A 230,686-nucleotide genomic window follows, 5' to 3' on the forward strand; every position below is an offset into this window, starting at 1 on the left:
CTGCCAGCAGAGTGGCAGCAGATTGACGTGCTGGTGAATAATGCCGGACTGGCGCTGGGACTGGAACCTGAGTATGAGGGCAACCCCGACGACTGGGAGACGATGATCGACACCAATATCAAGGGGCTGCTCACGATGACGCGTCTGGTGGTGCCTGGTATGGTGGCACGCAATAGCGGACACATCATCAATATCGGTTCGGTGGCTGGCGATGCTGCCTATGCTGGTGGCAACGTGTATTGCGCTACGAAGGCTGCCGTGAAAGCGCTCTCCGACGGACTGCGCATCGATGTGGCCAATACTGCCGTGCGCGTGACCAACCTGAAGCCCGGACTGGTAGAGACCAACTTCAGTAATATCCGTTTCCACGGCGACAGCGACCGTGCTGCCAATGTCTATAAAGGCATCAAACCCCTTACGGGCGATGATATTGCCGACGTGGCTGTCTATGCTGCCAATGCGCCTGAGCACGTGCAGATTGCCGAGGTGCTGATTCTGGCCACCCATCAGGCCAGCGGTAGCGTGATTGTGAGGAAGTAAGCGAGACCTCAGGAAAGAATACGATGGAGAAATACAGAATACTCTTTGTTTGTCACGGCAACATCTGTCGCAGTCCGATGGCTGAGTTCGTGATGAAGGACCTCGTATGTAAGGCTGGCGTTCAGGATCATTTCCTGATTGAGTCGGCTGCCACCTCGACCGAGGAGATAGGCAACAGCGTCTATCCGCCTGCCCGCAGAAAACTGGCTGAGCACGGTATCAGTTGTCAGGGCAAGACGGCCCGACAGATGACGCGTCTGGACTACGGCCGCTACGACCTGCTGATAGGTATGGACAGTTGGAATATCCGTAATATGCGTGCCATCAGCGGGGGCGACCCTGAGGGAAAAATCCGTATGCTGATGGATTATACAAATCGGCCAGGTGACGTAGCCGACCCGTGGTATACGGGCGACTTCGAAGCCACCTGGCGCGATGTACTTGAAGGTTGTGAGGCGTTGCTCTCACAATTAATGTCTTAATGTCATAATCTTCGAGGGACAGGCTAGTGTACACTTGCTGCACTTGATACAGTCGGGATGCAGATAGCCGGCTTCCTGTCCGCGGGAATCGTAGGGGGTGAGTTGCATCGGACAGACGCGCGCACAACTCTTGCATTTCATCTGACAGGCACTCGACACGTGGATATTGGTGAATGCCTTGGGCATCGGCGCCTTCTTGGGTGCTACCCAGTTGGAGATGGTTCCCATGGGACAGAACGAGCACCAGGTGCGTGGGGCGTAGATGAACGACAGGATAATGCCTACGATGGTGGTCATCACGATAATCGTCCAGAATACGCGTCCTATGCCGCTCCACATGGCCAGTCCGCCCTCACTCCAGGGCACGGTGAATGTCAGTTGGATGCCGAACATGCCGAAGATGAAGAACACCATAAACAAGCGGAATCCGAAGGTGCGCACGAATCTGGGTATCTCGCGATGGGGTGAGTACTTTGACAGCAGCCGGTCGTACATATTACCGCGGGGACATACGTGTCCGCACCACCAGCGTCCCTTGTAGATGCTCGTCACCACGGGACCAATCATACAGATGAGTGCCAACAGACCTATCACGGGAAAGAACCACCCAATGATGATGTAGGCGATGATGATCCAGTAGAGCGGCAGTCCTGGTGTCTTGAAATATCTATGGAATCGTTTTTGTGCCAAAATTTATTTCTCTTTATTCTTTAGTGTTTCAATAATAGTGTCGAGTTCGCTGGCAAACTTGACATAGTCGTCCAGTTGGAAGGGGCAGGCGCGCAACTCTTTACCCATGCCAGCAGGGATGATGGCATATGCCTGTTCTTCCATCGCCTTGCCTTTTTCCGTCAGCGATACTATCTGCTGGCGCTTGTCCTCCTTGCCGCGCTTACGAACCACAATGCCCAGTTTCTCCATGCGCTGGAGTAGGGGAGTGACGGTGTTCGTCTCGAGCAACAGCCGGTGGGCGATGTCGTTCACGGGTTGCGAATCCTGTTCCCAGAGCACCATCAGCACCAGGTACTGCGGATAGGTGATACCCAACTCGTTCAGCAACGGCGTGTAGGCCTGGGTAATCAGACGTGCCGCCGTATAGAGACGGAAGCATATCTGTTTGTCAAGCTGTAATTCTGCGTGCATAATTTTCAATTCTCAATTGTCAATTGTCAATTAAGCCAACATGGCTTCCACGTCCTTCTCAAAGTCCTTGGGCTCTGTGGTAGGCGCATAGCGCTTGATGGTCTCGCCGTCCTTAGAGATGAGGAACTTGGTGAAGTTCCACTTGATGTCGCTGTCCTTCTCCACGCTCTTGCTGATAGCCTTGAAGAGGGTCTTGGCGGCTTTGGCCTTCAGACCTTTGTACTCCTCGGTGGGAGCCTGCGCTTTCAGATACTCAAAGATGGGCTGGGCATCAGGACCGTTGACGTCGCCCTTTTTCATGATTTGGAAAGTTACACCGTAGTTAATCTGGCAGAACTCCTCAATCTTTTCGTCGCCCTCAGGATCCTGCTCCTTGAACTGGTTGCAGGGAAAACCGATAATCACCAGTCCCTTGTCCTTGTACTTCTGGTTCATCTCCTCCAGTCCTGCAAACTGGGGTGTGAATCCGCACTTGCTGGCTGTGTTGACTATCAGCAGCACCTTACCCTCGAACTGAGCGAAATCCAGTTCCTTGCCTTTGCTCGTCTGAGCCTTGAAATCATAAATCTTTGCCATATATAATAATGTTTTGTGTTGGAAAATCAACTGTTATTTATGTGATTTATATCGTTCACGATGCAAAGGTATGAATAAAAAGTTATATCGCAAGCGATTTACCTTAAACTTTAAGGTAGTTTAACAATATGTCGCCTGCGATATTTCTATAAGATAATACGATAGAGAGTCTCTTCTATTCGCTGTAATTATGATCTATGACAATGATGATTTTTCCTGTATTTTATGGACGAAGTATTGATTTCTAATTCCGTAATAATGCAATTTAAATATTTTTAAGAAAAGATTGCGCATGATTCTTATCTTTTTTGTTACTTTTGCACCCACTACATTATCTTATTGTTCTAACTATATTCTATAAAACTAATCACGATGAAACACATTAGATTGTTATTATTATGTATGATGCTATTGTGTATGATAACAGCAGTAGCACAAGAGATTGTTTCCTCCCGGGTATGTCGGCGGGGCACTCCGCGTGAGCAGAGTAGTCTTTTTCGGAGAACAGATGACAAGCAAAGGATTCCAGGTGGAGATTACTATCACGGCGAGCGCCATCAGTTGACTATCTTAGTGAATTTCAACGACCGTCAGTTTCAGGATGGTCAGTCGGCAGCGCTAGAGAAATGGAACAAGATTTTCAATGCGGAGAACTACCATGAAGGCTCTTTCGTAGGTTCTGTACACGATTATTTCATGGATCAGAGCTACGGCAAGTTCAACCTGACTTTCGACTTGGAGTATATTCAGGTTAGCGGCAATGCCGAGCGCTATGCCAGTAATGCGTACGACGACGAGAACTCGCAGTTTTTGGTCGACGATATCGTGGACGAGTTGAAGAAGCGCGACATTGACTGGGCAAAGTACGACTGGAATGACGATGGCTATATCAACCAACTGCTCATCATCTATCCTGGTTACGGCATGAACGAGTCGAAAGATTCAAACTTGATATGGCCTCACCAGTGGTGGATGAGCGAACATCTGAAGGATGGCAAGAGAGGCAGCTATCGCAATGCTCTGACTGTCTCGGCTGGTGACAAGAACTACCAGATTGACTGCTACTGTGCACTCAACGAACTTAGTGCCAGAGAGGGGTACAGTCCTTTTGGTACTATCTGTCATGAATATACCCATTGCTTTGGTATGCCCGATTTCTATAGTGGTTCTGTAAAGGGACTGGTAGGTAATTGGGACCTGATGGGCAGTGGCAACTATAATGGCAAGGGTTATGTGCCTGCAGGCTTTTCTGCTCACGAGCGCTGGCTGATGGGATGGGTCACGCCTATAGAACTGACGGAGCCCGCGGCCATTAACGACATTCCGGCATTGGCAGAAGAGGGCAGAGCCTATCTTGTTCGCAACGAAGGTTGTGAGAATGAGTACTACATCATAGAGAATCGTCAGCCCATTGGCTGGGATGCTGAAATTCCGGGTAGTGGTATCCTCGTGTTCCACATAGACTATGACCCCTCCTTGTGGACCAGTACGACAGCAAGTCCCAATAGTTATTTCGTCAGACGCTACGAACTGTTCTACGCTAACAATAGTGCCAGTCTGTTCAGTGACTGGGCCTATCCTTATGGCGATACAAACCAGTTGACCAACACCTCGACGCCTGCCGCCAAACTGAATAATTTGAATATTGATGGCAGCAGACTGATGTCTAAGCCGATTACGGATATGACTGTCACAGGTGGACTGGCATCTTTTTCCTTCAGCATGTCTTCAACCACAGGGGTGGGTGAGTTGATTGCTGAAACGGCTCCCGAGGTGCTCTGCCGCTTGGGTATGGTGGACGTTGTACGCGATGCCCAGGGACATGTACGAAAGAAAATCAGCGCTAGGCGATAGTCCCTTTCAGTTCGTGAAAACACCTATTTTTAGGTATTGTACACATCTGTTTTTCGTCGTACCTTTGTAGGCCGTTAGTAAAAACAGATGTGATGCAGATTAAGAAAGACTATACACGCGAGCAGATTGTAGTGGTGGCCCGAGGGATATTCTTGAAAAAGGGCTATGCCAAGACCTCGATGCGCGATATTGCAGCGGGGGTGGGCATTGGTGTGAGCAATATCTACAACTATTTCAAGAGCAAGGACGAACTGTTTCGCTATATAGTGACGCCGCTCATTGCCGAACTGGAACGTATGATGCACGATCATCATAACATGGACAGTCAGGAGGACTTCCTTAACTATGCCACAGGTCAGAGCAATATGATGCTGGGCGACAACGTGAAGGAGTATATGTTGCTTATCAACAACCATCGCGACGAGTTGAAACTGCTGCTCTACCAGTCGCAAGGCTCCTCGCTCGAAAACTATATCGACACCTATACGGACGAGTGCACACGCATTGTCCTGTCGTTTATGGACGAGCTGAAATGCAAATACCCCACGTGTAGTGCCATCCATACCCCCTTCACCTATCATGTGCATACGGTGTGGATGTTCAGTTTTATCTCTGAAGTTATCAAGCACAACCTGTCTGCCGATGAGATACACAAGGCTCTCAAGGACTATATCCAGTTTGAGTATGGCGGATGGCGCACGCTGATGAATATGAAATAGTCAGTTTTAGGTATTGCATGTGCCAGAAATTTTCCATACCTTTGCAGCCGGAAAAACGTATCGACGGATGAAAAGAAAAATTACACATAGCGATGCTTTGGCATCCCGACAGAGGGAGGACTCACAGAAATGTGGGTCCTCTCTTTTTTGTGTGAACAATTTAGAGTTTTGTTCGCTTTTGTGCGTAGTCTCAACTTTAGGCGAGTGGAAAGCGGTTTTCCCCCCATACGAAACGAGCATATATATATAAATATAGGTGAATGATGAAAAAGATTGTTTTATTTTTGGTGAGCGGCCTGTTTGCAGCCCTGACAACTGGAGCGCAGGAACTGGCTTACAATGAGAAACGAGTGGACGAGAGCGCCCCCGACAGCACATTAAGAAATGAAGACCCTATCAAGTTGCACGAGGTGCAGGTGACAGGTCGCACCAAACTTAGGATGCTCAAGGAGTCGGCCATGCCTGTTTCCGTGATTGGCGAACGGCAGTTGCAGGGCTCTGCCAACAACCTGAACGATGTGCTGGCTCGTACCGTGGGCGTCACCATCAGAAACACGGGTGGACTGGGCAGCGCCTCGCGTATCTCTGTCCGTGGCCTGGAGGGTAAGCGTATCGGTATGTATATCGACGAGGCTCCTATGTCGCAGCTTAGCAATTTCGTGGCCCTCAACGACGTGCCCACCGACATGATTGAGCGCATCGAGGTGTACAAGGGCCTGGTGCCCTATCGCTTTGGCGGTTCGGCATTGGGTGGTGCCGTCAACGTGGTGACCAAGGAGTATCCGCCCCTCTACCTCGACTTCTCGTACGAGATAGGTTCATTCAACACCCACCAGCTCAATGGCGTCATCAAGCGCACCGACAAGAAGAGCGGTCTGCAGTTTGGCCTGGGAGGCACCTATTCGTTCTCGAAGAACAACTACAAAATGCGGCTCGACAATATCGACGGGCGCTGGGTGGAGCGCGACCACGACCAGTACAACAAGATTATCTATGGCGGTTCGGTGAAAGCCACCAAATGGTGGTTTGACGAGGTGAAGCTCGAGCTCATCGGCATGCATACCAAACAGGAGATTCAGGGCATCGACATCGACATCCGCGAGGCCTATAACTTCTCGTCTAGCTATGTGGCTGCGCTGAACCTGAAGAAGGACAACTTCTTCCTCGACGGACTGGATCTTGACATGGATGCCGGTTATGTGCTGGGCTATTCGGGCATGAAGGATACCGCCATGCACCGCTACGACTGGGACGGCAACGAGATGCCACCTACATCGGTCTTTGGCGGTGAGCAGAACAAATATCCCAGCGACGGACGCACACGCACCAACGAGGCAACGTTGAAACTGAACCTGGGCTACACCATAGACCTTCACCACGCCGTAAACCTTAACCTCTATGGCGACCATACGTCAATGCACCCAGGCGATTCGCTGATGGATAAGGCGCTGGGCTTCTGTGCCAATTTCCCCAGCAAGATGACCACCCTGACCACGGGCTTGTCGTATGACCTGAGTCTCTTTGGCGGACGCTTTCAGAATGCCTTCACCCTGAAGCATTTCTATTTCTCTTCGTCCTCGCGCAGCATCAACACCTTCAGCGTCAGCGAACCTGAGGCCGTGGATATCTCGAAGAACTACTTCGGTTTCAGCGATGCCCTGCGCTACCGGCTCTCCGACGACTGGATGGTGAAGGCCTCGTTCAACTCTGAGGTGCGCATCCCCACTAGCGAGGAACTCATAGGTAACGGTTTTTCCATCCTGGCATCGCCAGCCCTGCAGCCTGAGCGCACCAAGGGCGTAAACCTGGGCGTGATGTACCGCCATGTGAAGGATGACGGCGGACTATTGGAAATGGAACTCTCGGGCTATCTGAACGAGTTGGACGACATGATTCGCTTTACGCCCGACATTATCCCCACGATGGCGCGCTATCGCAACTTCGGCACGGTACGCACCAAAGGCGTGGAACTGGAGCTGAAGGGCGATGTATGTCCCTTGCTCTATCTCTATGCCAACGGCACCTGGCAGGACCTGCGTGACGTGCGCGAGACGGTGCCTGGCACCAACGTGGCCAATCCCACCAAGGACCTGCGCATCCCTAACGTGCCCTATCTGATGGGTAATTTCGGTGCCGAGTTCCACAGGGAGAACCTCTTTGGCGGCAAGGGTCAGAACACGCGTCTGCTCTACGATGCCTCGTATATCCACGAGTATTTCTACGACTTTGAGGTGAGCAAGTATCAGGAGCGTAAGATTCCCACCTCTTTCACGATGGATGCTGCCCTGGAGCATAGTTTTATGGACAACCGTCTGACGCTGACCCTGAGGGTCAAGAACCTGACCGACCGCCACGTGGTGTCTGAGTTCAACCGCCCCCTGCCAGGTCGCTATGTAGGCTTTAAAGTGAGATATGTTTTCAAATAATTATTTAATCAAACACACATTAATCAAATGAAAAAAAACATTTTTGCATTGGCTGCCATGATGGCGCTCGCCTGCGCGTGCAGCAACGATGACTCAACCACAACTCAGGACAACAACAACGAGGGCGACTTCACCGGCGTGATCTTTGCCACCAGCATCACCAATCCTGACGGCAGTAGCGGCAGCGCCTATCTGCAGAGCCTTGGGGATATGACGCCTGGTACCTACGACAACAGCAACGCCATCCCCTTCGGCTTTGGCGGCACACCTATCGTGGCACCTTCGGGCAATATCTATACCTTCCCCGACTATATGGGCAACTCGAAGGCTGAGATTCTGCGCTATAACCTCGACGCTAAAGGCAACTGGGTGAAGAAGGGCGCGCTGGCAATCCCTGCCGGTTCGGCTGCTGCCAATATCGTGGAGCTCAACAGCGAGAAGGCTTATGTCAGTATGCAGGGTATTGGTATTGTGATGGCGTTCAACCCCACCACGATGACCAAGATTGCTGATATCGACCTCAACGCGCTGAGTCAGCCCAATACCAACGTGTCGCCTGGTGCCATGGTGATTCGCGACGGCAAGCTCTTTGTAGGCCTGAACCAGATGAATGCCCAATGGATGCCTGAGAAGAACACCATCGAACTGGCCATGATTGACACCCAGACTGATAAGTTGGAGAAGCATATCGTCAACGAGTCCATAGGCTTCTGCTTCGCCACCCGTCCTATTGAGCCCAACTCTATCTTCGTGGACGAGAACGAGGATATCTACGTCAACTGTATCGGTTCGTTTGGCTATATCCCTGGCTTCCGCGGCGGTATCGTACGCATCAAGAAGGGACAGACGGATATCGATCCTGACTATGCGATTGCCTTCGACCAGACGGTGGTGGAGGGTCTCTCTACGCAGTATGCCGACTTCCTGGCTGCTGTGTGCTATGGCGGCGACGGCAAGCTCTATGCCTATGCCAACTCGAACGCGCTCGACCCCAACGCCATGTCAAACCCTTACCTGAGCATGACCAACATGCCCGTTATCGTGGATCTGAAGACCAAGACTATCAAGGTCATCGAGGGCATGGAGATCAGTAACCCTCACACCATGGCCATCGGTCTGCACAAGGGACTCGTGGTCTTTGGCAGCGCCAACACCAAGGCCAACGGCTTCTATACTTACGACCCCAAGACGCAGAAGGTCGAAGGACCTGTGCTCAGCGTCCAGGGCAATCCTTGCTTCTTCCATAGTTTTGCTAAGTAAATATGGGTAAGAATCAAATGATAGGTTTCATGAAGGGGACTCGCAGAGATGCGGGTCCTCTCTTTTTGGTGAACATTTTGAAACATTGTTCGTTATTAAATAATTGAAAGGTATGAAGATTGAACAGATTAATGAGTTGTTCGCGCGGTTTGCCGCGCAACTGCTGAAGATGCGCTGGCTGACATTGGGCATCTTCGCATTAGTGATGATCGTGTCGGTTATCGGCATGAAACGGATGGTGAAGGAGACGTCGTTCGACGACTATTTCATCGAGGACGACCCCATGCTGGTGATGACCGACGAGTTTAAGTCGCACTTCGGCAACGATTACTACGTGGGGGTGCTGACGCAATGCGACGACCATTTTACGAAGGAGAACCTGACCACGCTGAGGACCCTCTCCAACGAACTGCTGGACAGTCTGTCGTATGCCGACAAGGTGACGTCGCTGACGGATATCGAGTTTATGGTGGGCAGCGACGAGGGCATGACCATCGAGCAGATTGTGCCCGATGAGATTCCTGAGGATGGTTCGGCGGCGATGGACAGCGTCCGTAAGCGTGCTTTCAGCAAGCCACACGTGGCGCGCAAACTCATCTCGCAGGACGGCCGCTTGTCGTGGATCATGGTGAAACTGCGCACCTTCCCCAAGGATAGCGTGTGGAAGCAGCAGGGCACGGTGGCTCCCGATATCATCACGGGTCAGGAGGTGGAGCGCATCATCAAGAAACCTGCCTACGCCTCGCTGCATCCCAAAGGTACGGGCATGCCCTACGTCACCAACTGTAAGACCGTGTATATCGGTCAGGAGATGAGTCGCCTGATGATGATTGCCACCATCGTCTGCATGCTGGTGATGCTCTGTATGACGCGCTCGCTTCGTGGTGTGCTGGCACCGATTATTTCTGTGGTTGGCGGACTTTTCATCACCTACGGTATTGCGGGATGGACACAGATGTATGTCGATTCTACTGTACTGATGATTCCCACCATCCTTGCCTTTGCCGTGGCCATTGCCTACAACATCCACATCTTTTCGTATTTCCGAGGCAGGATGTGCATCCACGGCCAACGCAAGAAGGCCATCATAGAAACGCTGAGGGAGATAGGCTGGTCGGTGTTCTTCTGCGGATTTACGACACTGGTGTCGCTCTTGTCGTTCTTGGTCATCCCCATTCGCCCCATGCATTGCGTGGGTGTCATCAGTTCGATGAGCGTGCTGTTCGTGCTCCTCACCTCGCTGATTATCTCGCCTGTATTGCTGTCCTTTGGTAAAAATAAGCGCGTCAAGGCTGACGTCACCCAAACATCAGACATCAGCCATCAGACATCAGCCCTCCCGCCTGATACCCGCTGGACTGCAGCCATGGTGCGCTTGAGCGACATCGTATTGCGCAATCCCAAGAAGATTGGCTGGTCGTTCCTCGTGGTGTGTCTGGTGCTGTGCGTGGGTCTGTGGAAGATTGAGGCGGCGTTCGACATTGAGCGTACCATGGGCGAGGATGTGCCTTACGTGAAAGAGGTAATGGACGTGGGCCGTTCAGAACTCGGTTCGCTCTATTCCTACGACCTCATCGTGGAACTGCCCCACGACGACGAGGCTAAGGAACCTGAGAACCTGCGCCGACTGGACCAGTTGCAGCAGCAGGTGAATACCTACGACCTGACCAAGCGCACCACGTCTATTCTCGACATCCTGAAGGACCTGAACCAGACGCTCAACGATGGCGACACGGCCCGCTTCTGCATCCCTGATACAGAGGAGGAAGTGGCGCAGGAGATTCTGCTCTACGAGAATGCGGGCGGTACAGAGTCTGAGTATTGGGTGGACTATGACTACCGTCGCCTCAGACTGATGGTTGAGATATCCGACTTCAACTCGGCACAGGTGGAGCGCGAACTGGCGCGCATTCAGCAGGACGCTCAGGAGCTGTTCCCCGGGGCGAAGATTACGACGGTAGGAAACATCCCGCAGTACGTCACCATGATGCAGTATCTGGTGCGCGGCCAGATGCTCTCGTTCGTCATCTCCATCCTCATCATCGGCATCATCCTGATGATTGCGTTCCAAAGCATCCGCGTGGGACTTATCGGACTGGTGCCCAACATGATGCCTGCCGTCTTCGTGGGTGGCTATATGGGATGGATGGGTGTGCCGCTCGACATGATGACCGCCACGCTGTTGCCCATGATGCTGGGTATGGCCGTGGACGATACCATCCATTTTATCAATCACTCGAAGCTCGAGTTCGACCGCTCGCACCACTATCGTGAGGCTATCCGTCGCACGTTCCGCGTGGTGGGCGTCGCCATTGTCATCACCTCTATCATCACCTCTGCCGTCTTCGCCGGCTTCTGCACCTCGGCCTGCACCATGTGTATCAACTTCGGTCTGATGGCTATCATCGGCATCCTCTCGGCATTGGCTGCTGACCTGCTCGTCACGCCGATACTGGTGAGTAAGTGCAAGGTGTTTGGGAAGATTAAAGATTAAACATTAAACATTAAAGATTAAAGATTAAACATTAAACATTCTTGGCGGAGCCAAGCGGCAAAGCCGAGCGAAAGATTAAATTTCAGAAATTATGAAAAAGATATTTATTATTGCAGTATTGATTTCAATTATCAATCTTCAATTCTCAATTTGCGCTGCGCAGCAGCTTTCGGGCCGCGATGTGATTCAGAAAGTGAAGGACCGTGCCGACGGCGACACACGCTACGGCGAGATGGAACTGACGCTCAAAAAGAAGAACGGCAGCACGCGCCAGAGGAAGGTGACGTCGTGGGCGATGGACGAGGGTAAGGACACGAAGAAGATGATGTTCTTTACCTATCCGGGCGACGTGAAGGGCACGGGATTCCTCACCTGGGACTACGACGAGATTGGTAAGGAGGATGCGAAATGGCTCTACTTGCCAGCGATGAAGAAAACGCGCCGCATCAGTGGCTCATCGTCGAAGACGGACTATTTTATGGGTACGGACTTTACGTACGACGACATGGGGCAGCGCCACGTGGATGAGGACACACATAAGTTGCTGCGCGAGGAGACAAGAAACGGTCATAAGTGCTGGGTGGTGGAGTCGGTACCTGTCGACAAGCACGAGATCTACAGTCGTAAGGTGTCGTGGATTCGTCAGGATTGTCTGATAGCCGACCATGTGGAGTACTACGACAAGCTCAACAAACTGCACCGTGTGCTCACCATCCAGGAGGTGAAGAAGATTCAGGGCTTCTGGACCGTACTGAAGATGGAGATGAAGAACGTGCAGACGGAGCACAGTACCACCATCGTGGTGAAGAACACACAGTATGACGTGAAGGTGGACAAGGCGCTGTTTACGGTGGCTAAATTGGAGAAAGGCTTATGAGACGGCTGTTTTTGAATGCTTTGTTGTGGGTGGTACCCGTTGCCGTCGGCGCGCAGGATGAGGATTCTCTCCGCGTGGGCGTGAAGGGCTTCGTGGATACGTATCATGCGGTACGCACGGAGGCGCCCAACGACTGGATGTCGTCACGTAGCCGTGTGCGTGGCGAGGTGACGCTGGAAAAGGGAAATGCGGGTGCGTTCGTGTCGGCCAACCTGATTCACAACGCCATCCTGAAGGACCGCTCGGGCTTCCAGTTGCGCGAGGCCTATGCCTACTATTCGGATGACCATTGGGACGTGCGGGCAGGACGGCAGATCATCACCTGGGGCGTGGCGGATGCTTTAAGACTGACGGACATCATCTCGCCGATGGACTATACGGAGTTTTTGGCGCAGGACTACGACGACATCCGCATCCCTGTGGGTGGTTTGCGACTGCGCTACTCGCGTGAGAAATGGAGCACTGAGGCGGTGGTGATACCCGTGAGCTCGTTCTTTGACCTGCCTACGGATGTGGAGAACCCGTGGTCGGTGGGACCCGTTCCTATCGGCGAAGAGCCCAAGCGTCGTTTGTGTAATATGGAGTATGGCGGCCGACTGTCGTTCTTCCTCAGCGGCATCGACTTCTCGTTCTCGGCCCTGCATACGTGGAACAAGCAGCCTGTCGTCTGCAACGGCGTGGGCGAATATCGTCGCATGACGATGTTGGGCGGCGATGTGTCCGTGCCTGTGGGGAAATTCGTGATAAGAGGCGAGGTGGCTGAGTATCTCGACGAACTGCAGAGTGGGGGAGCGCGTGCAGCCTCGACGAACGCCTTGCTTGGCCTCGACTGGTATGCCGGCAACGACTGGACGCTCTCGGCGCAGTATTCGCATAAGTACGTGGCGCTGGGCGAGCACAGAAACACGGGTCTCTCGACCCTCCGCATCTCGAAGGATCTGCTGCACAACACGCTCTCGCTGCAGACCTTCGCCTATATCGACGTGACCAATGGTGGCGTGTTCAATCGCCTGAGTGCCGACTACGCCCTCAACGACCAGTTGCACGCCATCGTGGGCTACGACTATTTCCATGCCGACAGCGGCATGTTTACCGTCTACAAAAAGAACTCAGAATTATTCGTCAAACTAAAATACAGTTTTTAAAATGGAAAAATCAAACAACAACTTTCTTGGCATCCTCGGATGTGCCGTCCTCTATGCCGTAACATCTTTCGCCTGCGCCTTCCTAGGCTTCCTGAGTCCTTGGTGCTGGATCGTCGTATTCCCCGTTCTGGCCGCCATGCTGGGTGCACCCTCGTATTTCTGGGCAACTCGCCGCTGGCAGCGTTTAGGTGTGGCCACCCTCTTTGCGCTGGTCCTCGCCGTCGTCTTGCTCGTGATGGGCGAGATTGACTTCACGCAGACCCTCCTGATGGTGGTTGTGGGTATCTTTTCAGATATAGTACGCCAATCAATCGGCACTACCTACAAGCGCAGTATCCTGTTGGCCTATCCCATCCTGCCCTTGGGTATCCTCGTGTGGCTCATGAAGCTCTGGACTGCCTCCGAGTGGTACTATCAGGGCGCTGCCGAAGAGATTGGCGCCGACTATGCCGAGGGCCTCAAAACGCTCTCATCGCCCTGGGCCCTCTTCCTTGTCATCATCCTCGTCCTCGCCGCCGGCTCCCTAGCCATCAGTCTTGCGTCGAGGATGGGGAAGAAATGAACACGAAATGTTCATCAATACCTACTTTTGATTAATACTATTAAATAATTATAGGTACGTGCTAGTGCGCGATGCTTAAAACCCTTAGTTTTAGGTATTGCGCACCTTTCTGTTTTGCCGTACCTTTGCACCCTGTAAACAAAGCAGATGTTTTTGGAATAACAAACCAATTAAATAATAACAAAAAATGAAAAAGATTCTGATTTCTATGGTAGCAGCTTTGGCGCTGCTCCCCGTGTTCACCTCGTGTTCTAACGATGACGACAACAAACCTGAGAAGACCGCCGCTCAGAGTGTAGAAGCAAACTATGTAGGTGGCACCTATGCCAACTGCAAGTACTTCCAGAACTATCAGCCCACAGAGAACGATACTGTATTTGTGAAGGCTACTCAGACAGCTGATGTTGCTACGCTGAGCTACACCTCAGCAACCTGGGGCGAGTTTACCTTTGAGGCTGTCAAGGTGACCAAGCAGAACGATGGTTCGTTCACGCTCGCTGGTGAGGGTAAGACCCTGATGCCCAGCATGAAGGGTGAGCCTAAGGAGTATGCCGCTACCTTCGAGGGTACCGTCAATGACGGCAAACTGGTGGCTACGTTCGACGTACCTGCCGTGATGGGTGGCACTACCGTACTGTTCAACCCTGCCGATTTCAAGGAAGTATTTGAAGCTGCTCAGAACAAAGATAAATAATGAGTATCAAAACATCATTACGCTTGCTGGGAATAGCCTCTATCGTGGGACTATTCTCAGCTTGCGATTTGTTGGAGAACGTGTATGACGACCCCGCGGTGGAGAAGCAGGAGGGACAGTACTATGTGGACGCCACCGACTATGCCCAGTGGGTGTACATCAACCTCCACACGCCTGTGCCCACCATCACCACCTCGACCATCAGTCTGGACGACCTCACGGAGACGGGTGCGCCTGAGGAGTGGGACATCGCCCACCACCGCTACGACGTGAAGACCAACGGTGCCAGCGTGATGATGACGCCCTATCACTCGATTGAAGCCCTGGAGCAGGCCGGACTGCCCAGCGAGGGTGAGTGGACTGCCGATGAGGAGAGTGAGCAATGCATCACCGTGGATATGTCGCACATGATGGAGGGCTACCTGGTGTATGCCCCTGGTCATAAGAACACGGTGATAGGACAATGGGTGGAGGTGGACACGAGTAACATGCCGCCCAACTACACCATGCACGACAACGTGATGTTGCTGCGCTTTGCCGACGGCACCTATGCCGCCATACAGTTGGCCAACTTTATGAGTACCGACAGCTATCAGGTGAAAGGCTGGATGACGGTGAACTATAAATACCCCGTAATTGAGGGTAAAGGGAATAGTGAAAAGTGAAAAATTTGCTTCCGCTTTAAAAAGGTAAAAGTGAAAAATACTACCGCACTCAAAAATAATGAAAAGTGAAATCATGATGATGGCCTTGTGCCTATGTAGCACGATGCAGGCCGCAACCGATCCTGCTGACAGCGTGCTGTGGAACGATGACCCGTTGAAGTTGCAGACCGTTGTGGTCACCGCCACCCGTACACCCAAGTCGCTGAAGGACATCCCTGTGGTGACGCGCGTCATCACGGGCGAGGACATCCGTAAGGCCGATGCCACCAATATCAAGGACATGCTGCAACAGGAGTTGCCAGGCTTGGAGTTTACCTATTCTATGGGTCAGCAGGTGCTGAACATGGGTGGCTACGACGGCAATAACATCCTGTTCCTGGTGGATGGCGAACGCATGGCGGGCGAGTCGATGGATAACATCGATTTCTCGCGTCTCAACCTCAACAGTATCGAGCGCATTGAGATTGTCAAGGGTGCCGCCTCTACGCTCTACGGCTCGTCGGCGATGGGTGGCGTCATCAATATCATCACCAAGGGTCCGTCGGACACGTGGAGCGCCAACCTCAACACCCGTTACGAGGGTGCTACCAAGGAGTGGCGCCACGGCGGAAGTGCCGATTTCAACATGGGTAAACTGAACTCGCTCACTACCTTCCAGATGACCCGTTCAAAGGCGCTGGATCTGGGCGAGGAGTCGTCGCTGCCCACCTATGGCGGACGCTCGTACAACGTGAAGGAACGCCTTGTCTGGCAACTGCGCCACGACCTGTCGCTGACGGGCCGACTGGGTTATTTCTTCCGCGAGAGGGAGTCGGGCGAGGTGAGTCATGAGCGCTATCGCGACCTCAGCGACGGGTTGAAGATGAACTGGAGCATCACGCCCCAGCAGCACCTCGAGGTGGGCTACAGCTTCGACCAGTATGACAAGTCGGACCTGAACCTTCTGACGCATAAGGACCTGCGCGACTACTCCAATCGTCAAAACGTGGCACGCGCCGTCTATAATTGTCAATTGTCAATTATGAATTCTCAATTAACTCTGGGTGCCGACTTCATGAACGACTACCTGATGACCTATCAGTTTGCCGCCGATAATAACCATCGGTCGCAAAACAGCTACGACGCCTTCCTGCAATGGGACTATGCCCCCACGGAGCAATGGGAGGTTATCGGCGGACTGCGTTACGACTACTTCTCGGCTGCCGCGAAGGGTATGCCCACGTGGAAACTGGCGGGCATGTGGAAGAGCGGACACAACAGTCTGCGGGCCTCCTACGCCTCAGGCTTCCGTGCCCCCTCGCTCAAGGAACTCTATATGGACTTCTTCATGGGAGGCATCTTCATGATCTATGGTAATCCTGACCTGAAATGCGAGACCAACCATAACCTGTCGCTCTCGTGGACCAACTACGGTTCGATTACCAGCAACCTGAAATACTGCCTGACGGCCACCGGCTATTACAACTTCTTCAGCAACTATATCACCACGGCAACGGTGGTGCGCGACGGGAAGAGTGGACAGATGTATACCAACATTGCCAACCAGCAGATAGCTGGGGCCGACGTCAACGCACAGCTTCATCATCACAACGGCTTTGGCGCCAGGGTGTCGTATGCCTTCACCAGGAATATCGTGAAGAAGGGACAGCCCGACCTTACTGCTGCCCGTCCACACTCGCTCACTTGGCGTGCCGACTACGACCATCAGTTTACTAAGAACTACGGACTCTACGTGTCGCTCTCAGGCCGGTTCCTCTCGGCTGTCAACGTGACGGAGTATACTTCCAGTACGCTCGACGAGATGACCAAGACCCACTACGACGGCTATGCCATCTGGAAGTTATCGCTCTCACAGCGCTTCATGAAAGGCATCACGCTCAACTGTGCCGTCGACAACCTGTTTAACTATCAGCCCAAGACCTATGCCGCCAACTCGCCTGTCACGTTGGGCACAACGCTGACGCTTGGCCTTTCTATTGATATCAATAAAATGCTATGAACAGAATCAAAATCAAGAAGAAATACATCTTTTTAGGCCTCCTCGCCGCTGTCCTCGTCTTCATCCTGACGGCCTGCTGGCGCACCATGTGCAGTAGGACGGATGTGGCCTTTGTCAACTACCAGGTCATCACGCTGGGCGAGATTTCGAAGGCCAACGACAATAGTTTTATCCGCCTGCATGTGGCACCCCTCGATGATATCGACTCGTGGAGTGACTACGATGCCGTTGTGATCAACGGTATGGGACTGCGCATCACGGAGGAACAGCGCCAGCAGATCCAGACGCTGGCCGATAAGGGATTACCCATCCTGACCACCGCCGTGACGAACCCTGCGAATAATATCGTGAGCATGGACGAGTGGGATGCTGACTCGCTGAAGCAGTACCTCTCGGCGGGTGGAGCGAAGAACTACCGCAGTTTTCTGAACTACCTGCGCAACGAGGTGGACGGCAAACTCTTCTTCCTCGACGAGGTGGAGCCTGTGGAGGAACAGGAGGCTGAACTCTTCTATCACCTGGGTGCGCCCCACCAGGGCAATGCCCCACGTATCCTTATTACAGGGTTGATGGGCGATGCTACCGACCTGATTGCGGCCCTCGAGGCATCAGGCGATGTGGTGTATGCCACCCGCGACCTGAACACGCTCATCAAAACCCACGCCATCGACAGCATCCAGCCATCGGCCATCATCAACATGGCGCACGGACGATTGGGTGATGCGGCGGTCGACTATCTGAAAGCGCAGAATATCCCCCTGTTCTCTACCGTCAACGTGAACCGCATGACGGAGGAGTGGGAGAATGACAAGCAAGGCATGCAGGGCGGCTTCCTGTCGCAGAGCATCATCACCCCTGAGATAGACGGCATGATTCGTCCCTTCGTACTTTTCGCCATCCGCGAGGGCAAGGACGGACTGCCTGAGGCCTATACCATCCCTGAACGACTCACGACGTTTGTGAAAGCTGTCAACAAGCACCTGGCGCTGAAGACCATCAGTAACAAGGACAAGAAGGTGGCCATCGTCTATTTCAAGGGTCCTGGTTCTAACGCTCTCACGGCTTCAGGACTCGAGGTGGTTCCCTCGCTCTATAACCTCTTGGTCAGGATGCGAGAGGAGGGCTATACTGTAAAAGACCTGCCCTCATCGGCCGAGGCACTCGACGCCCTTATCCAGCACTCTGGCAGCGTGTTTGGCACCTATGCCGAGGGTGCTCAGGCCAAGTTCCTCAACGAGGGACAGCCGCAGCTCATCACCAAGCACGACTTCAACACGTGGACCAAGGCGCTCTTCACCAAGGAGATGCACGACGAGATGCTGCGTGTCAACGGACAGTATCCTGGTCATTACCTGGCGAAGGATGCCGAGACGCTGGGCCTGCCCGTTATTCGTCTGGGAAATATCGTACTGATGCCGCAGATGCCTGCCGGAACGGGTAGCGACTCGTTCAAGATGGTGCACGGCACGGAGACGGTTCCGCCATATCCCTATATCGCCCAGTACCTGTGGCTGCAGGAGGGTTTCAAGGCCGATGCCCTCATCCATTTCGGTACCCACGGCTCATTGGAATATACCCCTGGCAAACAGGTGGCGCTGTCGCAGAACTGCTGGAGCGACCGCCTCGTGGGCACCTTGCCGCATTTCTATCTCTATACTATCAGTAATGTGGGCGAGGCCATGATAGCCAAGCGTCGCACCTATGCCTCGCTGGTGTCGTATCTCACGCCGCCCTTCATGGAGAGCAACCTGCGCGGACTGTACAGTCAGTTGAGTGCTGCCATCGAGGCCTACGACAAGGCTCCCAGCGACAAGGCATCGCTGGCCGTGAAAGCCCTCACCATCCAGATGGGTATCCATCGCGAATTGCACCTCGACTCCGTGAAGACCAAGCCCTATACCGAGGCTGAGGTGGCCCGCATCGAGGCCTTTGCTGAGGAGTTGATGAACGAGAAGATCACGAGTAAGTTCTATACCCTGGGCGTGCCCTACGAGCAGGACCGCATCCAGTCGTCCGTCTTCGCCATGGCCACAGAGCCCATCGCCTATAGTCTCCTGGCACTCGACAAGATGCAGCATCGTGCCGCGGCCGATACCGAGAAGCATCCCTCGCTCTTCACCGCCCGCTATCTGAATCCCGCCAAGGCGCTGGTAGCCAGACTGCTCAGTCGTCAGGGTGAGGTGACGGAGACCGAGGTCTGTCAGATAGCCCATATCACCACATCCGACCTGCATCGCGCCCACCATATCGACTCTATTCTTGCGGCTCCCCAGCAGATGATGTCGATGATGATGACGATGGGAACAAAGACCCACCCTTCACCCTCCCTGAAGGGAGGGAAAAATAGTCCTGCTATGAAGAAAAACAAGATGCCAGGTAACCACTCCCTCCCTGCAGGGAGGGCAGGGGGAGGGTCTTCTATGAGTCCCAAGAAAGCCCTGGCCATGGCCAAGATGATGGGTGCCACCCCTGAACAGTTGAAGAAGATGAAGGAGGCCATGATGGGCAAGAAAGGCACAACGGACAAGCATACCGACAGCAAGATGCAGCATATGTCGCCCGCCATGCAGGCCATCGTCGACAAGGTGGCTGAGGCTGGTATGCTCTCCAAGCAGGATAAGGACTTTTCCCGTGCCGTACTCGAGGTGGAGCGCACCATTCGCAATGTGGGCAACTACCGCACAGCTCTGCTTACGTCGCCTGCTATCGAGATAACGAGTATGCTCAACGCCCTGCGTGGCGGCTATACGGCGCCCTCACCTGGTGGCGACGTGATCAGTAACCCCAATGCCGTGCCTACGGGGCGCAACCTCTACGGCATCAATGCCGAGACCTGTCCTACGGAACAGGCCTGGGAGAAGGGTAAGGAACTGGCCGAGAACACCATCCGCCTGTATCGTGAGCGCCATCACGACAGCATCCCCCGCAAGGTGAGCTACACGCTGTGGTCCAGCGAGTTCATCGAGACGGGTGGCGCCACCATCGCCCAGTGTCTCTATCTGCTTGGCGTAGAACCCATCCGCGACGCCTTTGGTCGTGTCACGGACATCCGCCTGATTCCCTCGAAGGAACTGGGTCGCCCACGTATCGATGTGGTGGTGCAGACCTCAGGACAGTTGCGCGACCTGGCTGCCTCGCGCCTGTTCCTCATCACCCGTGCCGTCGAGATGGCTGCACAGGCTGAGGACAAAGACTATCAAAATATGGTGGCACAGGGCGTGAAGGAAGCCGAGCGTGTGCTGGTGGAAAAAGGTTTGTCGCCCAAGGAAGCCCGTGAGGTGAGTACCCATCGTGTGTTTGGTGGTGTCAACGGCAACTACGGCACTGGCATCCAGGGCATGACGATGGCCAGCGACCGTTGGGAAAACGAGTCGGAACTGGCCGAGGTCTATCTCAACAATATGGGTGCCTACTATGGTAAGGAAGACCAGTGGGAGGACATGCGCCAGTATGCCTTCGAGGCTGCCCTGGCCAATACCGATGCCGTCATCCAGCCGCGCCAGTCTAACACCTGGGGCGCCCTGTCGCTCGACCACGTCTATGAGTTTATGGGCGGCATGAACATGGCCGTACGCAACGTTACGGGTAAGGAGCCTGATGCCTACCTCTCCGACTATCGCAACCGCAATCATGCCAGGATGCAGGAGGTGAAGGAGGCCATCGGCGTCGAGAGTCGCACCACACTCTTCAACCCCACCTATATCAAAGAGAAGATGCAGGGTGGCGCCAGCGATGCCAACACCTTTGTCGAGTTGGTTCAGAATACCTACGGATGGAACGTGATGAAGCCCGAGGCTATCGACAACGAGATGTGGGACGGCATCTATGATACTTACGTCAAGGACCAGTACAACCTGGACACGCGCGCCTTCTTCGAACAGAAGAACCCTGCCGCCCTGCAGGAGATGACGGCCGTGATGATGGAGTCGGCCCGCAAGGGCTACTGGAAGGCCAGCGACGCCCAACTCAAGGATATAGCCCAACTGCATACCGAGTTGGTGAAGAAATATGGCGCCAGCGGTTCGCAGATGGTGAGCGACAATCAGAAGTTGCAGGACTTCATCGCCCATAAGGTGGATGCCACAACAGCAAAAGCCTATCAGCAACAGATCAGCGAGGTGCGCCACGAGCAGGTGAGCAATCAGAACAGTCAGGTGCTGAAGAAGGAGGAAATGTCCTCTGCCAGCACCACTACTACGATTGTCAACAGCGTGGCTGTGGTTGCCATCGCCGTAGTCTTTATCATCCTGATAGCGCTGCTGGTGCGTCGCCGTCGTCAAAACATGAGTGAATAGGCATGGAGGCAGTACTTCTCATCATGATATTCCTGGTCTGCTTCAACTTCGTGCTGAAGCAGACCTACCGCAAACCGTGGTATGTGCTGGCCAGCGCCGTGGTGTGCGCCCTGTTCGTGGTCGTGGCGTGGCCGTGGGCCATCGAGCAGAGCAAGAGTCAGTTGCACGACTGGCTCAACAATCCCAAGCTGATGCTCGATACGGCCGTCGTCCTCAGCATTGAGGTGATTATCCAGATGGCATACTGCATCCTGGCTGTCCACCTGGCCTATACGGGTAGGGTGCGCCGCCGCACCGTCTGGCTCTATCGCCTGCTGCGCTGGTTTCCTGGCTTGCTCATCTTTCCCGTGCTGTTCTACATCGAGACACAAGGCATGTTCCTCTTCACGGGTGCCGATTTCCAGGTGGTAGCCTACGGGCTGGCCGCCTGCGTCTTCATCCTTGTTCCTGTGCTCACCTGGGGCGTCCGATGGCTCGTCCCCGAGAAAGAGTTGCGCCTCGAGGTCTTTTTCCTCTCTAATGCGCTCATCGCCATCCTTGGCATCATTGCCACCGTCAACGGAAGATAAACAAATACAAACAAAACGATATGAATTACATTACCGACATTCTTTATTGGATTTCCACAGGCCTGCTGGTGCCTGTCATCGTGTTGCTCATCCTGCTGTTCTGTCGTGCCCTGCTGCTCATCGGCACCTTCTTTGGCCAGTATGTGGCCGTGCGTAAGACCGAGGCCCTGCTCAAGAGCGAGTTCGACGCGCTCAGTCAGGACAACCTTGCCACCCTGGCCGACCGTCTGCCCAAGAGTGACAAGTCGCTGGTGGTGCGCTATATCCGCCTGATGATGGACCATCGTGACAGCGAGGCGCATCTGCAGAAGTTGCTCTCTGATTTCGACCTCGCCGCCGCTGCCGACCTGGCCACCAGTAAGACCCTGGCCAAGATGGGCCCTATGCTTGGCCTCATGGGCACGCTCATTCCTATGGGTCCTGCCCTCGTGGGACTCTCTACAGGCGACATTGCCTCGATGGCCTACAACATGCAGGTGGCCTTCGCTACCACCGTCGTGGGCCTCTTCTCTGCCGCCATCGGCTTCATCACGGGTCAGGTCAAGACGCGCTGGTATCGTCATGATAGCGTGAATCTGCAGTTCCTGGCGGATCTTTTGGTACATTAAACATTAAAGATTAAACATTAAAGATTAAACATTAAACATTATGCTGAAAAGAAGAAATAAATCGATGCTTGCGGAGGCCGAGGACGACGACCCCATGTCGGTGGTCAGCAACCTGTTTGATGTGGCGATGGTCTTTGCCCTCGCCCTGATGGTGGCCCTCGTCAGCCGTTACAACATGACCGAGATGTTCTCGCAGGAGGACTTTACCATGGTGAAGAACCCAGGCAAGGACAACATGGAGATTATCACCAAGGAGGGACAGAAAATCAACCGCTACACGCCCAGCGACGACCAGTCGAATGCCGACGGCACCAAGGGCAAGCGCGTGGGCGTGGCCTACGAACTGGACAACGGTGAGATTATTTATGTGCCGGAGTAGGGAGGTGAAAGTTGAAAGTTGAAAATGAAACCAAAAAGAGGGCTGACGTAAAATGTCAGTCCTCTTTGCTTTTACTTTTTTACCTTTTCTTCTTAATGTTTCATGTTTAATGTTTAATGTTTAATGTATCACATGCAGCTGGTCACGCCCAGTGCCGTTGCGATGGCCGACAGCACACTAATGGCTGTCTGGATTGCGAATTTCCAAAATGTCTTGTTCTTCATGGTATTAATGTTTTGATTTACTCTGATAGATTATTAATTTCACGCTGATTATTTATTGTCGCACAGATAACACAGATGACACGGATATTTTTTCTAAAGAAAAACTTTAGGCTATGATTACAAGAATGACACTGGTATAAACAATTCGCTTCAGCGAATTAAAATCTGTGCAATCTGCGAAATCTGTGCGACCTAAACTCTGCGCGAGGCTTAAGGATTGACGGGGCCGCCGCCGTTGCCTGATTCGGAGCTAGAACTGCCGCCGCCGTTCTCCGTGTTTCCGTTGTTCCCTGACTCCGTGTTTCCGCTATCCGGGTCTTCCACTTCGCCCGATGTTGAGGTGACGCGCTTCACCTCGTTACCGTCTCGGTCGAAACAGGTGATCTGGATGGCGGTCTTTGCCAGCTCCTCCTTCAGGTCTGTGTCGGGCGTGAAGATGATGCGGCGACTGGTGATCAGCTCTGCCTTTACCTCGTTCACGGTCTCTACGCTCTTGGCACGCAGACCGAAGCGCATGGTACCCAGTCCAGGCAGTGCCACCGAGTGACCTTCCGTTGCCCATGCCTTGATGACATCGCCGGCTGCATCCCAGCAAGCCTGCATCACGCCTCGGCTCACACCACTGCGAAGGGCAGCCTCCTTAATTACCTTGTCCTGTGTGAGGGCGGTGTACAACTCAGGCATCATCACGTAGCGATACTTACCAGCGTAGGTGCCTACCTTCTGCAACTGTTCTTTTGCTTTTACTTTCATTGACATAATCTAAATGTGTTTTAAATGGATTGTAAATTGTTAAATATTTTCTTTTGCGTCAATTTCCGGTTCAAATACGCCTTCGTGCTTCCAAACTTCCTCGTGCACTAGGAAAATTTTTCTCGCTAACTAGAGCGTTATTTTTCCCCTTCGTATTGACAATGCAAAGGTACGAAAAATATCTGAGACTGTCAAAAAAATATCCAAAAAACAGCCATTTTTGAGGGGTATTTTTCGGGCTAAAAATGCAAAAAATAAAAAAGGTAGGAGAGCGTGTAATGATGGTTCGATTATGCCGTTATGCTTTATGACTTATGACTTTTTGGTGTTTCTAAAAATGAAAGTACTAAAAACATATTATTATATATATTATAATATATATAATAATATGAATAATATATTATATAAATATTGATTTTATCTAGACTTCCTCTTTACCAGTTATTTTTTAGCAAAAAGTCATAAGTCATAAGTCATAACGTCATGTTTTTGACTTTTTGCTAAAGAATTATTTGGTTATGTTAGATTTTATGGTTATCTTTGCATCACATAAACACTAAAGACCAAGAATGAGGAGCAAAGGTAGCATATATATTGTATTGAAGCACAAAGCCTTTACCCTCTGTGGCGCGGCTTTTTGCGCTGGCATGCTACTATGCACGACTGCCAGTTGCGAGAAAGATGTTGTAGTCCGCTACGAGGAGATGAAAGGATATTATAAAGAGTCACAGAAGCTTTGCTGGCAAGAAGATAAAGATAGCGTAAATCGCTTCACAAGAAAGTTTCATAGTTTTGTGTGGACTCATCCCCAGGCTAATGAAGACCCCCTCTATCCCAAAATATTGGAAAATATTATTTCAGCTACCTACGGAACCCTTATTGTGGATCTCGATGCTGAGGACTGGGGTGATACTATCAGAATTGGTTTTGAATTTTAAGTGAGATGAAAGATATATAGACCTGATGTCCTGGCAAAGACTTGAAGGGCTGAAAGGCCTTAGAGATATAGTTACTAGAACTCAAAATAATTGTAAGGTCCCCCTGCTGGGATGTGAAGTTCGACAGGGATTTTGAAGAAAACAAAAATGCCCTCCGAAGAGGGCATATAGGATAAAATCCTTCGGCATATAGCCTTATTGTGATAAGATGTAGAAAATCTTACGTGGCAAAGGTAGGTAATAATTGCGAAATAACAAAATTTTTTGGCGATAATAATTGTTTTCATCACTTTTTTGTATTTTTGTGCTTGAAAACAAAAAAACTATAGATATGAAAAGGATTCTTGGTATTGATACTGGTACAAATAGCCTTGGTTGGGCTGTTGTGGATAAGAATAATGATAGATTATATTCTTTAGTCCGCAAAGGTAGCTTAATCTTTCAAGAAGGAGTTAAGATAGAAAAGGGAATAGAATCATCAAAAGCTGCCGATAGGACATCCCATCGTGCGCTCAGAAAGCAATATTTCCGTAGAAGACTTAGGAAAATAGAGGTTCTCAAGGTTCTTGTTGATTTCGGATGGTGTCCATATCTGTCTCCTGAGGCTCTGCACCAGTGGCATGTAAAGAAGGTATATCCAATGGATGATGCCTTCATCTCTTGGCAACGAACCAATGATAATCTAGAGGAGAATCCATATTATTACAGACATATCTGTCTCCATGAACAGTTAGACCTGAACAAAGAGTCAGACAGATATATCCTTGGAAGAGTTATGTATCACCTGGCCCAGCGAAGGGGATTTCTCAGTAATCGTTTGGATCAGGGAAACGAAGACGAGACGGGAAAGGTGAAGGAAGCCATATCCTCATTGTCAAAGAGTATGGCGGATGCCGGATGTGAGTTCCTGGGCGATTACTTCTATAAGATATATAAGGAAAAGGGCAATACGGAAAGAATACGCACGCACTACACCGACCGTGAGGAGCATTATAAGAAAGAATTCTATGCAATCTGCCAACAGCAGAACCTTTCCGATAAGCAGATTGAAACCTTAGAGAAAGCATTGTACTTCCAACGACCATTGAAGAGTCAGCGACAAGGTGTGGGCAAATGTACCTTCGAGCCAAAGAAACCTCGTGTAGCTGATTCACATCCCGCTTTTGAGATGTTCAGGATGCTGTCGTTTGTGAACAACATCAAGATAAAAGGCCCTCATGATGTAGAATTGCGTCCTCTTTCAATTGAAGAATTCGAGAAAGCAAAACCAATGTTCTTCAGAAAGAGTAAGCCTCAGTTTGACTTCGAAGACATAGCTAAGGCCATTGCAGGCAGGGGAAACTATCAGTATATCAAAGAGGAGGGCGACAGGGCGTATAAGTTCAACTATCGAATGACGCAGAGCGTGACAGGTTGCCCTACCATCGCTAACCTTATGTCTGTCTTTGGCGATGATTATGTCTCGGCCATTGCAGAGCGATATACATTATCAGATGGTAAAACACCAAGCCAGATGGTTAATGATGTCTGGAATGTCCTCTATAGTTTCAGCGATAAGGATAAGGTTATGCAATGGGGTAAGGATAAACTCCAATTAGATGACGAAGAGGCTGAGAAATTCTCAAAGATTAGACTTACACATAGCTTTGCTTCACTTAGTTTGTCAGCTGTCAATAAGATTCTCCCTTGGCTAGAACAAGGTCTTATCTATTCACATGCCGTGTTGATGGCTAAGGTTCCCGATATTGTAGGTGAGGGAGTGTGGAAGAGTAGAGGAGAATCAATAACGAAAGAACTGCTTTCTCTGATATCTAATTTTAATCCCCATGATATTTCAATGCAGGGAACATTAGATCTCTGCATTAAGGATATCCTGAAGGATATGTGCGAATTGGAGCCGGGTGCAGCCGAAAAGCTATATCATCCCTCTATGATAGAAACGTACCCTGATGCCAAGAAGAATGCGCAAGGTATATACCAATTAGGCTCACCAAGAACAAATGCTGTGCGCAATCCTATGGCCATGCGTTCACTCCATCAATTAAGAAAGGTGGTAAACGCATTGCTTCGCGATGGCACTATCGATAGTCAGACGGAAGTGCATATTGAATACGCTCGCGAGTTGAACGATGCCAACAAACGTAAGGCGATAGCCCAATGGAATAAAGACAGGGAAAATCTGCGAAAGAAGTATGCTGAGGATATCCGTACGCTGTACAAGCAAGAATGCAAAAAGGATATCACCCCAACGGACGACGATATCATAAAGTTCCAACTCTGGGAAGAGCAAAACCATATTTGTCTCTATACTGGTGAATCAATAGGAATCTGTGATTTTATAGGACCTAACCCCAGTTTCGACATAGAACATACCATCCCACGTAGTGTTGGCGGCGACAGCACACTTGAGAACATGACATTGTGTTCCAGCAAGTTCAATCGCGAGGTGAAAAAAGCTAAGCTACCCACTCAATTGTCAAACTATGATGATATCATGGCGAGACTTGCTGAATGGCGCACTAAGATTGATAACCTTCGTAAGAATGTAGACCGCGTGAAGACTCATTCTGGCATGGACAAGGCTGTTAAAGACCGCCTGATTCAAAAACGCCATCTGCTAAAACTGGAGCTCGACTATTGGGTTGGCAAATACAAGCGTTTCCAAATGGAGGAAGTACCTGAGGGCTTCGCTCGCAGACAAGGTGCTGGCATTGGTCTTGTTGGTAAATATGCTGGATTGTATCTGAAATCCTTGTTCCATAAGGCCGACGATAGAAGTAAGAGTAATGTGCGTGTGGTTAAAGGAACCACCACGGCAGAATATAGAAAGATGTGGGGTATACAGGATGAATACGAGAAGAAGTCTCGCGACAATCATGTACACCATTGCATCGATGCCATCACTATTGCCTGCATAGAGCCAGGAGAATATAATGCCACAGCAAGGTATTATCAGCAACTGGAGGAGTACGAAAGAACGAATGCAAACAAACCTTCGTTCCCCAAACCGTGGCCAACCTTCACAGAGGATATTAAGGCCATCGCTCAAGAAATGTTGGTTGTTCATAGTACGCCTGATAATATGCCCAAGCGTGCCCGTAAATATGTTCAGACTTCCAATGGCAAGAAACTCGCCCTAGGCGACTCAGCCCGTGGCTCGTTGCATAACGACACCTATTATGGAGCCATAGAGCGCGATGGGGAAATCAGATATGTGGTTCGCAGACCTATCAGTTCATTTGAGAAGGTATCTGATATTGAGGGTATCGTAGATGATGCTGTGAAAGAGATTGTCAAGAAGGCTGTTGAGAAAAAAGGACTCAAACAAGCAGTGTCTGAGCCGATATATATGAATGAAGGAAAAGGAATTCGTATAAACAAGGTTCGATGCTATGTGTCTGGTTCTATTGCTGGAAAGATAATTGATGTCAGAGACCAGCGCGACAAATCGAACCAAAAATACAAAAGGCGATATTATGTGGAAAACGGAGATAATTACGCCATGGCTATATATGAAGGCCTAAAAGGAAAGAAGTTATGCCGCGAATACGATCTCGCAAATTTGCTCGATGCTTCTACATACTATAATGACAAAACAGAAGATTCACTATTGCCAGTTAAATATGTGAAAGATAATCTTGTATTACCTATAAAGTATAGGTTATTTAAAGGTTTGCATGTTATATTGTATGAGAATTCGCCAGAGGAGATTAATTTTCGAAATGCAAAAGATATAGTGCCACGACTGTATATTATAACGGGCTTGTCGACATCCAGTACTACGACTGGAGGCAAAACTTATAAATATGGTATGGTATCATTGAAACATACTCAGGAAGCAAAACCCAGTTCTGAGTGTAAGGAAAAGAAAGGTACATTTAAGAACGGAGAGGAATACAGAGAAAAAATTGTTATGAATCACAATCAGTTTAATGCACTGATTGAGGGCGTTGACTTCAAAATCAATGTCCTTGGTGAAATAGAGTTGCTATAATACAGAGCGATGCTGAAGCGTACACTTGTTTTTTCTAGCCCAATGATTCTTTCTCTGAAGAATCAGCAACTTGTGCTTGCATATAAGGATTCTCCTGATGAAAAGCAGACTGTCCCCATCGAAGATGTTGGCGTTGTCTTGTTAGAACATCAGCAGACGTCCGTCACCTTGCCCTTGCTAAATGCTTTAGCAGAAAACGAGGTGCAGGTTGTGATATGTAATAGCAAGAGAATGCCAAGTGCACATTAAGAGAGTCAAGAGTTTTACCCCGGAAAAGGGACATGTGAGCGTTCTTTCAATTACTGATAAACAATACTCTAACATCATTCATATATGGGGATCCGTGGAGAAAAAATCCAGGCCAACCCCATTACAGATAGAATTTTTTTAGTAATTTTGCAAAGAAAAGGCATCAAAATTGGCCACTTCGTGAATGACATACGTATAGCAAATGCTTATAAATAAGCAAGTTATAAAGTACACGTTGTGGTTTGATGTAGAAAAGAGATAAAAGACAATGTGCTGACCGTGCCTCATATCACGGCCGAGTTGTGGTTTGATGTAGAAAAGAGATAAAAGACAATATGTGCGCACAGGTTATATCTTGTATAATAGTTGTGGTTTGATGTAGAAAAGAGATAAAAGACAATACAATAAGACCCACCGAAACGAAAAAGCAGTTGTGGTTTGATGTAGAAAAGAGATAAAAGACAATAAACCAGGTTTACACCAGTACCAATTAAGGGTTGTGGTTTGATGTAGAAAAGAGATAAAAGACAATGATTGATTGGAATTAACATCTTTGCATTAGTTGTGGTTTGATGTAGAAAAGAGATAAAAGACAATAGCACTGTATTGTATCACAGCCATTAATAGGTTGTGGTTTGATGTAGAAAAGAGATAAAAGACAATACGACATATCGTGTCTGTCGGCCTTCTCCGTTGTGGTTTGATGTAGAAAAGAGATAAAAGACAATATGGAGATAAGAGAGCTGGGCGATCACCTGTTGTGGTTTGATGTAGAAAAGAGATAAAAGACAATCAAGGGCAACTGTTTCAAGTGCTTCAAGTGGTTGTGGTTTGATGTAGAAAAGAGATAAAAGACAATAGGATTCACGATGCTGCCGTCGGCCTTCAGTTGTGGTTTGATGTAGAAAAGAGATAAAAGACAATCACGGCTGACGAATTGCGCAAGCGTTACAAGTTGTGGTTTGATGTAGAAAAGAGATAAAAGACAATCCGACGTGGTGATGCGCATGATCAACCAAGGTTGTGGTTTGATGTAGAAAAGAGATAAAAAACAATAAAGGTTCTTGTCAGTAGCGCGTCCATCATGTTGTGGTTTGATGTAGAAAAGAGATGAAGAATAGGATGGCAGGTGATAGAGTCACTTATGCCATCCTTGTCTCCATCAATTTCATCCTCTCTATTCATCCATTTACGAACAATATTAGTCAATATTTAGAAAAGTGCGATGTGAATCGCTAATTCATTTGAAATAAATTTTGGTGCGTAAGGAAAATTTGCACCCAGAAGATAGTCCTTTGCAACTGAACGGTTACGTGGTACGTAGCTCACTCGCGTAGGTTGTACGGGACTGTTTTTTTATATTTTTTTGACAGAATATTCTTTTATGTGAAGAGTTCTTTGTACCTTTGCATTTCGTATGAAAACAAGCAGTAAAGGCGATATAACCGCAGAACTAATGTTATTAAAAACACTGGAAGGTGCAGCCTTCGGTGCTAAGTTGAAAGAGATTGCTGGCAGGAAAGAATTTCACGCTTTGCTTGATAATCCATTCATCTATACGGTTGGAGGCGAGCAGGATGATGATTATCCTTCGCTCCTCATGGCGGCACGCAAAGCTGTAGAACATGGTTATCGTGTTTATATTTTGCCTAATCCTCATGGCGTAAAGACTCCTCAGAAGATTTGCCCTATCATCACGATTCTATGCTGATTTCAAGAAATTGTATGAAAAATAAAAAGTCACCCAAAGGTGACTTTTTAAATGGAGCAGGGTCGATGAAGGCTTACTCCTCTCGGCATTCTCAGCCCCTAGGGCCTCACATGTTTACCGGATAGCCAGAACATAAATTCTGACGCTGCAAAGATAAGTATTATTTCTGAAAGTTCCAAAAGAAACGCCAAGTTTTTTGTAGTTTTCCCTAAAAACGCTCCTTTTTAGTGCTTTTTAATCATTACCTTCGCATTCCCTAATCATAGCGTGTTGTATCATTGATGCAGCACGCTCTTTTTTTTAATCATAACCAAAAACAATTATGAACACAAATTTTAAAGACGTCAATGAAGCGTCATTTACGCTCGATGCCATCAGGGAGATGGCAGAGACCATGAACGAGATTTATGAACAAATGAAAAGGATCCCGAAGCACCTGTATGGGCAGTACTATCTGCAAGAGAGGGCTAAGTACGATGCGAGCCGTGTCACTATGAAGTATGAAAGATGGAAGACGCAGGAGTGGGATGAGACCTTTGAAAGCCTGAAAGACCTGCAGACAATGGTTGTTGCTGAGTTCCTGACGAAGCGTCCTCTGCGATTCTCGCGCAGACCAACGTTACGGGAAATCGCAGAAGTGCAACTGGACCTGGTGCAGAATCGCCTGTCTAATGTTTTTGCGTATTGCGAGGACTTCAAGGAGATGTGTGCCTGCTTTCGTAGATTTAACTGGTGGGAGGGTGACATCCTGAAGCTGGACTACAACCGCTATGGCAAATATCTGCTGTTTAACTATCACAAAATGACGGAAGAGGAGCGCCGGGCATTCTTCGAACTGGATATCATGTTGGAGCTGATTAATAAGGATATGGCGAAGGTGATGCCTGCGATTGAGGATGATGAGGCGCAGATGGATACAGAGGGGGAAATGGAAATGAAGATAGTCCAGGCGGCGCGAACAATGAGGGCAGAGGGTACGCTGAAACATCTATATGATTATACGTGGGTGATGATGCTGATGAATGAGACAAAATGGTTGCCCAGTTTTGACACGCCGACATCATTTGTCGACTATATGGGACAATGTGGAGTGGAGATTATGTCTTCCCGTTCAAATATCACAAAATACTATGATAAGGCACGAGGGGAATTTCCTAATTGGACGTTTGATGATGCTGATGGCGATGAGGCTAAAAGACGCAATAATGTAGGAAAACGCTTCCTGAATCTGGTGAGAAGTGGGAATAATTCCCACTAGTATTCCCACATTTATTCCATTATTCCCACACTTATTCACAGTGCGACTTTCGTGGTTGCGCTGTGATTTTTTTGTTTCTACCTTTGCATCGTCAACAGGATAAAATACCTGATTTGACGGTGCTCTTTGACATGATGATACAGAGTAACTGGGTTTAAAGACACAGTCGCTCGAGCTTTGCTCGCTTGCTACTGAAAGGACGCAAGAACACATATAACATATAAATAATAACATATTAAACAATTAATGGTCGTATAAAGGATGCGACGTAAAAAATAAAAAAAATGGATATAATAGAATTGAAAAAGCTCTATGACAGCTCTGTATGCAATCTTGCAATGTATTTGGATTGCTGCATAAGAATGGAGTTGGAAAAGGTAAGGGGCAATGATGATGTGATGCAGGATCACTGGGCAGAAGCACTCTTTTCGGTCATGAGAAATCGAAATAATGTCACGGATTGCCTGGAATTCCTCAGTAAAGCGCGCCTGGCAATCAATGATGCTGTTGCACAAGAAGAGGCATTCGAGAAGCATTTTAAGACCTTTGAGGTTGAGCCTCGGCTGATAGCGAAGATGCTGGTGGGACATATCGGCTTTAAGGTGGATAAGAAGTTGGCAGAGTGCTCGCGTATGGTGAAGATAACGGCTGGCGAGATTCTTTCGAAGAAAAAGAAGAAAATGTCAAAAGTTGAACGTGAGAATCTGGTGCGGGAATTCATGGGTATCGTCATCCCGATGGCAGAGAAATATGGAATTCACCTGACGTACGAAGGGGCGCTGGATTTGAACGGGATGTACCTGGAGGCGTGGTTCATGAATAAGTGCATGGCAGAGTAACTTTTAGAGACACAATATCTTTTTAGAGACACATTAACATAATAACATATTTTTTATAACAGATTTTTTAATAACAAAACAAATGGAAGCAAAGATTTTGAAAGTGGTACGCCAGGGCGAGGCCTTCAGCGTACAGAGTGCAAAACAGGAGTCGGGCAGCATTCAGAAGTGCAACATTGTGCTGAAGGAGCTGGGCGGCAAGTTTGAAAATGAATATGTGTGCGCCATGCTGGGTAATCTGGCGACGTGCAGGTTCTGCGAAGGTGATGTGGTAGTAGCAACCCTTCGATTCTCTACGCATGAATATCAGGGACAGACATTCCAAGAGATTCTGGCAACGGACCTGATAAAGGTAAAAAGGTAAAAAAGTAAAAAGGTAAAAAAGTAAAACTTGAGTTGAGGCGAAAGAAGTCTTCACGTGAAGATGGCCATCGGATTTCTGAAACTTCTGCTCGCAAAAACTCAAAAGAAATGGAAGTAATAATCAAGATTAAAGTTGATAAGAAAGTAATCGCCCGGATGCGAAAGGGCGAGTGTGTGAAGGGTTCGCTGCGCTTAGTGAAAAAGACTGGTGTAAAATCATTCACAGCCTATGTGCAGAAATCCAAAGAGACAAGCAGTGTGTCCACAAGCAGGACCATTGCTGAGCTTGACAACGGAAAGCTTTATGAGACAAAGACGCTGGTGGTACGGCGCGAGGCTTTCCAGAAACGGCTGGGTGTGCCACGTATCATGATGCAGATGGACGCAGGCAACAAACAGGCGAAAGATGCGCTGATAGACAGGGAGTTGGACTTAATTGAATTCTGCTAATATGTTTTGCTATCAGAAGAATTTTAGTAATCCGACGCTACCTGTGGACGAGGCCCAGTTTTGGGCGCTTGTCAGGGCAAGCAAATGGAACGAGAATATCGACAAGTATCGTGAGACGCACGATGCGGCACTCAAACGAAAATTGCCTGCGTTCATCTTCCAGGCCACGTTTGATGAGACCACGTCGAAGGCTGGGAAACTGGGGCAGTGGCGAAAGCAGTCTGCAACTCGTCTGACGGGACTCGTGGTAATGGACGTTGACCATATCGAAAACCCACTGACGCTCTATCAAGGTTGGGTCGAGAAGGGTCTGGACTGGAAGGCGCTGGGTATCGAACTAATCTATATTACGCCATCCGGTCAGGGCTTGAAAATCGTGTTTAAGGCTCGCCTGGACTGGGGTAATCTCATAGACAACCAGCATGCTATGGCGAAAGTACTTGGCGTGGAGGTTGACGAGAGTTGCAAGGATGCCAGCCGCATGAGCTTCATCTGCAAGGAGAGCGATATTTTATTTATTGACAAGGAGTTGTTTACGTACGAGAATAAAGAGTATGGTGAGCGATATGATGTTGAGTATCGCGACGGACACTCCCAAGAAACTAAAACGACCACGGATCTAGCGGATGGTACGGATAATCCGTCAAATCAGAGTAATCCGTGTTCAGAAGAAAATAATGAAGAAAATTTGCGTTATCATGGAATTGAATACAAAGAAATTTGCGAAGCGTGGCAGACCGCACAAGGCGGCGCACCTGCCACTGGAGACCGCCACCGCACAATGCTGCAGCTGGCTCTCGACCTTAGATATATCTGCGACAACCAACCCGAGATGGTCGATAGGGTGCTTAGAATGTGTGGATTTGTGCAGGACGTCATCCGGGAACGAGGCGACAAGGAAGTCACGGACATTGCTCATACGGCTTGTGAGCGAAAGCTTTACAAGGACATCCCCAAGAGGATGCAAGGGGTGCTTGAAAGTGTGGGTATTCACGCCAGCAAGCCCGACGGAGCTGCAAAGTCTGTGGGAGCAGTTGAAGTGCCTTATGAGCAGTTCGCTGAAAGGCTGGAGCCTCTCCTTTGCGCCCCTTATGCAGAAGCCTGCAAGGGAGTGAGCCGGCACAACTGGCTGGGCGCTGTGATGGCCTCAGGAGCCATGTACTGCACGCTGATGACACGCTGCTGGTACAAGCATTTCAACGGTGCCCGCCAGCGTATGAACCCGCAGGTGCTGATTATCGGTGACCCTGCCAGCGGTAAGAGTTTTGCCAAGGACCTGGACGACCAGATCATGTGTGCCATGAGGGCGCAGGACGAGGAGGTGCGTGCGCAGGAAACCCGCTACAAGCAGGAGCAGAAGAAGCGAGGGACCAGTTCGAAGGCACAGAAACAGGACGCACTGGTAGAGCCCGAGGGCATGATTCGCTATCTGCCCACGAAGACCTCAAACAACATCTTCTTCCGACGCCTGAAACGTGCTAAGGAAATGGTAGATGGTGAGGTGCTGCCCTTGCACCTGTATATGTTTGACTCAGAGCTCGATTCATCGATTTCTGCGCAGAGTGGGGGAGCATGGATAGGTAAGCACGACCTGGAGTTGAAAGCCTTCCATAACGAGCTGTCGGGTGTGGACTATGCCAATGGTGACTCCATCAACGACATCCTGCCCGTGTATTGGAACAGCGTCACCACGGGTACGCAGATTTCGCTCTATAAGAAGTTCACCATGCGCAATATCAACGACGGTCTCTGCAGTCGTGTAGCCATCTTCCAGATGGAGGTAGCCCGCTATCAGATGGTGAAGAAGAAGATGGTGGACTGGCAGGCCAATGAAGCCCTGAAGCAGTGGGGCTTCCGCTTTGAACAACTGCACGGTGAACTGCCCCTGGAACGCCTCACAGACCATGTGTATGAGCTCTGTGAACTGTCGGCTCAGGAGGCCGAGGCCGCTGATGACCATGTGCTGGACTACCTGCGAAAGCGTGCCGTGTTCTATGCCACCTGGCTCACCGTGCCCCGCATCATCGGGCGCCAGTATGAGCAGTTTAAGAAAACGGGTCAGCTGGAAATCAATGATGACGACTTGAAGTTCTCCACGCTGATCTATGATGCCGTGATCTATTTCCAGGACCACTTCTTCGGTCAGATGCTGCAGGACTCTTGGGACAATGCCGCCCGCGAGTATGTGCCCCGCCGAAAGAACTCGAAGAATGCCGATGCCTACAGGGATTTGCCGGAGACATTCACGACTCGAGAGGTGATGGATGTACTTGATATTGAAGAGAATCCTGCTGCGAAGCAATGCCAAAGATGGATGATTCACGGTTTTGTAGAGAGGATAAAAAAAGGTAAGTACCGGAAACTATTAAAAGAAATAATGGTGTAGACTCATTAAAGATTAAACATTAAAATTTTGAGAAATGATTGCAAGAGGAATTCGTAATAATAATCCGCTGAATATAAGACGTTCAAAGGATAAGTGGCAGGGCATGAAGGCCTTGCAGACAGACCCTCAGTTCTGTCAGTTTGAAACAATGCCGTATGGCTGGCGTGCAGCGTTTAAGATGTTGACGCGTACATACTATCATGATTACAGGCTCTATACCATCAGGGCGATAATCAATCGTTGGGCGCCGCCAAATGAGAACAACACGAAGCGGTACATTGAGAATGTCTGCAGGTTCACGGGCATCGGACCTGACGAGCCCTTGGGCATCCCCTCGGATAAGCCATCCCGCTGGATGAAGTTGGGTGCCGCAATGTGCGTCCAGGAATGCGGCGCAGAAGGACTGGATTGGATAGCCTTGCTCGATGGCTGGGCCTTGGCGAGAGAGTAGGGAACTTAAAAGGACATCAGGATCAGACAAGCGTCTTGTTCCTGATGTCCTTTGCCATTTTTAAGCGCATACAGATGCTACTAGCATACCAATGCAAATGATTGTGGCTGCGCAAGTAATGGTAATCAGAGGACATCAGGGACAGACGAGTGTCTGAGGACATCAGGGATAGACGAGTGTCTTGCTTCTGAATCATTTCCTTATGGGTATGGAAGAGTCGAGATGGCAGGTGCCTGTCCCCTAGGCATCTGGCATCTTGTCCCCTAGGCATCTTGATAACAAAGCATCCCTGCTCGAAATAGAAACGGGCAGGGATGCTCCTGATAGATAATAAAAACTATTTCATCACGACCTTTTGGCCGTTTATGATATTAATACCTTTCTTGGGCTCTGACAAGCGAACACCATTCAGGTCGTAAACAGTGGCATTCTTTTTTTGAGTGTTCTCAATAACTTTAATTCCTGTAGGTGTACCTTCAACTATGTAAGCAAAATCCTTCCACCCATTTGTAGCTTTGTATTTATCAATAGTTCCTACTGGCACATACAGCGTTGCATTATTGAATGTGTTTACGTTAAAGGCACTATAGGACGATGATTTGCCTTCTATCACAAAAGGATTCTCAATAAGCGAAACAACTGTTGTCAAATCCACTCCGTCGAACGCATAATTTCCAATACTCGTCACACTATTGGGAATGGTGATAGAGGTAAGGCCAAAGCAACGATAGAACGCATCATTTCCAATGCTCGTCACACTGTTGGGGATGGTGACGGAGGTGAGGCCATAGCAATACTGGAACGCTTTATCTCCAATGCTCGTCACGCTGTTGGGGATGATGACGGAGGTAAGTTTATAGCAATCCTCGAACGCACTCTCTCCAATGCTCGTCACACCACTGCCTATGGTGACGGAGGTAAGGCCAAAGCAACAAGAGAACGCTTCAGTTCCAATGCTCGTCACACTATTGGGGATGGTGACGGAGGTAAGGCCAGAGCAACCCTCGAACGCACTACTTTCAATGCTCGTCACCTTGCGTGTCCTGTTCATGTAGGTTACTTCCTCAGGGATAACAACATTGCCTTGATATCCGTAATAGCCACTACAGAAAGTAACCTCCAGTTCCGTGCCATCATTAATGTAGTTGTAATAAATGGTAACACCATCGGCATTCTGAACTTCAATGTCGTGGGCACTAGCTACCAATGGTAGCAAAATCATTGCGAGTAAAAGTAATTGTTTTTTCATATTCCGTGCGTCATAAGCGTGGGGTTTATGGTAATGTGTGGCAAAGATATATAAATTTCTCTACATCTACAAGAAATCACCCTTTTTTTAGCGTTTTTATATGACTGGAACTGGAGTCCTTGGGTACCATAACCTAAATTGTCTAACACAATAGGGTCTAACCTTGGAGGACAACAGGGACAGACGAGTGTCTTGCTTCTGAATCATTTCCTTATGGGTATGGAAGAGTCGAGATGACAGGTGCCCTCTGATTGGTCAATTCTTTGTGCCTTTATTTTTGTTTTTGCAACAATTAACAACCATAGGTGCAATCTTTTACCCAATTTGAGCGTATATACAAATAAAGGTACTACAACTTAGATAAACCAAATATGAAGAAAATAATCACAACCCTACTATTATTTGTCTTCTTAACAGTAACCATTCAGGGACAAATCAATTATCGGTTGGAAGGAAACATTGGCAGACCGGAAATAACCGACACGCTCATTTTGAAAGAAGAGCGAGGAGAAATCGTGGATGGCTTCATCGCTACAGGAGTCCTCGATACTCTATACATCGTGAAAGGCGAAATCCTGCCGATAGAAGGCCGTCTGTCTGAGCCTATGATGGCAAGAGCAAAAGGTAAACAGATATTGCTACTGCACATTATCTTGGATAATGGTACAACGAAAATTGATGGTACCATCGATGGCTCTATAGTCCGCCAGTCGGGCACTCCGCTCGTTGATGCTATGAACCAGATGGAGGAAGAGCATCAGTTGCTAATGAATGAATTCCGACGTGCTTTCAGTAGCGGTGAGCCTATAGACACGATGGGGTTGATTGCCCTTGAGGACAGCTTTGTTGTAAGTGTAATATCGGCGCACCCCAGCGACCCCATTGGTAGCCTTGTTGCCAATGATTACGCATCCGATGTCAGTGCTCTTTCTCCCCGTCGAGGTTTGGAACTCATCAACATGCTTGTCCCCTCTTGGGTGGAAAAGGAGCCGAGGCTGCAAATGTTGCGAAGAGATTTGCAAGCAAAGGTAAGTACTGGCGAGGGTATGAAGTTTATCGATATCGTTACTGAGTACAACGGCAAGCAGCAACGCCTTTCCGATTATGTAGGTCGTGGTAAATATGTACTTGCAGATTTCTGGGCTTCCTGGTGTTTACCCTGTCGCCGTGAGATTCCCAACCTCATCGCCATCTATAACAAGTACAAAGACAAGGGACTGGTTGTTCTTGGTATTGCTACATGGGATGACCCCATAAAAACAATGAAGGCCATCAAGGAGGAAAATATTCCATACCCTTCGATTATAAACTTCAAAAAGACCGATACCGATGTTTATGGTATTAGTGGTATTCCTCAAATTATGCTTTTCTCACCAGACGGAACTATCCTTGCCCGTGATTTAAGAGGCGAAGATATTGAGCAGAAACTCGCAGAGATTTTTGCAGAATAAGACAAATTCTTGATAATGGATGGCAGGTGCCTGTCCCCTGGCATCTATTGCACTGGTAAAATGATTGCTGGTGGCAAAAGAATAATCCTTGCCGAAAGTGATATCTTTGCGTTAATAAAGAAAACCAAAGGCCCAGAGAGGAATCTTCCTCATGTAGGCAGATTCTATATCATCGGCTGCGACATAGGCATTCTCTTGATCGGCTACTTGGCTGAAGCCTTTATCTTGTCCGCCAACCTCAATGACGATGTCACCATCAATACGGAAGTCGCCCTTCTTATAGCCTGCATATTCCACTTTGTGACCAGCAGATGCCAACTGGTTGGCAAAGAATGTCTCGCGCACAGTTCCTATCTCTGGCTTCTCCAGACTGAGTGTGTAAAGCAGATTAGGATTGTCAAGGTATATCTTGTCTGGCTTCTGTAAGTCTGTGACAGTCATCAAGTTGGTAAAGACTCTACGAATAAGATTGGCCTCCTCCATATTTGTGAGGTATTTGAGAGTAGATTGTCTGCTGATACCTGACGCCTTTGAAAGTTTTGAGATGTCCACCTCGTATGGTGTCATTTGAGATATCACATGAAGCAGTGCCTTGACTTGACGGGTGTACCCTACATCCAGACTGCGATATTTTGTCAGTTCCACATCAACGATGTAGTTGACCGTGTTTTCCAATTTGTCGTAATAATCCTGCTTCTCTTCGAAATAGAAAGGATAATACCCAAACTGGCGGTAGCGCGCAAAATGTTCCAGAGGATGGCACTTGGATATGATATCCATACAGACCTTTGAAGGGTTGTCTAACAATTGATCCAGTGAAACGGGCTTAATGTCGAGTCCCGTGTCAAGATGTATGAATTCGCGTAGCGACAATCCAGGCATGTCATATGGCATGAGACGGCGTGAGAGATCGGCCTGTCCGTCGTTTATCTGGATGAGGGACGAGCCACTCAATACGATGTGTAACTCATGATAGAGATCATAGATTTCTTTAATCTCCCGACTCCATCCTGGGTATTTGTGTACCTCGTCAATGAAAAGCCATTGTCCACCCATCATGACGAAGTTTTCTGCCAGATCGAGCAAGGTATGGGTAGAAAAATAGTTTGTATCAGCAGAACAATAGAGTACATGACGGTCGCCTGCAGGAAAATGCTGCTTGATGTATTGTTGCATCAGTGTTGACTTCCCCACGCCTTTGGGCCCACGGATTACCAAAAGCCGCGAATTCCAGTTGATGTGTTGCATGAAATCACGGACGTACTCCATCGGTACTTTTGATAGATAAGCATCATGACGTTTAAACAGACTCTCCATTTTTATTTCAATTTTACAGTTTCCTTGTTGATTTTAATAAACACTTTTTACGTAGATATGTTAACCATAACAAACATATACTGCCGTAATGTGTTAATCATAATAAACACTTTCTGGGCGCAAATATACAAATTACCGTACAGATAAAGAAATAATTTTCCCTTTTCTGTAGGAAATTTAATAGTTTTTAGCAATAGACATGCAAAGCTAAAGGTGACTTCCTGGCAGCTAAGAATACACCTTTATACGGTAAAGGCGTTTACGCAATTCTTTAAATAAACAGGCTTTGTATGAGCTTGTTAAGGTATTGTCAACTCTCTTACAGAATGTTAAATTGAACGAGATTTCCGCGGCGGCATAGGTGCGTTTGCGGAAATCTTTGTACTTTTGCAGTCGTGAAAGTGATGAAGAGACAGATAGCAGCCTTTGTGATGTTGGCGGTATTCCTGCCAATACTGCTGTTGTCGTCGATTCACGTGCACGAGTCGGCCGAGAGTGCCGAGGTGACCTGCGTGGACTGTCTGCACAACCATTGCGGCGGTCACCTGACACAGACCACGGTACACATGGACGACTGTGTGCTGTGCCAGTTCCTCACGCTGACGATGCTGACAGCTGCGGCGGTGGCTGTCACGCTGTTGATTCATGTATATAAGAAATGTTACGCCCAGCTTTTGTGCGGCCATGATGCTGCCTGCTGTGGCGCCATCGTGACACGTGGGCCGCCTGCTTTCTGATGCAGTAAGGAGGACCGTTTTACACATTTTTTTATATACATTATTATCATAAAGACAGAATGAAATCGAAATACATCATTCTGCCATTGCTGTGTGTAAGTATGGCAATGGCAGCACAGAATCATAACAATAAACATCAACATGCAGAGGACTCGACGGACGTGTTCTATCGCCATTTGCAACTAAACGAGCTGACGGTGACGGGCGTGACGGGCGATACGAAACTGAAACACGTGACGGCACCCGTGAGCATCGTTTCGCCACAGGTTCTCAGGGCCACGGCCTCGACCAACGTGATCGATGCTATCAGTCGTCAGCCAGGCGTGAGTCAGTTGACCACGGGCGGCAGCATCTCAAAACCCATCATCCGCGGATTGGGATACAACCGCGTGGTGGTGATGAGTGATGGCGTGCGCCAGGAGGGTCAGCAATGGGGCGACGAGCATGGCGTAGAGGTGGACGGCAACAGCGTGAACAGTGTGGAGATACTGAAGGGTCCGGCCTCGCTGATGTACGGCTCGGACGCGATGGCGGGTGTGGTGATTCTGCACCAGCAGCCTACGCTGGCCGAGGGCGAGATGAAGGCTAACGTAACTTCAGAATATCAGACCAATAACGGACTGTTTGCCTATCATTTGCAGATGGCAGGCAATCAGAAAGGCTTTGTATGGGACGCCAGCTTCAGCGACAAAATGGCTCATGCCTATAAGAATAAATATGATGGCTACGTGCCTGGTTCGCAGTTTTGTGAAAGGGCAGGACGTCTGATGCTGGGGGTGAACAAAGGATGGGGACACTCACGACTGACGTGGGCAATCTATCACCTGACGCCTGGTATCGTGGAGGGTGAGCGCGACGCCCAAACTGGTGAACTGGAACATGAAAATGGATGGACGGGGCATCAGTACTCGAAGTCGCTGCCCTTTCAGCAGGTGAAGCATTATAAACTGGTGTGGGACAACTCGCTGAACCTCTCGTCGGGTTATCTCAAGGCGCTCATCGGCTATCAGCAGAACCGCCGTCAGGAGTTCGAGGAGTCGATGGATGACTATGAGTTATACTTCAAGTTGCACACGTTGACCTACGACCTGCGCTACGTGACCAACGAGTTTGACGGCTGGAAACTCTCTACGGGTATTGGTGGTATGTATCAGAAATCGGGCAACGAGGGTGAGGAATACCTGATTCCAGACTACCGCCTGTTTGACTTCGGCCTCTATGCCACAGCCACGAAGCAGTTGGGTGACCGCTGGACGCTGAACGGTGGCGTGCGTTATGACCATCGCCACCTGCATGGCTATGAACTGATGGAGGATGATGAACTGCGCTTCACGGATTTCTCGCGCCACTTCAATGGACTGACGGGCAGCATTGGGGCTGTGCTTAATGTGAGCGACAACCTGAACCTGAAGATGAATATTGCCCGTGGATTCCGTACGCCCAACATGAGTGAATTGGCTTCGAATGGTGTGCACGAGGGTTCTGTGCGCTACGAACTGGGTAACCAGCAGCTGAAGTCGGAATACAGCCTGCAGGCCGACCTGGGTCTCGACTTCACCTCGCGCTATGTATCGGCACAGTTGGCCCTCTTTGCCAATCGCATCAACAATTATATCTTCACGCATCGTGTGGCAGAAGAGAAGGAAGAGGGCTATCTCACCTATGCCTACACCCAGGGCGATGCCCGACTGCTGGGCTTCGAGGCTGGTGTGGACTTTCACCCCATCCACTCCGTGCATTTCTCAAACGCATTCTCGTATGTTGATGCACAACAGATGCATGCGGCGCCAGGTGCCAAGTATCTGCCTTTTACGCCTGCTCCAAAATGGTCGTCGGAGTTGAAGTGGGAACTGTCGCACCATTCACACCCAACGATTGCCCATCATCATACAACGGATGCGGCTCATCGTTCGCTCCTCAACAATCTTTATGTAGCAGCCGGACTAGACTGTTTCCTGAAGCAGTCGCACATCTATGGTGCCGATGATACTGAGACGGAGACGCCAGGCTATGCCTTGCTCTCGCTCTCGGCAGGTACAGACCTTCAGTTGCATGGAAAGAAGGTGGCTGAATTCTATTTTACAGCCGATAACCTGTTGGACAAAGCCTATCAGAACCACCTGAGTCGCTTGAAGTATGCCGATGAGAACGCGGTTACAGGTCGTCGTGGCGTATATAACATGGGGCGCAATATCACATTCAAGGTGGTGATACCTATCACGCTGTAATACCTACTTTTGATTAATCTGCTTTTGCAGGTCTTTATAAGTGCGCAATGCTTAAAACACTCGTTTTTAGGTATTGCGTACTTTCATATTTCGCCGTAACTTTGCACCCAGAAAATAACAAGCAATATGACGATGAGAACGGCAACTATTCCTACGGAAATTAAAGTACTGATGAACCACATCTACGAACTGCAGAAGGGCGTGCGCCAGATGGTGCTGTTCACCTGCGATAAAAGATATGGTGATCAGACCATAGAGCGACTGGAGAGTCAGGGTATCCCTTACGTGCTTCAGCCTGCCGGTCAGAAAAACCTCAACGTGTACTTCGGACGTCGCGAGTGTCTGGAGGCTATCCGTCTCATCGTCACCCGTCCGCTTAACCAACTGACACCTGAGGAGGATTTCATCCTTGGCACGATGTTGGGCTACGACCTTTGCGCCCAATGCGAGCGCTACTGCAAACGCAAGAACGGATGCAAGGGAGATTGCGACGGCAAGTGTATCAAGAATAATTAGCCATATAAATTGAATGAAAAAAATGAATGCAACTATTGTAATCTATGGTTCCTCCACAGGAACATGCGAGGCTATCGCCGAGAAGATTGCCTCGAAACTGGGCTGCGAGGCTCTGAATGTACAGGACCTGACGGCCGATATCGTCAATGCCAACCAGAACCTGATTCTTGGTACTTCTACGTGGGGTGCCGGCGAACTGCAGGACGACTGGTACGACGGTCTGAACACGCTTAAGGCATGTGACCTGAGCGGCAAGACTATCGCCCTTTTCGGCTGTGGCGACTGCTCATGCTATAGCGATACCTTCGTGGGTGGTATCGGTGAACTCTACAACGGTATCAAGGGCAGCGGCGCCAAGTTTATTGGTAGCGTAGAGACCGACGGCTATACCTTCGACGACTCAGAGGCCGTGATTGACGGTAAGTTTATTGGTCTGCCTCTCGATAATGTCAACGAGGACGATAAGACCGATGTGCGTATCGACGCCTGGATAGCAGCCATCAGTCCAGAACTTTAAATAACTGGTATTTTTTATTCATAAATAGTATTTGTTTAGTATGAAAAAATGGTGACTGATCGTGATGACCGGTCACCATTTCTATGCTGATTTTAGAAAACTCAAAAACAAAAAACGAGGCGAGCATCACTGCTGGCCTCGAATACTAAGTTAATCAACCATAAACCTTAACCATTAAAAATCAATTGCAAAGATACATAATCTTGTTGATATCTCCAAGGATTTTATCATTTTTTTTCAAAAACTTTCTTTGCTTATTGATTTGTCTCATTCTTTTTTCTATTTGTAAATTTCCTCTATTGCCTTGCGAATCTTCTCTTTACGCTCGTCGGCGGCATAGCCGATGGGGATTAAGACGGCAGGCTCCTCGTTGTCGGCAAAGGTGAAAAACTCCTTGCATTTCTCTGCGTTGAAGTTGCACACCCAGCAGGTGGCAAGGCCCTGTTCCGTAGCAGCCAGACACAGATGCTCCACGGCAATGGCTATGTCGATGTCGCCATGATGCTTGCCGTCCTTGCGCACCCATTCCTGATCGTGCAGGATGCTGCAGATGATATACATCGGTGCCGAATTGAACCAGTCGCGGTTATAGCACTCGCGCAGTTTTGCCTTCTCGGCCTCGTCCTTCACTACGCGGAACATCCACGGCTGCTTGTTGACGGCCGATGGTGCCAGGCGGACGCACTCCATCACGTAGTCCAGCTTTTCCTGTTCCACACTCTTCTCCTGATAGCTTCTGCAGCTATACCTCTGTTTTACTAAATCTAAAAAAGTCATAGCAGTTCAATATTTAACCTTTTGGTTGCAAATATACAAATAAAAGCTGAATTATGGACTATAAAATGGAAAAATAGTGCTATCTTTGCAGCCCAGAAGTTGCATTTCAAGCAGATACGACAACAATGATGAAAAAGGTAAGAATCACAGCCCTGCGCCAAACCGTCTATGAGGACCTGATGGCGAAATACGAGAACCCGATAGAGCATACCTGCGATGTCAGGGAGGGACAGCAATGGATTTCCGTCGATGGGCAGCAGCCTGAGGGCATGTGTCCGTCGGCATGGTACTCTATGCGTGAGTTCGTGGAGTCGCTGGCTCGTGGTGAGGGCAACTTTTACGACGGATGGATGAAGAACCCGATGAGCGCGATGATCAGTTGCAACGACGGGTTCCGTCCTTTTTCCTTCTATATCGAGGTGGTAGAGTAGGGGTTCTTACTCTTTTATTCCTGTTCCTTTTATTTCAGATAATCCGTTTTATCAGGACCAATGTAGTAGCCGGGTTCTGAGGGCTGGTTGTAGCCCACGTTCTGATAGGCTACGGAGAGACGGTAGGGGATGTCCTGCATCAGACAGTTGATGCGGTAGGACGTGGGAATCGTGGAGACGTAGAGGCGCAGCTCTGTGCTCTCACGATTGCGAATCAGTACCTCTTCGCGCCAGTCGCCCAGGATGTCGGCGGCCAGACAGGGGTTGGACTTCGTGCCGTTATTGAACTGGCCGTCAAAGCGTTGCAGGTCCACAATCCTGCGGTTCTGCCAGTCGTATTTCGACACCGTCTCGCGGTCGAGCAACTCGCGCAGCAGGTCGCCGTCCCACCAGATGCCGAAGTTCATGGAGAGCCAGCGGCCTCCCATCACCAGATAATTATTATGTTGAGGGTCGTCGGAATCTTTGGCGGCGTTGACCACCTCGCCCTTCATATTCCTGATACCATGACTATCTGCACTCCACATCTCCACCCCGGGATTCGTTGGGTCGATGTCGGCAGCCATACAACGGCCTACGTCAGCAGTACTCTTAATCTGGAAAAGGACCTTGCCCGTGGCGGCATCGCGCAGGTCGGAACCATCGCGCTTGTTCTCGTGGCAGTCCCAGATGTAGAGACGGTCGTCCTTCGGGTCGGCAATGAGATGGATGGCGTCGCCGTGGCCCATGCGGGTATTGTAGAGTCCCTTGCCATCATGATCTACGGCCATAGAGCCATAGGTTATCTCGTCGTAGCCGTCGCCGTCGACATCGGCAATGCGCAGGTTGTGATTACCCTGTCCGGCATACGAGCGCCACTCAGGATTATTGGTGTCAAACACCCAGCGCTCCTTCAGGGACTTGCCGTCCCAGTCCCATGCCACGATGACGGAACGGGTGTAGTAGCCGCGACAAAAAACAGCGGAGGGAAGGGAAGAGTGAATAGTGAAAAGTGAAGAATTTCTTGCCGTGCAAGCGTCCAAAGGCCGAGCGGCTACCGCTCCAAGGTAGGCGAGACCTGCTAAATAGCGCTCGGAGCGGTTGCCTTTTTCATCGCCCCAGGCTTTCAGTTCGCCGCGCTCAGGGATATAGGGCTTGGTGTCGAGGAGGCGACCCGTGAGACCGTCGAAGACGCTGATATACTCAGGACCAGAGAGGATGCGGCCTGCCTTGTTTCTATGATCGACGACGGAATCGCCGATCACGCGGCCCTCGCTATCGCGGGTGCCGTCGGCAGTCTTTACCATCAGTTCGGCACGCCCGTCGCCATCAAAGTCGTAGACGATGAAGGGCGTATAGTGGGCACCAGAGCGGATATTACGGCCTAAGTCAATACGCCAGAGCTGTTCACCGTTCAGCCGGTAGCAGTCGAGGAGGGTAGGCCCCGTGTAACCGTCGTGACTGTTGTCGTGTGCATTCGTAGGGTCCCATTTCAGGATAATCTCATACTGTCCGTCGCCATCAACATCGGCCACGGTGGCATCGTTGGCGGTATAGGCATACTCGCCCGTGTCGCGCCATCGCCAGCCATTATTGCCTGGGCGCTGCTGAGGTTGGATGGTAGGCACCTTGCCACCCTCGGGCTTGTTGAGCTTGATGGGGATATAGCCCACGGGAGCATCCTGGCAAAGCGTGAACTGTCCCTTGGCTGTGCCTCCCTTAATCTCGTAGGTGGCATCCTCGTCCAGGGGATTCTCGTCAATGAAGAAAGAGCCGCCATTGGTGAGAGGCGCTTGGTTGAGCTTCACGCCATTTCGATAAATATCGAAAGACTCACCTTTCCGGTCGTCACGCAGGATGCGCCACGACACGAAGGCACTTCCGTCCGCCTGACGCACGGCCACCACGCCGCGGTCCAGACGCTCCGTACTGAGCTTGGAATAATCATATTTGGGTTGTGCCGTAAGGCCTAAACATAGCGCTGCAGATGCGATAGATAGTAGGATTCGTTTCATATCGTAGTTGTTTTTGTGGTTGCAAAGGTAAGAAAAATATTTCAATCCTTGCATATTTCATACAGATTTATTACTTTTGTCGGCGATTATCGATAATAATTTTACTGAATGAAAGAATTTGTCATCTCCGAAGCAAAGGCCGAGACGGCCATATTAGTAGGACTGATTACAGGACAACAGGACGAAGCTAAGACAAACGAATATCTGGACGAACTGGAATTCCTGGCAACGACAGCAGGGGCTCGCACCGTGAAGCGTTTTACGCAAAAGGTGGGCGGTCCCAGCAGTGTGACCTATGTAGGTAGTGGAAAACTGGAAGAAATACGACAGTATATCAAGATGTGTGAGGATGCCTATGACGAGGCCATGGAGCATCGCGAGGATTATGAGAGCGATGCAGACATGCCACAGCCTGTGGGTATGGTGATTTTTGATGATGAACTGAGTGCTAAACAAATCAGAAACATTGAGAAGGAACTGCAAGTGAAGATTCTGGATCGCACATCGCTGATTCTGGATATCTTCGCCATGCGTGCGCAGACAGCCGAAGCCAAGGCGCAGGTGGAACTGGCGCAGCATCGCTATATGCTGCCCCGACTGCAGCGACTCTGGACGCACCTGGAGCGTCAGGGCGGTGGCTCTGGCGGCGGTGGCGGCAAGGGAAGCGTGGGACTGCGTGGACCTGGTGAGACGCAGTTGGAGATGGACCGTCGTATCATCCTGCACCGTATCACCCTGCTGAAACAGCGCCTGGCAGAGATTGACAAGCAGAAGACGACCCAGCGCAAGAACCGCGGACGCCTGATTCGCGTGGCGCTGGTGGGTTATACCAACGTGGGTAAGTCGACGTTGATGAACCTCTTGTCGAAGAGCGACGTGTTTGCTGAGAACAAGCTCTTTGCCACGCTCGACACAACCGTGCGTAAGGTGACCATCGAGAACCTGCCGTTCCTGCTGGCCGATACCGTAGGATTCATCCGTAAGTTGCCCTCAGACCTGGTAGAGAGCTTCAAGAGTACGCTCGACGAGGTGCGCGAGGCTGATTTGCTGGTACACGTGGTGGATATCTCGCATCCCGATTTCGAGGACCAGATCCGGGTGGTAGAACAGACACTCAGCGAACTGGGTTGTTCGGAGACGCCTTCGATGGTGGTATTCAACAAGATTGATGCCTACACATGGACGCCGCAGGAGGAAGACGACCTGACGGAGCCTACGAAGGAAAACGTGTCATTGGAGGAGTTGAAGAAGACATGGATGGCCAAGATAAGTGAAAAGGGCAAAGTGAAGAGTGAAGAATATGCTGCCGCTCCCTTGTTCATTAGCGCTAAAAACAAGGAGAATATCGAGGAACTGCGCACCACGCTATATAATAAGGTTCGCGAACTGCACGTGCAGAAGTATCCATATAACGACTTCCTCTATACTATAGAAGAGAATTGAACCTAACACATTAAATAAATTATGAGAGAGTACAGACAACTGACACAGGAAGAGATTCAGGTGCTTGAGAACAACGTATGTTGGGCTGAGGACTGGAACAGGGTAATGGTTGACGAGGATTTTCGTCCCTACAACTTCCACCGTGTGATATTCTATGGCGATATCCGCCTGGGTAAGTTCGAGAAAAAGATTGAGGTGGCTCAGGGCTTCTATAAGCACTCGGGTATCAACGATGCCACGTTGAGAAATGTCACCGTGGGCGATGACTGTCTGATAGAGAAGGTGGGCAACTTCATCAATAACTATACCATTGGTGACGACTGCTATATCTCGAATATCTCAACACTTGAGACTCGCGAGGGAGCCAGCTATGGCGCGGGCTCTACCATCAGCGTACTCAACGAGATGGGTGATGGCAATATCGTGCTGTTCCGTGAACTGAACTCTCAGTTGGCTGCTTTCATGGTGAAGCATAATCGCGACAAGGCCCTGGTAAACCGTCTGCGCCAGTTGATTGACGATGAGGTACGTATCTCAACGCCGGAACGTGGTACCATTGGCAACAGCGTGAAGATTATCAATACCAAGGATGTCATCAACACCGTGATTAAGGGCGACTGCGAGATTAGTGGTGCAGCCCGTCTGAACGAGTGTACAATCCTGAGTAGTGAGGATGCGCCTGTATTTATCGGTACGGGTGTCATCTGCGAGAACTCGATTATCTGTGACGGTTGCTCGATTAATAACTCCGTGAAGATGCAGGACTGCTTCGTGGGTGAGGCTTGTCAGATTACCAATGGCTTCACGGCCGAGGCCAGTCTGTTCTTTGCCAACTCATTCATGGCTAATGGTGAGGCCTGTGCCGCCTTCTGCGGTCCGTTCTCGGCTTCGCATCATAAGTCAAGCCTGCTGATTGGCGGACAGTTCTCGTTCTACAACGCTGGTTCAAACACCAACTTCTCGAACCACGCCTACAAGATGGGACCCTTGCACTATGGTACGCTGGAGCGCGGTACGAAGACGGCCTCTGGCTCGTATGTGCTGATGCCTGCCACGATTGGTGCTTTCTCTGTATGCTTCGGCAAACTGATGCACCATCCTGACACGCGCAACCTGCCGTTCTCTTATCTTATCGCTTATGGGGATACGATGTATCTGGTGCCTGGCAGAAATATCACTACTGTAGGTTTGTATCGTGATATCAAGAAATGGCCAAAACGCGACAAGCGTTCTAAGCAGTCGAAGAAGAGTATCATCAATTTTGACTGGCTATCTCCTTTCACGGTAGGTGAGATTATCCAGGGTATCGAGATTCTGAAGGCGTTGCGTAATGCTTCTGGCGACAATGTCACGACGTATAATTTCCACGAGTATGTCATCAACGCTTCTTCACTTATGAAGGGCTTGAAGTACTATGATATTGCTCTGCGTATCTACATGGGTGCCGTACTGAAGCGTGCTCAGAAAGAGGGCTTCTTTGGCTATCCGAAGTCAGAGGTAGGCAAAGGGGCCTGGTCTGACCTCAGCGGACTGCTGTTGCCTGAGAGTGAGGAACAGCGACTGATAGACGATATCAAGGAGGGTACCATTGATAATATCCAGCAGGTGCTGACGCGCTTTGAGGACATCAATAACAGCTACAGCGACTACCGTTGGGCTTGGAGCTATCAGCTGATTCTGGATTACTATCACCTGACGGAGATTGACGAGGCTGCCTGCGAGCGTATCCGTGAGGACTACGTGAAGGCGCGCCGTGCATGGATTGCTGAAATCCGTAAGGATGCGGAGAAGGAGTTCCTGATGGGTGATGTGGAACAGGAGGTACTGGATGACTTCCTCTCTAAACTCGACCACGAGATTGACTATGAAAACTAAATTATATAGACATGAAACTGAAAGCTTTATTTGGAATGGCCTTGTTGGGCCTTGCATTGAGCAGCTGCTCAAAGTATGACTATGAAGAGGTGAAGGGCGATATGGCCCAGACCCGTATCTACACGTTGAAGAACGGACTGAAGATTTATCTCAGCGTCAACAAGGAAGAACCGCGTATCCAGACGTATATCGCCGTGCGTACGGGTTCCAAGAACGACCCTGCAGAGACCACAGGTCTGGCTCACTACCTGGAGCATCTGATGTTCAAGGGTACGAATCACTTCGGTGTGACCGACCCTGAGGCTGAGGCTCCTTATCTGGAGGAGATTGAGAAACGCTACGAGGCTTATCGCCAGTTGACCGACCCTGAGGCTCGCAAGAAGGCTTATCATGAGATTGACTCTGTGAGTCAGTTGGCTGCCAAGTACAATATCCCCAACGAGTACGACAAGCTGATGGCTACCATCGGTAGTGAGGGCTCAAATGCCTACACATCAAACGATGTGACCTGCTACGTGGAGGATATCCCCTCTAACGAGATTGATAACTGGGCAAAGATTCAGGCCGACCGCTTCATGAATATGACCATTCGTGGTTTCCATACGGAGCTGGAGGCTGTCTATGAGGAGTATAACATCAGTCTGACGGATGATGGCGACAAGCTCTATACTGCCATGATGGCGAAGTTGTTCCCCACGCACCCCTACGGCACACAGACCACCATCGGTACGCAGGAACACCTGAAGAATCCTTCCATCACCAATATCAAGAACTATTTCAAGAAATGGTATGTGCCCAATAACGTGGCCATCTGTATGAGTGGTGACTTTGATCCTGATGAGGTGGTGGCTACCATCGAGAAGTATTTCGGTGAGTGGCAGCCAGGTGAGGATGTAGAACAGCCTGTTTACGACAAGCAGCCTGAACTGACGGCCCCCGTAGATACAACGGTTATTGGCCTGGAGGCTGAGAATCTGTGGCTGGGATGGAAATTCGACAGGGCCAGTTCTTTGCAGGCTGATACTTTGCAGGTTATCCAGCAGATGCTGAGCAACGGTACCGCCGGACTTCTGGACCTGGATATCAACCAGCAGATGAGAATGTTGGGCGCATGGGGTGCTGCTATTCCCATGCAGGATTACTCAATGCTGATTCTGGGAGGTACACCGAAGGAAGGACAGAGCCTGGAGGAGGTACGCTCGCTGTTGCTCGAGGAAATTGAGAAACTGAAAGCCGGAGATTTCTCTGACGACCTGTTGCCCTCTGTTGTCAACAACCTGAAGTTGGAGTATTACAACGCCTTGGAGAGTAACCAGGCACGTGCCAGAATGTTTGTCAACGCCTTTATCAACGGTACGCCCTGGGAACAGGAGGTGAAGGCTCTCGACCGTGTGGCTGGTATCACGAAGGAACAGATTGTGGCGTTTGCCAATCGCTATTTCGTGAACAACTATGTCACGGTATTCAAGAAGCAGGGCGTAGACCCGACTATCAAGAAGATTGACAAGCCGGCCATCACGCCTATCCCCACCAACCGCGACTATGTGAGTCAGTTTGTGAAGGATATCCAGAACTTGGAGGTGAAGCCTATCCAGCCTCGTTTCGTGGATTTCCAGAAGGACCTGACATTCGGACATATCAACGACCAGTTGCCTACAATCTATGTACAGAACAAGGAGAACGGCCGTTTTCAGTTGGCTTTCCGCTATGAGTTTGGCAACGAGGCTGATTTGCGTTATGGATATGCTGCCCAGTATCTGGACTATCTGGGTACCGACTCATTGACATCAGAGCAGATCAAACAGCAGTTCTATAAGCTGGCTTGTAATTACAATATCCAGGTGGGCGACCGTAGCCTGTCTGTCAGCCTGAACGGACTCAGCGAGAATATGCCGCAGGCTGTAGCTCTTCTGGAACACCTGATGCAGCATGCCAAGGTGGATAAGGAGGCTTATGCGATGTTTGTGGGCATGGAGGCTAAGTCGCGTATGGATGCAAAGACCGACCAGCGCACGAACTTTGATATGCTGGCCAGCTACGGCATATACGGTCCTTACAATCCCCGTCGTCATGATATCTCTATCGATACGCTGGCAAATACCAATCCTGAGGAATTGCTTGGCTTGCTGAAAGACCTTGCCCAGTACAAGCACACCGTGTTGTACTATGGTCCGATGAGCGAGGATGAACTGGCAGACGCCTTGGCCTCTTACGCTTCTCAGGCGAACGTGGCAACGAAGGATGTACCTGAGAATAAGCACTATGTGATGCAGCCTACCGACAGCAACGAGGTGCTGCTGGCTCCTTATGATGCCCAGAATATCTACATGCGTATGTACCACAATGAGGGTAATGCATGGAATCCGGAGGAGGCTCCCGTCCAGGCGCTCTTCAACGAGTTCTTCGGAGGTGGTATGAACAGCATTGTCTTCCAGGAACTGCGTGAGGCTCGCGGACTGGCTTACAATGCTTATGCTTACTATATGCAGCCCAGTCATCAGGATTACAAGGATATGTTCTTTACGCATATCATCACACAGAACGACAAAATGGCCGACTGTATTGCGGAGTTCCATCATATCCTTGACTCAGTACCTCAGAGTGAGGGTGCCCTGAAGATTGCCAAAGAGTCTATCATCAAGCGTCTTGCCAGTATGCGTACAACGAAGTTTGGTCTGATTAATGCCTGGCTGACAGCTCAGGAGAATGGTCTTGACTACGATATCAACCAGCGTATCTACGAGGCAATGCCCAACCTGACACTGGCTGACATCATGAAATTTGCTGATGAGCGTATTGCGCGTAAGCCTTATCGCTACGTCATCTTAGGTAATGAGCAGGCCCTCGATATGGCAACATTAGAGAAGTATGGTCCTGTGAAACGACTGACTACTGAGGAAATCTTCGGATATTAAATCTGGCTATATCATAAAAAAACGGGACTCATGTTTGTGAGTCTCGTTTTTTTATTGTACTTTTGTACCCATAATACTAAATAAAAAACAAGACTATGGCAACACCAGTTGAATTCAAGTATGCCCCTATGTTTCAGGTGGGCGAAGACAAAACCGAGTATAGACTGCTTTCTAAGGAAGGCATTACTACTGCTGAATTTGAAGGCAAGCAGATTGTGAAGGTATCAAAGGAAGCTCTGACGCTTTTGGCTCAGCAGGCTTTCCACGACGTAGAGTTCATGTTGCGTCGTGAGCACAACCTTCAGGTGGCAAAGATTCTTTCTGACCCTGAGGCCTCTGAGAATGACAAGTATGTAGCCCTGCAGTTCCTGCGCAATGCCGACGTGGCTTGCAAGGGTATCCTGCCTTTCTGCCAGGACACGGGTACAGCCATCATTCATGGTGAGAAGGGACAGCAGATCTGGACTGGTTTTGAGGATGAGGAAGCGCTGAGCCGTGGTGTGTATAACACCTTTACACAGGACAACCTGCGCTATTCACAGAACGCTCCTCTGAACATGTACGATGAGGTGAATACCCGTTGCAACCTGCCTGCACAGATTGATATCGAGGCTACCGAGGGTGCCGAGTATAAGTTCGTGATGGTGGCTAAGGGTGGCGGTTCTGCCAACAAGACCTATTTCTACCCCATGACGAAGGCTACTATCCAGAACGAGGGTACGCTGATTCCTTTCCTCGTAGAGAAGATGAAGACTCTGGGTACAGCTGCTTGTCCTCCTTATCACATTGCTTTCGTGATTGGTGGTACCTCAGCTGAGAAGAACTTGCTCACCGTGAAGCTCGCTTCAATCAAGTTCTATGACAACCTGCCTACTACGGGTGATGAGACGGGTCGTGCCTTCCGTGACATAGACTTGGAGGAGAAACTGCTGAAGGAGGCTCACAAGATTGGTCTTGGTGCCCAGTTCGGTGGTAAGTACCTGGCTCACGACATCCGCGTGATCCGTCTGCCCCGTCATGGTGCCAGCTGTCCTATCGGTATGGGCGTGTCTTGCTCTGCTGACCGCAATATCAAGGCAAAGATTAATGCCGACGGTATCTGGTTGGAGAAGATGGACGAGAATCCAACAGAGTTGATTCCTGAGGAGCTGCGCAAGCCCGGTGAAGGCGGCAAGGGTATTGAGATTGACCTGAACGAGGGTATCGATGCCGTTCGTAAGGAGCTGAGCAAGTATCCTGTTTCTACCCGTGTCAACCTGAAGGGTACCATCATCGTAGCCCGTGATATCGCTCACGCTAAGCTGAAGGCACGTCTGGATGCTGGTGAGGGTATGCCTGAGTACTTCAAGAAATATCCTGTGCTGTATGCCGGACCTGCCAAGACTCCAGAGGGCTATCCTTGTGGTTCTATGGGTCCGACAACAGCTAACCGTATGGACCCCTACGTGGATGAGTTCCAGGCTAATGGTGCATCGCTTGTGATGATTGCTAAGGGTAACCGTTCTGATGTGGTTACTGAGGCTTGTAAGAAGCATGGTGGATTCTATCTGGGTACTATCGGTGGCGTGGCTGCCGTTCTCTCTAAGAGTTCTATCAAGAGCATTGAGTGCGTTGAATATCCTGAACTGGGTATGGAGGCTGTGTGGAAGATCGACGTGGAGGACTTCCCCGCATTTATTCTCGTAGATGATAAGGGCAACGATTTCTTCAAGACCTTGAAGCCCTGGACTCCATGCGCAAAATAAACATCATTTGCCTGTTGGCTCTTCTCATGATGCCAATCTATGGCCATGCACAGCGCGAATTCGCGCCTGTGCATGGCGATTGTTTGCCTGATAATACTGATGACGCAATGGTGAGTCATCGGGCCGGGGTGAAGAAACTTCCTGCAGCGAAGACGAATTGGGATCCTGAGAAGACGTACAGGCAATTGGTGATTCTTGTTGAATTTTCTGATACGACATTCAGCTATTCCAGCACTCCGAACACCTTTTATCATAAGATGTTCAATGAGTCTGGCTTCAATGATGGCAATGGACCTGGCTGTGTGGCTGATTATTTCCGAGACCAGTCGAATGGTATCCTGAACCTGCAGTTTGATGTCTATGGGCCTGTGAAGGTCAGTACAAAGTCCCAGCCGTATGATAATCCTACGTCCAAGACAATAAACTATGGCAAGGATGTCTTAGTGGAGGCTACGAATAAGGTGATAGCGGATAATCCTGGGATGGATTTCTCTGTATTCGACTGGGATGGCGACCGCTACGTCGATCAGGTGATCTATGTCTATGCAGGATATCCTGGCAATTTGTCGGCTGATGTAGCATATGGACATATATGGCCCAATACGTCTTCGTTTGGCACGATAACAACACCGGATGGCTATAAAATTGAGAGCTATACCTGTAGTGGTGAGGTGTGGCCTACGAGTAACCCCAGATCCTGCGGCATTGGAACTGTATGCCACGAGTTCACGCATTCTTTGGGATTGCCGGATATCTATCCCGTAAATGGTAATGCTTACTCCGTTTGCGATGAGTGGGACTTGATGGATGGTGGCAATTTTACTAATTATGGATGGTGTCCGCCCAACTTCACGCCTGTAGAGAAATGGATACTGGGATGGCTTTCCTTTACCGACCTGGATAGTCCGGCTACCATTACTGGCTTGAAACCTGCTTCCGATGGGGGAAAGGTCTATCGCATCAAGCATTCTGACTCGGAATGGCTCCTGCTTGAGAACCGTCAGCATCAGGGTTGGGATGCAGGGGCACCAGGCAAGGGACTGGTTATCTATCATGTCAACTATGACGGATCTGTATGGAGAGGTAACACGGTGAACAATAACGCTAATGCGCGTCGTTTTGAGTTGGTGCATGCTGATAATATGGACTACGATGCCTGGACCGATTATATGGATAAGAATAGACTGGGTACCTATGCGGTAAGTCCACGAATGCAAAACCGCCATCTTAGTACATCACCTTATCCCTGGACTACTGATTCTACTTCTTTTATCAATAACGAACTGACTGAAACGTCTGTGCCTGCGCCTAAGATGAACTATCCCAACGGGGATGGTGATTACCAGCTGAACAAGTCTATCACGAATATCCAGATGACGGAAGACGGGTTGATCTCGTTTGATTTCATGGGAGGTGATAAGACCGGTATTGAGCAATTTAAACCTCAAGCCTCCAATATCAAACCTCAAACCTACGACCTGTTGGGACGCCGGCTCTCGGATACGCATGGCAAGGGACTAATTATTCAGCGGCGTGCTGATGGCACAGTAAGAAAGTACTATAAGAAAATGCAGTAATAAACTTTATATTTATTAACTTAAAAACAAACTAAATTTATGAGATTAATTATTGAACCGAACTATGATTTAATGTCGCAGTGGGCTGCCAATTATGTAGTGGCTAAAATCAATGCTGCTAAACCTACAGCTGAAAAGCCTTTTGTACTTGGACTCCCCACAGGCTCATCTCCTATCGGTATGTATCGTGGCTTGGTGAAGGCTTACCAGGAGGGTAAGGTTTCATTCAAGAATGTCGTAACCTTTAATATGGACGAGTATGTAGGTCTGCCCGTAGAGCATCCTGAGAGCTATCACTCTTTCATGTTTACAAACCTGTTCAACCATATCGACTGTCCTAAGGAAAATATTCATATCCTCAATGGCAATGCGCATGATCTGGCTGCAGAGTGTGCCAACTACGAGAAGGAAATAGAGAAATTCGGTGGTATCGACCTCTTCCTTGGTGGTATCGGTCCCGATGGCCATATCGCTTTCAATGAGCCAGGTTCTAGCCTGACCAGCCGTACACGTCAGAAGACCCTGACTACGGATACGATTATCGCCAACTGCCGTTTCTTCGACAATGACGTGAACCAGGTGCCAAAGACGGCTCTCACCGTAGGTGTGGGTACTGTCATGGCTGCTAAGGAGGTGATGATCCTGGTGAATGGTCATGCCAAGTGTCGTGCTTTGCAGGCTGCTGTAGAGGGTAGCGTCAACCACATGTGGACTATCTCTGCCCTGCAGATGCACCAGCATGGTATTATCGTGGCCGATGATGCCGCTTGTGATGAACTGAAAGTTGGTACCTATCGTTACTTCAAAGATATTGAGCGTAACAACCTGCTGTAAGAGTTAAGATTTAAGAGTTAAGAATTAAGAGTTAAGAATTGAAACTATATCCACTTCTCTTTCAGCCTAACCTGCACGAGGTAGTGTGGGGAGGCGACCGTCTCTGTCATTATAAGAAACTGCCTGGCTCTGATACGCCTATTGGTGAGAGTTGGGAGGTTAGTGCCGTACCATCTAGTCCCAGCATTATAGCCAATGGCGAGTATGCTGGACGTGACCTGATATCTGTTATCAATGAAGCCCCGGAGGATATCCTCGGACAGGCTGTCAACGAGCACTATCACGGTCAGCTGCCCCTGTTGGTGAAGTTCATCGACGCACGTCGTGACCTGAGTATTCAGGTGCACCCCAATGATGAGATGGCCCAGCGTGAGCATGGCAAGATGGGAAAGAGTGAGATGTGGTATATTATCGATGCTAAGCCTGGGAGTTATCTCTATGCCGGATTCAAGCAGGAGATAACCCCCGAGGCTTATAAACAGCATGTTGCCGATGGCACGATAACGGATGTGCTTGCCCGTCATGAGGTAAAGACGGGTGACGTGTTCTATTTGCCGGCTGGCAGAGTGCATGCTATCGGTGCCGGTATCCTGTTGGCTGAGGTCCAGCAGTCGTCGGATGTGACCTATCGTATCTTTGACTATAACCGGCCTGGTATGGATGGTAAGCCGCGTGAGCTGCATACCGAACTGGCTGCGCAGGCACTTGACTATCATGTGGAGAGCGAATACCGCACTATCTACGACGAGAATATCAACCGTGCTAATCTGATAGTCGACTCACCTTATTTCAGCGTGCGCGTCACGGAGACACCTGAGAGCTTCCATCGTAATCTGCTGAAATATGACAGTTTTGTCATCACGATGTGTATTGAGGGCGACTGTCATATCCGTCTGCGTGCTACGGGCGAGGAACTCCTGTTGCGTGAGGGCAATAGCGTGCTGATACCTGCTGTCCTGGCTGACTATGATGTGATACCCCTGAAACTGAGCACCCGTTTCCTCGATGCCTTTATCGACAATATGGATAAGAGTCTCGTGGGAAAGGTCACCCGTTTCCTCCACATCTGATATCCGTCACTTTTCGTGTCCAAAATAGTATTGTCCGCGTTTGCGGGTAATACTGCCGTAGTTGATGGCGTGTTTCGGACAATGGTGATAGCAGGCCAGACAGTTGGTGCATGAGTCGTCGTGCAGCCATGTAGGTGTGCCGTCTTTCATCAGAAGGTCGCCTGTAGGACAAACATTTGCGCATTTTCCGCAATGGATGCACAGGTCTGTATCTACCGTGAATTTCTTGTCCGTTATCATGTAGCTGTTGAAATAGGCACCAATCACATGCGAGAAAGTCCAGGGCGTCAGTCCTCGTTGGGTATGCACCTCATCCGTTTTCCTTTCCTTAATCATCCCGGTGTACCGGTCCAGGTCTTCGCTGGCCTTACTGATTTTCTCGTGCTCGCGCTCAGGCGTGTCGGTATACATAAACGGCAGGCATACGTACGACTCAGGCATGATGAGTGAGAAGGCACTGTCCAGACGCAATCCCTTCTTCCTGAGGTCTTTATCCAGCATCTCCATCGTTCGTCCGATGCTGTCGCCGCAAGTCACGAGGGCATAAATAAAATTAGAATTCAGAATTTTGAATTCAGAATTATCAATGAACTTCCTGACGATACGGGGCGGTTGCCAGCCATGAACGGGGAAACAGAAGCCCAGTCGTTCACCTTCCTGAAACTCATACTCACACTTGCCTTTCTTCATCTCATCGGGGATGAAGAGCAGTCTCTCGCCCGTCTCCTGCGCCAGTCTTTCTGCCGCCCATCGGGTATTGCCTGTACCTGAGAAATAGAAAATCATGCTGCAAACTTATAAAAAAAAACTGAGATGAACAAATAAAACAGGTATAAAGCCGTTATATCATCAGTATGAACATTCATCCAGTTGCATATTTTCACTCCCCATTGACGTCGAAATTCGGCATACCGCGCCAGAGCGGACTGGCCGAAGAACTTGTCGGCACGATTGTCCTGGAACCGGAATACAGACGCGAAGAGGCTGTTCGTGGTCTGGAAGCCTTTGATTACTTGTGGCTTATCTGGGAATTCTCGGCTAACCCGCATGAACAGCAGGGACTGACCGTGCGCCCTCCTCGTCTGGGTGGCAACGAGCGGGTTGGCGTCTTTGCCTCCCGTTCACCGTTCCGTCCTAATCGTCTGGGTCTCTCGTGCGTACGTATAGATAAGGTGGATATAGGGGAGAACGGCCCCGTGATTCATGTGAGGGGGGCTGATTTGATGGATGGTACGCCAATCTACGACATCAAACCCTATGTGGCCTATGCCGACAGTCACCCTGAGGCAAGAAGTGGATTCGTAGATAAGAAAGTATGGAAACCTTTGCTAGTGGAGATTCCGCAAACACTATCAAAGCATTTCACAGAAAATGAGTTGGCTGGTTTGAAGCAAGTGCTCAGCCAGGATCCGCGTCCACGCTATCACGATGATGCAGAGCGTATATACGGCATGCCGTTTGCAGGCTGGGATGTACGCTTCCGTGTGGCCGATGGTGTGGTTACTGTTGTTGAGGTTCATCGAAACTGATACTGACTTTCTCATATCCCATAGCCATCAGCAGGCGACGTACCTGTGACTCTGCCAGCTGGCGGGTGCCTTCGCAGGTAGCAGGTGTGATACAGCGCGTTTTCATCTTGTGGCGGGCACGCTCATAGAGGGCTTGGCGGTCATGATTTGACCATGAGCCTGATTCGTGGAACGACTGCGTACGTGCCTCGTCAATGAAATGGTTGTCGAGTAGTGTAATCTGTGGCAGTTGTACAGCTAACGAATCTTCGTGCATAGAAATTCGAGAGGCGTCAAAGTCGCTGAGGTCTAGTCCTAAGCGGATGGTTCCATAATAGATACGTACCAGGTGGTCATCAGAGAAGAACCCCTTGCGCACGGTATCTACCAACTCCTCATCATTGATAGCCATAAACTCCCATTGGCCGATACGTCGGATGCTTTCTATCTCTGAGGGTGTCATAATCATTTCCGACGTGTCTTCAGAGTGTAATCCTGGCAGACGGTCGGACAACTTATCGAAGAAGAACAGTCCGATAAGTCCAAGCGTCAGGACGAATACCAGTACGATGGCAGCTATGCCTCCGCAGGTGAATAGTAATTTTTTGTTATGTTGCTCCATAGTGCTACTCCAATCTGCGTATTAAGTCATGAGGGTTATAGTCTGAACGGAACTGGATCGTAATATCCTGCTCGCGGAATCCCATCTGGGTGATGATAGGCACCAGTATACGCACGGCATCCTCGCGCGCAGTCCGCTCAATACCGAGTTCTGGTATCTCTGCGATAATAGCCTTGCGTCCCTGCGCTTCAAAGCGCACCATTTCCTGGTCCGTGAAGTCATCGCGGAAGCCCGTCACATACTCTTTGATGTTATCGTGGTCTATCTCTGTACTGGTCAGCATGACGGCAGGGTCGGGTAGGGTGACGATTATTTTTTCACCCTGTCGCTTAATATGATGCTCCCTGACCTGGTTCATGTCGATATACCCCTTCATCGTGGCATTGATGGGGATGATAATCTTCCGGTCGCCAAAGACATTGAGACCGAAAGAGATGCCGAATCCGCTGATCTCACGGTTGGATTCACACGCCACCAGTTTGTGAATGCGATATTCTGTGGTATATAGACGCGAGCAGCGCTGAATCTGCGCGACCAGCATAGGGATGCTATCAAAAGCGTATGCCTCTTCTGTATCAGACTTCTCACTCCTTCCGCAACTCATAGAAAGAAGTGGTAATAGGCATATAAAGATTAATCCTATGAGTTTTCTCATATCTTATATTACTTTTTCTGAATTGCAAAAATACAAAAAAAAGAGAATAAAAATGATAAATTATAAGTTTTTTTGTATCTTTATTAAACTTTTCTTTTTTTGATGCGTCATAAAGATAGTTACTTGCTAGCGAGGCATCCGGAGGCTGAGCTGCAACTCAAGAAAAAAACTAGAAGTCAAATTATAAACTATTGATGAAATGAAGAAACTTGTTTTAACAATGATTGCAATGGTGACCATGAGCCTCAGCGCAATGGCACAGGATACAGCCCAGGTACGCCGACAGTTCAATCCTGAACAGATGGCAAAAATGCGTACGGATGCAGTGGTAAAGAAATATGGACTGAACGACGATCAGGCAAAGAAACTGTTAGACCTGAACACCCGTTTCGCAGGTAAGATTCGCCCTATGGGCCCGATGGGAGGCCAGCGTCGCGGTGGACAGCGTATGCAGGGTGACAGACCTCAGAGAATGAACCCCGATAGCCTGAGAGCACAGGGACAGCGTCGCGGACAGGGACAGCGTGGCGGTGGTTTCAATCGCGAGGAAATGCAAAAGAATATGGAGGCCTATAACAATGAGCTGAAAAGCATACTGACTCCCGAGCAGTATGAAGCTTACCAGAAAGATGAGCAGCAGAACCGCCGTCAGTTCAACGGTCCCCGCAGAGAAAGACCAACACAAAGGCAATAAGATAATAAATGATTTTTTCATAGTGATTAGGTAAATTAGTTTTTCAGTGATGACAATGCGCCCGCTACAAAAATAGTGGGCGTTTTTTTGTGCCGTCTCGTTTTTTTTCTGTAATTTTGCCGAAAATTATGAATATGAAACGCTATATACCTTTTATAATGGTTGCGGGTATCCTCGCTTTTGGTGCCTGCAAGGAGAAGAAAGAGTCCAAGGATATCATCACGACGAAATATGTGCCTAAGAAGCCTCAGGCTCCTATCGCCATGCCCGTAGATACCAAGACCACGCATATCACGTGGCAGGACAAACCCTACACAATACAGATTGACCGTGTGTCGGATGATAGTCTGAAGCAGGTGAAAGACGAGAATGGTCAGCCTTATTTCGACAACCGTGTCAGCGTGACCATCAAGCGTCAGGATGGTAGCGTGTTTTTCAAGAAAGTATTTACCAAGGCCTCATTCAGTTCCTATATCGACGATACGTTCCGTAACAATGGTATCTTGGCGGGAATCCAGTATGATGAGATAGGCGACAGGGGGCTGGAGTTCTCTGTTGTCGTAGGCATGCCTGATGCTCTTGACGATGTGTTTGTTCCTTTAGAGCTGGTCATTGACCGTCAGGGAGCTATCAGTATCAGTCGTGATGATGATATGGATATGCTCGATTATGATGATCGTGAAGGTGATTTCGACGAGGAGGGCGTATAGCGTGCTATACACTTGACGATATCAGACTATGCCAGGCCTCTGCAAGGTCTGGCATTTTTGCGAAAATCAAGTTGGCGCCAGCATCAGCTAATACTTTATCTGGCAGAGGACCAGTGTTGACTGCTAGGGTGAAAATCTGTGCTGCCACACCTGCCTTTACGCCAAGTGGCGCATTTTCTACAACAAATGCCTCCCAGGGTTTCAGGTTGCCACATTTCTGTAACCCCATCAGATAAGGATCGGGGGCTGGCTTACCATGCTTCACATCGTATGCCGTCACGATATGGTCTTCACTCAGATACGTACCAAAATCCTTCAGCAGTCGGTTGATAAGCGGACGCTGTCCGCTACCTGTCACCACGCCGATAGTAAGTCCGTCAGCATGAATCTGTGCCATCAGGTCCAGTACGCCTTGCATCACGTTTGTCTCGGGCAGCGCATGAAACTGGCGCGTCTTCTCATCGTACATACGTTGGGCCTCCATCTCATCAATGTCGCGTCCCTGCTGTTTTTTTACCATCATGCGGATGGTGTCCACACCGCGGGCTCCCTCTGTGGCATAGGCATCGTCTACTGTCATCCTGATACCAAACGTAGCCATGGATTTCTGCCAGGCTACGGCATGGTGCGACATCGAGTCATAGAGCACGCCGTCCATATCGAAAAGCACGGCTTTGGGGCGAAGTGCCCCAAAACCGTGTTTCTCTAAGTATTGCTGAATAGCTTGTTTCATTATTTCTCTTTAGCCAGTCTTTCCTTGATAGCCTTCGACTCAGCCTCGTATCCAGGCTTGTCGAGCAGGGCAAACATGTTCTTCTTGTAAGCCTCCACACCAGGCTGGTTGAAGGGGTTCACGCCGAGCACGTTACCGCTGATGCCGCAAGCAATCTCGAAGAAGTAAATCAACTGGCCAATGTAGTATTCGTTGAGCTTGGGCACGCTGATGCGCATGTTGGGCACACCACCATCCACGTGAGCCAGACGAGTACCCAGCTCAGCCATCTTGTTCACCTCGTCCACACGCTTGCCAGCCAGGAAGTTCAGACCGTCCAGGTTCTCTTCGTCGCTGGGGAACAGCAACTTCTTCTCGGGCTCTTCAATGCTGATAACAGTCTCGAAGATGGTGCGCTCGCCCTCCTGAATCCACTGACCCATAGAGTGCAGGTCGGTGGTGAAGTCAACAGATGCAGGGAAGATACCTTTGCCATCCTTACCCTCGCTCTCGCCATAGAGCTGCTTCCACCACTCTGAGAAGAAGTGGAGCTTGGGCTGATAGTTCACCATGATCTCAATCTTCTTGCCACTCTGATACAGACCGTTGCGTACGGCAGCATACTGCGCTGCGAGGTTCTCGCTGAAAGGTACGTCCTTACCGCAAGCTTTCTCCATATCCTGAGCACCTTCTACCAAAGCCTTCACGTCGAAACCGGCGCAGGCGATAGGCAGCAGGCCTACAGGAGTGAGCACAGAGAAACGGCCACCCACGTTATCGGGGATGATGAAACTCTTGTAACCCTCTTTGTCGGCACAGGTGCGGGCAGCACCTCGCTTGGCGTCGGTCACTGCCACGATTACCTTCTTGGCCTCTTCTTTACCGCGCTGAGCCTCGCACTGCTTCTTCAGCAAACGGAAAGTCAGGGCTGTCTCGGTAGTCGTACCACTCTTGGAGATATTGATAACACCAAACTTCTTATCCTTCAAGTATTCTGTCATCTCAAACAGATAATCCTCGCCGATGTTGTTACCGGCAAAGAGAATGGTAGGGTTCTTCTTATCCTGAATGAGCCACGCAAAACTATTGCCCAGAGCTTCAATGACGGCGCGAGCACCCAAGTATGAACCACCGATGCCAGCAACAACTACAACCTCACAGTTCTGGCGCAGCGTGTCGGCGCAAGCCTGAATCTCTGCCAGGAATGCAGGGGTGATAGATGATGGGAGGTGAAGCCATCCCAGAAAATCGTTACCAGGGCAGGTGCCGTTCTCAAGGGCTTCCTGTGCTGCCTTTACCTTTGGCTCAAAAGCAGCTACTGCACCTTCTGCCAAAAAACAGGAGGCCTTCGTAATGTCAAGCGTAATATTCTTCATATATTTATATAGTTAGATATTTCAAAATCTTGTGCAAAGGTACTAAAAGTCGGGCTAAATACAAAAGGAAAACAGATATATTTTTATCCCGGGATATAGTACACATCAAGATAGAATGATGAAAAAGGTACTTGAAGAATATAACGTGTGATTTGTGGAGTATGGCTGTTGCTAAATCTCCATCACAAAACGGGCACCATTTGTATAACTGGTGTCAAGATGAATGTCCCCCCCAAGGCGGCGTGCCAGTGAGCGTGCTATCGTGAGCCCTATGCCTGTTCCGTCATAGTATTCATCGAGTTGTATGAATTCTTCGAAAATTCGCTCTGCGGCTTCTGGCGGCACCCCTATGCCTGTGTCTTCAATGGTAAACACCGTTTTGTCGTGATCAGACGTAACCTTCATGACCACTTTTTTCTTCTCCCCTAAGTTCCCATTTGTATTATGCTGGAGTCGTGCTTCGGCATCGTGAGTAAACTTCTTCGCGTTGTCGAGCAGCAGTGTCAGCGCGCGGGTGGCAGCTCGCAGGTTTGTCTGCAGATACATATTCTCGGTTTCAGGTGACAGTTGAAGGTCGAATGTCAGATGCTCTGCGTTGCAGATGCCCGACTCGTCAATGGCTTGGGTGGCAATTTGAACGATGGGTACGTTGTCTGTGCGATCAATGATGCTTTTACTGCTTACCTCAGACAGTTCAAGCATCTTGTTGACCAACGAGGTGATACGATCGGTGTTTTCGGTTATCTTGCTGTTGATATCCAGTCGAGTGGCATCATCCAATTCCATGCCGGGGGTGGTGATTACCTGCGTAAAGCCCGATAGAATATTCAGTGGCGTGCGTATCTCGTGCGACATCTGTTGTATGAAACAGGTCTTCATCCTGGCTGATTCCTCAGCATGTGCATTGGCAATGGCCAGTTGCTCGTTCTTCTGTTCCAACTGGGCATTGGCGGCTGCCAGACGGCGTTCGGCTCTGTGACGGAAGTAAGTATAGACAGAGAAGAAAACGGTGATGACGATAATCGCAGCTATGAGCGACATAATACGTGCCTTTGACAAATGTTCCTGTTGTTGCAGTATCTGTTCCTCCTTCTGTCGTATTGTCTCCTGCTCGTCAGAGTCAATCCATTGCGACTTGATAATAGCGGAGTCCAGTCGCTGACAAATCTGATTGGCTACAACACTGGCAGAATCGAGCTGTCCAGTCATCAGGTTAACGCGATACTTCTTCAGCAAATATTTCTGGATATCATCCAGTGAGTAACCCGATTGGGCATGAATAAAGATGTTGTCGAGATTGCGCAGTATTCTGGCAGCAGCATGCCATTTGCCCGACATCGCCAAATAGTCGCTGGCATCCAGCTGGCCTTCGTCGGTGTTTGCAAAGTTAGATTGCTGAAAAGCCGAAAAGGCATTTTCTGCTTCGTGAATTTTACCGATGCCTTCAAGTCCGATGGCCTCAAAGATATAGCAGCGGGCTTGCTGCTTATCGATATATGTCGAATCATCCGGAAATAACTGTTTGTACTCGCTAATCAGTTTACTAAAGCGTTGGTTCCAGAACAGTCCTTTTTCGTATTTCTTCTCGCTGAGCCAACCATAGGTAATATTGATAACTCCCACTACGGCATCGTGATACGTTTCGCGGTTCTGTTCTTTGGCAATGTGTTCCAGATGTCGCTGGAATGCTTGTTCGAATAGTTGGGGCACCTCCTCGTCCTCTATGTTGAAATGTCCCCTGCAGCATCCTGCGAAGATAAGCAAATTGGTATAGTCGCTCGTCGCGATATAATGGTGGTAGTTCAAATGCTCCAGAGCATTTCTCACCACCTGACTGGCACTTTGGAAGTTGTAATAGCGAATATGTAGTCCTGCCAGATAACTGGCCGAGCGGGCATAAGTGTCTAGGTCGGCAGGGTCATCAGAGCTTTCAATAGCTGCCATAGCTTCTTTCCAGTAAAATTCGGCTGTATGTACCTGCGACATGCGATAGTAGGCAAAGCCCTGCCAGAAATAACTTTCAGCCTCGCTCAGCATATTTTCCTTTCCCAGACTGTCGGCCAGTACCTGCATGTGACTGAAGTCTTTCTGCTTGGAAGCATCCATAATCATCTTGATGGCGTCGTTAAACGCTGTCTGTTTGTCGCTGTTTTCACAGCTGATGAGTGGCATTGCAATGGCGACAACAGTAATCCATATAAGTATAGGTATTAATCGTGGTCTTAGCATTTTATAGTTTAAAGTAAATTCCGTGTTTATTTAAATTTGTGGCAAAGATACGAAATATTACCGGAAAAGAGTAATAATTGTCTAAATTTAACGAATGTTGATGACATGACAATTTGGTGCCATCTGAAAATGATTTCAATAGTTATGCATTATTGTAATTTCTTTCCTTATTGATAGGGGAAAAACGGTGTAGAGATGTTGGAAAATCAAATTAATTCCGTATCTTTGCACCTAAATTTTGAAAAGACCATAAAATGAAGAAAGTCAACATAGCCATTTTCGCATCTGGAGGTGGTACAAATTGTGAGAATATCATCCGATATTTTAAGGATTCTGATGAGGTTTGCACAGCCTTAGTTATCAGCAATAAGGCTGAGGCTCCTGTGCTTGGAAAAGCTCTGAAGTTGGGCGTGCCTGTTCAGATCGTCACAAAAGCAGAGTTGAATGATGAGGCGGTGATGATGCCCTTACTGCAGCAATATGCTATCGACTTCATTGTATTGGCAGGTTTTCTTCCTTTAGTACCTGATTTCTTAATCGAGGCCTTTCCGCGTCGCATCGTGAATATTCACCCCTCGCTGTTGCCCAAATTTGGTGGCAAGGGTATGTGGGGACATCATGTACACGAGGCCGTGAAGGCTGCAGGAGAGACAGAGACGGGTATGACTGTTCATTGGGTCACACCCGTTTGTGATGGAGGCGATATCATTGCCCAGTATCGTGTGGCGCTCTCGCCAGAGGATTCTGCGGATGTTATCTCTGAGAAAGAGCACGCGTTGGAGATGAAATACTATCCGTTGGTCATCTTGCGCGCATTGAACGAGACTTTCTAACAGCTTGTTTTATCGTCTACTTCTTAACTCCTTATTTCTTAAAATAGTCATTCTTCATCTTGATAACAAAGATAATCACCGCACAGGTTGCTGTGATGACGTTGGTTGTGAAGATGAAGATACCAGAACGGCCCAGCATTAATCCCTGGCTCATGAAACAGATGCTGCCGATAGACATCATGATGAAGCCTGGCAGGGAAATACCGTCAGTATTTCGTGTCCTGATGGTTTGTATGGCCTGAGGCAGATAACCGAAAATCAGTCCGAGGCTACCCAGCCAACCAAAGATTTGAAATAAAAGCTCATGTTCCATAGTAGTTGAAAATAATGTTATTCAGTGTGCAAATATAAATAAAAAAACCGACATTGATACGAATATGCGTGGAATTTCGTCCTCTCATGACATTTTTTTAGCGTAATGTGCCGACATTTGAAATAAAAATGTTAATTTTGCATCCTAAAACTACAATTTATGCAAAAATCTGCTACTACATCGGTGAAATAATGTTGGTATTTAAAGTTAAACAATAAAACATTTTTGCAAAGAAAAAATAATGATTAACAAGAGCGTTTTAATTAGACTGGTATCCCTCTATGTCATACCATACTTGTTATTGCTGACGGCTATACTCGTAATGATGTATATATATCCGAAACCGGAACTACACCTGATGCTCAACTCCTTTCATTCAGGCGTCCTGGATTTTTTCTTTAAATTCTATACCCTGATGGCGGAGTGGCCCTTGTATGTCCTGGCTTTCCTGCCCTCGTTGTGGAAGCGCAACAAGATGACGCTTTTCTTTGCGATGTGTGAGCTGACGGGAGGTACCATCCTGCAAATCCTGAAGCACACGATCAGCAACCCCCGTCCTGTGAGCGTATTCGAGGATTATCCCGACCTGGTATTGCCTTTGGTTCAGGGCGTGGATATGCACCACAGTAATTCCTTTCCCTCAGGCCACGCCTCTACGTTCTTCATGTTCTGTACCTGCAGCGTCATTGTGCTGGCGTATTTCTTTAGCCGGAAGGATGCATTGAAAACACTCAGGAACCAGATTCTGTTTGACGTGGCGCTGGTGGCGTTGCTGGTTCTTGCAGCCATGGGTGCCTATTCGCGCGTCTATCTTTCCCAGCATTTCCTGTCGGATGTGTGTGTAGGCAGCATCATCGGCTTTACCACCCCCTTCCTGATGTTCTGGCTATGCAGGAACAAAGTATTGAAACTTAAAAAAGAAGAGACAAAATGATAGCTTTATTTGAACAGGTGAAAAAGGTGTTCCGACGCCCCCTTTCGCTTTTTGCATTCTCGAGTATCGTCAGTATAGGCACACTGCTGCTCTACAACATACCATTCTTCCGGTTTGTCATCGACAACAGCAACGAAAGTCCGTTGGGTGTTACCTGGCTGACGGTGTCACTGGTGATTATCATGCTGGTGCTCAACTTCATGATGGCCTGTCTGGCTATGTTCTGCCTGAGGATTGTAGGCCGCATCCTGATGGCCATCATGGCTGTTATCAATGCCACGGCCGTCTATTTCATCCTGACCTACAGCGTCTATATCGATGCCACCACCATCGAGAATGTGTTCAACACCCGATATTCTGAGGCTTCCGGCTTCTTCAGCTGGTCGCTGTGGCTGTTCATCTTTGTCTTCGGCATCCTGCCGGCCTTGTTCTGCCTGTTCCAGCCCGTCGTCATTGGCAAGGTGAAGAAACTGGCCGTCTATTGCGGCAGTTCCCTGGCCATTATCCTTGTCGTGGCATTGCTCAACATCAACCAGACGCTTTTTATCAGTCAGCACGACACCGAACTGGGTGGCTTGCTGCAGCCCTGGTCGTATATCGCCAATACCTGCCGCGTCATCAGCTTTATGCAGGACGAGCAGGCCGAGGAAATCAAACTGCCCGATGGCAAGATTACGGACAACGAGAAGGCTGTGGTGGTGCTCGTCATCGGCGAGTCGGCCAGAAAAGCCAATTTCCAGCTCTATGGCTACAAGCGTGACACCAATCCGCTGCTGTCGAAACAGCAGAAACTGAAGGTGTTCCAGACCCAGTCGTGTGCTACCTATACCACGGCTGGCACCAAGGCTATCCTGGAGCCGAAGGATTGTGGCGACCTCTACGAGCTGCTGCCCAACTATGCTTTCCGTACGGGTGTGGATGTATCGTGGCGTACCTCTAACTGGGGAGAACCGCCTATCCATATCGATGAATACCTGACAGACTCCGAACTGGCTGATATGTATCCCGATGTGGATGGCAACTATGACGGAATCCTCTTTGCAGGCCTCCGTCAGCGTATTGAGTCAAGTCCCAAGAACAAGGTGCTGATTATCCTGCACACCAGCACCAGCCACGGTCCTCAGTATGCCAAGAAATATCCTAAGGAGTTCGAGGCCTACAAGCCCGTAGCCCAGAATGTGGAGGAGGGCGAGAAGCATGTGGACCGTCTTGTCAATGCCTACGATAATAGCATCCGCTATACAGACTATCTCCTCAATGGTCTTATCGACACCCTGCAGACGATGAAAGACTGGAAGCGTGCCATGATTTTCATCTCTGACCATGGTGAGTCACTGGGTGAGAACAAGATGTTTATGCATGGCCTGCCCATGAAACTTGCGCCGAAGGAGCAGTACGAGATTCCGTTCTTTGTCTGGACTTCAGAGAATTTCAGGACCTATAAGCAGGACCTGCCAGCGGTGCTGGAACAGCACTATATCTTCCACTCCGTGCTCAATCTGCTCTCTATCCAGTCGCCGGCCTATCAGGAGGAGTTTGATATCTTCGTGAATCCCAAGCGTTGACGGATTCACTTCTCAAAGCATAAAAAATGAGCACCCTGCAAAGGATGCTCATTTTTTTTTGATATCGTGATTGCTTATTCAGCAGTCTCTTCGTCGTTTGCCTTAAAGCTAGCCAGATCCTCTACCTGGAATGCCTTGATGTAAGCACTCTTACCGAGAACATCCTCCTCGGCCATGCGAACGTATACGTTGGCACTCTTCTCGAAGAGCTCAGGAGCCTTGGTGGCGTCGCGCAGGATCAGGAGTGACATCACCAGCTCGGCAGTCATGTCGTACAGACGGCGAGCCAGGAAGTCGTGAGCGTCCTGATTGTCGAGGGCCTTCACGTTGTTCAGAGCCTCCTCGTAAACGGGAACGAGCTTCTCAACGCGTGCCTTCAGGTTCTTCAGGCTGTCGCTCACCTCGAGACCAGCGAGCATCTCCTTGATATTGTTGAGCATAGTGCCGTTGGTGATGTAGCGGATAGCAGCTACAACCTGCAACTGAGTGGTACCCTCGTAGATAGAGAAGATACGGGCGTCGCGGAACAGGCGCTGGCTCTTGTACTCCATGATGAAGCCTGAACCACCGTGGATGCTGATAGCATCGTAAGCGTTCTGGTTAGCATACTCAGAGTTCATACCCTTAGCCAGTGGGGTGAAGGCATCAGCCAGACGCTGGTACTTCTTCAGCTCCTGCTTCTCCTCGGGTGTGAGCTTACGATCGCGCTCGATATCCTCCAAGCACTTGTAGATATCAACATAAGCGGCTGTCTCGTACAGCAGTGAACGACCAGCATCGAGCTTGGCCTTCATGCGAGAGAGCATATCGTAAACAGCGGGGAAGTTGATGATCTTATCACCAAACTGCTGACGCTCCTTGGCGTAAGCCAGACCCTCGTTGTAAGCCTCCTGCTCAACACCTACACTCTGTGCAGCGATACCCAGACGGGCGCCGTTCATCAGAGCCATCACGTACTTGATAAGTCCCAGACGGGTGCTACCGCAGAGCTCTGCCTTAGCGTTCTTATAAGTGAGCTCACAGGTAGGTGAGCCGTGGATACCCAACTTGTGTTCGATGTGACGTACATCAACACCGCCCTGGCGCTTGTCGTAGATGAACATTGACAGACCACGTCCGTCCTTGGTGCCCTCCTCAGAACGAGCCAGCACGAGGTGGATGTCGCTGTCACCATTGGTGATGAAACGCTTCACACCGTTCAGGCGCCAGCAGTTCTCCTTCTCGTCGAAGGTGGCCTTCAGCATCACGCGCTGCAGGTCAGAACCAGCATCAGGCTCGGTCAGGTCCATAGACATACCCTCACCAGCGCAAACGCGTGGGATGTACTTCTGGCGCTGCTCCTCTGAACCGAACTCGTACAGAGTATCGATACAGCTCTGCAGGCTCCAGATGTTCTGGAAACCGGCATCAGCAGCCGAAATCATCTCAGAGAGCATAGAGAACACGGTGTTAGGCAGGTTCAGACCACCGTAACGGCGAGGCATAGAAACACCCCACAGACCAGCCTTGCGGGTGGCGTCGATGTTCTCATAGGTCTTAGAGGCGTAGATCATACGACCGTTCTCGAGGTGTGGACCTTCCAGGTCAACGCTCTCAGAGTTTGGCTCGATAATATTGGCAGCCACGTCGCCGGTGATGTCGAGAATCTGCTTGTAGTTCTCGATGGCATCGCCCAGGTCAACGGGAGCATAGTCATATTCTTTCGCATCAGCGAAACCCTTTTCTTTCAGCTCAACGATACGAGCCATCAGGGGGTGGTTCAAGTAGAACCCGATCTCAGGATGATCGCTATAATAGTTTGCCATAATTACTTCGAATTTTGCTTATAGTATTTAATGAGTTTGGGAACTACCTCTTCCACGGTACCAACAATCACGTAGTCGGCAATCTTGTTGATGGGAGCATCGGGATCTGAGTTGATGCTGATGATGATACCAGAATCCTGCATACCAGCGATGTGCTGAATCTGACCAGAGATACCGCAGGCGATATATACCTTTGGATGTACGGTAACACCTGTCTGACCAATCTGACGGTCGTGATCCAGCCAGCCAGCATCAACAGCAGCACGGCTACCACCAACCTCACCATGCAGCACCTTGGCCAACTCGAACAGCTGGTCGAAGTTCTCCTTGCAGCCCATACCGTAACCACCGGCTACAACGATAGGCGCACCCTTCAGGTTGTGCTTGGCAGCCTCTACGTGGTGATCCAGAACCTTTACGACGAAAGCCTCGGGGCTCACGTACTTGCTTACCTCAGGATATACAACCTCCTTCTTGCACTCGCCATCGTACAGGGCCTTCTGCATCACGCCTGAGCGTACAGTAGCCATCTGTGGACGGTGGTCGGGGTTCACGATGGTAGCAACGATGTTACCACCGAAGGCAGGACGAATCTGATAAAGCAGGTTCTCGTATGTCTTGTTGTTCTTCTTATCCTCGAAGGGACCAATCTCCAGCTCTGTGCAGTCGGCAGTCAGACCAGAGGTCAGGGATGATGATACACGTGGACCGAGGTCACGACCGATCACGGTAGCACCCATCAGGCAGATCTGTGGCTGCTCCTCCTTGAAGAGGTTGACGAGGATGTCCGTGTGAGGAGCTGAAGTGTAAGGGAACAGGTCCTTAGCATCGAAGACAAACAGCTTATCGACACCATAAGGCAGAATCTGCTCCTCAACCTTACCCTTAATGCCGGTACCGGCAACAATGGCGTGGAGCTCAACCTTCAGTTCATTGGCGAGCTTACGACCCTTGGTCAGCAGCTCCTGAGATACTTCCTGTACCTGAGTACCTTCAATTTCGCAATATACAAATACGTTGTTCATATCTCAATTAACCAATAATCTTCTCATCCAACAATTCTTTGATCATTCCCTCGATATCAGCATCAGAAGCCGTCAAAGTCTTCGACTCCTTAGCCTGGAACACGATGTTCTTGATGGCCTTCACCTTGGTGGGTGAGCCATTCAAACCGCACTGGTTTACATCGCCGTCCACGTCGGCTACGCTCCACTGGTTCAGTGTGAGCTCAGGGCGCTCGTCGTACAGATAGTCGTATGGTGTACCCTCGGCAGGACGCTCCATAGGACAGGTGGCACGCTTGTACTTCATCACCAGCTTAGCGTTCTGGGGACGACAAGGAGCGGCACTTCCGTTAACAGTGATAACAACTGGCAGAGGAGCCTCTACAGTCTCCACACCACCGTCGATCACACGCTTGATAGTTGCCTTACCATCCTTCACTGAAAGAACCTCCTCTGCATAAGTCACCTGGTTGAGGCCCAACTTCTGAGCCACCTGAGGACCAACCTGAGCGGTATCACCATCGATAGCCTGACGACCACCAATCACGATGTCCACGTCGCCAATCTTCTTGATGGCTGTAGCCAATGCATAAGATGTAGCGAGGGTATCAGCACCAGCGAAGAGACGGTCGGTCAGTAACCAACCAGTATCAGCGCCACGATAAAGTCCCTGACGGATAATCTCACCTGCACGTGGAGGACCCATCGTGAGGATTCCTACTGTTGAGCCTGGGTTCTGCTCCTTCAGGCGAAGGGCCTGCTCCAGGGCATTCAAATCTTCTGGATTGAAGATGGCGGGCAGGGCTGCACGGTTTACGGTGCCTTCAGCAGTCATTGCGTCCTTACCCACGTTACGGGTGTCTGGCACTTGCTTGGCCAGTACAACAATTTTCAAAGCCATAATATAAATAAATAATGTATTTTCGTTTTAAAACGGGTGATTTTTTTCAAAATCGACCGCAAAGGTACTATTTTTTACGCACACAGCCAAATATTATGCACAAAAACCGTCGGTATGTGCACAATTTGGCCGTTTTGTGCAAGGATTGTATCCTTTTCTGAAATACTTACACCTGAATTTTCTGCCAGAGATTGGCATTGGTCTTCACCACGAGACCTTCTTTTACCCAGCGACAGATGATGGTCTTCACCACAGGCGACTCGTTATTGGCTAGGCGGAGGTTCATCAGGTCTTCCTTCGTAAACTCTTTGGGCAGCACATCCAGATAGCGGATATTTCCTTTTGAAGCCTGGGGGCTCACCGCATTATCGTGGAGGGCATCAATCTTGTTGCCATAGAGTTGCAACTGGTAGTGCAGACATCGTTCGGCATACCATACGGCGAACCTGATGGCGCGCTCCGTTTCCTGGCGACCTTCCAGCAGGTAGGCGATGATGCCGGCACGGAAACCATTGAGGGCAGCACGACGACGCAAGACGTCGAGTGAATAGCGCAATGTCTGCAGGTACTCCTGTCGCTTCTCTTCATCCCACGCCTCGATGGCTTTGTTGATGAGAGGCAGTTCTATCTCGCCTTCCTCGTCCCTCAAGCAGAGGCACTGGCGCTTCACCTTCTCCTCATCCTCCTGACTCCACGGCTTGAAATGAGGCATACGTGCGCCTACCATATCGGGCAGCAGCACAGGTGTCACTCGGCTCACTAGTCCACTTTCGGCGTCAGCAAAGAAAGCTCGGCATTTGTTGGGCGTACCGCACATCACCATATTGTAATAGAGGGTGACCTTGCCAGAGAATGAGTCCTTCGATATGCGATGCTGACCCCAGGGCTTGTTGTCGTAGGCCAGACGGAACAGGTCGTTCTTCTCTGTCCACGCGCCGCCCTTGTTGTTCTTCAGCACCGTCTCAATCTCAGGGGCATAGGTAAACAGATGTTTGCCCTTGGCATAGAGAGCTCGTTCCAGAAAGGCCGACACACCGATGTTGGGCTCGATGATGCGAATCTGGGCACAGGGGTTCTCTACCTCCTCGCCGTTTTTCTTGGCCAACGAGTACTCAATCTCCTTCTGCCATTCCACCTCGTCCTGCTTGATGATAGGGTCCATCAGCAACTCAAACTCTGCGTCAACAAACGACTTACCTGTGGCCTGAGGGGCTTCGATATCCACAATGAAGCTGGGAGAGTTCAGTTTCCCGTCGCGATACTTGGCGCGGATGCCTGTGGCCAGTGTGCCCAACATAGGCATTGCAGCCATCAGCGTGGCCTCACGGAACTCCTCTGGGGCATGGTCGCTGAGGTCCTGAAGGATGCCTGGTAATTCTGCATCGACAGGAGCTACAGTTGATTCATCACTCTCTGCCGAACCTGCTTCGCTGGCTGCTCCAAGCGACGAGAGCACCTCGTTCATCATTGATGGGATGCCCGCAGGACGGGTGCTGCCTACGGCACTTTTGATGGTCGACTGCACCTCATGGTCCGACAAGCCCCAATGGGGGAGGATGGCGAACAACTTCTGTTCGTCGAAGTCACAGATGAAGCGCATGTATCGACTCATGGTGTAGAGCGCCATGTTGCGCTCGCCCTCAGCAGGCGCATCGCCATAACCCAGTTTCCAGAGTAGGGCCTGCACAATGTTCTCGTAAGGGATGCCCTTGTAGTTCGAGCCCCCTAAGTTAGGGGGTTGGGGGTCTGAACAAGTTTCAGAGCCGTTTTCGTTCTTTTCTGTAAGAGGTGATTCCTCGTTCAGACCCCTGTTGTCCCCTAACTTAGGGGACGAAGGCTGTTCCTCAAACACTATTGGATCCAGCAACTTTACATACTTCTCGCTGACCATGAAGCAACAGCGGGCCAGGTCGGTGACGTGCGAGTCGTAGCTGACACCCAGTCGGGAGGCCAGCTTCTGGATATCCTCCTCGATGGTGGCGCCTGGGGTACGCCAAGCCCAGATGTGGGTGCCGCCGCCTGCACTCTCGGCGAAATAGACGATACGATATTCCTCAATGAGGTTCTCGTCCTGCACCTTCTGCCAGAGTTGCTCCGTCAGTCCCTTCTCGTCGATGTCGAGGTAGAAGAGTCCTGAGGGCACTGCATCTTCAGCCTTGCGCGTACCATTGTTAAAACTCTGTGCAAGGGGAAGCCATACGGGCAGTTCCTTCTTGCGATCCAAACGGTTGTTCTGCTTCACGTCCTGAAGGATTTCCTCCACGTGATTCTTCGCCAGCAGTTGACGATAAGCAGCCATGCTCGCCTTGCGAGGCTTGCCGCTAAATGATGATGCCATTTGTATCATAGCGGCGGCAAAGGTCACAAGGGGTTTTGCACCTTAAAAGTGGGATGTTTCCGCTAAGAGTGCAATTGTTTCATGGGATGTGCTAACCGGTTGTATTTCTGGTAGATAGCGTTGAAAATATTTTGTATATCCTGTGCTTCTCCGCCCATACCTTCCTGAATATTCTTTCTGAACGTGCCCACAGAGGGCTTCTCAGTCAGTTTTTCGGCCAAATCACCATCGGAATGGGTGCCGAAGACTGCACTTTTTTTCATTTCTCCCACCAGGTGACAGAAGAAACGTGCAGTAAACAGGTTGTTGTGGGGACTTTTGCGTGTCACTTTCAGGTGGGCAAAGATGTTTTCGTCTTGAATCAGTTCCTGCCACATCGCTTCATAATGGGGATACCAGGCTTTATCTACCAGATTATCCAGTTGACGGGCTGCCTCCATCACGGCGTCGCCTACGCGCTGCAGGTCGTCCATCACCAGTTGCTCGTCGCCAAACTTACTGGTGGGATCCAACTCTCTGGCAATCTCCGACAGGGTGGCCAGATGGAAAATGAAGTGGCGCAGGGTGTCGTCGTCGAGGTGGGTATCCAGAAAGGCTTCATCAAAGGCCTCGCGGTCTGTGGTCCATTTGGCAAACAGTCCGCCGGGTATCTGTCCCAATGCTGCACGCTCCTTGGTGCGCTGGGCTGTCATGATATCGCACCATGAACTGCTGTCGCTGACCACGCGGAGTGTCTCGCGATGCTCTTTCCAATAGTTCCACCATGTGTTGCTTTCGCGTACCCGCATGAGTACCTTATTAAATAGATGGGCCATAGCCTTGCTGTCGGTACGGCGTTGCTGAATCATGCTGACCGTCATACTTGGCAGTATCTGCAGTATAAACAGTTCCAGCAACATCATCTGCAGACTTTCGCTCATCCTGCTGTCGAGTGTTTCCATGACCTGACGCATGTCCTGAACAAGATTGGTGGTTTTATCCATTTTCTGTATCTCGCTGTCTATGTCGGTGGTCTGGACAACTTGTAGCATCGTCAGCAGTTCATCTGGCTTCATGTGCTGGGCAAGTGCGCTGACGATATGCTGTGTGGGTGAAAACTGCTGTCGGGCGGCCTTCTGCTGTTCTGTGGGCAATGTCATGGGTTGTGTCAGCATCATGGTCACTACGTCGAAGAACGGTGACTCTTGTTCTTTAGCCGGTTCTGCGCCCGACAGTTGTTGCTCCAGCGTTATCACCGACTGACGTAAGCTGGCGTTCGATACGGTTTTCTCAATGCGCTCCAGATACTCAGAAACGAGTAGCGCTGAGGGTGTCGCGTTCAGTTCCAGCAGTGCTGTCGTCGCACGTTGCATGCGCACCAGGGCTGCATAGATCTCTGCCTCTATGCAGGTGTCCATCCCGTCTGTTATTTCCTGGGCCAGTGTGCTGAGTCTTTGTGTGGCCACTTCCCAATGGCGGCATATGAGGGTGGTCAGTTGTTCTGCTTGTTCGTCGTCAACGATTTTCTTGATTTCTTCTGTAGTCATATCTTGTCTTCATCGGTTACGGTTACAACTGTAACCATGTAACCATTTTGTTGTTCTGGTTGTTGATGATTGTTTGTAAGATGTTGTATAATAGTATGTTACAATGTTTTTTAGATTGCTTTTGTCCTCTGCGGTTACATGGTTACAGCTGTAACCGTAACCGCTTTCGCTGATTTGTATTAGTTGTAACAAGGGGCAGGATTAGTTCTTGCAGGGGATAATCCGTAGGGTAGGAGGGAGAGAAACGTCTGCTTTCTATCATTTGCCTATACCCAAACGACTGTGCGCCTGTAGTCAAATGACTGTGCGCCTATACCCGATTTGAATCGCAGAATTTTTGTGTGATGCTCCTAAAGCCCTCTGCCATCATATCTCAGTATAGATGTGCTCCTTGCCACGAGGTGTCATCAGCAGTTTAGGATTGTCGCCCTTGGTCCACTCGTTCAGTTGCTTGCGGGCAGAATAGAGCGTCAGTCCTGAAGCACGTGAGAAGATGCCGGCGGTAATGTAGCCGTGATGTCGCTGTATGCAGTCTCGCATCACCTGCTCCAACTTCTCTTTGTCGGCCAGAATCTCCTGTGTATCTGCATTTTGCCATCGACGGAATCCGTCCATCCACTTCTGTATTTCCCTGTCCCACAGCTTGCCGGGGTTATACTCCACGCCTTCCAGTCTGACGTCGCGGTCTTTCACCTCACTGGCGTCTGTCACCTGTTTGGTCAGCGACAATTTTGGGGCAAACGAGCCTATGGGTGTCTCAATGCGGTAGCCCTCAGCCAGAAAGCGACCTGCCACTCGGATGAAAGCATCGAAGGCACGGCTCAGCTCGCCGTATCGCAAGGCATTGTAGTCCTCGCACTTCTCTTCCAGCTCCTTCATCGTCAGTTTCTGTCCGCTCTTCGGACGCACATATACCAGGTTCTTCCCGTCCTCGCCCTTCACTGGCGTTGGGTGAACCTCATACCACATTCCACTATTTTTCCTTGGCATAAACAATCTTTTTTTTGTGACTACAAAGGTACTCATTTTTATGGTGAAAAACAAGTTTTCTTCAAAATAATTTCTCGAAAAAGCATATGATAGAGAAAAAGTGGATGTGGTAAACTTGACGAATGGTACGCATTGAGATTTTTGGCATATATAAAGCGCGTCTCTTTGAGGATTTCGGCACTTTTTAGAAGAAAACCTTTGAGATTTTCGGCATTTTTTATGACGCAGGGACAGGTGTATGACACAAGCAAAGTAGAAATGACAGATACCAGTCCCCAGGCGTCATTTATTGAGATTGAAATTAAAGAGATTTCTTAGTTTCTCCGCTTCTTCCTGCAACTTCTGCGGATTCTGCTTGCCGAGTTTCTTCAGATTAAGAAGTTTCCATTGTACAGATGGATAATCCTTGAAATACTCAAATTCGTATCCATCCCACTCTGGCTGGCCAGATTCGAAACTGATAAGGAACTCCTTATCCACTTCAGTCATCAACGACTTTACATCATTTATGAGTTTTGCACGGGTATCTTCAAACTCTTCGTATGTAAATGGAATATCTGTCATTCCTGCAAACTGGTTTTCCATTGCTTCTCGCTGGTCAATCAGGCGTGGAGCAAATGACTCATGGATCGGTCTGTCGCTACCAAGTAAGCAGAAGATGAGTCCCTCGCGGCAATCGCCCAGTGGAATATCCATATACTTAACATCAAACAAATCGCGAGGATGTTGGCGTGAGAGTGCTGCTGCAATCTTGCCTCCATATAATTGTGTCGTCGGAACAACATTTGCCTCACAAAAGAGAGAAAACTCTTCCTGTGCCTTCTCGCTCAATGGTATAGTTTGTACCTCGCCTCCTACAATACCTCTCTTGGTCTGGTTAACCTCTATCTTCACCTGCTTACCTCGATATTCGCACAACAGTTTGCAGGTACTGAAGTTTGGAACGATGTGCATTCCTTTGAATGCTTTCTTTGCCTTATCTGCAATGGTTTTTAGATGCAAATTGATGTCATCCAAACTTGTCTGACGGTCAGACAATGGAATATAGGTTAGATCAATATCTACAGAATAACGTGGCAAATCTTTCAAGAAAAGATTGATGGCTGTACCACCATGTATTGCAAACACATTCTCTTCCATCACAATCGGAATGAGACGGAGCAGCAGCTCAACCTTCTGAGCGTAAACACTTGATCTTATATCATTCATATTCTGCAAGTTCTTTTGAGATTGTCATATTATACTTATTGATGTACTTTCCTATTGGCGTGATCATAAACCTGGATGTACCAAGATTGACATTTTCCAGTTTCAAAGCCTTATACCAGGAGTGGCCAGCTTTTTCTGCCATATAGAGGAACAGTCGTTTCACTTTCTGGGAAGTGCATACCTCCAACAATGCCTGAACTATCTTTGGTCGAAGAGTTGTCAAACCCTCCATAATATAATAGATATCAAGCAAAGATGATGATGCATCCGGCAAGTTCAGACACTCCAATATGGCACGCTCTGGAGATGACACTAGCAAATCATGCTGATTGATAGTCATAGTTTCAACACCCAACAGTTCATCACCCAAGAAAGAGGTAGTCATGTATTTTATAGTCATATCCCACTCCTCTTTTAGTAACCACAAAGGTAACTTATTGCTTTTGTCTGTAAACAAATAAGCCTTAGGCTTCCCCATTGACAGGTAATGAGAGTATCCTCGAAGTTCCAATGCCGTATATGCACCTACATTGCAACTCTTGCTAAGTTGCGTGTTGTATGACGATATAGCAGCAAATAGACTTGGTTCTGTTCCATGTATCTTATAAACTCCCTTCGATATACGGTCAAGCCATCCGCTTTTCATATAAGCATACTGACCACGAGCATCCAAGCCTTGACTTGAAAGCCACGAACCAAACAGGACCGACTCATTGGGTGCTGCTTCTAATATTTGCTGTATTTTTGTTGCCATCTTCGTTAATTTTGTGAATACCAGCATAAATTTATTGCAAATATAGCTTTTTTATTTTGTTCAACCAAACATTTTCCTCAAATAACGGCGATTTTTATAGAAATTTATTCTCAAATTCGCGTTTTTAGTGAATTTGGAAGTAAAAAACGTGCAAAAACTATAAGCAGAGATACAATTGCCATCAAAATAAAAAAGGGCGATAGTACGAATCAATTTCTGGGCTTGGTTTAGTTTATCGCCATATTAAATATCCATAACCTAAACTAAACCATTTATCTTCCAACTACTATTGATGTCATGCCGAATGGTCAAGATCAAAGATTAGAAGAAAAGGAATAACACATTATAGGCTAAGACAAATGAGAACCAACACTTTTTAACAACACGATTTTGAGCTTAAAAAAACTTCGATTTTTAGTCAAATTACAAAGATATACAAAGAACTGCAAAGATAAATGTACCTAAAGGGACAGAATTTGATTCCTCTCACTTGACAAGAAGTCAAACACCTGTCCCCATGATCTTTTCGAAAAAGCATATAATCTCCATTGGCAAAAATCTCAAAAAGGTGTATAATGTGAGGGTTCAAAAATCTCAAAAAAGTGCATGGCGCTTCTGAAAGAAAGTGACCAGATTGCAAATCTAAGGGATGCTGAAGTGTTTTTTGTTTCTGACAGACTAGTCCGAAAATCTTCTAGTTTCCCGATGCAAATATAATGCTTTTTGAAAATTATGCATTATTTTCTGCAAAATTCTTATATAAACTGCCCTTGTTTGACGATTATTTACTATCTTTGCAACGGTATCATGTTATGATACATGATACTAGGCGATACATAGGTATCTGCCGAAATGATTTTTGAGGGAAATTAGCAACATTTGCTATTTATTCGAAAGAACGTCCTTGAAGTTTGGCCGCAGATAGACGTAAAAGATAGAATAGAGAGCAGATGTCCACTTGATACGTGGACGTCTGACTTGTCTATCTTTTACGGGTTAGGCCAAACACCCAAGGACGTGGACGAGGAAGATTGTCCACGTTCTTTGTGTCTTTATCGACATGGGGTGATTGGCCTGATTGCACGTTTCTTCTTGATATTCCCCATTTGTTTGAACTTAAAGGAACGTGCTACTAATGATAAAGCGAACAGAAAGATTACAAGGTAGTAAGAATAGACGTGATGACGAGTATTACACCCTCTACGATGACATTGCCGCTGAGGTGCGTCATTATTTGCCGCAATTACGTGGCAAGCGGATTCTTTGCCCATGCGACTGGGATGAAAGCTACAATGAAGAAATAGTCTTTAAGGAAGAGGGCTATGTTTTGGGACGTGATTTGTTCTCTCAGGAAGGTACAATCAAGAACATTGATGTCGCTCAGACAAATGCCAAGATTGAGAAACGCCTCGACATGGTGAAATGCCAATTTGTGGAGTATCTGCTTAATCAGGCTGAAGAATGGGGCTTCCGTTCTATCAGCGTGAGTGGTTACAATCCAAAGACTGGTGAAGGAGTGCGCTTTCAGGATATAGACTATAGTCACTACGACGTTATCATCACCAATCCGCCCTTCAGCCAGTTTGATGAGTTTATCGACATACTGGTGAAGAACAAGAAACAATTCTTGGTAATTGGCCCTCAGACAGCCCCAACGGAGAAAACTATCATTCGCCATTTCCAGGCAGGCAATATACGTGTAGGCTATCATTATCATCTGAGCGGTTTCCGTCGTCCAGATGGTAGTGTGCTTCCTAAGCAGCATAACACGCCTCGCAGTTCTATGTGGTACACCAACCTGCAAGTAGACGAGAACGAGAAACAGATAGTCATGAGCTGTTCCTACGAAGAGAATCCGGAACGTTATCCTCGTTATGTGAACTATGATGCTATTGAGGTGCCTACAGTTGCAGAGATTCCCTACGATTACGATGGAGAGATGGGCGTTCCCATTACTTTCATGCAGAAATATAACCCTAAGCAGTTTGAAATCATGGGTTCGAGCCGTCAATTAGGAAAGCCCATGAAAGATTGTGTAGAACCTGATGCAGTTTACTCAAAAGGCGGTATGCGTTTTTATTTGGCAGAAGGCAATAAACATTATAAATGTCTTTGGGACAGAATAGTCATCAAACACAGAAAGGAGGCAGAATAGAATGACAGTAAAAGAACTATACGAGAAAGTGGCCAGTGGCAAGATTATCAGCGACATTGAGTTGCAGCGAGCCATTGTGTATGATACAGCCAAGCAGGCTTTAGTTATTGATAGCATCTATCACGGAATTCCTTTGCCCGCCTTCTATCTATGGGAACGCGAAGATGGAATCCTTGAAGTGCTCGATGGTAAGCAACGCATAGAAGCAATCACGAAGTTCAAACAAGGCGACTACAAATACAACGACAAGACTTGGAAGGAGTATGCCTATGATAGCGACTTGCAGCAGATTGTGGACGATACCAAGCTCACCATTATTATATGCAAAGGCACAGAAGAAAAGAAACGTGAGATTTTCAAGCGCATCAACACCCTAGGTGTTCCCTTGTCTCGCTATGAGGTGCTCAATGGCTTGTATCATGGCGAATATTTGGAGGGGCTAGATTACTACATTCGCAACGACGCCAATGCCAAAAAGATTCTTCCAACTGCCAGCATAGATCGTGGAGATAACAAGTGCCATCTCTTGGAGTACATTTTCTATGTGCGCCATGATAGCCGTTTCCCCAAGAAGGACGAGTTGGATGAATACGTGAAGAACCATAAGGACGAGAGTTTTAATGACGAGGTAAAGAAGATAAAGCCCTTCATCAGCTTTGTCCGCGATGTCTTCCACGAGAAGTCAAAGATTCCTCCCGTCCTGAAGTTCAAGCTCTCCGTCAAGTACCTGAAAGACCGCGCCATTTGGCTTCAGCACAAGGATGCCATCTGGAAAGAGGTCAATGACTTTATGAAGACTGAAGGCTATAGCCTATCCAAAACTAGAGACGCAGACATTGAAGCAATGATTCTCGGTATCGTCGGCAACTGCCGTGTGGACCCCAAGCGTCTCTTTACACAAGATGACAAACTTTGTTTGCTCTCCGAAAAGACTCCAGACGAGAACGGCCTCTATGTGTGTGAAGACTGTCACCAGCACTTCCGTGCTGAGGAACTGACGGTAGACCATAAACGTCCTTGGAGCCTCGGCGGCAGGACGGAACTCTCTAATGCCCAGCTGCTGTGCAGGGCTTGTAATAGTAGGAAGAACAATAAGAATTAGAAACTTGAATTAATACAATTATGAAAAAGACATTATTATTGCTAGTGCTAGCATTCGGAATATGCAGTATCAACGGGAGTGCTCAGACAAAGAAACGGACGCCAGTCAAGAAAACAAATATAGCTAAACCTGCTACGACCAGCACAGCGAAGGAACGAAAAGTTGGAAACGACGGCTATATCTGGTATCTCCTAAAGAAAGGCAATCTGTATGGAGCGCAGGATATTGAAGGAAGAGTGATAGTTCCTACTCAATACGATTTTATTGAATATGTAGCTTATGGAAGAGGCGATCATTACTACAAAGTAAAAAAAGGTGATTATTATGGAGTTTATACCAGATTGGGTAATCTTCTTATTCCTATCGATCGGCATTACACAAATATTGAGATGTTAGTAGGGGAAGGAAAAATCGCTTGGGAGATAGAAATTAATGGAGGAAGAAAAGGGGGACTTGATGCAAAAGGGAATGAGGTCCTTCCTCCATTTTATGAGGAAATTGGTTTTGAATCTGTTTGTAGAGGAAATGATAAAGAACGAGGTGCATTCTTTTTTATAGTTAAACAAAGTGGCAAATATGGAATATACGATTTAAATGGGAATAAAGTGGTTAACCCTAGGTATGAAAATAGTACTGATTGCTTTTTGTATGATTTTGATGACGAAGGTCCTTCTAATCTAAAAGAGTTTGGTAGCGATGGAAATTATATAAGAATCCAAATAAGCGGAAACACTCGATATAACTATATGCCCTTCGACGATTTGTACTATCCTTTCCATTATGCTTCAACTTCCTCATCATCAAATTCCACATCTTCTTCCTCTTCGAGTTCCTCCTCATTATCCAGCAGCAGTTCAAGCAGCAATTCGAATAGTGGAACAACTACGGTGGTCGTAGAGCATAAACGTGATCCTGTTCCTGTACAAGATTGGGTTCCTTGCTCTGTTTGTGGTCATAATCCTGGTGTTTGTCAGACATGTGTTGGTAATAAAACAAATTATAGGGGAGATCCCTGCATAAGTTGTCGGGGAACAGGAAAGTGTCATTTTTGTAATGGGCAAGGTGGTCGTTATCAAATAGTATATAGATAGAGAATAGAGATTGCAACTAAAAGATGAGGCTATAAGCTTCGTCTTTTTTTTGCTCTATTTGATTCTTATATTACTGAACTTTCGCAAGTGAATATTCATTCATCAAGCGACTAATTTATACATTTGATATAGCTTATGGAACTTAGGATTGGCATCAATAACCGCAGAAAGCAGTTCACTGGCATCGGCAGAGATCATCTCTGCGATTTCCAGGATGGTGTCCAATATAAGTTCCCATATCCTGTCCGAAGCGGACAGCTCGAGAGTGTTGCCAGTGGTATCACGGAAGAGCGCCCCGACGGTTTCGTAGGCTTCAAACCGCTTCACCGTGCAAAGTATGTTGTACTGCATCATGATCAGCGTAAAGCTGGCAATCTGTGCAGAGAAGTGTACGCTCTGACATCTGCCGAAGTCGAGCAGTTGCTTCTGGTCGTGATAAGCCACCTCGGTAGTCCAGCGGATAGCGTACGTCCTGTATGCTTTGAGAAAACTAAGCGAGAGGTCCGTAGTGAGCAATCCATTCCAAAGCCCATTCCTGCCTCGTTTCGAGAAGAACAAACGCACGGTGGTACCTGCAAACTTCACATCGATGGTGCAGTAGGTACATCTGAGTGTCCTGTTATGTTTGGTGAGGCCCTGCTTCTGGAGCTTCTTGATAATCTGCTTAGCAGTCAAATCACCCCACTGGGTGTGGTATTTGGTTTTTCCAATCTTTATCATACCAATCAAATGACACTTGATGTGGCGGCTGGTAATCAGGCGAACGAAGTCTGCACTGGTAAACCAACTGTCAACCAGCAGATAGTCGAAACGTATTCCACGCTTGATAGCGTACTTCACCATCTCGATTGCCTTGTCAGTCTTCTTCATGGTGTATTCTTTTATGCGCTCCTCAACACATTGTCCCGTATAGTCGGCAGAGAAACGCTCACTGCGTTGCTTGTCCGTCAACCCTTGCTTCTTGTCAGGATTACTGCCTTCTTCACCATGAAGCGAGAAATCGAGAAACAATTGGCTCATGCCATCGCACAGAAGCAGCGTCAGACATTTGTAGCCGAGGATGCTCTTATGTTGGATATGAGAGAAAACCTTGCCGATAAGTTCACTCTTGCGACCACTCTTTGGAGCGTCTGTGTCATCGATAATCAGGCAGACGGGCTTGTCATGCTCAGCCTCGGTGCTACGGCTGATCTTACGCAGCAGCTGGAGGTTCATCGCATACAGCAGTTTGCGCCACTTGATATCACCATCATTCATAAAACGATAGAACATGTCCTTCTCACAACAGAACAAGCGGCTTAATGAAGAGCCAGAGTACCGGTATGCATTCCTGACGACGAAGAAAGGGAACAGCATCAAAAGATTAAGGACCTGCACGTTCGTGAACTTGCAGTTCTCTTTCTTCTCTGTCCCTATCTGCTCCGGACGTATGTTTATGCACTCCATCACTCTCATAATCGCATTAATTGCACGGTTATTCTCATTTTCTGAGAAAAAGCTTCTCAAATCTGAAATAATTGTTGTACCTTTGCTCACGGCTTCTAAGTTTGAACTTTATTTTTTGGCGATTATAAAGGTACTCATTTCCTGTGAGTTACACAAACTTCGAAGCCTTTTTTATTCCTATTTTATGTTAAATTATGCAGGTGCGCCATCACTTGCGAAACTTTAGTTATATTACTTTTTTTTGGTAAATTTGAGGATTTTGTGAGTAACTTTTGAGAATTTTGTTTGGTAGAATAGGACATCAGAGGCAAGTGTCTTATTCCTGATGTCTTTGCAACATCTGAATTAATATGACGCAGGGACAGGTGTGACACAAGCAAAGTAGAAATGACAGATACTGTCATCTCAAATCTTCCTTACCCATAAGGTAATGATTCAGGAGCAAGACACTCGTCTCTTACCTTTGCATCCGATTATAGAGATTGTTCCATTTTCATGAAATAATTCTTGCAGATGGATGCAATACGGTTTAAGTTTTGTAGCTTTGCTAGAGATTTATGCCGTTGAGGGTGAGAAGACACTCGCCTAGATAAGTAGAGACTATATCGTGGGACAGAATAAGCTTCCACCCTCATTTTTCAGATCTTTGGAGCCAGGACGAAGTATCAGAGGACATCGCTCAGGTATGGCAGGGGATGATTCAGAGTATATACAAGAGGAAAGGCGGTGAGGATTTGAGGCTATAATCATCAACATTATTAACTTAAAATTCAAACCGTATGAAACCGAATTTCGAACCTGGCAAGTGGTTTATGCAGTGCGTGGGAATCGACATTGCAAAGGGTACGTTCACGGCCTGCCTGTGTATGTATGAGTTCGATCAGGGATGCTCTACCGACCCTGTAGTGTTTAACAACGACAAGACTGGTTTCAACCAGTTCGTCAAATGGAGTCGTAAGGAGGCTCTGAAGGGCTATCCTTTGCGCTATGTGATGGAACCCACTGGTGTCTATTATGAGCAGCTGGCAGCTCATCTGAGTAAACTCGGCCTGGACGTCTGTGTTGTGTTGCCTAATAAGGCCCGTGAGTTTGCTAAGTACGAAGGCATCCTTACAAAGACCGATGACATGGATGCCTATACTCTTGGGATGCTTGGGTGCTTGGACAAGCGCCTCAAACCTTGGGCACCGCCATCTCCTATCTATAGGGAACTGCGACAGATGACGCGTTTCGTGGCCGACATCAACAAGGTCAAGACACAGTTGAGGAACCATCTGGAGGCACTCGCACACAGCGAGATAGCGGAGAAGAGCATCGTCAAGCACTATAACAAACTTATCAACGAGATAGACAAACAGCTGGACAGTAATCAGAAGGCCATCCGCGAGAAGATCAAGCAGGAGCCCGGACTGTCAGAGCGTATTGACCGTATCACAACCATCAACGGCATAGGGTTTATGACTGTAGTTGCCGTGGTTGCAGAGACTAATGGCTTTGCGTTGATAACAAATCGTAAGCAGTTAGCCAGATATGCAGGGCTTGACGTTCCTGCACATCAGTCAGGACCTGTTGACCCTAAGCGCCACATCTCAAAGCAGGGCAACGTACACATCAGAACGGCACTCTATTTTCCTGCCATTGTCAGCACTCAGTGTAATCCTCAGATGAAAGATTTCTATGGGCGCCTATGTGACAGGAATACACAGTCGAAAATGATTGGAGTAACAGCCACTATGCGCAAGCTACTACTGCTCATATACAGCCTTTGGAAAAGTGGAGAGAAGTATGACCCGACACGTGACAAGCCTGCATGTAATAGGCAAAAGAAAGAGGCTGAAACCACTGAAGGCCAGCCTCACGGGATAGATGTTGGAACATTGGCTGAAGAATAGCCGCAGAACGCAGTCTTCCCTTGATGGCTGCAAAGTTAATCAAATCCTTTTAAATAACAAAGAAATAATCATAAAACATAGCACACTGCTGAGGAGAGCCAGTGCGGCTGCACCCGTAAACATCAGAAAAACATCGCCGCAGACGATAAACGCCATACACTGATTGTTGTTATGGAACTCGCTAAGCATTGAATCTTACATCACAGCAGAGCCCTGTCGCAATTTACATTGAAAACAGGGCATGAATGCTGCGTGTAAATGCAATCAATAGACAAGGATTGTTAAATTGTCTCACTTTTAATCCAAAAAGTTTGGTTTTTAAAACAGTATCTGTCCCTGATGTCCTCTGTGGCTAAAGACGGAATAGATTATATCTGCATTACTGACATAGCCCGTCAGAAGAATGTAGCAGAACCAAAGGATGTTGTTAAGAACTGGATGCGTCAGAAGAACACCTTGGAATACCTGGGTTGTGGGAGAAACTTCATAACCCCAATTTTAAAGGGGTCGAATTCGACCCCCTTTTGGCTGAGGCAGGCAGTAACTCGTTTACGATGAGTCCTACAAGATGGGTAGAACTAACATCTGCAATAGGAATCCTTACTAAGAATGGCGCAGGAGGAGGAACCTATGCTCAGCGTGATATCGCTTTCAAATTCGCTAATTGGGTGTCAGTAGAGTTTGAACTCAACAGGACATCAGGGACAGGCAAGTGTCTTGTTCCTGATGTCTTTGCAATATTCAAATTAATACTGCTCCTCATGGTCGGAATGCGAGGGTATGTGGCGTATCAGCTTGTGGGCTGCGGCCTGGGCCATAGCCTCGTAGGCACGCTCGCTGGGGTGCAGGTGGTCGCCACTGTCGAAGCCATCGGCAAAAGCCTTGGGATTGGTGGTGCTGCACACGGCAGCATCAAAATCGATACAGCCATCGAAGATGGGCGATGTGCGCAACCACTCGTTAAACTCCTGTCGCATAGCGTCGCGTTTGTCGTTATAGGTACGCCAGCCGTAGATGGGCAGCAGCGTACCGCTCCACACCTTAAGCCCCATGGCCTTGGCGGGACGTACGTAGATATCCTCTACGCCGCGCTGCATCTCTTCAACGGTGGGCAGGTCGCTCCAGGGACGGAAGGGGTTAACATCCTGGCCAACGGGGTGGATGATATCATTGATGCCGTGCTGGATGATGACATCGGTAGCACCGGCCACACGCATCTCAATGGGGAATCGGGTGGCACCCTTCAAACCGTAAGCCTGATAGGTAATGCAATCGTACTGGCGCAGTATGCGCGTGCCACTGACGGCGCGACGGATAATGGCCACGTTGGTGCCAAAGGCCAGCTGGGCCAGGTAATCGGGCCACGACTGGGCGGTAATTGAATCGCCATAGCACACTATGGCGTGGTTATCGGGCGATGTGAGCACATCGATGGTATTGAGGAAGTAGAACCAGTTGGTGTGGCGGGTAAGGTCGAGGGGCAGCTCGTCGGCCTCGGCAAAATCGCCATAGGCATAGAAGCCCTTTGACAGCGGACCGGTAATGAGCGTGCCGCTGTTCATCTGGGTGTAATCGGCCAGATACATGCTTACATCGATGGTATCGCCACGGTTTACGGCATAGCTGATGGCATCGCTCTCGGTCTCCTTTCCAGGCTGCAGCGTAACGCTGGTAGCGCCACCAAAGGTTATGGGTGTATGACCCACAAACACCTTCGTGAGGGTTACAGGTTCGGTGCCTGTAAGATTGGAGAAGCGGAAACGCAAGGCGCTACCGGTAAACGGCATGCGTACGGGATAACGCAACGTAAGATTCTTGGCATACACGGCCTCGCGACGGTCGGTAATCGAGGTGGCGTTGCCCCAGCAGGCCACCCATTTTAATAAACCCATATCAGTCATTCTTCTTAAAGAATTGTAATCTTCGGTGCAAAAGTACGAAAAAATATGGAGAAATCAGTCTTTTTTCGTAACTTTGCACCCTGAAAAACGAAGAAATTGTCAAAATAGCAATATGATGAATCGACTACTTACTATTGTGATGATGTCTGGCTTGTCGCTTGGAGCGTGGGCACAGGCCTTTGATAACCTGCCAGATCCCATTGAGGATGTGAACAAGGTTGTGGATAACACGCCCGACTCAATTGCCAAGGCATTGATGTCGAGACCAAAGCCGGGCTCTACACGTAAGGGCTCGCAGCCCGTTTTGTTTCTTGTTGGAAACTCCACGATGCGCAATGGCACTCTGGGAAATGGCAACAACGGCCAGTGGGGCTGGGGCTATTTCTTTCCAAAATATTTCAATGCAGACAAGATTGCGGTGGAAAATCAGGCCCTGGGTGGCATGAGTACCCGCACATTCTATACAGACCTGTGGCCTGCTATACGTCAGGCCTTGAAGCCGGGCGACTGGGTCATCGTGTCGATAGGTCATAACGACAATGGTGAGTTTTTTGACCAGAAGCGTGCCCGTGCCGTGATTCCCGGCGTAGATCCTGATACCTGTTATATAGGTTTCAACCAGCGCACGCAGAAGCAGGATACCGTCTATTCGTACGGCACCTACCTGCGCAAGTATATCCGTGAGATTCGTGCGAAGGGGGCTAACCCCATCCTGATGTCGCTGACGCCCCGCAATGCCTACGACGAGAAGACGGGCAAGATTGTGCGCAAGCCCCAGACGGAGTGGGCGGCCTATATCGCTGCCGTGGAGGGCGTGCCCTTCATCGACCTCAACGAGATTAGTGGCAGGAAGCTCGACTCGTTCAGCCGCTGGAAGGTGGACTATCACTTCCTGGGCGACAAGATCCATACGTCAAAGTTCGGTGCTGAGCTCAACGCCTATAGCGCCTATATGGGTATTGTGAATAGTCGCGATCCGAAGTTGAAGGCACTCATGAAATTCATGCAGATTCCCCAGAAGACCATCTGGAATGTGGATCGCCTCAGCGGAAAGCCTGTGGTCTTCTTTACGGGCGACTCGACTGTGAAGAATGCCGACAAGGACGACGACGGCATGTGGGGCTGGGCCTCGCAGGCTTCTACCGTCTTTGACGAGAACAAGATACAGTTGGTGAATGCGGCCCGTGCCGGCCGTTCCACGCGCTCATTCATCCGCGAAGGCCTGTGGGACGCCGTCTATAACGCCCTGCAGCCCGGCGACTTCGTGACCATTCAGTTTGGCCATAACGATATCTGTCCCATCACCGACGCAAAGGCACGTGGCGTGATTGCCGAGTCGAAGGACACGCTGCACGTCTATCGTCTGGACAACGGTACCTACGAGGTGGTCTATAGCTTTGGCTGGTATCTGAAGAAGATGATTGACGACGTGCGTGAGAAGGGTGCAACGCCCATCCTCGTGAGTCTGACACCGCGCAACGAGTGGCCTGGCGGCAAAATAGAACGTCGTGACAGTTCGTATGGCAAGTGGTACCGTGAGGTGGTGAAGGAGACAGATGTGGAGTTTGTGGACCTCCACAATATCAGTGCCGACTTCCTTGATAAGAAGTTTGCCAAGAAACGCCTCTCAGACGACAAGGAGAAGGCGAAGGCCGAGGTGGCCCAGATTAAAGAGAAGGCAGGCGCTGTCTATTTCAAGAAGGACCACACCCACACGTCAAAACTGGGCGCACAGATGAATGCGCAGTCTTTTGCAAAAGGTTTAAAGGCCAACAAGTCTGAGTTGGCTAAGTATCTCAAGAAATAATGTTGGAACAATGAATTTATCCATAAGCCGGAATAAATATAGGAAAACGGCTCTCGTGCTTGTGACGATGCTGTGGGGCGCCAGCCTTTCGGCAGCAGTCACTCCGCAACATACAATGGACTCCCTGCGTCAGGTGATGTCTCATCAGAAAGGTGAGAAGAAGTTGAATACCATGGAGGAAATCTATAACCAGAGCCTCTTGGTTGGCGACTTCAAGCTCCAGTTGCGATGCCTTGACGAATGGCAGGCAGAAGCCCGTCGTCAGGGTAATGCTGCCAGCGAAGCCGAGGCGCGTGTGGATCGCATCCTCGATTATTTCAATGTGGCAATCTATGACTCCATCTTCCACCTCTCGCGCGATATGATGACATTCTGCGAGAAGCACGGTATGGTGCGCAAGAAGATGCAAGCGTGGCACATGCTGGTGGGGGCTTATCATTTCACCGGCCAATACAATCAGGCACTCCGTGAGGTGAAGATGATGTATGAGGAGGCCCACCGCGTGGGTTCTGAATATGGTGAGTCGATGGCCTATTTCAATATGGGAAATGTCTATTACAGCATGAGCCATATTGAGGAGTCGGCCGATGCTTTCGAGAAGAGTATCCCCCTGATGCAGAAGATAGACCCTGAGGTGCTGCTGGAGATGTATCCCTACTATTGTGATGCTCTGGAGTCGCTGAAGCGTTATGAGAAACTGGACAGCGTGACCCACCAGTGGTGGCAGGTGATAGAAAACAGGTTCGCAAAGGGGGATGAACGTGATAGGGAAATCCTTCTTGCCAACTATTTCATTGCTTGTGCTCAGGCTAAACTGGGAAAGGGTAAGTTGGAAGAGGGAGAGAAATATCTGGACGAGGTAGAGAAGAACCTGCCCGGCAAGAAAAGCTACGAATACTTGTTCCTGCTGTTCTATCGTGCCAAGTTGCGTATGTTGCAGGGTCGCTATGATGAGGCCCTCGATCTGAATGCGGAGCGTATCAGGATGTGTAGCGTCATCGACGATAAGCCCACCCTGATTCCTGTACATAAGCAGCGCGCAGATATCTTGATGCGTGCAGGCCGCTATAAGGAAGCCGCAATGATGTATGCCCGTACCTTAGCCCTGAGCGACTCGCTGAATCAGGCCAACACACGTACGCAGTTGAACGAGCTCCGTACGATGTTCAAGGTGGATGAACTGGAGACGGCCAATGCCGAGCACGAGACACGTCTTGAGGAGATGGAAATCCATTCTGTGCTTCAGCGCAGTAAGTTTATCACCATCATCACCACGCTGGCTGCCGTGACGCTGCTGATTATCATGCTGATTATCTACTATGCAGCACGCCGCCTGAAGAAGAAGAACTGCGAACTGGCTCAGCGTAATAACGAACTGAAGGTGGCGCGCGAGCGTGCTGAGGTCTCTCTGAAGATGAAGACCGACTTTATCCATCAGATATCCCACGAGATACGCACGCCGCTGAATGTGCTGTCGGGCTTCTCGCAGATTCTGACTGCCAAGAACGACCCGTTGGATCCCGATGTGCGTCGCAGCATCAACCATCGTATTGCCGAGAGCACGGGCCGTATCGTCAACCTGGTGAATAAGATGCTGGAGCTGAGTGAGGCTAACAGCGAGAAGATTATAGAGCGCGAGGACGAGGTGACACCTGCGAAGATTGCCGAGGATGCTATTGAGCAGTCGGGCGTCCGCAGTTTCGAGATGACAGACTTTGAATGCCATATCGATGACGACGTGACAGACCTGATGCTGCAGACCAACCTGAAACAGGCTGTCCGCACGATCTACTTCCTGATAGGTAATGCCCGTAAGTTCATGCAGCCGTCGGGCGAGGACCTGCGTCAGGGCACCATCCGTCTCCTCGTGTCACAGTCGGCCGACAAGCATTTCGTGCAGTTTGCTGTGGAGGATACGGGTATCGGTATCCCTGCAGAAGAAGCCGAACATATCTTTGATGAGTTTGTACAGTTGAATGAATACTACGATGGCGCCGGCATCGGTCTTACCGTGGCCCGCAGTATCGCCCGCCGACTGGGTGGCGATGTGGTGCTCGATACAAGTTATACAGCAGGTGCACGTTTCGTGTTCACCTTACCAAAGAAATAAGAAAAGATGATTGATAGAGCGACGGTTGACAAGATTATCGATGCTGCCCGCATCGTAGATGTGGTGGGAGAGTTTGTGACACTTAAGAAGAGTGGCGTGAACTATAAGGGCTTGTGCCCTTTCCACGACGACCGTAACCCGTCGTTCATGGTGTCGCCGTCGAAGAATATCTGCCACTGTTTCGTATGCGGAAAGGGTGGTACCCCAGCCAACTTCCTGATGGAGCACGAGCAGATTACCTATCCAGAGGCGCTGCGCTGGTTGGCTAAGAAATACAACATCGAGATTGTCGAAAAGGAGATGACCGACGAGGAGCGCGAGGCACAGAGCGAGCGCGAGTCGATGTTCATCGTCAACGAGTGGGCAAAGGATTGGTTCCACGATATTCTAAAGAACGACCCTGACGGCATCGCCATCGGCAAACAGTATTTCCGCAGTCGTGGCATCCGCGATGATATCATAGAGAAATTCCAGTTGGGCTATGCGCCTCAGAAACGTGACGCTTTGGCGCTGGCTTCCAAAGCCAAGGGCTATAAGCCAGAGTTCCTGGTAAAGACTGGTCTGTGCATTGAGGGCGAGAAGGGAGTATATGACCGCTATGCCGGTCGTGCCATTTTCCCCTGGTTCAATGTCAGCGGCAAGGTGGTGGCCTTTGGTGGCCGTGTGCTGGACAGCAGGACGAAGGGTGTGGCACAGAAATATGTCAACTCGCCCGACTCGGATATCTATCACAAGGAACGTGAGCTCTATGGCATCTATCAGGCCAAGAAGGCTATTGTGAAGGAAGACCGCGTGTTCATGGTGGAGGGCTATACCGACGTCATCGCCATGCATCAGGCCGGCATCGAGAACGTGGTGGCCAATAGTGGTACGGCGTTGTCAACCTACCAGATACACATGCTTCACCGCTTCACCAATAATATCACCTTGCTGTATGATGGTGATGAGGCTGGTATACATGCTGCCATGCGAGGCACGGACATGCTCCTGGAGGAGGGGATGAACATCAAGGTGCTGCTGTTGCCCGATGGCGACGACCCCGACTCGTTTGCCCGCAAGCACTCTACGGAGGACCTGAAGCGCTATATCGAGGAGAACCAGACCGACTTCATTACCTTCAAGAGCCGACTCACGGTAGAGAACGTCACAGACCCCGTGAAACGCTCCGAGGCTATCGGTGGCATCGTGAAGAGTATCTCCGTGATTCCAGACCAGATTCTGCGCTCCACCTACCTCAGCGATTTTGCCCATCGCATCAATATGAAGGAGCAGACGCTGGTGGCAGAGATGAATAAATACATCCAAAAGAACCTGGAGGATAAAGGAAAAGACAGCGCACGACAGCAAGGGCGCGAGCCTCAGAATGAGCAGGAAATACCACAGCCGCAGATGAACGAGGACGACCTGCTGGCGCTTCACTCGCCCACAGAGCAGGCTTCTGAGGTCGAGCAGATGCTTGTTCGCGAGATCGTGCGTCATGGTGAGGAAATCATCTTCGAGGATGTGGAGACAGAGGAAGGTGGAACCATCTCGCTCAATGTGGCACAGTATGTCCACTTCGACCTGTCGCAGGACGGACTCTCTTTTGCTCTTCCCATCCACAACCAGATTCTGGAGGAGGCCGTAGAGCAGAGTGAGAAGCCTGGTTTCAAGGCCGAGTCATATTTTTGTAATCACGCCGATGTGCAGGTCAGTCAACTGGCCACCCGCCTGGCCATCGACCGTCATCAGTTGGGCGGACGCTTCGTATTGGAACCTCGTGAGGGGGCCTTGCGTCAGCGCGTCATCCATCTTGTGATGGACTTCCGTCTCAACATTGTAGAGAATAGATTAAAAGAGATTCAGCGTCAGTTGCTACAGGTGGGCTCTGATGTTGAACAAATGATGAAATTATTAAAGGAACATAAGGAAACCAAAGAGCTTCGTGATGAACTGGCCAAGCGCCTGGGCACCGATCTCGTTGTCTAAAACGAATTATGTATTACATTCAGAAAAAATTAGAAGTATCAGCCAGCCATCACTTGGTGCTGGACTATGAGAGTAAGTGTTCAAACTTGCACGGTCACAACTGGATTATCACCCTTTACTGCCGTGCCAAGGAGTTAAACCAGAATGGTATGGTGGTCGACTTTACCGAGATCAAGCGTAAGATCAAGGGAACGTTGGACCATCAGAATCTGAACGATGTGCTGCCTTTCAACCCCACGGCAGAGAATATCGCCCGTTGGTGTGTAGAGCAGATCCCTACCTGCTACCGTGCTGAGGTACAGGAGAGCGAGGGCAACCTCGCGGCGTATGAAAAGGATGAGTGAAAAGTGAATAGTGAAAAATTTGCTACCGCATGAGGGTAAATAATATTTTCTATTCTTTGCAGGGTGAGGGACGCAACACGGGGCGTGCTGCTGTCTTCATCCGCTTTGCTGGTTGCAACCTGCGCTGCTCGTTTTGCGATACGGAGTTTGAGTCCTATCGCGAGATGAGCAACGAGGAGATTATGGCAGAGGTTGAGGCTCTCAGCCCTCAGCCATCAGCCATCAAACCTCTGATTGTCCTGACTGGCGGCGAACCCACGTTGCAGGTCGATGAGGCCTTCGTGGACTTCCTGCATCAGCATGGCTATGAGGTGGCGATGGAGAGCAACGGCACGCGTCCTGCTCCCCAGAATCTCGACTGGCTCACGGTATCACCCAAGCAGAAACCCGTTCACCAGCGTTGTAGCGAGGTGAAGGTGGTCTTTACGGATGCCGAACATGTGTCGGACTTTGAGCTCGAAGCGGATTATTATTACCTGCAGCCCTGCGACACGGGCGACCCTGAGCGCAATAAGGTTATTACGCAGGCCTGCGTGGAATATATCAAGCAGCATCCCAAGTGGCGCCTGTCGTTGCAGACCCATAAGCTCATCGACATAGAATAAATCTCCAACCTCCAATCTCCAACCTCAAAACTCAACCCCTATGTCCTGGCACAGCATCATACTCCTCATCTATCAGATTATCGTGGTAGCAACGATTATTCATGTAGTCCTGGATAATCGTCAGCCTTCGAAGACGATGGCATGGGGTATGGTGATTTTCTTCGTGCCTGTAGTGGGTATCATCGCCTATCTGTTCCTGGGCGTCAACACCCGTCGTGAACGCATGGTTAGCCAGCGTTCCATGGATCAGCTCACCCGCCGTTCCATGTCGGGCTTCATCGAACAGGGCGATCTCCAGTTGCCGGAACTCAGTCGTCCGGTTATCGACCTGTTCATCAACCAGAGTTTCTCCCTTCCCTTTAATAATAATAAGGTGGAGATCCTGACGGATGGCTATGATTTCTTCCCGTCGCTGCTGCGTGACATCGCCTCTGCGCGGGACCATATCCATATTGATGTCTATATCTTTGAGGACGATGCCCTGGGACGACTCATCTCTGATGCCCTGATAGCCAAGGCTCGTGAGGGCGTGGAGGTGCGTGTGCTCTATGATGCCGTGGGATGCTGGAGCGTGGACAACCGTTTCTTTGAGCGGATGCGTATCGAGGGAGTCGAGGTGGAAGCCTTCATGCCCGTACGTTTCCCCACGTTTGCACGTAAGATGAACTACCGCAACCATCGTAAGATTTTCATCGTCGATGGCAGGGTAGGCTATATCGGTGGCATGAATTTCGCCTTGCGCTATGTGAAGGGCCGTCATCAGCGAGGATGGCGCGACACGATGATGCGCATCGAGGGTAGTGGTGTCTACTCCCTGCAGCGTGCCTTCCTCATCGACTGGTATTTCGTGGACCGCACGCAGTTGAGTGACAAGCGCTATTATCCCAAGTCGGCGGAAGATGCTCACGGTGCGCTCCTCCAGACCGTCACGTCGGCGCCCCTGGCACCTTATCCCGAGATTATGCAGGGCTATCTGCGCATCATCCTGTCGGCCAAGCGCTATATCTATATCCAGTCGCCCTATTTCCTGCCTACGGAGACCATCTTCTTTGCGCTGAAGACGGCCGTGGCATCGGGTGTTGATGTCAGGGTGATGGTGCCGCGCAAGACCGATGGCTGGTTTGTAGAGTGGGGTAGCAGGTCCTATCTGCGTGAGGCGCAAGAGGCTGGTATCCAGATACTTCTCTACGAACCGCGTTTTCTGCATGCCAAGACGCTGGTATGTGATGACCATACCACGACATGCGGCTCTACGAACATCGATTTCCGTTCGTTCCTGAATAATTTTGAAGCTAATACGTTTGTGTACGACGAGGCTGTGGCATTACAGATGAAGGATATTTTCCTGCGTGATGCCCGTCAGTCCACACCACTGTCCGCCCTGCCTAAACGCCTCCATCCAAAGTTCCTGGTGCGCTTAGGCGAGTCGGTTATGCGTCTGCTGTCGCCTCTGCTCTAAACAACGAGAAATTCACGCTGCCATAACTTCTGTGTTCTATGAAATGCGGATGCTGACTGAAGTCATGGTCTTTGCCGTGCTCCAGTACAAACATGCCATTCTCTTTCAACAGTCCCTTTTCAAAAACCAGGTCGGGTATCTGCGGAATCTCCTTCAGCGCATAGGGAGGGTCGGCAAAGATAAAATCATATTGCTGGTGACAGGCTTTCAGGAATTTAAAGACATCGGCACGCAGGGGTATACAACTCTTGTCGCCCAGTTTCTTGATGCACTCGCAGATGAAGCGATGATGGTCGCGGTCCATCTCGACGCTGACCACCTGCAGGCAACCACGCGACATGAGTTCCAGGGAGATGCTGCCTGTGCCAGAGAACAGGTCCAGTGCTGTGGCTTCCTCGAAGTCAATATACTGTGTCAGCACGTTAAAGATATTCTCCTTGGCAAAATCCGTTGTAGGCCTCGCCTTGAAAGAGCGAGGAATCTCGAAATGTCTTCCTTTATATTTTCCAGTAATAATTCTCATGCTATCTTACATCTTCCATCTTACATCTTCCATCAGCCTTCATCCCTCAGCCCTCAGCCTTCATCCCTCATCTTCCCTTGATAAACAGCGTCTGGAGGTCGTAGGGCATCGACTTGATTGTTGTCACGGGATGACGGTTGAAGTCGGCCGCAGGATTAATCACGTAGGCATTCTGCAGGAATTTCTTCAGTTCCTTGAGCAGCCATTCCTGTTCGGGAATATCGCCCACAATATGCAGTTCGTCGTGCTCAGGCTCCAGTTGCAGCTGCTTCCATACGTAGAGCAGGAAGTAGAGTGAGTCGTGGGCGCGTGATGCATCAAACGAGTTGCAGAACTTGAACCTGTTCTGCTGGAAACTGAATATCTCCAGTCGCTTCTCGTGGAAGTAACCATAGAGTTTGCTGCGCGTGCCGGTAAAGCTGCGCTGATGCAGGTGACGCCATACGGTAGAGAGCGCAATGATCATGTTGACATCCTGGAAATGGTCGTCGATAACCAGTCTCAGGTCCTTGTTCATCGCATAGACAGCCACGCTGTTCAGGTCTGGCAGCACGTTATAGTATACAGCCAGGGGCTCCTTGCTGGGGAAAGCATGGAAATAGAGCGTCTCTGCCTGTTCTTCGTGGAAGCTCTCCACGGGAACCATCAGCACATCAGCGTCAAGCACCACCCTGACACGCTTGGGCGGATTCATCAGCAGTTCGCTGGTCTTGAAAGCCTCGCGCAGGTTGGCAGCCATAGATATGCCGCTTTTCACCACGTATGGTTCAAACATCACATCCGTTCCGTCGTCCGTAGGTTGCGAAAACGACAAGGTGCCCCGTCCTATGCGGATGGTGAGCCGTTGCTTTGTGTTACTGATTTCTGGCATCTGTTTTTGTAATTTTGCTGCAAAATTACAAAAATAATTCTTAATTCTTAATTCTTAATTCTTATTTTTTTTCTTACCTTTGCATATTGTATGATTCAAGACGAGCTGATTTACCAGATAGAGACGCATTTTGGACATTTGCCTACCCCAGAGCAGCATGCGGCCCTGCAGACGTTTGCCACGTTTATGACCGACCGCGACGAGCAGGTGGTCATGGTGCTTCGTGGTTCGGCCGGTACGGGTAAGACCACGCTGGCCTCTGCCATTGTGCGTGGCATGCTTGCCATGAAACAGAAACTGGTGCTGATGGCGCCAACCGGCCGTGCTGCCAAGGTCTTCTCCAACTATTCCGGTACACCGGCTTATACCATCCACCGTCGTATCTACCGTCAGAAGACGGCTGCCGACCTCTCTGCCTTCAGTCTTGGATTCAATGCCGCCCAGGACACGCTTTTCATCGTTGACGAGGCCTCGATGATAGCCAATGCCGATACGCCCTTGCTCGATGACCTGATCCGTTTTGTCTATAACTATAAAAACTGCCGTCTGCTGCTTATCGGCGACCGTGCCCAGTTGCCCCCTGTGGGCGAGGAAGAGAGTCCGGCGCTGATAGCCCATGTGCTGCGTGGCTACGGCATGAATGTCTATGAGGCCGACCTCACCGAGGTGCTGCGCCAGGCTGAGGACTCTGGGATTCTGTGGAATGCCACCGAGGTAAGATGTATGATGGCTGATGGCAGATGTGAGTTGCCAAAGATCCGCCTTGACGGTTTTCCTGATATCGTGAGCGTGCCCGGTGATGAACTCATTGAGTCGCTGGCCTCGAGCTTCAGTCATGTGGGCATGGACGAGACGCTGGTGGTGACGCGTTCCAACAAGCGGGCCAATATCTATAACCAGGGCATCCGCAATACGGTCCTCGATCGTGAGGACGAACTCTGTCGTGGTGACCGTATCATGATCGTGAAGAATAACTATTACTGGGTGAAGAGCGAGGGCATTGAAGGGAATATCAGCTTCATTGCCAATGGCGACATCGCGGTCGTTCAGCGCGTGCGCAACGTCCAGGAGCTCTATGGCTTCCGCTTTGCTGAGGTCACCATGACCTTCCCAGACTACGACGACTACGAGCTCACGGCTATCACCCTGCTCGACACGCTCACTACCGAGGCGCCTGCCCTGACGCGCGAACAGCAGGAGCAGTTGTATACCCAGGTGATGGAGGACTATATGGATGTGCCCTATAAATCAGAACGCCTGAAGAAACTCAAGGACGACAAGTACTACAACGCCCTGCAAATCAAGTTCGCCTATGCTGCCACCTGCCACAAGGCGCAGGGCGGCCAGTGGGCGCATGTGTATATAGACCAGGGGTATATGACGGATGATATGCTCACGCCCGACTATTTCCATTGGCTCTATACCGCCCTGACGCGTGCCACCGAACAGGTGTTTTTGGTCAATTGGCCAAAGACGCAGGTGGAAAATCCCAGCGACAGTTACTGAAGTATCTCCCCGGGCTTACGGGCAAAGGTGGTGGCGCCGTGTGCCTCCAGGAAAGCCTGGTCACGGAAACCCCATAGCACGCTGATGCAGGGCAGACCCGAGTTGACGGCTGTCTGCAGGTCCACGTCGCTATCGCCTACATACACGGCATTCTCCTTGCTGACACCCAGTTGGCGGAAGGCTTCAATCACGGTGTCGGGGGCGGGCTTCTTACGGATACCCTCGGCCTCATGTTCGCCAATGGCTACCTCTACGGTGTCTGCGAAGAAATGGCGGCAGAGTTCGCGGGTGGCAGCATAGAACTTATTGCTGACCACGGCCACGCGCTTGCCCTGCTGACGCAGTGCGGCCAGCAGTTCGGGAATCCCGTCGTAGGGACGCGTGGTGTCCAGGGAATGTTCCATATAGTATTCGCGGAAGGTGCGGAAGGCATCGTCGAAACGAGGGTTCTTGTCGCCATCGGGCACGGCCCTCACCATCAGCAGGCGCACGCCGTTGCCCACCATGTGGCGTACCTCCTCGCGTGTATGCTCGGGCATCCCGTGCTGTCGCAAGGCGTAGTTCACGGCAGCTGTCAGGTCGTCGAGCGTGTCCAGCAGCGTGCCGTCGAGGTCGAATATATAAGTATTGTATTGTTTCATTGCGTGTGCAAAGGTACTAAAAATTATTCATTGTCAATAAACAAACGCCAATAACCAAATAATTCCCCGCGATACATTATCAATTATCAATTAATTCGTAACTTTGCACACTGTATGAATGTGATTAGATTCCTGAAAGACTGGACGCTGCCCGTATCAATGGGTATGGGAGCGCTGTTGTATCTGGTGTTTGCCTACGTGCCACAGCTGGACGGGGCAGCCCTGTTTTTTGACCCCGTGATGGAGGCCATCCTGCCCCTGTTTATGTTCCTGATACTCTTTGTGACCTTCTGCAAGGTCGATTTCCATCAGATGCGCCCCGTGTGGTGGCATCTGTGGGTGAGCATCTTCAACCTGCTGTTCATCGGTATCGTGATGGCATTGATACTGAGCTTGCCTCGTGCGGTAGCAAATTCTTGCGTCCCTTCGGTAGCAAGCGACCTGAGGTCGAGCGCTTCACTATTCACTTTTCACTCTACCCTTATTCTGTTGGAGGCTCTGCTGATGTGCATTATTTCTCCTTGTGCCACCGCCGCCGCTGTGGTAACCCAGAAGTTGGGCGGCTCGCTGGAACAGACCACCACCTATACTTTCCTTTCCAATTTCATCACGGTGCTGATGGTACCCATTTGTTTCCCGATGATTGAGAAGGGAGCCGATATCTCCTTTATGAGTGCCTTCCTGAAGATACTCTATCAGGTCGTGGTGCTGCTGGTAGTGCCCATGCTGCTGGCCTATATCGTGAAGCACACCATGCATCGTTTTCACCAGAAGATTATCAGCGTCAAGGACCTGTCGTTCTACCTCTGGGGCTGTTCGCTGATGATTGTCACAGGCACCACCGTGAAGAATATCCTCCATGCTGAGGCCTCCGTGGTGTTCCTTGGCATGATAGCCCTGTTGGGCCTGGTGCTCTGCATCATCCAGTTTGCCGTGGGTCGCTTCATCGGCCATTTCTTCGGACGTGCCCAGGAGGCTGGTCAGGCACTGGGGCAGAAGAACACCGCCTTCGCTATCTGGCTGGGAATCACCTACCTGAACCCACTATCCTCCGTAGGTCCCGGCTGCTATATCCTGTGGCAGAATATCATTAATTCGTTTGAAATCTGGCAGGAAAGACAAAAGAACAAGGGGTTAAAGACGCTCTCTTAGAATCTGCGTGATGAGTCTTGCGGCATTATCCGGCGCTTTCTCTTTGCCCAACCGTTGCCACACCTCTTCGTAGCCTTCAAGCATCTGCTGTCGGGCTGGGCCGTCGAGGACGAGCTCCAGTTCATGCTCTATGTTGGCCTGACTGAACGAGTCGGCTACCAGTTCGCGCACCACCTCACGGTCGGCAATCAGGTTGACCAGCGAGACATATTTTACCTTCAGCAGTTTCTTGCGCAGCCAACCGATAAGCCAGGGTAGGGGTGTCTCGTAGCATACTACCTGAGGCACACCAAACAGGGCCGTCTCGAGTGTTGCCGTGCCGCTGGTGACGAGGGCAGCATGCGCTTTCGACAACAGGTCGTAGGTCTGGTTCTTCACCAGTCTCACGTTGGTACCCTCCAGGAATCTCTGATAGTAAGCCTCGTCGATGCCAGGTGCGCCAGCCAGCACCAACTGGTAGTTTTTCTCAAACTTCTGTGCCGCCCTGATCATCGTCGGCAGGTTATCCTTAATCTCCTGCTTTCTGGAGCCAGCCAGCAGCGCAATAACGGGAGACCCTCCCCCGTCCCCTCCCTGTGATGGAGGGGTGAGCCGCCACTCCTTAACCTCATCTGCTGTCGGATTCCCCACATAGTGGATAGGGTAGTGGTGCTTCCTCTCAAAGAAATCCACCTCGAAGGGCAGGATAGAGAAGAGCTCGTCTACATTGCGCTTGATATCCTTGATGCGATACTCCTTCCACGCCCATATCTTGGGTGAGATATAGTAGTATACAGGACAGATGCTGTGGCGTTTCACGTAATCCGCAATCTTCAGGTTGAAGCCCGGGTAGTCCACCAGAATCACCACGTCGGGCATCCAGCGGCGTATGTCCTCCTTGCATTGCCTCATGTTCCTCAGGATGGTGGGCAGATGCAGCAATACGGGCACAAACCCCATGTAGGCCATCTCGCTATAGTGTTTCACCAAGGTGCCACCCTCGGCCTGCATCAGGTCGCCGCCGTAGAAACGGAACTCCGCTTCTGCGTCGCATGCCTTCAGCGACCGCATCAGACGTGATGCGTGGAGGTCGCCAGAGGCTTCGCCAGCTATGAGGTAATACTTCATTTAGTTAAGAGTTAAGAGTTAAGAGATGGGGGGAGTTAAGAGTTATTCTTCCCAGGACTCCTTCTGACTCATGAAGGCATAGGCCGTGAGGTCTATCTCTGTTGGGGTGATGGCCACGTATCCGTTATCCAGTGCCCAGCGGTCGGTATCCGTAGCCTCGGGCTCGTCGTTGTGGTAATGGCCCACCATCCACCAGTAGTCATACCCACGTGGATGATGACACTTCGTGGTCTCGTTCTGCCATGAGCCGAAGCCCATGCGGCATACCTTCACGCCCTTGAACGCCTTGGCCGCGGGGAAATTCACGTTCAGACAGATACCCTTGGGCAGTCCCTCTTTCAGCACCTTCTCCGTGAACTTGCGGATATAGGGGCGCAGGGGCTCAAAATCGGCATCCTCGCGGTGGTCGCACAGCGAATAGGCCACGCTGGGTATGTACTTCAGACAACCCTCTATCGTCACGCCCATCGTGCCGCTATAGTGGGCATTCACCGAGGCATTGTCGCCGTGGTTGATGCCTCCGATAATCATATCAGGACGACGCTCGCAGATATTCTGCAGCGCCATTTTTACGCAGTCCACAGGTGCACCGTTGCACGAATAGACCGTCACACCCTCGCGCTTCTCCCTGAGGGTCAGCTTGAGGGGTATGGTTGCCGAGAAAGCGCACGAGAAGCCCGAGCGGGCATCATCAGGTGCACATACTATGATGTCGGCAATATCTTCCAGCATAGCCGTCAGCGAGCGGATGCCCTTAGCCTGATAGCCATCATCGTTGGAAATCAGTATCAGTGGTCTCATTTTTTTCCTTCTTTTCCGATAATTGCGTGCAAAGTTAGTGGAAAAGGCCGAGATAACAAAAAATTTTAATGTTTATTCAGTTACTCACCCGCCCAGTGACAACATGATATTCCTAATGCCGTGCGCTGACTTTTCCTGATTTCACTAGATATTTTTTCTCTTCATTTTAATTATGCAGGCAGAAATCAAAACGTTTTCGAAGTTGTGACAGCATTGTCATATTCAAACCAATCAAAATCTGCATATCCGTCTCTGCTGTCACCTTGGGCAAACAAACCAAGCATAACACCCGTGAAACCGCCTATCACCTCAGTTGAAAGGTAGCGGAAATCCATCTTGGCGAGTGTGGCGAACGATTTGCCATCAGCAGATACTTGCATGTAGTAATAGTCCTTGTCGGAACCGATGCGTATGAAGGCCTGAGTGCCTTTCAGTTCAACGGGTTGGCCGGTATGGCTGAGTGCTCCCACACGGATATTTGACTTAGCCAATAGCTTTCCGTTCTTTCGTTCCACCATCACATCATAATGATTCAGGGGCGCTGCGTAGGCCGTGATTCCTGCCTGAGAGCCTTCTGCTAGATGCGATGCATCGATAAGTGCGGTGGCGTTGAAACGCAGCTCTGTCTGCCGCCTTGTCACAAAGGTGGGCGAGGTGGCTGCATCGAGCGTCGTAGAAGTGGGATGCAGGCGCAGCCAGCCTTTTCGCTCGGTGAGCGAATAGCAGGAATAATCGGGATTACCGATACTCATCCATCCCCAAGGCAAACCGATGCTGCTGTAACTGTCGGCTGGTACATTGCGCTTGACGAAATTGAACTCTTCGCGAACAGGGTCAAGGGGCGTTGGCACTTGCGGCAAGGTGTTGCACTTCATGTCTGTGGCCAAAGTGCCGTCACCATTGACCACAGGCCAAGCATTCTTGTCCCAACGCACCGGTGCAAGCATGGTCTCGCGTCCCATCACATGCAAGAGGTAGCCGCTGGTGCGATAACCCAGACATATCATCCACCACGATGAGTCAGGCGCTTGTATGAGGTCTGCATGCCCCAGTCCTTGAATATTGCTGTTCTGCATCTTCATGCTGAAATGCGTCAGAATGGGGTTGGCAGGATTCGGTTCGTAGGGGCCGAACAGCGAACGGCTTCGCAAGATGTTGACATGGTGCCCATGTTCCGTGCCCCCTTCGGCAAGCATCATGTAGTAGTAGCCGTCCTTTTTGTATATGTGCGGACCTTCAGGATAACGTCCGCCGAGCCCTGTTCCCAAGTGATGAATATCGCCTGTGCGCCGGCCGGTATTAATGTCAATCTCGCAGATGTTGATGTCGCCCGGCTTGATTCCCGGTCGTGTCTCGTCGCCAGCCGCTTTCCATAAGAAATAGCACTTCCCTTCGTCCCAGAATAGGGTAGGGTCGCAACTGCCAATGGCAAAGTCTATGAATACGGGGTCAGACCATTCTTTGGAGGGGTCGTCTGTCCATACGTAGAAATGACGACGTGAAGGAAAAATGGTGGTCACCATATAATAGCGGCCCTTGTGATAGCGGATGGTCGGTGCATAGATGCCCGCATTGGTCCAACCCAGTTCTGGCTGGTTTTGCGAGTATAGTCCTGAGAGGTCAAGCTGCGATTTGCGTGAGAGGCAATTTCCTACCTGCTCCCAATGTATCAGGTCTTTGCTGTGGAAGACTGGTACACCTGGGAAATACTGAAACGTACTGTTCACAAGGTAGAAATCCTTGCCGTCAGTACACACACTTGGGTCGGCATGAAAGCCGGGAAGCACAGGGTTGCGATAGCCTTGCGCCATACAGTTTATCGACGCTACAACAGTGATAGAGATTGTGAATAACAGCTTCTTCATAAACATTTTTTTTACAGGGCAAAGGTAAGCAAAAAATCTTAGACCCTCCCCTCCTTTTGTAGGGGAATCTCAGGTACAGGTCAACTGATACAACTCCTTAACGTGAATCAAAGTTCCTGTCTCTGGTGATTCCGGGACAACACCACAGGAATATCGCAAGCAGCAAGGGCTGTCTTGAAGTTTATCTTGTTTTCGTAGTCAATAGTTCTATAGAACCCAACAATCCTGATGGAAGCAGGGGGGATTCTTTTGTGAAGAACTTGAAGCACCCGACGGTCTTTCTTCCTTTGGAGGGGCGTGGGGTGCCATTGCTCAGCCACTCGGGAAGCTTTGCCATATAACGACCTGCCGTAGGACTGCCTGGGGCATAGGTGTATGTCAGGGGTTCTGACCATTCTATGTCGTCTGGCTCCTGCTCATCGCCTATCATGCGGTTAGGCCACAGGTTGGTAACGTCAATGCTTATGGTGTTGATGCCTTTATGTATGGCAGAGGTGATATCCAATAGGAATGGTGCCTTCCATAGAGTGGGGAAGGGCTTGCCATTGACGGTTACAGAGGCAAGGTTTTTTACTTGACCTAAGCTGATGATATAGCGTGCGTCTTTCTTCAGTTTCTTAATGGTAAACGAATTGCTGTATGTCGCTGTCCCTGAGAAATATCTTACGTTGCTGTCAGAGGATGTCGTCCAGTCGAACAGAGTGTCATTATCAACAATGATGTCATCAGCGTCTTTATAGTGAAAAGCCACCTTCCACCCTTTGTCTATCTCTGTCCTGCCATCGCAGGTCGGGAGTGAGGTTAGCAGTTGGTTTTCAGGACGTGGCGTTTCAGAAGATGTCTCTGTATCTGAGATAATGATAAATCTTGAACCGTACGGCTCTATGGAGAGTATCATAGGTCTGTCGTCTATCTTCTGCATAGTAAGATTGTATGCATCCCATATCTCCAGTTTCCTGCCTTTGGCAACGGAGGCAAGCCGGATTGTGTCTGATACGCTTTCGTTTGTAGGATTACAGAGGAACAGTATGTCATTATCTTCGTCAGTGCGCTGATAGGTCATGAACTTATCCGTTCCCTTCCATTGCTGTTTCGTCGGCACACCACGTTGCAGGAGCGACTGACAGCGTGCCATGTAGTCGAATAGTGCGCGTGCTCCACCAGCTTTCCACCATGTCTGATTGGGTACAAAATGTGTGCCCCAGATGCCGAATGACATTCCCGGCTCTACATTTGTCCAAGGGTTGCAGGCGCCTGCATGGAGCATCATCCTGTTAACACCATTGCAGTAGGCTTTGTCGCATATCGGCTTTAAGGATTGCGGGTCGTCTTTCCATGCGTGAAGAGGCCAGCACGTAAAGGCTTCTGCGGCAAGCAACGGGCGTTGCAGATTTCTCATCACCTGCTCATGACGCTTCATGTCTTTCCAACCCCATGTCTCGGGCTTTACCCAGAATTCTGTCGCTATGACTGCGCTGTTTGCCTCCTTGAGTATCTTGTTGATATCGAGCACTTGGAATGGCTTCTGCCCGCCTGTACCGTACGGCTCTATCAGCAGCTGCATACCGGGTGTCTTGCGTGCCAGCTGATTCATATAGCCATAATAGTTTTCTGCAAAGAGTGAGGTGACAACATCTACAAGGTCTTTCTTGAATCGTGCCGACTCTTCCTTACTGCCGATGATGTTGCGCTCTACGATGTAAGGCAGGTATGGCAGTATGTCATATTTCTTCCGTTTCAAGAACTCATCTGGCAAAACCACACTCCAATCCTGACCGCCAGCCTCATAGCTGTCTATCTCTATTATATTAAACGTTTTGCCGGCATGAGGTCCTGCAATGTCTATGAGCATCTGTGGATATGCATCCCAAAAGGCCTTAACAGCCACCCTGTTCATCTTGTCACACTCCAGCCCTTGTCCCGACAGAGGGGCTTGTGCTTCGTTGGTCTTTCCGTTTGTCGTGTGTCCGAAACGCAGAAGGCTATACCCGGAAATGTCTTTGGCAAGGGCAGAAGGAATGTTTGCTATCTGAGATGACTTGTCAAAATACTGTGTCAGGTCTATTATGTTTTCCTTCATGACAATGCTGTCGTCAGGAAGTGCCAAGAGGCAGATGTCTTCGTAATAGTTGTATTTTTCGTCAACCTTTGGACGAGGGAGTGCGACACTAATAAAGATAGTTTTTTTCTTGCCTTTGCCAACAGCTGTGTCGGGCATCTTTGTTTCTGAGAACACAAGTTTCTGCATGCTATATTCCGGTGTCACTGTTCCGTAGGCACTTGATGACCATCCGGGGCAGTTGTGGGTACCGAAGGTGAGTCCGAGACGCTGGCACTCATCCATCGTCCAACGCATCATAGACTTCCATTTCTCTGAACCGATAGCGCAGGTGGGGTCACCAATCCTGCTTTGCTGGTCACCGCCAATCTGAAAATTTTGTACGCCAGATAGTCCAGCAGCCTTGAAAGCCTCCAGATCTTTCGTGATAGCCTCCTTACTGACAAGCCCATCCATCCATTGCCATATTATCAATGAACGCTGCCCGTCAGTCGGAGAAATAAAATCATTCCGATACCTCTGTGCAACTGCCATAACAGCAGACACACATACCAAAAATAAACACGCAATTTTCTTCATTGACCTAAATTCCGCAGCATTTTAGTTTAACATTATTTACAAGTTCCTGAGCAACAAAAAGTTCTTCGACGCGCGAAGCGGCAAAGCCGAGCGGCTCAGGATTTTGCTATGCCAGATTTTTCACTTACCTTAGTGCTGCGTTTAACGACAAGCAAAATCATCAATGACGTGGCAAAGGTACAAATAAAATCTGAGAAAATCACTCCTTTTGGAGGAATATTTCATGTGAGAGAGCTTTTATTTTGGCATTGCGAAAATACTTACAACTTGTTTATCCACTCTGCGATGTCGCTGAGTACTTCGGGCGATATGGTTTCCTCTATTTGTCGGTACTCATAGGGCTGGCCCGTGGCGCTGTGCTGGAAGAGGTGGTTCAGGCCGGGGTATTCCTTTGTCTGGTTATACTTCGACTTGGGCAGCAGGCGCTGAATAGCGGTAAGATTGAGCGAGGAAATGACCTGCCAGTCGCGGTCGCCATTGAGGGCAAAGACAGGGCAGCGCGTGGCGGCAATGTCGGCAGAGGGGTCATAGTTGTTAAACCATTGGAACCAGGGGATATCCTGGATTTTGGGATCTTTTCGGATTTGCTCTGCCGTGACGGTGGCTGGCAGTCCCGACATCTCCATTACTTTGTTTTGCTGCGATGCACCCAGCGTGTCTCCCTTCACTCCAGGACCTGCCAGAGAGACCAGGAAGTCGGTCTTTCCCTGTGCGCCAAGGATGAAGGCGATAGCACCACCTTCGCTGTGACCTATGATGCCGACCTTGGCGAAGGCCTTGCGGCTGCGCAGATATGCCAGTCCGGCGGCGGCATCGCGGGCGAAGTCCTCGGTGGTGGCATTCCTTACGTCGCCGCCCTTGGAGGCTCCCGTGGCACGGTCGTCATAGCGCAATGAGGCGATGCCCTGGCGTGCCAGATAGTCGGCAATGACCAGGAAAGGCTTGTGCTCGTAGATTTCCTCGTCGCGGTTCTCCTGACCGCTGCCCGTGACAAACAGGACAACGAGGGGCTTCTTTTTCGACTTGGGATGATAGCCTACGGGCCATGTCAGCGTTCCCGCCAGCGTGGCGCCGTCGCGCTCGTTGCGGAACGTCACCTCCTCGGTAGTATACGGGAATGGCGGCTGTGGATTCTGCGGACGTTTGGGTTCCTCCGTACTCTTGGTGAGCACCAGCGGCAGCGACATGCCGTTCTGCTTGAACGTGCCCACAATCTTGCCGTCCTTCAGGCGTCCGCTGTAAGAAGCGTTGATGCCTCTGACACTTACTGCCAGCGAGTCGTCGGACAGGAAATCGTTGCTGCACGGTATGCCATTGGCGCTCTGGTCAGGACTGTCCATCGTCACTTTCACACGGCCGTCGGCCTGCTTCAGATGGAACACCAGCGTCAGTTTGCCAACGCCTAGGTCAAGTTTGCCCGTCCATGAGCCGATGAGGTCAACTTGTGCCTCTGCTGTAAGTGCGGCCAGGACGAGGAAAAGTGTGGACAGGAGGATTTTCTTCATACCACTTCGATGCCTTGCTCCTCGCAGAGCTTCAGGCTCATTTCCTTCAACTTGAACTTCTGAATCTTGCCAGAGCCGGTGAGGGGGAACTGGTCGATGAAGAAGACGTACTTTGGTATCTTGTAGCGGGCTATTTTGCCGCGGCAGAAGAGCTGCACATCCTCGGCAGTCATCTTGGCACCCTCTTCCAGGATGATGAAGGCACCTACGGCCTCGCCATATTTCTTGGAAGGTACGGCTGCTACCTGCACGTCGCGGATGCCGGGCATGTGGTAGAGGAACTCCTCGATCTCGCGGGGGTAGATATTCTCACCACCACGGATAATCATATCCTTGATACGACCTGTGATCTTATAGAAGCCTTGCTCGTCTTTTACGCCCAGGTCGCCTGAGTGGAGATAGCCGTTTTTGTCGATAACCTCAGCGGTGGCGGTGGGGTTCTTGTAGTAGCCCTTCATCACGTTGAAGCCCTTGCAGCACATCTCGCCCTGCACGCCAACGGGACACTCCTCGCCGGTCTCGGGGTCGAGCACCTTGACATCGACAAAGGGGAAGTCGCGGCCTACGGTGGTGCAGCGCTGTTCGAAGGTGTCGTTCAGGCAGGTCTGGGTCATACCTGGCGACGACTCGGTGAGGCCATAGACGCTGGTGATGGTCATGAACATCTTCTCGCTGACCTGCTTCATCAGTTCTACAGGACAGAGTGAGCCTGCCATGATACCCGTGCGCAGACAACTGAGGTCAAACATGGAGAACATGGGGTGGTTGAGCTCAGCGATAAACATGGTGGGCACGCCATAGACGGCTGTACAGCGCTCCTTATGGATAGAGGCGAGCACCACGAGGGGGTCGAACTTCTCGACCATCACCTCCGTGCAGCCGTGGGTCAGACAGTTCATCGTGGCGAGCACCACGCCGAAGCAGTGGAACAGGGGCACGCAGACGCAGAGCTTGTCGTCTTGTGTGAAGCCCATGTTCTCGCCCGTGAAATAACCGTCGTTGGAGATGCCGTAGTGGGTCAGCATAACGCCCTTGGGGAAGCCCGTGGTGCCAGAGGTGTACTGCATGTTGCACACGTCGTGGCAGTTTACGTTCTTCTTCATCTCGTTGAGCACACCGTCTTCTATGTTCTGACCAAGAAGCAGCAGTTCGGCGGTGTTGTACATGCCGCGGTATTTCTCCATACCGATATAGACCACATTCTTCAGGTGGGGGAACTGCTTGCTGTTCAGATGACCGCGTTCGCAGTTTTTCAACTCGGGCAACATGGTGTAGGTCATATCGACGTAGTTACAATCCCATGTGCCATCGGTAATACAGAGCACCTCCATATCGGAGTCCTTACAGAGATACTCCAGCTCGTTTTGCTTATAGTTGGTGTTTACCGTCACAAGCACGGCGCCAATCTTGGCTGTGGCATAGAGGAAGGTGAGCCAGTCGGGCACGTTGGTGGCCCAGATACCTACGTTGGAGCCTTTCTTTACGCCGATGGATATCAGACCTTTTGCCAGATTATCCACGCGCTCGTTGAATTGCGACCAGGTGAAGCGCAGGTCGCGGTCTGAGTAAACAATATATTCTTTGTCTGGGGTTGTCTCTGCCCAGTATTCCAGCCAATCGCCCAGAGTGCGTTCCCATAAGTGGTAGCCTTCACTTCCTGTCTCTGCAGGGTATGTTCTATCAGGCAACGGACGGCCTGCCATATCGTACTTTACATCACTCATCTTAATCCTTAATTTTTAATGTTTAACCTTTAATGTCTAATGCATTAAAATGGAATGTAAACTACGGCCAGAATCTTGGCGCTTTTGCCTGGGGCACCGTGCACGTGGTGGTTCACAATGCTGTCGTAGAAGATGGAGTCGCCCTCGTTCAGATGATAGGTCTCCTTGCCATAGACAATCTCTACCTCGCCCTGCATCACGTAGATAAACTCCTCGCCTTCGTGGGCTGAGAGTTGGAAAGAGGGGGTGTCCTCGGGATTGATGTCAATCACGAAGGGCTCCATGTGGCGACCGGCTTTCTGCTGAGCCAGGGGGTGATACTCCATATGCTTGCGGGCATCGGTGGCTCCATTGGAGAAGCTGATGCTGCGCGTGGCTTCGCGTTCGGCAGCACGGCATACCACGGGGCCTAATGCGTCATTGTCGTCCATAAAGGTGCCCAGACGTACGCCAAGGGCACGGGCAATCTTGATGAGCGGACCTAGTGAGGGTAGGTTTTGATCGTTTTCTATAGATGTTATCTGCTCTACGGTAAGGCCGCTACGTTCTGCAATCTCTTCAAGCGAGAGATTCTTGCTCTCTCGGAGTCCCTTAATTTTGGAACCGACAAATGTGTTACAATTAGACATAAACTTACAATTTTCTAGTTTTTGAGACGCAAAGGTAATAAAATTGTTGGAAAAACAATTAATTTTTTCGAAGATTAACATAAAAGGGTGTTTTTTTTGATATATATATCGGGCCTCTGTATTGTACTTTTTGCTCCTTCTATATTTTTTTTACACAAAAGATGAAAATCATTGCAATAATTTCTGGATTTGTGTGTATATATTAGTAGAAGACGTCAAGAAATGGAGCAAGTAACAGAAAACCTGATTCGCGACCTGCAACATCACCAGCCTGCTGCCTGCCAATGGCTGCTAAAGACCTATGGTCCTGCGGTGTATCGCATGATACAGCGTATTGTGGTGTGTCGCGAGGATGCTGAGGAGGTCTATCAGGACGTGTTTGTCAGGGCCTTACGAGGCATTGAGGGCTTCAACAGAAGTCAGTCGTCGTTTGCCACATGGCTTAAGAGCATTGCCTATCACGAGTCGCTCAACTTTGTCAGGGGCAAGAGGCCCGGCATCATATCGATGGACGATGGCTGTTGGGGCATTGACGAGATGGGGGAGCCTGAGGATGCGTTGCAGAACGAACAGACCATCCGGCAGTTGGAAAAGGCGCTTGACAGGCTGTCGCCCCATGAACAGGCCGTGGTGAGCATGTTTTACTATGACAATATGAGTCTGGCCGACATCGCTTTTGTTACTGGCTCAAACACCTCTACCGTAGGCTCGCAACTGAGTCGGATACGCAAGAAACTCTACAGAATGATTAAAAAAGCTGAAGTATGAACAACATCAGAGATGATAAGAACCTGCAAGAGGCTGTCAACAGGCGCGAGCAGCGGCTGGAGCCGATGTCTGCCGACCTGAACGACAGGTTGATGGGGAACCTCGCAACCCCTCCTTTTCAAAAGGAGAGGGGGCTAAAGCGCAAGTGGATGTATGGTGCTGTGGCTATTGCTGCCAGCATTCTCCTGCTGGTGCTGGTGAATTTCTCGCAAACGTCGTCTGACGAGGCTCCGCTCTTGGCGCAGCAGACTCCGGAAAAGCCATTGCCGGCCCTGTCGGAACCCGTGATAGAGGACTCAAAGGCTGAGATGAAGACCCTTGAGCAACCTGCTGCGGAGCAGTCGGTGACGCAACGGGGGGATACAACTTCAGAGCTGCAAGAAACTGTCGCTGCGTCAACGGATAAAGTGGAGCGCCCTCGTCGCACCTCCCCGCAGACTATCCCCAATATCGCATCGCCCAGAGGCGAGTTGCTCCTTGCTTCGACATCGAAAATGGCTGTGGGCAGGCGTTATGATATCGGTTGGACCCCTCATACCACTTCTGGTGATGGCGAGGACGATGGTTTGAATCTTGCTGACGGGAAGGGCAAGAGTGGGGTGCCAGAGGGATGGAAGGACTTGAAGAACTGGAGCGATCAGCAAATTGTACGCCGAGACCTCACGAAGAAGGAAAGGAAACAGATGGCGGTGCTTGGTGCCATTGCCGATAAGCACTGGCATATCGACATCACCTCGATGAACACCATGCGCTATGGTTCAAAAATGGTTTCCACCGATTTCTTTCTGGAACTTCGTGGCGACACGCTGCGCAGTTATCTGCCCTATCTGGGACAGGTGCAGAGCGCTCCCTCGCTGTCGCCTACCATAGGGCTGAACTTCGAGGAGCGTGTGCGTCAGTATCAGGAGAGCAACCCCAAGGGGAAATACACGCAGATAGACATCGACGTGAAGACCAAGGAGGACACCTACCACTATGTGGTTGATATCTACGACTCTGGTGAAGCGTTTATTCGTGTGCGCTCGCTGAACCGCGACCCGATAAGCTTTGACGGATCATTAGAAACGAAATAAAAACCAATCCTTATCTTATGAAAAAGTATGTAACTATGATTGCGCTGACTTTCATGGTCAGTCTGGCAGGTGCCCAGAATGGCGTCACCTTTGTGGTCGATGAGAACCTCGCGCCCGTTAAAGAAAAGGTTCCTATGGAAGAATTGCTGGAGAGTGGAGACAAGGCGCTCAGTCGTATCTTTAGCGAAGAGGGCGTACCTGGTGACACCCACGCCATGATAGCCAGAAGCTTTGCCGACAACGAGAAGTTCTTCACCATCACAGGCAAGGATGTGTTCTTCCAAACCATTGTGAGGGCCTATGCCGAGCATCGTCCGCTGGTGCTCTCGCCCGACATGATGTGGGTGCTCGTCAGTCAGGGCTTCGCCCGCTATGTCAATGCCCACTCTGAACAGATGCGCCATCAGCTGGTGAGCCACGATGGTAAGATGGACCTCGTGGTGCAGTCGGAGAAGGACTTGCTCTCTGAGGATGCTGACTGGGAGAAGCTGATGAGCGACTTCACGGCACAGATCAGCGACAATACCAAGGGCGACATTGCCCAGACCATCACCGCCGACTTCTCTACCACGGGCACCACAGAGCGTATCACCTCGCAGATTACGCTGATGGAGACCGTGAAGAGCTATTTCGACTATGTGGTAGTCCGCATAGCCTGTGGCATTCCGACTATCACGCTTACAGGTACGCCTCAGGACTGGCAGAAAGTTGTGGAGAAAACGCAGCAATTGGAGAAGTACGGCGTGGGCGACTGGACACAGAACCTCATCCCCATCCTTACGGAGTTCGTAAAAGCCTCTGAAGGCAAAGCCAATCAAGTCTTCTGGCAAGGAATGGTGAAGAAACAGCGTGTTGATAAGTTGGATGGCGGCGGATGCATTCCCGGACACCCCACAGAACTGGATGGCTGGATTCTCAAGTTCTTTCCCGATGAGAATGGACATACGCTCGACCAGGTACCTTGCACGCATAAGATGCCATCGGAGCGGGTGTATGTGGATTTTAAGTACCAGATTGTCAGCCCTGTCGACGGTACTGTCTTCTCAGAGACTCCTCTGCAGCTCGTGGCCGGTTTCATAGGAGCTGATGTGGACCTTAAGACGGGTGCCATGAAACCAAAGATGGGCTGGGTGGTGAGGCAGATGGAAGGCAGCGACAGTATTGTGAAGCGACTCCAGAAAATGGACAGCGGTGATGGTCTTTTCTCTGGCATCGAGTTGCGCGTGAACAAAGTGCCTGAACATCTTGCCCAGTTGCCATACATAAAGAAGCTGACCCTCTATTTTACTAATGAAGTGGAACTGCCCGACTGGTTCTACAATCTGCAGATAGACAATCTGACCATATATGGCGAGATTAAAAAAGTGACGGAAGATGCTATTTGGAAATCTTTCCCTCATGCAAGAATTAACGGAAAGCAAGGCGTCGAGGAACAGGAACCGATTGTTACTGTTAAGCCGAAGGCGGCGCCTCAAGCCCTGAAAGTGGTGAAGGGAGAAAAGCCCGTCATGACAATCCGTGGTACGGTGAGCGATGCTAACGGTCCGCTGATAGGTGCTGGCATCGAGGAGGTTGACGAGTATAATCGTCCTATAGAAAGAACAGTTACCGATGTCAATGGGTACTTCACGCTTGGCGTCACGAATAAAAAACATAAGATTCGCGTCCGTTATATCGGCATGGAGACAGTAAAGCTCAAGATCACCAAAAAGAAGTATCGCATCGTGATGCAGCCGAAAAAATACAACATTGACATTGATTCCTTTAAAGGCATTGACGGCAACAAGGGCGTCATGCAAGAGCCCCGCTGGAGGGCAATCCCACTAGATACTAAGTGACGGGACCATGATTTGTGGCCAACTACTTATCATTACAAGCACCGGTACCTCGATTTAGGGTACTGGTGCTTGCATTTTTGGCAAATTGTTGCTTCGGGAGTCTGCACGTGCTCTAATTTTTTAATTGTCACAACTGTAACTGTCACAGAACAATAGAATAGAAGCTATATCGATAAGTAATTGCATATTTCTTCCGCCATAGCATTGAGTGCAACACATTCCTCACGAGTGATATGGCGTTTTTTTGCGTCATACGGCCAAGGGCTGAGGATAAGCACAAGCCCTGCAGCACAGGCATCAAAAAGAATGTCTGATGGCTTGTAATAGTCTCGGAAACCATTGTCCGCGAGAAGGATGAATGGTAGTTGTTCTCGCAATAAGACCTGCATGACTTGCTTCTCCTGTGTAGAGATGAATGGCGATATCATTACTATACCTTTGCGTGCTTTCAGCACACATGAATTCATGTAATTGCGTAGCGTTGCGTTATCCCCGTGCTGTGCAGCTTTTACCATAGTTTGGCGCACATGTACAGGCTTAAAATGTTCGCCTGTCAGTATCGTTGTATTTCCAACTCCGTCATATTTGCGTTCACCAATTGTAATATTCTTTTGTACGCGGAATAAACCAGGCTTTAGGCGCTTTGTAGCCAGGCGCTGTGGATTCATATCAATATAGCGGATGGTGTTGGGCAGTTGTGTGTTATGTCCCATAGGGTGGATAAAAGGCATCTCTTGAAATACCGGCGGAAGTTGGTAATAGTTTTCATCGCCCATCTGCTTTCGCAAAGAATTAGAAAAGGCTTCGAGGCGGTTTGTCGCTTCTCGAAGGGTTTGGCTGTCGTTGAGCTCTTCTTGGTCTTCTCTCCGAATGGCATTCGGAGTAATGGAAGAAGCAGCAGTAATGGAAGAAGTAGCAGTAATGGAAGAAGCGCGCCCAAGTTTTTTAGAGGCTTGCCAGAAACCTCGTACTAAAGCTGCAATACCTGAAGGCATGGCGTGCCTTACATACAGGACGGCATGCAAATGATCAGGCATCAGACAAAAATGTAGTACTTGTACCTCTGGGTGATGGTGCGGAATGCTTAATAGGCAATCTATCAATGCATTCCCCAAAGCAGTACGTAGCACTTTAGCCGTAGTGGGATCATTATTTGTGATGGCGAGTGTACCCAATAAGGGTTGTCGGTCGGTAATCGTCAAGGTGATATGATATAGGCCTATCCCTTTCCATGTTGTGCCTGGCTCTTGCCATTTCCATTTCTCTTGTTCAGACATTGCAGTTTGTTTTTTAACTGTTTAGTATAAACGAAAGATATGTATGAATATTGCATGGGATGCCTAATGTCTGAAAGTTGGAAAAAGAAGAGGATATGCCTTTTTTTGACACACCCTCTTTTATATACGGAGTTTTGCGTTTTATTACTTGGCTATGCGGACCTGCGTCTGATGTCCGTCATAGTTGACTGACTGCTGCTTGCCGTCGGGGGTGACAATGGTGAACTGGCGCTTGGTGAGCATGCCGGGATAACTGCCCTTGCGTGCGCCGATGGTGAGGGTGCGGGCCTTATCGTTCCACTGGAAGGTGATGGTGGCATACTGCCCCTTCTCGTAGTTGTAGTTGTCGCCCTCGTCCTCATAGAGTGTGAAGCGGCCGTTGGCGCCGGGATAGACGCGCATCTCGAGGTTGTCCCATGCCTTCTCGCCAACATACTGCATCTCAGGACCGAGGGGCAGGATGCTGCCGGCACGTACGAACATAGGCACGCGGTCGAGTGTGGTCTCGAGGGTCACGTCCTGACCGCCCTTGTACTGCTTGTTAGTCCAGAAGTCATACCAGGCAGCACCCTTTGGCAGGTACTTCGTGGTGGTTTTGGTGGCGGTGAAGTCGATGGCTCCGGCAGCAGAACCATCGGTCGCATTCTGGCGATTCCAGCCGGTCATGGCATCGGTGCGGATAATCTTCTCCTCCGTATACTGTGCCTTCACGATGGGGGCAGCCAGGATGCTACGGCCAAAGAGGAACTCGTCGGTGATGTTCCATACCTTCTTGTCGGCAGCAAAATCGCTGAACAGGGGACGCATATAGCTGTCGTTATTGCTGGTTACCTGCCAAGCGGTGCTATATAAATAAGGTATCAGGCGATAGCGCAGGCGAATCTGCTTCTCGATGGCGTCATAAACGGGCTCGCCCTTCTTACCGAACTGCCATATTTCGCGAGGAGCATCGGCTCCGTGACTGCGGAACACGGGGCAGAACAGTCCGTACTGCATCCAGCGCACGTAGAGTTCCTGGAACTGTGGGTTGCGTGGTGCAGAACCGCTGCCTTTTGTGTTGTAGGAGCCACAGAAGAATCCACCGATGTCAGTATTGAAATTGGGATTGCCCGTCAGAGAATAGCTCAGTCCGGCAGGCACCTGCTTGCGCAGCATGTCCCAGGAGGAGTTGACATCGCCGCTCCACATATTTGAGCCGTAGTGCTGCTGACCGGCATAACTGGAACGTGTCATGATGAAGACACGCTTCTGGCCATAGTCCTTGCGCTGTGCCTGATAGATGCCGCGGACGGTCTCTAGGGGGAAGGCGTTGCGCTGTGAGCGCCAGGTGCCACCATAGACCTTATGGGCATAGTCGCTCTCACGCGGATTGAAGAAGTCGGGGTCGGTAGAGTCCATCCACCAGGCATCGGTACCATAGTCGTAGAGGGTCTTCAGGTATTTCCAGTAGATGGCGCGGGCTTCGGGATGGAAGGCGTCATAGACCTTTACGCCCGAGGGATACTTCATGACGGGAGGCCAGATGTGAGAGATGCCGCTCTGGGGCCAGGTCTCGAAAGGCATGAGCAGACCTTTCTCGTTGAGCTCGCGATACTGCTGGGTCATGGGACCGAAGCTGGCCCAGATGCTAATCATGAAATGTGCATGCTTGCGATGCACGTTCTGTATCATCTGTTTGCCGTTGGAGAAATCTTCTGCAAGGAAATCCATTGCATTCCACAGATAGTTGGAGCCCCAGTACTGCCAGTCTTGTATGATGCCGTCGAGAGGCACGTTCAAGGCGCGATACTGGTCAACGATGCCTTCGGTCTCGGCGGCACTCTTATAGCGCTCTTTGGACTGCCAGAAGCCGTAGGTCCACAGAGGGAACATCGGTACGTCGCCGCTGAGATAGCGCATCTGGGCAATGACGCCGTCGGCATTCTTGCCATACATGAAATAATAGTCCACGCCGTTGCCTACCTCGGCATCGAAGGTCATACCCTCGGCATTGTCTTCAAAGAGGGTGGGAGAGTAGTTCTCCCAGTAGATGCCGTAGCCCTTGATGCTTTGGAGCACATTCTGGAAGTCTTCAAGGTTGGACTGCTCCATGCGTTTCTTCTCGCCGCGGCGGTTCATCTTGCCGTTCTGGATGGTGCCCAGTCCATAGATAGCCTCGTCTTTGTCGAGGGTGAAGGTCTGACGTGCCTCAAGCACGTCACACTCCTTCTCCTTGAGCAGCACCTTTCCCTTGGCTGTGAGGAAGGTGAGGTTGCCTTTGGCATCCTGCTTCACGGTGAGTTCCTTACTGGAGGTGGTGTTGCCTTTTTTTGTGAGAGCCACGTCCTGAGGCTTTGCTGTCACCACCAGCGTCTTGGTGGGCTGACCCTTTACCACGTGTACGATACTGGGCGTGATGAATTCAATCTTCACGTCCTGCGCCTGGGCTTCTGCCAGGCCGATAGCCATAACGGCTAAAGATAATAGCTTTTTCATTTTTATGTAGTTGTTAGTTATGAGAGTTATTTAACAAGGAACTTCTTGTTGTTTCTGATATAGATATTTCCAGGATGGGTGTCGCCCGTGACCTTCATGCCTGAGAGGGCATAGACAGCATCACCGGCATTTCTTGAAACGGCTGGTGCCTGAATGGCCGACAACTCTTCTTCGCTGGCTGTATGGATGCTCAGGTCAGAAAGGGTGACGTTGACGGAAGCATCCTTGCGGGTAATGGTCAGACGGTATTCGCCCCATCCGTCCTCTACCTTGAAGAGGAGGTTGATATCGCCGTTGATGGCCACAGTCTCGTCGATAATGGTGTTCTTTGCGCCTGTCAGCTTCTGCAGTTTTACGGCGATGGTCTTGTCGGCATCACCCTCGGCCTTGAAATGCAGTTTGTAGTTGCCGTTATTGAACTGAAGGGTGCGATACACGTTCTGCTTGGTGCTGGTATCGGGTGTCTGGCCGAAGTACAGCACGTAGGTACTGTTGTAGAGTGATATGCCATGTTTCTTGGGCTCGAATCCCTCGGTCTCGATACGCGGGCGCCATTTCAGGGTGGTGTCGCAAGGCGTGTCGAGGGTGTACTGCTTGAAGAAGTTCCACATGGTCTTTGCAGAATTGCCGTCCTCTGTGTTTGCGGTATAATCGTTGTGTCCCATACCGTCAACCTCGTAGTATACATAAGGGAAACTGCCTTCGCCAGCCTCGTAGACACTCTTGTCGTATTTGCCGGAAACGTTGGTCTTCTGAGGTACGGGGTTGGCACCAAGGCGAGCCACCATCTCGTCCACAATCGTAGGCATGAGTGAGTATTTCACAAAGTCATCGTTCTTGCCGTGGATATGCAGGAAAGGCACGGGGCGCCATCCGGCATGACGGAAGTGGAACTCGTTGAGCTGGAATCCACTGATAGAAGCAAAGGCTGCAAAGACATCGCTGCAGGCATTGGTCATGGCGTAGGTCATCATACCGCCATTGGAGAAGCCACAGCAGTAGATGCGCTTGCGGTCAATGGTGTAGGTCTTGGCCACATCCTCGATAACAGCCATGAGGAACTTGGCATCATCGTTGAACTCGCCAGAGGCATCCCAACCCGTAACCGTTCCTCCGAATACAGGGAAATAGATGTCCTTGCCCTGAGGATAGACCACGATGCAGCCTGCCTGGTCGGCAACGCCGGTGCCAAACGGACTTCTGTCGGTGCTATGGCCGCTGGCGCCATGGAGTGACACCACCAGCGGACAGTTGTCTGTGGCGTTGTTGGGAACGTAGAGCTGGTACTTACGTGTCTCACCATTGACGGTGATGTTGACATTCTTGTCAACCTTGGCAGCTTGTGTCATCACGGTGCAGCATACGGTTGCGAAAATGATAAATAATTTCTTCATAGTTTTTATTTAGTGCTTGATAATTTTCTTGCCGTTGATGATGTTGAGGCCCTTCTGGGGAGCAGAGAGCCGCTGACCTAATATGTTATGGGTCTTATGGGGCTGATGGGCGTTGTGGGCGTTGTGGATGCCGGTTGACTTATAATTTTTTTCGTAGATGCGGTATTTGCCGCCTGGTACGGTCTGGAGATCGTATTCGTAAACTTTCTTGACTGTCAGCGAGGGCTTTTCGCTTAGCGATTTGGCCAGCAGGGGCTCCTTGATGTCAGCAGGGGCATAGAGCGGGTTGGGACAGTCGCCCTCAGCAGGAGTCAGTCCTTCGCCCTCCAGCTCTACGTAGGAGCGCAGACGGGCCGTGCCGCCAATGGCAGAACGCAGTACGGCAGCGGTGAGCTTGCCTTCTTTCCACTCCATGTCTACCTCGAAGGCACCTCTGGCTTTCAGTCCGCTGATGCTACCTTCTTTCCATGCGCTTGGCAGGGCGGGCAACAGGTGGATGGCGCCATCATGACTCTGCAACAGCATCTCTGCGATACCTGCCGTGGCACCGAAGTTGCCGTCGATCTGGAAGGGCGGGTGCGCATCAAAGAGGTTGGGGTAGGTACGGCCGTTGGGATACTGGCTGGTGACATCATCGGATGGCAGCAGACGGAGCATATTCTTCAGGATGGTGAGGGCATGGGTGCCGTCGAGCATACGTGCCCAGAAACAGATCTTCCATCCCAGACTCCAGCCTGTGGCAGCATCACCACGGTCTGTCAGGGTCTGTTTGGCAGCAGCATAGAGTTCGTTATGGTTGAATGGTGATATCTGGTTGGAGGGGAACAGGCCGTAGAGGTGGGAGATATGACGGTGCTGCATCTCGCTGTCATCGGCATCGATGAGCCACTCCTGTAACTGTTTCCTGCTGCCAATCTGCATGGGAGGAATCTTTGAGATCTGGGTCTTGAGTTTTGCGATGTATTCTTCGTCCTCGCCCAGTATCTCTGCAGCTTTCAACGTGTTTGTCAGGGCATCAAACACAATCTGGTTGTCCATGGTGCAGCCGGCGGTAACGGGTGTGGACTTGCCGGCAGGACCCTGTTCGGGACTTACCGACGGCACCACAACGAGCCAGTTGTACTTATCCTCTGCCGTGATATTCTTCGCAAAGACACAGTTCTCAGGAATAGGTTGCATGTAGTCCATGTAGAAGTCGGCCGTGCCCTTGATGACGGGGTACCACTCGCGCAGGAACTCTACGTCGCCTGTATAGAGGTAGTGCTGCCAGAGGTGGGTGGCCAACCAGGCGCCGCCATTGGGATACATACCCCAGAAAGCACCGTCGACAGGTCCGGCAATACGCCAGATGTCCGTGTTGTGATGGGCTACCCATCCGCCACACCGGTACATATTCTTTGCAGTCTTCGCACCCGTTTCGCTCAGGTCGCGTATCATGGAGAAGAACGGCTTGTTGGTCTCTGTGAGGTTGCACACCTCCGAGGGCCAGTAGTTCATCTCGGCGTTGATATTGATGGTGTATTTTGAGTCCCAGGGGGCATCCTTCAGGTTATTCCACAAGCCCTGCAGGTTGGCAGGCTGACTGCCAGGCTGACTGGACGAGATGAGCAGGTAGCGGCCATAGTTGAAGAGCAGGGCCACCATGCCCCAGTCGGTACTTCCGTAAAACTTGTCCAGACGTTTCTCGGTGGTGAGCTGGCTGTTGGCCTGTGATGATGGCAGCCAGAGGCGCACACGGTCGTATTGCTTCTGGTAAGCCTCCACATGGCGGCTCAGCAGTTCGTCGTAGTTGTGCTTCAGGGCTGAGTTCAGATACGACAGCGCCTTGGCAGACCCCTTGCCAGATGTATTGTTATACTTGAGATAATTGGTGGCAGCCGATATGTAGATGGTTGCCCAGGTATAGTCCTTCACCGTGACGGCACTTGACGTGCCATAGGTCACCTCGCCATCGCTCTCCACACGATAGCGCAGGTAGCCCTTGAGTTTATAGGCTACGCCTTCGTGGTCTACACCCGTGATGATGGAAAGCCATCCGTCGTCACTTTTCGACGCACTTCTGGTGAAGTCGGAAATGATGTGGCGCAGGGTGAAACTGGAAAGTGTGTCGGCCTCCAGACGGACAACGATGATGCTGTCGGGCATCGTGGCAAAGGCGGTACGACGGTAGTGGTGCCCATGATGCTCGAAAGAGACGGTAGAGAGTGCCTTCTGCAGGTCGAGCTCACGACGGTAGTTGGTCACCTCAGCGTCAGTGATATTGTTGTGGGTCATCCTCAGACTGCCCAGGTGCAGGTATTTCTGGCCGTGCGGACCTTTGATGAACTGCTGGTTAATCAGGTCCTCAGCCTTCTTCTCCTGTCCGTTGAAGATATAGTTGCGCACCGTGGCCAAGTTGGATGCGGCTGTACTGCTGTTATTATTATGGGGACCTCCGCTCCAGAAAGAGTCTTCGTTGAGCTGGATCTCATCGACGCGCGGTCCGCCGTATATCATACCGCCTATACGGCCATTACCAATAGGCAGGGCCTCGAGCCATATCTTTGCGGGCTTGTTGTCCCACAGACGGTTGGTGTTGTCGGTGTCCTGGGCTGCTATCTGACTGCAGAAACCCAGAAACGTCAGAAGGGTGAGGGTGATTCTTTTCATTGTTGTGACAGGTTATTTGATGATTTTCTTACCATCGATAATCTTGATGGCATGGTTGATGTGATTGCTTGTTCTGCGTCCTTGCAGGTCGTAGGTGGCCTGTGGTGGGCGTTTGGTGGTTTGAGGCTGGATGCTGGTTGGCTGCTCAAAAAACTGCCACTTGTCGAAATCAAAACTCGTTGCGGTGGTGCCTGCGAAGGTGAAGAACAGGTCCTGTACGCCGGTGATGGGGGTGGTGAGGTCTACTGTCACTTCCTGCCACTCGCCGTCGGTTGACGGGATGTTGACTTTTCCTTTCGCAGTACTGCTTGCTGTCTTGACACGTATCAGGATAACAGCATCGCCTGTGGTACGCACCACGGCCTTGAATGATTTGGCTCCAGCCTCGCCAAAGTCCACGTTGCGCACTTTGATATAGCTGCTCTTGGTGATGTTGGAGGCATAGCAACCGTTATGGTCGCCCAGGCACAATAAGCCAGAACACTTGTTGATGGTCTCGGCCTCCTGCAGTTCAAAAGGGTTCAACGTCTGGATAGGTTGGACGCCAGTGGTGGTGAACTTGATGCTGGGGATGGTGCCGTCCTCGTTGGGGGTGAATTCTTCCACGCAGGTAGAGCGCTTAAAGCCACCGCCTCCGCTCAGTTTGCCGTTGTGATAGAACATATAGTGATGTCCCTTGAACTCCACGCTGCCGCCATGAATCGTAAAACTGTTGTCGGCCTGACCCAGTATCTTGCCCTGGTAGGTCCAGGGACCCGTAGCCTTGTCGGCTGTGGAGTAGGCCCAATGCTCAGGAACGCCACCGGCGGCATACTCCAGGTAGTACTTGCCGTTGCGCTTGTAGATCCATGAAGCCTCCTCAAAGTTGGTCTTGGGCGTGCCGTCGTCGTTATAGCCCTTATACGGGCCAAAAGCTGTCTCGTCCTTCGTCTTGACCTCGACCTCATTGCCTGTGAATGACGTCATGTTCTTGTTGAGCTTGACATACCACAGCATGTTGTTGCCGTAATACAGGTAAGCCTGCCCGTTGTCATCGATAAAGACAGACGGGTCAATCTTGAACCAACCCTTTACGATAGGTTTCTTGATGGGGTCTTTATATGGACCGGCAGGATTATCGGCCACGGCCACGCCGATGCCTGGATAGGATTGGCCCTTGATGGTGGCCGTACAGTACCAATACCACTTGCCGTTGCGCTCTATGCATTGGCTGGCCCAACAGTCGTTGTCCTGCTTGGCCCATGAAGAAAAGGTTTTCGAGGTGATGGGCGTGCCGCGATAGGTCCAGTTGACCATATCCACGGTACTGTAGAGCAGCCAGTCTTTCATTGTGAAATAGTTGTTTTCCGTCACTTTCTCGTCATGATCCACGAAAAGATAGAGGGTGTCACCATGCACGTAGGGCGCAGGGTCGGGGGTGTAACGGTCGTGGATAATGGGATTTTGAGCCCATATGGACAGGGGTGCAAGGGTGGTAATGCCTGTGAGTAGCAACCCTTTCATGTTGATGAATTTGGTCATGTTGTTTACGCTTTTAGTTATTTTGGTGGCAAAATTACAATAAAAATCTCAATGTTGTCTTTTTTTTTGTTTCAAATCCTTTTCAAATAAACGAAATATGGCACGTAATCACTACGTGCCACACTTTCAAACCATAAATTACTATTATACTAACTTACCAACTAAAAAATATTAATGGTTGGTTTAGTCTTGAGTCGAATTAATCTGGGTGCAAAGGTATAAATAAAGAAACGTTTCCAACAAGGGAAACGTTTCATGGTTATGCGGAATTTTGTCAAATGCGTAAGGTGTCCTTGTTTTCTTATTGAAATGATAGGATAAAACTGTAATGATGGGGCTGGTTGCCGTCAATGGTGTACTGGGGAAGGGTGCGCTTGCCCCATGTGTCTGTTCCACCTACGCCGTGAATATTGGCATCGATATTGAGATTGACGAAACGACCGTGCTGGATATCACTGGGATGATGAACACCTTCAAGATCTTCCTCACCATAGTCCCATGCTCGGATGCAGAGGGGCTGACAGCCCTCGATACGCAGGGTTCTCGCCGCAGGAGACCCAACTGCCGCAGGAGCGGATGAAATCTCAAACCAGCGGATGTCGCATCGGTTGCCGTTGTCCTGTGGATGGAGATAATCAGTCTCGTATGCCGATAGGGGCATCTGGTACTTGCCGAGGAAGGCAGAACGCTTACGGTCTGGATAGTTCTCCCAGGGACCGCGGCCATAATATGTAATCGCGGTGTAGTTGGCTGGCAGACGCATCCTCATGCCGAATTTTGGCATCACGGGGCGGTCCTGTGCTGCAGGTTGATAGTCCACCTCAACAAGAATGCTGTGCTCGTTGATGATGGTGTAGTTCACCTTGACATCTTTTACTTCCTTCCAGATGGCTGTACGACGGGCAAAACCGGCTGCGCTCTGGTTGTCATTTTCTGGTTTCCAGAAATAGGGCTCCAGCGGAGCCTGTAGTACCTCGTGGCCATCGACGATCCAAGAGGCGAGGGCGTTTCCGCTGATTGTGAATGACTTAGTCTCTTGCTTCTCCTTGTGGTGGAGGGGCGTTGCGACTTCCGCCTTGTTTTTCCAGTTCCACGTCTGTAGAACGAACTGCTCTCGAGCAATTGTAAACCCTTTCTTGGCCCAGGGCTTATCCTCTTTCTGGTGGGCGGAAACATTGAGTACCACTTCGCTATCATAGCGCAGGGTGTCGTAGGTGATATCATACTCGTCAACAGTGGTAAAACTGTCTCGGTTGACGATGCGGATGGTGCCATCTGGTTCGCGGAGAAACTGCAAGGGCTGATACACCTTCTGTACTTCATAGTAGTGGGGGTGGGGCGTACGATCAGGGGCCAGCAGGCCATTGAGGCAGAACTGCCCGTCGTTGGGCTTGTCGCCAAAGTCACCACCGTATAGGTATGTTCCATCTTTTTCTATTCCCTGGTCCACCCAGTCCCAGATGGCGGCGCCGCAAATGGAGGAGTCGCTGTATATCACATCCCAGTACTCCTGCAGATTACCACAGGAGTTACCCATAGCATGAGCATATTCGCGCATCATGAAAGGTTTGTCGTTTACTGTCTGGGCATTCTTCTTCAGTTCGTCGGGATAGAGATAACTGTCGTCCCAGATATCAGAATAACGACGGTCGCTGTCGTAGAAGGCCGGACGGGTTGTGTCGAGCTGCTTCACCTTGTGATACATGGCTTCGATATTTGGCCCTTGAGCACCCTCGTTGCCAAGACTCCACAGAATGACGCAGGGGTGGTTGAAGTCGCGCTTCACCAATGACTCGGCTCTGTCCACATGGGCTTTCTGGAATGAAAGGTCTTCGCCCATCACTTTGTTGGCATAGCCGTAGCCGTGGGTCTCGTGGTTGGCCTCGTCCATCACGTAGATACCCCATTTGTCGCAGAGTTCATATAGGTATTCACGGTCTGGGTAGTGAGAGGTGCGCAAGAAGTTGACGTTGGCCTGCTTCATCAAGCGGATATCTGTCTCGTAGGTGGCATTATCGACATAGCGACCTGTCTTTGGATGATGGTCGTGACGGTTCACACCACGCAACTTCACGTTTTTACCATTAATCTTGAAGACCTCGCCAACGATTTCGATCTTCTTTACACCGAAATGATAGGCAAATTCTTCATTATTCTTACTGTCCTTCATGCCAAGCAGTTGCAGGGTGAAGGGATAGAGCCAAGGCTTCTCGGCAGTCCAAAGACGAGGCGGGGTGTCATAGTGATACGTGAGTTCTACGACAGTGGTATCGCCAGCATGCAATTTTGATATGCAATGGTTGGCTATGTTCCTATGGTTAGGATCGACGTTGACGCCATACAGTTCGGGACAAGCCATCTGCAACTGAACCAGCAGATCCTTTGCTGTTTTCTTGCCAGTATTGCATACAGTAATCTTAGCATTAACTGTGAACTGCGAGTAGTCGGCATTGGGAATAGCCTCTATCTTGTAGTCGGCAATGTGTACCAAAGGACGTACCCACAGTTGAACGCTGCGGAAGATGCCACTCAGACGCCACATGTCCTGACATTCCAAATAGGAACCGTCGCTCCAGCGATAGACTTCAACGGCAATCTTGTTTTTGCCTGCCCGCATGTACTTTGTGACATCGAATTCGGCAGGCGACATGGAATTCTGACTATACCCCACCTTCTGGCCATTCACCCATAGGTACATGGCTGAGTGTACGCCTCCGAAATGGAGAATCAGGTTTTTTGAGAGCATATCCTTCGTCACGTCGACAAACGTAACATACGATCCCACAGGGTTGCGATTCTCGTAAGCGGTCCAGTCCTTGGGTGGCTCACTAGTTACGCTGGGACGGTCTTTGGCAAAGGGATAGTTCATGTTTACATAGATAGGCGTGCCATAGCCCTGTAATTGCCAGTTGCCGGGAACGGTAATCTTGCCCCATTGACTCACGTCATAATCCTCTTTGTAGAAATCTGCAGGACGCTCCTCGGGCTTACGGCTCCAGTGGAAGAGCCATTGTCCGTCGAGTGAGATAATCTCCTTGCATTCTTTCTGCTTGGATGGCAATTGAAGCGTGGCATGATAAGGCAGTTTGTTGATGCCCAGCACGGCGGGATTCTCCCAATCGTGTGTTTGGGCCTGTGTCTGCAGGGCTAACAAAGCTACCAGTACCACGAGGACTCTTTTCATCGTTTATTTCGTTTTTATGGTCAGACTGGCCGTAGGCAGACTGCTCTTGATGCTGATCTGTGTATTACCTTTCTTATGTGTGCTGCGTACCACGAGTAGGGCGCGTCCCTTCCATGTCTTTACACGAGGCGTGGTGTAGGGCTCGGTATCCTTGAGGTCGGCAGAGGCAAACGACAATAATGTACCTTGTCCCTTGACAAAGGCTTCGCAGGGAATGACAGCATCGGGACAGACACGACCGTCCTTGTCGACTACCTCGATGGTGACAAAGGTGAGGTCTTGGCCGTCGGCAGTCATGATCTTTTTGTCGGGAGTTAATCTTAGTTTTGCGGGTTCGCCGGCAGTCTGAAGCAGACTGGTTGAACTGGTTGATACTGCCTTCAATACACCAGGCTCATAGTTGACGGTAAAGACGGCCTTGAACTCGGTTTCGCGGCTCACTTTCTTTGTGCCGACAAGCTGGTCGTTCAGATAGAGTTTTACCTCTGGATCCTTTGTATAGACCTCTACTTCAACGGGTTTGCCTTCCCAATCAGTCCATGTCCATGACTCCCATGTCGGCCATACGCTCCACATCGTCGTTTTGATCTCGCCATGATAGCCATTGGGTTCTTTGACGGCCATATAGAGTGGCGTGTCTTTGTTCCACAGCATCTCGCGGTAATGGCTGATGGGCTTGCGCCAACCGGTGATGTCGACATCGCCACAGGGGGCACCGTGCCATTCGGGCTGTCCGCCCTTAATCCACGACTCGCCCTCGCGCTCGCCTTTATAATAGTTGCGACCGATGCCGCTTTCGCCAAGGTAGTCGAGACCTGTCCATACGATATCGCCTACAACATAGGGGAAGTCATTCGCAACCTCCCAGTTCCTGAAGGCATCGCGCGGATAGCTCTCAGTCTGCCAGATAACGCGTTTTGGGTCGCGCTTATGGTCGCTGGCGTGTTTGAAAATCATGTAGTTATAGCCTACCACATCGAGCACTTCCGCATGCGGGTCGTAGATTTCCCAATCGCGATCCCAGGCACAGAGGGCCTCAGTAACAGGACGCGTGTTGTCTATTTCCTGTATAGCTTTCTTCATCTGTCTGGCGGTATAGACCACGCGGATGTCCTTACGTTCAATAACCTCGTTGCCGATGCTCCATGAGATGACGCTAGGGTGATTCAGGTCGCGCTTCACCATGGCATGGATATCCTCCTGATAGCAGGAGTCGATAAGTGTAGAGTAGTCGTAGGGATTCTTTTGCGTGCGCCAGCCATCAAAAGCCTCGTCGATAACCAGCATTCCGATGGAGTCGCAGGCATCAAGGAAAGCACGGGTCGTAGGATTGTGTGAGGTGCGAATCAGGTTGAAACCAGCTTCCTTCATCTGCTTCACCTTGCGAACTTCTGCAGCGTCGAACGCCATAGCACCCAGCACACCGTCGTCATGGTGTACGCAGGCACCGTTGATAAGCACCTTCTTGCCGTTGAGCACGAAACCTTTCTCGGCATCGAAGGAGAAGGAGCGGATGCCGAACTTCACACGCTGCTCGCCAATGATACGTCCCTCAGACTTTAATTTGACGATGGCTTCATATAAATGAGGATCTTCGGGCGACCAAAGATGAGGGTTGGCAATCGTAAAGTGAAAATCTACGGTGAGGCTTGATGCCTTATGCATCGTGTATCCATGTTCGAAATACTGTTTCAGAATGTGGCTCGTTTGTGGGGCCATTTTGAAGCTTCCTTCGTTGAACGTTACCTCAATAGCGTCAAGTTGACGGTCTGCCTGGGATGCATTGTTCACATTGACGGGAATTGAAACCTCTGCTTCTTTCTCGCTTACCACGGGTGTCTTGACAACAACGCCATTCTCAGCAATATGCAATGCAGGCATCGTCTCCAGCCACACGTGGCGGTAGATGCCAGAGCCTGAGTACCAGCGACAGTTGGGCTGCTCGCTGTTGTTGACCTTGACGATGACTTCGTTTGGTTGTTTCTTATCCTTATTGAGATAATTCGTTACGTCAATAGTGAACGGCGTGTAGCCATAGCCATGCTGTCCGGCCTTCTGTCCGTTAACGAAGACTTCGGCTTTCTGATAGACACCTTCGAAATGGAGCTTGGTAATATCGGCATTGGGGGTCTTGAATGTCTTGCGATACTCGCCCTTACCGCCTTCAAACCAACCACCGCCGGTGCCTGTGGCTCCCTTGCCGGAGTTTGGACCTTCGTAGATGTCCCAGTCGTGAGGCAGGTTTACATTGGTGGTCTTGCCGTTACGAGTGAACTGCCAGTTATCGTCAAACAACTGCTTGTCTTGTGCTGTTGTTGTCATGGTACCACACAGCACCATTGCAAATAAAAAAAGTCGTTTCATTTTCTCTTTTTAGGTTTGGGTTATATTGGGGGTACAAAGTTATGTAATAATCCTGAGAAAGCCAAGGGAAGCGTAAAAAACAATCGTATAAGTAAGGCTAAAATCGATTGATTTCGCAGTATCTAATGCTTCTAAATCATTCATAGGTTCATTCTGGATGTTTAATCATTCAATTTCATGTAGTCGGTAAAGCGGATACCAAAAGTTTTGTAGAGAGGAACAAACCGAACAGGATTGCCTTCGCTTGTGGCTGTGGTAGAGAATTCTAATTTCCCTTCTGTTTTGCGAATCCAATCAAGATTGGTCCTTGAGCCCGTCAATGCGGGTATGGGATCGGCAGGTTGCATGTAGGAGGGATAGCCGCCAAAATAATTGTCAGTCACATTCACACGGTCTTCTGTTATGCCCTCTGTTCCCATATCGGCAGCAAGTGCGAAAGGACCGTAATAAAGAGCGACGATATGAGGCTGGCTGGGTAGATGCTCCAAGCGCAGATGCATCGGAAGATGTACACTGATGACATCGCCTTGTTTCCAACTTCCGCTGATTATGCAGTAGCCGTCTCTTGTTTCATAGTGTAGGTCCTGTTTCGCGCATGTTGCTTTGAAGCCCTTGCACCATGAGGGAATGCGGATTTTCAGCACTGCACGTCCGCTTCCTTTAGTGATGCGGATTCTTATAAATGTATCGTGCGTGAGGTCGCCTGTCTGTTCTACAATCATCTTCTTGTCTGTCCAGTTGAGTTGCGCAGGAAAGAACTGACTGACGTAGAGGGTGTCGGCATCGGAGAAAAAGACCGATTGTCCGTAACGCACGTGGTTCTCCATTCCAGTACCCGTACAGCACCAAAATACGTCAGTATTCTTTCCGTAGGTTTTGAAGGAGCCAGGTAATTGTGTATGGAAGTACATGAAGTTAGCGTTTTCAGGATTTATGCTGCCCATGATGTGATTGAGGGTGGCTCGTTCCACATACTCGGCATATTGGGGCTGCCGGGTGATGCGGAAAAGGTCGTTCGAGAGCTTGATAAGGTTATTGGTGCAGCAAGTCTCGCCAGCCTGTCCATCGAGTTCCTCTCCGATATGGTCAGGAGGTAGGTTCCAGTGCTCATGATAGCCTGTGGAACCATTGCAGTAGGTGCGATGCAACGTGACGTGTTTCCAAAAATTCACAGCAGCTAAAAGCAAGGTCTTGTCGCCTGAGATCTCATACTCACGTTCTGCTGCGATGAACTGTGGTATTGTGCTGTTTGCGTGATGGAAGTTTGGTGTCCGCTTGTCATCCAGTATATCGTGACCACCTGCCGATGGCAGGAGTTTGTCTGTCTGTTGGAAGAACTGTCCAGCTTTCAGATGCTGCTCGTGTTTCGTCTCCTGATAGAGGTTGAGCATTGCCTCTGCAAAGCCTCCCACTTCCTGCACGTCCATATTGTGACGCCAAAGTTCCTTGTCCTGCAGTCGTGTTGTACGCAGATAAATGTAGTCGCCCATCTCGCTGGCAATGGTCAGAGCCATCTCATTGCCAGTATATCGATGAGCATCAAGGAGACCTTGCAAGATTTTGTGAAGTGTGTAGTATGGTGCCCATCCGCTGCCGTCTGTTTCCACACGGTTGAGCATTTCTTCGCTAAAGGCACTGACATATCCACTGCCACCTTTCATCTGTACCTCCCTCAATACACCGACTATGTAATCCACCGTTTTCTTTGCCTCTGTGTCACCACTCTGAAAGTAAAAAAGGCTCAGCGTTGTGAGATAGTGTCCTAAGGTGTGACCCCTCAAATCTGTCGATTCCCATCCTCCATAAGGAAAACACCCTTCGGGCTGTGGAAGTCCCACACGTTGACGAAAGAAATAGAGCAAACGGTCAGCACTGAGGGAACTCACGAACTCCATATCCTTCTGTTCCAACAATAGCCAGTCGCCACCCGTGATTTGAGTTGTGCACCACTGCTTCAACGGTGTTGGCTGTCGAGATTTTTTGTCTTGCAAGCGTCCTTCGACCGAGCGGAGTGTCGATAGTAAATCATTCTTTTCGCTCAGTCCCTCTTGTGTCAGAGGAACAAACTGCATGGTGCCATCAGTATTGAAATACAGATTCTCGGCGCACACACTGCGGCGACAATCGCCTCCAGGGGCTCCTTCAAGCTGGTAGGAACCATCGTGATAGATGTAATACCATTTGCCCTTGAACTGAATGACCGAAGGATGGATGGTGAAGCCATGATTGGCCGAGGTGCTGACAAATCCCCGATAGGTCCAAGGACCCTCCATTTGTTCCGCTGTGGAATAGGCCATTTGTTCTGACTGTACGCCTGGAGCATCAGAAGCATATACGTTGTAATACAGGTTGCCACGTTTAAAGAGCCAAGGTCCCTCGCTATAATTGCGCATCGGTACTTTCTTGACTTCTCCATCCAGCTCTATCATGTTTTTCTTCAGTCGTACCATATAGCAGTCGCCATTGCCCCATGCCATCCAAGGAGTTCCATCATCGTCAATCAGCACCGTCGGGTCGATGTCGGCATTGCCACGATGGGAATCGGGAGTCATGTCATCTGTAATTAACGGTGTGCCATCTATTCTTGCTGGTGTAAAGGGACCCGTAGGTGAATCGCTCACAGCCACATCAATGGCATGTTCAGGCTTGTTTTTATAATCCAAGGTGACATAGTAATAGAATTTGCCGTCTCGCTCCACTACCTGACCAGCCCATGAACCACCAGGAGACGCATAGGGGAAATCGGCAGCCTTGAGTACAGGGCCATGTGCGGTCCAATGTTTCATGTCTGTGGATGAATAACACAGCCAACGAGGCATATTGAACCATCCGCCAGGTCCAGCACAGTCTTCTCCTACATAAGCATAGACGGTGTTTCCTATCACAGTGAACGCGGGATCGGCTGTGAATCGGTCTGTGAAGAGGGGATTCTGACCTGCCACACGAGGCAGAGGTGCACCGCTGATTTCAAGGTTGCGGATTGCTCCTTCACGCACTTGCAAAGAGTTGGGAAAACCACTGGGGAATCCGTGTCCCAACACCCATAGAGAGGCATTATGGCGCAATGCTTTGCCTGGATAGCGCAACATGTCACTTGTACCGTCAACGTTCAGTTCAAGCACAGACTCGTCTTTTTTGGCGTCATAATGTGCTGTGGCACTCACCCGATACCATTGTCCCGTTGTGACAGTAGGACCGGCACACAGACGATGCGGCTGTTCGTTTTTGTCAATCACTTCTACAAAGAACTGCCTGTGCATGTTGTCATAACCTAGAGAAATGTCACCAAACAGCGAGTTTTTGCTCAGAAGATGAGACGCTTTTCCCTCCTTACAAACAAACACCTGTTCCGTTCCGAGTGTTCCGCACTTCAGTTCTGCTGCCACCTTCCATTCTTTCTGCATATCAGTATAAGGCAGAGGATGGTTGAAGTCTAGCTTGTATTCACTCATATTGAGCTTTAATTCTTGAGAAGCATCTTTGAATTTCCAATCAAGCAAGGTATAAACTCTCTCTTGTGCCACAATATGCAGGGGGATGATGCCAACCCACAGTGGCATGATGAGTAATAGGATTCGTTTCATTAGTCTATTTGCGTTTTGGGTGTATATCAATATCTCCATAGCCCATGCGGCTACCCTCGGCCAGTCGGTCTGCATCGAATTTGATGATGCGGGCTTTGGTGGCAGGGAACTTAATGGTCTGCCATATGGGATTATTAACAATGTTAGAGAATTCTCCCGATGCAAGCTTGGTCCAATGTGCCCAGTCTGTAGAGGCCCAAAGGGTGTAGTGAGTGATAAGGCCATCCTTTGTTCCTTGTGGTGGCAAGTAGCGGAAGGTCGTAAATGTCTGTTCTTGGTCCCAGTCAATCATCATCTGTGTGGGACTGCTGAAGAATATATGCAGGCCTGATGACTTCTTCTCACCAGAATCCTGAATGTCGGCTGTGAGTTCAGGAGCGAGGTAAACGCCCAGTTTCTTAATGATTGGTTCAGCTTTCGTATCAGTAATTGAGAAACGGAGCTTTGTGGCTTTGACTGTTGGGAAGCAGATAATGCGGCGGTGGCCTACTGTGGTGAGACCATCACCATTATCTACCAATGCGTCCTTTAAAGACCGCCATTGTCCATCGACGAGAGCTTCTAAAGTGAACTTCTTGACACGTTGTCCTAAAGCGATATTCTCCTCTGCTAGGAAACGGTTAAATGATGTGGGCTTATTGAAGTTGATGATGTAAGACCCGCTTGTAAGCTTGGGCGCCTTTACTTCCTTGACGATATTCTTCTTGAATATATGGTCTATCATCTTTTTGAAGGCAATACCACGCAGACTGTCGTTGGAATGAATGCGTCCGTTGGGGGCGATGGGGAAATTAAGTAGTAGGGTGGAGTTGCGGCCTACTGATTTATAATACGTATCCATGAGTTTCGACAGACTCTTCACGTGTTCGTTTTCTGTCTCGTGGTAGAACCAGCCTGGACGGATACTGGTATTCGTTTCGCCAGGGCACCATACGTCGCCGTTTTCTACTCCGAAATGCAGCATATGATAGGGGGTGTCGCCCTCCGAAGGCATCAGACTCCAGTTTGTCTCGCCCACATTGCCAGCCTCAGTACCCACCCAGCGCAGGTCACCACGGTCGCCACCATCGTTCCAGATGACAGCATTGGGCTGCAACTCGCGAATCATCTTGAATGTTTCGGCCCATTCGTAGTAGGTGCGTCCATCAATACGACGTACCTCGTTGGCACCGCCATACCATCCGTCACCACCGTTGGCACCATCGAACCACACCTCAAAGATGTCGCCATATTGGGTGAGCAATTCGCGCAACTGATTGCGAAAATAGGTAATGTATTCTGGTTTACCGTAGTCTGGATGATTTCTGTCCCACGGTGAGAGATAGACGGCGAACTTCAGTCCTTCCTCGCGACAAGCATCGGCCAACTCTTTCACAACATCACCTTTGCCATCTTTCCATGGTGTGTTCTTAACGCTATACTCTGTATATTTCGAAGGCCACATGCAGAAACCACAATGATGCTTAGCCGTGAAAATGATACCCTTCATGCCTGCTTGTTTGCAGACGCGTGCCCACTGGCGACAGTCAAGGTCAGAGGGATTAAACAACTTCAAGTCTTCGTTGCCAAATCCCCACTCCTGATCGGTATAGGTGTTCATGGAGTAATGGATAAAAGCATACATTTCCATCTCCTGCCAGTGCAATTGTTTTTCACTGGGTATAGGACCATATGGTTTTGATTGTGACCAACACGACACTCCCATGAGGTATAAAACGAGAAATAATAGGGTTTTACGCATATTGTTTATTGGTTGTAATAATGGGTGCAAAATTACAAAGAATATATGATATAAAAAAGAATTTATGTAGGATTTAATAATATAATAATAGGATAAAATAAAAATCCGGGTCTTGCTGTTGAAGACCCGGACTCTCGTGTTACCTTTTTATAATCTTTTTACCGTTACTAATATATATGCCTGGTTTTTGCTGGGACAGACTCCTGATGTTCTGCCCCTGCAAGTTGTAGATTCTCTCATTTCCCTCTTGGGATGCTTGGGTGGTATGAATCCCCGTTGCCACATAACTGTTGTTCATGATATACATCTGTCCGATGATGGCGTCGCTCCATTCTGATGCAGCACTGTAGATGGCGATGACATAGTCTCCTTGTTCTGTGATGTCAAACTCAAAAGTCTGTTGGGCAGGACTGCTGAAGTTATTGTCTGTCTTATTGCCGATGTTGATATTGGGCGTATAGGTCTGACTGGCTATGCTGACATTGCCCGTGCGCTTCTCAATATGGATTTCTATAGGACCAAAGTCGGCCATGTTCCAGTTGCACATCTTATATTTCAGGGTGTAGTGGCCAGGGGCCATGCTGACTGTTGTACCGGCATCTTTTAGGCCGTACTTAGCGTAGCCCTGATGTTTATTGCCATTGATGTTGCGGAAGTAAAGACCGTAGCTGAAGCCTTTCGTGGTGCCGGTGAACTGCAACACGCGGCATCCGGAAGAGAATCCGCTGCTGTAGCCCGTACGTTTCTCGCTACTGTCGTAGGTGGTCCATCCCGCGGGAACAGCACCTCCTTCCGTGAAACCAGAGGCCAGACTCAAGGATGTGGGAGCCTGGAATGTAACCTCAACGGTTGCTGTACTCGTCTCTCCGTCGTTGTCTGTGGCAACGGCTTTCAGCGTGTGCTTGGTGGCAGTTGCTCCTGTCAACGTGGCACTATAGGGCTTTTCCGTGCAGGTGGCCAATAGTGTGTTTCCATCATAGAACTCCACTTTCTCTACCGTACCGTTGGGATCGTCTGCGGTAGCTGTGATGGTGATATCGGGGAACGTTACTTCGTTCTTCGGACCAAAACTGACGTATTTCCCACCTGTGGCAGGTGAGGTGATCTTGACGTTGGGCGTGGTCTTGTTCAGCGAGAAACGCTTGCAGAAGTTCCATATTTCCTTACCAGTATATACCTGCTTCTCTTTGCAAATCCAGTGTCCTTTGTTGGGTAATTCCAGCAGACGCACCTCGGAACCGTCATTACCTGGTCCCCAGACGCGCATCTTGCAGCCGCCGAAGCCATTATAATTGTCGGTGACCTTTGCCGTAGTGGGACAACCGTTATGTCTGATCCATACGTTGAGGGCCGGTTGCGCACCACTAAAGGCGCAGGTCTCGTCGCTTGTGCCGTGGATATGCAGGATGGGAATGGCTCGTACGTTAGCATTGGCGGTAGCACCACCCATAGGATAGCCACTACAGGGGGCAAAGGCTGCGATGAGGTCGGGAATCTTGTTCATGGCGTGATAGGTCAGCATGCCGCCCATGGAGAATCCGCCCAGATAGACGCGGTTACGGTCAATCTTATGCTGTGTCACCATCTTGTCGATGATGGCTTTGATAAAGTTAATGTCGCGATTGCCACTGGTGTCCCATGATTTGTTGATGCCATTGGGGAATACACAGACAAACTTGGCTGTGTCGCATACGGCCTCCATACTCACCTGGTCATTTTTGAACTCGCTGTTCTGCATCCAACCGGCATCCTGATTATACCCATGACAGAAGATAAGAAGCGGACGACCTTCGCCTAAGTTCTTAGGTACTATGACATTGTACGAACGACTGGTGCCGTCAACGGTGATGTTGTCGGCCTTGGCAGGCGTTAGTCCTATGATAAATAGGAATAGCAATAAAATGGTTTGTTTCATAATGGTTATTTAGTCTTTTATATTAGGTGTTATTGTCTTTCTGGTGCTCCGAAGTAGCTGTAGCGATTGTTGTCGGGGTTTACCACGATGGTCTCGATAACGATTTCGGGGTCTATCATGATGAGCCTCAGCTGATGTTTGCCTGGAGCGATTTTCTCGAAGTTTACTTCCAGCCAGCGGATATTGTCAAACACCTCGTCGCGGCGCAGCATCTTGCGTCCATTCTTCCAACCACTAAGCAACAGGTTGTTGTGTGGCGGCAGGGGCTTCAGCTTTTTCGACTGTGCAAGGTTCTTGGGTGTGTATTCGCCATATTCGTCGTGCAGTCCTTGACGGGCATCGATGACCTGCATAGGTTCCTCGTCAATCTGTACCCCAAGGCGCAGGCCGCGGGCAGGCACGATGTCTTGTGTGGGCAGAATGCCGATGGCTATGGTTCCCTTGCCGTCGGTGGGAGACAGGTCTATGTCGTACTCCAGTTTTGGACCGCTGCCGTCGGCCGGCCATTCCTTCATCACGTCTGAGGCTCCCATGCAGCCCCCTCCGCGTCCCAGGTATGGAAGGAAAATCCAAACATCACTCTTATGGATGTATTGATATGCGGGGATGGTGTACTCTTTCGTTTCTTTTGAGACATTGAGGTCGTGGTCAATTTTGAAACCAAGCTCTAGTGGGTTCGTGTTTCTGTCGGGGATGGACCATTTGGTATATCCTATATGGTTATCGAGCATCATGCCGTCCCATTTTCCGCCAGCCATCACCTTATTATAATAATGGGCGAGCCGTTCGTCCTTCTCCATCTGTAGTTCGATAACCCCGTTGTCAAGCCCCAGTGTTGCTGCGTTGTAAATCTCTGCAAGATTAGCACTGGCTACGGCGGGATAATAGACGAGCTGATAGAAGGCGTCCTGTGCTTCTTCAGGGATGCGCTCCTTCAAACGCTCGCAGCAGAGCGTGATATATTGCCACTTACTGCTGAGAGACAGGATTTCGTTGTAATTGAAGAGGCCGGGTACCTGCACCTCAGGCTTGCGCATCAGGTTCAGTTTTGAGTACCTTTCGATGACATCGGCACAGAAAGTTACATCCTCAAGGGATATGCCACCGAGTACGGAACATGTCCACTTTCGGAGCCACTCGTGCTCCTGACCAGGCTGAACACACTCAGGATCCCACGCATAGTCCATGATAAACGAGATGGGCATCTCCTTCGGCTTCAGGTCGCCCACGTTGATAATCCAGATGCGGTCGATGCCGCTCTGGTAGGCGAGGTTGAGCTGTTCGCGGAGCTTGGGCACGGTGGTGGTGTTCACCCAACGGTCGTTCCATGGGCCACCGTTCATGTCGATATGATAATAGAGACCCAGACCGCCCTTGCGCTTGCGCTCCTTCTCCGTGCCCTTACGGCGGATGTAGCCCCAATTATTGTCGCAGAAAAGGAGTGTGACGTCATCGGGTACGGTAAAGCCGGCATCATAATAGCGCTGTACCTCGGTGAAGATAGCCCAGAGCTGGGGCACGGCATCGGCACGTCCGTAGATGTCCTTGATAATCTTACGCTGGCCGTCGATGACCTTGTGGAGCGTCTTCATGTTTTCCGCATCATCACCTTTACCCATCGCTACGTCGCCGTCGCCACGCATACCGATAGTCACGAGGTTGTCGTAGTTCTTATTGCGCTCCATACCCTCGCGGAAGAACTGATCCACGCGTTCCTTATTGGTGGCGTAGTCCCATGGACCTACCTGTTCCTTGCGCTGCAGGTACTCACGATGTGAGCGCATCATGGGTTCGTGGTGACTGGTGCCCATCACAATGCCCATCTCATCAGCCAGACGGGGAGATTCCGGGTCGTCCTCGTTGAAGTTGGTGCCCCACATGGCCGGCCAGAAATAGTTGGCTTTCAGGCGAAGCAACAGTTCAAATACTTTCTCATAGGCCTTGGAGTTGATGCCACCGAAATGCTTGGTACACCATGTGCCAAAGCTAGGCCATTCGTCGTTGATGAAGATGCCGCGATACTTCACGGCAGGCCATTCGTAGATAAGTCCCTCGTCGTAGTACAGTTCGTCCTGATGTACTACGGGAGCATCTGCCATCCAATACCAGGGTGAGACGCCAATACGCTTGGATATCTCATAAATACCGTAGATGGTACCACGCTTGTCGTTGCCTGCAATGACGAGATTGTCATCTACTACATTGATATAGTAGCCCTCCCAATGGCCCTTGATCCTCTTGATATCAATTTTCTTTTGCTTGATGAGCTGGTCGATGAGGCGGCTTTTGCCGATGGTGCCGGCGATGATGGCGTGTTGCTGTGGTACATCGACATACTCGACGGGGGCGGCAACACCCGTGACCTTGCGCACGTCATCACCCAGGTCGTTGGCGGCACGGATGACGCCTTTCCAATCGTTCTTGTCAACGATGATGGTGGCAGTCTTGCCGTCTTTAGCAATACAAAACTTATCATTAGCTGATACTGAAAGCACAGCCAGCAACAAAAAAATACCACAGAGACAACTTCTCATTCTTATAGTTTTAATGGTTTCTGGGTGCAAAGGTAAGAAAAATGTTGCATAAACAGTCCCGATTTTTGTTGCATAGACTTCATGAATATGTTTCATCCTTGTATTTCAATCACTTTACTTATTTGTTATAATTATGCAAAATACCTATTTTTGATGATTGCGTAAGTCGAAAATTATGCTTACCTTTGCACCGATTAATCATAAATAGGTAAAAGGACGATGAGAAATCTGAAAATGTATGAGGCTGACGACAAGATGATATCGCTGATTCGCGATAACTATGATTTATTGCAGTCGCTCGGTAGTTTTGGAATCAATCTTGGATTCGGTGATAAGACCGTCAGGGAGACATGCGAGGACAACGGAGTGGATACCTATACGTTCCTGGCTGTAGTGAACTTTACGGCCAATGGGTATGAAAGCTTCGAGAACGATGAGCAGTTGTCAGTCCCTACGCTGTTGCATTATCTGGAAGCTTCTCATGCCTATTTCCTTGATTTCCAGTTGCCCTACATCCGCAGGGAGCTGCAGGAGTCGCTCGATGAGAAAGACTCGCTGGGTATGCTGATCCTGCGTTTCTATGACGAATATGCACAGGAGATACGCCGTCACATGAAGTATGAGCAGAAGACGCTCTTCCCCTATGTGCAGTCGCTGATAGACAAACAACCCATCAATGACTATAATGTGGATACTTTTTCCAAACATCACGGGGCAACGGATAAGAAGTTGCGCGAGTTGAAGCTCCTCATTATTAAGTATCTGCCACAGGATGGACTGCATAACAACCAGCTGACTGCCACTCTCCATGATATCTACGAGAACGAGGTATGGCTTCGTCAGCACGCCATGGTGGAAGACAGTATCTTCGTGCCTGCCATTCGTCGTCTGGAGAAAATCGTGAAGCAGAACGACGTGACGCGCAATATCTCGGATATGGTGACGAAGGCTGGCGTTGGCGAGAGTCAGGAACTGCTGTCAGACCGTGAGAAGGATGTCATCGTCGCATTGGTGCAGGGTATGCAGAACAAGGAGATAGCCGACCATCTGTGTATCTCCGTGAACACCGTGATTACGCATCGTCGCAATATCGCCAGAAAGTTGCAGATTCATAGCGCTGCAGGACTTACAATCTATGCTATTGTGAATAATCTGATAGATATCTCAAACGTGAAACTCTGATTACTCTTTGTGTGTCTCGGCGTATTCCGAGGGTGACTGTCCGAAGTGGGTCTTGAAGGCTGTAGAGAAATGGGCCTGATCGGCATAACCTACGTGATCGGCAATCTGGGATACGTTGATCTTACCCTCGCGAAGCAGACGGGCGGCTTGTTCCATACGCAGGTTACGCAAGAACTTACCTGTGGAAACACCAGTAATCTCCTTCATCTTACGATGCAGTTGTGCACGACTGATTCCTACATCGTTGGCCATGGTGTCCACGTTGTAGTCGGGGTCGGAGAAGTTGGCATTGACAGAACGCATGATTCGTTCCATGAGGGCATCATCGTTACCCTTTACTTCTACCTGTTCAATACGGTCTTCCTGTTTTAGGGCTCCACTGAACTTTCCTTTCAAGCGACGTACGTTGTCAATGAGATTATCAATCTGGATATGCAGTTCCTCCATGTCGAAAGGCTTGGCAATATAGGCATCTGCACCACCTCTGAGACCTTCCAGCTTATACTCTACCTCAGCCTTTGACGTGAGCATGATAACGGGTATCTGAGAGATATTCGTATTATCCTTGATATGCTTGAGCAAGGTGAGTCCGTCCATCTCGGGCATCATCATATCGCTGATGACGAGGTCGTATTCATCAGTAAGCAACATCTTCAGTGCTTCCTTGCCGTTTATGGCATGGTCAAACTTATAGCGGTCGCCTAATTCAGAGATGATATAACGGGCTATTTCTGGTTCATCATCTACTATGAGGATGCGGAACTGGCGGAAGGATTTCTTTCCCTTGATACCTGATGAGAGTACTTCGCGCACAGGACTGTCTGTCACAATCTGCTCAGGACGCAGGTGCTTGTTGCCTTTGGGAATTGTCACCACAAAACAGGCTCCCTGCTTGTCTTCACGGCGTTGTGCCTTAATCTCGCCACCATGCATCTCAGTGATGGCACGACAGAGATTTAAACCAATGCCCGTGCCTTGTATGCCCAGATTGGCAGAGTTCTGTCCTTGATAGAAGCGGTCAAAGAAACGGTTGGGATCTTCATCCTTGAAGCCCATGCCGTTGTCGATGACAGACAGTTCTATACTCTTTTCTGTTTCGTGCAGCACAACCTTCACTTCGCCATTATCGTAGGTATATTTGAAAGCATTTGAGAGCAGGTTGGAGATGACCTTGTCAAAATTGATACGGTCAATCCATGCCAATACATGGTCTCGCTCGTGCTCGAAGGTGAATGAAATGTTACGCTGGTCGGCACTAAACTGATATAGTTTGCACACACCGCTGATAAAATCAACCATGTTGGTCTCCTGACAATGTAACTGCATCTGTTTTTTATCCAGACGTCGCTGGTCAAGAATCTGATTGACTAACTGCAGTAGACGTTGGGCATTGCGATCGATCGTTTCAATGGATGGTTGAAGGGTCGAGGAATTAAAGGACTGAAAATCATCCTCAGACTTCAGTTCTGCCATCTTTGAGTCTTTCAGTTTTCCGATGGCTCCCATGATAATTGTAAGTGGTGAACGAATATCATGGGTGGCATTGATGAGAAAACGCATCTTCTCTTCTGCCAACATACGATGGGCGCGTCGGCGATAGCTGAAACCTATGCCGGTAATGATGCCGATGAATGCAAAGAGATAGATAGCGTAGGCCCATTTGGAGCGATACCATGGGGGAGTCACCGTGAGTGTGATGGTCTTGGTCTGTGAGTAGGTGGTCCCAGACATGGCCCTGACTTCTATGTTGTAGGTTCCTGGCTGGAGATGGTTTAACAGAATGGTGTTCTCGCCTTCCGGATTCTGCAGCCATGCCGACTGGTTGATACGGTACTCAAAGATGATGTTCTCTGGCGCGTTATAGTCGAGTAGTGAGAATTCCAGCGTGATGGCATTGTCGAGGTAAGACACTTCGTAATGATCATCATCCTGCGTGTAAATCATTCTGTCTGGCAGACGGAAGGCTGTCAGATAGAGTTCGTTGAGCGTTGTGTGACACCCAATGACGTCTTTAGAGCGAAAAACGGTTAGACCATTATAGTTGGCATAACAAATCTTATTGTCACTGGTAAGTAGTCCTACGCTTGTGATATATTCCTTAGCAGAAAGACCATTGCCATAGACATGTCCGATGGTTTTGCCTGTGGCGGGGTCATATTGCCAGATACCCTTTGAGGTGGAGCACCATATGAAGCCTTGTTCATCCTCAATCATATAGCCTACAGAGAGTTGTCCCAAAGCTACCAACTCTGGCCGTTTCTCGCCTTCCAGTCGATAGATGCCTTGCTCTGTTCCTACATAAGTAGCACCGCTACGTGTTTGTAGCACATTGAAACACATGACATCAAAGAGATGAGGACGATCAAAGTTTTCTGTCTTAGGATTATAACAAGACACACCCGATGCTGTGGCCAACCAGATATTTCCCGACTTGTCAGAGGTTACTCCCATGATCCAGTCGTTGCACAGACCACTACTCTTGTGACTATACTGACGTAGGTCACCGGTATTTGTATCGTAAACACATAGTCCACGAGAGAACGTGGAGATATACAGTCGCCCATGTGCGTCGTCGGTGATGGAATTAAATTTGTCGCAGTCGATGGTCGCTTTCCTGGTGGATACGCCAGTCAGTGGGTCGTAGGCATAGAGAGCATCATCGGTACCCACCCAGTAGTTGCCTCTGCGGTCACGGAAAATACACTCAGCCTTGTCGGGAGCGGTAGGATGGGCTTTCAAATGTCCATCTGCATCAAAACCATAGATGCCGTTACCCTGAACAGAACACCAGATATAACCATTGTCACCTTCACATACAGCCGTGATGGTAGAGGCAAGGTCTATGCCTTGGGTGGCAAAACTCCAAGATGAGAATTGGGGACTTTTGGCTGGTAGCATCACAAGTCCCTTTGACTGACAACCCAACCAGATATTGTGCTGACGGTCTTCTGTAATGGCCCATATCTTCGTTGTACGTAAATTAAGGCCAGAGGCTATGGCGGGTACACGTTCTAACTTCCTACTGTTGGCAGGGATGCAATAGAGCCCATCGCCTCGGGTTCCAATATAGGTGTTGCCCTTACTGTCGGTAAACACACAGCGAATGATAGCACTGGGTTCCAGTGCACTCATGTCGTAATCGGGAATGGTGAGCTGACCGTCACGGTAACTATGAAGTCCGTGCATACAGACAATCAGGAATTCTCCGTCGTGATAGACGAAGTCAACGACGAAACCCTGGGTGGTGCGCATCTTGTGAATACCGTTGGCGTCTTTCATGGATATCTGATCGCTAAAGCTGCATTGCCAGATACGTCCCATGTCATCTTCCATCACGCTATTCACAAACAGCATGTCGAGGTCGCCTTCGGTATAGTCGTCTGCCATTTCGTTGGCCATGCAGTAAAGACCATGATAGCCACTGGTAGCTACAATCATTCTCCCATCGCTCAGATGCGTCATCTTAGTGACACGTGGCTTGCGACCTCTGGCGAAAGGATAGTGGATAAATGTTCCCGTGGCATAGTCGAAGCGGTCAAGTCCCTTATTGGTGCCTACCCATAGTTCGCCATCCTTGTCACAGAACAGGGTGCATACCGTGCTGCTGCTGATAGTCGTAGAGTCATTATGCTGATGCAGATACTCTGTAAAATGATAGCCGTCGAAACGGTTTAGTCCATAGTCGGTGGCTATCCACATGTAGCCGTATTTATCCTGGCACAAATCATTAATGAGCGCGCTGGAGAAACGTTCTGAGGAAAAGAAAACCCCGGTCTGACTGTAAGCCAGGCCGAAGAATAGTTGTAATAGTATGATAGTCAGTGTAAAACGACGCATAATCATTTGCTTATGTGGTTAAATCGTTGGTCCAATATATGAAGGGAGTAGTCCGCCCCAGTCGATGATAACACGCTGAATCATCTGACCTGGGTCGCCTGCAAGTCGCAACTCGTGGTAAGGGTGATTCTTGTTGACAGCGAAACGCAGGCGGCACACAGCACCGTTGCGCATCACCTGATCCTTCCACGTGCGGTCGTACTCCTTGAACTTGTTTTCAAAGACCTGCACAGGTGAGTCATCCACACTTACACCCACACGATTCTGCTTGCCTTTATACAGAGGCCAGAAGGGTACCGTATAGACAATAATATCTACGGAGTCACAATTTGGACTCTTGAACCAATAGAATATATCTTCCAAGGCTCCGTCTTCGGACTCCTTCGAAGGATCACCAAACTGCACCACCTTTCCGTCGTAACCCAGACCGTGAACGATACGGGTACCCTCCGATGCATGTTGGCAATTTTGCAGGTCAATGACTTTACAATCTATAGCGCTTCGGCCTCTGAGGGGCGTCAGCAATACGGCTTTCTCGCCAGCACCTTCAAAACGCTTCACTTCTGGCTTCTGGTAAAACTGGCATGTGTTGGTAAAACTGGTTGAGAGTGCCATCATACCATCCCATTTGCCATTGAGCTGTTTGTTATAGCGGCGGTTCAGGGCATTGATACTGTCGTAGGCTTCTTCCATTTGGCGAGCGGCCCAGTTGGCTTCAGAGAAACGGCCTTTCTCTGCCAGCAACTGGTTGAGTTGCGCCATGAGAAACTTACGGTTCATCTGACAGGCAGCCTGAACAGGGAACTGCAGCAACTCGAAGAAGGCGGTGGCAAACTCTAGACTTTCTGCTCTCAACTCTGAACTTATCCGCTCCACCTCGTCGCTGATTCGCTGGTAGTCTGCCAATCGGCGCTGGGCCTCGTCGTAGTGCTCAAAGGAGAACTCGGTAGGCTTCAGACCCGTATGTGCCTTGTCGTCCCATTGATATTCCCAACCCATAAACTCTGGCTTGCGGCTCCATGCCAGGCGATAATAGTCATCAAGGATGATTTGTAATTGAGAACTGAGAACTGAGAGTTGAGAGGTGTGATGACCAAAGGTGCAAGCCAGGAATTCTGCCTGATGCTGATAGACCTTTTCAAAGTCAAAGGCGTTGATATCCCAAGCCATGTCAAAGAAAGTCTGCATGCCCAGTTCCATCGGCTTGATATCACCCACGTTGAGCAGCCAATAGCGGTCGGCACCGTTGTCGTAGGCCTTGCGCAGTTCCTCGTACATCAGAACGGGTGGGGTGGTGTTGAGCCACAGGTAGTCGTGAGGGGCACCTAGATATGACAGGTGGTAATAGACGCCTGAGCGACCTGAGCGTTTCTGCTCCTCTGGATTTGCCACGCGTTTCATGTAGCCGTAGTTGTCGTCTACCCATACAAGGGTGATGTCATCGGGTACCTTCAGCCCGTTCTCGTAGATATCCATCGTTTCCTTGTAGGGGACGAAGATTTGCGGGATATCGCGGGCAAACCGGGACACACTATGTTTTTCCAGCAGTTCGCGCTGGTCCCTGATGACCTGCTCAATAAGGGGCACACGCTCGCTCATGGGCAGATTGCCGCGTATGCCCTCATCGTGGACACCACGCATGGCAACCGTGTAGATGTTTTCATATTTTGCGGCCTCGCCAAGGCGGTCGTCCCATTTCTTATAGATGGTCTCGCGATTGGTTTTGTAGTTCCATTCGCCGTCTCTGTTGCTGTCCCATTCGCTCTTTGCCGCATTATTCAGCAGCAGGGGTTCACAATGCGAGGTGGTGATAATGATGCCAAAGGAGTCGCAAACCACCTTACTCTCAGGATGCGAGTAGAAGGCTCCTGTACAGGAATGCATGGCAGGTGCCAGCATGTTGGCCCTGAGACGGAGAAGCAGTTCACATACTTTGGCATAAGTCCTGGGACCGATATCGCCCAGTTCCTTCTCAAAATGATTGGATGCCCAGGGTTTTAATCCCCAGTCCTCATCATTGATGAAGATGCCGCGATACTTGACTGCCGGTTCACCGGAGGCAAAGTAATCGCCGGATATTTGAATGGCTACATCCGGATTCTTGCAGACAGGCACGTCAGCCCACCAGTACCAGGGCGATACACCCATACGCTCAGAGATATCGTAGATGCCGTAGATAGTTCCGCGTGTGTCGCTTCCGGCAATGACAAGGCGTGGCTCTTTCTCATTGGTCACGGTGAGGACATAGCTTTCCCACTTGCCTTTGAGGTCGGTTTCCTTGATAACGCCCTGTTTGATGAGTTTCTGGATGAGTGGACTCTTGCCATAGGTGCCTACGATGATTTGCGGGCCACGAACATTTTTTGTCGAGAGGGTAGGGCGGCATCCCGTCACCCGTTCGGCATCAGCCTGCAAATCGCCTATGGCTCTTTTCACTTGAAGGGTTTCCTGCTTGTCGTATTTGATGGTCGCATTTTTAATACGGAAGATGTCAGCCCCCATCGCCATAATGGGCAGCATCATCAGTATGAGAAACAGGAATTTCTTCATCGTTTTAGTTATTTGCTGCAAAAGTACGCATTTTTATTGGAAAAACCAATGATTAAATGTATCATAAAGTGTGTGAAAATGTTTCTTTGCCTGTTTTCGGCATTTTTTTAGACCATAAATCATCTGTAAACCAATTTTTTTTCCTACCTTTGCACGGCCTAAACTATTTAAATCAATAACAATATGTTACGAAACCGTTTCGCATTTTTATTTCTGTTGGTTGTCGTTTCCTCAACGGCGATAGCCCAGAATCATCGTTTGTGGTATTCAAAGCCTGCCAGCCATTGGTTGGAAGCACTGCCTGTCGGTAACAGTCACATGGGTGCTATGATCTATGGCGGTACTGATACGGAGGAGATCCAGCTCAATGAGGAGACTTTCTGGAGTGGTCAGCCCCACAATAATAACAGCACAGAGTCGCTGGAGGCTTTGTCAGAGGTGCGTAGCCTGATTTTCCAAGGCAAGGAGGGCGAGGCTGCCAAACTGATAGACCAGCATTTTGTCAAGGGGCCTCACGGCATGCGTTTCCTTCCCATGGGCAGCCTGAAGCTCTCGTTAGGCCATAATGACGTGACCAAGTATGAGCGTGCCCTGAACCTGGGTGATGCTACGGCCACTACCTCTTATATATATAATGGTGTGAAATACGAGCGCACGGTGTTCGCCTCTCAGGCCGACAGCGTGATTATTATCCAGTTGAAAGCCGGAAAGAAGGGTGCGCTGAGCTTTACGATGTCCTATCAGAGTCAGCTGCCTTTCAAGGTGACTTCAGAACATACTTGTCAGAATGCTCTGACTGCAGGTTCTGGGAATCATGGCGGACGCCTCATCGCCACGGTTCAAGGCGTTGAACAAGAGGGCGTTAAGGCTGGTCTGACTGCTGAGTGTCACGCCAGCGTGCGAGTGGAGGGTAAGGATGCCGGTATCTCGTTTGCCGACGGCACGATTATCGTCCAGGATGCTACCGTGGCTACCATCTATATTTCTGCCGCCACCAATTTCGTGAACTATCACGATATCAGCGGCAATGCCACAAAGAAGAACAAAAACCGTCTGAACCAGGCAGAGACGATGCGGTTCCCGCAGTTGCTGGCCCGTCATACCGCCAAATACAAGGAACAATACAATCGCGTATCATTGACGCTGCCTAAATCTGTAAACTCTGGTCTGGAGACCGACAAGCGTGTGGCTGCCTTTGAAAAGGATGCCAGCGACCTGGATATGGTGGCCCTGATGATGCAGTATGGCCGTTATCTGCTGATCTCTTCAAGTCAGCCAGGCGGACAGGCTGCTAACCTGCAGGGCGTGTGGAACGATAACGTGAATGCTCCCTGGGATTCGAAATACACCATTAATATCAATGCTGAGATGAACTACTGGCCTGCTTTGGTGGGCAATCTCGCAGAGACACAGGAACCTTTCTTCTCAATGATTAAGGACCTGAGCGAGACGGGTGCAAAGACTGCCAAGGATATGTATAACTGTAAAGGTTGGGTGGCCCATCACAACACGGACCTTTGGCGTATTGCAGGTCCTGTGGATGGTACACCTTGGGGTATGTTCCCCACTGGAGGCGCTTGGATGACGACCCACATCTGGCAGCATTATCTCTATACGGGCGACAAGGACTTCCTGAAGCAATGGTATCCTGTGCTGAAAGGTGCGGCCGACTTCCTGCTTGACTATATGCAGGTATATCCTGCAGGCGGCGAGGTGAAACAGGCTGCAGGATGGCTGATGACCGTTCCAACGGTATCGCCTGAGCATGGACCTCGTGGTAAGAATACCAATGTGACAGCTGGTTCTACCATGGATAACCAGATTGCCTTTGATGTGCTCTCGCAAACGCTTCAAGCTGCCAAGGTGCTGGGTGAAGATGAAAAATACATCTCAAACCTCAAATTCCAGATGTCCAATCTTCCTCCTATGCAGATAGGACGTTACGGACAGTTGCAGGAGTGGCTGATTGATGCCGACGACCCCAGGGACGAACATCGTCATATCTCACATCTCTATGGCCTGTATCCCTCCAATCAGATATCTCCCTATTCTCATCCCGATCTCTTTACGGCTGCAGCCAATACACTGAACCAGCGTGGTGATATGGCTACGGGTTGGAGCTTGGGCTGGAAGACGAATTTCTGGGCTCGTATGCTCGATGGCGATCATGCTTTCCGCATCATCAAGAATATGTTGCATCTGTTGCCGGATGACCGTTCTGCGCGCCAGCATCCTAATGGACGTACCTATCCCAACCTTTTTGATGCGCATCCGCCCTTCCAGATTGATGGAAACTTCGGTGTGTCGGCTGGTATCTGTGAGATGTTGCTGCAGAGTCATGACGGTGCCGTTCAGCTGTTGCCTGCTTTGCCCAAAGACTGGAAGACTGGTGAGGTGAAGGGGCTGCGTGCACGTGGCGGATTCGTCGTTGACGAAACCTGGAATGGAGGAGAACTTCGTGATGTCGTGGTTCGCTCAACCATTGGTGGCACGTTGCGCCTGCGCTCGTATGTGCCTTTGAAAGGCAAGGGACTGAAAGAGGCCAGCGGAGAATGCCCGAATAGTCTGCTGGCACCTGCGGAAATCCGTACCCCACTAAAGTCGGCAGAACTGAAAGACTTTACCCTGCGTCCTTTGCAGCGCATCTATGAATATGACGTAGAAACGGTTGCTGGCGAGACATATCGCTTCGAAAAACAGTAAAATGAGACGAAAAGAAAAGAAAGCGACACATCCGACTTAAGGGTGTGTCGCTTTTTTTGTGTAATTTTGCATCGCAAATATCGTTAGTGATAACTTTAAACCATTTTTAAATCAACACAATGAGAAAAACAAGATTGTTTGCTCTTACTGCATTAATTGCAATGAGCACTGCCTCATGGGCACAGTTTCGTCAGGTTGATCCCAGAGAGAATGTCGGCCTGAAGGATGCTTACAAGGATTATTTCACCATCGGTGTAGCGCTGAATCAGCGTAACATTAGTGACGATGCCCAGAAGGCTCTCACTATTAAACAGTTCAATAGCGTTACTGCAGAGAACGACTGGAAACCAGGTGAAATCCATCCTAAGGAGGGTGTCTGGAACTTTGAGCGCGCTGACAAGATTGCCAACTTCTGTCGTCAGAACGGCATCAAGATGCGTGGCCACTGTCTGTGCTGGCACTCACAGTTTGCCGATTGGATGTTTACGGACAAGAACGGCAAGGAGGTTTCTAAAGAGGTGTTTTACGAGCGCCTGCGTGAGCATATCCACACGGTGGTGAATCGCTACAAGGATGTGGTGTACGCATGGGACGTAGTGAACGAGGCTATGGCCGACGATAATAACGCTCCCCGTTGGGGCCGTCGTGGTGGTCAGGAGCCCAGCCCTTATCGTCAGAGCCGTCACTTCCAACTTTGTGGTGACGAGTTCATCGCCAAGGCTTTCCAGTTCGCACGTGAGGCTGACCCCAACGTGCTCCTGTTCTACAATGACTATAGCTGCGTAGATGAGGGAAAGCGTGAGCGTATTTATAATATGGTAAAGAAGATGAAGGACGCTGGTGTGCCTATCGACGGTATCGGCATGCAGGGCCACTACAATATCTACTTCCCTGATGAGGCTCAGCTGGAGAAGGCTATCGTACGTTTCAAGGAGATCGTGAAGCACATCCATATCACAGAGCTCGACCTGCGTATGAACAACGAGAGCGGTGGCCAGTTGATGTTCTCTCGTGGAGAGGCTAAGCCTCAGCCTGCTTATATGGCTACATTGCAGACCGACCAGTATGCTCGTCTGTTCAAGGTGTTCCGTAAGCACGCAGACGTTATTGACAACGTTACTTTCTGGAACCTTGGTGACAAGGACTCTTGGCTTGGTGTGAACAACCACCCCCTGCCTTTCGATGAGAACTACCGTCCAAAGGCTTGCTTCCGTGCTATCCGTGATTTCGATGCTTCACTTGATAACCGTGTACCGAAGGAAGATTTCGTGCCCAACTTCTGGAACCAGCCTGGTCAGGAATGGCCTAAGGTGAACAGCGAGGGTTATGCCCGTTTCCGCATTGAGGCTCCCGATGCTAAGTCTGTTATTGTAAGCCTTGGTCTTGGTGGTCGTGGCGGTACTGTACTGAAGAAGGATAAGGATGGTGTTTGGACTGGTACGACTGATGGTCCTATGGATCCTGGTTTCCACTATTATCACCTCACCATCGATGGTGCTACTGTCAATGATCCTGGTACTGGCAACTTTTTTGGTTCTTGCCGTTGGGAGAGTGGTATCGAGATTCCTGCTGCTGATCAGGACTTCTATGCTAACCGCATGGATGTCAAGCACGGTAAGATGGTACAGGTACAGTTCCCCTCAAAGAGCACAAATCTGGTGAAGGTTGCCAATGTATATCTGCCTCCTACCTATGATGGCAAGAAGCGCTTCCCCGTGCTTTACCTGCAGCATGGCTGGGGTGAGAACGAGACCAGCTGGCCTGTTCAGGGTTGTGCCGGACTTATCATGGATAACCTGATTGCTGAGGGTAAGACAAAGCCATTCATCATCGTGATGACCTATGGTATGACCAATGACATCAAGTTTGGTGGAATGGGCGGCTTCACTGCCAAGGAGTTTGAGACCGTGCTCTGCGATGAGCTCGTACCTTATATCGATGCAAACTTCAAGACTATCGCCAAGAAGGATAGCCGTGCTATGGCTGGCCTGTCAATGGGTGGTATGGAGACAAAGACCATCACACTGCGTCGTCCTGAGATGTTCGCATACTATGGACTGCTGAGCGGTGGTACCTATATGCCTGAGGATATCAAGGATCCTAAGCAGGTGAAGGTTATCTTCGAGAGCTGTGGCAGCAAGGAGAATCCTGATGGTATCAAGGCTAGTGTTGATGCTCTGAAGGCTGCCGGCTTCGATGCTCATGGCTTCGTGTCTGAGGGTACTGCTCATGAGTTCCTGACATGGCGTCGCAGCTTGCGTGAGATGGCTCCGCTGCTCTTCAAATAAATAAGGATTGTAACATAATTTAAATATAACGAAACAAAATGCGGCACTCGTTGCCGCATTTTTTTATTATCTTTGCACCCAAAAACCAATAATGATGAAAAAATATCTACTACTTACAGAATTGACATTTCTTACATTTATGACTGCTGTTACGACAGCCTTGGCCCAGCCCAAATTCAACCACCCACATCAGTTGATTGATGGTGCAAAGAGCATCAGCGTCACGATTAGTGGCGATGCATCTGCTATCATTCACTATACCACAGATGGCAGCACACCAACGAAGAATAGTCCTAAATACACGGCTCCGCTGCAACTCACCAAGACAACAATCCTTCGTGCTGTCGAAGAGATTGGTGATTCTCTGTCACCCGTTGCCACAACCAGTTATATCTTTGTTAATTCCGTACTTAGTCAATCCAATACCCCTGCGGGCTATCCCTCTGAGTGGGGAAGCTATACGCAGATCAGCGGTACTGCGAAGGCTGATTATGAGATGGATCCTGAGATGACGGGTAATAGTACCTTGCGGCCTAAGATTATTGAGGGCCTGAAACAGCTGCCCGTTCTGAGCATCGTTTCCGATAAGGATAATTTCTTCAGTCATGAGAATGATGAGGAACGAGGTGGTATCTATATCTTCACAGGTCCTCCGGTAGGTGATGCTACAGGTCATGGCTGGACGCGCCCTGCCAGCGTGGAACTCTTTGGCGGTCCTCAGCAGCATGACCTGAGTACGAGTTGTGGCATCCGTCTGCATGGCGGACATGGCCGCTTGGCAGAGAAAAACCCCAAGCACTCTTTCCGTCTGGTATTCAAGGAGAAATATGGTCCTAAGACGCTGAAGTACCCGCTCTTTGGTGAGGACGAACCTGCGAAGTTCGACCAGCTTGTGCTGCGTTGCCATTTCGGTAATGCCTGGCAACACTGGGGCGAGGATAACCGTCAGCGTGCGCAGTATACACGAGATGTATGGGCACGTCGCATCCAGAGGAAAATGGGACACACCAGTGTGAATGCCCTTTATGTCCATTTGTTTATCAATGGCATGTATTGGGGACTCTACAATATTGCCGAACGTGTGGACGGCCAGTTCGGCAAGGACCATCTTGGTGGCAAGAAGGAGGATATAGATGTCGTCAAGATTGAGGAGGATGGCGGAAATCATATTGAGGCCAGCGAAGGCACACTTGATGCGTGGGAGAAAATGAATGATGTCGTGGCCCGTGCTGCTGATGATACCTATTACCAGAAACTCGATTCCCTGCTTGATATTGGTAACTTCATCGATTATATGCTCATCAATCAGTATGCAGGTAATACAGACTGGAATCATCATAACTGGTATGCTATCCGTCGCCATAACAATGACTCTACGGCAAGCGAGGGATTCAAGTTCCTTTGCTGGGATAGTGAACTGATTCTGATGAATGTCAATGAGAACGTGGCTTCTGGTGCTGTCAGCAGGGACAAGGAAGGTGCTGTTACGGCCATTTACCGCAATCTGTTGCAGAATCCTCAGTTCGCAAAGCGCTATGTACGTCGTGCTAAAGAGGTACTGGCTAATGATGGATTGCTGGGTGAGAAGTCTGTCGTTGATGTATGGGACAGTCTCTATTACACGATTGACAAGGCTCTTTATGATGAGGCTGCCCGTTGGGGCGACTACCGCCGGGATGTCCATCGCTATAGTTCTGCAGGCAAACTGTATACTGTTGACGAGTTCTATATCCCTGAACGCAACCGACTGTTGACGGAGTATTTTCCTAATCGTAGCGCCAGGGTCCTGAATGATATCCTGAGCTATGTGAACATTGACGACTTTGAGGCTCCTGAGGAGTGGATACCTCTGACGAAGGACATGTTCTGCGAGTGGAATGGCACAGGTGCTGATGCAAGCCAGACAAAGGCCTGGAATGCAGACTGGAACCTGAATAAGTCGTTGAGTGGCGGTAACGTCGTTGTAGGTTCCACTTCTGTGACTTACAATCAGTTTGCCGACCTCAGTCAGTACGACCGTCTGATCGTTCGGGGATCGGGTAGTGGACTGCGTATCATTGCCAACCGCCTTGTGGATCATGGTCCCTATAAGCAGTTCATTACCGATGTGAATGAACGGAGCACCTACTGGGATTCAGAATATGGTGTGATTTCTATTCCATTGGAGCAGATTGCTGCTATGGACGATTCCAACGGTAATAAACGCGTTGATGGTTTTGTACATCTGAATACCATCAAGGTTAATAGTGGTGGCCAGCTCACGGTGAAAGGCATGTATCTGGTTCCGAAGTCTGAAGTCACGACTGTTAATATGGCTAAATATGACCATATCAATGATAATAAGTATTACAACTTGAATGGACAGGTAGTGGAACATCCTGTGAAAGGAATGTATATCAGAAACGGCCGGAAGGTCGTCATTCGATAAAGCATAAAGATTAATCGACGAGGGGTGCAAAGATAACTTTTTTTCAGAAAAGTTTGTGTGTAGAAACAACGCTCTTTTTGAAAAAATGGTTAACTTTGCACTCAGTTTATGAAGAACCTGATCTTAGCGATACGCAAATCCCTTTCAGCAAGATTAAGTCTTTGTGTTGTGGGATTCGTGGCCATATTTTTTATGGCGGCTCTCTTGGTTATGTTCTATTATGCCCGTACAGCCGTGAAGAAAGAGGCTTTGGCAAAGTCTGAGGCTGCCTTGGACGGTATGATACAGCAAATTGATAATCGTTTGCGTACTGTAGAAAAGGCTTCCATAAACATACACTGGAATGTAGAGCATCATGTTAATGAGCCTGCAACTCTGCAATACCTCACCCGTAAGATGTTGGATAGCAATCCCAGTATTGTAGGATGTGCTATTGCGTTAGACCCTTCTTTCTGTGAGGATAAAGACTGCCAGACTTTATTCTGTTCTTATCGTGGCACCGACTCTATCTCTATGTCTGATCATTTTGGAAACCGTCCCTATACAGAACAGGAATGGTATTCCTTGCCATATTCTACCGGTGAGGCCCAGTGGAGCGACCCTACGATAGAAAACCTGCGTGGTGGATATCCGATTATGGGTTATAGCATCCCCATCAGACAGCATGAGCGTGTTATCGGTGTCTTTGTGTCGGCCATTTCCTTGGAGTGGCTGTCGCATACGATTGAAGCTGCGCGCCCCTTCCCGCGTACATTTTGTTCTTTGATGAATCAGAGTGGTGCGTTTATCATCCATCCCGATTCGTCCTATTTGCAGGCGCGTACCATCTATGAACAGCTGGAAGAATACCCTGATCAAAATCTGCAGCAGTTGACTGATGTGATGTTGAAGGGTAATACTGGCCATATGTCCCTGACCTTATATGGCGCTCCCAGTTATGTATTCTATAAGCCCTATAGAAACACGGGATGGACAGCCAATATCGTCAGCATGAAGTCGGATGTCTTTGATACATACGACCGCTTGCTGAAACGAATGATTCTTATTATGGCTGGCGGCATGCTGGTCTTGCTGTTGTACTGTTCGTATTACATCCATTTCCAGTTGCGCCCGCTACGAATGCTCGACCTCTCTGCTCAGCGTCTGGCAGCAGGCCATTTTGACAAGCCCATTGCAGACAGCTACCGAAAGGATGAGGTCGGTGCCTTGCAGAAGAGCTTCCGTGCCATGCAGCGTTCATTAGGTCGTTATCTGGCTACCATCGAACAGCGCAAGACTGTTCTTGACCGTCAGAATGATGCTTTGCGTGTGGCCCGCGAGAAAGTACGTGAGGCCGACAGGCTGAAATCTGTTTTCGTACATAATATGACTGGTCAGATGGTGCAACCTGTGACCCGAATCAATACATTGGTAGATACTATCTCCAAGGAACATGACCACTTGAAGCATGAGGAAGTGGCTGAGATGGTCAACGAAATGGCTGAACACACACATTCTGTCACTCAGTTGCTTGACAAGACCATTGAAGTTTCCTTGAATAATCAAACTGTGAATCCTGATGACAATACCAATACGTAAAGTACATAATTCCCTGGCTGCGAGATTAGGTATCGGCATTATCCCCTTTGTCGTGGTGGTCTTCGTCGTGTCCCTGGGGCTTCTGTTTAAGTGGTCTAGGGAAATGCTCCGTCAGGAAGCCGTTGAGCGGGCAGATCGCATGCTGGCAAATACTTCTTTGCGTGTTGGCGGCTTCCTGAATGAAGTCCAGACGGTGACCGATAATATGATGTGGCAGATTGACGAGAATCTGACACCTGATTCCTTGTTGGCCTATACGCAGCGTGTTGTGCAGCTGAATCCTGGTGTCAGTAGTTGTTCTATTACAATGGAGCCCGACTTCTTCTCTCAGGATGGTCACTATTTCTCTGCATTCTCCTATCGCAAGGGTGACAGCGTGATTACTGTACGCGAGAAACCTTACGACTATTATAATAAGGTGTGGTATAAGAAGGCCTACGAGGCTGATGAACCCGTATGGACAGATCCTTACGACGATAATGATGGCGGTTCTTCTTCTAAATCTGAGTGGATTTCCTCGTATAGCGTTCCTATTAAGGATAATCAGGGTACTACCATCGGTATCATGGCAACCGACCTTTCGTTGAAGCGCTTGTCGATGGCTATCTCTGAAGAGGTGCCTTACGAGCATTCCTATTGTATGATGCTGGGACAGGAAGGCCATTACTTTGTTCATACAGACACAACGAAACTGGTTCGTAAAACCATCTTCGACGACTTGGACCCACGAGAGCATCCCGATATTATTGCCTTAGGACATGAGATGGTGGCAAGAAACTCGGGCTTCATGGAGGTAAATTTTGACGGCGATGATTGTCTGGTGTTCTATAAGCCCCTGGCACATACCCCTTGGAGCATAGCCCTGATTTGTTCAGAGAGTGATATGTTCTCCCGATACAACAAACTGCTGTACATCCTTGTGCCTTTGCTCGTCATAGGTCTGTTCCTCTTGATGTATTTCCTGCGTGCCATCGTGAATTCGTTTATCAATCCGTTGAATCGCCTGGCATCTCAGACCCATCATATTGCTGATGGTCATTTTGATGTGCCCTTGCCAAACAGCAGACGCGTGGATGTAATCGGACGCCTGCAGAACAGTTTCTCTGCCATGCAGAAGTCGTTGGCAAAGCATATCAGTCATTTGGAGCGGGTGAATGCAGAGACAGAGCACAGGAATACGGAATTGGCAAATGCCAATCAGCAGGCCGAAGAGGCCGCCCAGCGTCAGGTTGCCTTCCTGCAGAATATCCTCCATCAGATACGTACGCCGCTGAATATCATTATGGGATTTGTACAGGTGCTGCGTGATGACTATACCGTGATACCGCGTGAGGAGATGGTGACTATCACGGAGACGATGAAGCACAATGCGACATCTATTTCGCGTATGGTACATATGCTCACTGCTGCGTCTTCACTGGATGTTGGTAAGGTGGTGGATTGCGAGGACCACGTTTCATGTAATGGTATTGTCTGTGAGGCAGTCAATATCTACAATCAGCGTGTGTCAAAGCCTGATGTGAACCTACAGGTAAAGACAGAGGTACCTGACGACTTGTTTGTCAATGTCCATAAGGATTATTTCCTGAAGGCCTTCAACGAACTGCTTTATAATGCCAAGAAGTATAGCGTTGTTCCTGGTCATGAGGACGAGGCATTGATCGTGCTGCGTGTTCAGAAGGTTGACGGATTCGTACATTTCATTGTGGAGGATAATGGCCCTGGTGTTCCTGCTGCTCACCGCAGTCAGATATTCAATCAGTTTATCAAGGCCAATAGCTTCTCAGAAGGTCTTGGATTAGGTCTTTTCGTCTCTAAGCAGTTTACTAAGATGATGGGTGGTGACCTGATGCTCGACGAGAGCTACACTTCCGGTGCCCGTTTTATCATAGCTCTTCCCGTGTAACTTAACTACTGATTATACTATTTTAAATAGAAAAAATCCCAGTCATTGTGAAATGGCTGGGATTCTTATTTTGTGATATGTGGGAAGTCTGCTTATGCGTTGTTCTCGGCATCGATAGCCTTGATCTTCTCCTTGACCAACTGCATATCATCCTTCAACTTCTGAATTTTGCGGTTCATCTCCTCGATGAGGCTGTTACCCTTCTTGCTGCTGGCAGTCAGGAAGCCCAGGTTGTTCTCGTAGGTATGAATCTCCTGCTTCAGGTTGTCATACTGACGCATCAGACGCTGGCGCTCGTTGTCCAGTGCACCCTCGCCACGCTCTGCTACCTGCTTCAGGTTGTCCTTGAACTTGTTGAGGCGCTTCTTGGCTACGCTGACATTCAATTCCTTATAGAGCTTGTCGAGTACAGCATGGTACTCTTCATAAATCTTGTCTTTCTCCTTGAAGGGCACGTGACCAATGGCGTTGTATTCCTCAACCAGTTTCTGTACCTTCTCCTGCAGTCCTTCGCCAGCTTCCTCGGCAACAGCCTTCAGACGTTCAATGACGTCGCGCTTCTTCTCCAGGTTCTCGTGCTCCTCATTGCGCTGACCGGCACCTGCGGCATTACGGGCCTCGAAGAATTTGTTGCAAGCGCCAAGGAACTCCTCCCACAGCTGGTCACCCAGTTTCTTGGGCACCACACCGATGGTCTTCCATTCCTTCTGGAGGGCAATAAGCTTATCGCTGGTAGAACGCCATTCTGTGCTGTCCTGCAAAGCCTTGGCTTTCTCAATCAGTGCACGTTTCTTGTCGGCATTCTCCTTGAAACTGTCTTTCAGTGTCTTGAAGTATTCAGCCTTGCGGGCAAAGAAGTCATCACATGCAGCACGGAAACGCTCAAAGATCTTCACGTTCATCTTCTGTGGTGCAAAGCCGATGGTCTTCCATTCAGCCTGAATAGCAATAATCTCCTGCGTATGACGTTCCCAGTCGCCGCTACCCTTGTTCTCTTCACCATTGATTGCCTCCACCTTCTCGCAGAGAGCAGTCTTCTTGACCAGATTATCCTCTTCGCGAGCGCGCAAATCCTCAAAGTGCTGCTGGTGACGCTTGTTGATAACGGTGCTGGCTGCCTTGAAACGCTGCCAAATCTCTTCGCGCAGTTCCTTGCTTACAGGACCAATCTCGCGATACTCCTGATGGAGCTGCTGCAACTGGTGGAAAGCGCTGATCACGTCAGTTTCGTCAGCCAGTTTCTCTGCAGCCTCGCACAGACGTGTCTTAGCCTCCAGGTTCTTCTTGAAGTCCAGCTCACGAGCCTCGCTGTTCAGTTTCAGCAGGTCGTAGAATTGCTCCACGTAGAGCTGGTAGTTACGCCACAACTCGTTGGCACTCTCAGCTGGTACAGCCTTAATCTCGCGCCACTCCTGCTGCAGGGCCTTAAACTCCTGGTAGGTCTTGCTGGCCTCCTCAGGAGAAGTGACCATAGCCTTAATCTTTTCAATGATGGCCTGCTTCTTCTTCAGGTTCTCCTCCTTCTCAGCCTCCTGCTCGCGGAAGATCTGCTGACGACGCTCTTTGATAACGCCCATCTCAGCCTTGAATACTTCTTCGTCTTCATCGGGGGTGATTTGGTAGGCTTCAGGATCGCCTCCACCGTCAATATACTCCTTCAACTGTGCTTCGCGCTCTGCAATGTGCAATTTGTAGAATGCCGTCTTCAGGTATTCTACCTCTTCTTTCTGCGGAGCTTCTTCGCCGTGAGCAATCTCCTTTACACGATCAAGAACTTCTTTCTTGGTGGTGTAAACTTTTCGTTCTTCAGCAGGTGAAGCGTTGTTTTCGGTTGTTTCTACTGCGGTCTCTTCGACCTTAACTTCTTGATTCCCCTTTTCGAGGATGTTTTCTTGAGAGTCCATCATTTAACTTTTTTAGTTACTGATTCGGTTGGTTCACACAAAATTAGGCTTCAAAGGTACCAAAAAAATGTAAAAGTTAATAGTGAAAAGTGAAAAATTTGCTGCCGCTATACAAAAATTAACGATTTTTACTTCGTTGCGGTAGCAAATTTTTCACTTTTCACTACTATCTTTAGTTTAAATTAGTCGCTTGTGACGGAAGAACCACCATGCAGCACCTGATACACCAACGGAGATGACGAGGGCGATAATGAATCCCATCGGACTGTTCTCCATGCCGTTAATCAGGTTCATGCCAAATAATGAGGCTATCAGGGTGGGGAACATCATGATAATGGTCACACTGGTCAGCGTACGCATCACCGTGTTCATGTTGTTGTTGATGATGCTTGAGTAGGTGTCCATCGTTGACTCCAGGATGTCCGAATAGATATTCGTTGTTTCGCGAGCCTGCGTCATCTCAATGTTGACGTCCTCAATCAGGTCGGCGTCGATTTCGTCAATCTGCAGTTTGAACTTCAACTTCGACAGCAGTGTCTCGTTACCACGGATAGAGGTCTGGAAATACGTGAGCGAGTCCTGCAGGCGGCTCAGACCTATCAGACTCTCGTTGTTCACGTTCTGGTCCAGGTTGCGCTTGGCCTTGTCTATCAGCGAGTTGATTTGCTTCAGACGCTTCAGATACCATACGGCACTGCTATAGAACAGACGGAAAATCATATCCACATAGTCCGTAAAGCCTACGCCGCGTTTCTGCTGATAGCTCACGAAGTCTATCATCATGTTCGTCTCGTAGTAGCACACCGTGATGGTGACGTCGCGCTTGTGGATGATACCAAGAGGCACGGTGGTGTAGGGCGTCCTTGAACGCACCTCCTTTACATAGGGAATACGCAGGATGATGAGCATCCATCCGTCATCATATTCATAACGGGCGCGCTCATCGGTATCGCTGATGTCGCTGATAAAATAGTCGGGTATGCCGAATTTCTCTTCCAGCTCACGCTGGTCTTCTTCGGTGGGACACGTCACTTGTATCCAACAATTGGGCTGCCACTCCTGGAGCTGGCTCAGCCCACCTTGGGTGTTCCAGTAAGTCTTCATTGTGCTAATCCTTTTTTAATTGACAATTGATAATTGACAATTCACAATTTTAGCGGCAAAGGGATTAGCTGCCTTGCTCGCTATCCCCTGGCCTAACGTTTGTTACTATCCGCCGGGTAATCGTCCATAATTTTGTTTGTATTTTTGTTTAACGGGTGCAAAGTTACGAAAAAAAAGGCAAAAGTGAAAAGTGAAAAGAGAAAAAAATGCTGCCGCCATAATCTTTTTTGTTGTTTATCGATTAAGCGGCAGCATATTTCCTATTATTTACTGTTCGTTTTTTACTTAGAAGGTACATCCTCCAAGGTCTTCTTCAGCAGTGTCCAGAAAGGTTCTACTGTCTTGATGAGTGCACGCTCAGTTGTGGTGTGAGGTGACTTCATTGTAGGACCGAGGCTGACAACATCGAGCCAGGGATACTTACCCAGAATCACAGAGCACTCCAGTCCGGCATGATCTACCTGGATGATACCGTCCTCGCCAAACAGCTCCTTGTATTCCTTCAGCAGCAGGTGCAGAATCTCCGAGTCGGGATTGGGATCCCAGCCGCCATAGCTTCCTGCTGTCTCCACTTTCATGCCTGCCATAGAGAAACAGCTCTCCAGGGTCTTCACGATATAGTCCTTCATATCCTCGCGACTAGAGCGGGCCAGGATCTTGATACCGGCCTTGCCACCTTCGATGTCGATGATAGCCAGGTTGCTTGAGGTCTCCACCACGTTGGGGTAGGCGGGGATATAACGGATCACGCCGTCGTGACAGGCGTAGATGGCGTCAACCAGGTTATCCTGAATCTCTACAGGAATCTCTGTCTTGGGTGTCTCCACCTCTTCCACGATAACCTCGATACCCTGGGGTTCAATGAGCTTGAACTCATCATTGAACGTCTCTTTCCAGTCCTCAGCCAGTTCCTTCATCGCAGCCACATTCTCCTTGGGCAGGGTGAGGATTGTCTCAGCCTTGAAGGGGATAGCGTTACGCATGTTGCCACCGTGCCATACTGCCAGACGGGCATCCAGTTCCTCAATGGCTTCGCGCACCATCTGTGCCATCAGCTTGTTGGCATTGCCGCGACCCTCGTGAATCTCCAGTCCGGAGTGTCCACCGCGCAGGTTCTTTACAGTCAGGCGTACGGCTGCATCGTCAGCGTCAGTCTCCACCTCTTTATAGTCCAGTGTAGCGGTAACATCGATACCACCGGCACTTCCGATGACGAACTTACCCCAGTGCTCTGAGTCCAGGTTCATCAGGATATCGCCCTGCAACTCACCCTCAGGCAGTTCGTTGGCACCGTACATACCTGTCTCCTCGTCGCGCGTGATGAGTGCGTCGATAGGACCATGCTTCAATGTCTTGTCCTCCATAACAGCCATGATGGCGGCAACACCCAGACCATTGTCGGCCCCCAGTGTCGTACCAGTAGCCTTCACCCATTCGCCGTCAATCCAAGGCTGGATGGGGTCTGTCTCAAAGTTGTGTGTTGACTCAGGTGTCTTCTGAGGCACCATATCCATGTGAGCCTGCAGAATCACGCCTTTCTTGTTCTCATAGCCAGGGGTAGCTGGCTTGCGGAAATGGATATTTCCTGCAGGATCCTTCACTGCATAGATTCCGCATTCCTTGCCGAAGTCGAGCAAGAACTGCTGTATTTTTTCCAGATGTCCTGATGGACGTGGAATCTGTGTCAACTTGTAGAAATTTCTCCAGATGCATTCTGGTTTCAGATTTTGGATGTCACTCATAGTTGTTCGGGTTATTATTATTAATATGTTATTTTGTTACTCTGTCTTTAAATATTGTTATTTTGTTACTGTGTCTTTTAAAAAAGTTACTCTGTCTTTAAAACAACGTTCTTCTGTCTTTTCGTAAACGAAAGTCTTGCCCACGCATACATACCCAGCAGGATAACGAGCATCGTCTGTACGGTGTGTACGATGAGTACGAAGATCAGCGCCTGATGATCGGCCACACCATAGAGAATCAGCATGGTCTTGATGGCGAAATGCCAGGGACCGGCACCATTTGGCGTAGGCACGATAACGGCGAAGTTGGCCACCACAAACGATATCAGCGCACAGCCAAGTCCTAAGTCAGCTGTGAAGTCAAAGCAGAAGAATGTGAGGTAGTAATGCAGGAAATACATCACCCATATACCAATAGAGAAAAACAGGTATAATGGCAGGTTCTTTACATCCTTTAGCGAGAGCACACCCTCCCAGATGCCGTGAAGCGTCATCTTTACCTTATTATATATAGACAGGTGTCTCAATAGCAGATGGAGCAACAGCATCACGGCTGCTGCACAGATAGCTGTTACCACCCAACCCGTCAGCGAGAACCTGCTCAGGATATTCTCGAACGAGGTACCTGTCTTCTCGAAGAACGTGCCGAAGGTACTCATGCCAAACAGCAGGATGATGCCAGAATAGAGCATCACTATCAGCGTGTCCACGGCTCTTTCCGTTACCACCGTTCCCAGTGCCTTCGGGAAAGATGTTCCCTCCCATTTGTTCAGCACGCCGCAACGTGTGAACTCACCTACGCGAGGGATAATCAGCGAAACGGCATAGCTTAGGAAAATGGCGTTGACAGCTACCGACGAACGCGTCTTCTCGCCCAGGGGCTCCAGCGTCTGTTGCCAGCGCCAGCCACGAAAAACCTGAGCCAGAATACCGAAGGGAAATGACAGGAGCATCCATGTCCAGTTCATCTCATGCAGCATCACATCCATGATGCGCTGCCAGTCTTCGCCACGATACATCCAATAGAGTATCGCACCGCCTAAGATAAACGGCAAGATGACTTTGGCTATGGTCTGCATTATTTTCATTGCATGCAAAGGTACAATAAATAATTTTTTCTGCAAAATTTATACACACCATTTTCAGTATATAAATTTTTTTTTGTACTTTTGCCTTTCGTATGAAACAAGAACGGAAAGAAACCTTAACCACCAGGGTTATCAGTACCACGTTTGTGATACTGACCTTAGCTATATTCAAGCCCTTTGGACTCGATGGACAGTGGCAGACCTATACCCATCTGCTGGCGCTGTGGTGCGTAGGCGTCTGCGTCTGTATGCTGACCGACATCATCCTGAAGTATATCGTCAAGATGCCTCGTTCGCTGAAACGGGGCGTCAGCTATATCATCCGTCGCAACCTGTGGTTCCAGCTTATCAATACGGTGCTCGTCACCATCGCCATCTGCCTGTATCGTCATTTCGTGATGAGCAGTCATATAGAGGGTAACCGTCTGAGCATGGGTAATTTCTTTGAGACCCTGCTCATCATGGCCTTCTGTTCCTTTACCATCGGCTTGTACTGGCGCTTCAAGTACCGCAGTCGCTATCTGGCTGCAGAACTGGAAGAGACGCGTCAGCTCAACGAGCAGCTGTCAAGGGTGGAACGTGAGGAGACGGTTGTGGAGCGTGGTGACATCACCCTGACAGGTAATACCAATGAGTCCGTGACCCTGCAGGTTGCCAACCTGCTGTATATCGAGACCGTGGGTAATTACGTGAAGGTGTACCATCTTTGTGATGGTGTGGTGAAGAATGACTTGCTGCGTGCCACCTCCAAACAGATGGAGGACGAGTTGCAGGCCTGTCCCATGATTGTGCGTTGTCATCGTGCCTTCCTCGTCAACCTCTGTCAAGTAGAGCAGATCATAGCAAAAACGGGTAGTATGCAACTGCTTATCAAGCATAGTCACGAATACATACCCGTTTCACGCAGTAATATGGCCCAGATCAAGGAAGCCATAAAAAGCGTCCAGTAAAAAAATTATTTCTCTTCTATCTGCTTCAGGATATCCTTGGCAGCATTCACAGCCTTGCAGTGGTAGTAGTAGCCAATGGCTCCGCCTATGCCTCCACCGATGAGGATGGGCAGTGTGAACCATAGCGGGTTCATGCCCTCCGGACATCTCTTCCATGCAAACTCATAGCAGGCCCAGGTTATCCAGGGAATCAGCAGCGCTGGTGTGACGTAGTGCAGCCAGTTGTCGTACTGCTTCTTGAATTTTGCCATCACGCGAGCCACCGTAGCCAGGTCTGTTGTCATCAGGTTCAACTTATCCACAGGACGGTGGATATATTCCGTTGCTGCCAGACAGAAGATAAGCATCAGTGCCGTGACTGCCGTGAAGGTCCAGCTCCATGTCTCCGTGAGGGAGTTGAGCGGGAAGCAGATGAAGGCGATAACAACGCAGACATAACACACATTCTTCGTGCTGTTGATGTCCTTCTTCTTGGCCTTCATGATTTCGCGAATCAGGCGGTCGCTGACAATCTCCTGCTTGTCCAGCTGTTCCTTGAGTGCCGCCATTTGCTGGCGCATTTCGTTGAAATACTGTTCTTCCATATATTACATCTTTTTTAGTTGTTCCTTGATTCTGAAGAGCTTCACAGCCACGTTCTGCGCACTGATGCCCACCACGGCACCAATCTCATCGTAGCTCATACCGTCGAGCCATAGCATCACCAGGGCCCTGTCCACATAGGCCAGCTGACTGATGCGCTGATGCAGTATGCGCGCCTGCTTGGCATTGGCGTCATTGTCTTCAAAGAAGTTGACGTCCATGTTCAGAGGCACCTTCTTCACCTCGCGCTTCTTCTTGCGCTCCTGTGTCAGACAGGTGTTCAGGGCCACACGGTATATCCATGTGTCTATCTTGCTCTCCTCACGAAAGCCACCCATGCCCTTCCACATGTTGATAAGTGTCTCCTGGAAGAGGTCCTGAACCTCATCCTCATCTTTCGAGAACATGTAGCACACGGTGTAGATGGTGCTCTTATGCTCCCTCACCAATCGGGCGAAAATCTCTTCTTCTTGTTTCATCATTAAATCCGATTTTATACTTTAGACGTAGGAACAACTAATTTATTACAGAAAAACAGAATTTTTTTTCAATTTTTTATATCCACCCCTCCCAGGAAGTTGTCGGCAATGATATGCAGACAGGGAGCCTTGGGGTCCACAATGCGTGCGGCGTGATTGCCTACGGCACCTATAAATGAACGGCTCTTCACCACCACGTTCACCGTTTTTGGCACAAACAGTTCGATGCCGCCGCAGAAAGTGCAGATCTCTATCTCCTCATCTTCCGTGATGGTGGCCTCACGCAGGTCCATGCGGATGCCGCCACAGAAAGCATCCAGACGGGCACCGTGGAAACTCTCGCCATGATAGATATACTCATCGCCTCCATAGTGCACGCTGCAATTGATGCGCTTGCCGTCTTCGTTGATAGGCAGGGGGCGGCGCAACCACTGGTCGGGGTCCTTGCGGAAACTGTTTACTATGGTACCCGCACCCACGTATAGCAACAGGACCGGGGCTACATAGACGGTCCAGGGCTGACTCCACAGCCAGTCATTGTCTACGATGTTCCACATGTTGGCCAGCTTCCATCCGCCGGCCACAATCAGCAATAATCCGATAATCGTTCTCAGTTTCATAACTTCATGCGTTTAATAATTTGACGGTGCAAAATTAAAAAAGGTTGCAGACCCCTCCAAATTTCTGGGATAATCTGCAACCTTTTGTGATGAATGGTATGAATCTGGGCCTAATGGCACATGTTTTGGGCTTAATGGCAGGCCATATCCGGGAAACAGCGTTTGAACTCGCTCTCGAAATTCGGGGTCAGAATCTCCTTTCCCATCGCCTCTTTTATCTCCTGCATGGTCCAGAAGCGTCCGCCGTCCAGTTCCTCTGCCGAGGGACGCACAGGTCCGTCGTAGGTGGTGCGGTTTACGTAGACCAGTTCCCGTTCGCGCTTACTGTCGAACACGTATTTGTCTACAAACTCAGGCACGAAATCCGTGATGCCCAGTTCCTCGCTCACCTCGCGGCGCAGGGCCTGCTCCGGTGTCTCGCCGTAGTCCATGTGTCCGCCTACGGCCGTATCCCATTTCCCTGGCTGTATGTCTTTCCATTCAGGGCGCTTCTGCAGGTAGATGTCGCCAGCAGAGTTAAACACATGCAGATGCACCACGGGGTGCAACAGTCGTGATCCGTTATGACACTCGCCTCGCGTGGCCGAGCCAATCACGCGTCCTTCCTCGTCGACCAGCGGGAATTTCTCTTCCAGATTATCCATGATATGTCTTAATTCATTTTTGTCATGTGATAGCCCATCCGTTTCAGTTGGATGGCAGCACCCATCAGGTACAGTTGGTGCAGACAGCTCACGAAACCGTTGAAAGCCGCCTTTGTGCCTGGCTCCAGATGCTGGTGCACCAGGGCGTTATGGACGCGTGAGGCACACTCGCCCACCAGGTTCTCCAGCTGTTTGTAGTCATCGCCCTTCAGCAGCAGTATCTCCTCTCGGATGTATTCGTCCATCGCGTCATAGCCACGCTTGTCGCGCATATAGGCATAGAGGTCCTCTATGTTTCCGTAGATCTCCCATTCCGTGTCCCACATCTTGGCCACGGCCATACCGATATACATCATCCAGCCCAGTGAGGCCGAGGGGAAATCCTGGAACTCACGGATGCCGTCGGGCAGATAAGCCTTGGCTATCGTCTCCCATTTCTCCTCTACATCAGGACATTCCGGCTGTCTGTCGTCCACCTCGTCCAGGCTCAGCAGATACTGATGCAGGTCGTTGTTCAGTTGTTGCTCAAATTGCTCCATATCTTTATTGTTTTTTACTTCACAAATCCTTTGTCGCGCCATTTTCCTGAGCGCCAGCGGCGCATCAGGATGATGCCGCGTATATTCTCGTCGAGGGCAAAGCCTATCCACATACCCACCAGTCCGTAGCCCAGGGGGATGCCGATGACGTAACTCAGACCCACGGCGATGCTCCACTGGAAGATGATGCCTATCACCACGGGATAGATAGCATCACCCGTAGCGCGCAGGGTGCCCACGGCAAAGATGTTTGACGTGCGTCCTATCTCCAGGAAGAAATCCACCACAAACACCCATACGCCCATGGCGATAATCTCCTCGTTGTCCGTAAAGGCGCTGAGCACGCCGCGTCCCGACAGTGCCAGCAGGGCCGAGCCTGTCAGCGTGATAATCATGGACCAGCGGAAGAAATAGTTGCCCAGCACGTAGGCCGCCTGATGCCGCTGTTGGCCCACGAGGTGTCCCACCAGTATGCCGCCGCCCTGTGTGATGCTGATGCAAAACAGGAATACGAAGGTAATCATGTTGAAGCAGTAGGTGCGGGCAGCCAGTGCCTCATTGCTGATCTGATTAATAAAATAGGTGATCACCACCTGCGACAGGCTGTAGGATATGTTCTCGCTCATGGCCGGCACACCAATCCTCAGCAGGTTTCCCAGTTCCTGCCAGGGCATCGGACGGAAATAGCTCAGGGGAAAACGTGGTATGTGTACCTTGAAATGGATGGCGGCAAGCAGCACCATAGCCACGGCCCTGCTCGCGGCAGTAGCAATGGCGGCACCCTCTACACCCAGTTGCGGACAGCCCAGGCGTCCGAATATCAGGGCATAGTTGCCTATGATGTTCAGCACGTTCACGATACCCGTCACCACCATCGGATACACCACCTTGTCGGCACTGCGCAGTGAGGCCGAGAAAGTGAGCGACAGGGCCTGGAAGAACGACAGCGCACCGGTTATCTTCAGGTACACCACACCGTCGTGCATCAGTTCAGGTCTCAGTCCCATCAGTTGCAGCAGGGCCTCCGCCTTGAAGTAGAGTAGGGCACTCACGCCCATTCCCAGCATCAGGTTCACCACCAGCGCCATGCCCACCACCTGCACCAGTCGCTTCCTCAGTCCGGCACCGATATACTGTGCACAGAGGATGGCGGCACCCATCGAGAAGAACTGATACACCAGGAATACCAGTGATATCAACTGGTTGTCCAGTCCCACCGCCGCCACGCTGTTGTCGCTATAGCGACTCAGCATCACGGTGTCCACGGCACCCAGCAGCATCACCAGTGCCATCTCGATAAACACTGGTATGGTGAGTACTTTCAGTTGTCTTTTCAGGGATTGTTCAGCCATGCCTTTTATTTTGAGCTGCAAAGGTACGAATAAGTGAGAACATTGCAAAACAAAAACCATTTTTTGTTTTTGCAATGTCGAACGCAAGTACCTTAGACGCCAGTCAAAGGTACGAATAAGCGAGCGAAATGCACGTAATCAGGTTGCTTTGTAAGATATTTTTTTTATTTCCCCAAATACCCCTTAAAATATGAGTTAACTCATTTCATCGATTGAGTTAACTCGATTCGTGATTTGAGATAACTCAAACGATTAATTGAGTTAACAAGCCATTTTTGATGCCCGTTTTTTGTTTACTTTTTTGTCTTGCTTGAATTGGCCATGGATATTTTTGTCTGCGACGCTACACGAATGACCATAACGTCGTATCTCTGACAGAGAAACGACGTGTTGCTCATCGAGAAACGACGTTTCTCTTTCTAACCCCAAAATTTCGAGTCATAATTTCAATGTTTAATGTTTAATGTTTCATGTATTCATACCCCCAAAATCTTCACTCGAGTGAATTCATCGATTTAGCTTCCTATGGTAAATCACGAATTTTGAGTATTAAAATATTTAAATTTCTATTATTTCTTATATGTTTATCGCCTGTGACGATGTTTTTGATGTTTAAGGGGGCTACGCCCTTTCTCAATTCATATGTTTCATGCAACAGTTTTTTCTTGTGCAATGCGTTGTTGTCGCATGTACTCATGTCTTGGCTCATAGTCACAGTCGTTCTTGATGACAGAGAATACGATTCTGAGCAGTTTGTTGGCAATATTGATGATAATCACCTGTTGAGGTTTTCCAGCTAATGCCATGCGCTGTTTGTATTCAACCATGTCCACGTTGAAGCGTGATGCGACCTGTGCAGCCTGTGTGAGATATGTTCGTACTATACTGTTGGACTTGTGTCCTATATAGTCGCGTTTGTGCACGGTCGTTCCGGAGTCCTCGTAGAATGGCGCTATACCGCAGTAACTTGCAAACTTCTTATATGATGTTATGCCAATGAAGTTATTCGTATAGATGAGGATGGCCGCTGTGCTGACCAGTCCTATGCCTGTGATGGATATGATATGACTGAAATTGGCAGCAATCGTGGGACTTGTTGACATCAGTTCACGCATTTTTACCTCACAGTTCTCTATTCGCTCTGTTATCTCTTTTATGAGTTTCTGGCTGTCCTTGTACATGAATTTGAGTTGTTCGCAGTTCTCGGCAATCTGTTTCAATTCGTTTGATCTAACGACCAGTTGCTTGCGCATCTCCACCAGCTGCCTGCGATAGAGAAGCAGGTGTCGCAGATTCAGAATCTCAACGTTTTTTGGCGTATAAGGGCGTGTTTTGTCCTGGTTGCGCCATGCATACTCAGCAATGAGCAGCGAGTCCCTGCGGTCGTCCTTGCCGTGGTCTCTGCGAATCTTTGCAATCTCCGCCGCATGTTCACGCCAGATAATCATCTGTTTGGATGTAATGTAGTCACACAATGCGATGTCGTATCCGCCTGTTGTCTCACAGCAGAATGTCCATTCGGACGTATCTATGCCTGCAGCTGCCTTACGCACCATAGCGACCATTTTACGGAAGCCTGAAGGTCTGTTGTCGAACTTGCCATAGACTTGGAGTGAGGGCTTGTCACCAGTCATTGACGGGATAATCACGCTTGCATCTATAGTTTTTTTCGAAACATCGATGCCAATAAAGATTTTTTTCATACCTTTGTGTCTGAATTATTATTCTCAGGACGTGATTAACTATCTTCTGCCTAGGGCTATCACCTTACTCAGGCTCCGAGCCTATCTTCCTATTAAGCCTTCGCAGATAGAACCCAGAGGGACTATAACTGAAATTAGACTCATGGTCTGGCTAGCTCACTAGATTACCCACTGGAGGTTAATCCGTCCTTCCTACAACAAAGGTACGAATTAACTTTTGTTCATCATTCATCCTTCGATGATAATTTTTCTGCAAAGGTAAGGTTAGCTCAAGTCATGAAATCACTCGAGTCAATTCATGATTTCAGCTATATAGTGTGTTTCACTACGTTTTTTCTTCAAAAATGGAAACAGATTGCATACTTTTTTGTACCTTTGCATCTCGATTATGGAAACGTCAGATAAATCGATAGAATCAAGGATAGCAACCATTCTAAGTGATATTCGTCAGAAAGGGTATTCTTCTATGCAACCATTCAGCATCGGTAAGGTTGAGGAGCGAATGATGCAGTTTGCCCAAGCTAACGCAATAACCCTAGCCAGCGACGAACTCTACATGAGTGCCAAGCAATTGCAACATTGCCTGAGAGCATCAAAAGCTACGAAAGGTTTGGTAGTTACCGATGCCGATCTGATAGGTCTCCCGCAAAATCGTTTCCAGATGGACCTCTATTACGATGGTGAGTGCTTTATCTATACTGATGGACAGTCGAAGTTCATCATTCATCCTAATTATCAGATGAAGGTCAGTCGTGAGGTTGTGAAGCTGGTCAACTTTATCACAGCCACACGCAGAACTGATAAAAAGGAGTTTAACGGGAAGCGATATATCAAAGTACAATAAAAGCTGGCCACACGTGACCAGCTCTATATCTGAGTGAAAGAAACCAAGCGGCAAGGTCGAATTGCTCATCATCACGCAGATGCCACCGTTCCGCACATCGTGGCTCTACTTGGCTTCTCCTTTCACGTTGCAAAGATAGAAAGTATTTTCGTTAATTCCAAATTTTTGAGAGGAAATCTTTCTAAATCTCATTTTTTTCCTTGTACTATTTGACAAAATTACTTTTTTTTACTACCTTTGCATGCAAGTATCGGCAATTGTCGTTGTTCGACCTCTGGTCGCTTGTCCCCGTATGGGTCTCAAGAAAACAGCGCATGCTGCAAAGCATCAGTCTCTGAGAGCAGAGAGCCGGTATGATTTTTGAGGGTAAAATAATAAACGGCAATAGCTGGTTATCGAAAGTATCTGGGAACGTAGGAAATTTTCATGATATTTGTATAATGGTAACGATACGGCTTCTTGCTCACGCGATAGCGTGGGCTTCGGGCATATCTCCATTATACGGGCTTTTCCTACGGCCTCCAGATCTAGATATAGCGCGATGGTTCACGCTTTTTCTATGTCTGTAGGTTAGTAGGATGTCTCCCGTAAAACAAGGTCGATAAGCCATGCGACGGCCATAAACGACAATAGGTGTTTATGGACAAATCACAAGAACAGCGACGGTTCTCTTTGGAGAGTCGTCGATATATAGGTTGTAAAACCAAGTTGGTAGACTGGATATTCAGCCTCATCAACGAGAATGCCCATGATATTCACTCCTTCTGTGACATTTTCTCAGGTACAGGTGTGGTTGCTCATAGGGCTCTACAGACTTACGAACGAGTGGTGGTAAATGACTTCCTCCACTCGAACAATGTAATGTATCGCGCTTTCTTTGCTCCTGACGAATGGAGTGAAGAAAAGGTACAGACCATCATCAACGAGTTTAACGATATTAATCCTGCAAGAATTGGTGAGAACTACTTTTCAAAGAACTATGGTGGCAAGTATTTCTATCATGACACAGCAAAGATTGTGGGCTATATCAGAGGTAGGTTACAGACTTTGCAGAAAGATTTAACGGATAAGGAATATGCTGTATTGATGGCTTCGCTAATATATAGCATAGACCGTCACGCCAACACAATGGGGCACTTTGATGCATATCATCATAAGGCACCAGTAGCCCACCAATTCCAGATGCGAATGATAGATGCAGAATCGTATAATGGTGTTGAGATTCATCGGGAAGATGCAAACCAATTGGCTCGTCATATCAATGTTGATTTGACGTATCTCGACCCTCCTTACAACTCTCGTCAGTATAGTCGGTTCTATCATGTTTACGAGAATTTGGTACAATGGAAAAAACCTGAGCTATACGGGACTGCCTTAAAGCCTAAGGAAGAGAATATGAGTGACTATTGCCGTACTACAGCCTTTACTGCTTTTACTGATTTGGTGAGTCATATCAACAGCCGTTATCTGGTCGTGTCGTATAACAATACCTACCACTCAAAGAGCTCTTCTTCAGAGAACAAAATCAAGCTGGAGCAGTTGGAAGAAGTACTGAACAAATGCGGTAAAACAAAGATTTTTAATCACGAGTTCAAGGCGTTCAACTCTGGTAAAACCGAGTTCGACGACCATCGCGAGTATTTATTCATAACAGAAGTTGATGATGAGAAACGGAATCAGTCGTTCCCCAATGTTCTACGTGGGTGATAAGTACAAGTTGATACGCGAAATTCGTACTCACTTCCCCGACCACATCAACAGGCTAATTGAGCCGTTTGTTGGTGGTGGGTCGGTGATGATGAATGTTGATGCCGATGGGTTTATATTGAATGACATTGACAGCTATGTAATAGGTCTGCACCAAATGCTTTGTGGCTATGTGGGCAGAGAACAGGAGTTTTATACAGAATTCTATCGTATTGTTGATCAGTATGGACTTTCACTTTCCTATCGTGAGAATCCTGTTCCGCAGGAGTTGAGGAAAAACCATCCCAAGACCTACTTTGCGAAATATAACAAGGAGGCTTACAACCAACTGAAAGCTGATTTCATAGCGGGGGGACAACAGAATTGGATACAATTATACGTGTTGTTGATTTATGGCTTCAATCGTATGCTTAGATTCAATAAGAAAGGACTGTTCAACCTTCCTGTCGGCAATGTTGATTATAATCAGAATACCCACGATGCTTTGGAAGATTACTTTCGTGTGATGACGGCAAAACAGGCGGAATGGCATAATGATGACTTCCGAACTTTCTTGGGAAACATCAACTATCAAGAGGACGATTTAGTCTATCTTGACCCGCCATATTTGATTACTTTCAGCGAATATAACAAGTTGTGGAACGACGAGACGGAACGTGAGTTGCTGGCATTGCTTGATGATATGAATGCTCGTGGAATCCATTTTGCAATATCTAACGTCACTCACTATCGTGGGCGCACAAATACTCTCTTTTTGGAATGGTCTGCACAGTATCACAGCCATTCAATTAAAAGCAATTACATCAGTTTCAATGACAACAGCATCAAGCAATTCAACGAGGTGCTGGTTACCAATTTCTAAAGACTAACAGCCTATGGCACGAAGAGCGAATCCTGAATATAAGCCTCTGCTTTATACAACCACGATGCGCAATCCTGGTAGATTAAAGTTTATGCTGTATGTTCTGAATAAGTTTGAGGGGCAGATTCTCAATGATGAACTTGCTACGAAGATTTGTGGTGAGACTATTCGTTATGGGTTATACAGGCCCATGAAGAAGTTGCTTTCTGTTCAAGAAAAATGGGCATCTACTTCTAATGGAGAGTTTAGCGAATACATGCTAAATGACGAGGAAGTAAAACTGATGCTTCGCAATAATCCTCAGCATCATGGAGAGGCTGGCTTTTCGTATGGGTGGCCATCCCGCTTTGCCACGATCTATGATTTAACGAAAGAACTTGGTTTAGCTTATTATTGGCCAGGCGAACCTATAGTTATTTCATCGTTGGCCCATCATTTGCTTAAATCGTTTGATATAGAGATTGAACCAGAATCAGGATTTGTTACAACAGAAATATCCCATCCAGAATATGAACAACAAGTGTTTTTGCAAGCTATGGCTAAGTCACAGCGTAGGAACCCATTTGTTCGTGTATTGAATGATAATATCCCTCTGATTCTTTTGTTGGAAACAATACAAAAAATAAATGCAGATCCTCGATTTAATGGCTGCGGAATGTCGAGACGCGAACTGCCATTACTGATATTCTGGAAAGACAACAATTCAGAAGCTCTATATCAGCGCATAGTGGAACTTCGACAAGAACACGGTTACGACCCCAGTGATGAGGTAATATGTGATATATGTATTGATGAAATCATGGAGGGTAGCTTCAAGGAGTTCAATTCTAAATCTATAATGAATGATTATCCTGATGAATTCATTCGCAAAATGCGCATGACAGGATTACTGTCCTTAAGAGGTGCTGGACGTTTCATTGATATCAATAAAAACGAAATAGAGAAGGTTGAATATATTCTTTCTCATTATTCGCATTATCATCACTTCGATGATGAACGTTCTTACTTTAACTACATGGCAGAACTGGATGCGAATCTTATCAAGATAACATCTCGACAGCCATCATCTATTGCAAGCGAGAAACTATTGGATAATTGGCTTTCTATTTACAATTGGAACATTATTAAGAAGGAACTCACTAATCTTGCCACCAAGAAGAATAGTACAGATAATGTATTAAAACTATTGGCAGCTCCTACGCGATTGGAGTTTCTGACCGCTTTGGCAATTCGTTGCAGAATGCCTGAGGTAAGAGTAGTTCCAAATTATAGTTGTGATGACGAAGGACTACCAACATCAACAGCGGGAGGTAACAAAGGCGATATTGAATGTTATGAACGGCAGAATGGTGTATTGGTTGAGGTTACGATGGCATTAGGAAGAACACAAACCATGATGGAGGTTTGGCCGATTGAACGACATCTTACAGACTTTCAGAAGCAACAGAAATCACAATGCATCTTTGTGGCACCATCTATCTATGCAGATAGCATAAGTCAGATAGATTACATAACATTTAAATCAAGAGGAGAAAAGAAAATACGTTCATATGACATAGAGCATCTCCTTATATTTTTGGAAAATAGTCCGAGCCTCTTTGAGTATACTGTTGCCTCATTATTTGATTCACCACGCTTGGTGTTACGTGCCAATGAATTGATGAAAGAGAATAAAGGCATAGATATTATGACACTTTCAAGAAAACTGCAAGAGGATTTTGGTCAGGAATATGGTTCAATGAGTGCACGTCAATGGTATGTCGTAACCCGTGAATATGTGGCACGACAGACTATGAGATACGATATACAAGATAATGAACCCGTTATGTGGATGGCTGCAGAAGACACCCCTTTGGATAGAATATAAATAATAACTAACTAAAAATAAAATCTATATGTATCATAGCTATTTTGGAAAACTTGGACAACTTCGTTTCCCTAAACCTGAGGATTATTATCGTTTTCTCGGCTATCTAGCTCATGCTAATATAAAAGTTGTATATGAGTACAATGAAGATACTGGTTCATGGGGTAATGCTGGACGTATTTGTTTTTATACAAGTCGTGTTCCTCGTAATTGGGGAAAAATAGCATATCGAGAAGGTCGAGGAGATTCTATGTGCTACAGAATTAACTGTAATGATTTTGTGGAGAATATTGTGACTGACCATGGTTTTACTTATGGTGATTATCAAAATGTAAAAGCCATACGAAAAACAATACCCGCAAATTATCTACAATTCTTTGATGAAGGTTATAATTGGTAATATACCTTATCAAGATAGCAGGAAGGTCTCAAGAATAATAAGGACATCAGGGACTGACATGCGTCTTGTTCCAGGTGTTTTTTTACCCCTTTCTATTGAATTTAATTTAAAACAAATGATAGAAGAGAGGAAACCAGAATAATAAAATCTTCTGTTCTCTTTGAGTGAACAAAAATTTTGTATCTTTGCAAACAAATAGAAGTCCATAGGGGACGGGTGAGTGTCTCGGCTGATGTCTGAAAGCAGGAGTGTGATGTCTGAGGGCTGTTTAACCTAGAAACAAAAACGATATTACTGACTTTCAATCCGTCTTCTACATGGTAGTAAGAAAATTCTCGAGAGAATTGTTTCCTGTATAACTAAGTTGCAAATGCTAAATCACTTAATTAGGGATGAATTCTCTCGAGAATTTCTTCGTTTCTTTACTATTAAGAAATGCTTAGCCTGCTCTCAGGCTGTTATCACTCTGCTTCTAGGGAACTCCGTTCCATACTCATGAGTAAGGCGTCTGATTCCTTGACAAGTAAGAGGAGTCAGATTCCCCGTTGATTCTTGTGAAAACAAGGTGTTATTCAGTATTTCCCTCACACGCCACTTAAATGTTATTCGTGGATCATCTGTAGAAAATCCATCAATTTAATAATTCCCACTTTTGGAAATTCAATCTGACGCAGCCCATCATAATGATGGTCGTTAGTTACAATGTAACGTGCGTTGGCTTGTATAGCACAATCAACAAACTTATTGTCGTCTGGGTCTGCCGTGATTAGATTGAAATGGTAGTAGGGCGTAAGGAATACAACGTTTTTACACTCTATAATCGTTGTGAGAACAAGATCTGCAGTCTTTTTTCCTGCAAGTCTATTGAGTATCTCTGCATATTCTTCCAGAATTTCATTAGATATACAAAGAGTATTTCTGCCCGTCAGCACTGACTGCCATACTTCATGGTATGTGCTTTTGGAAGAAATACTCTGTATAAGACTATTTGTGTCAAGTACAATACGCATGATAGTCTATACAGCAAGATTGTCCTTATCTTTCTGTTCACGAAGCCACTGATGAAGATCCATATCGTTAATCTCATCAAGTCGCTTTTGGTCAAGGACACCCTCGTTCCAAAGTTGATTAAGATGAGCATCAAGCTTCTTAGCATAATAATCGCTCACGAGCTGCTTGATGTCATTCAACTCCTCATCACTCTTGATGCGAGAAAACACATCCAGAAGATAGAGTTGTGCAGGATTGAAAACAGTTGGTTGTACGCTTTCCATAACTTCTATCTAATTAATTCTTGATGCAAAGATAAACAAAAAAAACAATATAACAAGAAAATATAACTAAAAAAATAGAAGTATGGCCTTTTACGAGTTAATAAGAAATAGTTGCGAGGTTCTCAGACGTCGTTAAACTCTCTTAAAGTTTTTAATAAATCGCTTGCGATATAAATTAATATTCTTATCTTTGCACTATAATTAAATATGTTTTGATTGCAAAGATTATCCAACTAATTATTAACAAATGGATAAATGATGATAAAGAAGTATATGAGAAAAATGATGGCTTTTTTTGTGGCTTTACTTGGTTTAACTGCCGGACGACTGGCTGGCGTGGGATATAAGTGTGTGAACCTAATAGGAGGTATCATCGCCTGGAAAGCAGCGGAAATGCCTGTAATCAAGGAAAACAACAAATAAGAAAAATGTATATGATGCAGATTCTCATGACTTCAGCATCTGCGCTGGCACACCTGCCCGCAGCCTTCCTGAACGTTGTCTGCGAGATGGCCCCTTATCTGTTGCTGGGATTTCTCATCGCAGGGGTGCTCCACGTCTTCGTGCCACAGAAATTCTATGCCAGATACCTTTCACGCAGCAACAAGTTCTCTGTGGTATGGGCGGCCTTGCTGGGCGTACCCCTGCCGCTGTGCTCGTGTGGTGTCATTCCCACTGCTATCGGTCTCAAGAACGAGAAGGCCTCTAAGGGGGCCATCGCTTCGTTTCTTATAGCCACACCGCAGACAGGTATAGACTCTATCCTGGCCACCTTTTCGCTGATGGGGCTGGGATTTGCCATTATCCGTCCTGTGGCAGCACTCATCACAGGCATTTGCGGCGGACTGTTGATTAGCCGTTTTGTTGTCGAGGATGATGTCACAGATGCTGACAACTGTTCTTGTCAGGTGGAAAGTGGAAACCGTATATGGCGTGTGTTGAAGTATGCCTATTATGACATGCTTCGCGACATTGGCCTTCGACTGCTCATCGGACTGGTGGTGGCAGCATTGATTCAGGTGGCAGTGCCCGATGAGTTCTTCCTAAGCTTCGGCAGTGAGCCGTTGCTTCAGATGTTGGTCATACTGGTTGTCGCCGTGCCAATGTATATCTGTTCTACAGGTAGCATCCCCGTGGCAGCTGCTTTGATGATGAAGGGACTGTCGCCAGGTGCAGCATTGGTGATGCTGATGGCTGGACCAGCTGTCAATCTGGCTTCCATCCTCGTGGTGCATAAGGCGATGGGGCGCAGATTTACCTTTATCTACCTGCTGACTATCGTGTTTTTTGCCGTCCTCTTCGGCATGCTGCTCAATGCCACAGGCTTGGATTTCTCAATTGCTGCTCAGGATGCCTGTTGCGTAAGCAATGCCGTCCTGCCCAGTCCGTTTAAACTTGTTTGTGCTACAATATTAACACTATTAATAATTTATGCGATTATGATGAAATTTTTCAGTAAGTTCACCTCTAAAAAGGCATTAGACCCCGATGTAACAGTTTACAGGGTCGAGGATATGCATTGCAGTCATTGCGAGGCTGCCGTGGTTCGTGCCGTAGAGGATGTGCCTGGTGTAGAGAACGCTAAGGCAAGTGCCTCTGCCAACACGCTCACAGTCAAAGGTTCTGCTACAGAAGATGTCATCCGTGCAGCTGTAGAGGGAATAGGCTATACCTTCAAGGGTATTGTCAAATGAGGTAGGATGTCTGGCAGGACTAATAATCTGGCTTGTCGCAAAGTCTTTGAATGGTTTTTTGTGTTTTTTGGATGAAATGTTCTTTATTTTCATCCAAAATGATTAATTTTGCACCACGTTAATAAGTAATATGGCCAAATTACGACCTAAAAACCTATCATGATGAAAAAGCTATTTGCTGCGTTGTTGATGATACCGGCTATGACGTCGGCATCTGCACAGACTGAGAAAACGAGAGAGTTTGACAACCTGTATCACTTCATCGAGAATCTTGAAGTGTTTGAACAAGGTCAGGAAGAGGCGCGTGCCTATTATATCCCTGGACATCATGTGCTGCTCAATGGCAGATGGAAGTTCTTCTATGGTGATACGCCTCAGGAAATCCCCGTCAACTTCTTCGAGGAGAAATTTTCCGATGCCAAGTGGGCCACTATCGATGTGCCTTCTAACTGGGAGATGAGGGGCTATGGCGACCCGCTGTTTCGCAATGTAGCAGCACCATTCAAAGCCGACCCGCCCAAGACACCTCGCGACTATAATCCGACGGGTGCCTACCGCACCACTTTCACCATTCCTTCTGACTGGAACGGTGAGGAGGTCTTTTTGCGTTTTGAGAAGGTGGCATCGGCCTCGTTCCTGTGGGTCAATGGCCATGAGGTGGGCTACAACGAGGGTGCTCAGGAGCCTGCCGAATATAATATTACGAAATATCTGAAGAAAGGTCGTAACACGTTGGCCATGAAGGTCATCAAATACAGCGACGGCTTTTATCTGGAAGGTCAGGACTACTGGCGACTGGCTGGTATCTTTGATGATGTTTATCTCTATGCCACGCCCAAGACTCGTCTGTTCGACTGGTATGTGACCACCGATCTGGACAAGGACTACCGCGATGCCGACTTGAACATTGAGGTGACCGTCAGAAGTTATGATGCGCAACCCATAAAGACGCCGCTAAAGGTGCAGGCTGTGCTGACTGGCGTCAATGGGGAAGAGGTGGCACGACTGGAGAGCCAGGCGGCTACATTCAATAGCAACAGCAGCACGCTGACGCTGAACCTGAATAAGCATATCATCAATCCCCTGAAATGGACGGCCGAGACGCCTAATCTGTATAATCTCAAGATGTACCTCGTGAATGCTGCCACAGGCAAGCGCCTGTCGGAGAGTACATCCGAGGATGCCCGTCAGGATGTGGGCTTCAAGGAGACAGAGATGCGCAATAACGTGTTCTACCTCAACGGCAAACCGCTGAAGGTAAATGCGCAGTGCTCGCATATGCAGGACCCCGACAATGGTCATGCCGTGTCGGATGAACTGGTGAAGAAGGATATGACCATCCTCAAGCAGTTTGGCTTCAATGGTGTGCGCACCAGTCATTATCCGCCTGTACCACGCTATCTGGAATATGCTGCCCGCTACGGACTGTATATCATCGATGAGGCTGGCGTAGAGGCGCATGCCACCGAGTGGGTCTCAAACGACAAGCGTTTTATTCCGATGTATCGTGAGCGTGTGCGCCGCATGGTGCTGCGCGACCGCAACCAGCCTGCGGTGCTCTTCTGGAGTGCCGGCAATGAGAGTGGTGAGGGACCGAATATTGGTGAGGTGATTGATGAAGGACGCAAATACGACCACACTCGCTGGTGGATGTATGGTGGTAATGCCTATAGTCATCCGGCAGAGGATATCATCGGACCGCGCTATCCAACACCGCTGGCTATGGACCTCAAGGTGGGACGTCATGGTGATGGTGATGTGCGCCCGTCGTTTATGGACGAGTATATATCTGTAGCTGGCAATAGTGGCGGTATGTTTGACGAGATGTGGCGTGCCGTCTATACGCACGAGCGCATTATTGGTGGTGCTGTGTGGGACTTCGTGTCGCCAGGACTGACGCAACCTGCTCGCCGACTTGCAGATAAGTCGGGCCATGATGTGATGGCTCATATCATGGGTAATGCCAAACTGGTGGACGACAGTCGTAACCGCAAGAATCATGTCATCGACCTGAGTGGCCACGACGAGTGGGTGGAGGTGTATCGTGATGACTGTCTGGAACTGACGGGCGACGCACTGACCATTGGCTTTGATGTATGTCCACGCAAGCTTATCAGTTCTTGTGGCTCGTTTGTCACCAAGGGTGAATGGCAGTTTGGCGTAGAGCAGAAGGGTAGGGAGCAACTGGTGTTCTATATCAACACCGACAAGGCACCTGCCGCTAATAGCGATGCTAATGGTCGTTCGTTTGGCAGAAGACAGACTGCTGCTAACCATAAGTACGAACTGACGGCCCCGCTGCCTGCCGACTGGGAGAATAAGTGGCACCATGTGGAGGCCTGCTACGACGGTAAGCAGATGACGGTGAGCATCGACCATAAGCAGGTGGCACAGATGGAGGCTCAGGGTCATATCATCAACGCGCCGTTCCCTGTGAACATTGGTCGTAACGAACAGACCCACGGCCAGGACACGCGTGTGTATATCTGCGATGCGCTGATGGATAATGTTGTCATTGCCGACAAGTCGGGACAGCTGCTCAATCTGGACTTTGAGAAGGAACAAAACGAGGGAAACTACTTCAGTTACGGCATCGGTGCGCGTACCTATGGCACGATATGGCCCGACCGTACCGTACAACCGGAAATCTATCAGATGAAGAAGTCGGCCCAGCCTATCTCATGCCGCTTGCTGAGTGCTGATAATGGTACGGTGGAGATTTGGAATAGAAACCACTTCCTCAACACCTCTTTCTATGATATGAAATGGGAACTCTATGAGGATGGCACTTGTCTGCAGCAGGGCACTCTAAACCCTGATGTGGAGCCGCTCAGTAAGAAGGTTGTTAAGGTGTTTGAGTTCCAACCTGCTATTAAGCCTGGTTGCGAATACCGACTGATGATAACTAGCACGCTGAAGAACGATGAGATTTGGGCAAAGAAAGGACATGTCGTGGCTTGGGACCAGTTGGAACTGCCCTGGCGTATGCCAGAGATTCCCTCGGATAGGACCGTCGGCAAGGCTGTGCTGAACCGTACCAACGATACTATCAACGTGCATGGTGAGGGCTTCTCTTATACCTTTACGCCCGATGGTCAGCTCTTCAGCATCTGTCAGGGTGGACAGGAACTGCTCAAGTCGCCGCTCCAACTGAATGTGTGGCGTGCTCCGCTGGCACTCGAGGTGGACAGCTGGGACCAGTGGGGTATCACCTACAACAACCGTAAGGCATGGAATGGCTCTCAGATAGCCAACGAGTTCTATAGCAACAACCTGGATGCCATCACCCGCATACCTATCTCATGCGAGGCTTTCGAGGCCGACGGACAGGTGTATGTCAACGTGCGCTGCTTCTCGCAGTTTGGCGCTCCCGTCAACACAACGCTCGATGCCTATATCACCGGTCTGCGCTATTCGGGCTTCTCTGAGGTTTATGAATACCGCATCAACGGCGATGGCACCATTGCTTTGCATCACATCCTTGAACCTGAGGGGGCGATGCCTGCACTCCTGCCTCGCATCGGACTCACCATGACGCTGAATGACCAGATGCAACAGGTGAAATGGTATGGACGTGGCCCTGAGGAGAACTATCCTGACCGTAAGACTGGTTACGCCATTGGCATTTATGAGCGCATGGTGGACGATATGTATGAGCCTTATCTCATACCACAGGACTGTGGACTGCGCTGTGATAACCGCTGGATGACCATGAGTAATCAGGCAGGACTGGGCCTGCGCTTCGCGATGGACGAGCCGTTCAACTTCAATGCTTCCCACTATAGCACAGACAACCTCACCAAGGCGGTCTATACCTACCAGTTGAGGAAGCAGGATGGCGTCACGCTAAACCTCGATTACAACACCACGGGTGTGGGTTGTACGGCTTGCTATGTGCTGCCCGGTTATCAGGTGAAGCCCACTCGCTATGAGCGTCGCCTGACCATCAAACCGATGTCTCAGAAATAAAAGCTTCCGATAGCCGTCCAACAAAAAGTATGAACCGTTTTCTTAATGCATATGTTTGACATAATTGATGCCACAGGAAGTGGCGACAAAAGAGATCCTCGTATGCGTCATGTTGAGGCTGAGATGATTAGGAGTCATGAACTATGCCTGAAAATCTCGTCTAAGAAGCCTACAGATCCTGACTATAAGCGTCTGCTCGAGGAATTGTTTCAATGCGAGATTGACAACAGCGTCGCTATCGTTTCTCCGTTCTACTGTGATTGCGGATGTCGGATGACAATAGGGAAGAATGTGACCATCAATAAAGGAGCAACGATACTCTCTCCAGGCAGAGTGGTGATAGAAGATAATGTGCTGATTGGCCCAGAGGTGAAGATTACAACGGTTGACCACGACTTGTACGACAGGCACAACCTGTTTCATTTCGGCAGGGTGACTATCAAGGAGAATGCATGGATATGCATTGGTGCCACCATCTGTCCGGGGGTGACCATAGGCCGTAATGCTGTTGTTGCTGCAGGAGCGGTGGTGACGAAGGATGTGCCAGACAATGTGGTGGTTGGTGGTGTACCGGCCAAGGTGATAAAAACAATAGATGTAAGACCGACTGAAACGGATTGACAATGGATTTTTTACCAAATGATCCTGCAATATTGGTTTCGAGCGTCAACATGCTTCTGAGAGATGAAGAGTTTGACAGTCTTGAGTCGCTATGTTATGCTTTCAGCAGAGAGCCGCAGGAGATTAAGGATTATCTGCTGGGTTATGGGTTTGTGTGGAGTGAACAACAGAAGCAGTTCCGTCCAATAGGTTATGACAAATGATTACACGTGACAGTATAGAGACCGCCTATAGTTTCCTGCATCAGAAAAGGAATGTCTATATCCATTCTTCGCTGGATTGGCAGAAGGATGATATTGAGTATGCTATTGCGGCCTATGTAGATAGTATGAGTCAGGAACTCTACGATGCTATCAGTGGTGGCAGCGTAGAGTTCCTTCGTGACCATCAGCACTTTGCTGAGGATATCTCACATGCTGTGGAGCAATTGGAAAAAATGTTATAACTTTTACGAGCATATCGGCATGAACGATCTTATCGTAGATAGTCTGCATATCGTCCTTCTGCACACAAGTATTATCTTTGCTCTTCGTTTTGAAATGCGTTTCAATTTGAGTATAGACGAACGGTAGTTTGCGTATAGGCAAAAGAACAGAGGGGACGGGTGAGTGTCTCGCTCCGATGGAAGATGGCCGATGGCTGATGTCTGAGGGCTGATTAACCTAGAAACAAAAACAATCTTACCGACTTTCAATCCGTCTTCTACATGGTAGTAAGAAAATTCTCGAGAGAATTTTTTCCTGTATAACTAAGTTGCAAATGCTAAATCACTTAATTATGGATGAATTCTCTCGAGAATTACTACGTGACTTTATTTTATTGCCTTGCGTAACGCTTTAGGCAGGGTATGACGATTGAGGAAGAGGTAGGTGGTGTTGAGCATGATATAGTCGCGCGACATATACCAGATGCCTTTGTACAGTCCGCTCTTTCCCCATGAGTTCTTCACCATGTAGTAGGGCTTGCCCTGTTCGTCGGTGGCCTTACCGTAGATTACTATCACGTGGTCGTAGGTCATCTGCCAGTTGTCCCATAACGGTAAAAGTCTTCTTGGCATCCGATGCCAATGCCTTTTTCTGTAAGTGCTCCTGCGCTGAAACGGTCAGCACGCCCATCATTGCCACGAGGCAGAGAAGGTGTTTCAAAGTATATTTCATAGGTTTCAAGCCTTTCCTTTGAACGTATATCCGATACCCTCAACAGCTTTACGGATAGACTCTTCTGTGGCAGGGCCTTTGATGGTGAGGGTGTTGGCAGAGGCACTGGCCTTGGCTTTCTCTACGCCAGGCAGATCCTCGACGGCACGGACTACGGCTGCCTCGCAATGGCTGCAATGCATGTCCTCGACACGATAGACGGTCACGTCGGGGTCTAAGGGCTTTTGGGCGGTAAACTTGCTGAAAAACTTCATCATAAGAGCAAATATAATTAATAATGTTAATACTGTGGCGCAAATAATCTTAAACGGACTGGGCAAGGCGGATGTGCTTATGCAGCAAGCATCTTGGGCAGCGACGGAGAAGTCGATTCCCGTAGCATTGAGCAGCAGGCCGAATAGAACCGCAAAACCAACAATGGTCATCAGATAAATCGATGTAAAGCGACGCCCCATCGACTTGTGAACCACGAGGATAGAGGCGAGATTTACCGCAGGCCCGGCCATCAGCATCACTAGTGCCGCTCCTGGCGAGAGTCCTTTCATCATCAGGGCTGCTGCCACGGGAATACTACCCGTCGAGCAGATATACATCGGTACGGCGATGACCAGTATCACCAGCATCTGTAGCAACGGCTGACTGCCGAAGGAGAGGAAAAACTCATCTGGCACAGCTACCTGAATCAATGCCGCAACAACAAGTCCAATAAGCAGTCGCAGACCGATGTCGCGAAGCATATCATAGTAGGCATACTTCAGTACGCGCCAAATCCTGTTTCCGCTTTCTACTAGGCATGAAGTGAACGAATCATCCTTTAAATCATCCTCACGAACCAGACGGTTTACCAACAATCCTCCGCAGACACCTGTGATTAGTGCTGCTGTAGGTCGGATAATAGCAAATCCCAGTCCCATCAGAGAGAACGTGGCCAGAATGGAGTCGATGCCCGTCTGTGGCGTGGCGATGAGAAACGAAGCGATAGCGCCTTTTGAAGCTTTCTCGTTTCTGAGTCCGATAGCCGTTGGGATCACGCCGCATGAACAGAGGGGTAGGGGTACACCCAACAGCGCTGCCCATAGCACGGACAGCTTATTGTTACGCGAAAGATAGTTGGCATAGAACTTCTGCGGTACGAATACGTGCAACACTCCCGCGATGAAGAATCCCAACAACAGATAGGGAGCCATTTCGCAGACCACGTTCAGAAGCGATGTGAGGAAACCCTGTAAATCCATAACCATGCTGCAAAGGTACAATAAAATAATGAATTATAATACCTAAAAGATTTAATATTTCTTTTTGGCCCTGAAGTATAACATGGCTCCTTCTACGTGGAAGTTGAGGACGGCAATACAGTTCTATCATCTTGCGGACAGTCAGCTTCTCTCGCTCAATCCTGCTCATTCTTTGAATTTCTATTTCTCGTGGTCACAAGCTTTTGATGTGTCAACAGTAAAGCCATCAGCCTTGTTCCGTTCCTTGGGCATCGTTTATGTAAACTCAATGATGGCACTCACCTCACTCCCTATAGACAGAGAAACGATGATGCCATCAGCTATTTTGTAAATAGTAGGAGTCAGACTATCTTCAAGCTTTGCAGCTACCCGATATTCTACCCGTAAGCCGGTTACCACAAAATCCTCAGGTAACAATTCCATTGCCATGCGGACATAGTTGGCATTGTTCAGATGCTTGTTGTAGTCGATGTCGGCACGTAGCACCTTGATAGGCTCCAGCACTTCACCTTCCGTCTTAGGCAGGATGATACGGCGGTCTTTGTAGTTCATCTCCAGCTGTGGCTCCAGCTTCATTGATTGTATGGTCGCATCGTCCACACGTTTCAGTTTTCCAGCCAACTTGTCAACGAATGCTCCCATGCTCCATGTCTTGTAGCAGGGGTTTCCTTGGGCATCATAGATGAACGTATTGCGGAATCCAAACATGGGTTTCATGCCATAGACGGAGGTTGTCACCGTCAACTCCTCTTTGTAGTCAGGCACACGGATAATCTCAACCTGGCGTGTTGCCAAGAGCTGAGCCATATTCTGTTGCACGAAGTAGTCCTTGACTTCCGGCTCGCTGTCAATCCACATCTCTGAGCAGTCCTGCATCATCTGGAGAGCTGAATAGAGTTTCAGCTTTCCTTCGCTGTCACAGGTGCTTGTTGTTACCTTATATGTTAAGCTGTACATATCCTACTTCAATTGCTTTCCGTCAGAGAATGCCTTGCCTACGGTCTTGCCAAGTTGGATGTAGGTGTGGTGAACGGGATCGAAGGTAATCAGTTCCATCTTCTCCACATCGGGCTTGCCGTCCTCGGCCAGATACTTCTCGTCACAAAGGATGTTCACGATTTCAGCTACAAGGTAGTAGCCTGTCTCACTCTCGTCAATCTTCTGCTTCACGCGACACTCCAGCGTCATCGGGAACTCCTTGAATACTGGGGCATTCACATTAGGAGCCTTCTCAATACTCCAGCCTGTCTTCTCCATCTTGTCTGGAGTGTTCCTACCGCTGACGATGCCTACATAATCAGAGGCAACCATTGTCTCAGCAGTTGCAAAGGCAACGGTAAACTCAGTAGTTACAGCCAAGTTGTCCGTTGTCTGATGCGAACCAAGCGAGATAATGATTTCGTGCATATCCCACTGGCCACCCCAAGCAGCATTCATGGCGTTGGGCTTACCTTCTTTGTCATAGGTGCCGATAATCAGCACGGGTTGTGGCAACAGCCACGCAGTTGATTTGAAACTCTTCATATTTATGCTTGTTTTATTGTTCATCATACCCATTCAAAGTTTTCTTTTCCGGCACCAATCTCAAAACAGCTTTCTGTCCTGCCATGACGATATAGTTGCCTACATTACGGAACTTCCCATATTTGGCCATCGTTCCTTGGAATGCCTTCGGCTCGTTCCGAATAAGCTGTATATGCAACTTACCCTCACGGTTCAGTACAGCGATTTTCTTTTCTAGCACCTTGACTACATTCTCTGCCAACGGCTGTTCCTTATATGCCCTTACACTGTGACGGGCTTCAATAGCTTCTTCTAGGGTCATTTCACAAAACATATTAAATCTGGGTGTAAAGATAGGAAAAAATGAAGAATTATTGCTATCTTTGTGCCAAGATTTAACAAAAGTTGAGTCTCGTCACGACTCGGCCAATCATGCAAGCATGTTGGCGCTCGCTGCTCCAAGACTTGAGAATTATTAGGATTTGATTCAGAAACAGATATCTACAGAGAACGCTAACGATGGGCAATTGAAACAGCTCTACGAGACGGCATTCCCCAAGGAAGAACAGATTCCCTGGGATGACTTGGTGCGACTAATTGGTGAGATGCATCTGGTATTTCGCCGTTAAGGAAGAACTGCGAGGGAAAGGTCTTCGAAATCAAGTTAATGCTTCTCGCTTGTCGTTAAACTCTCTTAAAGTTTTCAATAAATCGCTTACGATATAAATTAATGTACTTACCTTTGCAAACAAATTGAATATATTTTAATTGCAAAGATTATCCAACTAATGAAACTAACAGACAATGAAATGAAATTTCTCCTGAAGTCACAACAGGGAGAACTGGATGCTGTATTGATGTACAAGGCCCTTGCTGAAAAAGTGAAGGATGAGAAGGAGGCTCAAGTCTTTCTTCAACTGGCTGCCGATGAGGGACGTCATGCAGCAGTGCTGAAAGGTATAACGAATCAGGTGTTGAAACCAAAGAAGACAATGGCTCGTATCATGCCGCTGCTTTATACCATTTTGGGACGTAAAAGACTTTATAGGTTGATAGCTAAAGGTGAGTATGCTGCCATAGCGAAATACAGACCCTATGTGGAACGCTTCCCTGAGATGGAGAGCGTGAAGAAAGACGAGAGACGGCATGGTGATGTGGTGATGGGACTATTAACAAATGGATAAATAATGATAAAGAAGTATATGAGAAAACTGATGGCTTTTTTTGTGGCTTTACTTGGTTTAACTGCCGGACGACTGGCTGGCGTGGGATATAAGTGTGTGAACCTAATAGGAGGTATCATCGCCTGGAAAGCAGCGGAAATGCCTGTAATCAAGGAAAACAACAAATAAGGAAAATGTATCCGATGCAGATTCTCAAAGATGGCAGATACTGTTTTAAATACCAAACTTTTTGGATTAAAAGTGAGACATTTTAACAATCCTTGTCTATTGATTGCATTTACACGCAGCATTCATGCCCTGTTTTCAATGTAAATTGCGACAGGGCTCTGCTGTGATGTAAGATTCAATGCTTAGCGAGTTCCATAACAACAATCAGTGTATGGCGTTTATCGTCTGCGGCGATGTTTTTCTGATGTTTACGGGTGCAGCCGCACTGGCTCTCCTCAGCAGTGTGCTATGTTTTATGATTATTTCTTTGTTATTTAAAAGGATTTGATTAACTTTGCAGCCATCAAGGGAAGACTGCGTTCTGCGGCTATTCTTCAGCCAATGTTCCAACATCTATCCCGTGAGGCTGGCCTTCAGTGGTTTCAGCCTCTTTCTTTTGCCTATTACATGCAGGCTTGTCACGTGTCGGGTCATACTTCTCTCCACTTTTCCAAAGGCTGTATATGAGCAGTAGTAGCTTGCGCATAGTGGCTGTTACTCCAATCATTTTCGACTGTGTATTCCTGTCACATAGGCGCCCATAGAAATCTTTCATCTGAGGATTACACTGAGTGCTGACAATGGCAGGGAAATAGAGTGCCGTTCTGATGTGTACGTTGCCCTGCTTTGAGATGTGGCGCTTAGGGTCAACAGGTCCTGACTGATGTGCAGGAACGTCAAGCCCTGCATATCTGGCTAACTGCTTACGATTTGTTATCAACGCAAAGCCATTAGTCTCTGCAACCACGGCAACTACAGTCATAAACCCTATGCCGTTGATGGTTGTGATACGGTCAATACGCTCTGACAGTCCGGGCTCCTGCTTGATCTTCTCGCGGATGGCCTTCTGATTACTGTCCAGCTGTTTGTCTATCTCGTTGATAAGTTTGTTATAGTGCTTGACGATGCTCTTCTCCGCTATCTCGCTGTGTGCGAGTGCCTCCAGATGGTTCCTCAACTGTGTCTTGACCTTGTTGATGTCGGCCACGAAACGCGTCATCTGTCGCAGTTCCCTATAGATAGGAGATGGCGGTGCCCAAGGTTTGAGGCGCTTGTCCAAACACCCAAGCATCCCAAGAGTATAGGCATCCATGTCATCGGTCTTTGTAAGGATGCCTTCGTACTTAGCAAACTCACGGGCCTTATTAGGCAACACAACACAGACGTCCAGGCCGAGTTTACTCAGATGAGCTGCCAGCTGCTCATAATAGACACCAGTGGGTTCCATCACATAGCGCAAAGGATAGCCCTTCAGAGCCTCCTTACGACTCCATTTGACGAACTGGTTGAAACCAGTCTTGTCGTTGTTAAACACTACAGGGGCGGTAGAGCATCCCTGATCGAACTCATACATACACAGGCAGGCCGTGAACGTACCCTTTGCAATGTCGATTCCCACGCACTGCATAAACCACTTGCCAGGTTCGAAATTCGGTTTCATACGGTTTGAATTTTAAGTTAATAATGTTGATGATTATAGCCTCAAATCCTCACCGCCTTTCCTCTTGTATATACTCTGAATCATCCCCTGCCATACCTGAGCGATGTCCTCTGATACTTTGTCCTGGCTCCAAAGATCTGAAAAATGAGGGTGGAAGCTTATCCTGCCATACGATATAGCCGATGCTTATCTAGGTACCAGCCTTCTCACCCTCAACGGCATAAATCTCTAGCAAAGCTACAAAACTTAAACCGTATTGCATCCATCTGCAAGAATTATTTCATGAAAATGGAACAATCTCTATAATCGGATGCAAAGGTAAGAGATACCAGTCCCCTGGCAATCTATACAGTTCTATCATCTTGCGGACAGTCTGCTTCTCTCGCTCAATCCTGCTCATACCATTTCGTTCAATGTTCCACATCTGAAGGACTGTAGCTGTTCTCCCATCACGCCCTTCATTACCTCAAGCACATTGTCACCTGTACAATGGCTTGTATAGAACAGCGTTTTAGGATACTTTTCTTTCAGCCTGTGTGCCAAGGCCTGTATTTCTTCCTCTGGTTCCATACCATCAAGTAAATGGAAGCCACCTACAACGGTATGAACGGGCCATGGACATGCGGACAGGATATTCTCCAGACCACTATGAGCACAACCTGTAAATAGCAGACCATCGATATACAGGGCTAGCTCATGACGAAAATCATCGAGGACAAAGTCTCCATTGACATCCTGCACGTAGAGATTCTGATTGCCCTTGGGTATTATATGATTCTGAGGTATATGAGCAATGGCGTGAAGACCTTTTGCTATCTCACAGGTCTGGTCTATCGAGATAAGCCTGTCAGTGTCTAACTCTGGCCACTCCGTAGTAATGCTATGCAGATTCCCTCGCTTTGAGTAAAATGTACCACTCATTGCATTAGGTGAGACGATGACTTTAGCCTTTTGATTATGCTCCAAGAAGTATCGCAAGCCTCCAGCATGGTCGCTGTGACCATGAGAAATGAAAACATAGTCAACATCGCATAGATCTATGCCCAACTGCTCTGCATTCTTGATAAACACGTCACTTGCTCCAGTATCAAGCAGGATCTTGTGCCGCTGGGCTTGCAAAAGGATTGACAGGCCATGCTCTGTAGAGAGTCGGCCATCCCTGCTTCGATTATCTGATAGTACAGTCCACTTCATTCTTCCTTATTTCTTTCCAAACTTGGAAATCATGTACACAGGCTTGGCTTCATGGTGGCTGCAGTCATGATGGTCGCAGGATTCCAGTGAGTCCCGCAGCTCGCCGTTCTGGTATGACTTGAGCACATCATCCACCTTGCCATGGCAGCCTCTAATAACTGTGATGCCATGGGCTGACAGTTTGTTATAGGCTCCCATACCCATGTTGCCGGCGAGCATCAGGGTAATGCCCATTTCCTGCATGACAGATGCGATATTTGACTTGCATCCACATCCCTCTGGTGAATCCAGGCGTTCTGTATTCTGCACCTGATTCTCATCATCGAGGGTTATAACTGTATAATAAGCACAATGACCAAAATGGTCATCAACCATATCTTCACGTGTAGGAATAGCTATTTTCTTCATCATAATGTTCACAAAACATACTAATTTTCACTGCAAAGGTACTGATTTCTAATTGATTATTTGTACATTTGCATCCAACTTTACAATACTTTAGGATTTATCAATATGGCAGATAATTGTGAAAAGTGCAAATTGAAGGCTAAATATGATCAGAAGCCCAATTCGTTCTTGGGAAAGTTCTGGCGTTCTTGCTCTGGCAAGCGACCATAGGTCGAGCGGGCATATCAACTTCTGCCCAGGTTGGAAAGGATACATCCTAAACTGAAAGGGTGTTTTCCCTAAACCTGAATAGGAAAAACACCCGAATTGATTATTTGCAAAAGCGCTCACCCACGAAACCATTAGCAATTTCGCCTGCCATTAGGTCGAAATGCAGGTTGACAGGGGGCGTTGGACTGAGGTCGAAATAGTCGAGGTCAGCGATAGGGAGACAGAAGTATTCCAACTGGTCGTAGCTATTGTAGAGACGCGAGAGAACATCATTATTATCATATATCCATCGCTTTACATCATCCTCTACATTGAAGTTTACCATGCCTGAACATCTAACAGAGATGTTATCAGCATAAGCCAGTATCTCAACATTGGGATTCTGACGCAACTCCCGATAGACTGCCTTCTGGTCAGAAGTGGCAAAGTAGAGCACATGCCCTTCCTGCTTCATAATCTGGAAGATGCGCAACTTAGGAAGATTGCCCTCGCACGTGGCAAGGGCAATCTCTTTGTGGTCTTTCAGAAACTGAATTGCTTTGTCGAACATCTCGCTTACCATTTCAGTTCTTCCTGCAGGATGACACCATCAGTCATGGGACTGTCAGCCTCGGTGAAGGCATTGGCCTTGTACTGGATGCAGAGCATAGTCAGGTTCTCGCTGCCGGTGTTCTTCAGCGCACGCTTGCCATCAGGAGCGACGCGGATAATGGTGCCCTCGCTGACAGGGAAGATCTCACCATCCACCTGATACTGGCCTTCGCCCTTCAAGATGAAGTATAGTTCCTCATGAGTCTTGTGGGTATGCAAGAAACCACTGTCCTGACCTGGAACGAGTGTCTGGAACGAGAACTCGCTTCCTGTAGCACCTACGGCCTGACCTGCGAAAACCTTACCTTGAATGGTTACGTTCGGTCCCATCGGAAGCACATGCTCGATAATCTCACTCATCTTACCTACGCTTACTGCGCTGAAATTCTTACCACTCTTAATTGTTTCAATCTGTTTCATAATTCTTATTCGTTTAAAATGTTATTTTTTCGTTTTGACGCTGACAATGATGCGATTAAGCGAGAGCAGAGCCAAACTCGTTTGAGCTCTGCCGAGCGTGAGCATCATCGCGACCAGTTCTTAACTGGGCGCAAAGGTACGGCGATTATTTCATTCCCACAAGAAGGCACTTTTGGGTGGGATAGTTACCAAAAAGTAGGAATTGGGATGTTATCAGACTTCTGCGAAAGTGGCGTTAACTTAGATTAACTAAGTATAATTTGGTAATTCAGTAACTATTTTTTACTTTTGCATTAAAATCATGAATTATGGCAGATATTAAAGCTGAGTATTTAGCCTGTCCTATCAGGCACGTTGTCAGTCGCTTTGGCGACAAGTGGTCGATGCTCGTTCTCTATATGCTTTATAAAAGCGAGACAGGCGTTTTGCGTTTTAATGAAATCCGTAAGCTGATGTCTGATTGTTCTCAGAAGATGCTCTCGCAGACACTGAAGAACCTGGAGCAGAGTCACCTTGTTCATCGTGAGGTCTATCCGGAGGTTCCACCCCGAGTGGAGTATTCCCTGACAGACACAGGCAAATCGCTGATGCCTGCACTTACGGCTCTGATAGCCTGGGGAAAGCAGCATTTCTCTGAAGTGGTAACAGATTAACATTGTAACTTTCAGAGTATTACATAACTTAATAAAGCATGAGGCAATAATAGAAATGAAAATAGAGAAATTCACGAATGATGACTTTGCTAAAGCAGCACCACTGGCTGCTGGTGCATGGGGCGATTTTTATGCCGACGAACGGCAGTGGTTTATCGATGCAGTGGCAGAGTATATCCTTCGCTATAACTATAGCAATCCCTCGCTTGCCTTGAAGGCCGTGGGCGATGATGGCGTGATTCATGGGGTGCTGTTTGCCAACTTCCATGACGACAAGGCAGATGTCAGCCAATGGCGCGAGAACATTGAGGCACAGATGACCGACCATGAGCTTGAACGTTTCCGTCTATTGGCCGACTATATGCTGGAGGTTGACGGAAAAACGGTGCAGTGCATGAGTGACGGCGAAGTGAAACTATCGCTCTTCATCAGCAATCAGAAAGGCTGTGGGAAACTGTTGCTGCAGGAAATGATGGATGAGTTCCTGCACAGAGACCTGAGGCATCTATACCTTTGGACCGACACCAGTTGCACCCACGAATACTACCCACAACATGGTTTCACACTGGTAGGTCAGTTCCTCAGCGAGGTCTATGACTCCTACGCTCCTGGCTATACCACGTATATCTATAAGAAGGGCATATCATCAGAGAGCAAATGAAAGCTGGCGTTATAATAATCAACCTGTTCTTTCTTTCTATACAGATATCACCGAAGAACCTTTGATTGCAGGTAGATTCCTAGTCTATTCAGGCCCTACGGTATTGCTTCTGATGGATGGCAAGGAAGTATATCGTGGATCTCAGTTCATTGACTTGGAGGAATTGAAATACAACATTAACCGATTTCTTACGCTTTCAGAACAATGACTGACTTCGATTCCATTTGGCGCACTCAGGACGAGATAAGAACGGTAGTAAATGCCGTTCTGGGTGAATGTATCTGGAATCTGATCTATAATGAACGACGGATGGCCATTGAGCTGGAGATTACCAAGTGTCTGGAGGAGGAAGATGCCGATGCGCTTATCAATCAGTTTCCAGTTCCGGCAGACTATGACGGTGTAGGCTCGAAGGGAACAAAGTTCGTGTTTTACATGTAAAAAGGGTAATCGACTTGTCGCTTGCTACTAAAAGGACGCAAGAACTCCCATTTCTGAGAATTCCCCGTGTCCTTTTTTGAAGGCATATATAAAGGCAAAACGTGTGCTTTTATCTGCGTCCTCCGAAGTGGCCTGAAGTCTTCTTCATATCTTTATCTCCTATACTTTAAATTGTAATTAATCCCCGGCTTACGCCAGCCCCTTATCAAGGGTCTTCAAATGTTCACGGTGCAAAGTACGGCATTTTCCTGCTGATTTGCAAAGGATAAACTCTAAAACGATAGGGGTAAAGTCCTAAAGATTCGGGGGATTTTCCCCTCCAGCATCCTTATTCTGCTAGAAAATTTGTAAATTTGCAGCCATAAAATTGTGGTATATGGAATTTAGAGAAATGAGACGCAAGCGCCAGCAGCTTGCAGAAGAAGAAAGCATTGCCATTTTGGAGAAAGCTACGGCAGGAACTCTGGCTTTGCTAGGTGATAATGATTATCCGTATGCTGTTCCTATCAGCTATGTCTATCATGATGGGAAACTATACTTCCATAGTGCTTTGGCTGGCCATAAGGTTGATGCCATCCGCAAGTGTGAAAAGGCTTCCTTCTGTGTTATTGAGCAGGATGATGTGCAACCGAAGAAGTATACTACCTTCTTCCGTAGCGTGATAGCATTTGGCAGAATCCATATCATCGAGGATGAACAGGAGAAGTTGGAAACAGCCCGAATGCTTGGCAACCGCTACAATCCAAACGATGAGGAGAACCTGCAAAAGGAAATAGAGAGTGGCTTCGCCCGTATGCTAATGATACGCTTTGACATCGAGCATTTGACGGGCAAGGAGGCAATTGAATTGGTAAGACAAAGAAATATATGACAGAAAAAGAGAAGATGTTGGCGGGCGAAATTTATTCCGCTGTTGACCCGCAGCTGATAGAAGAACTGACGGAAGTGAAGGAGATAATCCATGACTATAACCTGTTGCGCCCGTCGGAGAAGGAGGAGGCAAGGGAGATCCTGAAAGGTCTCTTAGGACACATCGCTGATGACAATATTCTGATTAACCAGCCCTTCTATTGCGACTATGGCAAGCAGATTAGTGTGGGCAAGCGGTTCTTTGCCAACTTCAACTTCACCGTGCTCGACGAAGCACGTGTCACCATTGGAGATGACTGTTTTATCGGCCCTAATGTAAGCATCTACACGGCCTGCCATAGTACAGACCCCGTGGAGCGCAACAGCCGTAGAGAGTGGGCAGAACCAGTCACCATTGGCAATAATGTATGGATTGGTGGCAGTGTGACCATCCTGCCTGGTGTGACAATTGGTGACAACGTGACCATAGGTGCAGGTAGTGTAGTGACGAAAGATATTCCTTCGAACTCCATTGCAGTAGGCAACCCCTGCAAAGTAGTAAAGATAGTAAGATGACTGACTACGATTCCATATGGCGCACGCAAGATGAGATTCGAACGGTGGTGAATGCCTAAAAAAAGTCGATTTTACGAACGCTACAGAGCATCACTTTTTCGATTTTTTAAGATGGAAAACGTATTGTATTTAACGTTTTTTTTGTACCTTTGCAGCCGTTTTTAGGATTTCGCAATTAATAGTGCTCGAAATTCTTCTCTGGATTTGTTCCCTAATCCGAGAGGTTTGTAGCGCATTGTGGCAAACGGGAGGTTTGTCCGAACCATGAAGGTTCATTATTCGTATTTCCGAGGGAAGGAATATTTTTAGTACGAGTAATGAATTATAAGAGGAAAAAATTCTTTTTAATGAGTAGTCACAAGTATTTTTGTGCTCTGACAGTCTCGATGATAGTCGGAGCAGGTTGCTGTGTACCTACGTATGCACAGCACAAGATGAGTCTTCAGTCGCTTTTTGACCTGGCTGACCGTCAGAATCAGCGCATCAAGGTGAGTGAAGTGGCATTGAAGGCTGCAGAAGAAGGGGTCGTATCGGCAAAATCAGCCATGCTGCCAAGTGTTGAATTCAACTTGCAAGGCTCTTACACGGGCAATGCTTTCCTGATGTCAAGAGGTTTCTCTACCAGTGGCACCACGGAGTATATTGTTCCGGGATTGGGTCCTCAACAGGTGCAGAATGGCAAGCAGCCCACACCACATTGGGGCAACAGCTTTACAGCCCAGGCGAGTCAGGTCATCTATGCTGGTGGTGCCATCCGCTCAGGCATTGAAATGGCAAAGTTGGGGCATCAATTGGCAGAGCTTGATGTGGAGAAGAATCGTCAGGAGGTACGTTTCCTGCTGACTGGTTTCTACCTCGACCTCTACAAACTGCAGAACCAGCAGCAGGTGATAGCGAAGAACATTGAACTGACTGAGAAGGTAATCGAACAGATGAAAGCGCGCAGAGCGCAGGGGACGGTGTTGAAGAACGACCTGACGCGATACGAACTGCAACTGCAGAGTCTTCTGCTTACAAAGACCCAGCTTGATGATGCGCAGAAGATTATCCGTCATCAGATGAGCACAGCCATCCACCTGCCTGAAGGTGAGGATTTTGAGGTAGATACGCAGTCGCTCGAAGAGGAAGGCATAGCACTCAAAGCCCTCACCTCAGAAGAGTTGTGGCAACAGACTGCAGCTGAAAACAGCATAGACATTCGTCAGGCTTCACTTGCCACAGAGATATCAGAACAGAAGATCAGAAACACGCGTGCGGCCTCGAGACCATCTGTGGCTGTGGTGGCTGAAAACAACCTCGCGGGTCCTTATACCTCCGACCTGATTCCAAAGGATGCCAACGTCAACGTGTGGTTTGTAGGCATTGGCGTGAAATACAATCTGTCAAGTCTCTGGAAGAACAAGCATGCTATCCGTAAGGCGAAGCATGAAAACATCCAAGCACGCGAGCGAGTGCAGTTGGCACGCGAAGGCATAGAGAATGGTGTACAGGCCTGCTATACCAATCTGCTGACCAGCTCGGTAGAGGTTAACACACAGGAGAAACAGGTGGAACTGGCCAACCAGAACTATGCGGTGGTGAAGAACCGTTACGACAACGACCTGGCTCTGCTCACCGATATGCTTGATGCCTCGAACATGAAGCTCTCTGCCGATATGGCGCTAGTCAATGCGCGCATCAACATGCTTTACAATTATTTCAAACTTAAATATATAACAAATACCCTATAATAAGATGGAAAAGAATAAGATAACGACCTATATTTATAATGCGATTGTGATACTCTGCATCGTATGCGGTGCCGTTTATGCAGCTAGTCAGTTTATGCATTTCGGTGGTGGCGAAGTGACGGATAATGCACGTGTATGCCAGAATATCGTACCCCAGAACTGTCGTGTGCAGGGTTTTATCCGTGAGGTGCGCTTCAATGAATTTCAGGAGGTGAAGAAGGGCGATACACTTGTTGTCATTGAGGATGCCGAGTTCCGTTTGCGTCTGGCTCAGGCAGAAGCAGACCTTACCCGTGCTGAGCGCGGTTCTCAGGGTACGGCAAGCAGTATCCAAACCACGAAGACCAGTATCAGCGTGACCGATGCCAGCATCGACGCAGCCCGTGTGCAGATGGAGAATGCGAAGAAGGAGGATGCGCGTTTTCAGAAACTGTTAGAGCAAGATGCCGTTACACAGCAGCAGTATGACAATGTCCACACGAGTTATCTGAGTGCCAAAGCCGGCTATGAGCAGGCAGTCCGTTCACGCTCTACGCAGACGGCCGTTGTGGCTGAGCAAGGGCATCATCTTTCAGCATCAGAAGCTGCCATCGAACTGGCACGTGCACAGGTGGAGATAGCTCGGTTGAACCTGTCGTATTGCTACATCATAGCCACTTGTGATGGTGTGGTGGGCAGCAAGGATATTCATGTGGGACAGTTGGTCAATCCCGGTCAGACAATGGTGAGCATCGTCGATAAGCATGAGAAATGGGTGGAGGCCAACTATCAGGAGTCGCAGATGCCAAATATCAAGGTGGGTGATAAGGTGCGCTTTACTGCCGATGCCGTTCCTGATGTGGAATATTCAGGTGTGGTAGAGCGCATCAGCGACGCCACAGGTAGTGCGTTCTCGTTGATTCCTATCGACAATGCCACAGGCAATTTCGTCAAGGTAGAGCAGCGTGTGACGGTACGTGTGCGGATTGATGCATGCGATGAGATGAAGAAGTTGCATGGTGGTTATAACGTGGTTTGTAAGGTAGAAGAGTAATGGGAAAACTGACTGAATTTCTGATGAAGGCACCACCGCCACCAGCAGGCATGGGGTTCGCTATGCCGATGATGAAAGGGTGGGTGCCACGCAGGTTGCAGCCTTGGATTTACGTCCTGACGGCGCTGTGCTTCCAATTCTCAGGAGGTATCTATCTGGGTGCTCTCGATGAGATTCGTGGCACCACCAACTTCATGATTGAGGATGTGATGTTTCTGCTCTATGCCACGCTGGCAGGCATGGCCGTGTGGTTCCCGATGCTGTTCAGGATGAAGTTTCGCTTCACCAATCAGCAGTTGCTGTGCACCTCGGCCATCGTGATGGGCATCTGTAACATCATCACGATGTATAGTCAGTCGATGCCTGTACTCGTTGTGGCATGTTTCATTGCAGGCATTGCCAAGATTCAAGGAACATTCGAGTGTATGAGCAACATCCAGTTGTGGATTACGCCAAAGCGTGACTTTGCCGTGTTCTTCCCTGTGCTCCACATCATCCTTCTCACCGCCATCGAGGGTGGGGGATGGCTTGCTGCTTGGATGGGGCATCATTTTACCTGGCAGATGATGCACGCTTTTACTGTAGGCACCATGTCGTTCGTGCTGCTGACACAGATTGTTCTGTGTCGTCCGTTCTGCCCTATGCCCAACAGGTTCTCGCTGAAGGGGACCGACTGGCAGGGAGCTTTACTCATCTGCGTCACGATGCTTCTGTTCTCGTATATCTTTGTCTATGGTGATCACTACAGATGGTTTGCCAGTCAGCACATCAGAGTGCTGGGAGCTTTTACGCTCATCTTTGCAGGACTCACCCTTTACCGACTGATTCATAATCGCTATCCATACGTAGAGCTTCGCCTGCTGAAATGTCGCAACGTGGTACCCATACTCATCGTTACCATATTGGCAGAACTGGCTTTCGGTGCCGAGCATACACTGGAGGAGATACTCTACACTGAGGTCGTCGGACTGGAAGAACTCACCAAGGAGAGTCAATACATGTGGGCATTGCCAGGCATGTTCCTGGGTATAGCGTTCGACCTCTACTGGCTGAAGGTTCAGAAGTGGAAGGTATGGAAACTGATAGGCACCGCTTTCCTGTCCATCAGCGCTTACGCCTTGCTGATGTATTCCACGGTAGGTATGGCGGTGAACATCGAGCAATACCGGCTGGCCATCATGCTCCGCGGCTTTGGTTATGGCGTTCTTGCACCAACCCTGATGTGGGCTTTAGACGAGTCGGTTCCCAGTCTTGAGATGTTTTTCATGGGACTGTTCGTGTTCAACATCCTGCACATGTATCTTGGTGGCGCTATGGGCTATGGTTTCTATACCACCATCTTCTCGCATTTCCTGAATGAGGACATGATGAACTACGGTCGCCAACTGACGCTCACAAACCTCGACCTCTCACAATTTGATTTCGGGGCGTTCATGGGCGACAGTTATCTGCACACCATGATGCTTGTGGCCATCAAGCAGGTCTATGGCTACGTCATCTGGTTTGCCCTGCTCCTGTCGTCCATCTTCTTGTTGTGCGATATTCCCGCTGTGAGAACCAACATACGCAAAGTGCCCCTATGGCCGGTGTTGGCGATAGAGTATCTGGCTAGGAAAAAATAGAACAGTGTAACTATTCCTCCACAGCTGCCTGAGCGACTGTGGAGGAATAAAAATGAATGTTACGCTGACATTGATTTGCTACAAAAATGGTGATTTTACGGCGAAAATGGTAGTTTTTCAGGAAAAAAAAGTAACTTTGCAGCAAAAACAGGTAGCTCTGCAAACATATGACGGATGATGGAATTATTGCTATATTATTTTGTATGTGTAAACGTGCTGACTTTCTTTGTTTATGGCATAGATAAATGGCAGGCCAGACAGGGTAAGTGGCGCATTTCTGAGGCTACCTTACTGTTGCTTGCCGTTATCGGAGGAAGTATTGGCGCATGGCTGGGTATGAGAGTATGGCGCCATAAGACGATGCATAAGAAGTTTAAGTATGGCATTCCTGCAATTCTCATGATCCATATTATAATATTTGGCTATCTGTTAAAATGGATATAGAAGGCTATCATCGACCGAAGGTTAAATATATGAAGATATGATTCGCGACTTTATTGCCATCGATTTTGAAACGGCCAATCAGCAGCCGTCGAGTGTCTGCTCTGTAGGAGTAGTCATGGTGCGTAATGGGCAGGTTGCTGACAGTTTCTATAGTCTTATCCAGCCCGAGCCAAACTACTACAGCTATTGGTGTCAGCAGGTGCATGGGCTGAGCCAATGTGATACAGACGATGCTCCAGTATTCTCAAAAGTATGGGAGGAATTGGAAGAACGCATCGCAGATATTTTCTTGTGCACCGATGGCAGCAAACAATCAGATGTCGGACTTTTTTCTGGCCAACAGACAATCAATAATCTTCGCTACCAGATTGCGTCAATTCCTTTTGTAGCCCATAATGCTCGCTTTGACGAAGGGTGCCTGAAAGCGGTTTTTAAGGTCTATCAGATGGACTATCCCGATTATCGCTTTTACGATACCCTCACAGCCTCACGCCGCCAGTTCGGTCATATGTTGCCCAATCATCAGCTCCACACCGTTGCTGCTGCTTGCGGCTACGACCTTAAAAATCATCACCACGCTTTGGCCGATGCTGAAGCTTGTGCTGCCATAGCGCTATACATCTTATAGCAAACTTAGCCACTGGGCTTGCTCCAATAAAACCTTATTCATAATCGTATTCATTATTTTACCCGTTTCTTTCCGTTTTGTATCTGTATTCCCTTCCAGTCAGCACTAACCCTTTGTCCTTGTAGGTTGTAGATTGAAGGTTGAAGGTTGAAGATTGAAGATTGAACTGCTGGGGTGGTCGGGTTGTTGATGCCCGTTGTAGCCTTGTTACCCAGACGGAACAGTTTTACGCCGTGGCTAGGCACGGTGGTGCTGAAGGAACCCGTGGCGGTGTCTAGGTCTTCGTCTGCCCAGATGTCGTGGACGGGAACGGACTCGGTGGCACCGTAACCAAGCTGCGTGAGGTCGAAGTCGTAAGTCTCTTTCTTGGTGACATAGAAGATGAACTCCATCGTGGTGCCGGATGCTGAGCTGTTGTCGGTATCGCAGCTGGAATCGTAACCGCAGAGGGCGCGGAAGGTCTTCCATGAGTGTCCTGATGGCAGGTCGTAAATGAGGGTACACTGGGCGTTCATGCCGAGGCCCGTATCATATGACTGACCATCGACTTTGAGTGTGCCGCCCTCCACGTTCTTGTTTGCATGCAGACTCCCCCACTCCGACTGGTAAGAAGTCTGTCTCAGCGTGGTCAGCGAGGTCTCGTTACCCTCAGCATCGATGAGCACGGGGTTGATGAGGTCGGCACGGTCGTAGGCAAAACCGTCGCCCCAGTTGCTCACCACAATCTTCAGTTGCTCAGCTCCTGTGATGTCGGTTTCCAAGGTCTTACTCTTCGTGCCTGTGCGACTGATGAGACCTGAGCGGGCAGCGGCATCGTCCTGTTCGTCGGTGAGCGGGTTCTGGGCGAACACCATGAAGCGGATGCTCGTCGTGGCTCCCTGCTGACCAATACCTGAGTCATCGGCAGCGGCCATAGCCTTGAAGCGCACCACGTCCATGTCTTCAGGTATCGTGAAGAAGATAGCGGCATTGGCATCGGTGGAGAAGCCGCAGTCGTAGGTGACGCCCATCACTTTCATCTTGCCGCCGTTGTCCACGTTCTTGTTCTCATACACGCGGTTGAAGTAGGACTTGGTGTATTGGCGGGTCTTGTAGGTGCCGGTGAGGGGAACCTCCGTACCATCGCGCAATACGAGCGTGGGGTTGATCCAGTCGCCATGGTCGTAGTTGTAGTTGTCTCCACCGTCGTCAACCACCAGCACGAGCGTCTTCTCGCCCTCGGGCCATTCAATATCTACATCCACCGCATGGCCGTCGGTGGTATAGGCCACCACCTCGCTCTTGTAGAGAGCCTTGTTGCCCATCACCCAGCGAGTGTTATCGCGCTGAAAGAGGGCCAGATAGCGGGTGTCACCGATGTGCGAGGTCCAAGCCACGCGACCGTTATCCTCATCATTCATCACCTGATGAGCATCTTCACCGTATTTGTGCATCTGGTGGTACTCCTCATTGTTCAGGAGCGAGAGGGTGAAGGCATCGTTCTTGGTCATTTCGCCACCGAAGAACAAGGGTGAGTGACAGATGCCCCAAAGGGTCATCATCGTCAGTTGCTCGTTCTGCGAGAGATTGGTCCAACGGCCATTGTCGGCTGCGGTATAGCCTGCATCACCGATGGTCATAGCAATCTGTCCCAGAGGCAGCATGTCGCAGTCGGCATAGTTGCCCGGACGGGTTACTGTTTCCCAGGCATGGGCTTCGTTGAAAACGGCATCCACGTCACTCCAGTTGTCCCACAAGTCATCCATCATGCGCCACATATTGGCATTCTCCAGACACTCTCCTGCATACTGGTACTGCGTCTTGCCAGGCGAGAGCGACAGCACGATGGGACGGTTTGTCTGGTCGATGGCCTTGCGGATCATGTGAATCTCATCGGTATAGAACGGACGCGAGAGGTCATCGATCTTCAGGAAATCCACGCTCCACTCGGCATAGAGGTCCATGATACTGTTATAATAGGTCTGTCCGGCCTCATTGTTCTTCACCAGCAGGTTGTCCTTCAGCCATGTACAGGGCGAGGTGGTGCCGTTATACACCTGACTCCAAGGCGTAGATTCGCTACCTTTCAGTTTGTATGTGCTGCCCATCACACTCTTAGGCACACCACGCATGATATGGATGCCGAACTTCAGACCCATGTCATGAATCTTCTGAGCCAGAGCCTTGAAGCCTTCGTTCTTTCCATCCACCATACACGACGGGAAGCGCGAAGGCGACGGCAGGTAGCGTCCGTACTCGTCGAGCACATAATTCTGATCGCCCCGCTGGTTGTAGTTGCCGCCGCCCAAGGACGGATGGTTACAATACCAACGGATGTCCACCACCACATATTCCCAGCCATATTTCACCAGGTCGTTATCAACTAAGTACTGCGCGTTCTGCAGCACCTCTTTCTCTGTCACCGAAGAGTAGTAGCAGTCCCACGAGTTCCAGCCCATCGGCGGTGTCATAGCCCAGGTGCGGAAGGTTGCCATCTCTTCTGTGTTCTGTGCCTGCGCCATGCCTAATGAGAGCAGCGCGGAAATGATAGTTAGTGTTAGTTGTTTCATTTTTTTGATTAAATTAAAGTGTTTGTTAACAGCCAAAACCACCAAGCGGTGTAATCGTAGTTTTCTGCCCGCAAATATACAAATAAAATCCCAAAGCAGATTGATTTTGCCTTGGGATTTGTGAATATTTGGGATATTACCCGTAATTCTCAATCAAATACTTTACAAACTGCGGGTCTCCGAAATCTCTGGTTCCTGCGTCGTGCTGATTCATCTTGGCAATCTGTGCCATATCATCGTCACTCAGCGAGAAGTCAAAAATGTCGATATTCTGTGCCATGCGCTCTTGATGACTCGACTTGGGAATAGCTACGATGCCACGCTGGGTGAGCCAACGGAGGGCTACCTGAGCTGCTGTCTTATTGTACTTTGATCCTTGTTAGCAAAGAACGTAAGCGCATATGCTTACTCTAGAGAAGGTACTGCTTCAAGGAACATGGTAACTTGTATATTGGTAAGACCTATGACATAGAATCTCATGCACTGGAAATGTAAAAGTCCTGCAATCTCTCGGATTACAGGACTTTTTTCTTGGGGTGCCCGGACGGACTCGAACCGTCGACATTCAGAACCACAATCTGACGCTCTAACCAACTGAACTACGGGCACCATGTTGGTTGCTTCCTTGAAAGCGAGTGCAAAGGTACGCAATTTATTTGAATTGACCAAATAAATTGCGTACTTTTTTTAATTTTCTTTACCGGCAGGTGCTTCTGTTGCCTCTGGAGCTGCTGCAGGAGCCTCTTCAACGGGGCTGGCTTCCAAGCCGTTAGCATTAACTGGGCTGGTTGCAGTGTTTACCTCTACCTGATCAATCAGGTTGGTGCTCTGAGCCTTAGGAGCTACGTATGCACATGCTACGCTGACAACTACCATGAAGCCTGCGAGTGTCCAAGTAGCCTTCTCGATGAAGTCGGTGGTCTTACGTACACCACCAATCTGGTTGTAAGAGGCGAAGTTTGAAGCCAAACCACCACCCTTAGATTCCTGAATCAACACGATGCCTACCATGAGGATGGCGGCAATCACGATGAGGATGATTAAAAGAAAATAAATTCCCATTGTTGTTAATTATTTTTTGTTATTATTTATTATTAATTTCTGCAAGAAGCGTATTTGGTCTGCAAAGTAAACATTTTTTTTCGGATTATCCAAACTTAATTGCTGAATAATTTCTAAAGCTTTGGAATAATTGCCCTGTTTGATGTAAATTCTGGCAAAAGTTTCCGTAAAATACCCCTGTTGCACACCATTTTGCGTATCTGGCGTTGTATCGTCGAGTTCTGGCTTGAGGGTAGGGGTCTCTTTGAGCACTATCTTTCCCTTGTCATTATTTATGAAGGAATCGATGAGGCTGTGACCTATCAGTTGGGGTACCTCGGCAGCCTTCTCGCGATCCTCATCGCTTTCACTCTCAAGGAGATAGGCCACATAATCGACTGCGGCATCGGCTGGTGTAGGCTTGCGCTTGCCTTTCTTCTGGGAGGTCTCCTCCTCTTCCTCCTTAGGCAGGGAATCGAGGAAGTCGTCAATCAGGGAGATAGTACGACTGTCGCGCTCCTCAGGTGTCTGGCGCTGGGCGCCTGATGCGGGGTGCTGGGCTTCAGATGACGGTACGGCCTTCACCATATAGTGGGCTGCCTCAATCATCTGGAAGAGTACCTTTCGGTCGGTGATATAGATAGCTGCACGGCGCAGTTCCTGGTCGAACGAGGGATCGTGGAGCAGGTACAGGTTCTGCAGCATGAGCAGACGTGCCGTCTGGAAGTATGGGTATAGTGCCAGCATAGAGCGCAACTCGTAAAGCGTGTCGCGGTCCATTCTCTCTGGGTGTTCTATGAGTTCTACTATATCCATATTTCTTGCGGTAGCAAATTTTTCACTCTTCACTTTACCCTTAAAATCACCAGTTGGCCACTGTGGCATTGAATATCTGGTCGGTGATTTCCTTGACCATCTGTGTGACCAGCTCTTCCTGCACGGCATTGAGCGACTGTGTGGTCTCGTAGGTAGAGGTGGCCGTAAACTGGCGCTCAAAGTCCTCGTCGTGCTTGGCGTTGTTGGTGAAACGCACGTTGACAGTCATCGACAGCTCCGTCTGTGCTGAATAGCCTTCTGAAGATACCGACTTGTTGCGCTGTTCGTAGCGTACAATCTCGCCCGATATCTGCAGGTCGCCATTACGCTTCACCTGAATGAGCTTGGTGTGGTTGGCATACTGATCCTTCAACTGGTTGTTGAAAATGCTGGCCATAGGTCCCCACACATAACTGGTACGCAGGGGGAAGTCGGCAATCTGGATGGTCTTCGTCTTGTTGTAGTCGATGCTGGCACCGTTGAAGGTGTAGCATGACGACATGAAGAGTGTTGAGATGAAGAACACCAGCATCAGTCCGTATTGCTTCAGTCGGCGATAGAGCGTACGGTCGCTGATACCAAGTTCCTGTGCCGCCTTCTTTCGGTTGCCGTTGTTGCGCTCCAATGCCTTCTCCAGCATCTGACGACTCAGGTCATTGAGGTTCAGGTTCTCCTGCTCAGGCGTAGGCTCGATGTATTCCTCGGCCTCGGCGTCTTCGAGGATGGGGGAGATGGGGTTAATGGGCTGAATGGGCTGAATGGGGGTTATAGCAGGCGAGGGAGACGTCTTCACGTCTTCCATCTGCTTCTTCAACTGACTCATCTCGCGACGCATGTCGTTCACATTGCCGCGCAGTTCGAAAAGGATCTTATAGAGAATCTCGCGCTCATTCTCAAACGAGTGGTCGCTGTTGTTCTTGATAACAGCCAGCTGCGTCGTCTCCTGGTCCTGTGGGATGAAACGGGAGAGAATCTGGGGCGTGATGATACGCTCCTGACTGAGCACGGAAATCTGTTCGGTGATATTCTTCAGCTGACGTACGTTGCCCGGCCATTTATAGCGCATCAACATCTGTTTGGCCTCGTCGGTCAGGGTGACGCGCTCCATATGGTATTTCTCTGCCATCTGCATGGCGAAGAGACGGAACAGCAGTACGATATCCTCACCGCGCTCGCGCAGGGCAGGCATCTGGATGGGGATACTGTTCAGGCGGTAATAGAGGTCCTCACGGAAACGGCCTTCGCTGATGGCCTGTCGGATGTTGACATTCGTTGCCGCCACGATGCGTACGTCGGTCTTACGGATCTCCGTACCACCCACGGGGATATACTCGCCTGTCTCGAGCACACGAAGCAGACGGGCCTGCGTAGCCAGCGGCAGTTCGCCCACCTCATCAAGAAACAGCGTGCCCTTGTTGGCCACACCGAAATAACCTGGTGAGTCGTTGATGGCACCCGTATAGGAACCCTTTACATGACCAAAGAGTTCGGAGTCGATGGTGCCCTCGGGGATAGAACCGCAGTTGATGGCGAAATATTTCTCACGCTTACGTGGTGAGTTGTCGTGAATCACGCGTGGGATAATCTCCTTACCAACACCGCTTTCGCCAACGATGAGCACGCTCAGGTCGGTGGGCGCTACCTGAAGGGCGACGTCCAGAATATGGTTCAAAGCCTCGCAGTTGCCCACGATGTTGTACCTCTGTTTGATGCGTTGTAACTCGGCGTTGTTCATAATTGGCTGACAAAATTACATATTTTTTTTGAAACGGCTGCAAAAATGGCAGAAAAAATTATTCCTCGGGCTTCTTGTGGAAGCGTACCTTCTCGCTCTCGTCGCGACGCTCGTGGTAGAGCTTGGGCAGTGGATTCTCGTAGGGCTTGTCGTAGTTCTGACGGTTGCGCCATACGTCGATAGCCACGTAGATGGCGTTGCGAAGTGACTGCTCGTCGGTGATGTTCTTGCCTGCTGCGGCATAGTTGACACCATGGGCAGGAGCCGTACGGATCAGGTCCAGACCAGTGGTGAAGCGTACGCCGTTCTCATAGGCCACAGCCTTGAAGGGCGTCTGACCCTGGTCGTGATACATGGCCAGCACACCGTCGAAACGATAGTAGGCGCTACGGCCAAAGAAGTCGTCGGCAGCATAGGGACCGAATACCTGGATACCCTTCTCAGCCAGTTCGTTGATGGCAGGGGTGATCACGGTCTGCTCCTCATCGCCCAGCACGCCATCCTCACCGCAACGGGGATTCAGCGCCAGGACAGCGATACGGGGACTGCTGACACGCAGGTCGCGACGCAGTGCCTGATAGAAGATGGTGGCTTTCTCCACGATCTTCTGTTTGGTGATAGACTCCGCGATGTCTTTGATAGCCACGTTGTTGGTTACCAGCGCCACGCGCAGGTCGTCATTGGTCAGGATGGTGAGACCCCTCTTGCCATCATTGAGGGCATGCTCAATATAGTTGGTGTGACCATTGAAGCCCTTGATGCTGTTCTTGCTGACAGGTGCAGTGACCAGCACGTCAAACAAGCCGGCCTTGTAGTCTTCCAACGCCTTGTCGATAGCCACCTTGGCAGCCTCACCCGACTCAGGCGTAGAAGTACCCATCTCAATCTTCGTCTCGTCGTCAACAACAGCGAGCATATTCAGTTTGCCGTCCTGTGCATCCCTGGCATTCCTGATCACGGTAAAGGGCGTGTCGATGCTCAGTGTCTTGCCATGAAAAGCCGCAATCTTGGGCGAGCCATAGACGATGGGCGTGCAGAGCTCCAGCATTGTGGGGTCGGCAAAGGTCTTCAATATGACTTCATAGCCCACGCCGTTGATATCGCCGTGCGTAATGGCTACGCGAATTTTTCTCTCTTCCATAATATTTATTGTTTTTGATTTTTCTTCTTCTCTGTGCTCAGTAGACCGCAGGCTGCAAAGATGTCCTGTCCGCGACTGGCACGAATGGTGGTGAATACACCGTTGGCGGTGAGGTAGTCGCGCAACTGCTCCATCCTGCTGAGGTCGGCACCAGGCAGGTCAACATTGGGAATCTGGTGGAAGCGGATCAGGTTGACACGGCATTCCAGTCCCTTGACCAGACGGACAATCTCGCGACCATGTTCCAGGGTGTCGTTGAGACCACTGAAACAGATATACTCAAACGAACAGCGGCGCTGGTGGGTGAAGTCATACTGCTTCAGCAGTTCCACCACCTCACTGATGTTCATGGCTTTCTCTGCTGGCATCAGCGACAGGCGCTGCTCGTGCAGGGGCGAGTGCATGGAGATGGCCACGTGACACTGGCTCTCGTCGAGGAAGCGCTTCAGTTTGTTCTTCACGCCCACGCTGCTCACCGTGATACGCTTGGGACTCCAGGCATACCCGTCGGCCGCTGTCAGGATCTCCGTCGTCTTCAGCACGTTGTCCAGGTTGTCCATCGGCTCACCCTGACCCATGAATACCACATTGGTCAGCTGGCCGCGCTCGGGTAGGGTATAGATCTGGTTCAGGATATCCGCTGTAGAGAGGTTGCCCTCAAAGCCCTGCTTACCCGTCTGGCAGAACAGGCAGTTCATCTTACAGCCCACCTGACTGGACACGCAGAGCGTGGCACGGTCGCCGTCGGGAATGAAAACCGTCTCGACGAATAAGCCGGAATGTCCGGAAATTCCGGAATCTCCGGAGTTTCCGGTCGTCACGACCGGGAACAGGTATTTGATGGTACCATCCACGCTGCGCTGGCAGTCGATAGGCGGCATAGCGCCTACGCAATACTCGTTGCTCAGACGTTCACGGTTCTGCTTCGAGAGATTCGTCATCTCGTCGATGCTCATCACACCTTTCTCGTAGAGCCACTTGGCTATCTGTCCGCCGGTGAAGGCAGGCATGCCCAACTGCTGCGCCACCTGTTTCAGTTCCGCAGTCGTCAGACCCAGCAGTCTCTTTTTGCTTGTATTACTATCGTTGGCCGATTTTTCCATGTAAGGTGCAAAAGTACGAAAAAATGTTGAATTAGCAAAGTGTTTAATCTTTTTTATTATTGTATAGGCGCGATTCATAAAATAATAAGCACAAGTTTTTGCGAAATGCAGGGTTTTTATTATCTTTGCAGAAATTTTTCTATTTACGGAATGAAAGAACACATAGATATATTCCTGCCTTGTACGGATGAGCGACAGGCAGAACAACTAAAGACAGAACTACTAACAAGCACGTTGGTACAGAATGTGTGGTTTGTTGACGGCATGCGCTCCAGCGAATCACTTAGTGAGATAGCCTCCCAGTCGGCATCACCCTATGTGGCCCTGGTGGTGAAGGATGCTTCGCTGCAACTGGGTCAGGGCGCCTTGGAACGTATGGCGCAGGTGGCCTCTGACAGTGGTGCCATGATGGTCTATGCCGACCATTACGAGAAGAAGGAGGCGGATGGTGAGTGGAAGACGGAGAAACACCCTGCCATCGACTACCAGTTGGGCTCTGTACGCGATGACTTCGATTTCGGTTCACTGTGGCTGGTACGTGGCGACATGCTGCGCCAGTGGGCTCATGAGGCCACGGCGAAATATCAGTATGGCGGACTCTACGACCTGCGTCTCTACCTGAGTCGTCAGGGACAGATACTGCACCTGAACGAGTTGCTCTATACCGAGGTGGAGCGCGATACACGTGCTTCCGGCGAAAAGCAGTTTGACTACGTGAATCCTGCCAACCGTGAGGTGCAGATAGAGATGGAACAGGTGGCTACCCGTCATCTGGAGGCGATTGATGCCTTGGTAGATACCACCAGTCTGCAGACCGTGGATTTCGACGAGCAGCCCTTCGAGGTGGAGGCATCAGTCATCATCCCTGTCTTTAACCGCGCCAAGACCATCGCCGATGCAGTGAAGAGTGCGCTGGAACAGGAGACGAAGTTCAAGTATAATGTCATCGTGGTGGATAATCACTCCACGGACGGCACGGGAGAGATTCTGTCGGGTATGTCGCTGTGCCACAGCGACAAACTCCACGTAATCACTCCTGAGCGCACGGACCTGGGCATTGGCGGCTGTTGGAACATGGCGGTCAATGATACCCATTGCGGACGCTTTGCGGTGCAGTTGGACAGTGACGACCTCTATTCTTCGCCCAAGACGCTGCAGACCATCGTGGATGCTTTCTATAAGCAGAAGGCGGCGATGATTGTGGGCTCTTACAGGATGTGCGACTTCGACCTGAACACCCTGCCGCCGGGACTCATCGCCCATAAGGAGTGGACGGATGAGAACGGACCCAATAACGCCCTGCGTATCAATGGTCTGGGAGCACCGCGTGCTTTCTTCACGCCCCTGTTGCGCCAGGTGCAGTTGCCCAATACCAGTTATGGTGAGGACTACGCCATGGGCCTCTGGTTCTCGCGCAACTACCGCATCGGACGTATCTACGACGAGCTCTACCTCTGTCGCCGTTGGGGAGGCAATAGTGATGCCGCCCTCTCTGTGGACAAGGTCAATGCCAACAACCTGTACAAGGACCGTCTGCGCACCCTTGAGATCAAGGCACGCCAGACTAAGAACTCTCAACTCTCATCTCTCAACTCCCAGCTCTCACCTTTGGATCGCTATTTCGACCGTCAGCTGACGCTGTGGCCTGAGACGCGCAACCGCTATCGGGAACTGAGTCATGTGGAGACACGCGAGTTGAACGTGGGTACCTCTACGTTTGAGGTGCAGTTCAACCCCGCACGTATCTGTTCTACAGGTGCCACCATCACCAAGGAGGCCGTTGCAGCCCGTCCTTGTTTCCTGTGCAGGAAGAACCGTCCCGCACAGCAGTTGACGAAAATACAGGATGTGGACTATGAACTGCTGGTCAACCCATATCCCATCCTCCCCATGCATTTCACCATTCCTGCCCGCAGGCATCAGCCCCAGCAGATCCGTGGCATGTATGGCGAGATGATACAGTTGCTGGGTCATTATCCCGAACTGATGGTCTTCTATAACGGACCGCTCTGTGGTGCCTCGGCACCCGACCATGCCCATCTGCAGGCAGGTACCTCGGGTATCCTTCCCTTGCAGAAAGAGTGGCAGCGCCTGTCGCGCAACCTCACGGAAGTGGCCCGCCGCGGTGATGACGCCACGCTCAGTGTGGTCGAGGATTATCCCTGTGCCGCACTGGTGATTCGTGCACGCAGCCGCCGCAGCAGTGAACGTATGTTTGCCACGCTCTATCACGCCCTGCCTAAGTTGCCCGAACAGACGGAGCCCATGATGAATGTTGTGGCATGGCATGTGGATGATGAGTTTATCTCGGTGGTGTTCCCCAGAAAGAAACACCGTCCCGACTGTTATTATAAGACTGGCGACGAACAGTTGCTGGTGAGTCCCGGTGCCCTGGATATGTCGGGCTACCTCATCACGCCGCGCCGTGAGGACTTCGACCGTATCACGCCCGATATGGCTGAGGCTATCCTGAAGGAGTGCGCCCTCTCTGAGGAGGAGATGGAGGCACTGAAGGAGCGCCTGAAGAAGGATGTGGTCAATGTGAAGCGTCTGTCGAAGATGGGTGAGGAGCCACAGGTCTCCGTGGGTATCGTCAGCGGACAGAAGATTGTGTTCTGCCTGAATGGCGACTATGCCGCAAAGGGTGAGACCATCACGGGGCTCCAGACCGTGGAACTGGCTGAGGGCGGTCTGCTCTGGCGTGGCCAGAACTATCGTGAGCTGCGCTTCCAGCCTCAGGGCGACGAGGTGTCGTTCACGCTCCATGATGTCACCATCGGTGTAGGGTTCCACTGGGAACGACAGGAGAAACAGACGTTCCGTGGCACGCTCCGCCTGGTGGTCGAGGCTGATAAGGTGCTGGCTATCAATGAACTGCCTGTGGAGCAGTACCTGGAGAGTGTGATTTCCAGTGAGATGAGTGCCACCTCTTCGCCCGAACTGTTGAAGGCGCATGCCGTCATCTCCCGTTCGTGGTTGCTTTATCAGATCAAGAAACGTGCCGAGAGTGGCGAGCGCAAGGATAATAATTTCTTCTCGTTTGTGAAGAAGGAGGACGAACTGCTTCGCTGGTACGACCGTGAGGACCATACCCTGTTTGATGTCTGTGCCGACGACCACTGTCAGCGCTATCAGGGTATCACCCGTGCCTCGTCGCCTGCTGTGGCCGAGGCTATCAAGGCTACCCGCGGACAGGTGCTGGTCTATGACAACGAACTCTGTGATGCCCGCTTCTCGAAATGCTGCGGTGGTCAGACGGAGGAGTTCCAGTATTGCTGGGAGAATATCAAGAAACCTTACCTGGTGTCGGTGAGCGACCCCTTCTGTCATACCTCCGACAAGCGTATCCTCTCGCAGGTGCTCAACGACTATGACCAGGAGACGCCCGACTTCTATGAGTGGCGTGTGGAATATACGCAGGAGGAACTCACCGAACTGGTGAACCGCAAGACGAAGCTCGACCTGGGTGATATCCTGGACCTGGTGCCGCTGGACCGTGGTGAGAGCGGACGTATCTGGCGCCTGCAGATTGTGGGCAGCAAGCGTTCCTTCATCATCGGTAAGGAACTCGAGATCCGCCGTGCACTCAGTGAGACGCATCTTTACAGCAGTGCCTTCAAAGTGAAGAAAGTACAAACCTCAAACCCCAATTCTCAAACCTCAAACCTTAAATTCATCCTCAAAGGTCGTGGATGGGGACACGGTGTAGGTCTCTGTCAGATTGGTGCCGCCGTGATGGGTGAGAAAGGTTATGATTACGATGATATCCTCTTATATTATTATAGAGGTGCAGAAATAAAGCAGGAATACTAAAAACAATAAATACTAATATGATGAATAAACGTAATCCCTGGGCGTGGATACCTACGCTCTATATGGCAGAAGGACTGCCAAATGTGATTGTGACATCTGTCGCTGTGGTGCTTTACATGCAGATGGGACTGACCGATGCCGAGATAGGTCTGTATACGGGTTGGCTGGGCCTGCCGTGGATTATCAAGCCCTTCTGGAGCCCGTTTGTCGACTTGTGTAAGACGAAGCGCTGGTGGGTACTGGCCATGCAGTTGCTGTTGGGCTCGTCCCTGGCAGGTATCGCCTTCACGCTCAACACGGACTTCTGGTTCCAGGGCACCATGTTCTGCTTCTTCCTGATGGCTTTCTCGAGTGCCACGCACGATATCGCCGCTGATGGCTATTACATGCTGGAGCTCGATGAACACCAGCAGGCGTGGTTCGTAGGTATCCGTAACACGTTCTACCGTCTGGCCGTCATCTTCGGCAATGGCGCGCTGGTACCCCTGGCGGGCTACCTGCAGACCCTCTATCCAGACCGGAACGCCTTTACCTGGAGCCTGGTGTTCTATGGCGTGGCAGCCCTGTTTATCGCCTTCTGGCTGTGGCATTGCTACCTGATGCCCAAGTCGGATGCCGATGTGCGCAACCACGTTACGGCCAAGGAAGTGGCCAGTGGCCTGCTGGATATGTTCAAGGTGTTCTTCACCCGTATGCCCTGGCGCGAACTGCTTTGCGCGGTGGTGTTCATCATGTTCTACCGTTTCCCCGAGGCGTTGCTCAATGCCATGAGCAAGACCTTCCTGACACGTTCGCAGGAGGATGGCGGACTGGGACTGTCGCTGGCCGAGTATGGTATCAGCTATGGCACCGTGGGACTCATCGGCCTGTTGCTGGGCGGTATCGTCGGTGGCTGGCTGGCCAGTCGCGACGGACTGAAGCGCTGGCTGTGGCCTATGGTATGTGCCATCACCCTGCCCGATGTGGTCTATGTCTATATGAGTTATGCCATGCCCGATAACATGGTGCTGGTCAGCTCGTGCATCTTCATCGAACAGTTTGGCTATGGCCTTGGCTTCACGGCGCTCACCCTCTATATGCTCTATTTCAGCATGGGTCCGTTCAAGACCTCGTTCTACGCTATCTGCACGGGTCTCTCGTACCTGGGCCTGCAGGTACCGGCCATGTTCTCCGGTTTCCTGAAGGATGCGGTGGGCTATCAGACCTTCTTCCTGATTGTCATGGCGCTGTGTGGCGTCACCTTCCTGGTGGCCTGGTTCGTGAAGATCGACCCCGAGTTCGGTAAAAAGAAATAAGGCGTGATGGGCAATCAGGGCAGAATGACACCATGGCTCTCCTCTTTGTATTTCGCAAAGGGGATGCCACGCGTTGTTATCTTTGTCATTGTACTGCTGATGCTCCGCCAGATGGGCCTGACCATGAGTGCCTGTCTGTGTGGCGTGTCCGTGATGTACCTGCCCTGGGTGCTGAAAGTGTGGTGGAAACCATGGGTAGGCCGGGTGCTGAACTACCGTCTGTGGATCCTGCTGACGCAGTTCCTCCTGGCCACGGCCTTCGGCTTCCTGGCCTGTCTGCTGTCGGCGGAAGGTGCCATGTGGGGCCTGCTGGTCCTGATATCCTGGCTCACCGCCCTGCATAATGTGGCGGCCGACGAGTTCTCGCGTTCTCACCCCTTAGCCCCTCATCACTCCATTGTCCAGGAACTGTTCCGTAAATTCGCCCTGGTCGTGGGCCAGGGTGTGCTGCTGGTGCTGGCAGGCAACCTGCAGATATTCTACCGCCACGACATGCTCTATGCCTGGCGCGTGCTGTTCTATTTCCTGTCGGGCTTCTTCATGCTGCTCTTCTTCTGGCACATCTGGACACTGCCCCGCACACGTTGTGCGGATGAGGCTGATGACGCCCCCTCCCTGCCACAGAAACAGCGCGGCTGGTACCGCGGCGTGTTTTTCCTGCTTTTCTACGCCTTTGCGCAGGCTATGGTGGGCAAGGTGAGCATCCTGTTCCTGATAGACACCTTCCGCAATGGCGGTGTGGGCCTGTCGCCCCAGGAGTTTGGCTTCGTGATGGGTATCGTGGGTATCGTGGCCCTGACCTTTGGCGGTTTCCTGGGCAGGAAGGCTGTCCGTCGTTTCGGACTCTACCATTGCCTGATGCCCATGACGCTCTGCATGCTGATACCCTGCGTGGTCTATGTGGCCCTCAGCTACTGGCAACCCGAGGACCTGCTGCTGGTGGGCGCCGGCGTACTGGTAGACCAGTTGGCCTACGGACTGGGCTTCGCCGCCTACCTGTCCTACCTGAAACTCACCCACTACCGCGAGTGCGGCAAGTCGCTCATGGCTCTCTCACTGCTGTTAGGATGCTTGGTTCCAGGTCCTTTGGTGTATGCGTTGGGCTATAACGCTTTCTTTGTTTTGTCGCTAGCGGTCTCGTTCCTAACGATACTCTCATCCTTGATGTTAAGAAAGCATATAACTCTTAACTCTTAATTCTCAATTCTCAATTCTCAATTCTCAAATCTCAATTCTCAAATCTCAAATCTCAAATCTCAAATCCCCAGTCCTCCCTGGAACGACAGGTCCACGGCCTTGCTCTGCTGGATGCGAGAGTAGGGGGGCACATCATTTGTCACCCAGATGTTACCACCGATAATAGAGTGGTGACCAATGGTGATGCGTCCCAGAATAGAAGCGTTTGAATAGACGGTGACATGGTCCTCGATAATTGGGTGACGAGGTATGTTCAGCATATTGCCGTTCTCGTCGTAGCGGAAACTCTTGGCACCCAAAGTCACACCCTGATACAATGTCACGTGGTTGCCGATGATGGCAGTCTCTCCAATCACCACACCCGTGCCATGGTCAATAGCGAAATATTCGCCAATCTTTGCACCAGGGTGGATATCGATACCAGTCCTTGAATGGGCCTGCTCTGTGATGATACGGGGAATGACGGGCACCTCCATCAGGTGCAGCACATGAGCAATGCGGTAGTGCGTCATCGTGTTCATCACGGGATAGCAGTAAATCACCTCACCATAGTTGGTGGCAGCTGGGTCACTCTGGAACATAGCCTCCACATCCGTATAGAGCAGGCGCTTCACTTCGGGTAGTTGGTCTATGAACTGCAGGGCCAGGTCTTCTGCCGAACGGAGTATCTGCTCCTCGGAACAGTCACAGTCCTCACAAAACTGCATGCCGCGTGCTATCTGGCGCTTCAGCAGGTTGTAGAGCTCGTCCATGCTCACGCCAATATGGTAAGAACGCATCTTCTCGTCACTCTGACGCTTGTGGAAATAGTCGGTGAAGATGATGTCCTTACACAGACTCACAATACGTCTTACCTCTTCTACACTAGGCATCGGAGCTGTACCTGCGGGCATCATGTCACGCTCGCGTTCCGATAGCTTTGACAGTTTGGCTACGTTTCTCTGTAGCACCTCGTTCAGCTTGTCCTGTTCCATCTGTGTCAGTCTGTTTGGGTTGTCTTATCTGATAAACAGCAGTTCGCGATATTTGGGCAGTGTCCACAGGCCGTCCTCCACGATCAGTTCCAGTTTGTCGATCTCCTTGCGGATAGCTTCCATGTGGGGACAAACGGTGTCGTGATACTGGATGGCGCGCTCGTGGATATCCTCGATGCGGTTGGCCACACGACGGGCATCCGTCAGTTCCTCAACCAACTGTTCTATTCTCTCCGTACGCTCTGCAATCTCCTCAATCAGCTTCATGTTACGTGTTGACAGGCGTTCGGCACGCTCTGCGGGGAATACCTCCTTCATGCCCTGCACGTTCTTGATGAGTTTACTCTGGTAGTGTGTAGCCACAGGGATGATGTGGTTCATGGCCAGGTCGCCCAGCACACGTGCCTCGATCTGCACCGTCTTCACATACATCTCCCATTTCACCTCGTTGCGGGCCTCCAGCTCCTTCTTGTTCATCACCTTCGTGCTCTCAAACATCTTGATGCTTGACTCGTCGAGGTAGTGCTCAAAAATCACGGGGCACGACTTCTCTACATCCAGTCCGCGCTTAGCGGCCTCCTTAACCCATTCCTCAGAGTAACCGTTGCCGTCGAAGCGGATAGGCTTACAGGTCTTCACATCGTCCTTCAGTACCTCAAGCAGCGCCTGTATCTTGTCCTCTCCCTTGGCAATCTTGGCGTCCACTCTTTCCTTGAAAGAATTCAGTGCCTCTGCCATCGCTGCGTTCAGTGCTATCATGGCACTGGCGCAGTTCACGCTCGAACCGGGAGCACGGAACTCGAAGCGGTTGCCGGTGAAGGCGAAGGGTGACGTGCGGTTACGGTCTGTATTATCCACCACGAGGTCAGGAATCTGTGGAATGTCAATCTCCATGCCCTGCTTGCCCTTCAGGTTGAAGAGCTCGTTGGTCTCTGATGTCTCAATATGGTTCAGCACCTCGGTGAGCTGTGTGCCCAGGAACGAACTGATAATGGCGGGAGGAGCCTCGTTGCCACCCAGACGGTGCGCATTCGTGGCACTCATGATGCTGGCCTTCAGCAGACCGTTGTGATGATATACGGCCATCAGCGTCTCCACGATAAACGTGATGAAACGCAGGTTCTCTTCCGGTGTGGTACCAGGTGCGTGGAGCAGCACGCCATTGTCGGCACTGAGACTCCAGTTGCAGTGCTTACCGCTACCGTTGATGCCGTCGAAGGGTTTCTCGTGGAGCAACACGCGGAAACCGTGCTTGCGGGCCACCTTCTTCATCAGACTCATCAACAGCATGTTATGGTCTACGGCCAGGTTGCACTCCTCAAAGATAGGAGCCAGCTCAAACTGGTTGGGTGCCACCTCGTTGTGACGTGTCTTCACGGGGATAGCCAGTTCCAGCGACTGTATCTCGAGGTCCTTCATGAAGGCCTGCACACGGTCGGGGATGGTACCAAAGTAGTGGTCATCCATCTGCTGGTTCTTCGCACTCTCGTGGCCCATCAGCGTACGACCCGTCATCAGCAGGTCAGGACGGGCAGAGTAGAGACCCTCGTCCACGAGGAAGTACTCCTGTTCCCAGCCCAGGTTCACCTGCACCTTGGTCACGTCGTCATAGAAATACTGGCAAACATCCTTAGCGGCCTTGTTCACGGCGTGGATAGCACGGAGCAGGGGAGCCTTGTAGTCCAGGGCCTCACCCGTATAGGCGATAAAGATGGTGGGGATACACAGTGTGTCGTCGATGATAAACACGGGCGATGTGGGGTCCCAGGCTGAGTAGCCGCGTGCCTCGAAGGTATTGCGGATACCGCCGTTGGGGAATGAACTGGCGTCGGGCTCCTGCTGAACCAGCAGCTTGCCACTGAATTTCTCAATCATGCCACCCTTGCCGTCGTGCTCTACGAAGGCATCGTGCTTTTCGGCTGTACCCTCTGTCAGGGGCTGGAACCAGTGTGTGTAGTGCGTCACACCCATCTCAAGAGCCCATTGTTTCATGCCTGCAGCCACAGCGTCGGCTATTGAGCGGTCCAGTCGGGCACCGTTATCCATCACGTCAATCATCTTGTCGTAGATGTCCTTTGGCAGGTATTTGTACATCTTCTGACGATTGAAAACATACTTGCCAAAATACTCAGAAGGGCGCTCTGAGGGCGCCTTCACATCGAGGGCGTGCTTCTTAAACGCCTCTTCTACTACCTGAAATCTTAAGTTGTTTGCCATTGCCTTCTCTAAAATTTAGGTGCAAAGGTAGTGCAAACCGAGCGAAATACAAAGGAAAAAGTCATTTTTCTTTGATTTCCGAGGTGCAGCCTACCTTCGACCGTAGGTCAGAGGTAGTGCTTTTAGTAGGCCTACGCCCCTCACCGGCTGATGGCAAAGCCGATGGAGGGACGTGGTTTGGGCACTTCTATCTGACAGATATCATCAGGGGTGAGCAGGCGGAGCATACCTTTCTCCGTGGGACGCTCCCTGACGCAGCGCTTGGCATGCTGGATATAGATACGGTCCAGCAGGTTGCCTATAAAACGGGCATTACCCCATGTCTGCGGGTCGCGCTGCTGATAGGCCTCTGCCAGCACGTCGCGGTATTTGTCCCACGCCTCGGGGGTAAACTCATATTCGTACTCCCTCACGCGCCTGCGGGTAATCTCCAGCAGTTCCTCGATGGAGAAATCCGTGAACTCAAACTTATTGGGGAAGCGCGACTGCAGTCCGGGGTTGCTGTCCAGAAGTTTCTGCATCGGTTCCTTATACCCACAGAGCACCACGGCTATGTCGCGCTGGGTCTCGTCGGCCAGGATGTTCATCAGCAACTGTATCACCAGTTTGCCCGGGTCCGTCTCGTGCTTGCCGTTCAGCAGGTAGGCCTCGTCAATCATCAGCACGCCGCCCTTTGCCATCTCCAGCACCTGGTTCATGGAGCGCTCCTCGTCGCCCCATAGCGTACCGATAAACGTGCCGCGGTCGCACATCACCACATGGCCCTTCGACAGTGCCCCCGCCTGATGGAGCAGTGAACCGAATATCTTGCAGACGGTGGTCTTGCCTGTGCCCGGCCTGCCCAGGAACACGCTGTGGAGCGACACCTCGTGCTGCTTACTCGTGGGGAACGACTTCTGCATCATCTTGTTGTATTGCGTCAGCGCCACCAGCTCGTCCATCCTCCGCTTGATGTCCTCGCAACCTACCAGTTTCTCCAGTTCCTTTCGCGGATTGGGAATCGGACGCAGTATCTTCACCTTCACGCTCAGGTTCAGGTTCTGCTCTATCTCGCCCGAGGGGAATGTGATGTCCTCGTCGTCATCCTTATCCTCATCCTCCTTATCCCCTGTTACAGCGTCGTTCATGTCGTAGTCGTCATCCTCCTCGTCCACCTCGTCCTCCTCATTGCCCATAGGCACATACAGGTCGTTGAAGGGACTCGTGGCATCCTCCACCAGCACCTTGCCGTACGGCATACGGTCCTCGTAGAGCTTCACCCTGCGGCGCTTCAGGTTCGTCATCTTGTCAAACACCTTGATCTCGGCAAACTCCTCGTCGAGGGGCGACAAAGCAGGCTCTTTTATCGTCTTTCCCGTGAGTACCACGCCAAACAGGCTCACATAGTGGCGGCTATTCTCCAGACGCGTCTCTATGATGTTCAGCACCGCCTTCACACGCGCCTCAGGCCCCGTCTTCTCCTCCCTGCCACTGGTATCCAGCAGCACCACCACCAGGTTGTGGTTTGAGGCATAGACAAATAGTCTGTCGTTGGCAACCTCCGGACAGAAGTCCTTCAGTTCCTTAGAGTATATATCCGAATTTGTGGCCAGTTCATCCATGTATTGCCAAATGGTCTCTCTTGTCTGTTTCTGAAAACCGTAGATAAGTCTCCTTATTCCAATCAAAAAATTATTCATCCTATAAACATCTTTAATAACAACCAAAAATCACATCAGAATGCCCTTAGCAAAAAGGGCGCAAGAGTCTTCAGACAAATGCCCAGCGGGCATCCGTCCTTACTATCATAGAGTTTTCTTCTCAGAGTTCTCTATCACATACTTTCTTCAATTGTAGCAATATGTCAAAGAACACAGATACCGTGCCCGACCTCAGGTCGCTTGCTGGCAACGGGACGCAGAAACGCAAGGCCAAAACCTGCATCCAGGCTTTGCTGCACCTCCCGTCTTCGAAGCATAGCCCCAAAGCGCGCTCGGCAGTAAATCATTTCCTTGATCGTTCCTTTCATTGTTACAATTGTTTTGATTGTTGTGATAGTTTTACGATGGCAAAAGTATATATTTCCCCCATATCCTCCAAATATTTTTTCGGAAATCGGTCTAATTTTAACATTTGATGAGGTTAGGGTAGGGGATGTCTACAATTTCGACATGAACCGCTCCTTGTCGACAATGAACCTGAGGTGGGTGCCCTCACCAAGCAGGGTGTCGCCACAGTAGGCGGCCACCTTGAACGTAATCTTCTTGCCGTCAACCTTGGTCACCTCTGCAGTGGCAGTCACCTTGTCGCCCACTTTCGTGGGTCTGAGATGGGATGACTCGATATGACCGCCAACGGTGGTGCTCCCCTCTGGCAACTCCTTGGCAACGGCCTTCATGGCCGCATTCTCCATCAAAGCCATCATGGCGGGAGTGGCCAACACAGGCATATCGCCGGAACCCATCTTTACTGCTGTGACATCATCAGTCACCGTCAACTCACTTGTATATTTCAATCCTGTCTCTATCATATTGTAAATCCTTATGTGTTGTCATTCTCGCTGCAAAGGTACGAAATAATGTGGACTTTTGATGACCTTTTCAATGCAATTATTATAGCAGAGGGAATCTTAGGTCAAAGGCCTCTGAATAAGGAATCAGCTGATTTCCTTCGCGGTTGTCTTTCCACGCTTCTTCTACGTGACTCATTTCTATGACTTCCTGCGTAGTCATCGGACGAAGCTTGTCTGATACCAACTTTAGTATCTCCAGCTCTTCTGATGTGAAGACGCTGGCATCGTATGACTGGCAACTCAATCGTGTGCTCTCCATATTATGGGATATAACGATTTCTTTGTCGATACCGTCGATGTTGTCATAGATGGTGTCGTAGTGAACAGGAACAGGACCATATTGAATAGCCTGGTATTCTAGTCCGCTGATGGAAATGCCTCTTTGCTTGTAGTTCAGGAAATCGGCATAGAACATTGCTTTGTTGAGTTTTGTAGGGAAGATGCCCCCTTCCTGGGATATAAGGAATTTTACCATTTCCGAAACTTTGCTGACATTCAAGGCACCGAAACCATTATAGATGGAACGGCGGATGCCCCGATAGATCAGGCGCTTCTGGACTTCACTCTCAGGTCTCGTTTCTGATGCGTATACAGCATGATATACTTTTTCGTATTCTGCTTCGTCAAACTCTGCCCGACTGTCTTCCAGCAGATGCAGCATGAAGGCTCTGTTCATGGCTGCAGAAAGCAGTTTCCCGTTTGATTCAGAGGGCATCTGTCCCTTTTCATATTGTGCATACTGATTAACGCCAAAACCGAGAATCTTGGTGATTTGCTGGTAGTTAAGGCTGTATCTCAGTCGGATACCCTTTATTTCCTCAGGGAATGGTATCCCATGATTGACACGATACTGGGAATAGAGCTCGTTGAACAGAAGCTCATCCTGTTCGGTCGTGGTAAACTTCTCGCCGGTATCCTCGCAAACGTAATAGCGTACATGAACCGAGAACTTCTCCTTCCGGAACTCATGTTCTTCGATTGTACTAACTTCCTTTACCTTTCCTCCAGTGAATGGACTTTTTAGTTCAACATACTTTTCCATTTTTTTTCCTCCTTATTATTTATTTGCATACTTGATAGGATGCTCGGCCACATGAAACGAGATACATATCGTTTTGCTGTTTGTCTGTCCAAGAGCTATCTTGATATATAACTCCGTACCGTCCATATCTCGTCCAAATACCCACATCTCATTGAAGAAGTCGGCTGGCAGCGTTTCCACGTAATCGTCACTGCTCAGTTGGCGTACTATCTCGTCTCTTGCCTTAGGTGTAATACCAAGTGCTTTTAGTGCTTCTGCGTTCTTATCTCTGTCTAAGTAGAAGATTCCCCATATATCAAACTTGATGTTGAATTGATTTAGAAACTGCTCTACTTCTTGCTTCGTTTTTATCATTAGTTGTTATATTTTGGTGCAAAGATACAAAAAAAATGTGATTGTGTCACTTTTTGGTGGAAAATTTTATTGCTAACAAACTTTTTAGTGTAAAAAATAGGCGTTTTTTCTCATTATCTGCTGTACTGCTTTTCTGGCAGTGACTCTCGCTCTTCTCTCGCTTTAGCCTTACTGTAGACATACTACTGCCATAGTCTAGCCATACTGCAGCCTTACTCTAGCCTTACTCTAGCCATACTCGTGAGTAAGGCTAGATGCAGCTTGGAAGCAGCTTAGAAGCAGAGTGATAGCAGCCTAAAAGCAGGCTAAAGCATTTCTTAACAGTAAAGTATGTAGTTCGCTGATTTCGGTTGTCAGTTTTAAATCTTACGACTAGAATCTATTGACGGGTTAATAATTAAAAACTGTTTTCAGTTGACGGCCGTCCGCGGTACGACTGATTTAAGTTTACTATGATGTTCCCATCGTCGTTTTCCACTTAATGTTTGCCATGCTAAGAGGTAGGACAATGACAAGGGAGTGAAATAACTATTATTTAATATGTATAAAGCGATTCCTGGCGACAGGAATCGCTTTTTTTGTGCCATTTTGTGTTTTATGTCACTACACAAATTTATGGTTTTAGTGAAAAAGTCATCTTTTTTGATAATTTTTTCTACAATTTATATGGTCTTTCACATTTTTTTTGTATTTTTGAAGCCGAAATAACCTAAAACAACGAATCCCTTAAGAATGCTTGGAGTGGAATATACTCCTATTGTTCTATAAAACAATGAACGAGATATGGCTGATAGAAACGAAAAGCAAGTATTCATTAGCTATTCCAGATTTGATTATTTGGACAGCAATAAGCAGGTCATCCCTGGTAATGCAATATCTAAAGTAATGGATGCCTTCAATAATGCCGGCATTACATATTGGATAGATGAGAGGGGTATTTATTCTGGTGATGAATTCGTCCCTCTGATTTCTAAAGCAATCAAAGCCTGTGATGTTTTTCTTTTTATATCGTCTGCAGCATCCAACGCTTCCGACTGGACAAGCAATGAGATTGCTGCTGCCTATATGTATAAAAAGAAAATTATTCCATTCCGGATAGATGAATCTACCTATAATGATTCAATTATTATGTTTATTGCTAAGTTGGATTATATCGACTATAATGTAAATCCTGATATGGCGATAAGTCGTATGGTTGGTTCTGTTCTGGAATATCTTAAAATACAGAATTTTGAAAAAGAAAAGCAGGAAAAGGAAAAAGAGAATGAAAGAAAGAAAAAGCTTCAGGAGCAGAAGAAACTCATTTCAGAAATCGAACTCTCTGCTGCAGAACTCGATAACGATGAACGTGATGCAGAATTAAAGCGTCGTCGATTAATAAATAGCGTGCAGAATGTTGAGGATGAGGGTGAGAGAGAACGATTATTGAACATGATTGAAAACAGTGGCTCACTATATAAGAAGCACAAAGACGAGGTTCAGAAACTTACAGGTACGATTGAACAACTAACTAATGAGCGGAATTGCTTGAAGAAGGATTCATATAATACAGATAATTCTCACAAGAATACAGGTATAGCTCGCATTTTTAATGGATATAATATAACGATATCTTTTTTAGTTCTTTGTATCCTTGGGCTTGCCTTCTATTTTGCAATTAGTCTGCATTCAAAATCTGAAGAAGTGAATTATTATCAAGAGCTAGTAGACGAACTTCAAATAGAACTTCAAATAAGAGATAGCGTTTTATGCGACAGTATATATTCTCTCCATAATGCATACTCGAATCAAATTATAAAGGCTGCGAATTATAAAATGAAAAAGTAATAATACTAGCGTCTCGTTTTAATGGGATGCCACTGAACGCAAAAATGTAATCTTTAATTATGAACAAGTTAGATGAACGTGGCTGGAAAATATTAGTTTCAGCAATTATGAATAGTGAGGTTGTTCCAATTATTGGCAAAGAACTATTCAAAGTTAATGGCGAGCCCTTGCAGACCTATATTAATAAACTGTAGTTCGCTGATTTAGGTTGTCAGTTTTCTATCTTACGAATAGAATCTGTTGACGGGTTAATAATAAAAAACTGTTTTCAGTTGACAGCCGTCCGCGGTACGACTGATTTACGTTTACTATGATGCTTCCATCGTCGTTTTTCGCTTAATGTTTGCCATGCTAGGAGGTAGGACAATGACAAGGGAGTGAAATAACTAATATTTAATATGTATAAAGTGATTTCTGGCGACAGGAATCGCTTTTTTTTGTTCTTTTTTTATTTTTTTTTGTGATTTTCTTCTTTGTTTTAATTTTTTTTCTTAATTTTACCCCCGATTCTCAACGTCAAGAGTCTCTGGGATATAGATGGAGAGTCCGATATCGCCCACAGGATGATTGACAGACCACGCCGAGCCGAGAGTGGCAATGCTGCTAGGAATAGTGAGCATAGGCTAGGGAAAACGAGAGTCACTACATTTTGTAGAAAGGCGTTTACTTCGTTTATCGAGTATGGATCTCACGCTCTTTTTATTTCTTGTAGCTACTAACCTAAATACAATAACAATTTAATCTTCTTGTTGGAGATCACAAGAGCATTTTGGTGAATGCCATTTTAATAAATATGGATGTACCACTTGCGCTCAACTACATAAGAATCCGTCAAGGTTTGAATGGGTATAAAAAAATCCTCAACGATCAGTCATAAGGCTGACGTTGTAGGATTTTCTGCGTTTTAACTATCAAATTATTACAAAAATGAATAAAAATAAGAAAATTCTCCATGGTCTTATAAATGATGAGTATGAGCACCCGTTTGACAAAAGAGCTCTTGATGCCCTT

The 230,686-nt window shown here is 49.2% G+C and carries 183 protein-coding genes, 1 tRNA gene, 2 pseudogenes and 1 CRISPR repeat array (2 of these 187 cut by a window edge); of the genes and pseudogenes, 98 read left to right on the forward strand and 88 right to left on the reverse strand.

Annotation, left to right across the window (positions count from 1 at the left end; genetic code table 11):
• Together L6466_RS03370 and L6466_RS03375 are read left to right on the forward strand one after the other, a co-directional pair.
• Positions 1-540: the 3' portion of an SDR family NAD(P)-dependent oxidoreductase gene (locus L6466_RS03370; RefSeq protein WP_091853815.1), read on the forward strand. The gene continues 252 nt to the left of window position 1, outside the view; the window shows 540 of its 792 coding nt (coding positions 253-792); its start codon lies off the left edge, out of view; the stop codon is at positions 538-540.
• Positions 541-563: 23 nt separating this feature from the next.
• On the forward strand, positions 564-1,022 hold the full coding sequence (locus L6466_RS03375) for a low molecular weight protein-tyrosine-phosphatase (RefSeq protein WP_237793352.1): 459 nt from the start codon (positions 564-566) through the stop codon (positions 1,020-1,022).
• Here L6466_RS03375 and L6466_RS03380 read toward each other — a convergent pair.
• Genes L6466_RS03380 through L6466_RS03390 form a run of 3 tightly spaced genes read right to left on the reverse strand, consistent with a single transcriptional unit; the run spans position 1,011 to position 2,741 of the window.
• On the reverse strand, positions 1,011-1,712 hold the full coding sequence (locus tag L6466_RS03380) for a 4Fe-4S binding protein (RefSeq protein WP_237793351.1): 702 nt from the start codon (positions 1,710-1,712) through the stop codon (positions 1,011-1,013). The genes L6466_RS03375 and L6466_RS03380 overlap by 12 nt on opposite strands.
• A 3-nt stretch (positions 1,713-1,715) precedes the next feature.
• Positions 1,716-2,165, reverse strand: coding sequence for a MarR family winged helix-turn-helix transcriptional regulator (locus L6466_RS03385; RefSeq protein WP_431356505.1), 450 nt, complete (start codon positions 2,163-2,165; stop codon positions 1,716-1,718).
• Between the two features lie 30 nt (positions 2,166-2,195).
• Positions 2,196-2,741, reverse strand: coding sequence for a glutathione peroxidase (locus L6466_RS03390; RefSeq protein ID WP_091818861.1), 546 nt, complete (start codon positions 2,739-2,741; stop codon positions 2,196-2,198).
• 417 nt (positions 2,742-3,158) lie between these two features.
• Here L6466_RS03390 and L6466_RS03395 point away from each other — a divergent pair, with 417 nt between their 5' ends.
• From L6466_RS03395 to L6466_RS03465, 15 genes are all read left to right on the forward strand, one after another.
• On the forward strand, positions 3,159-4,595 hold the full coding sequence (locus L6466_RS03395) for a M6 family metalloprotease domain-containing protein (protein WP_237793349.1): 1,437 nt from the start codon (positions 3,159-3,161) through the stop codon (positions 4,593-4,595).
• A 92-nt stretch (positions 4,596-4,687) separates the two neighbouring features.
• Entirely contained in the window at positions 4,688-5,314 is a 627-nt protein-coding gene (locus L6466_RS03400) for a TetR/AcrR family transcriptional regulator (protein ID WP_091818859.1), read from the forward strand.
• Positions 5,315-5,574: 260 nt separating this feature from the next.
• Positions 5,575-7,740, forward strand: coding sequence for a TonB-dependent receptor (locus L6466_RS03405; protein ID WP_237802080.1), 2,166 nt, complete (start codon positions 5,575-5,577; stop codon positions 7,738-7,740).
• A 27-nt stretch (positions 7,741-7,767) separates the two neighbouring features.
• Complete coding sequence (locus L6466_RS03410) at positions 7,768-9,000, forward strand: DUF4374 domain-containing protein (RefSeq protein WP_091853827.1); 1,233 nt, start codon at positions 7,768-7,770, stop codon at positions 8,998-9,000.
• 112 nt (positions 9,001-9,112) lie between these two features.
• A complete protein-coding gene (locus tag L6466_RS03415) occupies positions 9,113-11,494 on the forward strand; it encodes an efflux RND transporter permease subunit (protein ID WP_237813073.1) in 2,382 nt (793 codons plus the stop codon).
• Between the two features lie 91 nt (positions 11,495-11,585).
• A complete protein-coding gene (locus L6466_RS03420) occupies positions 11,586-12,371 on the forward strand; it encodes an outer membrane lipoprotein-sorting protein (RefSeq protein ID WP_237793345.1) in 786 nt (261 codons plus the stop codon).
• Positions 12,368-13,516 (forward strand): DUF1302 family protein, encoded by a 1,149-nt coding sequence (locus L6466_RS03425; RefSeq protein ID WP_237793344.1) that lies wholly within the window; start codon positions 12,368-12,370, stop codon positions 13,514-13,516. The genes L6466_RS03420 and L6466_RS03425 overlap by 4 nt, the downstream gene beginning before the upstream one ends.
• A 1-nt stretch (position 13,517) precedes the next feature.
• Complete coding sequence (locus L6466_RS03430) at positions 13,518-14,078, forward strand: MptD family putative ECF transporter S component (RefSeq protein ID WP_237802077.1); 561 nt, start codon at positions 13,518-13,520, stop codon at positions 14,076-14,078.
• A 187-nt stretch (positions 14,079-14,265) separates the two neighbouring features.
• Positions 14,266-14,772 carry a calycin-like domain-containing protein gene (locus tag L6466_RS03435; RefSeq protein WP_091818851.1) on the forward strand — a complete coding sequence of 169 codons (507 nt, stop codon included), beginning with the start codon at positions 14,266-14,268 and terminating at the stop codon, positions 14,770-14,772.
• Complete coding sequence (locus L6466_RS03440; RefSeq protein ID WP_237813075.1) at positions 14,772-15,437, forward strand: HmuY family protein; 666 nt, start codon at positions 14,772-14,774, stop codon at positions 15,435-15,437. Before L6466_RS03435 ends, L6466_RS03440 begins: the two co-directional genes overlap by 1 nt.
• A 58-nt stretch (positions 15,438-15,495) precedes the next feature.
• Positions 15,496-17,436: a TonB-dependent receptor plug domain-containing protein gene (locus L6466_RS03445; protein WP_237802075.1), complete on the forward strand. Its 1,941-nt coding sequence runs from the start codon at positions 15,496-15,498 to the stop codon at positions 17,434-17,436.
• A gap of 11 nt (positions 17,437-17,447) precedes the next feature.
• Complete coding sequence (locus L6466_RS03450; protein WP_431356518.1) at positions 17,448-21,731, forward strand: cobaltochelatase subunit CobN; 4,284 nt, start codon at positions 17,448-17,450, stop codon at positions 21,729-21,731.
• A gap of 2 nt (positions 21,732-21,733) precedes the next feature.
• Positions 21,734-22,300 (forward strand): hypothetical protein, encoded by a 567-nt coding sequence (locus L6466_RS03455; RefSeq protein WP_237793338.1) that lies wholly within the window; start codon positions 21,734-21,736, stop codon positions 22,298-22,300.
• A 20-nt stretch (positions 22,301-22,320) separates the two neighbouring features.
• Complete coding sequence (locus L6466_RS03460) at positions 22,321-22,908, forward strand: MotA/TolQ/ExbB proton channel family protein (RefSeq protein WP_237802073.1); 588 nt, start codon at positions 22,321-22,323, stop codon at positions 22,906-22,908.
• Positions 22,909-22,948: 40 nt separating this feature from the next.
• On the forward strand, positions 22,949-23,287 hold the full coding sequence (locus L6466_RS03465) for a DUF2149 domain-containing protein (protein WP_091818846.1): 339 nt from the start codon (positions 22,949-22,951) through the stop codon (positions 23,285-23,287).
• Positions 23,288-23,415: 128 nt separating this feature from the next.
• Here the strand turns inward: L6466_RS03465 and L6466_RS03470 are convergent, their stop codons facing one another.
• Together L6466_RS03470 and L6466_RS03475 are read right to left on the reverse strand one after the other, a co-directional pair.
• Complete coding sequence (locus tag L6466_RS03470; RefSeq protein WP_176757075.1) at positions 23,416-23,511, reverse strand: smalltalk protein; 96 nt, start codon at positions 23,509-23,511, stop codon at positions 23,416-23,418.
• A 210-nt stretch (positions 23,512-23,721) separates the two neighbouring features.
• Positions 23,722-24,270: an HU family DNA-binding protein gene (locus L6466_RS03475; protein ID WP_237793336.1), complete on the reverse strand. Its 549-nt coding sequence runs from the start codon at positions 24,268-24,270 to the stop codon at positions 23,722-23,724.
• 563 nt (positions 24,271-24,833) lie between these two features.
• Between L6466_RS03475 and L6466_RS03480 the strand changes: the two genes are divergently transcribed.
• The 10 genes from L6466_RS03480 to L6466_RS03525 all read left to right on the forward strand — a co-directional run bounded on the left by L6466_RS03480 (position 24,834) and on the right by L6466_RS03525 (position 36,903).
• Entirely contained in the window at positions 24,834-25,202 is a 369-nt protein-coding gene (locus L6466_RS03480; protein ID WP_237802072.1) for a hypothetical protein, read from the forward strand.
• A 331-nt stretch (positions 25,203-25,533) separates the two neighbouring features.
• Positions 25,534-29,196 (forward strand): type II CRISPR RNA-guided endonuclease Cas9, encoded by a 3,663-nt coding sequence (cas9, locus tag L6466_RS03485; RefSeq protein WP_237802071.1) that lies wholly within the window; start codon positions 25,534-25,536, stop codon positions 29,194-29,196.
• 9 nt (positions 29,197-29,205) lie between these two features.
• Positions 29,206-29,445 (forward strand): CRISPR-associated endonuclease Cas1, encoded by a 240-nt coding sequence (locus L6466_RS03490; RefSeq protein WP_237802070.1) that lies wholly within the window; start codon positions 29,206-29,208, stop codon positions 29,443-29,445.
• Between the two features lie 234 nt (positions 29,446-29,679).
• Positions 29,680-30,567: a CRISPR direct-repeat array (repeat unit 36 nt; unit sequence GTTGTGGTTTGATGTAGAAAAGAGATAAAAGACAAT).
• A 334-nt stretch (positions 30,568-30,901) separates the two neighbouring features.
• Positions 30,902-31,156 (forward strand): hypothetical protein, encoded by a 255-nt coding sequence (locus L6466_RS03495; protein ID WP_143005831.1) that lies wholly within the window; start codon positions 30,902-30,904, stop codon positions 31,154-31,156.
• 322 nt (positions 31,157-31,478) lie between these two features.
• A complete protein-coding gene (locus L6466_RS03500) occupies positions 31,479-32,414 on the forward strand; it encodes a hypothetical protein (protein ID WP_237802069.1) in 936 nt (311 codons plus the stop codon).
• Between the two features lie 284 nt (positions 32,415-32,698).
• Entirely contained in the window at positions 32,699-33,253 is a 555-nt protein-coding gene (locus tag L6466_RS03505; protein WP_237802068.1) for a hypothetical protein, read from the forward strand.
• Positions 33,254-33,335: 82 nt separating this feature from the next.
• A complete protein-coding gene (locus L6466_RS03510; protein ID WP_237793329.1) occupies positions 33,336-33,617 on the forward strand; it encodes a hypothetical protein in 282 nt (93 codons plus the stop codon).
• 107 nt (positions 33,618-33,724) lie between these two features.
• On the forward strand, positions 33,725-34,066 hold the full coding sequence (locus tag L6466_RS03515; protein WP_237793328.1) for a hypothetical protein: 342 nt from the start codon (positions 33,725-33,727) through the stop codon (positions 34,064-34,066).
• Between the two features lies 1 nt (position 34,067).
• The gene (locus L6466_RS03520) at positions 34,068-36,452 is read left to right on the forward strand and encodes a BT4734/BF3469 family protein (RefSeq protein WP_237802067.1); all 2,385 of its coding nucleotides are present in this window, start codon (positions 34,068-34,070) and stop codon (positions 36,450-36,452) included.
• Between the two features lie 34 nt (positions 36,453-36,486).
• The gene (locus L6466_RS03525) at positions 36,487-36,903 is read left to right on the forward strand and encodes a hypothetical protein (RefSeq protein WP_237793326.1); all 417 of its coding nucleotides are present in this window, start codon (positions 36,487-36,489) and stop codon (positions 36,901-36,903) included.
• A gap of 337 nt (positions 36,904-37,240) precedes the next feature.
• Here L6466_RS03525 and L6466_RS03530 read toward each other — a convergent pair whose 3' ends face one another.
• The gene (locus tag L6466_RS03530; RefSeq protein ID WP_237802066.1) at positions 37,241-38,152 is read right to left on the reverse strand and encodes a leucine-rich repeat domain-containing protein; all 912 of its coding nucleotides are present in this window, start codon (positions 38,150-38,152) and stop codon (positions 37,241-37,243) included.
• A 371-nt stretch (positions 38,153-38,523) separates the two neighbouring features.
• Between L6466_RS03530 and L6466_RS03535 the strand changes: the two genes are divergently transcribed.
• Entirely contained in the window at positions 38,524-39,603 is a 1,080-nt protein-coding gene (locus tag L6466_RS03535) for a TlpA disulfide reductase family protein (protein ID WP_237802065.1), read from the forward strand.
• A gap of 111 nt (positions 39,604-39,714) precedes the next feature.
• On the opposite strand, the gene L6466_RS03540 is transcribed toward L6466_RS03535, so the two are convergent.
• A complete protein-coding gene (locus L6466_RS03540; protein WP_091816871.1) occupies positions 39,715-40,920 on the reverse strand; it encodes an ATP-binding protein in 1,206 nt (401 codons plus the stop codon).
• A gap of 404 nt (positions 40,921-41,324) precedes the next feature.
• Between L6466_RS03540 and L6466_RS03545 the strand changes: the two genes are divergently transcribed.
• The 4 genes from L6466_RS03545 to fldA all read left to right on the forward strand — a co-directional run bounded on the left by L6466_RS03545 (position 41,325) and on the right by fldA (position 44,918).
• Positions 41,325-41,657 carry a hypothetical protein gene (locus L6466_RS03545; RefSeq protein WP_237802064.1) on the forward strand — a complete coding sequence of 111 codons (333 nt, stop codon included), beginning with the start codon at positions 41,325-41,327 and terminating at the stop codon, positions 41,655-41,657.
• Between the two features lie 59 nt (positions 41,658-41,716).
• Positions 41,717-43,885 carry a TonB-dependent receptor gene (locus L6466_RS03550; RefSeq protein WP_237813078.1) on the forward strand — a complete coding sequence of 723 codons (2,169 nt, stop codon included), beginning with the start codon at positions 41,717-41,719 and terminating at the stop codon, positions 43,883-43,885.
• 126 nt (positions 43,886-44,011) lie between these two features.
• Complete coding sequence (locus L6466_RS03555) at positions 44,012-44,401, forward strand: DUF2023 family protein (RefSeq protein ID WP_237793320.1); 390 nt, start codon at positions 44,012-44,014, stop codon at positions 44,399-44,401.
• A 22-nt stretch (positions 44,402-44,423) separates the two neighbouring features.
• Positions 44,424-44,918: a flavodoxin FldA gene (fldA, locus tag L6466_RS03560; RefSeq protein WP_237793319.1), complete on the forward strand. Its 495-nt coding sequence runs from the start codon at positions 44,424-44,426 to the stop codon at positions 44,916-44,918.
• Positions 44,919-45,197: 279 nt separating this feature from the next.
• Here the strand turns inward: fldA and L6466_RS03565 are convergent, their stop codons facing one another.
• Positions 45,198-45,695: a nitroreductase family protein gene (locus tag L6466_RS03565; protein ID WP_237793318.1), complete on the reverse strand. Its 498-nt coding sequence runs from the start codon at positions 45,693-45,695 to the stop codon at positions 45,198-45,200.
• A 128-nt stretch (positions 45,696-45,823) separates the two neighbouring features.
• On the opposite strand from L6466_RS03565, the gene L6466_RS03570 reads away from it, so the two are divergent.
• Positions 45,824-46,126, forward strand: coding sequence for a TIGR04076 family protein (locus L6466_RS03570; protein ID WP_091817177.1), 303 nt, complete (start codon positions 45,824-45,826; stop codon positions 46,124-46,126).
• A gap of 29 nt (positions 46,127-46,155) precedes the next feature.
• Here L6466_RS03570 and L6466_RS03575 read toward each other — a convergent pair whose 3' ends face one another.
• Positions 46,156-48,120, reverse strand: coding sequence for a rhamnogalacturonan lyase (locus L6466_RS03575; RefSeq protein WP_237793317.1), 1,965 nt, complete (start codon positions 48,118-48,120; stop codon positions 46,156-46,158).
• 108 nt (positions 48,121-48,228) lie between these two features.
• Between L6466_RS03575 and hflX the strand changes: the two genes are divergently transcribed.
• From hflX to L6466_RS03610, 7 genes are all read left to right on the forward strand, one after another.
• Positions 48,229-49,563 (forward strand): GTPase HflX, encoded by a 1,335-nt coding sequence (hflX, locus tag L6466_RS03580; protein WP_237793316.1) that lies wholly within the window; start codon positions 48,229-48,231, stop codon positions 49,561-49,563.
• 21 nt (positions 49,564-49,584) lie between these two features.
• Positions 49,585-51,438: a DUF4954 family protein gene (locus L6466_RS03585; RefSeq protein ID WP_237813079.1), complete on the forward strand. Its 1,854-nt coding sequence runs from the start codon at positions 49,585-49,587 to the stop codon at positions 51,436-51,438.
• Positions 51,439-51,449: 11 nt separating this feature from the next.
• Positions 51,450-54,353, forward strand: coding sequence for a M16 family metallopeptidase (locus L6466_RS03590; RefSeq protein ID WP_237813080.1), 2,904 nt, complete (start codon positions 51,450-51,452; stop codon positions 54,351-54,353).
• Positions 54,354-54,448: 95 nt separating this feature from the next.
• Positions 54,449-56,098 carry a fumarate hydratase gene (locus L6466_RS03595; protein ID WP_091816894.1) on the forward strand — a complete coding sequence of 550 codons (1,650 nt, stop codon included), beginning with the start codon at positions 54,449-54,451 and terminating at the stop codon, positions 56,096-56,098.
• A complete protein-coding gene (locus L6466_RS03600; protein ID WP_237802058.1) occupies positions 56,086-57,675 on the forward strand; it encodes a M6 family metalloprotease domain-containing protein in 1,590 nt (529 codons plus the stop codon). The genes L6466_RS03595 and L6466_RS03600 overlap by 13 nt, the downstream gene beginning before the upstream one ends.
• A 39-nt stretch (positions 57,676-57,714) precedes the next feature.
• Entirely contained in the window at positions 57,715-58,509 is a 795-nt protein-coding gene (gene nagB, locus L6466_RS03605; RefSeq protein ID WP_091816900.1) for a glucosamine-6-phosphate deaminase, read from the forward strand.
• 38 nt (positions 58,510-58,547) lie between these two features.
• On the forward strand, positions 58,548-59,579 hold the full coding sequence (locus L6466_RS03610; RefSeq protein WP_091816903.1) for a type I phosphomannose isomerase catalytic subunit: 1,032 nt from the start codon (positions 58,548-58,550) through the stop codon (positions 59,577-59,579).
• A 6-nt stretch (positions 59,580-59,585) separates the two neighbouring features.
• On the opposite strand, the gene L6466_RS03615 is transcribed toward L6466_RS03610, so the two are convergent.
• Positions 59,586-60,365, reverse strand: coding sequence for an EFR1 family ferrodoxin (locus L6466_RS03615; RefSeq protein ID WP_237802057.1), 780 nt, complete (start codon positions 60,363-60,365; stop codon positions 59,586-59,588).
• 68 nt (positions 60,366-60,433) lie between these two features.
• Between L6466_RS03615 and tsaA the strand changes: the two genes are divergently transcribed.
• Positions 60,434-61,108: a tRNA (N6-threonylcarbamoyladenosine(37)-N6)-methyltransferase TrmO gene (gene tsaA / locus L6466_RS03620; protein WP_237802056.1), complete on the forward strand. Its 675-nt coding sequence runs from the start codon at positions 60,434-60,436 to the stop codon at positions 61,106-61,108.
• Here tsaA and L6466_RS03625 read toward each other — a convergent pair.
• On the reverse strand, positions 61,080-61,709 hold the full coding sequence (locus tag L6466_RS03625) for a DUF4230 domain-containing protein (protein ID WP_237802055.1): 630 nt from the start codon (positions 61,707-61,709) through the stop codon (positions 61,080-61,082). The two genes, tsaA and L6466_RS03625, sit on opposite strands and share 29 nt — an antisense overlap.
• Before the next feature lie 4 nt (positions 61,710-61,713).
• Complete coding sequence (locus L6466_RS03630) at positions 61,714-62,364, reverse strand: DUF4230 domain-containing protein (protein WP_237802054.1); 651 nt, start codon at positions 62,362-62,364, stop codon at positions 61,714-61,716.
• A gap of 199 nt (positions 62,365-62,563) precedes the next feature.
• Here L6466_RS03630 and L6466_RS03635 point away from each other — a divergent pair, with 199 nt between their 5' ends.
• Entirely contained in the window at positions 62,564-63,058 is a 495-nt protein-coding gene (locus L6466_RS03635; RefSeq protein ID WP_237802053.1) for a DUF4890 domain-containing protein, read from the forward strand.
• A gap of 134 nt (positions 63,059-63,192) precedes the next feature.
• The gene (locus tag L6466_RS03640) at positions 63,193-63,768 is read left to right on the forward strand and encodes a DUF4738 domain-containing protein (RefSeq protein ID WP_237793306.1); all 576 of its coding nucleotides are present in this window, start codon (positions 63,193-63,195) and stop codon (positions 63,766-63,768) included.
• Between the two features lie 4 nt (positions 63,769-63,772).
• Here the strand turns inward: L6466_RS03640 and L6466_RS03645 are convergent, their stop codons facing one another.
• From L6466_RS03645 to L6466_RS03655, 3 genes are all read right to left on the reverse strand, one after another.
• Complete coding sequence (locus tag L6466_RS03645) at positions 63,773-64,501, reverse strand: inorganic diphosphatase (protein ID WP_091816926.1); 729 nt, start codon at positions 64,499-64,501, stop codon at positions 63,773-63,775.
• The gene (locus L6466_RS03650) at positions 64,501-65,856 is read right to left on the reverse strand and encodes a glucose-6-phosphate isomerase (protein WP_237802052.1); all 1,356 of its coding nucleotides are present in this window, start codon (positions 65,854-65,856) and stop codon (positions 64,501-64,503) included. Before L6466_RS03650 ends, L6466_RS03645 begins: the two co-directional genes overlap by 1 nt.
• Positions 65,857-66,027: 171 nt before the next feature.
• Positions 66,028-68,028, reverse strand: coding sequence for a sensor histidine kinase (locus tag L6466_RS03655; protein ID WP_237802051.1), 2,001 nt, complete (start codon positions 68,026-68,028; stop codon positions 66,028-66,030).
• Between the two features lie 311 nt (positions 68,029-68,339).
• Here L6466_RS03655 and purN point away from each other — a divergent pair, with 311 nt between their 5' ends.
• Positions 68,340-68,918 (forward strand): phosphoribosylglycinamide formyltransferase, encoded by a 579-nt coding sequence (gene purN, locus L6466_RS03660; RefSeq protein WP_237802050.1) that lies wholly within the window; start codon positions 68,340-68,342, stop codon positions 68,916-68,918.
• Positions 68,919-68,949: 31 nt separating this feature from the next.
• On the opposite strand, the gene L6466_RS03665 is transcribed toward purN, so the two are convergent.
• Positions 68,950-69,231: a SemiSWEET family sugar transporter gene (locus L6466_RS03665; protein WP_237793302.1), complete on the reverse strand. Its 282-nt coding sequence runs from the start codon at positions 69,229-69,231 to the stop codon at positions 68,950-68,952.
• A gap of 322 nt (positions 69,232-69,553) precedes the next feature.
• Here L6466_RS03665 and L6466_RS03670 point away from each other — a divergent pair, with 322 nt between their 5' ends.
• Positions 69,554-70,165 (forward strand): phosphatase PAP2 family protein, encoded by a 612-nt coding sequence (locus L6466_RS03670; protein WP_176756995.1) that lies wholly within the window; start codon positions 69,554-69,556, stop codon positions 70,163-70,165.
• Positions 70,162-71,730, forward strand: coding sequence for a sulfatase-like hydrolase/transferase (locus tag L6466_RS03675; RefSeq protein WP_237802049.1), 1,569 nt, complete (start codon positions 70,162-70,164; stop codon positions 71,728-71,730). The genes L6466_RS03670 and L6466_RS03675 overlap by 4 nt, the downstream gene beginning before the upstream one ends.
• 74 nt (positions 71,731-71,804) lie before the next feature.
• Here the strand turns inward: L6466_RS03675 and L6466_RS03680 are convergent, their stop codons facing one another.
• The 8 genes from L6466_RS03680 to L6466_RS03715 all read right to left on the reverse strand — a co-directional run bounded on the left by L6466_RS03680 (position 71,805) and on the right by L6466_RS03715 (position 82,257).
• Positions 71,805-73,535 carry an acyl-CoA dehydrogenase family protein gene (locus L6466_RS03680; protein WP_237802048.1) on the reverse strand — a complete coding sequence of 577 codons (1,731 nt, stop codon included), beginning with the start codon at positions 73,533-73,535 and terminating at the stop codon, positions 71,805-71,807.
• 2 nt (positions 73,536-73,537) lie between these two features.
• Positions 73,538-74,560: an electron transfer flavoprotein subunit alpha/FixB family protein gene (locus L6466_RS03685; RefSeq protein WP_237802047.1), complete on the reverse strand. Its 1,023-nt coding sequence runs from the start codon at positions 74,558-74,560 to the stop codon at positions 73,538-73,540.
• 7 nt (positions 74,561-74,567) lie between these two features.
• A complete protein-coding gene (locus tag L6466_RS03690) occupies positions 74,568-75,440 on the reverse strand; it encodes an electron transfer flavoprotein subunit beta/FixA family protein (RefSeq protein ID WP_028902129.1) in 873 nt (290 codons plus the stop codon).
• Between the two features lie 166 nt (positions 75,441-75,606).
• A complete protein-coding gene (locus L6466_RS03695) occupies positions 75,607-77,778 on the reverse strand; it encodes a YfjI family protein (RefSeq protein ID WP_237802046.1) in 2,172 nt (723 codons plus the stop codon).
• A 62-nt stretch (positions 77,779-77,840) separates the two neighbouring features.
• Positions 77,841-79,304: a hypothetical protein gene (locus L6466_RS03700; RefSeq protein WP_237802045.1), complete on the reverse strand. Its 1,464-nt coding sequence runs from the start codon at positions 79,302-79,304 to the stop codon at positions 77,841-77,843.
• Between the two features lie 366 nt (positions 79,305-79,670).
• Positions 79,671-80,294 (reverse strand): HU family DNA-binding protein, encoded by a 624-nt coding sequence (locus L6466_RS03705; RefSeq protein ID WP_237802044.1) that lies wholly within the window; start codon positions 80,292-80,294, stop codon positions 79,671-79,673.
• Positions 80,295-80,576: 282 nt separating this feature from the next.
• Positions 80,577-81,503: a nucleotidyl transferase AbiEii/AbiGii toxin family protein gene (locus tag L6466_RS03710; RefSeq protein WP_237802043.1), complete on the reverse strand. Its 927-nt coding sequence runs from the start codon at positions 81,501-81,503 to the stop codon at positions 80,577-80,579.
• Positions 81,496-82,257, reverse strand: a complete 762-nt coding sequence (locus L6466_RS03715; protein ID WP_091817179.1) for a type IV toxin-antitoxin system AbiEi family antitoxin — start codon at positions 82,255-82,257, stop codon at positions 81,496-81,498. Before L6466_RS03715 ends, L6466_RS03710 begins: the two co-directional genes overlap by 8 nt.
• 1,135 nt (positions 82,258-83,392) lie before the next feature.
• On the opposite strand from L6466_RS03715, the gene L6466_RS03720 reads away from it, so the two are divergent.
• Genes L6466_RS03720 through L6466_RS03730 form a run of 3 tightly spaced genes read left to right on the forward strand, consistent with a single transcriptional unit; the run spans position 83,393 to position 86,605 of the window.
• A complete protein-coding gene (locus L6466_RS03720) occupies positions 83,393-84,412 on the forward strand; it encodes an adenine-specific methyltransferase EcoRI family protein (protein ID WP_237802042.1) in 1,020 nt (339 codons plus the stop codon).
• 1 nt (position 84,413) lies between these two features.
• Positions 84,414-85,514 (forward strand): HNH endonuclease family protein, encoded by a 1,101-nt coding sequence (locus L6466_RS03725; protein WP_237802041.1) that lies wholly within the window; start codon positions 84,414-84,416, stop codon positions 85,512-85,514.
• Positions 85,515-85,534: 20 nt separating this feature from the next.
• Positions 85,535-86,605 carry a WG repeat-containing protein gene (locus L6466_RS03730; RefSeq protein WP_237802040.1) on the forward strand — a complete coding sequence of 357 codons (1,071 nt, stop codon included), beginning with the start codon at positions 85,535-85,537 and terminating at the stop codon, positions 86,603-86,605.
• A gap of 102 nt (positions 86,606-86,707) precedes the next feature.
• Here L6466_RS03730 and L6466_RS03735 read toward each other — a convergent pair whose 3' ends face one another.
• A complete protein-coding gene (locus L6466_RS03735; protein WP_431356501.1) occupies positions 86,708-88,141 on the reverse strand; it encodes an IS4 family transposase in 1,434 nt (477 codons plus the stop codon).
• A 689-nt stretch (positions 88,142-88,830) separates the two neighbouring features.
• On the opposite strand from L6466_RS03735, the gene L6466_RS03740 reads away from it, so the two are divergent.
• The gene (locus L6466_RS03740; protein ID WP_237802039.1) at positions 88,831-89,943 is read left to right on the forward strand and encodes an IS110 family RNA-guided transposase; all 1,113 of its coding nucleotides are present in this window, start codon (positions 88,831-88,833) and stop codon (positions 89,941-89,943) included.
• A gap of 746 nt (positions 89,944-90,689) precedes the next feature.
• Here the strand turns inward: L6466_RS03740 and L6466_RS03750 are convergent.
• Positions 90,690-91,835 (reverse strand): GDSL-type esterase/lipase family protein, encoded by a 1,146-nt coding sequence (locus L6466_RS03750; RefSeq protein WP_237802038.1) that lies wholly within the window; start codon positions 91,833-91,835, stop codon positions 90,690-90,692.
• Between the two features lie 121 nt (positions 91,836-91,956).
• Here L6466_RS03750 and L6466_RS03755 point away from each other — a divergent pair, with 121 nt between their 5' ends.
• Genes L6466_RS03755 through cls form a run of 6 tightly spaced genes read left to right on the forward strand, consistent with a single transcriptional unit; the run spans position 91,957 to position 100,137 of the window.
• A complete protein-coding gene (locus tag L6466_RS03755) occupies positions 91,957-93,651 on the forward strand; it encodes a GDSL-type esterase/lipase family protein (RefSeq protein ID WP_237802037.1) in 1,695 nt (564 codons plus the stop codon).
• Positions 93,652-93,661: 10 nt separating this feature from the next.
• A complete protein-coding gene (locus L6466_RS03760; RefSeq protein WP_237802036.1) occupies positions 93,662-95,761 on the forward strand; it encodes a tetratricopeptide repeat-containing sensor histidine kinase in 2,100 nt (699 codons plus the stop codon).
• Positions 95,762-95,767: 6 nt separating this feature from the next.
• Positions 95,768-97,729, forward strand: a complete 1,962-nt coding sequence (dnaG, locus tag L6466_RS03765) for a DNA primase (protein ID WP_237802035.1) — start codon at positions 95,768-95,770, stop codon at positions 97,727-97,729.
• An 8-nt stretch (positions 97,730-97,737) separates the two neighbouring features.
• On the forward strand, positions 97,738-98,073 hold the full coding sequence (locus L6466_RS03770; RefSeq protein WP_091816996.1) for a 6-pyruvoyl trahydropterin synthase family protein: 336 nt from the start codon (positions 97,738-97,740) through the stop codon (positions 98,071-98,073).
• Positions 98,074-98,102: 29 nt separating this feature from the next.
• Entirely contained in the window at positions 98,103-98,678 is a 576-nt protein-coding gene (locus L6466_RS03775; RefSeq protein WP_237802034.1) for a 7-carboxy-7-deazaguanine synthase QueE, read from the forward strand.
• A gap of 40 nt (positions 98,679-98,718) precedes the next feature.
• A complete protein-coding gene (gene cls / locus L6466_RS03780) occupies positions 98,719-100,137 on the forward strand; it encodes a cardiolipin synthase (RefSeq protein WP_091817002.1) in 1,419 nt (472 codons plus the stop codon).
• Here cls and rsmD read toward each other — a convergent pair.
• Complete coding sequence (gene rsmD, locus L6466_RS03785; RefSeq protein WP_237802033.1) at positions 100,109-100,660, reverse strand: 16S rRNA (guanine(966)-N(2))-methyltransferase RsmD; 552 nt, start codon at positions 100,658-100,660, stop codon at positions 100,109-100,111. The genes cls and rsmD overlap by 29 nt on opposite strands.
• Positions 100,661-100,727: 67 nt before the next feature.
• Positions 100,728-101,531: a DUF3822 family protein gene (locus tag L6466_RS03790; RefSeq protein ID WP_091817008.1), complete on the reverse strand. Its 804-nt coding sequence runs from the start codon at positions 101,529-101,531 to the stop codon at positions 100,728-100,730.
• A gap of 90 nt (positions 101,532-101,621) precedes the next feature.
• Between L6466_RS03790 and L6466_RS03795 the strand changes: the two genes are divergently transcribed.
• Complete coding sequence (locus tag L6466_RS03795) at positions 101,622-103,037, forward strand: ATP-dependent DNA helicase (RefSeq protein ID WP_237802032.1); 1,416 nt, start codon at positions 101,622-101,624, stop codon at positions 103,035-103,037.
• On the opposite strand, the gene L6466_RS03800 is transcribed toward L6466_RS03795, so the two are convergent.
• On the reverse strand, positions 103,031-103,678 hold the full coding sequence (locus L6466_RS03800; protein WP_091817014.1) for an HAD family hydrolase: 648 nt from the start codon (positions 103,676-103,678) through the stop codon (positions 103,031-103,033). The two genes, L6466_RS03795 and L6466_RS03800, sit on opposite strands and share 7 nt — an antisense overlap.
• Before the next feature lie 114 nt (positions 103,679-103,792).
• On the opposite strand from L6466_RS03800, the gene L6466_RS03805 reads away from it, so the two are divergent.
• Positions 103,793-104,830, forward strand: a complete 1,038-nt coding sequence (locus L6466_RS03805) for a bile acid:sodium symporter family protein (protein WP_237802031.1) — start codon at positions 103,793-103,795, stop codon at positions 104,828-104,830.
• On the opposite strand, the gene lpxB is transcribed toward L6466_RS03805, so the two are convergent.
• From lpxB to L6466_RS03840, 7 genes are all read right to left on the reverse strand, one after another.
• The gene (gene lpxB, locus L6466_RS03810; protein ID WP_237802030.1) at positions 104,813-105,937 is read right to left on the reverse strand and encodes a lipid-A-disaccharide synthase; all 1,125 of its coding nucleotides are present in this window, start codon (positions 105,935-105,937) and stop codon (positions 104,813-104,815) included. The two genes, L6466_RS03805 and lpxB, sit on opposite strands and share 18 nt — an antisense overlap.
• 42 nt (positions 105,938-105,979) lie before the next feature.
• Entirely contained in the window at positions 105,980-106,738 is a 759-nt protein-coding gene (gene surE / locus L6466_RS03815) for a 5'/3'-nucleotidase SurE (protein WP_237793285.1), read from the reverse strand.
• 185 nt (positions 106,739-106,923) lie between these two features.
• Complete coding sequence (locus tag L6466_RS03820) at positions 106,924-108,603, reverse strand: glycoside hydrolase family 43 protein (RefSeq protein WP_237802029.1); 1,680 nt, start codon at positions 108,601-108,603, stop codon at positions 106,924-106,926.
• Positions 108,604-108,784: 181 nt separating this feature from the next.
• The gene (locus L6466_RS03825; protein WP_348535388.1) at positions 108,785-111,241 is read right to left on the reverse strand and encodes a glycosyl hydrolase; all 2,457 of its coding nucleotides are present in this window, start codon (positions 111,239-111,241) and stop codon (positions 108,785-108,787) included.
• A 260-nt stretch (positions 111,242-111,501) separates the two neighbouring features.
• Positions 111,502-112,746 carry an alpha/beta hydrolase gene (locus tag L6466_RS03830; protein WP_237793282.1) on the reverse strand — a complete coding sequence of 415 codons (1,245 nt, stop codon included), beginning with the start codon at positions 112,744-112,746 and terminating at the stop codon, positions 111,502-111,504.
• Positions 112,743-114,470: an AMP-binding protein gene (locus tag L6466_RS03835; RefSeq protein ID WP_431356506.1), complete on the reverse strand. Its 1,728-nt coding sequence runs from the start codon at positions 114,468-114,470 to the stop codon at positions 112,743-112,745. The genes L6466_RS03830 and L6466_RS03835 overlap by 4 nt, the downstream gene beginning before the upstream one ends.
• A gap of 44 nt (positions 114,471-114,514) precedes the next feature.
• Positions 114,515-115,099, reverse strand: coding sequence for a helix-turn-helix domain-containing protein (locus L6466_RS03840; protein ID WP_091817047.1), 585 nt, complete (start codon positions 115,097-115,099; stop codon positions 114,515-114,517).
• Positions 115,100-115,321: 222 nt separating this feature from the next.
• Here L6466_RS03840 and L6466_RS03845 point away from each other — a divergent pair, with 222 nt between their 5' ends.
• From L6466_RS03845 to L6466_RS03855, 3 genes are read left to right on the forward strand one after another with little or no spacing between them, the layout of a single operon-like run.
• The gene (locus L6466_RS03845) at positions 115,322-115,867 is read left to right on the forward strand and encodes an RNA polymerase sigma factor (protein WP_237802027.1); all 546 of its coding nucleotides are present in this window, start codon (positions 115,322-115,324) and stop codon (positions 115,865-115,867) included.
• The gene (locus L6466_RS03850) at positions 115,864-116,940 is read left to right on the forward strand and encodes a DUF4251 domain-containing protein (RefSeq protein ID WP_237802026.1); all 1,077 of its coding nucleotides are present in this window, start codon (positions 115,864-115,866) and stop codon (positions 116,938-116,940) included. The genes L6466_RS03845 and L6466_RS03850 overlap by 4 nt, the downstream gene beginning before the upstream one ends.
• A 17-nt stretch (positions 116,941-116,957) precedes the next feature.
• Positions 116,958-118,778: a DUF4419 domain-containing protein gene (locus L6466_RS03855; protein ID WP_237802025.1), complete on the forward strand. Its 1,821-nt coding sequence runs from the start codon at positions 116,958-116,960 to the stop codon at positions 118,776-118,778.
• Between the two features lie 164 nt (positions 118,779-118,942).
• On the opposite strand, the gene L6466_RS03860 is transcribed toward L6466_RS03855, so the two are convergent.
• The 11 genes from L6466_RS03860 to L6466_RS03910 all read right to left on the reverse strand — a co-directional run bounded on the left by L6466_RS03860 (position 118,943) and on the right by L6466_RS03910 (position 143,416).
• Positions 118,943-120,055, reverse strand: coding sequence for a hypothetical protein (locus L6466_RS03860; protein ID WP_237802024.1), 1,113 nt, complete (start codon positions 120,053-120,055; stop codon positions 118,943-118,945).
• Between the two features lie 144 nt (positions 120,056-120,199).
• Positions 120,200-122,530 carry a glycoside hydrolase family 31 protein gene (locus tag L6466_RS03865; protein ID WP_237802023.1) on the reverse strand — a complete coding sequence of 777 codons (2,331 nt, stop codon included), beginning with the start codon at positions 122,528-122,530 and terminating at the stop codon, positions 120,200-120,202.
• Between the two features lie 26 nt (positions 122,531-122,556).
• Positions 122,557-123,924: a CE1 family esterase gene (locus L6466_RS03870; protein ID WP_237802022.1), complete on the reverse strand. Its 1,368-nt coding sequence runs from the start codon at positions 123,922-123,924 to the stop codon at positions 122,557-122,559.
• Between the two features lie 9 nt (positions 123,925-123,933).
• A complete protein-coding gene (locus L6466_RS03875) occupies positions 123,934-126,573 on the reverse strand; it encodes a glycosyl hydrolase family 95 catalytic domain-containing protein (protein WP_237802021.1) in 2,640 nt (879 codons plus the stop codon).
• A 12-nt stretch (positions 126,574-126,585) separates the two neighbouring features.
• Positions 126,586-128,094 carry a glycoside hydrolase family 43 protein gene (locus L6466_RS03880; protein WP_237802020.1) on the reverse strand — a complete coding sequence of 503 codons (1,509 nt, stop codon included), beginning with the start codon at positions 128,092-128,094 and terminating at the stop codon, positions 126,586-126,588.
• Between the two features lie 301 nt (positions 128,095-128,395).
• Positions 128,396-131,278, reverse strand: coding sequence for a glycoside hydrolase family 2 TIM barrel-domain containing protein (locus L6466_RS03885; RefSeq protein WP_237802019.1), 2,883 nt, complete (start codon positions 131,276-131,278; stop codon positions 128,396-128,398).
• 3 nt (positions 131,279-131,281) lie between these two features.
• A complete protein-coding gene (locus L6466_RS03890; protein WP_237802018.1) occupies positions 131,282-133,642 on the reverse strand; it encodes a glycoside hydrolase family 2 TIM barrel-domain containing protein in 2,361 nt (786 codons plus the stop codon).
• Between the two features lie 161 nt (positions 133,643-133,803).
• Entirely contained in the window at positions 133,804-137,226 is a 3,423-nt protein-coding gene (locus L6466_RS03895; RefSeq protein WP_237802017.1) for a beta-L-arabinofuranosidase domain-containing protein, read from the reverse strand.
• A gap of 4 nt (positions 137,227-137,230) precedes the next feature.
• A complete protein-coding gene (locus L6466_RS03900; protein WP_237813081.1) occupies positions 137,231-138,871 on the reverse strand; it encodes an alpha-L-fucosidase in 1,641 nt (546 codons plus the stop codon).
• 235 nt (positions 138,872-139,106) lie between these two features.
• Positions 139,107-140,882, reverse strand: coding sequence for an Ig-like domain-containing protein (locus L6466_RS03905; protein WP_237802015.1), 1,776 nt, complete (start codon positions 140,880-140,882; stop codon positions 139,107-139,109).
• A 29-nt stretch (positions 140,883-140,911) separates the two neighbouring features.
• Complete coding sequence (locus tag L6466_RS03910) at positions 140,912-143,416, reverse strand: glycosyl hydrolase 115 family protein (protein ID WP_237802014.1); 2,505 nt, start codon at positions 143,414-143,416, stop codon at positions 140,912-140,914.
• Positions 143,417-143,635: 219 nt separating this feature from the next.
• Between L6466_RS03910 and L6466_RS03915 the strand changes: the two genes are divergently transcribed.
• Positions 143,636-144,598 carry a LuxR C-terminal-related transcriptional regulator gene (locus tag L6466_RS03915; RefSeq protein ID WP_176757028.1) on the forward strand — a complete coding sequence of 321 codons (963 nt, stop codon included), beginning with the start codon at positions 143,636-143,638 and terminating at the stop codon, positions 144,596-144,598.
• On the opposite strand, the gene L6466_RS03920 is transcribed toward L6466_RS03915, so the two are convergent.
• Entirely contained in the window at positions 144,599-148,435 is a 3,837-nt protein-coding gene (locus L6466_RS03920) for a hybrid sensor histidine kinase/response regulator transcription factor (RefSeq protein ID WP_237793269.1), read from the reverse strand.
• An 18-nt stretch (positions 148,436-148,453) separates the two neighbouring features.
• The gene (locus L6466_RS03925; RefSeq protein ID WP_237802013.1) at positions 148,454-150,985 is read right to left on the reverse strand and encodes a glycosyl hydrolase 115 family protein; all 2,532 of its coding nucleotides are present in this window, start codon (positions 150,983-150,985) and stop codon (positions 148,454-148,456) included.
• 183 nt (positions 150,986-151,168) lie between these two features.
• On the opposite strand from L6466_RS03925, the gene L6466_RS03930 reads away from it, so the two are divergent.
• The 5 genes from L6466_RS03930 to L6466_RS03950 all read left to right on the forward strand — a co-directional run bounded on the left by L6466_RS03930 (position 151,169) and on the right by L6466_RS03950 (position 161,888).
• The gene (locus tag L6466_RS03930; protein ID WP_237802012.1) at positions 151,169-153,688 is read left to right on the forward strand and encodes a glycosyl hydrolase family 95 catalytic domain-containing protein; all 2,520 of its coding nucleotides are present in this window, start codon (positions 151,169-151,171) and stop codon (positions 153,686-153,688) included.
• Between the two features lie 119 nt (positions 153,689-153,807).
• Entirely contained in the window at positions 153,808-155,976 is a 2,169-nt protein-coding gene (gene xyn10D/fae1 / locus L6466_RS03935) for a bifunctional endo-1,4-beta-xylanase/feruloyl esterase (RefSeq protein WP_237802011.1), read from the forward strand.
• A 91-nt stretch (positions 155,977-156,067) separates the two neighbouring features.
• Positions 156,068-158,404 (forward strand): CotH kinase family protein, encoded by a 2,337-nt coding sequence (locus L6466_RS03940; RefSeq protein WP_237802010.1) that lies wholly within the window; start codon positions 156,068-156,070, stop codon positions 158,402-158,404.
• Between the two features lie 192 nt (positions 158,405-158,596).
• Entirely contained in the window at positions 158,597-159,982 is a 1,386-nt protein-coding gene (locus tag L6466_RS03945) for a PDC sensor domain-containing protein (protein WP_237802009.1), read from the forward strand.
• Entirely contained in the window at positions 159,963-161,888 is a 1,926-nt protein-coding gene (locus tag L6466_RS03950; protein ID WP_091817109.1) for a cache domain-containing protein, read from the forward strand. The genes L6466_RS03945 and L6466_RS03950 overlap by 20 nt, the downstream gene beginning before the upstream one ends.
• 92 nt (positions 161,889-161,980) lie before the next feature.
• Here the strand turns inward: L6466_RS03950 and L6466_RS03955 are convergent, their stop codons facing one another.
• The 4 genes from L6466_RS03955 to L6466_RS03970 form a co-directional block, all read right to left on the reverse strand.
• Positions 161,981-163,795 carry a DUF349 domain-containing protein gene (locus L6466_RS03955; RefSeq protein ID WP_091817112.1) on the reverse strand — a complete coding sequence of 605 codons (1,815 nt, stop codon included), beginning with the start codon at positions 163,793-163,795 and terminating at the stop codon, positions 161,981-161,983.
• Positions 163,796-163,969: 174 nt separating this feature from the next.
• Complete coding sequence (locus tag L6466_RS03960) at positions 163,970-164,896, reverse strand: magnesium transporter CorA family protein (RefSeq protein WP_091817115.1); 927 nt, start codon at positions 164,894-164,896, stop codon at positions 163,970-163,972.
• Positions 164,897-165,177: 281 nt separating this feature from the next.
• Positions 165,178-166,638, reverse strand: coding sequence for an aminoacyl-histidine dipeptidase (locus tag L6466_RS03965; RefSeq protein WP_091817118.1), 1,461 nt, complete (start codon positions 166,636-166,638; stop codon positions 165,178-165,180).
• A gap of 86 nt (positions 166,639-166,724) precedes the next feature.
• Positions 166,725-167,726, reverse strand: coding sequence for a lysylphosphatidylglycerol synthase transmembrane domain-containing protein (locus L6466_RS03970; RefSeq protein WP_091854489.1), 1,002 nt, complete (start codon positions 167,724-167,726; stop codon positions 166,725-166,727).
• A 92-nt stretch (positions 167,727-167,818) separates the two neighbouring features.
• On the opposite strand from L6466_RS03970, the gene L6466_RS03975 reads away from it, so the two are divergent.
• Positions 167,819-168,676, forward strand: a complete 858-nt coding sequence (locus L6466_RS03975) for a LytR/AlgR family response regulator transcription factor (protein ID WP_091854487.1) — start codon at positions 167,819-167,821, stop codon at positions 168,674-168,676.
• Positions 168,677-168,681: 5 nt separating this feature from the next.
• Here L6466_RS03975 and L6466_RS03980 read toward each other — a convergent pair whose 3' ends face one another.
• From L6466_RS03980 to L6466_RS04010, 7 genes are all read right to left on the reverse strand, one after another.
• Entirely contained in the window at positions 168,682-169,260 is a 579-nt protein-coding gene (locus tag L6466_RS03980) for a hypothetical protein (protein ID WP_237793259.1), read from the reverse strand.
• A gap of 3 nt (positions 169,261-169,263) precedes the next feature.
• The gene (locus tag L6466_RS03985; protein ID WP_091817191.1) at positions 169,264-169,737 is read right to left on the reverse strand and encodes an RNA polymerase sigma factor; all 474 of its coding nucleotides are present in this window, start codon (positions 169,735-169,737) and stop codon (positions 169,264-169,266) included.
• Between the two features lie 68 nt (positions 169,738-169,805).
• A complete protein-coding gene (locus L6466_RS03990) occupies positions 169,806-170,357 on the reverse strand; it encodes a LiaF domain-containing protein (RefSeq protein ID WP_091817130.1) in 552 nt (183 codons plus the stop codon).
• A 131-nt stretch (positions 170,358-170,488) separates the two neighbouring features.
• Positions 170,489-171,001, reverse strand: a complete 513-nt coding sequence (locus tag L6466_RS03995) for an NUDIX hydrolase (RefSeq protein WP_091854483.1) — start codon at positions 170,999-171,001, stop codon at positions 170,489-170,491.
• A gap of 8 nt (positions 171,002-171,009) precedes the next feature.
• Entirely contained in the window at positions 171,010-171,540 is a 531-nt protein-coding gene (locus L6466_RS04000) for a hypothetical protein (RefSeq protein WP_237802008.1), read from the reverse strand.
• A gap of 14 nt (positions 171,541-171,554) precedes the next feature.
• Entirely contained in the window at positions 171,555-172,892 is a 1,338-nt protein-coding gene (locus L6466_RS04005) for an MATE family efflux transporter (RefSeq protein ID WP_091817138.1), read from the reverse strand.
• A gap of 647 nt (positions 172,893-173,539) precedes the next feature.
• Positions 173,540-174,595 (reverse strand): IS110 family RNA-guided transposase, encoded by a 1,056-nt coding sequence (locus L6466_RS04010; RefSeq protein WP_091817140.1) that lies wholly within the window; start codon positions 174,593-174,595, stop codon positions 173,540-173,542.
• Positions 174,596-174,983: 388 nt separating this feature from the next.
• Here L6466_RS04010 and L6466_RS04015 point away from each other — a divergent pair, with 388 nt between their 5' ends.
• The 5 genes from L6466_RS04015 (at position 174,984) to L6466_RS04035 (ending at position 180,275) form a co-directional block, all read left to right on the forward strand.
• Positions 174,984-175,439, forward strand: coding sequence for a hypothetical protein (locus L6466_RS04015; protein WP_237802007.1), 456 nt, complete (start codon positions 174,984-174,986; stop codon positions 175,437-175,439).
• Positions 175,440-176,078: 639 nt separating this feature from the next.
• A complete protein-coding gene (locus L6466_RS04020; protein WP_237802006.1) occupies positions 176,079-177,146 on the forward strand; it encodes a DNA adenine methylase in 1,068 nt (355 codons plus the stop codon).
• Positions 177,100-178,008, forward strand: coding sequence for a DNA adenine methylase (locus tag L6466_RS04025; RefSeq protein ID WP_237802005.1), 909 nt, complete (start codon positions 177,100-177,102; stop codon positions 178,006-178,008). The genes L6466_RS04020 and L6466_RS04025 overlap by 47 nt, the downstream gene beginning before the upstream one ends.
• A 13-nt stretch (positions 178,009-178,021) precedes the next feature.
• A complete protein-coding gene (locus L6466_RS04030) occupies positions 178,022-179,875 on the forward strand; it encodes an AlwI family type II restriction endonuclease (protein ID WP_237802004.1) in 1,854 nt (617 codons plus the stop codon).
• Positions 179,876-179,903: 28 nt separating this feature from the next.
• Positions 179,904-180,275, forward strand: a complete 372-nt coding sequence (locus L6466_RS04035; RefSeq protein ID WP_237802003.1) for a hypothetical protein — start codon at positions 179,904-179,906, stop codon at positions 180,273-180,275.
• A 602-nt stretch (positions 180,276-180,877) separates the two neighbouring features.
• On the opposite strand, the gene L6466_RS04040 is transcribed toward L6466_RS04035, so the two are convergent.
• Positions 180,878-181,288 carry a putative toxin-antitoxin system toxin component, PIN family gene (locus L6466_RS04040; RefSeq protein ID WP_237803563.1) on the reverse strand — a complete coding sequence of 137 codons (411 nt, stop codon included), beginning with the start codon at positions 181,286-181,288 and terminating at the stop codon, positions 180,878-180,880.
• 3 nt (positions 181,289-181,291) lie between these two features.
• Positions 181,292-181,549 (reverse strand): DUF8507 family protein, encoded by a 258-nt coding sequence (locus L6466_RS04045; protein ID WP_091819053.1) that lies wholly within the window; start codon positions 181,547-181,549, stop codon positions 181,292-181,294.
• Positions 181,550-181,804: 255 nt separating this feature from the next.
• Between L6466_RS04045 and L6466_RS04050 the strand changes: the two genes are divergently transcribed.
• The 6 genes from L6466_RS04050 (at position 181,805) to L6466_RS04075 (ending at position 188,278) form a co-directional block, all read left to right on the forward strand.
• The gene (locus L6466_RS04050; RefSeq protein WP_237802002.1) at positions 181,805-181,972 is read left to right on the forward strand and encodes a hypothetical protein; all 168 of its coding nucleotides are present in this window, start codon (positions 181,805-181,807) and stop codon (positions 181,970-181,972) included.
• 11 nt (positions 181,973-181,983) lie between these two features.
• Positions 181,984-183,243 carry a permease gene (locus L6466_RS04055; protein WP_237802001.1) on the forward strand — a complete coding sequence of 420 codons (1,260 nt, stop codon included), beginning with the start codon at positions 181,984-181,986 and terminating at the stop codon, positions 183,241-183,243.
• Positions 183,244-183,402: 159 nt separating this feature from the next.
• On the forward strand, positions 183,403-187,212 hold the full coding sequence (locus L6466_RS04060) for a beta-galactosidase small subunit-related protein (RefSeq protein ID WP_237802000.1): 3,810 nt from the start codon (positions 183,403-183,405) through the stop codon (positions 187,210-187,212).
• Between the two features lie 51 nt (positions 187,213-187,263).
• Positions 187,264-187,833, forward strand: a complete 570-nt coding sequence (locus L6466_RS14265) for a DapH/DapD/GlmU-related protein (RefSeq protein ID WP_284438424.1) — start codon at positions 187,264-187,266, stop codon at positions 187,831-187,833.
• A 2-nt stretch (positions 187,834-187,835) separates the two neighbouring features.
• A complete protein-coding gene (locus tag L6466_RS04070) occupies positions 187,836-188,036 on the forward strand; it encodes a DUF4250 domain-containing protein (protein ID WP_237801999.1) in 201 nt (66 codons plus the stop codon).
• On the forward strand, positions 188,033-188,278 hold the full coding sequence (locus L6466_RS04075) for a hypothetical protein (protein WP_091819058.1): 246 nt from the start codon (positions 188,033-188,035) through the stop codon (positions 188,276-188,278). Before L6466_RS04070 ends, L6466_RS04075 begins: the two co-directional genes overlap by 4 nt.
• Positions 188,279-188,644: 366 nt before the next feature.
• On the opposite strand, the gene L6466_RS04080 is transcribed toward L6466_RS04075, so the two are convergent.
• The 5 genes from L6466_RS04080 to L6466_RS04100 all read right to left on the reverse strand — a co-directional run bounded on the left by L6466_RS04080 (position 188,645) and on the right by L6466_RS04100 (position 192,050).
• Positions 188,645-188,890: a C1 family peptidase gene (locus L6466_RS04080; protein ID WP_237793242.1), complete on the reverse strand. Its 246-nt coding sequence runs from the start codon at positions 188,888-188,890 to the stop codon at positions 188,645-188,647.
• Positions 188,891-188,995: 105 nt separating this feature from the next.
• The gene (locus L6466_RS04085; protein WP_237813082.1) at positions 188,996-190,231 is read right to left on the reverse strand and encodes a permease; all 1,236 of its coding nucleotides are present in this window, start codon (positions 190,229-190,231) and stop codon (positions 188,996-188,998) included.
• Between the two features lie 249 nt (positions 190,232-190,480).
• Positions 190,481-191,182 carry an acyl-[acyl-carrier-protein] thioesterase gene (locus tag L6466_RS04090; protein ID WP_237801997.1) on the reverse strand — a complete coding sequence of 234 codons (702 nt, stop codon included), beginning with the start codon at positions 191,180-191,182 and terminating at the stop codon, positions 190,481-190,483.
• A gap of 3 nt (positions 191,183-191,185) precedes the next feature.
• The gene (locus tag L6466_RS04095; protein ID WP_237801996.1) at positions 191,186-191,749 is read right to left on the reverse strand and encodes a flavin reductase family protein; all 564 of its coding nucleotides are present in this window, start codon (positions 191,747-191,749) and stop codon (positions 191,186-191,188) included.
• 13 nt (positions 191,750-191,762) lie between these two features.
• Positions 191,763-192,050, reverse strand: coding sequence for a nitroreductase family protein (locus L6466_RS04100; RefSeq protein WP_237801995.1), 288 nt, complete (start codon positions 192,048-192,050; stop codon positions 191,763-191,765).
• 160 nt (positions 192,051-192,210) lie between these two features.
• Here L6466_RS04100 and L6466_RS04105 point away from each other — a divergent pair, with 160 nt between their 5' ends.
• The 3 genes from L6466_RS04105 to L6466_RS04115 all read left to right on the forward strand — a co-directional run bounded on the left by L6466_RS04105 (position 192,211) and on the right by L6466_RS04115 (position 193,080).
• Positions 192,211-192,357 (forward strand): hypothetical protein, encoded by a 147-nt coding sequence (locus tag L6466_RS04105; protein ID WP_237801994.1) that lies wholly within the window; start codon positions 192,211-192,213, stop codon positions 192,355-192,357.
• Between the two features lie 159 nt (positions 192,358-192,516).
• Positions 192,517-192,912 carry a ferritin family protein gene (locus tag L6466_RS04110; protein ID WP_237813083.1) on the forward strand — a complete coding sequence of 132 codons (396 nt, stop codon included), beginning with the start codon at positions 192,517-192,519 and terminating at the stop codon, positions 192,910-192,912.
• A 3-nt stretch (positions 192,913-192,915) separates the two neighbouring features.
• The gene (locus tag L6466_RS04115) at positions 192,916-193,080 is read left to right on the forward strand and encodes a hypothetical protein (protein ID WP_237801992.1); all 165 of its coding nucleotides are present in this window, start codon (positions 192,916-192,918) and stop codon (positions 193,078-193,080) included.
• Positions 193,081-193,447: 367 nt separating this feature from the next.
• Here the strand turns inward: L6466_RS04115 and L6466_RS04120 are convergent, their stop codons facing one another.
• From L6466_RS04120 to L6466_RS04140, 5 genes are all read right to left on the reverse strand, one after another.
• Positions 193,448-194,560, reverse strand: coding sequence for an IS110 family RNA-guided transposase (locus L6466_RS04120; protein ID WP_237801991.1), 1,113 nt, complete (start codon positions 194,558-194,560; stop codon positions 193,448-193,450).
• 396 nt (positions 194,561-194,956) lie between these two features.
• Positions 194,957-195,754, reverse strand: coding sequence for an MBL fold metallo-hydrolase (locus tag L6466_RS04125; protein ID WP_237801990.1), 798 nt, complete (start codon positions 195,752-195,754; stop codon positions 194,957-194,959).
• A gap of 6 nt (positions 195,755-195,760) precedes the next feature.
• The gene (locus tag L6466_RS04130; protein ID WP_237793237.1) at positions 195,761-196,165 is read right to left on the reverse strand and encodes a NifB/NifX family molybdenum-iron cluster-binding protein; all 405 of its coding nucleotides are present in this window, start codon (positions 196,163-196,165) and stop codon (positions 195,761-195,763) included.
• A 307-nt stretch (positions 196,166-196,472) separates the two neighbouring features.
• On the reverse strand, positions 196,473-196,922 hold the full coding sequence (locus L6466_RS04135) for a pyridoxamine 5'-phosphate oxidase family protein (RefSeq protein WP_237801989.1): 450 nt from the start codon (positions 196,920-196,922) through the stop codon (positions 196,473-196,475).
• A gap of 5 nt (positions 196,923-196,927) precedes the next feature.
• Positions 196,928-197,383 (reverse strand): cupin domain-containing protein, encoded by a 456-nt coding sequence (locus tag L6466_RS04140; RefSeq protein ID WP_091818607.1) that lies wholly within the window; start codon positions 197,381-197,383, stop codon positions 196,928-196,930.
• Between the two features lie 308 nt (positions 197,384-197,691).
• Here L6466_RS04140 and L6466_RS04145 point away from each other — a divergent pair, with 308 nt between their 5' ends.
• From L6466_RS04145 to L6466_RS04190, 10 genes are all read left to right on the forward strand, one after another.
• A complete protein-coding gene (locus L6466_RS04145) occupies positions 197,692-198,036 on the forward strand; it encodes a winged helix-turn-helix transcriptional regulator (RefSeq protein ID WP_237801988.1) in 345 nt (114 codons plus the stop codon).
• A gap of 55 nt (positions 198,037-198,091) precedes the next feature.
• The gene (locus L6466_RS04150) at positions 198,092-198,697 is read left to right on the forward strand and encodes a GNAT family N-acetyltransferase (protein WP_028908272.1); all 606 of its coding nucleotides are present in this window, start codon (positions 198,092-198,094) and stop codon (positions 198,695-198,697) included.
• A gap of 204 nt (positions 198,698-198,901) precedes the next feature.
• Positions 198,902-199,138 (forward strand): hypothetical protein, encoded by a 237-nt coding sequence (locus tag L6466_RS04155; protein WP_237793233.1) that lies wholly within the window; start codon positions 198,902-198,904, stop codon positions 199,136-199,138.
• Between the two features lie 376 nt (positions 199,139-199,514).
• Positions 199,515-200,009, forward strand: coding sequence for a NimIJ family nitroimidazole resistance protein (locus L6466_RS04160; protein WP_237801987.1), 495 nt, complete (start codon positions 199,515-199,517; stop codon positions 200,007-200,009).
• The gene (locus L6466_RS04165; RefSeq protein ID WP_091852740.1) at positions 200,006-200,563 is read left to right on the forward strand and encodes a sugar O-acetyltransferase; all 558 of its coding nucleotides are present in this window, start codon (positions 200,006-200,008) and stop codon (positions 200,561-200,563) included. Before L6466_RS04160 ends, L6466_RS04165 begins: the two co-directional genes overlap by 4 nt.
• 347 nt (positions 200,564-200,910) lie before the next feature.
• Positions 200,911-202,293, forward strand: a complete 1,383-nt coding sequence (locus L6466_RS04170; RefSeq protein ID WP_431356507.1) for a TolC family protein — start codon at positions 200,911-200,913, stop codon at positions 202,291-202,293.
• Positions 202,294-202,297: 4 nt separating this feature from the next.
• A complete protein-coding gene (locus L6466_RS04175) occupies positions 202,298-203,326 on the forward strand; it encodes an HlyD family secretion protein (RefSeq protein ID WP_237801985.1) in 1,029 nt (342 codons plus the stop codon).
• Positions 203,326-204,948, forward strand: a complete 1,623-nt coding sequence (locus L6466_RS04180) for a hypothetical protein (RefSeq protein ID WP_237801984.1) — start codon at positions 203,326-203,328, stop codon at positions 204,946-204,948. Before L6466_RS04175 ends, L6466_RS04180 begins: the two co-directional genes overlap by 1 nt.
• Before the next feature lie 174 nt (positions 204,949-205,122).
• Complete coding sequence (locus L6466_RS04185) at positions 205,123-205,392, forward strand: DUF1294 domain-containing protein (protein WP_237801983.1); 270 nt, start codon at positions 205,123-205,125, stop codon at positions 205,390-205,392.
• Between the two features lie 40 nt (positions 205,393-205,432).
• A complete protein-coding gene (locus L6466_RS04190) occupies positions 205,433-206,020 on the forward strand; it encodes a 3'-5' exoribonuclease domain-containing protein (RefSeq protein ID WP_091819095.1) in 588 nt (195 codons plus the stop codon).
• A 53-nt stretch (positions 206,021-206,073) separates the two neighbouring features.
• Here L6466_RS04190 and L6466_RS04195 read toward each other — a convergent pair whose 3' ends face one another.
• The 9 genes and pseudogenes from L6466_RS04195 to rlmN form a co-directional block, all read right to left on the reverse strand.
• Positions 206,074-208,569, reverse strand: coding sequence for an NPCBM/NEW2 domain-containing protein (locus L6466_RS04195; RefSeq protein ID WP_237801982.1), 2,496 nt, complete (start codon positions 208,567-208,569; stop codon positions 206,074-206,076).
• A 136-nt stretch (positions 208,570-208,705) separates the two neighbouring features.
• Positions 208,706-208,945, reverse strand: a pseudogene (locus L6466_RS04200) (aldo/keto reductase); the annotation flags it as partial.
• A 156-nt stretch (positions 208,946-209,101) separates the two neighbouring features.
• Positions 209,102-209,178, reverse strand: a tRNA-His gene (locus L6466_RS04205).
• A gap of 78 nt (positions 209,179-209,256) precedes the next feature.
• Positions 209,257-209,625 (reverse strand): preprotein translocase subunit SecG, encoded by a 369-nt coding sequence (gene secG, locus L6466_RS04210; RefSeq protein WP_091819096.1) that lies wholly within the window; start codon positions 209,623-209,625, stop codon positions 209,257-209,259.
• 15 nt (positions 209,626-209,640) lie between these two features.
• Positions 209,641-210,426 carry a DUF8458 domain-containing protein gene (locus L6466_RS04215; RefSeq protein ID WP_237801981.1) on the reverse strand — a complete coding sequence of 262 codons (786 nt, stop codon included), beginning with the start codon at positions 210,424-210,426 and terminating at the stop codon, positions 209,641-209,643.
• 46 nt (positions 210,427-210,472) lie between these two features.
• The gene (lptE, locus tag L6466_RS04220; protein WP_308418235.1) at positions 210,473-210,958 is read right to left on the reverse strand and encodes an LptE family protein; all 486 of its coding nucleotides are present in this window, start codon (positions 210,956-210,958) and stop codon (positions 210,473-210,475) included.
• Positions 210,959-212,161: pseudogene (locus L6466_RS04225) on the reverse strand (sigma-54 interaction domain-containing protein); the annotation flags it as partial.
• A gap of 58 nt (positions 212,162-212,219) precedes the next feature.
• Positions 212,220-213,302: a 4-hydroxythreonine-4-phosphate dehydrogenase PdxA gene (gene pdxA / locus L6466_RS04230; protein ID WP_237801980.1), complete on the reverse strand. Its 1,083-nt coding sequence runs from the start codon at positions 213,300-213,302 to the stop codon at positions 212,220-212,222.
• A gap of 5 nt (positions 213,303-213,307) precedes the next feature.
• Positions 213,308-214,405 carry a dual-specificity RNA methyltransferase RlmN gene (gene rlmN, locus L6466_RS04235; RefSeq protein ID WP_237801979.1) on the reverse strand — a complete coding sequence of 366 codons (1,098 nt, stop codon included), beginning with the start codon at positions 214,403-214,405 and terminating at the stop codon, positions 213,308-213,310.
• A 150-nt stretch (positions 214,406-214,555) separates the two neighbouring features.
• On the opposite strand from rlmN, the gene L6466_RS04240 reads away from it, so the two are divergent.
• The 3 genes from L6466_RS04240 to L6466_RS04250 all read left to right on the forward strand — a co-directional run bounded on the left by L6466_RS04240 (position 214,556) and on the right by L6466_RS04250 (position 220,710).
• Positions 214,556-218,218 (forward strand): DUF4922 domain-containing protein, encoded by a 3,663-nt coding sequence (locus tag L6466_RS04240; protein ID WP_237801978.1) that lies wholly within the window; start codon positions 214,556-214,558, stop codon positions 218,216-218,218.
• 20 nt (positions 218,219-218,238) lie between these two features.
• Entirely contained in the window at positions 218,239-219,513 is a 1,275-nt protein-coding gene (locus L6466_RS04245; RefSeq protein WP_371836492.1) for an MFS transporter, read from the forward strand.
• A 63-nt stretch (positions 219,514-219,576) separates the two neighbouring features.
• Positions 219,577-220,710, forward strand: coding sequence for an MFS transporter (locus L6466_RS04250; protein ID WP_237801977.1), 1,134 nt, complete (start codon positions 219,577-219,579; stop codon positions 220,708-220,710).
• Between the two features lie 59 nt (positions 220,711-220,769).
• On the opposite strand, the gene epsC is transcribed toward L6466_RS04250, so the two are convergent.
• The 6 genes from epsC to L6466_RS04280 form a co-directional block, all read right to left on the reverse strand.
• Entirely contained in the window at positions 220,770-221,684 is a 915-nt protein-coding gene (gene epsC / locus L6466_RS04255; protein WP_091819082.1) for a serine O-acetyltransferase EpsC, read from the reverse strand.
• 24 nt (positions 221,685-221,708) lie between these two features.
• On the reverse strand, positions 221,709-223,901 hold the full coding sequence (locus L6466_RS04260) for a glutamine synthetase III family protein (protein ID WP_091819083.1): 2,193 nt from the start codon (positions 223,899-223,901) through the stop codon (positions 221,709-221,711).
• Positions 223,902-224,041: 140 nt separating this feature from the next.
• Positions 224,042-225,580 (reverse strand): AAA family ATPase, encoded by a 1,539-nt coding sequence (locus L6466_RS04265; RefSeq protein WP_237801976.1) that lies wholly within the window; start codon positions 225,578-225,580, stop codon positions 224,042-224,044.
• A 458-nt stretch (positions 225,581-226,038) separates the two neighbouring features.
• A complete protein-coding gene (locus L6466_RS04270; RefSeq protein ID WP_237801975.1) occupies positions 226,039-226,410 on the reverse strand; it encodes a thioesterase family protein in 372 nt (123 codons plus the stop codon).
• An 82-nt stretch (positions 226,411-226,492) separates the two neighbouring features.
• The gene (locus L6466_RS04275; RefSeq protein ID WP_237801974.1) at positions 226,493-227,494 is read right to left on the reverse strand and encodes a type II toxin-antitoxin system antitoxin SocA domain-containing protein; all 1,002 of its coding nucleotides are present in this window, start codon (positions 227,492-227,494) and stop codon (positions 226,493-226,495) included.
• A gap of 15 nt (positions 227,495-227,509) precedes the next feature.
• A complete protein-coding gene (locus tag L6466_RS04280) occupies positions 227,510-227,848 on the reverse strand; it encodes a type II toxin-antitoxin system MqsR family toxin (RefSeq protein ID WP_237801973.1) in 339 nt (112 codons plus the stop codon).
• A gap of 783 nt (positions 227,849-228,631) precedes the next feature.
• Between L6466_RS04280 and L6466_RS04285 the strand changes: the two genes are divergently transcribed.
• Together L6466_RS04285 and L6466_RS14225 are read left to right on the forward strand one after the other, a co-directional pair.
• Positions 228,632-229,675 carry a toll/interleukin-1 receptor domain-containing protein gene (locus L6466_RS04285; protein WP_237801972.1) on the forward strand — a complete coding sequence of 348 codons (1,044 nt, stop codon included), beginning with the start codon at positions 228,632-228,634 and terminating at the stop codon, positions 229,673-229,675.
• A gap of 59 nt (positions 229,676-229,734) precedes the next feature.
• The gene (locus tag L6466_RS14225) at positions 229,735-229,869 is read left to right on the forward strand and encodes a hypothetical protein (RefSeq protein ID WP_255779752.1); all 135 of its coding nucleotides are present in this window, start codon (positions 229,735-229,737) and stop codon (positions 229,867-229,869) included.
• A gap of 303 nt (positions 229,870-230,172) precedes the next feature.
• Here the strand turns inward: L6466_RS14225 and L6466_RS14230 are convergent, their stop codons facing one another.
• Positions 230,173-230,295 carry a hypothetical protein gene (locus L6466_RS14230; protein ID WP_255779751.1) on the reverse strand — a complete coding sequence of 41 codons (123 nt, stop codon included), beginning with the start codon at positions 230,293-230,295 and terminating at the stop codon, positions 230,173-230,175.
• A 307-nt stretch (positions 230,296-230,602) separates the two neighbouring features.
• Here L6466_RS14230 and L6466_RS04290 point away from each other — a divergent pair, with 307 nt between their 5' ends.
• Positions 230,603-230,686, forward strand: partial view of a M48 family metallopeptidase gene (locus L6466_RS04290; protein ID WP_237801971.1) — the start only. It continues 735 nt past the right edge of the window; 84 of the gene's 819 nt are visible here — the first part of the coding sequence; its start codon is at positions 230,603-230,605; the stop codon falls past the right edge of the window.

It is taken from the genome of Prevotella communis (assembly GCF_022024175.1).
Taxonomy (GTDB): domain Bacteria; phylum Bacteroidota; class Bacteroidia; order Bacteroidales; family Bacteroidaceae; genus Prevotella; species Prevotella communis.

Excerpts from the sequence above, each read along its gene's own strand:
- L6466_RS03795 (WP_237802032.1), top strand. The coding sequence starts at position 101,622 with ATGATTCAAGACGAGCTGATTTACCAGATAGAGACGCATTTTGGACAT.
- L6466_RS04025 (WP_237802005.1), top strand. The coding sequence starts at position 177,100 with ATGATGAGAAACGGAATCAGTCGTTCCCCAATGTTCTACGTGGGTGAT.
- L6466_RS04045 (WP_091819053.1), bottom strand. The coding sequence starts at position 181,549 with ATGGAAAGCGTACAACCAACTGTTTTCAATCCTGCACAACTCTATCTT.
- L6466_RS04285 (WP_237801972.1), top strand. The coding sequence starts at position 228,632 with ATGGCTGATAGAAACGAAAAGCAAGTATTCATTAGCTATTCCAGATTT.
- L6466_RS03540 (WP_091816871.1), bottom strand. The coding sequence starts at position 40,920 with ATGGAGAGTCTGTTTAAACGTCATGATGCTTATCTATCAAAAGTACCG.
- L6466_RS03895 (WP_237802017.1), bottom strand. The coding sequence starts at position 137,226 with ATGAAACGAATCCTATTACTCATCATGCCACTGTGGGTTGGCATCATC.
- L6466_RS03585 (WP_237813079.1), top strand. The coding sequence starts at position 49,585 with ATGAGAGAGTACAGACAACTGACACAGGAAGAGATTCAGGTGCTTGAG.
- L6466_RS03845 (WP_237802027.1), top strand. The coding sequence starts at position 115,322 with ATGGAGCAAGTAACAGAAAACCTGATTCGCGACCTGCAACATCACCAG.
- L6466_RS04275 (WP_237801974.1), bottom strand. The coding sequence starts at position 227,494 with ATGGAAAAGTATGTTGAACTAAAAAGTCCATTCACTGGAGGAAAGGTA.
- L6466_RS03400 (WP_091818859.1), top strand. The coding sequence starts at position 4,688 with ATGCAGATTAAGAAAGACTATACACGCGAGCAGATTGTAGTGGTGGCC.
- cls (WP_091817002.1), top strand. The coding sequence starts at position 98,719 with ATGTCCTGGCACAGCATCATACTCCTCATCTATCAGATTATCGTGGTA.
- L6466_RS03570 (WP_091817177.1), top strand. The coding sequence starts at position 45,824 with ATGAAAAAGGTAAGAATCACAGCCCTGCGCCAAACCGTCTATGAGGAC.
- L6466_RS04175 (WP_237801985.1), top strand. The coding sequence starts at position 202,298 with ATGGAAAAGAATAAGATAACGACCTATATTTATAATGCGATTGTGATA.
- L6466_RS03690 (WP_028902129.1), bottom strand. The coding sequence starts at position 75,440 with ATGGCTTTGAAAATTGTTGTACTGGCCAAGCAAGTGCCAGACACCCGT.
- L6466_RS04260 (WP_091819083.1), bottom strand. The coding sequence starts at position 223,901 with ATGGCAAACAACTTAAGATTTCAGGTAGTAGAAGAGGCGTTTAAGAAG.
- L6466_RS03465 (WP_091818846.1), top strand. The coding sequence starts at position 22,949 with ATGCTGAAAAGAAGAAATAAATCGATGCTTGCGGAGGCCGAGGACGAC.
- rlmN (WP_237801979.1), bottom strand. The coding sequence starts at position 214,405 with ATGGAAAAATCGGCCAACGATAGTAATACAAGCAAAAAGAGACTGCTG.
- L6466_RS03405 (WP_237802080.1), top strand. The coding sequence starts at position 5,575 with ATGATGAAAAAGATTGTTTTATTTTTGGTGAGCGGCCTGTTTGCAGCC.
- L6466_RS04270 (WP_237801975.1), bottom strand. The coding sequence starts at position 226,410 with ATGATAGAGACAGGATTGAAATATACAAGTGAGTTGACGGTGACTGAT.
- L6466_RS03475 (WP_237793336.1), bottom strand. The coding sequence starts at position 24,270 with ATGTCAATGAAAGTAAAAGCAAAAGAACAGTTGCAGAAGGTAGGCACC.
- L6466_RS14265 (WP_284438424.1), top strand. The coding sequence starts at position 187,264 with ATGTTTGACATAATTGATGCCACAGGAAGTGGCGACAAAAGAGATCCT.
- L6466_RS04085 (WP_237813082.1), bottom strand. The coding sequence starts at position 190,231 with ATGGTTATGGATTTACAGGGTTTCCTCACATCGCTTCTGAACGTGGTC.
- L6466_RS03520 (WP_237802067.1), top strand. The coding sequence starts at position 34,068 with ATGTTTTGCTATCAGAAGAATTTTAGTAATCCGACGCTACCTGTGGAC.
- L6466_RS03855 (WP_237802025.1), top strand. The coding sequence starts at position 116,958 with ATGAAAAAGTATGTAACTATGATTGCGCTGACTTTCATGGTCAGTCTG.
- L6466_RS03875 (WP_237802021.1), bottom strand. The coding sequence starts at position 126,573 with ATGAAAAGAATCACCCTCACCCTTCTGACGTTTCTGGGTTTCTGCAGT.
- L6466_RS03905 (WP_237802015.1), bottom strand. The coding sequence starts at position 140,882 with ATGAAACAAACCATTTTATTGCTATTCCTATTTATCATAGGACTAACG.
- L6466_RS03730 (WP_237802040.1), top strand. The coding sequence starts at position 85,535 with ATGAAAAAGACATTATTATTGCTAGTGCTAGCATTCGGAATATGCAGT.
- L6466_RS04250 (WP_237801977.1), top strand. The coding sequence starts at position 219,577 with ATGCCACGCGTTGTTATCTTTGTCATTGTACTGCTGATGCTCCGCCAG.
- L6466_RS03655 (WP_237802051.1), bottom strand. The coding sequence starts at position 68,028 with ATGCCACTCATCAGCTGTGAAAACAGCGACAAACAGACAGCGTTTAAC.
- L6466_RS03925 (WP_237802013.1), bottom strand. The coding sequence starts at position 150,985 with ATGAAGAAATTCCTGTTTCTCATACTGATGATGCTGCCCATTATGGCG.
- L6466_RS03930 (WP_237802012.1), top strand. The coding sequence starts at position 151,169 with ATGTTACGAAACCGTTTCGCATTTTTATTTCTGTTGGTTGTCGTTTCC.
- L6466_RS04100 (WP_237801995.1), bottom strand. The coding sequence starts at position 192,050 with ATGACCCTAGAAGAAGCTATTGAAGCCCGTCACAGTGTAAGGGCATAT.
- L6466_RS03830 (WP_237793282.1), bottom strand. The coding sequence starts at position 112,746 with ATGAAGAAAATCCTCCTGTCCACACTTTTCCTCGTCCTGGCCGCACTT.
- L6466_RS03680 (WP_237802048.1), bottom strand. The coding sequence starts at position 73,535 with ATGGCAAACTATTATAGCGATCATCCTGAGATCGGGTTCTACTTGAAC.
- tsaA (WP_237802056.1), top strand. The coding sequence starts at position 60,434 with ATGAACATTCATCCAGTTGCATATTTTCACTCCCCATTGACGTCGAAA.
- L6466_RS03760 (WP_237802036.1), top strand. The coding sequence starts at position 93,662 with ATGAATTTATCCATAAGCCGGAATAAATATAGGAAAACGGCTCTCGTG.
- L6466_RS04165 (WP_091852740.1), top strand. The coding sequence starts at position 200,006 with ATGACAGAAAAAGAGAAGATGTTGGCGGGCGAAATTTATTCCGCTGTT.
- L6466_RS04020 (WP_237802006.1), top strand. The coding sequence starts at position 176,079 with ATGGACAAATCACAAGAACAGCGACGGTTCTCTTTGGAGAGTCGTCGA.
- L6466_RS03870 (WP_237802022.1), bottom strand. The coding sequence starts at position 123,924 with ATGAAGAAATTATTTATCATTTTCGCAACCGTATGCTGCACCGTGATG.
- L6466_RS03425 (WP_237793344.1), top strand. The coding sequence starts at position 12,368 with ATGAGACGGCTGTTTTTGAATGCTTTGTTGTGGGTGGTACCCGTTGCC.
- L6466_RS04055 (WP_237802001.1), top strand. The coding sequence starts at position 181,984 with ATGATGCAGATTCTCATGACTTCAGCATCTGCGCTGGCACACCTGCCC.
- L6466_RS04095 (WP_237801996.1), bottom strand. The coding sequence starts at position 191,749 with ATGAAGAGTTTCAAATCAACTGCGTGGCTGTTGCCACAACCCGTGCTG.
- L6466_RS03675 (WP_237802049.1), top strand. The coding sequence starts at position 70,162 with ATGATAGCTTTATTTGAACAGGTGAAAAAGGTGTTCCGACGCCCCCTT.
- L6466_RS03790 (WP_091817008.1), bottom strand. The coding sequence starts at position 101,531 with ATGCCAGAAATCAGTAACACAAAGCAACGGCTCACCATCCGCATAGGA.
- lpxB (WP_237802030.1), bottom strand. The coding sequence starts at position 105,937 with ATGAAGTATTACCTCATAGCTGGCGAAGCCTCTGGCGACCTCCACGCA.
- L6466_RS03960 (WP_091817115.1), bottom strand. The coding sequence starts at position 164,896 with ATGAAGACTTACTGGAACACCCAAGGTGGGCTGAGCCAGCTCCAGGAG.
- L6466_RS03550 (WP_237813078.1), top strand. The coding sequence starts at position 41,717 with ATGAAATCGAAATACATCATTCTGCCATTGCTGTGTGTAAGTATGGCA.
- L6466_RS04215 (WP_237801981.1), bottom strand. The coding sequence starts at position 210,426 with ATGGATATAGTAGAACTCATAGAACACCCAGAGAGAATGGACCGCGAC.
- L6466_RS03970 (WP_091854489.1), bottom strand. The coding sequence starts at position 167,726 with ATGAAAATAATGCAGACCATAGCCAAAGTCATCTTGCCGTTTATCTTA.
- L6466_RS03385 (WP_431356505.1), bottom strand. The coding sequence starts at position 2,165 with ATGCACGCAGAATTACAGCTTGACAAACAGATATGCTTCCGTCTCTAT.
- L6466_RS03865 (WP_237802023.1), bottom strand. The coding sequence starts at position 122,530 with ATGAAAAAGCTATTATCTTTAGCCGTTATGGCTATCGGCCTGGCAGAA.
- L6466_RS04050 (WP_237802002.1), top strand. The coding sequence starts at position 181,805 with ATGATGATAAAGAAGTATATGAGAAAAATGATGGCTTTTTTTGTGGCT.
- L6466_RS03775 (WP_237802034.1), top strand. The coding sequence starts at position 98,103 with ATGAGGGTAAATAATATTTTCTATTCTTTGCAGGGTGAGGGACGCAAC.
- L6466_RS03740 (WP_237802039.1), top strand. The coding sequence starts at position 88,831 with ATGAAACCGAATTTCGAACCTGGCAAGTGGTTTATGCAGTGCGTGGGA.
- L6466_RS03955 (WP_091817112.1), bottom strand. The coding sequence starts at position 163,795 with ATGATGGACTCTCAAGAAAACATCCTCGAAAAGGGGAATCAAGAAGTT.
- L6466_RS03840 (WP_091817047.1), bottom strand. The coding sequence starts at position 115,099 with ATGTCTAATTGTAACACATTTGTCGGTTCCAAAATTAAGGGACTCCGA.
- L6466_RS03635 (WP_237802053.1), top strand. The coding sequence starts at position 62,564 with ATGAAGAAACTTGTTTTAACAATGATTGCAATGGTGACCATGAGCCTC.
- surE (WP_237793285.1), bottom strand. The coding sequence starts at position 106,738 with ATGAGACCACTGATACTGATTTCCAACGATGATGGCTATCAGGCTAAG.
- xyn10D/fae1 (WP_237802011.1), top strand. The coding sequence starts at position 153,808 with ATGAGAAAAACAAGATTGTTTGCTCTTACTGCATTAATTGCAATGAGC.
- L6466_RS04120 (WP_237801991.1), bottom strand. The coding sequence starts at position 194,560 with ATGAAACCGAATTTCGAACCTGGCAAGTGGTTTATGCAGTGCGTGGGA.
- nagB (WP_091816900.1), top strand. The coding sequence starts at position 57,715 with ATGAGATTAATTATTGAACCGAACTATGATTTAATGTCGCAGTGGGCT.
- L6466_RS03695 (WP_237802046.1), bottom strand. The coding sequence starts at position 77,778 with ATGGCATCATCATTTAGCGGCAAGCCTCGCAAGGCGAGCATGGCTGCT.
- L6466_RS03515 (WP_237793328.1), top strand. The coding sequence starts at position 33,725 with ATGGAAGTAATAATCAAGATTAAAGTTGATAAGAAAGTAATCGCCCGG.
- L6466_RS04115 (WP_237801992.1), top strand. The coding sequence starts at position 192,916 with ATGATAAAGAAGTATATGAGAAAACTGATGGCTTTTTTTGTGGCTTTA.
- L6466_RS03705 (WP_237802044.1), bottom strand. The coding sequence starts at position 80,294 with ATGCCAAGGAAAAATAGTGGAATGTGGTATGAGGTTCACCCAACGCCA.
- L6466_RS03455 (WP_237793338.1), top strand. The coding sequence starts at position 21,734 with ATGGAGGCAGTACTTCTCATCATGATATTCCTGGTCTGCTTCAACTTC.
- L6466_RS03715 (WP_091817179.1), bottom strand. The coding sequence starts at position 82,257 with ATGGCAACAAAAATACAGCAAATATTAGAAGCAGCACCCAATGAGTCG.
- L6466_RS04060 (WP_237802000.1), top strand. The coding sequence starts at position 183,403 with ATGATGAAAAAGCTATTTGCTGCGTTGTTGATGATACCGGCTATGACG.
- L6466_RS03470 (WP_176757075.1), bottom strand. The coding sequence starts at position 23,511 with ATGAAGAACAAGACATTTTGGAAATTCGCAATCCAGACAGCCATTAGT.
- L6466_RS03990 (WP_091817130.1), bottom strand. The coding sequence starts at position 170,357 with ATGAAACTGAGAACGATTATCGGATTATTGCTGATTGTGGCCGGCGGA.
- L6466_RS03650 (WP_237802052.1), bottom strand. The coding sequence starts at position 65,856 with ATGAAGAATATTACGCTTGACATTACGAAGGCCTCCTGTTTTTTGGCA.
- L6466_RS03985 (WP_091817191.1), bottom strand. The coding sequence starts at position 169,737 with ATGAAACAAGAAGAAGAGATTTTCGCCCGATTGGTGAGGGAGCATAAG.
- L6466_RS03440 (WP_237813075.1), top strand. The coding sequence starts at position 14,772 with ATGAGTATCAAAACATCATTACGCTTGCTGGGAATAGCCTCTATCGTG.
- L6466_RS03975 (WP_091854487.1), top strand. The coding sequence starts at position 167,819 with ATGAAACAAGAACGGAAAGAAACCTTAACCACCAGGGTTATCAGTACC.
- L6466_RS03940 (WP_237802010.1), top strand. The coding sequence starts at position 156,068 with ATGATGAAAAAATATCTACTACTTACAGAATTGACATTTCTTACATTT.
- L6466_RS04075 (WP_091819058.1), top strand. The coding sequence starts at position 188,033 with ATGATTACACGTGACAGTATAGAGACCGCCTATAGTTTCCTGCATCAG.
- dnaG (WP_237802035.1), top strand. The coding sequence starts at position 95,768 with ATGATTGATAGAGCGACGGTTGACAAGATTATCGATGCTGCCCGCATC.
- L6466_RS03615 (WP_237802057.1), bottom strand. The coding sequence starts at position 60,365 with ATGATTTTCTATTTCTCAGGTACAGGCAATACCCGATGGGCGGCAGAA.
- L6466_RS03700 (WP_237802045.1), bottom strand. The coding sequence starts at position 79,304 with ATGACTACAGAAGAAATCAAGAAAATCGTTGACGACGAACAAGCAGAA.
- L6466_RS03375 (WP_237793352.1), top strand. The coding sequence starts at position 564 with ATGGAGAAATACAGAATACTCTTTGTTTGTCACGGCAACATCTGTCGC.
- L6466_RS03980 (WP_237793259.1), bottom strand. The coding sequence starts at position 169,260 with ATGGAAGAACAGTATTTCAACGAAATGCGCCAGCAAATGGCGGCACTC.
- L6466_RS04000 (WP_237802008.1), bottom strand. The coding sequence starts at position 171,540 with ATGGAGCAATTTGAGCAACAACTGAACAACGACCTGCATCAGTATCTG.
- L6466_RS03435 (WP_091818851.1), top strand. The coding sequence starts at position 14,266 with ATGAAAAAGATTCTGATTTCTATGGTAGCAGCTTTGGCGCTGCTCCCC.
- L6466_RS04070 (WP_237801999.1), top strand. The coding sequence starts at position 187,836 with ATGGATTTTTTACCAAATGATCCTGCAATATTGGTTTCGAGCGTCAAC.
- L6466_RS03800 (WP_091817014.1), bottom strand. The coding sequence starts at position 103,678 with ATGAAACAATACAATACTTATATATTCGACCTCGACGGCACGCTGCTG.
- L6466_RS03600 (WP_237802058.1), top strand. The coding sequence starts at position 56,086 with ATGCGCAAAATAAACATCATTTGCCTGTTGGCTCTTCTCATGATGCCA.
- L6466_RS03665 (WP_237793302.1), bottom strand. The coding sequence starts at position 69,231 with ATGGAACATGAGCTTTTATTTCAAATCTTTGGTTGGCTGGGTAGCCTC.
- L6466_RS04010 (WP_091817140.1), bottom strand. The coding sequence starts at position 174,595 with ATGAAAAAAATCTTTATTGGCATCGATGTTTCGAAAAAAACTATAGAT.
- L6466_RS03710 (WP_237802043.1), bottom strand. The coding sequence starts at position 81,503 with ATGAATGATATAAGATCAAGTGTTTACGCTCAGAAGGTTGAGCTGCTG.
- L6466_RS03995 (WP_091854483.1), bottom strand. The coding sequence starts at position 171,001 with ATGGATAATCTGGAAGAGAAATTCCCGCTGGTCGACGAGGAAGGACGC.
- L6466_RS04280 (WP_237801973.1), bottom strand. The coding sequence starts at position 227,848 with ATGATAAAAACGAAGCAAGAAGTAGAGCAGTTTCTAAATCAATTCAAC.
- L6466_RS03430 (WP_237802077.1), top strand. The coding sequence starts at position 13,518 with ATGGAAAAATCAAACAACAACTTTCTTGGCATCCTCGGATGTGCCGTC.
- L6466_RS03885 (WP_237802019.1), bottom strand. The coding sequence starts at position 131,278 with ATGAAAAGAGTCCTCGTGGTACTGGTAGCTTTGTTAGCCCTGCAGACA.
- L6466_RS04160 (WP_237801987.1), top strand. The coding sequence starts at position 199,515 with ATGGAATTTAGAGAAATGAGACGCAAGCGCCAGCAGCTTGCAGAAGAA.
- L6466_RS03410 (WP_091853827.1), top strand. The coding sequence starts at position 7,768 with ATGAAAAAAAACATTTTTGCATTGGCTGCCATGATGGCGCTCGCCTGC.
- L6466_RS03670 (WP_176756995.1), top strand. The coding sequence starts at position 69,554 with ATGATGTATATATATCCGAAACCGGAACTACACCTGATGCTCAACTCC.
- L6466_RS03755 (WP_237802037.1), top strand. The coding sequence starts at position 91,957 with ATGATGAATCGACTACTTACTATTGTGATGATGTCTGGCTTGTCGCTT.
- L6466_RS04155 (WP_237793233.1), top strand. The coding sequence starts at position 198,902 with ATGACTGACTTCGATTCCATTTGGCGCACTCAGGACGAGATAAGAACG.
- L6466_RS03850 (WP_237802026.1), top strand. The coding sequence starts at position 115,864 with ATGAACAACATCAGAGATGATAAGAACCTGCAAGAGGCTGTCAACAGG.
- L6466_RS04195 (WP_237801982.1), bottom strand. The coding sequence starts at position 208,569 with ATGAAACAACTAACACTAACTATCATTTCCGCGCTGCTCTCATTAGGC.
- L6466_RS03535 (WP_237802065.1), top strand. The coding sequence starts at position 38,524 with ATGAAGAAAATAATCACAACCCTACTATTATTTGTCTTCTTAACAGTA.
- L6466_RS03890 (WP_237802018.1), bottom strand. The coding sequence starts at position 133,642 with ATGAAACGACTTTTTTTATTTGCAATGGTGCTGTGTGGTACCATGACA.
- rsmD (WP_237802033.1), bottom strand. The coding sequence starts at position 100,660 with ATGAGAATTATTACTGGAAAATATAAAGGAAGACATTTCGAGATTCCT.
- L6466_RS04135 (WP_237801989.1), bottom strand. The coding sequence starts at position 196,922 with ATGTTCGACAAAGCAATTCAGTTTCTGAAAGACCACAAAGAGATTGCC.
- L6466_RS04005 (WP_091817138.1), bottom strand. The coding sequence starts at position 172,892 with ATGGCTGAACAATCCCTGAAAAGACAACTGAAAGTACTCACCATACCA.
- L6466_RS03645 (WP_091816926.1), bottom strand. The coding sequence starts at position 64,501 with ATGAAACAAGCTATTCAGCAATACTTAGAGAAACACGGTTTTGGGGCA.
- L6466_RS03835 (WP_431356506.1), bottom strand. The coding sequence starts at position 114,470 with ATGAGTGATGTAAAGTACGATATGGCAGGCCGTCCGTTGCCTGATAGA.
- L6466_RS03685 (WP_237802047.1), bottom strand. The coding sequence starts at position 74,560 with ATGAACAACGTATTTGTATATTGCGAAATTGAAGGTACTCAGGTACAG.
- L6466_RS03915 (WP_176757028.1), top strand. The coding sequence starts at position 143,636 with ATGAGAAATCTGAAAATGTATGAGGCTGACGACAAGATGATATCGCTG.
- lptE (WP_308418235.1), bottom strand. The coding sequence starts at position 210,958 with ATGCTGGTGTTCTTCATCTCAACACTCTTCATGTCGTCATGCTACACC.
- L6466_RS04125 (WP_237801990.1), bottom strand. The coding sequence starts at position 195,754 with ATGAAGTGGACTGTACTATCAGATAATCGAAGCAGGGATGGCCGACTC.
- L6466_RS03545 (WP_237802064.1), top strand. The coding sequence starts at position 41,325 with ATGAAGAGACAGATAGCAGCCTTTGTGATGTTGGCGGTATTCCTGCCA.
- epsC (WP_091819082.1), bottom strand. The coding sequence starts at position 221,684 with ATGGAACAGGACAAGCTGAACGAGGTGCTACAGAGAAACGTAGCCAAA.
- L6466_RS04150 (WP_028908272.1), top strand. The coding sequence starts at position 198,092 with ATGAAAATAGAGAAATTCACGAATGATGACTTTGCTAAAGCAGCACCA.
- L6466_RS03495 (WP_143005831.1), top strand. The coding sequence starts at position 30,902 with ATGTTATTAAAAACACTGGAAGGTGCAGCCTTCGGTGCTAAGTTGAAA.
- L6466_RS03575 (WP_237793317.1), bottom strand. The coding sequence starts at position 48,120 with ATGAAACGAATCCTACTATCTATCGCATCTGCAGCGCTATGTTTAGGC.
- L6466_RS03395 (WP_237793349.1), top strand. The coding sequence starts at position 3,159 with ATGATAACAGCAGTAGCACAAGAGATTGTTTCCTCCCGGGTATGTCGG.
- L6466_RS04265 (WP_237801976.1), bottom strand. The coding sequence starts at position 225,580 with ATGAATAATTTTTTGATTGGAATAAGGAGACTTATCTACGGTTTTCAG.
- L6466_RS14230 (WP_255779751.1), bottom strand. The coding sequence starts at position 230,295 with ATGCTCACTATTCCTAGCAGCATTGCCACTCTCGGCTCGGCGTGGTCT.
- L6466_RS03445 (WP_237802075.1), top strand. The coding sequence starts at position 15,496 with ATGAAAAGTGAAATCATGATGATGGCCTTGTGCCTATGTAGCACGATG.
- L6466_RS03530 (WP_237802066.1), bottom strand. The coding sequence starts at position 38,152 with ATGAAAAAACAATTACTTTTACTCGCAATGATTTTGCTACCATTGGTA.
- L6466_RS03510 (WP_237793329.1), top strand. The coding sequence starts at position 33,336 with ATGGAAGCAAAGATTTTGAAAGTGGTACGCCAGGGCGAGGCCTTCAGC.
- L6466_RS04030 (WP_237802004.1), top strand. The coding sequence starts at position 178,022 with ATGGCACGAAGAGCGAATCCTGAATATAAGCCTCTGCTTTATACAACC.
- L6466_RS03805 (WP_237802031.1), top strand. The coding sequence starts at position 103,793 with ATGAATGTGATTAGATTCCTGAAAGACTGGACGCTGCCCGTATCAATG.
- L6466_RS03500 (WP_237802069.1), top strand. The coding sequence starts at position 31,479 with ATGAACACAAATTTTAAAGACGTCAATGAAGCGTCATTTACGCTCGAT.
- L6466_RS03490 (WP_237802070.1), top strand. The coding sequence starts at position 29,206 with ATGCTGAAGCGTACACTTGTTTTTTCTAGCCCAATGATTCTTTCTCTG.
- L6466_RS03525 (WP_237793326.1), top strand. The coding sequence starts at position 36,487 with ATGATTGCAAGAGGAATTCGTAATAATAATCCGCTGAATATAAGACGT.
- L6466_RS04170 (WP_431356507.1), top strand. The coding sequence starts at position 200,911 with ATGAGTAGTCACAAGTATTTTTGTGCTCTGACAGTCTCGATGATAGTC.
- L6466_RS03825 (WP_348535388.1), bottom strand. The coding sequence starts at position 111,241 with ATGAAGAAAATTGCGTGTTTATTTTTGGTATGTGTGTCTGCTGTTATG.
- L6466_RS03590 (WP_237813080.1), top strand. The coding sequence starts at position 51,450 with ATGAAACTGAAAGCTTTATTTGGAATGGCCTTGTTGGGCCTTGCATTG.
- L6466_RS04245 (WP_371836492.1), top strand. The coding sequence starts at position 218,239 with ATGAATAAACGTAATCCCTGGGCGTGGATACCTACGCTCTATATGGCA.
- hflX (WP_237793316.1), top strand. The coding sequence starts at position 48,229 with ATGAAAGAATTTGTCATCTCCGAAGCAAAGGCCGAGACGGCCATATTA.
- L6466_RS04180 (WP_237801984.1), top strand. The coding sequence starts at position 203,326 with ATGGGAAAACTGACTGAATTTCTGATGAAGGCACCACCGCCACCAGCA.
- L6466_RS03820 (WP_237802029.1), bottom strand. The coding sequence starts at position 108,603 with ATGAAGAAGCTGTTATTCACAATCTCTATCACTGTTGTAGCGTCGATA.
- L6466_RS04080 (WP_237793242.1), bottom strand. The coding sequence starts at position 188,890 with ATGCCAAGAAGACTTTTACCGTTATGGGACAACTGGCAGATGACCTAC.
- L6466_RS04035 (WP_237802003.1), top strand. The coding sequence starts at position 179,904 with ATGTATCATAGCTATTTTGGAAAACTTGGACAACTTCGTTTCCCTAAA.
- L6466_RS03720 (WP_237802042.1), top strand. The coding sequence starts at position 83,393 with ATGATAAAGCGAACAGAAAGATTACAAGGTAGTAAGAATAGACGTGAT.
- L6466_RS03595 (WP_091816894.1), top strand. The coding sequence starts at position 54,449 with ATGGCAACACCAGTTGAATTCAAGTATGCCCCTATGTTTCAGGTGGGC.
- L6466_RS03480 (WP_237802072.1), top strand. The coding sequence starts at position 24,834 with ATGAGGAGCAAAGGTAGCATATATATTGTATTGAAGCACAAAGCCTTT.
- L6466_RS03415 (WP_237813073.1), top strand. The coding sequence starts at position 9,113 with ATGAAGATTGAACAGATTAATGAGTTGTTCGCGCGGTTTGCCGCGCAA.
- L6466_RS03945 (WP_237802009.1), top strand. The coding sequence starts at position 158,597 with ATGGCGGCTCTCTTGGTTATGTTCTATTATGCCCGTACAGCCGTGAAG.
- L6466_RS04185 (WP_237801983.1), top strand. The coding sequence starts at position 205,123 with ATGATGGAATTATTGCTATATTATTTTGTATGTGTAAACGTGCTGACT.
- L6466_RS03750 (WP_237802038.1), bottom strand. The coding sequence starts at position 91,835 with ATGGGTTTATTAAAATGGGTGGCCTGCTGGGGCAACGCCACCTCGATT.
- L6466_RS03630 (WP_237802054.1), bottom strand. The coding sequence starts at position 62,364 with ATGAGAAAACTCATAGGATTAATCTTTATATGCCTATTACCACTTCTT.
- purN (WP_237802050.1), top strand. The coding sequence starts at position 68,340 with ATGAAGAAAGTCAACATAGCCATTTTCGCATCTGGAGGTGGTACAAAT.
- L6466_RS03390 (WP_091818861.1), bottom strand. The coding sequence starts at position 2,741 with ATGGCAAAGATTTATGATTTCAAGGCTCAGACGAGCAAAGGCAAGGAA.
- L6466_RS04130 (WP_237793237.1), bottom strand. The coding sequence starts at position 196,165 with ATGATGAAGAAAATAGCTATTCCTACACGTGAAGATATGGTTGATGAC.
- L6466_RS04140 (WP_091818607.1), bottom strand. The coding sequence starts at position 197,383 with ATGAAACAGATTGAAACAATTAAGAGTGGTAAGAATTTCAGCGCAGTA.
- L6466_RS03770 (WP_091816996.1), top strand. The coding sequence starts at position 97,738 with ATGTATTACATTCAGAAAAAATTAGAAGTATCAGCCAGCCATCACTTG.
- L6466_RS03505 (WP_237802068.1), top strand. The coding sequence starts at position 32,699 with ATGGATATAATAGAATTGAAAAAGCTCTATGACAGCTCTGTATGCAAT.
- L6466_RS04145 (WP_237801988.1), top strand. The coding sequence starts at position 197,692 with ATGGCAGATATTAAAGCTGAGTATTTAGCCTGTCCTATCAGGCACGTT.
- L6466_RS03910 (WP_237802014.1), bottom strand. The coding sequence starts at position 143,416 with ATGAGAAGTTGTCTCTGTGGTATTTTTTTGTTGCTGGCTGTGCTTTCA.
- L6466_RS14225 (WP_255779752.1), top strand. The coding sequence starts at position 229,735 with ATGAACAAGTTAGATGAACGTGGCTGGAAAATATTAGTTTCAGCAATT.
- L6466_RS03950 (WP_091817109.1), top strand. The coding sequence starts at position 159,963 with ATGACAATACCAATACGTAAAGTACATAATTCCCTGGCTGCGAGATTA.
- L6466_RS03880 (WP_237802020.1), bottom strand. The coding sequence starts at position 128,094 with ATGACCAAATTCATCAACATGAAAGGGTTGCTACTCACAGGCATTACC.
- L6466_RS04015 (WP_237802007.1), top strand. The coding sequence starts at position 174,984 with ATGGAAACGTCAGATAAATCGATAGAATCAAGGATAGCAACCATTCTA.
- fldA (WP_237793319.1), top strand. The coding sequence starts at position 44,424 with ATGAATGCAACTATTGTAATCTATGGTTCCTCCACAGGAACATGCGAG.
- L6466_RS04240 (WP_237801978.1), top strand. The coding sequence starts at position 214,556 with ATGAAAGAACACATAGATATATTCCTGCCTTGTACGGATGAGCGACAG.
- L6466_RS03565 (WP_237793318.1), bottom strand. The coding sequence starts at position 45,695 with ATGACTTTTTTAGATTTAGTAAAACAGAGGTATAGCTGCAGAAGCTAT.
- L6466_RS03460 (WP_237802073.1), top strand. The coding sequence starts at position 22,321 with ATGAATTACATTACCGACATTCTTTATTGGATTTCCACAGGCCTGCTG.
- L6466_RS04110 (WP_237813083.1), top strand. The coding sequence starts at position 192,517 with ATGAAACTAACAGACAATGAAATGAAATTTCTCCTGAAGTCACAACAG.
- cas9 (WP_237802071.1), top strand. The coding sequence starts at position 25,534 with ATGAAAAGGATTCTTGGTATTGATACTGGTACAAATAGCCTTGGTTGG.
- L6466_RS03860 (WP_237802024.1), bottom strand. The coding sequence starts at position 120,055 with ATGTCTGAACAAGAGAAATGGAAATGGCAAGAGCCAGGCACAACATGG.
- pdxA (WP_237801980.1), bottom strand. The coding sequence starts at position 213,302 with ATGGAAGAGAGAAAAATTCGCGTAGCCATTACGCACGGCGATATCAAC.
- L6466_RS03920 (WP_237793269.1), bottom strand. The coding sequence starts at position 148,435 with ATGCGTCGTTTTACACTGACTATCATACTATTACAACTATTCTTCGGC.
- L6466_RS04090 (WP_237801997.1), bottom strand. The coding sequence starts at position 191,182 with ATGTACAGCTTAACATATAAGGTAACAACAAGCACCTGTGACAGCGAA.
- L6466_RS03965 (WP_091817118.1), bottom strand. The coding sequence starts at position 166,638 with ATGAGTGACATCCAAAATCTGAAACCAGAATGCATCTGGAGAAATTTC.
- L6466_RS03555 (WP_237793320.1), top strand. The coding sequence starts at position 44,012 with ATGACGATGAGAACGGCAACTATTCCTACGGAAATTAAAGTACTGATG.
- L6466_RS03725 (WP_237802041.1), top strand. The coding sequence starts at position 84,414 with ATGACAGTAAAAGAACTATACGAGAAAGTGGCCAGTGGCAAGATTATC.
- L6466_RS03625 (WP_237802055.1), bottom strand. The coding sequence starts at position 61,709 with ATGGAGCAACATAACAAAAAATTACTATTCACCTGCGGAGGCATAGCT.
- L6466_RS03640 (WP_237793306.1), top strand. The coding sequence starts at position 63,193 with ATGAAACGCTATATACCTTTTATAATGGTTGCGGGTATCCTCGCTTTT.
- L6466_RS03420 (WP_237793345.1), top strand. The coding sequence starts at position 11,586 with ATGAAAAAGATATTTATTATTGCAGTATTGATTTCAATTATCAATCTT.